General features: G+C 52.6%; 194 protein-coding genes and 1 tRNA gene (2 of these 195 running past the window's edge). 79 read left to right on the top strand and 116 right to left on the bottom strand.

From position 1 onward, the window contains the following. The 3 genes from DCC81_RS07360 to DCC81_RS07350 form a co-directional block, all read right to left on the bottom strand. A protein-coding gene (locus DCC81_RS07360; protein ID WP_165806470.1) for a glucosaminidase domain-containing protein crosses the window boundary here: on the bottom strand, positions 1-100 show its beginning. It extends 1,448 nt beyond the left edge of the window; the window shows 100 of its 1,548 coding nt (coding positions 1-100); its start codon is at positions 98-100; the stop codon falls past the left edge of the window. Positions 101-180: 80 nt separating this feature from the next. Then, positions 181-828, bottom strand: coding sequence for an O-methyltransferase (locus tag DCC81_RS07355; RefSeq protein WP_240612922.1), 648 nt, complete (start codon positions 826-828; stop codon positions 181-183). A 102-nt stretch (positions 829-930) separates the two neighbouring features. Continuing rightward, positions 931-1,629, bottom strand: a complete 699-nt coding sequence (locus DCC81_RS07350; protein WP_108685909.1) for an LOG family protein — start codon at positions 1,627-1,629, stop codon at positions 931-933. Between the two features lie 223 nt (positions 1,630-1,852). Between DCC81_RS07350 and DCC81_RS07345 the strand changes: the two genes are divergently transcribed. Further along, a complete protein-coding gene (locus DCC81_RS07345; protein ID WP_108685908.1) occupies positions 1,853-2,392 on the top strand; it encodes an LOG family protein in 540 nt (179 codons plus the stop codon). 64 nt (positions 2,393-2,456) lie between these two features. Here the strand turns inward: DCC81_RS07345 and DCC81_RS07340 are convergent, their stop codons facing one another. From DCC81_RS07340 to tgt, 11 genes are all read right to left on the bottom strand, one after another. Beyond that, positions 2,457-3,038: a hypothetical protein gene (locus DCC81_RS07340; protein WP_108685907.1), complete on the bottom strand. Its 582-nt coding sequence runs from the start codon at positions 3,036-3,038 to the stop codon at positions 2,457-2,459. An 84-nt stretch (positions 3,039-3,122) separates the two neighbouring features. Beyond that, positions 3,123-4,529, bottom strand: a complete 1,407-nt coding sequence (locus tag DCC81_RS07335) for an FAD-binding oxidoreductase (RefSeq protein ID WP_108685906.1) — start codon at positions 4,527-4,529, stop codon at positions 3,123-3,125. 139 nt (positions 4,530-4,668) lie between these two features. Beyond that, positions 4,669-5,691, bottom strand: a complete 1,023-nt coding sequence (locus tag DCC81_RS07330; RefSeq protein WP_108685905.1) for a PorP/SprF family type IX secretion system membrane protein — start codon at positions 5,689-5,691, stop codon at positions 4,669-4,671. Positions 5,692-5,700: 9 nt separating this feature from the next. Further along, on the bottom strand, positions 5,701-9,384 hold the full coding sequence (locus tag DCC81_RS07325) for a gliding motility-associated C-terminal domain-containing protein (RefSeq protein ID WP_165806469.1): 3,684 nt from the start codon (positions 9,382-9,384) through the stop codon (positions 5,701-5,703). A 242-nt stretch (positions 9,385-9,626) separates the two neighbouring features. Continuing rightward, positions 9,627-13,295 carry a gliding motility-associated C-terminal domain-containing protein gene (locus tag DCC81_RS07320; protein ID WP_133177589.1) on the bottom strand — a complete coding sequence of 1,223 codons (3,669 nt, stop codon included), beginning with the start codon at positions 13,293-13,295 and terminating at the stop codon, positions 9,627-9,629. Positions 13,296-13,480: 185 nt separating this feature from the next. Then, entirely contained in the window at positions 13,481-15,592 is a 2,112-nt protein-coding gene (gene recG, locus DCC81_RS07315; RefSeq protein WP_108685902.1) for an ATP-dependent DNA helicase RecG, read from the bottom strand. Between the two features lie 81 nt (positions 15,593-15,673). After that, positions 15,674-16,999, bottom strand: coding sequence for a citrate (Si)-synthase, eukaryotic (locus DCC81_RS07310; protein ID WP_108685901.1), 1,326 nt, complete (start codon positions 16,997-16,999; stop codon positions 15,674-15,676). A gap of 312 nt (positions 17,000-17,311) precedes the next feature. Continuing rightward, positions 17,312-18,166 carry a hypothetical protein gene (locus DCC81_RS07305; RefSeq protein WP_133177587.1) on the bottom strand — a complete coding sequence of 285 codons (855 nt, stop codon included), beginning with the start codon at positions 18,164-18,166 and terminating at the stop codon, positions 17,312-17,314. A 48-nt stretch (positions 18,167-18,214) separates the two neighbouring features. After that, on the bottom strand, positions 18,215-18,583 hold the full coding sequence (locus DCC81_RS07300; protein WP_108685899.1) for a hypothetical protein: 369 nt from the start codon (positions 18,581-18,583) through the stop codon (positions 18,215-18,217). 121 nt (positions 18,584-18,704) lie between these two features. Then, the gene (locus DCC81_RS07295) at positions 18,705-19,784 is read right to left on the bottom strand and encodes an LptF/LptG family permease (protein WP_165806468.1); all 1,080 of its coding nucleotides are present in this window, start codon (positions 19,782-19,784) and stop codon (positions 18,705-18,707) included. Between the two features lie 90 nt (positions 19,785-19,874). After that, positions 19,875-21,005: a tRNA guanosine(34) transglycosylase Tgt gene (tgt, locus tag DCC81_RS07290; RefSeq protein ID WP_108685897.1), complete on the bottom strand. Its 1,131-nt coding sequence runs from the start codon at positions 21,003-21,005 to the stop codon at positions 19,875-19,877. Between the two features lie 257 nt (positions 21,006-21,262). Here tgt and DCC81_RS07285 point away from each other — a divergent pair, with 257 nt between their 5' ends. Both DCC81_RS07285 and rsmG read left to right on the top strand, forming a co-directional pair. After that, positions 21,263-22,402: a glycosyltransferase gene (locus DCC81_RS07285; RefSeq protein WP_108685896.1), complete on the top strand. Its 1,140-nt coding sequence runs from the start codon at positions 21,263-21,265 to the stop codon at positions 22,400-22,402. Positions 22,403-22,568: 166 nt separating this feature from the next. Further along, entirely contained in the window at positions 22,569-23,207 is a 639-nt protein-coding gene (gene rsmG / locus DCC81_RS07280) for a 16S rRNA (guanine(527)-N(7))-methyltransferase RsmG (RefSeq protein ID WP_108685895.1), read from the top strand. Here the strand turns inward: rsmG and DCC81_RS07275 are convergent. Continuing rightward, a complete protein-coding gene (locus tag DCC81_RS07275; protein WP_108685894.1) occupies positions 23,204-24,133 on the bottom strand; it encodes a cation diffusion facilitator family transporter in 930 nt (309 codons plus the stop codon). The genes rsmG and DCC81_RS07275 overlap by 4 nt on opposite strands. 252 nt (positions 24,134-24,385) lie before the next feature. Between DCC81_RS07275 and DCC81_RS07270 the strand changes: the two genes are divergently transcribed. From DCC81_RS07270 to DCC81_RS07260, 3 genes are read left to right on the top strand one after another with little or no spacing between them, the layout of a single operon-like run. Further along, positions 24,386-24,973, top strand: coding sequence for an RNA polymerase sigma factor (locus DCC81_RS07270; protein WP_240612921.1), 588 nt, complete (start codon positions 24,386-24,388; stop codon positions 24,971-24,973). Between the two features lie 43 nt (positions 24,974-25,016). Next, a complete protein-coding gene (locus tag DCC81_RS07265; protein ID WP_205686265.1) occupies positions 25,017-25,490 on the top strand; it encodes a hypothetical protein in 474 nt (157 codons plus the stop codon). Between the two features lie 58 nt (positions 25,491-25,548). Further along, positions 25,549-25,758, top strand: coding sequence for a hypothetical protein (locus tag DCC81_RS07260; RefSeq protein ID WP_108685893.1), 210 nt, complete (start codon positions 25,549-25,551; stop codon positions 25,756-25,758). Between the two features lie 206 nt (positions 25,759-25,964). Here the strand turns inward: DCC81_RS07260 and DCC81_RS07255 are convergent, their stop codons facing one another. The 5 genes from DCC81_RS07255 to DCC81_RS07235 all read right to left on the bottom strand — a co-directional run bounded on the left by DCC81_RS07255 (position 25,965) and on the right by DCC81_RS07235 (position 31,147). Then, complete coding sequence (locus DCC81_RS07255) at positions 25,965-27,845, bottom strand: M1 family metallopeptidase (RefSeq protein WP_108685892.1); 1,881 nt, start codon at positions 27,843-27,845, stop codon at positions 25,965-25,967. A 57-nt stretch (positions 27,846-27,902) separates the two neighbouring features. After that, positions 27,903-28,571, bottom strand: coding sequence for a 16S rRNA (cytidine(1402)-2'-O)-methyltransferase (rsmI, locus tag DCC81_RS07250; RefSeq protein WP_108685891.1), 669 nt, complete (start codon positions 28,569-28,571; stop codon positions 27,903-27,905). Between the two features lie 88 nt (positions 28,572-28,659). Beyond that, positions 28,660-28,905: a phosphoribosylformylglycinamidine synthase subunit PurS gene (purS, locus tag DCC81_RS07245; protein WP_108685890.1), complete on the bottom strand. Its 246-nt coding sequence runs from the start codon at positions 28,903-28,905 to the stop codon at positions 28,660-28,662. Between the two features lie 53 nt (positions 28,906-28,958). Further along, positions 28,959-29,720, bottom strand: a complete 762-nt coding sequence (locus DCC81_RS07240) for a CDP-alcohol phosphatidyltransferase family protein (RefSeq protein ID WP_108685889.1) — start codon at positions 29,718-29,720, stop codon at positions 28,959-28,961. A gap of 134 nt (positions 29,721-29,854) precedes the next feature. Further along, the gene (locus DCC81_RS07235; protein ID WP_108685888.1) at positions 29,855-31,147 is read right to left on the bottom strand and encodes an aminopeptidase P N-terminal domain-containing protein; all 1,293 of its coding nucleotides are present in this window, start codon (positions 31,145-31,147) and stop codon (positions 29,855-29,857) included. 268 nt (positions 31,148-31,415) lie between these two features. Between DCC81_RS07235 and pckA the strand changes: the two genes are divergently transcribed. The 6 genes from pckA (at position 31,416) to DCC81_RS07205 (ending at position 38,598) form a co-directional block, all read left to right on the top strand. Continuing rightward, positions 31,416-32,987, top strand: coding sequence for a phosphoenolpyruvate carboxykinase (ATP) (gene pckA / locus DCC81_RS07230; protein ID WP_240612920.1), 1,572 nt, complete (start codon positions 31,416-31,418; stop codon positions 32,985-32,987). 107 nt (positions 32,988-33,094) lie between these two features. Further along, positions 33,095-33,982 (top strand): bifunctional methylenetetrahydrofolate dehydrogenase/methenyltetrahydrofolate cyclohydrolase FolD, encoded by an 888-nt coding sequence (gene folD / locus DCC81_RS07225; RefSeq protein ID WP_108686500.1) that lies wholly within the window; start codon positions 33,095-33,097, stop codon positions 33,980-33,982. A 96-nt stretch (positions 33,983-34,078) separates the two neighbouring features. Further along, a complete protein-coding gene (locus DCC81_RS07220; protein ID WP_108685886.1) occupies positions 34,079-34,684 on the top strand; it encodes a 7-carboxy-7-deazaguanine synthase QueE in 606 nt (201 codons plus the stop codon). Positions 34,685-34,827: 143 nt separating this feature from the next. Further along, positions 34,828-36,717 (top strand): OmpA family protein, encoded by a 1,890-nt coding sequence (locus DCC81_RS07215; RefSeq protein ID WP_108685885.1) that lies wholly within the window; start codon positions 34,828-34,830, stop codon positions 36,715-36,717. A 130-nt stretch (positions 36,718-36,847) separates the two neighbouring features. Continuing rightward, positions 36,848-38,179, top strand: a complete 1,332-nt coding sequence (locus DCC81_RS07210; RefSeq protein WP_108685884.1) for a hypothetical protein — start codon at positions 36,848-36,850, stop codon at positions 38,177-38,179. Between the two features lie 50 nt (positions 38,180-38,229). Next, complete coding sequence (locus tag DCC81_RS07205; protein WP_133177586.1) at positions 38,230-38,598, top strand: hypothetical protein; 369 nt, start codon at positions 38,230-38,232, stop codon at positions 38,596-38,598. 54 nt (positions 38,599-38,652) lie between these two features. Here DCC81_RS07205 and DCC81_RS07200 read toward each other — a convergent pair whose 3' ends face one another. Next, the gene (locus tag DCC81_RS07200; protein ID WP_108685882.1) at positions 38,653-39,480 is read right to left on the bottom strand and encodes a 5'-nucleotidase, lipoprotein e(P4) family; all 828 of its coding nucleotides are present in this window, start codon (positions 39,478-39,480) and stop codon (positions 38,653-38,655) included. Positions 39,481-39,569: 89 nt separating this feature from the next. Between DCC81_RS07200 and dprA the strand changes: the two genes are divergently transcribed. Next, positions 39,570-40,670, top strand: a complete 1,101-nt coding sequence (gene dprA, locus DCC81_RS07195; protein WP_108685881.1) for a DNA-processing protein DprA — start codon at positions 39,570-39,572, stop codon at positions 40,668-40,670. A gap of 71 nt (positions 40,671-40,741) precedes the next feature. Here dprA and DCC81_RS25515 read toward each other — a convergent pair whose 3' ends face one another. The 8 genes from DCC81_RS25515 to ruvA form a co-directional block, all read right to left on the bottom strand. Further along, a complete protein-coding gene (locus DCC81_RS25515; protein ID WP_165806467.1) occupies positions 40,742-40,903 on the bottom strand; it encodes a hypothetical protein in 162 nt (53 codons plus the stop codon). 404 nt (positions 40,904-41,307) lie between these two features. Further along, a complete protein-coding gene (locus DCC81_RS07190; RefSeq protein WP_108685880.1) occupies positions 41,308-42,066 on the bottom strand; it encodes an SDR family NAD(P)-dependent oxidoreductase in 759 nt (252 codons plus the stop codon). Positions 42,067-42,209: 143 nt separating this feature from the next. Next, positions 42,210-44,777 (bottom strand): PKD domain-containing protein, encoded by a 2,568-nt coding sequence (locus DCC81_RS07185; RefSeq protein WP_133177584.1) that lies wholly within the window; start codon positions 44,775-44,777, stop codon positions 42,210-42,212. Positions 44,778-44,854: 77 nt separating this feature from the next. Next, complete coding sequence (locus DCC81_RS07180) at positions 44,855-45,670, bottom strand: alpha/beta fold hydrolase (RefSeq protein WP_108685878.1); 816 nt, start codon at positions 45,668-45,670, stop codon at positions 44,855-44,857. Further along, positions 45,621-47,312 carry an apolipoprotein N-acyltransferase gene (gene lnt, locus DCC81_RS07175; RefSeq protein ID WP_108685877.1) on the bottom strand — a complete coding sequence of 564 codons (1,692 nt, stop codon included), beginning with the start codon at positions 47,310-47,312 and terminating at the stop codon, positions 45,621-45,623. The genes DCC81_RS07180 and lnt overlap by 50 nt, the downstream gene beginning before the upstream one ends. Before the next feature lie 158 nt (positions 47,313-47,470). After that, a complete protein-coding gene (gene guaB / locus DCC81_RS07170) occupies positions 47,471-48,943 on the bottom strand; it encodes an IMP dehydrogenase (protein WP_108685876.1) in 1,473 nt (490 codons plus the stop codon). 247 nt (positions 48,944-49,190) lie between these two features. Next, positions 49,191-56,351, bottom strand: a complete 7,161-nt coding sequence (gene sov / locus DCC81_RS07165) for a T9SS outer membrane translocon Sov/SprA (protein WP_108686499.1) — start codon at positions 56,349-56,351, stop codon at positions 49,191-49,193. A 285-nt stretch (positions 56,352-56,636) separates the two neighbouring features. Continuing rightward, positions 56,637-57,224, bottom strand: coding sequence for a Holliday junction branch migration protein RuvA (gene ruvA, locus DCC81_RS07160; RefSeq protein WP_108685875.1), 588 nt, complete (start codon positions 57,222-57,224; stop codon positions 56,637-56,639). A 207-nt stretch (positions 57,225-57,431) separates the two neighbouring features. Here ruvA and DCC81_RS07155 point away from each other — a divergent pair, with 207 nt between their 5' ends. Continuing rightward, positions 57,432-58,433, top strand: coding sequence for a beta-ketoacyl-ACP synthase III (locus DCC81_RS07155; protein WP_108685874.1), 1,002 nt, complete (start codon positions 57,432-57,434; stop codon positions 58,431-58,433). An 80-nt stretch (positions 58,434-58,513) separates the two neighbouring features. On the opposite strand, the gene DCC81_RS07150 is transcribed toward DCC81_RS07155, so the two are convergent. After that, positions 58,514-59,212: an NUDIX hydrolase gene (locus tag DCC81_RS07150; protein WP_108685873.1), complete on the bottom strand. Its 699-nt coding sequence runs from the start codon at positions 59,210-59,212 to the stop codon at positions 58,514-58,516. A 119-nt stretch (positions 59,213-59,331) separates the two neighbouring features. Here DCC81_RS07150 and DCC81_RS07145 point away from each other — a divergent pair, with 119 nt between their 5' ends. Beyond that, positions 59,332-59,802 carry a GNAT family N-acetyltransferase gene (locus DCC81_RS07145; RefSeq protein ID WP_108685872.1) on the top strand — a complete coding sequence of 157 codons (471 nt, stop codon included), beginning with the start codon at positions 59,332-59,334 and terminating at the stop codon, positions 59,800-59,802. Positions 59,803-60,119: 317 nt separating this feature from the next. On the opposite strand, the gene fabD is transcribed toward DCC81_RS07145, so the two are convergent. The 3 genes from fabD to DCC81_RS07130 all read right to left on the bottom strand — a co-directional run bounded on the left by fabD (position 60,120) and on the right by DCC81_RS07130 (position 62,309). Next, entirely contained in the window at positions 60,120-61,001 is an 882-nt protein-coding gene (fabD, locus tag DCC81_RS07140) for an ACP S-malonyltransferase (protein WP_108685871.1), read from the bottom strand. A gap of 279 nt (positions 61,002-61,280) precedes the next feature. Beyond that, positions 61,281-61,877, bottom strand: coding sequence for a GTP cyclohydrolase I FolE (gene folE, locus DCC81_RS07135; protein ID WP_108685870.1), 597 nt, complete (start codon positions 61,875-61,877; stop codon positions 61,281-61,283). A gap of 21 nt (positions 61,878-61,898) precedes the next feature. Continuing rightward, positions 61,899-62,309 carry a 6-pyruvoyl trahydropterin synthase family protein gene (locus DCC81_RS07130; RefSeq protein WP_108685869.1) on the bottom strand — a complete coding sequence of 137 codons (411 nt, stop codon included), beginning with the start codon at positions 62,307-62,309 and terminating at the stop codon, positions 61,899-61,901. Positions 62,310-62,443: 134 nt separating this feature from the next. Between DCC81_RS07130 and mqnB the strand changes: the two genes are divergently transcribed. Together mqnB and DCC81_RS07120 are read left to right on the top strand one after the other, a co-directional pair. Then, positions 62,444-63,151 carry a futalosine hydrolase gene (gene mqnB / locus DCC81_RS07125; protein ID WP_165806466.1) on the top strand — a complete coding sequence of 236 codons (708 nt, stop codon included), beginning with the start codon at positions 62,444-62,446 and terminating at the stop codon, positions 63,149-63,151. 11 nt (positions 63,152-63,162) lie between these two features. Further along, positions 63,163-63,948 (top strand): 1,4-dihydroxy-6-naphthoate synthase, encoded by a 786-nt coding sequence (locus DCC81_RS07120; RefSeq protein ID WP_108685867.1) that lies wholly within the window; start codon positions 63,163-63,165, stop codon positions 63,946-63,948. Between the two features lie 18 nt (positions 63,949-63,966). Here the strand turns inward: DCC81_RS07120 and DCC81_RS07115 are convergent, their stop codons facing one another. From DCC81_RS07115 to DCC81_RS07070, 10 genes are all read right to left on the bottom strand, one after another. Next, positions 63,967-65,277 (bottom strand): cryptochrome/photolyase family protein, encoded by a 1,311-nt coding sequence (locus tag DCC81_RS07115; protein ID WP_108685866.1) that lies wholly within the window; start codon positions 65,275-65,277, stop codon positions 63,967-63,969. Positions 65,278-65,342: 65 nt separating this feature from the next. Continuing rightward, entirely contained in the window at positions 65,343-66,182 is an 840-nt protein-coding gene (locus DCC81_RS07110; protein WP_165806465.1) for an aminotransferase class IV, read from the bottom strand. Between the two features lie 327 nt (positions 66,183-66,509). Further along, the gene (locus tag DCC81_RS07105; RefSeq protein WP_108685864.1) at positions 66,510-67,166 is read right to left on the bottom strand and encodes a 3-oxoacid CoA-transferase subunit B; all 657 of its coding nucleotides are present in this window, start codon (positions 67,164-67,166) and stop codon (positions 66,510-66,512) included. Positions 67,167-67,204: 38 nt separating this feature from the next. Continuing rightward, complete coding sequence (locus DCC81_RS07100) at positions 67,205-67,699, bottom strand: DUF4240 domain-containing protein (RefSeq protein ID WP_108685863.1); 495 nt, start codon at positions 67,697-67,699, stop codon at positions 67,205-67,207. A 57-nt stretch (positions 67,700-67,756) separates the two neighbouring features. Next, complete coding sequence (locus tag DCC81_RS07095) at positions 67,757-68,458, bottom strand: CoA transferase subunit A (RefSeq protein ID WP_108685862.1); 702 nt, start codon at positions 68,456-68,458, stop codon at positions 67,757-67,759. Between the two features lie 77 nt (positions 68,459-68,535). Continuing rightward, on the bottom strand, positions 68,536-68,997 hold the full coding sequence (locus DCC81_RS07090; protein ID WP_108685861.1) for a DUF4296 domain-containing protein: 462 nt from the start codon (positions 68,995-68,997) through the stop codon (positions 68,536-68,538). A gap of 76 nt (positions 68,998-69,073) precedes the next feature. Continuing rightward, the gene (porD, locus tag DCC81_RS07085; RefSeq protein WP_108685860.1) at positions 69,074-69,997 is read right to left on the bottom strand and encodes a type IX secretion system protein PorD; all 924 of its coding nucleotides are present in this window, start codon (positions 69,995-69,997) and stop codon (positions 69,074-69,076) included. Then, positions 69,990-71,213, bottom strand: a complete 1,224-nt coding sequence (coaBC, locus tag DCC81_RS07080; protein ID WP_108685859.1) for a bifunctional phosphopantothenoylcysteine decarboxylase/phosphopantothenate--cysteine ligase CoaBC — start codon at positions 71,211-71,213, stop codon at positions 69,990-69,992. The genes porD and coaBC overlap by 8 nt, the downstream gene beginning before the upstream one ends. A gap of 187 nt (positions 71,214-71,400) precedes the next feature. Continuing rightward, positions 71,401-71,742, bottom strand: coding sequence for a DNA-directed RNA polymerase subunit omega (locus DCC81_RS07075; protein ID WP_108685858.1), 342 nt, complete (start codon positions 71,740-71,742; stop codon positions 71,401-71,403). Further along, on the bottom strand, positions 71,711-72,541 hold the full coding sequence (locus DCC81_RS07070; RefSeq protein ID WP_108685857.1) for an outer membrane protein assembly factor BamD: 831 nt from the start codon (positions 72,539-72,541) through the stop codon (positions 71,711-71,713). Before DCC81_RS07070 ends, DCC81_RS07075 begins: the two co-directional genes overlap by 32 nt. 640 nt (positions 72,542-73,181) lie before the next feature. On the opposite strand from DCC81_RS07070, the gene mraZ reads away from it, so the two are divergent. The 13 genes from mraZ (at position 73,182) to ftsZ (ending at position 89,710) form a co-directional block, all read left to right on the top strand. Then, the gene (gene mraZ / locus DCC81_RS07065) at positions 73,182-73,649 is read left to right on the top strand and encodes a division/cell wall cluster transcriptional repressor MraZ (protein WP_108685856.1); all 468 of its coding nucleotides are present in this window, start codon (positions 73,182-73,184) and stop codon (positions 73,647-73,649) included. 12 nt (positions 73,650-73,661) lie between these two features. Beyond that, a complete protein-coding gene (gene rsmH / locus DCC81_RS07060) occupies positions 73,662-74,579 on the top strand; it encodes a 16S rRNA (cytosine(1402)-N(4))-methyltransferase RsmH (RefSeq protein ID WP_108685855.1) in 918 nt (305 codons plus the stop codon). Positions 74,580-74,773: 194 nt separating this feature from the next. Continuing rightward, positions 74,774-75,148, top strand: coding sequence for an FtsL-like putative cell division protein (locus DCC81_RS07055; RefSeq protein ID WP_108685854.1), 375 nt, complete (start codon positions 74,774-74,776; stop codon positions 75,146-75,148). 28 nt (positions 75,149-75,176) lie between these two features. Then, the gene (locus tag DCC81_RS07050; protein WP_108685853.1) at positions 75,177-77,291 is read left to right on the top strand and encodes a penicillin-binding protein; all 2,115 of its coding nucleotides are present in this window, start codon (positions 75,177-75,179) and stop codon (positions 77,289-77,291) included. Next, complete coding sequence (locus tag DCC81_RS07045) at positions 77,291-78,757, top strand: UDP-N-acetylmuramoyl-L-alanyl-D-glutamate--2,6-diaminopimelate ligase (RefSeq protein ID WP_108685852.1); 1,467 nt, start codon at positions 77,291-77,293, stop codon at positions 78,755-78,757. The genes DCC81_RS07050 and DCC81_RS07045 overlap by 1 nt, the downstream gene beginning before the upstream one ends. A 28-nt stretch (positions 78,758-78,785) precedes the next feature. After that, positions 78,786-80,036, top strand: a complete 1,251-nt coding sequence (gene mraY / locus DCC81_RS07040) for a phospho-N-acetylmuramoyl-pentapeptide-transferase (RefSeq protein WP_108685851.1) — start codon at positions 78,786-78,788, stop codon at positions 80,034-80,036. Positions 80,037-80,068: 32 nt separating this feature from the next. Further along, positions 80,069-81,409 (top strand): UDP-N-acetylmuramoyl-L-alanine--D-glutamate ligase, encoded by a 1,341-nt coding sequence (gene murD / locus DCC81_RS07035; protein ID WP_108685850.1) that lies wholly within the window; start codon positions 80,069-80,071, stop codon positions 81,407-81,409. 35 nt (positions 81,410-81,444) lie between these two features. Next, on the top strand, positions 81,445-82,650 hold the full coding sequence (locus DCC81_RS07030) for an FtsW/RodA/SpoVE family cell cycle protein (protein WP_108685849.1): 1,206 nt from the start codon (positions 81,445-81,447) through the stop codon (positions 82,648-82,650). A 19-nt stretch (positions 82,651-82,669) separates the two neighbouring features. Then, a complete protein-coding gene (murG, locus tag DCC81_RS07025) occupies positions 82,670-83,767 on the top strand; it encodes an undecaprenyldiphospho-muramoylpentapeptide beta-N-acetylglucosaminyltransferase (RefSeq protein WP_108685848.1) in 1,098 nt (365 codons plus the stop codon). Between the two features lie 8 nt (positions 83,768-83,775). After that, a complete protein-coding gene (gene murC, locus DCC81_RS07020) occupies positions 83,776-85,134 on the top strand; it encodes a UDP-N-acetylmuramate--L-alanine ligase (RefSeq protein ID WP_108685847.1) in 1,359 nt (452 codons plus the stop codon). A 103-nt stretch (positions 85,135-85,237) separates the two neighbouring features. Next, positions 85,238-86,284, top strand: a complete 1,047-nt coding sequence (locus tag DCC81_RS07015) for a cell division protein FtsQ/DivIB (protein ID WP_133177582.1) — start codon at positions 85,238-85,240, stop codon at positions 86,282-86,284. 24 nt (positions 86,285-86,308) lie between these two features. Continuing rightward, positions 86,309-87,727: a cell division protein FtsA gene (ftsA, locus tag DCC81_RS07010; protein WP_108685845.1), complete on the top strand. Its 1,419-nt coding sequence runs from the start codon at positions 86,309-86,311 to the stop codon at positions 87,725-87,727. A 249-nt stretch (positions 87,728-87,976) separates the two neighbouring features. Continuing rightward, positions 87,977-89,710, top strand: coding sequence for a cell division protein FtsZ (gene ftsZ, locus DCC81_RS07005; RefSeq protein WP_108685844.1), 1,734 nt, complete (start codon positions 87,977-87,979; stop codon positions 89,708-89,710). Positions 89,711-89,944: 234 nt separating this feature from the next. On the opposite strand, the gene DCC81_RS07000 is transcribed toward ftsZ, so the two are convergent. Further along, positions 89,945-91,903: a KUP/HAK/KT family potassium transporter gene (locus DCC81_RS07000; protein WP_108685843.1), complete on the bottom strand. Its 1,959-nt coding sequence runs from the start codon at positions 91,901-91,903 to the stop codon at positions 89,945-89,947. A gap of 362 nt (positions 91,904-92,265) precedes the next feature. Further along, positions 92,266-93,828 (bottom strand): OmpA family protein, encoded by a 1,563-nt coding sequence (locus DCC81_RS06995; RefSeq protein ID WP_108685842.1) that lies wholly within the window; start codon positions 93,826-93,828, stop codon positions 92,266-92,268. A gap of 249 nt (positions 93,829-94,077) precedes the next feature. Between DCC81_RS06995 and DCC81_RS06990 the strand changes: the two genes are divergently transcribed. Beyond that, positions 94,078-95,043, top strand: coding sequence for a polyprenyl synthetase family protein (locus DCC81_RS06990; RefSeq protein WP_108685841.1), 966 nt, complete (start codon positions 94,078-94,080; stop codon positions 95,041-95,043). A 187-nt stretch (positions 95,044-95,230) separates the two neighbouring features. Then, positions 95,231-96,937 carry a single-stranded-DNA-specific exonuclease RecJ gene (gene recJ / locus DCC81_RS06985; protein ID WP_108685840.1) on the top strand — a complete coding sequence of 569 codons (1,707 nt, stop codon included), beginning with the start codon at positions 95,231-95,233 and terminating at the stop codon, positions 96,935-96,937. A gap of 56 nt (positions 96,938-96,993) precedes the next feature. Here the strand turns inward: recJ and DCC81_RS06980 are convergent, their stop codons facing one another. Continuing rightward, entirely contained in the window at positions 96,994-97,800 is an 807-nt protein-coding gene (locus tag DCC81_RS06980) for a carboxylesterase family protein (RefSeq protein WP_108685839.1), read from the bottom strand. A gap of 175 nt (positions 97,801-97,975) precedes the next feature. Next, a complete protein-coding gene (gene htpG / locus DCC81_RS06975; protein ID WP_108685838.1) occupies positions 97,976-99,799 on the bottom strand; it encodes a molecular chaperone HtpG in 1,824 nt (607 codons plus the stop codon). A gap of 263 nt (positions 99,800-100,062) precedes the next feature. On the opposite strand from htpG, the gene DCC81_RS06970 reads away from it, so the two are divergent. The 6 genes from DCC81_RS06970 to DCC81_RS06940 all read left to right on the top strand — a co-directional run bounded on the left by DCC81_RS06970 (position 100,063) and on the right by DCC81_RS06940 (position 106,250). Further along, a complete protein-coding gene (locus DCC81_RS06970; protein ID WP_108685837.1) occupies positions 100,063-103,341 on the top strand; it encodes an Ig-like domain-containing protein in 3,279 nt (1,092 codons plus the stop codon). A gap of 214 nt (positions 103,342-103,555) precedes the next feature. Next, positions 103,556-103,906, top strand: a complete 351-nt coding sequence (rpsF, locus tag DCC81_RS06960) for a 30S ribosomal protein S6 (RefSeq protein WP_108685835.1) — start codon at positions 103,556-103,558, stop codon at positions 103,904-103,906. Between the two features lie 5 nt (positions 103,907-103,911). Continuing rightward, positions 103,912-104,184 carry a 30S ribosomal protein S18 gene (gene rpsR / locus DCC81_RS06955; RefSeq protein WP_108685834.1) on the top strand — a complete coding sequence of 91 codons (273 nt, stop codon included), beginning with the start codon at positions 103,912-103,914 and terminating at the stop codon, positions 104,182-104,184. A 6-nt stretch (positions 104,185-104,190) separates the two neighbouring features. After that, entirely contained in the window at positions 104,191-104,637 is a 447-nt protein-coding gene (gene rplI / locus DCC81_RS06950; RefSeq protein WP_108685833.1) for a 50S ribosomal protein L9, read from the top strand. 521 nt (positions 104,638-105,158) lie between these two features. Further along, complete coding sequence (locus DCC81_RS06945; protein WP_133177580.1) at positions 105,159-105,860, top strand: hypothetical protein; 702 nt, start codon at positions 105,159-105,161, stop codon at positions 105,858-105,860. Between the two features lie 12 nt (positions 105,861-105,872). Beyond that, complete coding sequence (locus DCC81_RS06940) at positions 105,873-106,250, top strand: hypothetical protein (protein WP_108685831.1); 378 nt, start codon at positions 105,873-105,875, stop codon at positions 106,248-106,250. Between the two features lie 72 nt (positions 106,251-106,322). On the opposite strand, the gene DCC81_RS06935 is transcribed toward DCC81_RS06940, so the two are convergent. The 24 genes from DCC81_RS06935 to DCC81_RS06820 all read right to left on the bottom strand — a co-directional run bounded on the left by DCC81_RS06935 (position 106,323) and on the right by DCC81_RS06820 (position 130,554). After that, positions 106,323-107,030 carry an SDR family oxidoreductase gene (locus tag DCC81_RS06935; RefSeq protein ID WP_108685830.1) on the bottom strand — a complete coding sequence of 236 codons (708 nt, stop codon included), beginning with the start codon at positions 107,028-107,030 and terminating at the stop codon, positions 106,323-106,325. A gap of 55 nt (positions 107,031-107,085) precedes the next feature. Next, positions 107,086-108,024: a helix-turn-helix domain-containing protein gene (locus DCC81_RS06930; RefSeq protein WP_165806464.1), complete on the bottom strand. Its 939-nt coding sequence runs from the start codon at positions 108,022-108,024 to the stop codon at positions 107,086-107,088. A gap of 11 nt (positions 108,025-108,035) precedes the next feature. Beyond that, the gene (locus DCC81_RS06925; RefSeq protein ID WP_108685828.1) at positions 108,036-109,106 is read right to left on the bottom strand and encodes a dipeptidase; all 1,071 of its coding nucleotides are present in this window, start codon (positions 109,104-109,106) and stop codon (positions 108,036-108,038) included. Between the two features lie 22 nt (positions 109,107-109,128). Beyond that, positions 109,129-110,229 carry a D-TA family PLP-dependent enzyme gene (locus DCC81_RS06920; protein WP_205686264.1) on the bottom strand — a complete coding sequence of 367 codons (1,101 nt, stop codon included), beginning with the start codon at positions 110,227-110,229 and terminating at the stop codon, positions 109,129-109,131. 104 nt (positions 110,230-110,333) lie between these two features. Then, positions 110,334-110,798: a RidA family protein gene (locus tag DCC81_RS06915; RefSeq protein ID WP_240612918.1), complete on the bottom strand. Its 465-nt coding sequence runs from the start codon at positions 110,796-110,798 to the stop codon at positions 110,334-110,336. 27 nt (positions 110,799-110,825) lie between these two features. Beyond that, the gene (locus DCC81_RS06910; protein ID WP_108685826.1) at positions 110,826-112,142 is read right to left on the bottom strand and encodes a gluconate:H+ symporter; all 1,317 of its coding nucleotides are present in this window, start codon (positions 112,140-112,142) and stop codon (positions 110,826-110,828) included. 154 nt (positions 112,143-112,296) lie between these two features. Then, a complete protein-coding gene (locus tag DCC81_RS06905; protein ID WP_108685825.1) occupies positions 112,297-113,556 on the bottom strand; it encodes an ABC transporter permease in 1,260 nt (419 codons plus the stop codon). Between the two features lie 153 nt (positions 113,557-113,709). Next, positions 113,710-115,092, bottom strand: a complete 1,383-nt coding sequence (locus tag DCC81_RS06900; protein WP_108685824.1) for an NADH-quinone oxidoreductase subunit N — start codon at positions 115,090-115,092, stop codon at positions 113,710-113,712. A gap of 98 nt (positions 115,093-115,190) precedes the next feature. Next, a complete protein-coding gene (locus DCC81_RS06895) occupies positions 115,191-116,633 on the bottom strand; it encodes a complex I subunit 4 family protein (RefSeq protein WP_108685823.1) in 1,443 nt (480 codons plus the stop codon). Positions 116,634-116,670: 37 nt separating this feature from the next. Beyond that, positions 116,671-118,566, bottom strand: a complete 1,896-nt coding sequence (gene nuoL / locus DCC81_RS06890; protein ID WP_108685822.1) for an NADH-quinone oxidoreductase subunit L — start codon at positions 118,564-118,566, stop codon at positions 116,671-116,673. 100 nt (positions 118,567-118,666) lie between these two features. Next, a complete protein-coding gene (gene nuoK / locus DCC81_RS06885; RefSeq protein WP_108685821.1) occupies positions 118,667-118,984 on the bottom strand; it encodes an NADH-quinone oxidoreductase subunit NuoK in 318 nt (105 codons plus the stop codon). A 31-nt stretch (positions 118,985-119,015) separates the two neighbouring features. Then, a complete protein-coding gene (locus DCC81_RS06880; RefSeq protein ID WP_108685820.1) occupies positions 119,016-119,507 on the bottom strand; it encodes an NADH-quinone oxidoreductase subunit J family protein in 492 nt (163 codons plus the stop codon). Between the two features lie 62 nt (positions 119,508-119,569). Continuing rightward, positions 119,570-120,073: an NADH-quinone oxidoreductase subunit NuoI gene (nuoI, locus tag DCC81_RS06875; protein WP_108685819.1), complete on the bottom strand. Its 504-nt coding sequence runs from the start codon at positions 120,071-120,073 to the stop codon at positions 119,570-119,572. Between the two features lie 30 nt (positions 120,074-120,103). Continuing rightward, positions 120,104-121,156, bottom strand: coding sequence for an NADH-quinone oxidoreductase subunit NuoH (gene nuoH, locus DCC81_RS06870; RefSeq protein ID WP_317047834.1), 1,053 nt, complete (start codon positions 121,154-121,156; stop codon positions 120,104-120,106). A 9-nt stretch (positions 121,157-121,165) separates the two neighbouring features. After that, positions 121,166-122,275 (bottom strand): 2Fe-2S iron-sulfur cluster-binding protein, encoded by a 1,110-nt coding sequence (locus DCC81_RS06865; RefSeq protein ID WP_108685818.1) that lies wholly within the window; start codon positions 122,273-122,275, stop codon positions 121,166-121,168. Positions 122,276-122,366: 91 nt separating this feature from the next. Continuing rightward, entirely contained in the window at positions 122,367-123,728 is a 1,362-nt protein-coding gene (gene nuoF, locus DCC81_RS06860; protein ID WP_108685817.1) for an NADH-quinone oxidoreductase subunit NuoF, read from the bottom strand. A gap of 90 nt (positions 123,729-123,818) precedes the next feature. Next, positions 123,819-124,310 carry an NADH-quinone oxidoreductase subunit NuoE family protein gene (locus DCC81_RS06855; RefSeq protein WP_108685816.1) on the bottom strand — a complete coding sequence of 164 codons (492 nt, stop codon included), beginning with the start codon at positions 124,308-124,310 and terminating at the stop codon, positions 123,819-123,821. Between the two features lie 60 nt (positions 124,311-124,370). Beyond that, complete coding sequence (locus DCC81_RS06850; RefSeq protein ID WP_108685815.1) at positions 124,371-125,585, bottom strand: NADH-quinone oxidoreductase subunit D; 1,215 nt, start codon at positions 125,583-125,585, stop codon at positions 124,371-124,373. A gap of 82 nt (positions 125,586-125,667) precedes the next feature. Then, positions 125,668-126,165 (bottom strand): NADH-quinone oxidoreductase subunit C, encoded by a 498-nt coding sequence (locus DCC81_RS06845; protein ID WP_108685814.1) that lies wholly within the window; start codon positions 126,163-126,165, stop codon positions 125,668-125,670. An 81-nt stretch (positions 126,166-126,246) separates the two neighbouring features. Next, the gene (locus DCC81_RS06840) at positions 126,247-126,810 is read right to left on the bottom strand and encodes an NADH-quinone oxidoreductase subunit B (protein WP_108685813.1); all 564 of its coding nucleotides are present in this window, start codon (positions 126,808-126,810) and stop codon (positions 126,247-126,249) included. A gap of 54 nt (positions 126,811-126,864) precedes the next feature. Then, on the bottom strand, positions 126,865-127,254 hold the full coding sequence (locus DCC81_RS06835) for an NADH-quinone oxidoreductase subunit A (RefSeq protein WP_394337117.1): 390 nt from the start codon (positions 127,252-127,254) through the stop codon (positions 126,865-126,867). Positions 127,255-127,559: 305 nt separating this feature from the next. Beyond that, entirely contained in the window at positions 127,560-129,293 is a 1,734-nt protein-coding gene (locus DCC81_RS06830) for a tetratricopeptide repeat protein (RefSeq protein ID WP_133177579.1), read from the bottom strand. Between the two features lie 68 nt (positions 129,294-129,361). After that, the gene (locus tag DCC81_RS06825) at positions 129,362-130,270 is read right to left on the bottom strand and encodes a substrate-binding domain-containing protein (protein ID WP_165806463.1); all 909 of its coding nucleotides are present in this window, start codon (positions 130,268-130,270) and stop codon (positions 129,362-129,364) included. 32 nt (positions 130,271-130,302) lie between these two features. Beyond that, the gene (locus tag DCC81_RS06820; protein ID WP_108685809.1) at positions 130,303-130,554 is read right to left on the bottom strand and encodes a hypothetical protein; all 252 of its coding nucleotides are present in this window, start codon (positions 130,552-130,554) and stop codon (positions 130,303-130,305) included. Between the two features lie 336 nt (positions 130,555-130,890). On the opposite strand from DCC81_RS06820, the gene DCC81_RS06810 reads away from it, so the two are divergent. Both DCC81_RS06810 and hisS read left to right on the top strand, forming a co-directional pair. Further along, positions 130,891-131,328, top strand: a complete 438-nt coding sequence (locus DCC81_RS06810; RefSeq protein WP_240612917.1) for a low molecular weight protein-tyrosine-phosphatase — start codon at positions 130,891-130,893, stop codon at positions 131,326-131,328. Positions 131,329-131,364: 36 nt separating this feature from the next. Beyond that, positions 131,365-132,747 carry a histidine--tRNA ligase gene (gene hisS / locus DCC81_RS06805; protein ID WP_108685807.1) on the top strand — a complete coding sequence of 461 codons (1,383 nt, stop codon included), beginning with the start codon at positions 131,365-131,367 and terminating at the stop codon, positions 132,745-132,747. A 121-nt stretch (positions 132,748-132,868) separates the two neighbouring features. Here hisS and DCC81_RS06800 read toward each other — a convergent pair whose 3' ends face one another. The 5 genes from DCC81_RS06800 to DCC81_RS06780 all read right to left on the bottom strand — a co-directional run bounded on the left by DCC81_RS06800 (position 132,869) and on the right by DCC81_RS06780 (position 139,000). Beyond that, entirely contained in the window at positions 132,869-134,854 is a 1,986-nt protein-coding gene (locus DCC81_RS06800) for a protein-disulfide reductase DsbD family protein (protein ID WP_108685806.1), read from the bottom strand. A gap of 102 nt (positions 134,855-134,956) precedes the next feature. Then, a complete protein-coding gene (locus DCC81_RS06795; protein WP_108685805.1) occupies positions 134,957-135,418 on the bottom strand; it encodes a protein-disulfide reductase DsbD domain-containing protein in 462 nt (153 codons plus the stop codon). Positions 135,419-135,719: 301 nt separating this feature from the next. After that, positions 135,720-136,406 (bottom strand): phosphoribosylformylglycinamidine synthase subunit PurQ, encoded by a 687-nt coding sequence (gene purQ / locus DCC81_RS06790; protein WP_108685804.1) that lies wholly within the window; start codon positions 136,404-136,406, stop codon positions 135,720-135,722. Positions 136,407-136,495: 89 nt separating this feature from the next. Continuing rightward, entirely contained in the window at positions 136,496-137,473 is a 978-nt protein-coding gene (locus DCC81_RS06785) for a hypothetical protein (RefSeq protein ID WP_108685803.1), read from the bottom strand. Between the two features lie 15 nt (positions 137,474-137,488). Next, positions 137,489-139,000, bottom strand: coding sequence for a hypothetical protein (locus tag DCC81_RS06780; protein WP_133177578.1), 1,512 nt, complete (start codon positions 138,998-139,000; stop codon positions 137,489-137,491). Between the two features lie 221 nt (positions 139,001-139,221). Between DCC81_RS06780 and DCC81_RS06775 the strand changes: the two genes are divergently transcribed. Then, positions 139,222-140,145, top strand: coding sequence for a TIGR01777 family oxidoreductase (locus tag DCC81_RS06775; protein WP_108685801.1), 924 nt, complete (start codon positions 139,222-139,224; stop codon positions 140,143-140,145). Here DCC81_RS06775 and DCC81_RS06770 read toward each other — a convergent pair whose 3' ends face one another. From DCC81_RS06770 to DCC81_RS06755, 4 genes are all read right to left on the bottom strand, one after another. Next, positions 140,146-141,357: an anthranilate synthase component I family protein gene (locus DCC81_RS06770; RefSeq protein WP_240612916.1), complete on the bottom strand. Its 1,212-nt coding sequence runs from the start codon at positions 141,355-141,357 to the stop codon at positions 140,146-140,148. 111 nt (positions 141,358-141,468) lie between these two features. After that, the gene (locus DCC81_RS06765) at positions 141,469-141,915 is read right to left on the bottom strand and encodes a hypothetical protein (protein WP_108685799.1); all 447 of its coding nucleotides are present in this window, start codon (positions 141,913-141,915) and stop codon (positions 141,469-141,471) included. Between the two features lie 95 nt (positions 141,916-142,010). Further along, positions 142,011-143,273 carry an adenylosuccinate synthase gene (locus DCC81_RS06760; RefSeq protein ID WP_108685798.1) on the bottom strand — a complete coding sequence of 421 codons (1,263 nt, stop codon included), beginning with the start codon at positions 143,271-143,273 and terminating at the stop codon, positions 142,011-142,013. Positions 143,274-143,414: 141 nt separating this feature from the next. Further along, entirely contained in the window at positions 143,415-145,670 is a 2,256-nt protein-coding gene (locus DCC81_RS06755; protein ID WP_108685797.1) for a RelA/SpoT family protein, read from the bottom strand. Between the two features lie 202 nt (positions 145,671-145,872). On the opposite strand from DCC81_RS06755, the gene DCC81_RS25510 reads away from it, so the two are divergent. Next, positions 145,873-146,043, top strand: a complete 171-nt coding sequence (locus DCC81_RS25510) for a DUF6728 family protein (RefSeq protein ID WP_165806462.1) — start codon at positions 145,873-145,875, stop codon at positions 146,041-146,043. Here DCC81_RS25510 and lpxB read toward each other — a convergent pair. From lpxB to metG, 7 genes are all read right to left on the bottom strand, one after another. After that, positions 146,040-147,185 (bottom strand): lipid-A-disaccharide synthase, encoded by a 1,146-nt coding sequence (gene lpxB / locus DCC81_RS06750; protein ID WP_108685796.1) that lies wholly within the window; start codon positions 147,183-147,185, stop codon positions 146,040-146,042. The genes DCC81_RS25510 and lpxB overlap by 4 nt on opposite strands. Positions 147,186-147,317: 132 nt before the next feature. Then, positions 147,318-147,626 (bottom strand): hypothetical protein, encoded by a 309-nt coding sequence (locus tag DCC81_RS06745; RefSeq protein WP_108685795.1) that lies wholly within the window; start codon positions 147,624-147,626, stop codon positions 147,318-147,320. 3 nt (positions 147,627-147,629) lie between these two features. Then, a complete protein-coding gene (gene surE / locus DCC81_RS06740; protein WP_240612915.1) occupies positions 147,630-148,403 on the bottom strand; it encodes a 5'/3'-nucleotidase SurE in 774 nt (257 codons plus the stop codon). A gap of 96 nt (positions 148,404-148,499) precedes the next feature. Further along, positions 148,500-149,279 (bottom strand): ABC transporter permease, encoded by a 780-nt coding sequence (locus DCC81_RS06735; RefSeq protein ID WP_108685793.1) that lies wholly within the window; start codon positions 149,277-149,279, stop codon positions 148,500-148,502. A 5-nt stretch (positions 149,280-149,284) separates the two neighbouring features. Beyond that, positions 149,285-150,184, bottom strand: a complete 900-nt coding sequence (locus DCC81_RS06730) for an ABC transporter ATP-binding protein (protein ID WP_108685792.1) — start codon at positions 150,182-150,184, stop codon at positions 149,285-149,287. Positions 150,185-150,468: 284 nt separating this feature from the next. Further along, a complete protein-coding gene (locus DCC81_RS06725) occupies positions 150,469-152,868 on the bottom strand; it encodes a 3-hydroxyacyl-CoA dehydrogenase/enoyl-CoA hydratase family protein (protein ID WP_108685791.1) in 2,400 nt (799 codons plus the stop codon). Between the two features lie 143 nt (positions 152,869-153,011). Beyond that, the gene (gene metG / locus DCC81_RS06720; protein WP_108685790.1) at positions 153,012-155,105 is read right to left on the bottom strand and encodes a methionine--tRNA ligase; all 2,094 of its coding nucleotides are present in this window, start codon (positions 155,103-155,105) and stop codon (positions 153,012-153,014) included. 97 nt (positions 155,106-155,202) lie between these two features. On the opposite strand from metG, the gene DCC81_RS06715 reads away from it, so the two are divergent. Further along, positions 155,203-156,117, top strand: a complete 915-nt coding sequence (locus tag DCC81_RS06715) for a S66 peptidase family protein (protein ID WP_240612914.1) — start codon at positions 155,203-155,205, stop codon at positions 156,115-156,117. 122 nt (positions 156,118-156,239) lie between these two features. Here DCC81_RS06715 and DCC81_RS06710 read toward each other — a convergent pair whose 3' ends face one another. Next, positions 156,240-157,043 carry a HesA/MoeB/ThiF family protein gene (locus tag DCC81_RS06710; RefSeq protein WP_108685789.1) on the bottom strand — a complete coding sequence of 268 codons (804 nt, stop codon included), beginning with the start codon at positions 157,041-157,043 and terminating at the stop codon, positions 156,240-156,242. Between the two features lie 20 nt (positions 157,044-157,063). After that, the gene (locus DCC81_RS06705; protein ID WP_108685788.1) at positions 157,064-158,452 is read right to left on the bottom strand and encodes a sensor histidine kinase; all 1,389 of its coding nucleotides are present in this window, start codon (positions 158,450-158,452) and stop codon (positions 157,064-157,066) included. Between the two features lie 532 nt (positions 158,453-158,984). Here DCC81_RS06705 and DCC81_RS06700 point away from each other — a divergent pair. Next, positions 158,985-159,539, top strand: coding sequence for a YqgE/AlgH family protein (locus DCC81_RS06700; protein ID WP_108686494.1), 555 nt, complete (start codon positions 158,985-158,987; stop codon positions 159,537-159,539). Positions 159,540-160,094: 555 nt separating this feature from the next. Here DCC81_RS06700 and atpC read toward each other — a convergent pair. From atpC to DCC81_RS06680, 4 genes are all read right to left on the bottom strand, one after another. Then, on the bottom strand, positions 160,095-160,340 hold the full coding sequence (atpC, locus tag DCC81_RS06695; RefSeq protein ID WP_108685787.1) for an ATP synthase F1 subunit epsilon: 246 nt from the start codon (positions 160,338-160,340) through the stop codon (positions 160,095-160,097). Between the two features lie 21 nt (positions 160,341-160,361). Further along, positions 160,362-161,861, bottom strand: a complete 1,500-nt coding sequence (gene atpD, locus DCC81_RS06690; protein ID WP_108685786.1) for a F0F1 ATP synthase subunit beta — start codon at positions 161,859-161,861, stop codon at positions 160,362-160,364. A gap of 208 nt (positions 161,862-162,069) precedes the next feature. After that, on the bottom strand, positions 162,070-162,546 hold the full coding sequence (locus DCC81_RS06685) for a DUF4279 domain-containing protein (RefSeq protein WP_108685785.1): 477 nt from the start codon (positions 162,544-162,546) through the stop codon (positions 162,070-162,072). A gap of 44 nt (positions 162,547-162,590) precedes the next feature. Continuing rightward, entirely contained in the window at positions 162,591-163,085 is a 495-nt protein-coding gene (locus DCC81_RS06680; RefSeq protein WP_133177576.1) for a hypothetical protein, read from the bottom strand. A 309-nt stretch (positions 163,086-163,394) separates the two neighbouring features. On the opposite strand from DCC81_RS06680, the gene DCC81_RS06675 reads away from it, so the two are divergent. Beyond that, complete coding sequence (locus DCC81_RS06675; RefSeq protein WP_108685783.1) at positions 163,395-164,774, top strand: DUF6600 domain-containing protein; 1,380 nt, start codon at positions 163,395-163,397, stop codon at positions 164,772-164,774. Positions 164,775-164,844: 70 nt separating this feature from the next. Here the strand turns inward: DCC81_RS06675 and DCC81_RS06670 are convergent, their stop codons facing one another. Next, the gene (locus DCC81_RS06670; RefSeq protein ID WP_108685782.1) at positions 164,845-165,381 is read right to left on the bottom strand and encodes a GNAT family N-acetyltransferase; all 537 of its coding nucleotides are present in this window, start codon (positions 165,379-165,381) and stop codon (positions 164,845-164,847) included. Positions 165,382-165,485: 104 nt separating this feature from the next. On the opposite strand from DCC81_RS06670, the gene DCC81_RS06665 reads away from it, so the two are divergent. From DCC81_RS06665 to DCC81_RS06625, 9 genes are all read left to right on the top strand, one after another. After that, on the top strand, positions 165,486-166,082 hold the full coding sequence (locus tag DCC81_RS06665) for a SadB/YajI family lipoprotein (protein WP_108685781.1): 597 nt from the start codon (positions 165,486-165,488) through the stop codon (positions 166,080-166,082). Positions 166,083-166,135: 53 nt separating this feature from the next. Then, the gene (locus DCC81_RS06660; RefSeq protein WP_108685780.1) at positions 166,136-167,299 is read left to right on the top strand and encodes a hypothetical protein; all 1,164 of its coding nucleotides are present in this window, start codon (positions 166,136-166,138) and stop codon (positions 167,297-167,299) included. 75 nt (positions 167,300-167,374) lie between these two features. Continuing rightward, positions 167,375-169,318 (top strand): DNA polymerase III subunit gamma/tau, encoded by a 1,944-nt coding sequence (locus tag DCC81_RS06655; protein ID WP_108685779.1) that lies wholly within the window; start codon positions 167,375-167,377, stop codon positions 169,316-169,318. Between the two features lie 188 nt (positions 169,319-169,506). Next, on the top strand, positions 169,507-171,123 hold the full coding sequence (locus DCC81_RS06650; protein WP_108685778.1) for a pyruvate dehydrogenase complex dihydrolipoamide acetyltransferase: 1,617 nt from the start codon (positions 169,507-169,509) through the stop codon (positions 171,121-171,123). 177 nt (positions 171,124-171,300) lie between these two features. Next, entirely contained in the window at positions 171,301-171,807 is a 507-nt protein-coding gene (locus DCC81_RS06645; protein WP_108685777.1) for a GbsR/MarR family transcriptional regulator, read from the top strand. 392 nt (positions 171,808-172,199) lie between these two features. Next, positions 172,200-172,607, top strand: a complete 408-nt coding sequence (locus DCC81_RS25355; protein ID WP_133177575.1) for a hypothetical protein — start codon at positions 172,200-172,202, stop codon at positions 172,605-172,607. Positions 172,608-172,674: 67 nt separating this feature from the next. Then, complete coding sequence (locus DCC81_RS06635; protein WP_108685775.1) at positions 172,675-173,622, top strand: TIGR01777 family oxidoreductase; 948 nt, start codon at positions 172,675-172,677, stop codon at positions 173,620-173,622. Positions 173,623-173,641: 19 nt separating this feature from the next. Continuing rightward, complete coding sequence (locus tag DCC81_RS06630) at positions 173,642-174,016, top strand: CoA-binding protein (protein WP_108685774.1); 375 nt, start codon at positions 173,642-173,644, stop codon at positions 174,014-174,016. A 287-nt stretch (positions 174,017-174,303) separates the two neighbouring features. Further along, the gene (locus DCC81_RS06625; protein ID WP_108685773.1) at positions 174,304-174,777 is read left to right on the top strand and encodes a ribonuclease H-like YkuK family protein; all 474 of its coding nucleotides are present in this window, start codon (positions 174,304-174,306) and stop codon (positions 174,775-174,777) included. Between the two features lie 194 nt (positions 174,778-174,971). Here DCC81_RS06625 and yihA read toward each other — a convergent pair whose 3' ends face one another. After that, positions 174,972-175,580 (bottom strand): ribosome biogenesis GTP-binding protein YihA/YsxC, encoded by a 609-nt coding sequence (gene yihA, locus DCC81_RS06620; RefSeq protein WP_108685772.1) that lies wholly within the window; start codon positions 175,578-175,580, stop codon positions 174,972-174,974. Between the two features lie 32 nt (positions 175,581-175,612). Here yihA and ubiE point away from each other — a divergent pair, with 32 nt between their 5' ends. The 6 genes from ubiE (at position 175,613) to DCC81_RS06590 (ending at position 182,012) form a co-directional block, all read left to right on the top strand. Continuing rightward, positions 175,613-176,359 carry a bifunctional demethylmenaquinone methyltransferase/2-methoxy-6-polyprenyl-1,4-benzoquinol methylase UbiE gene (gene ubiE, locus DCC81_RS06615; protein ID WP_108685771.1) on the top strand — a complete coding sequence of 249 codons (747 nt, stop codon included), beginning with the start codon at positions 175,613-175,615 and terminating at the stop codon, positions 176,357-176,359. Between the two features lie 14 nt (positions 176,360-176,373). Next, on the top strand, positions 176,374-177,036 hold the full coding sequence (porT, locus tag DCC81_RS06610) for a type IX secretion/gliding motility protein PorT/SprT (protein ID WP_108685770.1): 663 nt from the start codon (positions 176,374-176,376) through the stop codon (positions 177,034-177,036). Between the two features lie 167 nt (positions 177,037-177,203). Further along, complete coding sequence (locus DCC81_RS06605; protein ID WP_108685769.1) at positions 177,204-178,547, top strand: dihydroorotase; 1,344 nt, start codon at positions 177,204-177,206, stop codon at positions 178,545-178,547. A gap of 154 nt (positions 178,548-178,701) precedes the next feature. Next, a complete protein-coding gene (locus DCC81_RS06600; protein ID WP_108685768.1) occupies positions 178,702-180,033 on the top strand; it encodes a MutS-related protein in 1,332 nt (443 codons plus the stop codon). A gap of 135 nt (positions 180,034-180,168) precedes the next feature. Further along, positions 180,169-181,710: a YifB family Mg chelatase-like AAA ATPase gene (locus DCC81_RS06595; protein ID WP_108685767.1), complete on the top strand. Its 1,542-nt coding sequence runs from the start codon at positions 180,169-180,171 to the stop codon at positions 181,708-181,710. A gap of 62 nt (positions 181,711-181,772) precedes the next feature. After that, on the top strand, positions 181,773-182,012 hold the full coding sequence (locus DCC81_RS06590) for a DUF6965 family protein (protein ID WP_108685766.1): 240 nt from the start codon (positions 181,773-181,775) through the stop codon (positions 182,010-182,012). Positions 182,013-182,173: 161 nt separating this feature from the next. Here DCC81_RS06590 and DCC81_RS06585 read toward each other — a convergent pair whose 3' ends face one another. Together DCC81_RS06585 and DCC81_RS06580 are read right to left on the bottom strand one after the other, a co-directional pair. Then, entirely contained in the window at positions 182,174-182,671 is a 498-nt protein-coding gene (locus tag DCC81_RS06585; protein WP_108685765.1) for a hypothetical protein, read from the bottom strand. Positions 182,672-182,738: 67 nt separating this feature from the next. After that, the gene (locus DCC81_RS06580; RefSeq protein WP_108685764.1) at positions 182,739-183,227 is read right to left on the bottom strand and encodes a Panacea domain-containing protein; all 489 of its coding nucleotides are present in this window, start codon (positions 183,225-183,227) and stop codon (positions 182,739-182,741) included. Positions 183,228-183,393: 166 nt separating this feature from the next. Here DCC81_RS06580 and DCC81_RS06575 point away from each other — a divergent pair, with 166 nt between their 5' ends. Both DCC81_RS06575 and DCC81_RS06570 read left to right on the top strand, forming a co-directional pair. Further along, the gene (locus DCC81_RS06575; RefSeq protein WP_108685763.1) at positions 183,394-185,232 is read left to right on the top strand and encodes an ABC transporter ATP-binding protein; all 1,839 of its coding nucleotides are present in this window, start codon (positions 183,394-183,396) and stop codon (positions 185,230-185,232) included. A gap of 48 nt (positions 185,233-185,280) precedes the next feature. Continuing rightward, on the top strand, positions 185,281-185,703 hold the full coding sequence (locus tag DCC81_RS06570; RefSeq protein WP_108685762.1) for a DUF983 domain-containing protein: 423 nt from the start codon (positions 185,281-185,283) through the stop codon (positions 185,701-185,703). A 344-nt stretch (positions 185,704-186,047) separates the two neighbouring features. Here DCC81_RS06570 and DCC81_RS06565 read toward each other — a convergent pair whose 3' ends face one another. From DCC81_RS06565 to DCC81_RS06550, 4 genes are all read right to left on the bottom strand, one after another. Continuing rightward, a complete protein-coding gene (locus tag DCC81_RS06565; protein WP_108685761.1) occupies positions 186,048-188,453 on the bottom strand; it encodes a TonB-dependent receptor in 2,406 nt (801 codons plus the stop codon). A gap of 99 nt (positions 188,454-188,552) precedes the next feature. Beyond that, entirely contained in the window at positions 188,553-188,882 is a 330-nt protein-coding gene (locus DCC81_RS06560; protein ID WP_133177573.1) for a hypothetical protein, read from the bottom strand. A 116-nt stretch (positions 188,883-188,998) separates the two neighbouring features. Continuing rightward, positions 188,999-190,576 (bottom strand): DUF1501 domain-containing protein, encoded by a 1,578-nt coding sequence (locus DCC81_RS06555; RefSeq protein ID WP_108685759.1) that lies wholly within the window; start codon positions 190,574-190,576, stop codon positions 188,999-189,001. Positions 190,577-190,600: 24 nt separating this feature from the next. Further along, a complete protein-coding gene (locus DCC81_RS06550; protein ID WP_108685758.1) occupies positions 190,601-192,277 on the bottom strand; it encodes a DUF1800 domain-containing protein in 1,677 nt (558 codons plus the stop codon). 1,145 nt (positions 192,278-193,422) lie between these two features. Between DCC81_RS06550 and DCC81_RS06540 the strand changes: the two genes are divergently transcribed. Further along, on the top strand, positions 193,423-194,094 hold the full coding sequence (locus DCC81_RS06540; RefSeq protein WP_108685756.1) for a hypothetical protein: 672 nt from the start codon (positions 193,423-193,425) through the stop codon (positions 194,092-194,094). A 122-nt stretch (positions 194,095-194,216) separates the two neighbouring features. After that, positions 194,217-195,392: a thiolase family protein gene (locus tag DCC81_RS06535; protein WP_108685755.1), complete on the top strand. Its 1,176-nt coding sequence runs from the start codon at positions 194,217-194,219 to the stop codon at positions 195,390-195,392. Between the two features lie 117 nt (positions 195,393-195,509). Here the strand turns inward: DCC81_RS06535 and DCC81_RS06530 are convergent, their stop codons facing one another. Continuing rightward, a complete protein-coding gene (locus DCC81_RS06530; protein WP_108685754.1) occupies positions 195,510-196,328 on the bottom strand; it encodes a ThuA domain-containing protein in 819 nt (272 codons plus the stop codon). Positions 196,329-196,508: 180 nt separating this feature from the next. On the opposite strand from DCC81_RS06530, the gene DCC81_RS06525 reads away from it, so the two are divergent. Then, a complete protein-coding gene (locus DCC81_RS06525) occupies positions 196,509-197,201 on the top strand; it encodes a DUF1345 domain-containing protein (protein WP_108685753.1) in 693 nt (230 codons plus the stop codon). A 90-nt stretch (positions 197,202-197,291) separates the two neighbouring features. On the opposite strand, the gene DCC81_RS06520 is transcribed toward DCC81_RS06525, so the two are convergent. From DCC81_RS06520 to DCC81_RS06510, 3 genes are all read right to left on the bottom strand, one after another. Continuing rightward, on the bottom strand, positions 197,292-199,619 hold the full coding sequence (locus tag DCC81_RS06520) for a mechanosensitive ion channel family protein (protein WP_165806461.1): 2,328 nt from the start codon (positions 199,617-199,619) through the stop codon (positions 197,292-197,294). 143 nt (positions 199,620-199,762) lie between these two features. After that, positions 199,763-201,499, bottom strand: coding sequence for a thiamine pyrophosphate-dependent enzyme (locus DCC81_RS06515; RefSeq protein ID WP_108685751.1), 1,737 nt, complete (start codon positions 201,497-201,499; stop codon positions 199,763-199,765). Positions 201,500-201,623: 124 nt separating this feature from the next. Then, a complete protein-coding gene (locus tag DCC81_RS06510; protein WP_133177572.1) occupies positions 201,624-201,815 on the bottom strand; it encodes a hypothetical protein in 192 nt (63 codons plus the stop codon). Between the two features lie 276 nt (positions 201,816-202,091). Here DCC81_RS06510 and DCC81_RS06505 point away from each other — a divergent pair, with 276 nt between their 5' ends. Continuing rightward, positions 202,092-203,492, top strand: a complete 1,401-nt coding sequence (locus DCC81_RS06505; protein WP_108685749.1) for an MATE family efflux transporter — start codon at positions 202,092-202,094, stop codon at positions 203,490-203,492. Positions 203,493-203,620: 128 nt separating this feature from the next. After that, entirely contained in the window at positions 203,621-204,094 is a 474-nt protein-coding gene (locus DCC81_RS06500) for a glycine zipper domain-containing protein (RefSeq protein ID WP_108686493.1), read from the top strand. Between the two features lie 90 nt (positions 204,095-204,184). Here the strand turns inward: DCC81_RS06500 and DCC81_RS06495 are convergent, their stop codons facing one another. Then, a complete protein-coding gene (locus DCC81_RS06495) occupies positions 204,185-205,597 on the bottom strand; it encodes an arylsulfatase (RefSeq protein ID WP_108685748.1) in 1,413 nt (470 codons plus the stop codon). A 66-nt stretch (positions 205,598-205,663) separates the two neighbouring features. Here DCC81_RS06495 and DCC81_RS06490 point away from each other — a divergent pair, with 66 nt between their 5' ends. The 5 genes from DCC81_RS06490 (at position 205,664) to DCC81_RS06470 (ending at position 213,704) form a co-directional block, all read left to right on the top strand. Next, complete coding sequence (locus DCC81_RS06490; protein ID WP_133177570.1) at positions 205,664-205,903, top strand: hypothetical protein; 240 nt, start codon at positions 205,664-205,666, stop codon at positions 205,901-205,903. A gap of 454 nt (positions 205,904-206,357) precedes the next feature. Then, positions 206,358-206,939 carry an RNA polymerase sigma factor gene (locus DCC81_RS06485; RefSeq protein WP_165806460.1) on the top strand — a complete coding sequence of 194 codons (582 nt, stop codon included), beginning with the start codon at positions 206,358-206,360 and terminating at the stop codon, positions 206,937-206,939. Between the two features lie 202 nt (positions 206,940-207,141). Beyond that, positions 207,142-208,311: a FecR domain-containing protein gene (locus tag DCC81_RS06480; protein ID WP_108685745.1), complete on the top strand. Its 1,170-nt coding sequence runs from the start codon at positions 207,142-207,144 to the stop codon at positions 208,309-208,311. A gap of 416 nt (positions 208,312-208,727) precedes the next feature. Further along, positions 208,728-212,045, top strand: a complete 3,318-nt coding sequence (locus DCC81_RS06475) for a SusC/RagA family TonB-linked outer membrane protein (RefSeq protein ID WP_108686492.1) — start codon at positions 208,728-208,730, stop codon at positions 212,043-212,045. A gap of 24 nt (positions 212,046-212,069) precedes the next feature. After that, positions 212,070-213,704: a SusD/RagB family nutrient-binding outer membrane lipoprotein gene (locus DCC81_RS06470; RefSeq protein WP_108686491.1), complete on the top strand. Its 1,635-nt coding sequence runs from the start codon at positions 212,070-212,072 to the stop codon at positions 213,702-213,704. Between the two features lie 149 nt (positions 213,705-213,853). On the opposite strand, the gene DCC81_RS06465 is transcribed toward DCC81_RS06470, so the two are convergent. The 4 genes from DCC81_RS06465 to DCC81_RS06450 form a co-directional block, all read right to left on the bottom strand. Then, positions 213,854-214,468 carry a hypothetical protein gene (locus DCC81_RS06465; protein ID WP_108685744.1) on the bottom strand — a complete coding sequence of 205 codons (615 nt, stop codon included), beginning with the start codon at positions 214,466-214,468 and terminating at the stop codon, positions 213,854-213,856. A gap of 292 nt (positions 214,469-214,760) precedes the next feature. Continuing rightward, positions 214,761-216,650 carry a RagB/SusD family nutrient uptake outer membrane protein gene (locus DCC81_RS06460; protein ID WP_108685743.1) on the bottom strand — a complete coding sequence of 630 codons (1,890 nt, stop codon included), beginning with the start codon at positions 216,648-216,650 and terminating at the stop codon, positions 214,761-214,763. A gap of 22 nt (positions 216,651-216,672) precedes the next feature. Beyond that, positions 216,673-219,801: a SusC/RagA family TonB-linked outer membrane protein gene (locus DCC81_RS06455; protein WP_108685742.1), complete on the bottom strand. Its 3,129-nt coding sequence runs from the start codon at positions 219,799-219,801 to the stop codon at positions 216,673-216,675. Between the two features lie 659 nt (positions 219,802-220,460). Next, positions 220,461-221,363, bottom strand: a complete 903-nt coding sequence (locus tag DCC81_RS06450; RefSeq protein WP_108685741.1) for a LysR family transcriptional regulator — start codon at positions 221,361-221,363, stop codon at positions 220,461-220,463. 100 nt (positions 221,364-221,463) lie between these two features. Between DCC81_RS06450 and DCC81_RS06445 the strand changes: the two genes are divergently transcribed. The 3 genes from DCC81_RS06445 to DCC81_RS06435 all read left to right on the top strand — a co-directional run bounded on the left by DCC81_RS06445 (position 221,464) and on the right by DCC81_RS06435 (position 224,940). Beyond that, the gene (locus DCC81_RS06445) at positions 221,464-222,075 is read left to right on the top strand and encodes an NAD(P)H-dependent oxidoreductase (RefSeq protein WP_108685740.1); all 612 of its coding nucleotides are present in this window, start codon (positions 221,464-221,466) and stop codon (positions 222,073-222,075) included. 21 nt (positions 222,076-222,096) lie between these two features. Further along, on the top strand, positions 222,097-222,384 hold the full coding sequence (locus DCC81_RS06440) for a putative quinol monooxygenase (protein ID WP_108685739.1): 288 nt from the start codon (positions 222,097-222,099) through the stop codon (positions 222,382-222,384). A gap of 186 nt (positions 222,385-222,570) precedes the next feature. Then, positions 222,571-224,940 (top strand): ABC transporter permease, encoded by a 2,370-nt coding sequence (locus DCC81_RS06435; protein ID WP_108685738.1) that lies wholly within the window; start codon positions 222,571-222,573, stop codon positions 224,938-224,940. Here the strand turns inward: DCC81_RS06435 and DCC81_RS06430 are convergent. Beyond that, positions 224,937-225,563, bottom strand: coding sequence for a tetratricopeptide repeat protein (locus tag DCC81_RS06430; RefSeq protein WP_108685737.1), 627 nt, complete (start codon positions 225,561-225,563; stop codon positions 224,937-224,939). The two genes, DCC81_RS06435 and DCC81_RS06430, sit on opposite strands and share 4 nt — an antisense overlap. A gap of 298 nt (positions 225,564-225,861) precedes the next feature. Between DCC81_RS06430 and DCC81_RS06425 the strand changes: the two genes are divergently transcribed. After that, complete coding sequence (locus tag DCC81_RS06425) at positions 225,862-226,695, top strand: isocitrate lyase/PEP mutase family protein (protein ID WP_108685736.1); 834 nt, start codon at positions 225,862-225,864, stop codon at positions 226,693-226,695. 53 nt (positions 226,696-226,748) lie between these two features. Here the strand turns inward: DCC81_RS06425 and DCC81_RS06420 are convergent, their stop codons facing one another. Continuing rightward, the gene (locus DCC81_RS06420) at positions 226,749-226,886 is read right to left on the bottom strand and encodes a hypothetical protein (protein WP_165806375.1); all 138 of its coding nucleotides are present in this window, start codon (positions 226,884-226,886) and stop codon (positions 226,749-226,751) included. A 282-nt stretch (positions 226,887-227,168) separates the two neighbouring features. Between DCC81_RS06420 and DCC81_RS06415 the strand changes: the two genes are divergently transcribed. Together DCC81_RS06415 and DCC81_RS06410 are read left to right on the top strand one after the other, a co-directional pair. Continuing rightward, positions 227,169-227,789 carry a TetR/AcrR family transcriptional regulator gene (locus DCC81_RS06415; protein ID WP_108685734.1) on the top strand — a complete coding sequence of 207 codons (621 nt, stop codon included), beginning with the start codon at positions 227,169-227,171 and terminating at the stop codon, positions 227,787-227,789. Positions 227,790-227,855: 66 nt separating this feature from the next. Beyond that, positions 227,856-229,061: an MFS transporter gene (locus DCC81_RS06410; RefSeq protein ID WP_108685733.1), complete on the top strand. Its 1,206-nt coding sequence runs from the start codon at positions 227,856-227,858 to the stop codon at positions 229,059-229,061. Between the two features lie 45 nt (positions 229,062-229,106). Here DCC81_RS06410 and DCC81_RS06405 read toward each other — a convergent pair. From DCC81_RS06405 to DCC81_RS06390, 4 genes are all read right to left on the bottom strand, one after another. After that, positions 229,107-229,179 (bottom strand) — tRNA-Lys (locus DCC81_RS06405). A gap of 191 nt (positions 229,180-229,370) precedes the next feature. Beyond that, positions 229,371-229,706, bottom strand: a complete 336-nt coding sequence (locus DCC81_RS06400; RefSeq protein WP_108685732.1) for a DUF2185 domain-containing protein — start codon at positions 229,704-229,706, stop codon at positions 229,371-229,373. Positions 229,707-229,860: 154 nt separating this feature from the next. Beyond that, positions 229,861-230,088, bottom strand: coding sequence for a (4Fe-4S)-binding protein (locus tag DCC81_RS06395; protein ID WP_108685731.1), 228 nt, complete (start codon positions 230,086-230,088; stop codon positions 229,861-229,863). A 10-nt stretch (positions 230,089-230,098) separates the two neighbouring features. Then, on the bottom strand, positions 230,099-230,398 hold the full coding sequence (locus tag DCC81_RS06390) for a GNAT family N-acetyltransferase (protein ID WP_108686490.1): 300 nt from the start codon (positions 230,396-230,398) through the stop codon (positions 230,099-230,101). A gap of 246 nt (positions 230,399-230,644) precedes the next feature. On the opposite strand from DCC81_RS06390, the gene DCC81_RS06385 reads away from it, so the two are divergent. Next, positions 230,645-230,686, top strand: the 5' portion of a protein-coding gene (locus DCC81_RS06385; RefSeq protein WP_108685730.1) for a response regulator. 384 nt of this gene lie beyond the right edge of the window; the window shows 42 of its 426 coding nt (coding positions 1-42); the start codon lies at positions 230,645-230,647; its stop codon lies off the right edge, out of view.

Below are 230,686 nucleotides of genomic sequence, written 5' to 3'. Positions count from 1 at the left end.
ACGTATTGATGTACTGTGCCGTGGTGATATTCTGCGCATGCAGTGATACGGCACAGCCCACCAGCAGTATGCTCAGGGCAAAACATTTTCCAGATGGCATTGTATGTTTGAATTTAATGGGTGTCATCTTTTGCATTAACGCTGCGCAGGGGGCCTGCATTGCCCGGGAAGGGCTGCTTCTTATTTTTTCCGCATCATGAGCAAGCCATCACGCACGGTGAGCAGCACCTGTTCTACGCGCTCATCCGTTTTGATCTTTTCACAAAAAGCCACCATGGCCCTGGCCTGGCTGCTCTGAGTACCGGGGTCTTCGAATACCTGTCCGTGGTACAGCACGTTATCCGCCAGGATGATGCCGCCGGTCTTTACCATGGGTAGCACCATATCGAAATAGGTGCCATACATGCCTTTATCTGCATCTATGAACACCAGGTCAAATGTTTCATGAAGGTTGGGAATGATCTCAGCTGCCTTACCAATGTGGAGGGTTACCTGGTGCTCCAGGCCAGCTTCCTTAAAATAGCGCAGGGCCATATCTTCCAGCTCCTCGTTCACATCGATCGTATACAAATGCCCGTCTGCAGGCAGCCCTGCGGCCAGGCAAATACCGGAGTAACCCGTGTAAGTTCCTATTTCCAGCACGCGGTGCGGCCGCATGATCTGGCTCAGCATGCGCAGGAACTGTCCCTGCAAATGCCCGCTGAGCATATGGGCCTGTTCCACTTTAACGTGGGTTTCACGGTTCAGTTTTGCCAGCACCCCGCTTTCCGGGGTGGAGTACTGCGCCGCATAGGCTTCTATGTTTGCTGGTAAAGCGTCCTTCATCATTGGTGCAAAATTAAGCAAAAACTTCCCGGAAGTTACAAGCCACGGCACCCGGACATTGAAACCCGGCATTTCCTGCTCCCGGGAGTGGGCCTCAAAACTTCCTTAGAAATTAGGTCTCAGCTTATTAGTGGTATAGAACACGCGGAAGTACTCCACTACTTCATCCGCGGTATCAAAGAGCTTGATCAGGCCCAGGTCTTCAGGGTTGATGTTGCTTTCTTTGAGCAGCATCGTCTTATGGATCCAGTCCAGGAGGCCTTGCCAGTACTCCTTGCCCACCAGCACCAGCGGAGTTTCTGTCATTTTACCGGTCTGGATCAGGGTGGCCACTTCAAAAAATTCATCCATGGTACCAAAGCCACCGGGCATCATCACAAAGCCCTGTGAATATTTGGTGAACATCACTTTGCGCACAAAGAAATAATCAAAGTGCAGGCGTTTATCATGGTCAATAAATTCATTGTAAAACTGCTCATGCGGGAGGGTGATATTTACCCCTACAGACTTGCCGTGGGCCAGTTGGGCGCCTTTATTGGCCGCTTCCATTACGCCGGGGCCACCACCGGAGATAATGCCAAAACCTTCTTCCGCGAGGCGGCGCGCTATTTCTACCGCCAGTTCATAATAGGGATTGCCGGTCTTTGTACGGGCGGACCCAAACACTGAAATGCAAGGGCCTATCTGCGCCAGCGCTTCAAAGCCTTCTACAAATTCCGCCATGATCTTAAATATCTGCCAGCTGGAATGCGCGCGGGTTTCCGTCCAATCGCGCATCTTTAAATTCTTGAGATTTTCGTTCATCGTTATTGCAAATTGTTAGATGGTTTGCTTGCCAAATGATTAAGTGTTAAATGTTCTGCTTAATACACCCGGCACAAAATGAAGTTAAGCATACTTTGTTTTCTAACAACAAATAACATAGCGGGAGCAAGAATTAATGGAGAAGTCATACCGGCTGTTTATCTTTAATACACCATGGTCTCCGACCTGGAATTTAACAGGCAACCAATTTAACAATCTTACAATGAGCAAGAGCATCGTAGTATTTTGCGGCTCCAGCATGGGCGCTCAAAAGGAATATGCGCAGCAGGCCAAGGCGCTGGGTTATGCCCTGGCGGAAAGAGGCATCACCCTGGTATATGGCGGTGGTACGGCAGGCCTCATGGGACACATTGCAGACAGTGTGCTGGAAAGGGGCGGTGAAGTGATCGGTGTGATCCCCGAGTTCCTCAACACCAAAGAGCGCAAGCATGAACGCCTTACCAAACTGGTAGAAGTGCAAACCATGCACCAGCGAAAAACCATTTTGTATGAACTGGCCGATGCCGCCATTTCCCTGCCGGGTGGCTACGGTACGCTGGATGAGTTCTTCGAGATCCTTACCTGGAACCAGCTTACCCTGCACACCAAGAAACTGGGGTTGCTCAATGTGAACGGCTTTTACGACCACCTGTACAAGCACCTGCAGCATATCACCGCGGAAAATTTTGCACCACCGGTGCACCTCAATAACCTGCACATAGCCGCCGATGCAGATGAACTGCTTTCAAAAATGTTGTTATAAAGAAGAACGCCGTCCCGGGTAACCAGGACGGCGTTCTTCTTTTGAATGCCAGGCAAAAAGTTATTTAGAATCCAAAGGTGAAACTGGGTGCAATGATGGGCGTACTGCCATACGGGGAGAACGGGCGGTTCAGCACATCAAAAAGGATCATGAGCGAGATCATGGAACGCCCGCCAATGGCTGCACCATAACCACCCCCTACCAGCAGGCTGGGAACCCCGTAAGTTCCCTGGGCTACCACCGGTTTATCGCCGGCATTATAAAGGGTACTTTTATACTTTACACTGTTCAGCTCCGGCTGCACCTGCAAAAACAGGTTGGGGATAGGGTATACACGGCCCCATAAGCCGCCGCCAAATGCCCGGTAAGTATCCTTGTATTCATAATTGTTCTGATCGTAATATTTATCGCTGGAGTAGAGATAGTTCAGCGATATACCGGCAGCCAGGAAACGGTTGAAACGGTAGCCCACCTGGGGTTGTACCGTTACATTGGTCCAGTCGCCAAAGGCCAGGCCCAGGCCCCCGCCCACTATCAGTTTAGACTTGTCAAACCCGTGGTGGGTAGCGGTGTCTGTACGGTAGTACTGGGCGTGTACAGCCTGCATGCAGGCCACCAGGGAAAGGAGTAAAAGAATGCGTTTCATGATCAATGATTTTTTTACATAAGCAGCCGGAGTATACAGCTCCCGCGGGTGTTTGGATCAATTATTACAAAAGTAGTTTAATACTCAATCAAAAATCTTTCCGGGGTTCAGTATCCCGGTAGGATCAAATGCTTTTTTAATCTGGCGCATCAGGTGCATGCTGGTGTCAGTGAACATGATGTGCATGTAAGGCTTTTGTACCAGGCCAATGCCATGTTCGCCGGAAATAGTGCCGCCCAGGGACTTTACCAGTTCAAATATTTCCGCAATGCCTTTGGGCAGGGAGCCATTCCACTGCTCGTCCGTAAGGTGGCCTTTAATGATGTTCACGTGCAGGTTACCATCGCCGGCGTGGCCGTAGCACACAGAGTGGAAGCCATAACGGGCACCTATTTCCTTCACGCCTTTGAGCAGTACGGGCAGCTCTGCACGGGGCACCACGGTGTCTTCCTCTTTGTACACAGAGTTAGCTTTCACGGCCTCCGCCACGCGGCGGCGCAGTTTCCACAGGGATGCTTTTTGTACGGAATCGTCTGCAAACAGTATTTCCCCGCAGTCAAATTCCGTAACGATGCCGGCAATGCCTTCCATTTCCTGCATGAGCAGGTCCGGGTAATTGCCATCCACTTCAATGAGCAGGTGGGCCTGCACATCATCGGCAATGGGCACAGAAGAATTGTCCACATATTTCACTGCCCATTCCAGTGCATCGCGCTCCATAAACTCCAGGGCGGAGGGGATGTAGCCGGCCCGGAAAATGGCGCTCACGGCGGCGCAGGCATTCTCCGCGGAGCGGAAAGGTACCAGCATGAGCAGGTCGTTCTTAGGCAGGGGAATGAGGCGCAGCACGATCTTGGTCACAATGCCCAGGGTGCCTTCACTGCCCACTACCAGCTGGGTAAGATTATAGCCAGTGGAGTTTTTCAGCACATTGGCCCCGGTCCAGATCACTTCGCCGGAGGGCAGCACTACTTCCAGGTTCAGCACATAATCTTTCACCACTCCATATTTAACAGCTTTAGGGCCTCCGCTGTTCTCGGCAATGTTGCCGCCTATGAAACAGGAGCCGCGGCTGCTGGGATCCGGCGGGTAAAACAGGCCTCTTTCCTTTACGGCATCCTGCAGTACCTCGGTGATCACACCGGGCTCGGTGGTTACCTGCAGGTTGCGCTCATCTATCTGTAAAATGCGGTTAAAACGTTCTGTGGAAAGCAACACACCTCCATGCTGGGGCAGTGCACCCCCACTCAGCCCGGTGCCGCCACCACGGGGCGTTACAGGCAGGTGGTACTGGGAGCAGATCTCCATAACACGGCTTACCTGCTCTGTGCTGCCAGGCTTCAATACTACGGAAGGCAGGTAGTGCAGGTCTTCCGTTTCATCATGTGCATATGGGGCCAGGTTTTCGGGTGTTGTGAGTACAAAATCTGCTCCCAGCACTTGCCGGAAAGCCTCCAGGTGGGTCTCATCTACCGTGGTGAAATAGTTCATGTGCCAAAGGTAATAAAACGGGAAGAGCCGATGTTAAAAAGTCATGCCAGGACTTCCTTTCAACATGGACGCTTACAAACTTTAAGTATTTAGCCGGATAATGGCAGCGCGGTGGCGTTTCATCCATTTGCCGGATCCATTAAAATGACGGACAAATAGTAGACCGGCGGGCAGCACCGAAAGAGCGGTTTGGATAAAGCCCCGTGTACACGATGCCGATCTCGTAAGCGCCCTGGCGCCCGTTGTTCACGGCCAGGGAAGAAGTGGTAACATCATAGCTGAAGTTGAACTTCAGTTGTTGCAGCTGGTAGCCCACCATGAAGATGGCTGCATCATGTGCGCGGTAATAAGCGCCGCCATACAATTGCTGCACACCATCGCCGGAGAGATTGTAAGCCACGTTACCGCCCAGTACCAGCTCCGTGCTCTTGGTCTGCCAGCTGTAATAACCACCGGGATTCACGATCACTTTATCATTCAGTTTGATGCTGGCATTGAGGAAACCAATGTAGCGGCGGGCTATTTCGTTATTGGTGTTATAAAACGTTTCCCGCGGGTGATTGAGGTGCTGCACAGATGCGCCTACATTCACATAAATATTGTCTGTAGGAAAATAAGCATAGTTCATACCCACCTGCAGGTCAAAATAATTGACCCGGTTATTCTGGATAGGCTCCGCGGTAGGAATGGCGGAATCAAAGAACTGGCCATTCCACTGGTCGCCAAAAGTAAGCTTGGTAATGTCCACGTGCTTGTTGGCCACGCCCCCGTTAAAACCCAGGGAAAGCAGGCTGCTCTGGCCCAGCAGCTGGTGATAGGCAATAGAGCCGTAAGCCTTGGTGGAAGTAAGATCACCCGCACCCGCCACATCGCGCAGCAGCACGCCGCCCACGCCGAGCCAGCCGTATTCCAGGCGGTCGCGCAGCAACTGAAAGTCGCCAAAGGCAGACATGGTTTTGTAAGGCACGGGAATGCTGGTCCACTGGTCGCGGTAGTTCACACCAATGCGATAGTTACCATCAGGAATAAAACCAGTGTTGGCCGGGTTGGTCAGCAGGGGTGAATTATAAAACTGGGAAAAGTGAAGATCCTGTGCTGATAATGGCAAAGCCGCTATCAACATCACTCCCAGGCCGGCTAAAAATTTTTCGAGCGCTTTCATGTTACAGCATTATCTGAGTAAAGTTACACTGCCAGCTTTACTGGCTTTGGTTCCGTTGGTAAACACCAGCGTTACCTCGTAAGCATAAGCATCCATGGGTTGTGCGGCGCCTTTGTATCTGCCATCCCAGCCTATCTTAGGATCATTGCTCTGGAACACCAGCTGTCCCTGGCGGTTAAATATTTTCATCTCGAACTTGTCCACACCGAAAGCCTTTACCAGGAATACGTCGTTGAGGCCATCGCTGTTCGGAGAGAAGGCCGAAGGTACGTCAAACAGCGGCACTACGATGGCGCTTACCTTCTGGCAAAGCGTGTCTGCGCATCCGGTAGCGTTGGTCGCTATTAAACAAACATCGAAGGTACCCGTTGTGTTGTACTGGTGCTCGGGATTTCTTTCCGTACTTAACTGCCCGTCACCAAATGACCACAGAAACTGTACCGCATCTGCACTGGACGTGTTGGTAAATTGGGTGGGCGTATTCACCTTGGCAATCACCGGTGCAAACGTATAGCCGGCCTGCGGTGGCGGCACCACCGTGACGGTGGTTTTGGCACTGTCTACCTTGTTACAGGTGGTGGTATCATACGCGATCAATTTTACCGGGTAGACGCCGGGTTTCAGGTAAGTGGTTGTAGGATAAGCATCTGTGGAAGTAACGCCGTTCCCAAAATCCCAGAAAAAGCTGGTACCGCCTTTCGTGGTGTTATTGGGCGTGTAGACAAGTGGCGCGCAACCACTGTCCGGTGCCGTGAAGGATGCCACCACATTGGCCGCTACGCGCAGCGGGATGGTGTCTGTTTCCGGTGCGTTACAATAGTTGGTATCCACGAGGGTAAGCAACACATTGTAGATCCCTTCCGCCGCATAGTTGTGTAACTGGAAGGACGTATCGGTGGTTACGATGGGAGAACCGTCTCCAAAGTCCCAGGTAAAGGACTGCTTGGTGAAATCCTTGCCAGCCGGCGCTTCCGAGAGGTTATCAAACCGGTAGGAAAGGCTTCCGCACGGTGGCTGGCGGGTAGCCCTGGCCAGCACCGTGGCCTTGTCTGTACGCACGCGCACATTGTAGTAGGCCGTGTCGTATACATTACAAGCTGCGGGATCATACTTGATCAGCATCACGGTGTAGTCACCATTTGCCGCATAAGTATGGCTTACGGTATCCTGGGTGCCGGTCACGCGCGGTGTTTTGTCGCCAAAGTCCCAGGTCCAGGAGGTGGCGGCGATGCCGGTAGTATCTACAAACGTAATGGGATCGCCTAAGCAGAAATGGTTTTTGCGGCCTATGGTGGCAATGCCCGCCTTGATGCCATCCAGGTTGAAAGATATCTTAAGGGCCGCTAAGTTACAATCCACATTCGGGTCTTTGGTGCGCGCATAAGCGCCCGGCGTAGTGGGAAACCGTGGCTCAGAGCCACCGGGATTTACCCAACACGCCGCGCAGATGGCCTGGTAAATAATACCATTCCGGTCAAACCGGCTGGTGCCACCATCCACGTGCTCAAACAAGCCATTGCCACCAAAGTAGCTGCCAAACAAAATGCCCCGCGCATCGCGCTGCAGCACAAAGAAGTAAAAATCCTTCCCGTCTGTAGTGCCCTGCAGTGGCTGTTTCAGGGGCAGCCCGATGGTATTGGAATTGGGAAATCCCTGGTCAATACCGCCTACCACTTTATCACCGCCCCAGCCGGATACATACACGTTCTCACAACGGTCTACCAGGAAGGCTACCGGCGAAATGCTGGGGTAATTTGCCTTTTTACCAAAGGTGGTGGAGTACACGTACGCGGAAAGGTCTGGCTGTATCTTTACGATGAACTGCTTGGAGTTATCATTGTAGAAAGTAGTAGTGCCCGCAGGCTGTTTCGTGGGCCAGGTACCTTCCGTGGTGCCCATGGCATACAGGTAACCGCTGGCATCCATCTGCAGGCCATACAGCATATCTGCCTGGTTATTGGTACAGCCAATAAAAGTGGACTGCAGCAGCGCGCTGCCATCCGCCGCAATGTGTGAGATAAAACCATCCGTAGCGCCGCCCAGGAAACTGGAGGAAATTACGTTGCCTTTTGAAGGGAAATTACTACTGGCGGTAGCCCCACCTACGTAGATAGATTTCAGGTCTGGAATGGCCAATACAAAAGCGGCATCATCTCCGGAGCCACCCAGGTAACTGGCCCACACAATACCGTTACAGTCCGGGGTGATCTTCATCACCACCCCATCCTGTGCGCCGGCCAGGGTGCTCTGGAAGCCGCCCTTCACCGGGAAATTGTTGGAGCTGGTACAGCTGGCCAGGTAAATATAACCGGCACCGTCCAGCAGTACTTCACTGCGGGCACCATCTCCATAGTTACGTGCAGTGGTTCTCACGGCGCCGCCTTCCGCATTGATATTTACACCATCTGCACCAGAGCCGCCTATCACCATGGAGCCTACCAGGGCGGTAGCCGTGGCATTGAATTTCACCATTACAATATCCCAATCACCGCGGGGGCCTACATACGTTTTGCCTGGAAAGTTAGAAGAGCGGGTACGGCCAGACATCACCAGTTGCCCCTGCGGATCTACAATGAGGCTATGCGGTTCATCCAGGCCATTGCCACCCAGGTAGGTGGCATATACCAGTTTGGAGCCATCGGGCGTGAATTTAGAGATGGCAATATCGCCGGGGACGCCCTGGGCAGAATTGCCACCACCAAAAGTGCTCTGCACCGCACCCGGTGTTACCGGGTAGCCATTATCCGCCACGATGCCGCCTGCGTAGAAGTAGCCCTGCGCATCGTAAGTGGCCGTGAAGCCCCAGTTATCCGCGTGGGAGCCGGTGAAGGTGGAGAACACGTAGTTAGGGTCAATGATCAGCGTGTAGGCGGGATCGTATCCCTTGCCTACTTTAAAACTGAGCAGGCCCTTTTTCAGCTGGTAACTAACGTTTACGTCTACACGCTGATTGTCAATGTATTGATAAGCCACTGGTGCCTGTTCTATCACATCGCCCACGGAGGTGTGGATCACCAGGTTGCCTTTTTTTATTTCAATGCCCGCGGTGTAGTTATAGGCCAGCTGCACGGCGGCCAGGTCTGCACCGGGGTTTACGAGGAGGTCGTATTTGAGGGCGCCTGCTTCTGAGTAAGCATGCAGGTCCACGTTAGGATAGAGTTGCTGATAGGTAACGTTCTGGAAGGCCTGTACATTGGAGCGCCATTTCGTAGCATCACTGCCCAGGAAATAATTGCGGTACACGTCTGTCGCTTTTTCCGGCACCAGCACGGGGTTGGGATTGGCGTTCTGGAACACCACTTCGTAGGAGTGGCTGCGCACGGCGGGCACAGGGCCCACGCCGGCGCCGGTTTCGGTGTTGCCGCTACTGCCATTACCAGCCGCCGGAGCCGTGGCTGCGCTGCGGCTACCGGGCACCAGCACATGGGAAGTATCTGTCGCCGGGCGCCCGTGCATCCAGGTGTGCAGCTTTTCCATATCACCAGGGTCCAGGAGCTTAAACACGAAACCATTCTTTTTAAGGAACAACCGGTTGCTACCTATTTCCGCCTGGTACAGGAAGTCGCCGGACCACTGGCCTTTGTTTTCAATAAATTCCAGCGGTGTATTGCTGATAGGGCGGGTTATCACGGTAGCCGTCTGCGCATGCAGGGGCTGGATAGGCCCGAATAAAAGTCCGCCTAGTAAAGCCATGAAGGCCCGGTTCATCAGATTAGTCTTAAAACGCCTCACCTCAAAAATTATAAAATGTTCATTAGCAGTATATCACACCCGGCACGCGGTTGCGGACGGGTAGCTGTGCGCAGGCATGGGCCTGTGTTGCAGCACCGGTACAGAAACCAGGTTAAAGGTTGGCCGGCCGGGCAGTGGTCCTTTACAGGTACCACGGTGGCGGGTATTTGGCAAAAAGGCCTGCGCCCCTCTCTTAATCGATCTTATCGCAGTAAGGTTACACTTCCGGCCTTACTGGCTTTGGTTCCGTCGGTGAAAAGCAGTGTCACCCCATAAGCATATGCATCTACCGGCTGTGCGGCGCCCTTGTAAGTACCGTCCCATCCTATGGTAGGGTCATTGGTCTGGAACACCAGGATACCCTGCCGGTTAAAGATCTTCAGGTCAAACTTGTCTACACCAAAGGCTTTCACCCTGAACACATCATTAAGCCCGTCCCCATTCGGTGAGAAGGCCGAAGGTACGTCAAACAGCGGTACCACGATGGCGCTTACTTTCTGGCAGAGGGTGTCTTCACAGCCCACACTGTTAAAGGACGTAAGACATACGTCGTACGTGCCGGTTTTATTGTACTGGTGCACCGGGTTCCGTTCCTCCGAAACGCTGCCATCCCCGAAGGACCAGATAAAATGAGTGGCATCCGGGCTGGAAAGATTGGTGAAAGTGGCCGGTGTATTCACCTGCGCAATGACCGGGGCAAAAGTGAAGTTGGCCCCCGGCGGCGGCACCACCGTGATGGTGCTGGTAGCGCTGTCTTTTTTATTACAGGTAGTGGTGTCTTCTACTACCATTTTAACCGTATAAGTACCAATTTTAAGGTAAGTATGGGTGGGATCGGCGTCTGTGGAGGTGGCTCCGTCGCCAAAGTCCCAGAAAAAGTACTGACCGCCTTTAGTGGTGTTGTTCACCTGCAGGGTGAGCGGCGCGCAGCCGCTGTCCGGTAATACAAAGCTGGCCACCACATTGCTGGCCACACGGAGGGGAATCGTGTCTGTTTCCGGTGCGTTGCAATAATTGGTGTCTGTGAGGGTAAGCAGTATCGTGTAAATGCCTTCCGCCGCAAAAGTATGCTGCTGGCGGCTGGTATCTGTTACCACCTTGGGAGAGCCGTCGCCAAAGTCCCAGGTGAAGGACTGGTTGGTGAAGGGCTTACCGGCAGGGGCGGCAGACAGGTTGATAAACTCGTAATTGAGACTGCCGCAGGGGGGCAAACGTTTAAACTCCGCCCCTACTTTTGCCTGGTCCTGCCGGATGCGGATCTTATAGTAAGCGGTATCATACACGTTGCAACTGTTGGGATCGTATTTGATGAGGCGCACGGTATAGTCGCCATTTGCCGCGTAGGTGTGCTGCACAGTGTCGCGGGCGGTAACACTTTGACCATCGCCAAAGTCCCATTGCCAGCTGGTGGCCATCATCTGCGTAGAGTCTATAAACGTAATATCATCGCCCAGGCAGTAATGACTTTTGCGGTTGCTGGTCTTGATGCCGGCCTTAATGCCATCCAGGTTAAAGGATATCTTCAGCGCCGCCAGGTTACAGCCGGGGGGCTGTGCGGAGGCGTAAGCCCCGGGGGTGGTAGGAAACCGGGGCTGGGGAGAGCCGGCCCGGCAGGCCGCACAAATGGCCTGGTAGATCACGCCGTTGCGGTCAAAACGGCTGGTGCCGCCGTCCACATGTTCGTACAGCCCATTGCCCCCAAAGTAGCTGCCAAACAGTTGGTCCGTGGCATTCTTCTTTAATACAAAAAAGTAAAAGTCCTTCCCATCCGTGGTAGCCTGCAAGGGCTGTTTCAAAGGCAGGCCGATGGTATTGGAATTAGGGAAACCCGCATCCAATCCATTCACCACTTTATCGCCGCCCCATCCAGACACGTACACGTTCTCACAACGGTCTACCAGGAAGGCCACCGGCGAAATGCTGGGCAGGGAAGCCCGCTTGCCAAAAGTGGTGGAATATACGTAAGCAGAAAGATCGGGCTTCATCTTCACGATGAACTGCTTGGAGTTGTCATTATAAAAAGTAGTGGTGCCCGTGGGCTGTACAATGGGCCAGGTGCCCTCCGTGGTGCCCATGGCGTACACATAACCGTTGGCATCCATTTGCAGCCCATACAGCATATCCGCCTGGTTGTTATCAGAGCCAATGTAGGTGGCTTCCAGCAGCTTGGTGCCATCGGCAGCAATATGCGCTACAAAACCATCGGTTTCCCCACCGCGGTACACGGCTGCAATGGTGCCAGGCGTGGTCTTGAAATCAGGGCTGGCCGTGGAGCCGCCTACGTACACGGAATTATTGTCCGGGAGGGACAGCACAAAAGCAGCATCGTTACGGCTGCCACCCAGGAAGCTGCTCCAGATAATGCCGGAAACATCCGGTTTTATTTTCAGCACCACCCCATCCTGTGCGCCGGCCAGTGTGCTTTGGAAGCCCCCGGTGACCGGGAAGTCGCGCGACTGGGTGCAGCTGGCCAGGTAAATATCGCCGGCAGGGTCCAGCAGCACTTCACTGCGGGCGCCATCGCCATAATTGCGCATGGTGGTATTGGCCCCTACTGCTTCTTCCACCACGTTTACCCCGTCTGCACTGCCACCACCTATGATGAGGGAGCCTACCAGCGCGGTGCCGGTAGCATTTAATTTGGTCACGATGATATCCCAGCCGCCGCGTGGGCCTATGCTGGTAGTGTAAGGATAGTTCTGCGAGTTAGAACGGCCGGCTATCACCAGCTGGTCCTGTGCATCTACGATGAGGCTATGAGGCTGGTCCTGGTTAGCGCCGCCCAGGTAAGTGGCGTACACCAGCTTTGTGCCATCCGGGGTAAATTTTGAAATGGCAATATCAGATGGCGGGGAACCGCTGCCGCCGCCGTACACGCTCTGCACCGCGCCCATGGTAGCGGGGTAGCCCTGCCCCATGGCAATGCCCCCGCCATAGAAATAGCCCTGCTCATCGTAAGTAGCGGTAAAGCCCCAGTTATCCGCGCGTGAACCGCTCAGCGTGGAGAAAACGTAGTTGGGGTCAATGATCAGCGGGTACGATCGGTCGTAATCCCCGCTCACTTTAAATCCCACTTCATTGCCGCGCAGCTGGTAACTAACGGTAACGGGCACACGCTGATCATTGATATACTGGTAAGCAACCGGCTGTTGTTCAATGGCGTCGCCTATGGAAGTGTGTATCACCAGGTTGCCTTTTTTCAGGGCCACGCCGCTGGTATTGCTGTATGCGAGTTTTACCTGGTCTATGCTGGCACCGGGATTCACCAGCAGGTCGTATTTAAGGCGGCCGGCTTCTGAGTACACGTGCACATCAATATTGTTGTACATGGATTGGTACACCACGTTCTTATAGGCCATCACATTGCTCTTCCATTTTGTACGGTCGTTACCGAGAAAGTAATTACGGTAGCCCTCCGTAGGCTTGTCCGGCGCCAGGACGGGGTTGGGGTTGGCATTCAGGAAAGTTACTTCGTAGGCATGTCCCCGTACCTGAGGCGCGGGCCCCACACCGGCCACGCTGCTACCGGTGAGCTGTGCGCCGGAAGTGGTGCTGGCAGCGGGCCCTGTTACTTTAGCATTACCGTAGTAGATGGAAGTATCGCCGCTGGGGTGGCCGTGCACCCAGTTATGCAGCCTGTTAAAATCGTCGTTATTCTGGAGGTAAAAAACAAAACTGTTGTTGCGGAGGAACACCATGCCGCCGCCCATGTCTGCCTGGTAGCGGAAGTCCTGGGGCCACTGGCCTTTGTTCTCAATAAATTCGAGGGGAGAATTGTCCGGAAGGTCTGCCTGGGCCTTTACCGGGAGTGAACACCAACACAGCAACCCGGTTAAAAAGCCGGACCAACCTACCAGAAAGGAGTGCTGCAACGCCAAAGTTTTGTAAAGTTTCACCACAGGTTATATGCTTTAATTAACGCAAAGCGGATGGGAATTGTTACGGTTTGCATGAAAATACCGACCTGGGTCGCTGTACAGATGCAGTAGTGCAGGGAAGCAGGGGAAAACGTGGATTAAAACCGATATACTCGAATAAATATAAACGAAAAAACCGGTCAGGAAATTTTACTCCATTGCGATTTTCCCTGTAATAACTGGAGGTATTCCCGGAGGCCCTGATTCTCCGGCAGTTGCAAGTCAGGGTCGTCCTGGAGCAGCTTTTCAGCGCAGGCGCGGGCGGCCTCCAATATAGGTTTATCCTGCACAATGTCTGCCAATTTAAAATCCAGGACGCCGCTCTGGCGGGTGCCTTCCATATCGCCGGGGCCGCGCAGTTCCATGTCCTTTTCGGAGATGAGGAAACCATTGTTGGTCTGCACCATTACTTCCACCCGTTGCTTGCTCTCCTGCCCTATTTTATTGCCGGTCATAAGTATACAGAATGATTGCTCTGCACCACGCCCCACGCGGCCGCGCAGCTGGTGCAACTGGCTGAGGCCAAAGCGCTCCGTGCTTTCTATCACCATTACGGATGCATTGGGCACATTCACGCCAACTTCTATCACCGTGGTGGCCACCATGATCTGGGTATCACCGGTAATGAAACGCTGCATATTGGTATTGCGCTGGTCTGCCGGCTGGCGCCCGTGCACCATGCTGATGTAGTAGCGGGGTTCGGGGAAGAAGGCCTTCACTTCTTCATAGCCTTTCATGAGGTTTTCGTAATCCATTTTTTCAGAATCTTCGATCAATGGATATACGATATAAGCCTGGCGGCCCTTGCGGATCTCGTCTTTGATAAAATCCATGACCTGGGGGCGCTGGTATTCCGTGCGGTGCACGGTGGTAATAGGTTTACGGCCGGGCGGCAGCTCGTCTATCACGCTCACGTCCAGGTCTCCGTAAATGGTCATGGCCAGGGTGCGGGGTATGGGCGTGGCCGTCATGACCAGGATGTGGGGCGCAATGTTGTTTTTTTGCCACAGACGTGCCCGCTGAGCCACCCCAAAGCGGTGCTGTTCGTCCACAATGGCAAGGCCCAGGTTTTTGAACACCACTTCATTTTCCAGCAGGGCGTGGGTGCCAATGAGCAATTGCACCTCGCCGGCGGCCACCTGCTCCAGGATCTGCTTACGGGCCTTGCCCTTGATGCTGCCGGTAAGCAACGCCACCTTCAGCGGCATTTTTTCCAGCAGCTCCGAAAGCCCTTTATAATGTTGCTGGGACAGGATCTCCGTGGGTGCCATGAGGCAGGCCTGGAAACCATTGTCTACCGCCAGCAGCATGGAAAGCAGGGCCACGATGGTTTTGCCACTGCCTACATCGCCCTGTACCAGGCGGTTCATCTGGCGGCCGGTGTTCACATCCTGGCGTATTTCCTTGAGCACCCGCTTTTGCGCACTGGTAAGGGGAAAAGGCAGGTGTTCGTTATAGAACCCGTTGAAATGCTCCCCCACCTGGTCAAAGCGGTAGCCGTGCGACATCTGATGGCGCCGGATCTTCAGCCGGCAGATGCGCATCTGCACTACGAACAGCTCTTCAAATTTGAGGCGGCGCTGGGCCAGCCTGGCTTCGTCTTCCGTCATGGGCTTGTGGATCTTGAAGAAAGCCGTGTAGCGGCCCATGAGGCGGTACTGGGCCAGGATGGAGACCGGGATGTTCTCCTGGATTTCAGCAGGCAGCAATTGCTCCAGCAGGGCGCTGGTGAGTTTGCCAATCGCCTTGCCCGTGAGGCCGCGGGTCTTCAGCTTTTCCGTGGTGCTGTACACTGGTTCCAGGAACTGCTTGCCGCCCCCGGCTTCTGTGGTGACCAGGTCCATTTCCGGGTGGGACATCTGCAGGTAACCATTAAAAAGGGAAATACGGCCAAACACCAGGTAGGGCGTGTGCAGCTGTAATGACTTTTCCATCCACTGCCAGCCCTGGAACCACACCAGGGGTATCTCGCCGGTTTCATCGCGGAAGGTGGCCACCAGGCGTTTGGCGCGCTTGTCCCCGATCACTTCCGTGCGCACAATGCGCCCCCGCAGTTGCACAAAATCCATTTGGGCATGCAGCTGGATGATCTTCTCCACCTTGGTACGGTCTACATACCGGAACGGGAAATAATGCAGCAGGTCGCGGAAGGTGTGGATGCCCACTTCCTTGCGCAGCAACTCGCCCCGTTGTGGACCCACGCCCTTCAGGTATTCGATCGGGTTGTTTAAGATGGCTGCCTGGCTGCTCATGAAGCTGCAAAAATAAATAAGAAAGGCAAATGGTACGTGCCCATTTGCCTTTGATTTTATGCTGGTAGTACTTACTGCAAATTATTCTGCGCTGGCTTCTTCCTTCCCTTCCGTGAAAAGCTTCATCCATGCGGTGGTCACAGATTTGGGGCGTTCCAGGGGCTGGCCCATGGCGCGGTCCCAGCAGAGGGAAGCCAGTACACCGAGTGCGCGGCTTACGCCAAAGAGCACGGTGTAAAATTCGTATTCGGTGAGGCCGTAGTGCACCAGCAGGGCGCCGGAGTGCGCGTCCACATTGGGCCAGGGGTTTTTCACCTTCCCCAGTTCCTGCAGGATGGGGGGCACGGTTTCATACACATGCCATACAATGTTCACCAGTTCATCATCGGGCAGGTGGTTCTTGGCAAATTCCATCTGCGCGGTGAAGCGGGGGTCTGTTTTGCGCAGTACCGCGTGGCCGTAGCCGGGTACTACCTTACCATCCGCCAGGGTCTTGCGTACATAAGCGGCAATCTGCTCCTTGGTAGGGGTACCGCCACCCAGTTCCTGCTGCATGGCCAGGATCCACTTGATCACTTCCTGGTTTGCCAGGCCGTGCAGGGGACCTGCCAGCCCCGCCATGCCGGCGGCAAAGGACAGGTAAGCATCGCTGAGCGCAGAGCCTACCAGGTGGGTCGTGTGTGCGCTTACGTTACCCCCTTCATGGTCTGCGTGGATGGTCATGTACAGGCGCATCAGTTCCTGGAAGCCACGGTCTTCGTAACCCAGCATGTGGGCAAAATTACCGGCCCAGTCCAGCATACCGTTAGGCTGAATGTGCTCGTTGTTCTTGTATTTGCGGCGGTAAATATATGCGGCAATGCGGGGCAGGCGTGCAATGAGGTTCAGGGAATCCTCAAACATGTAGCTCCAGTAGTCTTTTTTATTGATACCTTCTGCATATGCCTTGGCAAACAGGGATTCCGTTTGCAGGGCCAGCACCCCCGTGGTGAACATGGTCATGGGGTGCGTAGTGACCGGCAATGCGTCTATAGTGGCAAATACGTGGTTGGGTACGTGGGAACGGCGGGCCAGGATGGCGGAGAGCTCCTGTACCTGCTCCGCAGTGGGCAATTCACCGATGAGCATTAAATAGAATAAGCCTTCTGGGAGGGGTTCCTGGCCTTCTTTGGCCTTGGGCAGTTTCTCACGCAGCTCCGGGATGGAATAGCCCCGGAAACGGATGCCTTCATTGGCATCGAGTAAAGATGTTTCTGTTACCAGACCGGTAATGCCGCGCATGCCCTGGTAGGCCTGTGCTACGGTCACGTCACCGATCTTCTTTGTTCCATGTTCTTTCAGGATCTCTTTCACTGTGGCGTTCAGTTCATCAGCTTTAACCTTGAATGTCTCTTTAATCTGGCCCATTGTGCAGTGATGTTTATAACGTAGTAAATATCAAAAATAATAATTCAGTGATGTAAATAAGCTGATAAATAGCAGGTTTTTCGTAGCGGCAAGCGGCTGCAACATGGCCCCCGGCGGGCGAAACACACGGATTTAGATCAGCATTCCCCGTTGTATCACAAGGTTCCGCAAATATTACATTTTTATTCTTTAAAGAAAGGGAAATTTTTCATTTCTTTCAATATTTTTTGAAAATCTTAACGGTTAGTTGTTGTTGGTGGTGAGGGGGTCAATTACCGGCGCCGGCGGGCCGGCACGTTGGAATGAGGCAGGTTAAATCCCGGGCCAATTGGACAAGAGTATTTGAAACGTACTGTCTGCATTCAACGGTGAATCCAGCTTTATGACCAAAAACAAAGCTTTCCCGCTTCCATCTTTCATCGTTTCATATCGTCCCTTCTTAAACGTTCTGACGCTTATTTTGTAACAAGTACTGTTGTCGCAAACAAAATTCTTGTACTTGCTTCCTTTTTTACGGATCAGATTCAATTCGTTTAAAGTCAGTCCCTGTTTAATATCTAAGAAGTCCAGGTGTTCATCATGATTAATGTCCCCGTATTTGAGTCCTAATATATCATCCGTATATATAAAATATTGAAAACTCGTATCTGAACCAAGTATTGAAATGACGGGATATGTATTAATTCTACACAAGCTTCCAATGCAATGATCAACATCCGGGCGCCCTATCCCCACAACAAACCTGGCATTATTATAGGAAAAGCAGCTTTGATCATTGTACTCAAATCTTTGCCAACACATCAACGTGTCTTTAAAAAAGACTCTTTTACCGATACCCAAAAAACTAAAGCAATGCGCCTCCCCCATTACATCCTTAGCCCCATTCCCCGGTTGAAAATACTGGTTGACGAGCCCATTACTTTTGGATATTACGTATTGACCATTAACTGACAGTGTATCATATTTTTCTCTTTGCCAATTTCTTTTCACAAAATGAACACCGGGCGTGTAGGTAATGCTATCGATAAATTCCCTGAAAGTCTTTGCCGTTTTCATTGGCCAGGCTTTATGATACGCTTTGTGATAAACATCGGCACGCCCTTCAGGCGGTAATACAATTATCATCAACAGGTATATTATCAGCCCACCCACTAATGTATATTTCATTATTACCTTATTTTATACAGGGCATTATTACCACCCGCTAATGGCAATTCAAATTATTACTCCTTCAGCGTCCTCGGTCAAAATCTTAATTTCACTACCCGTTGAATTTGTCTTTATCACGAAGCAATACAATTGAACGTTATCGAAAGCTCCATCCCAAAGCTTGTAAAAATGTAACAGATCCGGATCATCTGCGGGCCCGATGTAGGCGATATCAATGGTTTCCTTCACATGGATGCCGGAGTTCATGACTGCCTTAAATAAGCAGACTCCTTTGCACAATATTTTTGATCTGGGCTTGTCATACCAGTCAACAACGATCTCTATAACATCGTTCTCACCTAAATCCTTTCTGTCAAGGAATATGCTTTCAAGAATGGAATCGTGCCAATAGCAGTCATCCAAAGTGAAGTTCATAACAACCAGTTTATGTTTGGACCTGCTTAGCAATGTTGGCGCTAGTTACGCCGTGCCACGCCATAATAAATATCCACTTATACATACAACTAATCGTAAGCTGATCATAACCATCCCCCCATCACTTCGGCGCCCTCCTGTACAAATAAATCGCCAGCGCCCCAAACACCACATTCGGTATCCATACCGCCAGCAAAGGGTTCAAATTGGACTTCGTAGAAAACACCGTGGCAAACTGCAGGAAAATAATATAAGACGCGCTGATCACAATGCCCAGCGCCAGGTGCAAGCCACTCCCACCGCGCACCTTGCGCGATGCCATGATGCCCCCGATCAGCGTAAGCACCACCACCATGAAGCCCGCTGCCGTGCGGCGGTATTTTTCCACCAGGTAAGTATTGAGCCCCTCGGCGCCGCGCAACTGTTGCTTTTTAATATACTCATTCAGTTCCGGCGTGGTCATCGCTACCTGCTCATCGCGCTTCTTCACCAGGTCTACGGGGGTAATGCGCAGCTTCATGAGCGAGTCCTGTTTATAGGTCCAGCTTTCATTGAGGTCATTGATGTGGCGCATGGACAGGTTATACATCTTCCACTTCTTCTCCGTACTGTCCCAGCTTACGCGGTCTGCTTTTAGTTTAAAGGTTACTTTCTGGCCATGTATTTCCTGCATCACAAAGCTGGCGCCAGTCTTATAATTGGGGTCCCAGGAACCAAAGGTCACGTAGTTGAAACTGTCTATGCGCACGGTTTTATCATACAGTGCCATCGCATCTTCATGGCGGTGCACGTAATTATCCTGGAAGGCATTTACCAGCCGGTTGGCCTTGGGTACCACCCAGGTATTGGCCGCCCACAACATCAACCCAAAGCCAATGGCACCTACCCAGTAAGGGCGCAGGAAACGGCGGAAACTTACCCCGGAAGCCAGGATGGCAATGATCTCCGAGCGGTAGGCCATCTTGGAAGTGAAGAAGATCACCGAAATAAAAATGAACAGGGGAAAGAGCAACGCAGCAATGGACGGAATGAACCCAATGTAATATTCAAAGATGATGGTCTTCAACGTCAGGTTATTGCGCATGAAGTCATCCACCTTCTCCGTGATGTCGATCACCACGGAGATCACCAGCAGGATCATCAGCGAATAAAAAAACGTACCGACGAATTTTTTTAAGATATACCAGTCGATCTTTTTCATGGGTTCAAATATAAGGAGCGGAATCCTTTGGACTACGGCCATTCCCGGCCCAGGTTGTTAGCATTTAGTTAATTCGCTGCCACACCGGTTTTACAGCCGGGTTTTCAAGACAGGGATCATTTTGTTTTTCCAGGCGGTATACGTGCCGGCCAGGATCTGGGCGCGGGCCTCGGTGATCAGCTCCAGGTAGAAAGCCAGGTTATGAATGCTGGCCAGGGTAAGCCCCAGGTACTCGCCCGCCGCAAAGAGGTGGCGCAGGTAAGCCTTGGAATAATCCCGGCTGGCAAAGCAGGGGCTGTGCTCATCCACCGGCGTAAAGTCCGTGGCCCATTTCTTATTCTTGATATTGATCACCCCATTCCAGGTAAAGAGCATGCCATTGCGCCCGTTGCGGGTAGGCATTACGCAGTCAAACATATCCACGCCCAGGGCTATGTTTTCCAGGATATTCCAGGGCGTGCCTACGCCCATGAGGTAGCGGGGCTTGTCTGCCGGCAGGATGTTGCACACCAGCGCACACATTTCATACATGTCCTGCTCCGGCTCGCCCACACTGAGCCCGCCAATGGCATTGCCCGCGCAGCCCCTTGCCGCTATCTCCGTGGCGGAGATAGTGCGCAGGTCTTTAAAGGTGCTGCCCTGCACAATGGGAAACAGCGTTTGCTCGTGCCCGTAGCGCGGGGTGGTTTCGCCCAGGCGCTTTATGCACCGGTCCAGCCAGCGGTGGGTAAGCTCCATGGATTTTTTGGCGTAACGATACTCCGACGGGTAAGGCGGGCATTCGTCAAAGGCCATGATGATATCTGCCCCAATGGTGCGCTGGATGTCCATCACGTTCTCCGGCGTAAAGAGGTGACGGCTGCCATCAATGTGGCTTTGAAACACCACGCCTTCTTCCTTGATCTTACGGTTGGCCGCCAGGGAAAACACCTGGTAGCCGCCGCTGTCTGTGAGGATGGGCTTCTCCCAGCCGTTAAACTTATGCAGGCCGCCGGCGGCGGAGAGTACCTCCAGGCCGGGGCGTAAATATAGATGGTAGGTATTGCCCAGGATGATCTGGGCTTTCACGTCCTGGCGCAGCTGCTCCTGGGTTACGGCTTTTACGCTGCCCACGGTGCCTACGGGCATGAAGATGGGCGTGTTAATGACCCCGTGATCCGTGGTCAGAACCCCTGCCCTGGCGCTGCTGGCACTGTCAGTGCTGATCAGTTCAAAATTCAAATCAGATGTATTTTATGTATTACAGCCTGCAAAAGTATCTTAAAAGTTTTATGTTTGTTACCACGAATGATCCCCGGCACGGTACCGGTTGTTATGGCTGTAATGGGAAATCCCTACACATTGTTTAGCATTTACTAAACCTTATACCAGGCGTCCCCTGCTGTGCCAACCAGCCATATGACCTGGCTATTTCATTGTAGGCGTTTTTATCCACAGCGCTATACAAATAAAGAAAAAATTATATTTTTGTTCTTACTATGTTGCAAGATCTGGGATTAATCGTTTTTTATGTATTTGCCGGCGTAGCCGCCATTCAGGTATTGTATTACCTGGTTTTCTTTTCCCGCCTGGCTTTTTACAAGCAGGAACTGGAGCAGGAGTCCATCCCCAAGTCAGATGTTTCTGTGATCATCTGCGCCAAGAACGAGGAGCACAACCTGCAAAAATACCTTCCCGCGGTATTGCAACAGCGCTATCATGGTCATGACACCCCCGCTTATGAAGTGATCGTGGTAAATGACTACTCTGAAGATGACAGCAAATATTACCTTAACTCCATAGAACCTGGCTACAGCCATTTCCGCCAGATCGAGATCAAGCAGGCGGCCAAGTTCATTCCCGGTAAAAAATACCCGCTCTCCATCGGGCTTAAACACGCCCAGCATGAGCATGTGCTGCTTACGGATGCAGACTGCAAGCCTGCCAGCACGCACTGGCTGTCTTTGATGAGCCAGGGATTTACGGAAGGCAAGGAGATCGTGCTGGGCTACAGCCCTTATACCAAGAAGCCCGGCTTCCTCAATAAAGTGATCCGCTACGAAACCTTTTTTGCGGCGCTGCAATATCTCTCCTATGCACTGGCCGGCGTGGCTTACATGGGCGTGGGCCGCAACCTGGCGTATAAGCGTGAACTGTTTTTCCGCCACAAGGGCTTCACCTCCCACCAGCACATTGCCTCCGGCGATGACGACCTGTTTGTAAACAAAGCCGCCACCCCGGACAACGTGTCGGTGATCATCGATAAAAACGCCTTCACCTACTCTGAGCCCAAACCCACGTGGAAGGCCTGGTTCCAGCAGAAGACAAGGCACATGTCTACCGGCAAGCATTACCGCGCCGTGCATAAGTTCCTGCTGGGCCTCTTCACTTCCAGCCAGCTGCTTTTCTATCCGTTATTCATCGCCGCCATCTTCTACGAGCCCATGCGCTACATCACCCTGGGCATCCTGGGCCTGAAGCTGCTTATCCAGAGCATCATCACCTGGTCTGCCATGAAAAAACTGGACGAAAAAGACCTTTTCTGGTACAGCTGGATCATGGATATATTGATGGTGGTGTATTACCTCATCTTCATTCCCGCGCTGGTGAGAAGGCCGAAGGCGAGTAAGTGGAAATAAAATTGCCCTAGGTCTTAGGTCCTAGGTACTGGCCATAAATACAAGCTGGAAGGGAACAAAGTCTTGACAGGCTTTGTTCCCTTTTCTTTTAGGCCACATTCCGCAAAACATAGTACTTAAGACTTAAGACCTAAGACCTAGGACAATTTAATTTACCTTTGCGCCCATGGACATCATCCTCAAGTACTTCGACGATTTCACGCCGGCGCAAATGCAGCAGTTGCAGGCATTGGCGGGGCTTTACCAGGAATGGAATGAAAAGATCAATGTGATCTCCCGCAAGGATATTGATGCGCTGTATGAAAAGCACGTGCTGCATTCGCTGAGCATTGCAGCGGAGCATGATTTTGCTGACGGCTCACAGATCCTCGACCTGGGCACGGGTGGCGGGTTCCCGGGCATCCCGCTGGCTATCTTTTTTCCCAATGTGCAGTTCCACCTGGTAGATTCCATTGGCAAGAAAATAAAAGTAGTACAGGAAGTAGCTGCGGCACTGGGGTTGCAGAATGTAACCACGGCACACAGCCGCGTGGAGGAGATCAAGAACCGCAAGTTTGATTTCGTGGTATCGCGGGCAGTAGCGCCCCTGGCGGATCTCTGGCGCTGGAGCAAGCCCCTGGTGAAGTCCAGCAACCGCTCTGTCAACGATCCGTCCATACACCGACCCGGGCTCATTTGCCTCAAGGGTGGCGACCTTCATGAAGAGATCTCCATGAGTGGCACCCGCCCGGTACTCACCCACATTTACGACCTCTTCCCCGAGGATTATTTTAAAGAGAAATACGTGGTGTACGTGAAGAACTAATCACAGCACGCTTCTTTGTTCAGGTGCAGTTCCGTCTCCAGGGTTACATGCTGTATATTGAGGTGCAGCATTTCGTGGCGGAAGGTGTTTTTGATGTTTTCCACCTGCTCCATGTTCAGGGTTCCGTCTACCAGGAGCCGGGCAGTGAGCGCATTTTCAGTGGTGCTCATCCCCCAGATGTGAATGTGGTGGATGGCTTTGATGCCGGGGATCTTCAAGGCGCAGGCTTTTACCTTTTCCATTTCAATACCCGCGGGCACTGCGTCCATAGCCAGTTTCAGGCTGGCGCTCAGCAGGTGCCAGGTGCTGATCACGATCACCACGATGATCACAATGCTGATCACGGCATCCAGCCAGTACCAGCCGGTGAAGATGATGACAATACCCGTGATCACGGCCCCCAGCGATACCAGGGCGTCCGCCACCATGTGAAGGTACGCGCCCTTTACATTCAGATCATGTTCCTTATCCCGGAAAAAAAGCAGGGCAGTAGTAGCATTCACCACGATCCCAATAGCAGCCACAATGGCCACCACATTGCCTTTCACCACTTCCGGCGTGCCAATGCGCACAATGGCCTCATAGGCTACAAAGCCCATCCCCACCAATAAAATAATGGCATTGAACATAGAAGCCAGCACCGTGCTTTTACGGTACCCATATGTAAAGGTCTCATTGGGCTTCACCTTGGCCAGGCGGAAAGCCAGCAGGGACAGGCCCAGGCTGGCCACATCCATGAGATTATGCCCCGCATCGGAAATAAGGGCCAGGGAACTACTGAAAAAGCCTGCGCCAAACTCTACCGCTACAAATACCAGGTTGAGCATGATGCCAATAATGAATGCCTTATTCAAATGCCCATTTGCCGGAATAACCGCATGGTGGTGGTGCCCATGCCCGTGGTCGTGATCATGATCGTGTGCCATGCGGTAAAAATAAATTAAATTCCGGGGCCGGATTTTTCTAAAAATGCAACCGTGCGGCAAAAAGAAGGGCCATTAATTGTTAACTGACAATCGTTAATAATTAAGGATAAACAGCCTACCGGATATAATTATTTCGCAATGCATTGAAAAACAATTACCAGGCCCGGCGGCGACGTATCTTTAAGGGATAACGTTTAACTTTTTTCCATCATCTTAAAATATGGGGCTTTATCGTTCGTCTTCCTTATTACGATGAAAGAATTGGCCCTCACAAACATGCCCATGTCGCGGGAACAGAATGATCGTATCCAGGCTACGGTGCAGCAGGAGCGAAAGCGGTTGCTGCAATTTATCCGGAAGCGGGTGAAGAATGTGGCCGATGCGGAAGATATCCTGCAGGATGTTTTTTACCAGTTTACCGAGTATTTACGCCTGGGCGCCCAGGTAGATTCCATCACCAGCTGGCTTTTTGCGGTGACGCGTAACCGCATTACGGACTGGTTCCGCAAGAAGCGCGAATCCACCTTTTCCGATCACGTGAAGGAAAAGGATGGGGAAGAAAGCTTTTTCCTGGAAGAACTGCTGGCCGATGCCGGCACCGGGGCCGACGGGCCCATGCTGCGCAAGCTGCTGCTGGAAAGCATTATGGAGGCCATTGAAGAGCTGCCGGAAGAACAACGCACCGTGTTCCTGCAGCATGAGGTGGAAGGAAAATCATTCAAACAAATGAGCGCCGATACCGGGGTTTCCGTTAACACGCTGCTGAGCCGCAAACGCTATGCAGTGCTATACCTGCGCCAGCGCCTGGCCGATCTGTACCAGGAGCTGCAGGACAACTGATCCGCAGCGCCATATTTACCCTTTACTTTTAAAAATATAAATCATGAGATATGAACGTGGCTGGAAAGCCAGGAAAGCAATTAAGATCCTCCTCTGCATCGTGGCCTTCGTGGCCGTGATAGGACTGGTGGTGATGTCACTCTGGAACTGGCTGGTGCCGGAACTCTTTCATGGCCCGCAGATCACCTTCTGGCAAGCCTTTGGCCTGTTTGTGCTGAGCAAACTGCTGCTCAGCGGTGGCAAGGGCGGCCCCTGGGGCTGGAAAGGCCGTGAGCACTGGCGCGAGAAGATGCGCAGCCGCCTGGAGCACATGAGTGAAGAAGACAAGGAAAAAATGCGGGACGCCTTCCGCCGCTGCGGCAGCCGCTTCCGCGAAGGTGGGCCCTTCCGCGACGCAGACCGTTCCCGGGAGAGTGCCCGTGCCCGCGAACGCCACCGGGGCTACCATGATCCCGGCTACAACGACACCCGCCGCGGCCCCGAACCGCCCCCGGAGCCCGGCAGTGATATGGCATAAAACCAGTTTACAATAACACTACTGCCCAACACTTCCTCCATTCTAAAACCTGACTGTTATGATTAGTGTATTCAAAACCAATATCAATACGAGCGATGAACGGCAACACATTGTTAATGCCCTGCAAGACCAGTTCCGTGTACTGTCCTGCCACGTGGATCTCGATGACTGCGACAAGGTACTGCGCATAGAAGCCCTGCAACTGCAGGAGGCAGCCGTCATTGCTTTCGTAAAACAGGAAGGATATGAATGCGCAGTGTTGGAATAGTGACTGAATAAATGTGGCAGGGCGCTTCTCGCTGTACGGTGTACAACGTACCATGAACACAGCGCAAACGCCAGGGCTATGGGACCACACAAAGCCATGGAAAGAGGCACCACCCACAAAAAGAGATCCCCGCACCAGGACCACATGGTGCGGGGATTTTATATTTAAAATACGTTGTACGTTGTACGTTGTACGTTGTACAATTTTTACTGCAATACCGCCCTGTTATTCCTCCTGTCCACATCCGCCAGGCGGCCGCTGGGATCTATCTCAATGCTGGCAAGGCTTTCCAGGGGAGCGTCTATCTCTACATCGTAAGTATAGTTAACCCAGGGCCATCCATCGTGGATCACGCGCTGCATGCCGGGATACTCGTTGGGTTTGTTGCCATACATGAGCGTGAGCGGAATGTAGTGCATCACGGGCGTGCCTTGCCTGGAGGTCACCACCAGGTCTATGGGCATGGGGAACAGGCCAATGCGGCGCAGGCGCACCACGGTTTTACCATCCTTTGCATACACACTGTCAATCCCGTAATCAATATGCTTGGTGGAGTACACGAAGTATTGTTTGTACCAGTCCAGCGCCAGGCCGCTCTCCTGCTCCATCACGCGGATGAAGTCATTGGGATTGGGGTGCTTGAAGCGCCAGGTGCGGTAATAACGCAGCAGACCTGCATCGCGCGCGGGGGCGCCTATCACGTAGCCCAGTTGCTCCAGGAAGGTGGCGCCTTTGGAATAGGCCGTGAGGCTGTAGCCAAAGTTAGTATTGTAATGGTCTGCGTGCGTGCTCATGGGCTCTTCCAGGCCGGAGGCAGCCAGGTAAAAATAGCTGCGGTAGGTGTCCTGTAAAGGCCAGCGGCCCTTCAGGGAATCCGTGGTGTGGTAGACGACATTATTTTCTGCAAAGGTGGTGAAGCCTTCGTCCATCCAGGGGTACAGGCTTTCATTAGTGGCAAACATGCCCTGGTACCAGCTGTGCATCCATTCGTGCATCGCCACGCCATAAAGACCATCGGGCTTGCCATTGCCCAGGATGAGGGTGGCCATGGGATATTCCATGCCGCCATCGCCACCCTGGATAAAGGAATATTGCTTGTATGGGTAAGCGCCGTAATGCGCCTTGATGTACTCGTAAGCAATGGGCACGCGGCGCACCAGCTCCGGCCAGCTTACATTGGTGGTATCATTGGGCAGGAAAAAGAAGTGGGCGGTGAAGCCATCGGGGCCATCCACCTGGGTTTTCAGGTGCTTGTACTCCGGGTCTGCGGCCCATACAAAGTCATGCACATTGGGCGCCAGGAAATGCCAGGTGAGCGTACTGCCCGCAGGGCGCTTCACCTTCATGCCTGCTGATTCATACCCGTAGCCGATTTCCGCGGGATTTTGCAGGTAGCCGGTGCCGGCCAGTACGTATTTTTTATCAATGGTGATGTGCACATCATAATCGCCCCACACGCCATAAAACTCACGGGCAATGTAAGGGGTGGCATGCCATCCTTCGTAATCATATTCACACATTTTCGGGTACCACTGTGACATGGAATAGTCCACGCCTTCGCGGTTATCACGGCCACTGCGGCGGATCTGCACGGGCACCTGGGCTTCAAAACTGAGGTCAAAAGTGGCCTTGCTGTGCGGGAGCAGCGGCTTGTCCAGCACTACTTCCAGGATAGTGCCCACGGTTTTTGTTGCCAGGGGGCGGCCATCATATTTAAAGCCAGACACGCGCTGGTAGCCAATTTCATTGGGCTTCAGGTTAAAGATGCGGTCTTTCACACGGGCATCCCAGTCCTGGCGGCCATTTGGCAGGCGGATCTTACCCAGCTCGCGGCTGCGCACATCCATTTCACTACCGGGCTGAAATGCATTCCAGTAAAGGTGATAGAAAACTTTCTTGAGGGTATCTTCCGAGTTGTTCGTGTACTCCAGGTGCTGGGTGCCGGTAAAGGTGTGGGCTTTAGCATCCACGGTCACATTCATTTTGTAGTGCACATGCTGCTGCCAACGGTCTGCCTGCGCATGGGTCACCAGGCTGGCGGATGTGAGGGCGGCAAGGGCCAGTCCCTGTTTCAGAAAATTGCTCATTCCTATTTTGTTAAGCGGTTTAGTGCCGCTAAAAGTAGGAAAAAAGTAATCTTGTTCCTACTCCTTCCCCGCCAGCACGATCACGATCTCGCCCTTCACACCTTTTTCATTAAAATAATCGCGCACTTCCTGCAGGGTGCCCCGTTTGTTCTCTTCAAACATCTTGGTGAGCTCCCGGCTTACGCTCACCTGGCGGTCCGGCCCGAAATACTGGATAAAGTCATCGAGGGTTTTTACCAGGCGCATGGGGCTTTCATAAAACACCATGGTACGTTCATCCGTACTGAGTTGGGTGAGCAGGGTGTGTCGGCCTTTTTTCAGGGGCAGGAAGCCTTCAAAGGAAAAGCGGTTCATGGGGATGCCACTGTTTACCAGGGCGGGCACAAACGCGGTGGCGCCGGGGAGGCATTCCACTGGTATACCGGCGCGTACACACTCGCGCACCAGCAGGAAGCCCGGGTCGGATACGCCGGGGGTGCCGGCATCCGTGAGCAGGGCCATTTGCCGGCCGCCTTGCAGCTGCTGCACCAGGTGTTGCAGCACCTTGTGCTCATTGTGCTGGTGATAAGCGGTCATCGGCGTCTGGATGTTATAATGCTTGAGCAATACACCAGAAGTACGGGTATCTTCGGCCAGGATGAGGTCTGATTCTTCCAGCACTTTCACGGCCCGGTAAGTAATGTCTGCCAGGTTGCCAATGGGTGATGGAATGAGATAAAGTTTCATCCGGGAAGATTTTAAAAAGTGAATGGTTAAAGGCGCCTCCCACGCGGGGTGGGACTTACCTTTAACCATTTAAATACGTTTCGAAATATTATGCGATGCTTACTTCGAATGACTCCATCACCTGGTTGGCGAGCAGTTTCTGGCAAGCGGTTTCGGCCAGTGTTTTGGCTTCTTCAGCAGAAGCGGCTTCAATCTGCAAAGTGATATGTTTGCCTATCCTCACATCATGCACCTGGCTGATGCCCAGGTTTTTCAGTCCTCCCATTACAGCTTTTCCCTGGGGGTCCAGCAGTTCCTTCAGCGGCATCACATTGATATGTGCAGTAAATGTCATGATCTGTAAAAATTTGACGCAAACCTACAAAAAATGGTTGAATTGTCCGGTTCTTAAATTGATTTCGGTTTGAATACCAGCGAGAGGATCACGTACAGCACAAAAGCAAAAGGCACGGAAGCAAAGCCCAGCAAGGGTATGGAGGCAGCAGTGCCCACCACTAAAATAATGCGGGGCAGGTTGTTCTTGTCCTTCAGGCCCTTGAATTTGAAACTGAGCATGGGGATCTCTGCCACCATCAGGTAACACAGCACCGCAATGATCGCGTAAAGCAGCCAGTAGTTCAGGAAATAATGCCCGAGGTTATACGGGTTAAAAAGCATGATCAGCGGGAAACTGGCCACCAGCAGGCCTACTGCGGGTGTGGGCACACCAATGAAGTGCTCCGTTTGCCGGGTATCCAGGTTGAACTTTGCAAGGCGGTATGCCGCAAAACACGGAACCAGTAAAGCAGGTGCCAGCAGCACGTAGTTCATGCTGTACACTTCTTCCGTTTGCATGTAGGCAATGCGCAGCATGCGGAAAAGGATCATGCCCGGCACCAGCCCAAAGCTCACCACATCTGCCAGGCTGTCCAGCTCCTTACCCATGGGGCTTTGTACGCCCAGGGCGCGGGCGGCCAGGCCATCCAGGAAATCAAATACCGCGGCCAGCACCAGCATGGCGGAGGCCCAGTACACGGGTTCCGGTGCGGTAACGCCAAAGTCCACGTCATTGAATTGCGCTATGTATTGCGGGGCGTTGAGGATGAAAATGATCGCCAGGGCGCCGCAAAAAAGATTTCCTAAAGTAAGGATGTTGGGAATTTGCTTCATAAGTGCTGCATCGCCCCATGAGAGCGAATTGAATGTAAGATGGAAATTTTGTTAATATAATCCAAGGCCGCCAAAAAAATAGCGAAAGACCTTACGCCTTTCGCCATTTTCATTTTTCCCGCAAGGAAAAGTATTTAATGCTTCATCGCCGCTTCAATCTCATCGGCGGTGATGGGTATATTCTTCATCAGGTCCACATTGCCGGACGCCTTGATCCAGATATTGTTCTCAATGCGGATGCCCATCTGTTCTTCTTCAATGTAAATGCCCGGTTCCACGGTGAGCACAGCGCCTTCTTCCAGGGGCTGGTAGAAAGATGGGGCCAGGTCATGCACATCCACACCCAGGTGATGGGAAATGCCGTGGTACAGGTATTTGCGGTAGGCCGGGTTTTCCGGGTCCTGGTTGTCAATGTCGCTTTGCTTCAGCAGGCCCAGTTTTACAAACTGCTTACCGGCTTCAATGCCCACCTGCTCATGGTATTCAGCGATCTTGATACCGGGGCGCAGGAAGGATTTGCAGAAGTTATGGATGTGCAGGCAGGCGTCGTACACGGCACGCTGGCGGGGGGAGAACTTGCCATTTACCGGCACGGTGCGGGTCAGGTCTGCATTGTACCCACCGTATTCCGCGCCAAAGTCCATGAGGATCAGTTCCCCGTCCAGGCACTGCTCGTTGTTGGATACATAGTGCAGGGTACGGGCACGGTCGCCGCTGGCCAGGATGGAGCCGTAAGCCTCACCGGCAGAGCGGTTGCGCAGGAACTCGTGCAGGATCTCTGCCTGTATTTCGTGCTCCCACACGCCGGGGCGGATAAATTGCGCCACACGGCGGAAAGCCTTTTCTGTAATGTCCATGGCCTGCTGCATCACCACAATTTCTTCCGGTGTTTTCACCGCGCGCAGCACCTTCAGGATGGCAGCGGCGCGCAGGTAATTGTGCAGGGGGAATTTTGCCTTCAGCTCCACGGCGTAGCGGTCGTCCCGCACGGGCACGCGGTTATGGCGGCGGTTGTTCTCATTGCTGTTCAGGTAAATGTTTACGGCCTCGTGGATCCATGGCTGCAACAGGCCATCGAGCATATCCAGCCAGATGATGGTCTGGATGCCGGAGATAGCGGTGGCTTCATTTTTACGCAGGCGACGGCCATCCCATTTTTCTTTCAATTCCACCGGGCGCACCAGCACCAGCACCTCGCGGTACTTGGGATCGGGGTTGTCTGGGAAGAGGACGAGCATGGTATCTTCCTGCTGGATGCCGGTAAGCCAGTACAGGTCTGAGTTCTGCTTAAAGGGGAAGAGTGCGTCCCCGTTGGTAGGCAGCTCATCATTTGAGTTGAAAATAGCGATGGACTGCGGCAACATTTTAGCCACAAAGCGCTGACGATTCTTAATAAACAACTGTGGGTCCAGCGGCAAATGTTTCATTGAATGCGTTTTTTGAAAGTGATCTGGCGGACGCCAAACCTAGTACAAATCAGCGAAACGGGCAAAGTGCTAAAATATTTAGATGAATTTAGCACCGCAACCGATCTAAATTGAATATTTTCAAATTTAAAAGCTTAAAAGAGTCAAAAATCATATTTTTTATTGGATTAACACCCAAATAATTTGACAGAATTAAAAATCCACTAGATTTGCCCTTACACCAAAACAATCTTTCTTTATGCAGCTTGGAAGTATAAAGAACCCAACCATGGACTTGCAGGAGCTGGGCATAGAGAATGTAACGCAACTCTACTATCAACTGCCTCCTGAAGAGCTAATTGCGCAGACACTTGCCCGTAAACAGGGCGTACTGGCCGATTCCGGCGCCCTCATGATCAACACCGGAGCATTTACCGGCCGTTCCCCCAAAGACAAATTCATTGTCAAAGACGCACGCACTGCCGACACCGTGCACTGGAATGATTTCAACATTCCCATTACACCGGCGGTGTTTGACCACATGGAACGGAGGATGGCCCGGTATTTTTCCGGGAAAGAAGTATGGATGCGCGATTGTTATGCCTGCGCCGCACCGGAGCACCGGATCAACATCAAAGTGATCACGGAACACCCCTGGGCCAACCTGTTCGCCTACAACATGTTCCTCCGCCCCACGGAAGAAGAACTGGAGTACAGTTACCCCGACTGGACCGTGATACAGGCCCCCGGCTTCCTGGCCGATCCCGCAACGGACGGCACGCGCCAGTCTAACTTTGCCATGGTGAGTTTCACCAGAAAAATGATCCTGATAGGTGGCACCGCCTATACCGGGGAAATCAAAAAGGGCATTTTCACCATCCTCAATTACATACTGCCCCAGGAAAGAAATGTGCTGAGCATGCACTGCTCTGCCAACCAGGGGAAGGATGGCCACACCGCTATTTTCTTTGGCCTGAGCGGCACCGGTAAAACCACGCTGAGCGCGGATCCGGAGCGTAAGCTCATTGGCGATGATGAACATGGCTGGACCAGCAACAGCGTCTTCAATTTTGAAGGGGGCTGCTACGCCAAGACCATTGACCTCAGCGCTGAAAAAGAGCCACAGATCTTCCAGGCCATCCGCGATGGGGCCTTGCTGGAAAACGTAGTGTGCCACGCCGGCACCTGCCGCGTGAATTTCGAAGATAAGAGCATCACCGAAAACACCCGCGTATCCTATCCCCTGCATTTTATTGATAACACCCTGGAGCCTTCCATCGGCAACCAGCCCAAGCATATTTTCTTCCTCACCTGCGATGCTTACGGCGTGCTGCCTCCTATCTCCAAACTGAGCGTGGAACAGGCCATGTACCAGTTCATTTCCGGCTACACCGCCCGCGTGGCGGGCACAGAGGCCGGGGTAAAGGAGCCGAAAGCCACCTTCAGTGCCTGCTTTGGCGCCCCTTTCCTGCCGCTGCACCCCGCCCGTTATGCGGAAATGCTGGGTGAGCGCATGCGCAAACAAAAAGTGAACGTATGGCTGGTAAACACCGGCTGGACCGGTGGTGCTTACGGACAAGGCACCCGCATGAAACTGGCTTACACCCGCGCCATGATCACTGCAGCCCTGGCCGGCCAGCTGGACGGCATTGCCTACAAGGAAGATCCGCGCTTTGGCTTTAACATGCCGGAAGCCTGCCCCGGCGTACCGGAAACGCTGCTGGACCCACGCAACACCTGGGCAGACCAAGCCGCCTACGACCGGCAGGCACAGGCCCTGGCCCAACTGTTCAACGAAAATTTTGAAAAATACGCCGCGCTGACGCCGCCGGAGATCCTGGCTGCCGCGCCCCGGATATAACGTTTGTCCTTTATAGGTTCCATTTATCAAAGGTTATTTTGTTCCACGAAAAGCTTCCGCCCTCTTTTGGGGGCGGATTTTTTATGGGAAAAATGGTACCTTTGCGCATGCAAATTATAGATGGTAAACTCGTTTCAGAGACGATAAAAACGCAGCTGGCAGAGAAAGTATTGGAATTAAAAGCCCTGGGCAAAAAGGTTCCCCATCTCGCAGCTATCCTGGTAGGCGATAATCCCGCCAGTGAAACTTATGTAGCCTCCAAGGTTAAATCCTGCGCTGAGATCGGCTACAACTCCACCCTGCTGCGCTTTGACGCACAGATCTCCGAAAAACACCTGCTGGACCAGATCATCGCATTGAACGAAAATCCTGATGTTGACGGCATCCTGGTGCAGCTGCCCCTGCCCAAACACATCAGCGAAGAACTGGTGATCAATACCATTGACCCGGGTAAAGATGTGGACGGTTTCCATCCCATGAACGTGGGCAAAATGGTAAGCGGCCTGCCTACTTACATTCCCGCTACACCATATGGCATTATGCTGCTGCTGGAGTATTACCAGATCCCCACCAAAGGCAAACATGCCGTGGTGATAGGTCGCAGCCATATTGTAGGTACGCCCATGAGCGTGCTGCTGAGCCGCAATGCTTATCCCGGTAACTGCACGGTGACCATCTGCCACTCCCACACCCACAATTTAAAAGAACTTTGCCTGCAGGCAGATATCATAGTAGCCGCCATTGGCCGTCCCAACTTTGTAACTGCAGACATGGTAAAAGAAGGTGCCGTGATCATTGACGTGGGCATCAACCGCATTCCCGATGCTACCAAAAAGAGCGGCAGCCGCCTGGTAGGTGACGTGGACTTTGCTGCTGTTAAGGAAAAGGCCAGCTTCATCACCCCGGTGCCCGGCGGCGTAGGTCCCATGACCATCGCAGCCCTGCTGAAGAACACTTACTATGCATCGCAGGGGGAGAAGGTGAAATTGAATTAAAATTGTACAACGTACAGCGTACAACGTACCGGCAAGGGCTGTACCTGAAGATGCGCGGTCATTGTACGCTGCACGCTGCACGAAAAATTATACATTATGACGACGCTTGCACTCCCGGTGATGGAAGATTTTTATACGCTGCAGGGGGAAGGCATGTACCAGGGACAGGCGGCTTACTTTGTGCGCCTGGGTGGCTGTGACGTAGGCTGCCACTGGTGTGATGTGAAAGAAAGCTGGGACGAAAGCAAACATCCGCGCATTGCGATCGATGCTATCGTGGCCAAAGCCGCTGCCCACCCGGGCCGGCTGGCCGTGATCACAGGCGGGGAACCGCTGCTCCATAACCTGGACGCCCTGTGCGACGCCCTGCATGCTGCCGGTTTCCGCACCCACATGGAAACATCCGGCTCCTCCCCGCTCAGCGGGCATTGGGACTGGATCACGCTCTCTCCCAAGAAATTCAAGGCACCCCTGCCCGAGGTGAGCGTGGCGGCCCATGAACTGAAAGTGGTTGTTTTCAATAAATCTGATTTTGCCTGGGCGGAAGAACACGCCGCACTGGCCGGCCCCCATTGCAAGCTGTACCTGCAGCCGGAATGGAGCAAGGCAGATGCCATGACTCCCCTCATTGTAGACTACATCAAAGCCCACCCGCAGTGGCAATTGTCCCTGCAAACACATAAGTACATCAACGTGCCCTGATTTTTTTGTATCAGGTAGTAAGCAGCAAGTAAAAGGCGACCGATAAACGTGATTCCAAAATATTAAATGCATATTTGGGAACGTTAATATCCCGGGGATCAATACCTGGCACCTGCTACATACTACCTAATACAAATTTCTCTATGAAAAAGCCCGTTCTGCTTTCCTTGCTACTGGCCTTTACCGCTACACTGCATGCGCAGGTGGTTACCTATGAAACGGCTAAAAAGAAGGCGAAAGCCAGCTTTGACCAGGCCATTGATGCCATGCGCAATTACCAGGCAACGCAGGCGCTCAAATACCTGGAGGACGCCCTGAAAACGGAGCCCAACTTTGCCGATGCTTACGGGCAGATGGGCCTCACCTACTCCGAGCTTAAAGATTATCCCAATGCTATCAAGGCATTTGAAAAGCTGAAAAACCTGGACCCTAACGGCCTGGGCCCGGTAATGCTGCCCTATGCGCGCGCCCTGGGGGGCACCGGTAAGTTTGCCGAAGCACTGGCCATTGTAGATCAATATGCTGCCACACATCCCAGCCCACTGGCAAAATCATTGAAGGCCAATTTTGAATTTGCCGTACAATCTGCCACCAACGTGCCTTTCCAGCCACATAACCTGGGCACCAATATCAACTCCAAAGACCCCGAGTACTTTCCTTCTGTAACCATTGATGGCAAAACGCTGGTATTCACCCGCCGGGTGAACGGGCGCAATGAAGATTTTTATATCTCCCAGTGGGACAGCGTATCCCACAGCTGGGCACCTGCAAAAGATATGGGCGCACCTATCAATACGGAGTTTAATGAAGGGGCGCAGAACATCTCGCAGGATGGCAGCATGCTGGTATACACCGGCTGTGATTTTCCAAACGGGAAAGGCAGTTGCGACCTGTATTTCAGCACCCGCAATAAAGATGGCGGATGGAGCGCCCCGGAAAACCTGGGAGCCCCTGTAAACGGCCGTGGCTGGGACTCCCAGCCCTGCCTCTCCCCTGACAATAACACGCTTTATTTTACGCGCGTAACCCAGGATGCCGGCTATGATATCTTCATGTCGCAACGCCAGGCAGACGGCAGCTGGGGCACGCCACAGCGGCTGGATAGCAACATCAACACCCCGCACGATGAAACCACCCCCTTCATCCATGCAGATAACCAAACGCTGTTCTTCGCCAGCAACGGGCATCCCGGCTATGGCGGCATGGACATCTTTTATGCCCGCCGCCAGGCAGACGGCAGCTGGGGCAAGCCCGTGAACCTGGGCTATCCCATCAACACCATTGATGAAGATGCAAGCCTCTTCGTAGCCGCAGATGGTAAAACGGCTTTCTTTGCCTCTGACCGTTATGACAGCCACGGTGCGCTGGATATTTACAGTTTTGAACTGTACCCGGAGGCAAGGCCTTTGCAGACCCTGTACGTAAAAGGTTTTGTGTATGATGTGAAGACCAACGCCCACCTGCAGGCTACGCTGGACCTGATAGACCTGCAAACAGGCCTGGTGACGGCCAGTGTAAAAAGCGATGCGGATGGTAACTACCTGGTACCATTGCCCGTAGGGAAAAATTACGCTTTCAACGTGCATAAACAAGGCTACCTGTTCTACTCCGGCAACTTCTCCCTGCATGATGCAAAAGCAGATACGCCCAGCACCCGGAACATTCCCCTGCAGCCCATAGAGACCAATGCCGTAACGGTGCTGCACAATATCTTCTTTGCCAACAAGGCTTACACCCTGGAACCCGGCTCCCTGCCGGAGCTGGACCGCCTGGTAAAACTGCTGCAGGACAATCCCAGCCTGCAGATAGAGATCAGCGGGCATACGGATGATGTGGGCAGCGACAAGGACAACCTGCTGCTGTCTGAAAACCGCGCCAAAGCGGTGGTGGACTACCTGCAACAAAAAGGTATTGCCGCCAGCCGCCTGCAAGCCAGGGGCTATGGGGAAACCAAGCCCATTGCGGATAACAGCACAGAAGAAGGCAAGGCCCTGAACCGCCGCACAGAAGTGAAGATCACGGGTGTGAAATAGCGGGTAACTTCCGGCTAATGACTCCCATATCAAGCCCCGGCCAGTAACCAGGCCGGGGCTTTTTGCGGGCAAAACACATAAAAATAATATAAAATATATTCGTTATTTTTGGGTCCTTACATTTAACCATATGAAAACCCTCCTGCGCTACGCCGGCTTGTTGCTGCTCCCTGTATCTTTCTGGGCCTGTTCCAAAAAAGAAGCAACCAAACCTGCGCCCCCTGTTACGGTTGATACCAGCTCCCATGGCTATAACGCACAGTTTAAATTCCCGCTGACCCGCTATGGTGCAGGCGCCCTGCAGGACAGCCAGGTGGTGATCCCTATTTCCGGGGGGCGGCCCAACATCGGGTATACGTATACCATCACCGGCAGCAATGGCCTCAAGGATGGACAAAAGATGGTGCAGGGCAAAGGCGCACTGGACATCCGTGGTGTGGACACGCTGGACTTCACGCACTTTTTGCAGGTCTACAATGATGGCACCCTTACGCTGAACATTGCATTTTCAGACAGTACCAGGGCCAGTGCAACGACGCTTAAAGATCAGTACAACATCCGCACCTATGCAGATATACACGGCATAGCATACGACCTGAATGGCGCTTACATCCAGCAGGCAGATATTGCCTTCCCTGACCTTGCACAGCTTCAAAACCTGCACCATTACGGCTCCGCGGTGTGGGCCACTTTCAGGGGCACCTATGACGGCAATGGTAAAACGCTGAGTAACGTGAGCTTTTATGCTGATCCGAACACGCAATTTGGTGGCAATGAACTGGGCCTGTTCCAGATCGTGGATACGCTTGCCACCGTGAAGAATGTGCGCCTGAAGTTTTCTACAGACGGCTCCAACTCCACGTCCGACGGGTATTCCGGCGGTATAGCCGCTACCAATCATGGTACAGTTGTAGGTTGTTCGGTGGATGGCAAGATCGTGGTAAGCGGCAGTCTTATTTCTTACAATGGCGGCATTGTGGGCGCTAATTATGGTAATATCATCGCCTGCGCCTTCAATGGTACGTTGCAGGGGCAAATGGTGGGCGGCATTGCAGGAGTGAACCGCGGCAGCAATGGCAGGATTGACCTTTGCTATGCCAACTTCGCCGCGCTTACCCAAACCGGTGGCGGCATTTCCGGCAATGTACTGGTAGATAATACCCACCAGACCCTGATCGCCCATTCTTATGCGAACGTGGTAGTGGGGCAAGCCAATAATTTTGGTGCCATCCGCCTGCAGAATAATGCCGGCTTTACAACGGCAGAAGCAGCCCTGATCAACACCTGCTTCAGCAACATCACTACGCCGCAACCCAACACCAGCCTGTTTTCCAGCGTAACGGACCTTACCGCGCAGGTAACACAGCTTACGGTAAGTGCCTTCCCTTCGCAACTTACCGCTCCTGCGGATCAAAAACCGTTCAGGGCGGGCAGCAACGCGCCGGTACTTTGGTGGCAATAAACGGCACGGCCCGGCACGATTCATGTGGCTATCGGTCATAAAAAACGGATATGGATACGCAGTATTTTAAGTTGGAATCCGGCAAACCGGTGGCCACATCAGCGGAAGACTATACCGCATGGGTAGCCAGCGGCGCCCCGGAAGAATACAGCCTGGAAAATGAAGTGGCCCGGCAAGGTTATACCTACATTGTAATGACAGCATTTAACGGGGTGGTAACGGATGAGGGCATACTAAGCCGGATGGACCTGTTTAACACCACGTTTGAGAAAGACGACGCCAGCGGCCGGCGGGAGCCACAACCTGAAAACTATGCATGGCCTACGTTTGCGGTGGCTACGGATATGCATCACAAAATTGTGCAGATCCTCACTGATAATCCATCTGCAACACCTGCCTTCCTGGAAGTAATACCATAAAAAATGCGCCTGCAAGCATGCTTGGAGGCGCATTTTTCTTAGATCGGCTTTTATCTAGTAATTACGCAGGCTGCTGCGCAGGATGGAATCTTTTTGTTGTGTGCTCAGCCCATTCTGGAAATGATACAGGGAACTTTCCCAATCACCGTACATGGGGTTGGGCAGCACGATGAAGCGTTTCCCAAATTCGGCTGCGTTATTGTGCACGGCCTGCAGGCGGGCATCCGGCAGTTGCTCGTCAAAGGCCGCAGAAAAATCACTGAGGTTATCGCCCACCAGCATAATGATGTCGTGCGTTTGCGCCAGGGCCTGGCGGCGGGCTTCCTTGCTGGAGGTATTGGTGCGCAGTACCAGGTGATCATCAGTAGCCTGCGGAAAACCCCAGCGCTGCAGGTTTTGCAGGGTTACGGCGCGTTCCGTTTCTACACGGTTCGTGATGTAATACACATCCACCCCTTTTGATACGGCGTATCTGAAAAACGTGGGCGCACCGGGCACCGTGTCTGCATCCACTTTGGCCGTCCATGCTTCCCAGTCTGCCTGTGTATACCCTTTACCTTGCAGGGATTGATGCACGGTGTTGGGACTATTGTCCAGCACTGTTTCATCAATATCTGTGACCACTGCCAGGGGCTTGTTATGCGGCTGCTGCAGGTCTTCGTCTATGCGCAGGGCGGCCATTTGGTAGGCCTGCAAACAAAGTGCTTTATACTCGCCGGCCTGTTGTTGCCAGAGGGCAGCCCATGCAGGGCCATAAGGTTGCAGCACTGTAGAATGCGCTGTGGTGGCGGGCTGCATGGCAGTGGTACTTTGCCTGGTAGTATGGCAGGCCATAAAAAAGAAGCAGGCAGCAGCAGGGAGCAGGAGACGTTTGATAAGCATGTTTGCGAATTTGTAAATTTAGTGTTAATGTGTTGAAGGGATTTTCAGGACCGGGGAGAGGGGTGTAAATTAGTGGGAATGTGTTAGCCATGACCCAGGAACTCATACACCAGATAGCCCTCACCCAGATACCCCATATTGGCGATGTACTGGCCAAAAGACTGATAGATCATTTTGGCAGTGCCAAGGCCCTGTTCCAGGCGCGCTTGCGCGAGCTGGCCGAAATCCCCGAGGTGGGCCGCTCCAGGGCGCTACAAATTACACAATTCAACAATTACGGGCCCATTGAGGCAGAACTTTCTTTCCTGGAGCGCTTCCACATACAGCCCATCTTTTATACCGATGCCGCTTACCCTGAGCGCCTGCGCCAGTGCTATGATGCGCCGGTGCTGTTATACAAGAAGGGCGCAGCTTCCCTGGATGCCCCCCGCATGATCAGTGTTATTGGCACGCGCCAGCCCACGCCATACGGGCGGGCCACCTGCGAAGCGCTGATAGCCGGTCTGGCTCCCCTGGGCGTTACCATTGTGAGTGGCATGGCATATGGCATTGATGTCATTGCCCACCGGGCGGCCCTGGAGCATGGGCTGCCTACCATTGGGGTGCTGGGGCATGGCCTGGATCGCATTTACCCCGTGGAGCATATCCCCGTGGCCCGGCAGATGGCTCATGCCGGCGGGGCCCTGCTCTCTGATTTCATGAGCGGCACTGCTCCTGACAAGCAGAACTTCCCAAAACGAAACCGCATTGTAGCCGGCCTCACGGCGGCTACGCTGGTCATTGAAACCGGGAGCAGGGGCGGTTCTTTGATCACTGCAGATATTGCCTTCAGTTATAACCGGGATGTGCTGGCCGTGCCGGGCCGCATGAGTGATGTACAATCCGCAGGCTGCCTGGCGCTGGTGCGCAGTAACAAGGCGCAGCTGGTTACCTGCGCCCAGGACATCATTGAAGCCCTGGGCTGGCATTTGCCCAAACCACAGCCGGTGGTGCAGCCCGCTTTATTCGTGGCTTTGAATAGTACGGAACGCGCGGTGGTGGAGCTTTTCAGCGGGCAGCAGCCCCGGCATATTGATGAGTTATTCAAAAGTTCTACGCTTCCTAATAGCGAAGTGGCCAATGCAGTGCTTAGCCTGGAAATGCAGTGCGTGATCCGGAGCCTGCCGGGCCAGTATTATGCGATGGCGTAGGAGGATGGCCCCCAAAACAAAAAGCCCCGCTGCGGTGCGGAGCTTTATGCTATAAAGTCTTGTTCTACATTTCAGTTAAAGCCGAAAGCAAAAGACCTGCTTTCCTGCCATTCCTGTTTTTTAGCCCAGCGGCCGTAGGAATGCTTACGATTGTCAGCAACGTGCTCACGCCATTGTGCTTTCCACTTGGGATAATAAAGACGCATCAGGTAAACGGTAGTGAATGTAAACATAGGGATATGGTTGTAGTTATAGGATAGAATAGTAAACCCGTAAAATAGTTAGTTAGTTAGTATGGTCAAGTGGTGGTTACGACAATGCCGGTCAGTTAGTTGGGACAGGGTTTTAGCCGCTTGTGGCTATCGGTCTTCTCAATTGGCTTTCATAGGCGGGCTCCAAGCCCCTTCATTTCCGGATAGTAGTAACGAATTCAAATATAGAAAATAATCATATTCGTTATATAACACATGTGTGTTAAAATTCAGCGGACAGCCGCCGTTTGATGCAGGGCTGCCCGCTAAAGGGGGTAAATGAATGTGTTATCTGTTGCGGGGACAAGCGCATTAGCTTTTCGTGCCTTAATGGCGAAATATCCTGTAACCGGTGATCAATGCACCTACCCGTCCCGGCAGGGATATCAGCCTCTCCTGTCATAGTAAAAGGCATTGGCCTGTTGCAAAGGGGTTACCACCAGGTCGTTAATGCACACGTGCCTGGGCAGCCGGGCACAATAGAAAATAATGTCTGCAATGTCTTCCGCGGTAAGGGGCGTAAGGCCTTTGTACACATTGGCGGCCTTTTCCTCATCCCCTTTGAAACGCACCAGGGAAAATTCTGTTTCCGCAGCCCCGGGGTGCACGCCGGTTACCTTAATGCCATAGGGCAGCAGGTCAATGCGCATACCCTGGGAAATAGCATCCACAGCGGCTTTGGAGGCACAGTACACGTTACCATTGGCATATACCTGCTTACCTGCAATGGAGCCGATGTTAAAGATATGCCCCTGCTGGCGGGCCACCATCCAGGGCATTACTACCCGCGATACATACAGCAGGCCTTTTACATTGGTATCTATCATGGTGTTCCAGTCGTCCAGGTTGCCGTCCTGGATGGGGCTGAGGCCCTGGGCGCCACCGGCATTATTTACCAGGATGTCTACCGCCTGCCACTCCGGGGCTATGCCACCCAGGATGCTGAAAACCGCCTGCTGGTCCTGCACATCAAATGCAAGGGGCAGCACTTTGATCTTGTATTGGCTTTCCAGCGCGGCTTGCAGCCCGGTGAGGCGTTCCGCGCGGCGGCCGGTAATAATGAGATCATACCCGGCTGCAGCAAATTTTTCTGCACATGCCTTTCCGAAACCTGCCGTTGCTCCTGTAATTAATGCGATTGCCATGCTCAAAGATTTTTTATAGTGAGTGGGAAATTATGGGTTGCCCTTTAAAAGAAAAAGCCCCTGCCCTGCAGGAGCTTACAAAATTATTGTATTCCGGGATAACGCCTGCTGTGTGTTTTACAGGGCCGGATCTTCCCTCCTCCCTACCGGATCAAAGACACCGTGCCCTTTTCCATCACCGTATGGTTATTCTGGTCCACGCCCCTTACCATCCACACGTAAGTACCTGCATTGGCGGCACGGCCCCGGTAATTGCCATCCCAGCCTTTCATGTATTCATTGGTAGAAAACATTTCATTGCCCCAACGATCGTAAATACTGAAATACTGGATATGCAGGATGCCCACGGGAATGGGGAAGAACAAATCATTCCGGCCATCACCGTTTGGAGAAAATGCATTGGGCACATAAATATTGGGGCCCACCATAAAGCGCACCAGTATATCATCCTGGTCAGTACACCCTTCCTTGGTATACACCGTGAGCGTATAGCGGATATCCTTCACACTGTTCGTGATGGGGTTGGCAATATTGGGGTTAGTGAGCCAGTCGGGCGGCGTCCATTGGTAACGGATAGCGCCATTCCCGGAGCCGTGCAACTGGAAGGGCTGGCCCATTACCGCAATAGTGTCATTCCCTGCAAAGGCATCGATCCGGGGCACCACGGTTACCAGCATGGTATCACTTACAGGGCGCGGGCAACCCAGTGTATCCGTTACCGTTACTATGAAATGGTAGGTGTTCTCGGGGTATGCTTTTACATCTGCCGCATTGGACCTGTTCAGCAATGCCGCAGGGGCCCAGCGGTAAGTGGTGCCACCGGTGGCATGCAGCAGTGCAGGCGTACCATAGCAAATGGTGGTATCGGGGCCGGCATCTGCCAGGGGCGGGTTTACGCTGGTATACGTTACCTGGGCGGTAGCGGAGCAAGTGCCCAGTGTAGCCAGTACTTCATAATGTTCTACCGGCGGATCGGGGGTTACGTCCAGGTCTGAACCGGTACCAATGTTGCGGCTACCGGGCATTTCCAGCCAGGTATATGCATAAGGCCCATCGGCAGTGGCATGCAGGTGCACTTTATCGCCGGTGCAAATGGTACTGTCGTTAGGTGCTGTTACAGCCAGGTTTGTCTTTACGTCAATGGCGGTGCGGGCCGTGGCGGTGCAGCCCTGCCGGTCGGTGAAGGTTACAATGTAAGCCGTGTCCAGCGCGGGTTTCACGGTAGGTGAGGCGGTGTTCTCATTCACAATATTATACAGGGGCTGCCAGCTGTAGGTACCCGGCACAGTGCTGGTGGCCTGCAGTGTCAGCGCGTCTTTGTAGCACATGGCCGTATCGCCGGTGGCGGTAAGCGGCGGATTATCGTAGATAGATACTTTTTGTGTGAGCGTTTGTTCGCATCCCTGCTTGGTGCGTACCAGCAATGTTACGGTATAATCTCCCTTGCCGGGAAACTGGAACGAGGGATTGGCCAACAAGGACGTATCGCCGGCCACGCCGGTGCCAAAGTCCCAGCGGGAATAGGCTACGTTATCACTCGCATTGTTAGTGGTAGACGTGTTATTGAACTGGGTGGGAAACTGCGTACACAACCCCTGGAAGCCCAGGCTGGGAAAGAATTGCGGGTAAGCGTACACCGTGGAGGTGGTACTGTCGTAGCAGGGATTTCCCGGATCCACCACCAGCTTTACTTTATAGGTGCCGGCCACTTTGTAAGTATGGGGCAACGGGTCTGTACTGTAAGTGGACAGGGTGTCTCCATCTCCAAAATCCCAGAAGTATTTTTTGCCCAGGGTACTGCTGTTGAGGAAGTTGATGGTCAGCCCATCACAGCGGGTATACTTATCCGGCGTTACGGCATCCACATATTTTATACAGGTGGTCACGGTAATGTGAAAGTCTTTGTGATGCACGCCGATGAGCTGCCCATTCTTGTATTCACTTACACATACCGTTACTACATACTTGCCGGCATTGGGCGCCACGCCGGTGATCACGCCGGTATGCGGGTCTATGGTAGCCTGCGGGCCCAATGGGGCTCCGCCGCTGTAAGGGTAATAATAACCTACGGTCTGGTAAGGGGGCGGATCTGCCGGATCTGGTACAGCGTTCTTGTTGCTGATAGCGTGACCACCTTTGTAAGCATCGCAGAAGCTGTACACCAGGCTGTCTTTATCCGGGTCTGTAGCGGTGAACGGGTATACGAAATTCTTACCGGCGCATACAATGATGGCAGAGTCCTTATCAAACACGGGGCTATTATCGCCCAATACCCCGGTAGCAGTACCCGGTAGCTCTGTAAAATAAGTAGCACCGGTGCCACGCTGGCCACCGGGCTGGGTTTCCAGCTGTATGTTTGCCATATTCTCATCGCGGCAGCAGGCCTGGAACGCAACGACGTAGCCTTGTAGATTAGTAGGCACGGTGACCGTAGTAGTGAAGGTACCGATCTGGAAACAAACGGCGGGCGGGTTCACCATGCAGGGATCTTTGGATACCATGGACTTCTGGTCCATGCTGGTCCGGCCTACATAAAAATCGTCTCCTACCTGCAGGTTTGTTCCTTTATCAAACACCCGGAAATTTACGGCCGGCGGCATGGGCGCCAGGCCATTTTCGTTGGTAGACACATCGCACACACGGAACAGCTTCAGGGTAATGCGGTAGGTGTAGTTGCCACTGGCATCTTTAGACACAAAAGTATAATACATCTCCCCCCCAATGATATGGGATCCTCTGGCTACGGTGCACAGGGCAAGGATGAAAAGGAGGCTTACAATGTGTTTCACTATGCGCGACTGAGATGTAGTTGGCTGCTGAATGTAATGAACTCGTATAAAACCTGGTTACTCACATCTGCCTGTTCCCACATACCCAAATGACCGGTTTCATTTAATACCTGTATGTTGCTGGTGCCCGGCATTATCACCTGGCTCCAGATCGTTTGCAGGGGTACGGCGGTATCGTCCCGGCCCATGATGAACAACACCGGGAAACCGGCTTGCTGCAGCACGGCCGTGCGGTCTGGCCGGCCTATCATGGCCTCGTAATATGCGATCAGTGTTTCCTTGCGGCACTGGGCTCCCATGCGGATGTAGTCTTCTACCAGCTCCGGGTGGGTGGCGCGGGTAGCGGCACTGAACATGGCCGGTAATGCCTGGCGCACAAAAGCCTCACTGCCGTATTGCTCCATGATCTTAATGGACTTGCGGCGGGCTTCTTTCTTCTCTTCCGTATCTGCCAGGGCAGTGGAATGGAACAGGCCCAAACCCTTTACCAGTGCAGGTTGCAACGCAGCCAGGGCCAGCCCTACATAACCACCCATGGAGTGGCCGATGATCACGGCGCTGCTGATATGCTCCTGCTGCAGGATGGCCTCTACAAAGGCCGCCATGCTGTCTATTGTCAGCGGTATACTGATGGGGCTCCGGCCACTCCCGGGCAGGTCTGGTACCAGCACGCGGAAATGCTGCGCCAACCAGCCAGTTTGCCTGGCCCATATTTCATTATTCTCCGGAAAACCGTGCAGAAGCACCACTACCTCACCTTGTCCCTCATCCCAATACGCTCCTTTTGCTTTGTTTTGGTTGATGTTCTTCCACATAAACGGGCCGTTTGGTAAATCGCAGGTAACTGCGGTAAATAATCAGTAAGATACAAAAGATGGCTGCGGCTTTGTAGAGGTAATCGCCCCACCGCACATACAACGTTCTGGTGTTGCTGAATGTTACGTTGTTTTTGATCACGGCTGCTTTCCAATAAGGTTGTGGATCAACTACTTCTCCTTTGGGGCTGATAAAGGCGGAAATGCCGGTGTTAGCGCTGCGCGCAATCCAGTGGCGGGTTTCAATGGCCCTTAGCCTTGCATAGTTGAAATGCTGCCGATAGCCTTCGGTATTGCCCCACCATCCATCGTTGGTCATGATCACCAGAAAATCTGCGCCTTCCCTTACCTGGCGGGCCATGTATTCCCCAAACACCGATTCATAACACACCACCGGCGCCACAGCTGCCTTTTGACCAGCGGATGTGCCCGGAAGTTTAACACGGCCTGTCATTAATGTTACGCCCGGCGTAAGCCCACATCCGCCGGCGGCGCCGCCCATATCCAGGGCAAAGGTGGACATGAAGGGCAGGTATCTTACGTAAGGAATGATCTCCACCCCCGGTACCAGCTTGCTTTTGTGGTAAGCCTGCACCTGGCCGGCGGTATCCACCTGGATGGCTGCGTTAAAATAATCCCCGCGGATGCCATCCGGCGGAAGCTGCTGTGCCGTATAAGGCACGTCCACCGCATTGGGCGGGTATAGCTTCCAGGTAGTGGCGCCCGTGACAAGTTTTGCACCCGGGGCATGCTGCTTCAGGAATGCCACGATACGCTGCACCACCGGGTTGAATGGCAGCGTGCTTTCTTCCGCGATCTGCCCGTTGAGGATAGCCGTTTCCGGCCAGATGATGTAGCGGGTATTGGGTGTTACCTGCTGTGCGCTGAGCTGCAGCAGGTTATTGAGTTGATCATCCTCTTCATTGGGACCAAATTTGCCATAGGGATCCACGTTCGGCTGTACGATCACTACCTCTACGCCGCTTGCTTTCACTGGCGGGGTATACTTAAAGGTCGCGGCCATATTCACCACAAAAGGCACCACAAACAGTACCACAGCGGGTTTCCACAGGCGGCCCAGGATGGGTTTTAGATACTTCATATCTATTTCAGGCAGCCCGCGCCAACATTCATAGAGCATGATATTCACTACCAATATCCAAAGTGTGCCGCCGCCCACCCCGGTAAATTCGTACCACTGTACCCAATCCGGGTGCATGGCCATCGCGTTGCCCAGGCTGAGCCAGGGCCACGCAAATTCCCAGGTGAGGTTTACGTATTCAAACGTCATCCAGTATACCACCAGGGCTACATAGCCCCAGTTCCGTCCCAGGCGCTTGCGGACGCCGTAAAAAGAAGTGAACGGGATGGTCATGAGCAGGGCGGTAAATAAATTGGCGAACACGCCGCTGGCGGGCACCGTGGTATTGCCCACCCACCAGGTGGTACCCACGTTAAAAATGGTGAATGCCAGTAACATCCAGGCCCAGTAAGCCTTTTTGTTCTTTACCTGGTCTGCCAGCCAGAGTAAGGGAGTGAGGGCTACAAAAATGAATACCGTACCGGGTGAGCTGGGCCAGGCCAGCCAAAGTAAAATACCGGCCAGGATACTAAGCAGTAAATAGCGAAAACGGGATGACATATTTCAAAAGTAATGGCCTAAATCCGAAAAACCATTCCATGCCTGAACAAATTCCGGTTAAGACATCGGATACAGGTTTTTTCGATATATAAATACAAATCCCGCAAGGCAAAGCCATGCGGGACCGCATATTATTTGTAGCCTGGAAATGATGTTGCTTAGCGGCTGTAGTTGGGCGCCTCTTTGGTGATCACCACATCATGGGGGTGGTTTTCCTTCACGGTAGCGGCGGTGATCTTCACAAACTGGGCCTGCTGCAGGGTAGCAATGTCTTTGGAACCACTGTAGCCCATACCAGCCCGGAGGCCACCTACAAACTGCTGAACCACTTCAGCGAGGTAACCTTTGTAAGGCACACGGCCTACAATGCCTTCCGGTACCAGCTTCTTGATATCGGCTTCCACATCCTGGAAGTAACGGTCCTTGCTACCTTCTGCCATGGCCTCAATGGAGCCCATGCCGCGGTAGGATTTGAACTTACGGCCTTCGTAGATGATAGTTTCCCCGGGGCTTTCTTCCACACCGGCAAAGATGGAGCCGGCCATAACGGTGGAAGCGCCTGCTACCAGGGCTTTTACCATATCACCGGTGTAGCGGATACCACCATCTGCAATCACGGGGATGCCGGTGCCGCGCAGGGCATCAGCTGCGTTCATGATGGCGGAGAGCTGGGGGAAGCCGGCGCCTGTTACCACGCGGGTAGTACAGATGGAACCGGGGCCTACCCCTACTTTCACAGCGTCGGCACCGGCATCTGCCAGGGCGCGGGCGCCATCAGCCGTAGCTACGTTGCCGGCTATTACGTCCAGTTTCGGGAATGCTTTTTTGAGTTTGCGCACACATTCCAGTACACCCAGGGAGTGACCATGTGCACTGTCCAGCCCTACTACGTCCACCCCTACATTGAGAAGGGCCTGTGCACGGTCCAGCACATCGGCGGTGATGCCCAGGGCTGCGCCTACCAGCAGGCGGCCGTAGCCGTCTTTCACTGCATTAGGGTAGCTGGTGGTCTGGAGGATATCGCGGTAAGTGATGAGGCCTATGAGTTTGCCGGATTTATCTACCACCGGCAGCTTTTCGATCTTGTATTCCTGGAGGATGCTTTCTGCCTGTTTCAGGCTGGTGCCTTCGGGTGCGGTTACCAGGTTTTCCCGGGTCATCGCGTCGCTCACCAGGCGGCTCTGGTCTTTCTCAAAGCGCAGGTCACGGTTGGTGAGAATGCCCACCAGCTTACCGTTATTATCTACGATGGGAATACCGCCAATCCCGTTATCCCGCATGGCTTTCTGCGCCTGGGCAATGGTAGCATCCGTGCGCAGGGTCACCGGGTCCAGGATCATGCCGCTCTCGCTGCGTTTCACCTTGCGTACCAATTCCGCCTGCTTCTCGATGCTCATGTTCTTGTGCAGCATACCGATACCGCCCTGGCGCGCCAGTGCAATGGCCAGCGTAGCTTCCGTTACGGTATCCATGGCCGCGGAGACCATCGGGATATTCAGTCTTATATTTCTGGTAAGTTGGGTGGTGATGTCTACTTCTCGGGGCAGGACTTCGGAGTAGGCGGGCACTAACAATACATCATCGAAGGTAAGGCCGTCTGCTACGAATTTTGACTTGTTTTCTCCAGGCATGCGCAACTATTTGTCAGTTAAAAAATAATTGCACGCAAATGTAAGGATAATTCTGCAAACCAACATGCGGCTGGTTTAAAGCATGACAATCGGAAGACCCGGACCGCGAGGGTAATGTTGCATATTAATTTATTGTAAAACAAAAGTCCCGCGCAGGCAACTGGCGCGGGACCTGTATTTTAAAGATAGAAACTTTGAGATTGTGATTTCCTGGTGTTGGAAATTGTTTGTTGGAAATCCCCCTCCCCTACTGCTGTAGCATAAACCGCAACGTTAACCCACCGCTTGTAGTGGTGATCGGGTACGACGTGGAGATGACGGGGATGGTCTGTCTTCGATCGTAGAAGAAGCGGAGGTTCAGGCGGTTGTTCACGATGTAGTCTATCGAGGGCGAGACCTGGATCACCTTCTGGCCACTGGTGGGGATCACCAGGTCTGCATCCAGGCGGTTATTCACCGTTTTATCGTCGCGCAGGCTCATGTCCAGCCGGAAGTTCAGGTCATTCTGCAGCTTGTGGGAACCATTCTTGCCCACCACGAAGGGCAGCACCAGGCCGCGCACGCGGTAGCTGCCAGACAGTTCAAAGGTAGTACTGCGTATTTCCGTAAGCTGGTAGTCAATGAGGCTGAGGCTCAGGGAGCGGCTCTTCTTGAAGCCGATGCTGGCGCCTACGTTATTAATAAAGGTACCATCCAGGCGCAGCAGCGGGTCAAAGGCCTCGGTGAGCGTAAGGTTGGGCACCAGGTAGTACGGGATGTAGTTGCCGGACACGGAGTCAATGAAGCCGGGGTACCCCAGGATACGGGGGTCCGCATAATTGAGGGCCGTGTTGAAAGAGCTCATGTTCAGGTCACCCGTATAGCGGTGGGTGATCGTGAAGTTGGTCATGAAGTTCTTGAACGGTTCCAGGCGGGCCAGGCCGCTGTAAGTGATGCCCCAGTTGGGCAGGGATTTAATGCTGCTGAATGGGTTGCTCTTCACGTTGGAAACGCCGTTATCATTCAGCAGGCCTACTTTCTGCGGGTCTTTGCCCGTGTAAGCCGCCAGGAAGGCCGGGATCAGTACATCCTGCGCATAGCGGCCATAGCCATACTTGTAAGCCGGGTCGTTGGGCTGGCCGGGCTGGGGCGCATACTTGGAATACGGGTTCTGGATGTACAGGCGGTTGGAAATGATGGTGCGGTAGTCCTGGAAGTTCTGGAATGTACGCGACATCCCGTTCTGCTTATTGATAGATCCAAACAGGGTTTTAATACCAATGTAAGACACGTCAAACCCACCGGCATCATACGGGTTAAGGCCCACGTAAGTGCTGAAGCCGGAGGTATCCTTGAATAACTCGGAGTGGGTTTTGGTGAACATGCGCGTGAGGTTCAGGTCAATGCGCAGGTCACGGGCCGGCTCCAGGGTGGCCTGGATCTTCAGGTCGCGGGTAAATTGCTGCTGGAACTGGAGGTTGAAAGTGGTATCGTGTGTGATAAGACCCCGGTTGGCAAAGTCGTGCAGCCATTTGTCCCCCGGCTGTGCTCCCAGCACAAAGCCTACACCCGGCGCCATGGTGGCCCAGTGCATGCCCAGCACCTTGGTACTGTCCATATACCCCGGCAGCACGGTGGCGGCATTTTCAGAATAGCTTACATTAATGCGCTTCAATGCCATTACAATGTGCATAGCTGCTTTCAGGGCTTTGTTCAGGCCATCGTCTGCAGGGACGGCTTCCTGCTGTTTCTTGTTATTGGCCTGGCTGCCGTTCATCGGGCGGTTGTTATTACTGCTGGATGAGCTGCCCCTGATATTGAACTTGCGCAGCCATTTGGATTTATTATACAGGTCATCCAACTTGAACTCACCGGTTACATTGATGGTATGTGCGTTCTCAATGGCGTTCCCCTGCTCTATGGCCAGGCGGGACGCGGCATTCCAGCGGTACTGGCTGTTATAGTTCAGCGTAATGTTGGTCCAGGTGAGCGCCGGGAACTTCTGCGTGGGCAAAGTGTAAGTGGCGGTGATGGTCTGGTAGTAATTAGTGGTACGCCCAAAGTGCAGCAGGTTTTTCCACAGGCTGTCTTTCTTGGCAGCCGTGTTCAGGCGCCCGTCCGGCTCATCCACGCGGGCATTGTTCACCGCCATGAAGTCGATGTTGATGCTGTGGGTGATGTCCCACTTCAGGGAGTAGTAACGGTCAAAGGTGAAGAACTTGTTGTATGTTTCCTGCAGCAGGAAGTTGCTGCCCACATTGCGGATGCGGGTAGCCCCAAACTGGCGGGTCAGGTCTATGCGGAAGCTGATGAGGGACGGCTTGTAGTTCACGTTAAAGTCCTTCAGTAAGGCCAGCCAGTGCGACTTGCTCTTGATCAGCTTACGGAAGGGCGTAATAAACTTGGGCGAGGTGGCATAGTTGTAGCCAAAGCCGCCCCGGTTGCGCGTAAGCACATCACTTTGTACCAGTGGGTTATGCCGGTTGGTCTGGGAGAAAGAGTAGTTGAAGTCAAAGTTCTCCAGCGACCAGAGTTTCAGTTTCTTGCCGGACTTGTTCAGCTTGCGTACGTTGGTAAAGTTTAAACTGGTGATGGAGGTAAAGTCTTCTGCCTGCGCTTTGATGGAGTCCCGCATTTGCTTGGTGGTGGCCATTTTCAGCTTGGTCTTCAATTTAATATCCAGGTCGTACGGATCGTATTCCGGGCGGCTGATGGCCTGTGAGTAACCGGCATATACGGGGATCACCAGGCCTGCTTTCTTGGGCAGCAGTTTACCCAGGTCCAGGTTGGTGGCAGCATCGTACTGGGTATAATTATCGCGGAAGCGCTCATTCACCTTCTGGTCTACCGCACCAAAACCGGCGGTGTGCATATTGCCGGACACGGATAAGGTACCCAGGTCTGCCAGCTGCACGTCCATGCGGGCCACGGCGCCATAACCGCCTTTTTCATCCAGGCCGGTGAGGCGCAGCTCATCAAACCATACTTCTGCGCATTTGGCCACGCCATCATCCGCGGGATTTTCAATGCTGATCATGATGCTCTTCACATCGCCCAGGCTGGGGTTACCTACCACACTGATCGCATTGCCCGTAGTACTGTCCACCATCGTGTAGGGTGTAAGGGGCGATACGCCTGCCATATTGCGTTTCAGTTTCAGGTCACTGAACTTGGTCAGCACTACGTCCAGGTTATTGGCCTCCGGCCAGATGTCCTTATCCAGCACGGCGCCAAACGGTGTCACCGTGAGGGGGATCTTGTATTCATAATAGTTGCCCACAAAGTCGCTACCCAGGCGGATCACAGCGTTCAGTTGTTTGCTCTGCAGGGAGTTCGGATCATTCACCGCTTCTGCGTGGATGAACATCTGCAGGTTCTTGTACTGGCGCAGGTCCATGCTCAGGTTCTTGTAAATGGCGCGGGAGTCTCCGTCTTTCAGGTTACACACCTGCACAGACAAGGACTGCTCATTCAGCAGCAGCGTGGTATTGTTCGTACTAATAGTGTTCTGGCGTTGAATGCCGGGGGGCAGCACGTAGCGGATGGGGGAACGGCTGCTGTTCTCTTCAATGTTCACCGCGGTGAGGTTGAAGTTAGTGCCGGGTTGTACAGGCACCGGGTCGCCGGGTTTCAGTTGGTATTCATACTGGCGCCATTGGTTGCGCACCAGGTCCAGTTTTGCAAAACGCAGTACGGTGGAGTCCTGGAAACCGGTCATGAACATACGCATGAAGCGGATGGACTTAAAGTCCGGGATCTCCCCTACGCGCTGGTCGTACTGGGCAATGGGAATTTTAAACTGGTACCATACTTCCGGCGCGGTGGTACCGTTGGCCAGCTGCGGGTTTACCAGGATGGAGTCCACCACGTAGTCGTAACCCACGCGCATCTTTGGATGCAGGTTCACGCGGTAAGAGAAATACTCCTCCGTTTCGTTCATGGTGTTATCATGGTTCAGGTCCTCGCTTTCCGGGATGTTGGTAGCCGCAGAAGAGTACTGGGAACCGGAGGTGCTCACGGGAGAGTTGCCTTCCGGCATGCTGTAACGTTTGTAACGCTGCAGGATGTTCAGCTTTTCCCGGTCGTAATCATCACCACGGTAATTATGGTAGTCATCGTTAGAGGCATCGGCCACTGCTTCCTGGTAGATCAGGGAGTTTGCGCCAAAGTTAATGCGCAGCGTGTCCAGGTAACCCTTGCGGTAAGTGCCTTCATAGTCGGAGCGCAAACCATCATAACCGATATCCTGCCAGGCGCGGATAGCCGGGTCATTGTCAAATGCCTGGGTGATCTGCTGCTGGTAGCGGGGAATGCGGCCCCAGACCGTAGAATCCAGCTGGGTGGGGTTCTGCGACGGGATGGGCATACCGTTTTCGAAGAACTTGTGGGAGTCTTTCAGCACGTCTTCAGACACGTTGCCCAGGTTGAAATACAGCTGGCCGCCGGCCTGGTTGGTCTTGGAGTTAAAAGGATCCTGCATCCAGAACTCGATGTATTCAATATTGGCCGTTTCAAAGTCAGAGTTATCCACGGCGCGCATGATACCGGCCCAGCGTTTTTCCGGGTGGGTAAGCGTACCGTTGGCATTGATCTGCGCCTGATTGTACTCATAGTTATACGGGCCTCTTTCCTTTGGATAATACGCCAGGTCAAGGGTGCTGAGCTGTGCCTGGCCAAAGTCTGTGCTGCGGTTGGGGAATACCTCCTGCTGGTACACCAGGCGGGTACGCGGGTCAGACTGGTCGTCCTTTGTAATGTTAGACGGCAGTCCGGGAGAGTTGGGGATCTGCAGGGTGGGCTCAATGGTGTACCACGCCAGCAATGCCCTGTTCTTGCCATAGTCCAGGGAGTTGTCCATGGCAGCTTCGGGAAACATGATGGCGCCATTGGCGTCCTGTGCGCCGGCCGGTGTAGAGGCCAGGCTCCAGGCGGTGGCCGGAAATTTCAGGTCATAGTTGCTCTGGGCGCCTTCAAAATCGTCAATGTACACCTGCCCTTGTTTGCTGCCACTGGCATTCACCAGTTTATTGTGGCCGGGGAACAGGCGGGCCACCTCCCCGGTCATGTTGATGTGCGACATGGTGGTGGTGCTGTAGTTGGGCAGCTTGTCCAGCCAGCGGGTCAGGCCTTTCCAGTCGGAGCTATAGTTACCATCCAGGCCTACCACGGTATTTTTGATCGGGTCGTCCCCGTAGTTCACCTTCTGGTAGTACGGTCTTTCGCTCATGCGCACAATGGTACCTCCCAGGCTCAGTTTATCATTGACCAGGTAATCAAAGCGGGTACCGAAGTAGTTGCGTACCTGCTGTCCAAACAGGGCATTGTTCTCAAACTGCACGTTCACGGGCATACCTGAACTGAGAATGCCCTGGTTCAGGATGGTCACCTGGCCCAGGTTATAATCAATGATATAATCCACGTTTTCACGCAGCACCTGGCCACCGGCCGTGATGGTCACGGAGCCTTGCGGCACGTTCAGCGCATTGAGGCTGATCTTGTTGCTCACCGTGGATTTGAAGGAGCCTTTCAGCACGTAGCGGTTCAGCTGGGGAAACTGCTGGGCGATCACCTTGATTGAATCGTACAGCTGCGAGTACATATATTGCTTTTCCAGGGTAGCATTGCCCCCAAAGGCCGGGCGCACGCCCTGGGCAAAAGGTTCCAGCTGGGGGAACATGATCTTACCGGTCTGTGAATTTACCGTATAGCCTTCCACGTAGTCAAACACCCCATCGGGCTGGGGATCGTTCTGGGAGTTAAGGCGGTCCAGGTTCAGCACCGTGATCAGGGGGGCGCCGGAATACTGGCCTACCGCGTCCGGGAAGTAACGCTTGTAGCTGGGCACGCGGCCTTCACCACCGGGATCGTTATAGTACACATCCAGCTTGAAGTCTGCCTGGGTAAGGCCATAGGCCCCGGTGGAGTAAATGTTCTTCATCATCAGGTCCCAGATGGGCAGCTGGGGGCGGGCGGAGGTGGCCTTCAGCATTTTCAGGAAAAGGATGCGGGAATTAGCCGCATCGTTCTGGTCTGGTGGCACGTCCTGGGAAAATTCACCCACCTGGTACACGCGCCCGTTGTAAGTATACTGGTAGGCTACGCCCAATACTTCGTCCGGCTGTAGTTGCTGTGCCAGGGAGATGAAACCTAATTGCTTATTGAAAGTGTATTGTGTAGAGTCGAGCTTATGGGCATATGTTTTTTCAAAATCCTGCGTGGGTACCAGGCCCATGGCCAGCAGGCGGCTTACCACGGTACCGGTGTTGCGGGTAGCAGGATCGTTGTAAAGATTGGAGTAAAGGTCGTTCGTACCATTGTTGGGTACCTTGCTGGCCGTAAGGGCATGCACGTTGTTGTTATACGGCTTGTACTCCGCCAGGTCGGCCAGGGCTACTATGTCGCGGGCGTTGGTGGTGGCACCGGTCTTGTTGGTCACCCACACTTCCAGGCGGGTAATGTTTGCCTGGGAGCGGATGAGCGGCAGGTTGGACATGGCGTAGTTAAACGTGTCGCGGAAGAACTGGGCCATGAGGAAGTGGCGGTTGTCTTCATACTGGTCTGCCGTGATGGTGAAGTCCTGTTGTTGTGCACCCCCGTTCACCAGCAGGTTCTGTTTCTGCGATTTCTGGTTGGAAAGCACGCTGGTCACGGTGAGGCGGCCAAACTGCAACTGGGTCTTTACCCCAAACAGGGATTGCACCCCGGCTATCAGGGAGCTTCTGAGCGGGAAGCTTACGTTACCCGCCTCGATCTTTTTGATGATCTCATCATCATAACCGGTGTACTCCAGTTTGATCTGGTTCTGGAAGTCGAAATTGGCCTGGGTGTTATAATTAGTGATGATCTTCAGCTTGTCCCCGATACGGCCGGTCACGTTCATGTTGATGTTCATGTCAAAGTTGAACGTGCCGTTCTTACGGGCCTGTTCCACCAGCACCGGGTTCTTGATGTTCTGTCCCTGGTAGCCAAAGGTGAGGTCCACGTTGCCCTGGGGGCGGATGTCCACCTTATTGCCGCCAAACACGCGGTCAAAGAGGCTGTTGCTCTTGTACAGGGTGGGGCCGCTGCCGCGCTGGTTCAGGTTACTGAGGGAGCCGGAGCGGGTTTGCCAGTAGTCATCCATGTCGCTTTCCGACTGCAGTTTGTAATAGTCATCAAAGCTGAGGATGGTGGGATAGCGGTAGTATTGGTCGCCCACTTTCTCGTACACGGTGTATTGCTTGGTCACCGGGTCGTAGATCACGGATTTTTTAACCGCGTTCGGGTCTGAGAGGTCCACGGCATTGCGCTGCGGATCGGTCAGCGCGGTACCACGCCGGTCTTGTATGGGGTATTTAAGAGAATCAGCGGCTGTTGCAGGGGCAGTGGTATCCTTCACCTTGGATGCGGTATCGGGTGTAAGAATAGGCTGCCGGTGCAAAGCAAGCATCCTGTCATTTGTGCGGGGCGTGGAGGCCGGTGTTTCAGTGGGGGTTATCCCAGGCAGAAAAGGCACGTAGGGCCGGTGTTTAATATTTCTCGCAGCGGTGTTAAAAATGACAAAAGATACAACGCCTATTGCTGCAAAAGCACCGAAATATGTCTTCCTTGCCAAGCGTAATAGGTTTTTATAGCGGTCAGGGTAAAGGTTTGGGTTAAAAATTGGGGCGCGTACAGACGCTCAACTTTCAACCTTGATTGAATGATATACGACGATAATTGATATAGACGATAGTTAAAGACTCTTCAGCGCTTTTTTTATCAGTTCTTCCAGGTCCTGTGTTTGTGGATTGGATTTCATCACTTTCTGGATAGCTTGTTCAGCCATATTACGGGCTATTCCCAAGGTCACTAACGCATTTAACGCATCATCCTCCATTGTATTGTGAACGGCTACAGATAAATGTGTAATATCTTCTTTAATCTTTTTGAGTTTATCCTTCAGTTCCAGGATAATACGTTTGGCGGTTTTGGCGCCTATGCCTTTTACGCCTTCCAGCATGCGCTCATTTTCCATGAGGATGGCACGTTGCAGGTCTTCGGGGGTAAGGCTGCTCAGCATCATACGGGCCGTGCCGGCGCCAATGCCGGATACGCCCAGCAGGGCCACGAACATGGCCTTTTCAGCTTCTTCAAAAAAACCGTACAGGGTATGGGCATCCTCCTTGATGTGCAGGAAGGTAAGCAGTTTTACCTGGTCCAGCGCCTGGATGCGGGAATACGTGTGAAGACTGATCTGCACTTCATAGCCCACGCCATTGACATCGAGGTGTACTAAGGCTGGCGATTTATAGGCTAATTTTCCATTGAGGTAAGCGATCATAAGGGTTTGTAAGGTTCGATATCCAACAAACTTACGAATTACAACGAGTTAAACCGCCTTTGATCACCTTAAATTCCAATTTGCAGGCTGAACGGGCCCGTGACCGCTCTTCCCTCCCACTAACGGGTGGTTTTTGGAAATTGAAATTTGGGTTTTGGAATTTAATGGTATTTTTACGCCGCGTTTTATAACCTTATTTATTTTAATATGAGCAAAATAACGGCCGCTATTACGGCGGTGGGTGGGTATGTTCCCGAGTATGTACTGACGAACCAGGAATTAGAGAAGATCATTGACACAACAGATGAATGGATCACTTCCCGCACTGGTATTAAAGAACGCAGGATATTAAAAGGTGAAGGCAAAGGCACTTCCGACCTTTGTGTGCCGGTAGCCCGTCAGATACTGGAAAAGAAAGGCCTTCAGCCCGATGACCTGGATCTGATCATCGTAGCCACCGTAACACCGGACATGGTGTTTCCGGCCACTGCCAATGTACTGGCCGACAAGATCGGCGCCACCAAGGCTTTTGGCTTTGACATTGGCGCGGCCTGCTCCGGTTTCCTCTACGCCCTGGATACGGGTGCCCGTTTCATCGAAAGTGGCCGTTGCAAGCGCGTACTGGTGATCGGTGCCGATAAAATGAGCTCTATCATTGACTATACAGATCGTACTACCTGCATCATCTTTGGCGACGGCGCCGGTGGTGTACTGCTGGAACCCAGCACGGAAGGCTATGGCCTGCTGGACAGCATCCTGAAAAGCGATGGCCATGGCCGCGAATACCTGCATATGAAAGCGGGTGGTTCCGTAAAACCGGCCTCCATTGAAACCGTGACCAACCGCGAACACTACGTGTACCAGGAAGGTAAAATGGTGTTCAAATACGCCGTGTCTAACATGGCAGATGCCGCCTACGACCTGATGCAGCGCAATAAACTGCAGTCTGAAGACGTAGCCTGGCTGGTACCGCACCAGGCCAACAAGCGCATCATCGATGCCACGGCCCAGCGTATGGGACTGCCGGAAGAAAAAGTGATGATCAACATTGACCATTTTGGAAATACTACCGCGGCTACGATCCCGCTGTGTCTCTGGGAGTACCAGGACCAGTTGAAGCAAGGCGATAACCTGGTGCTTGCTGCGTTTGGCGGTGGGTTTACCTGGGGTGCCAGCTACGTGAAGTGGGGGTTGAATGGTGGCAAGTAATTTTCTCCATCTTTTTATGAAAACGGCTGCAGGCTTTTGAAAGCGTGCAGCCGTTTTTTTATGCCTTTTCGCCCCTGCTCCTAGATCTCAAACACAAATCCTTTTTGTGCCAGTTGTTCGTATTTCAGCTTGTCAAAGCGGTATAGGTGTGCCCCTTTTTTGGAAGTGGTTTTATCCTTCTCTTCCAGCTTTTCCAGGATGTTCATGGCCAGGATCTTCTTGCGGAAGTTGCGCTTGTCCAGCACACGCTGGTAGATCTCTTCGTAGAGGCTGCGCAGTTGGGAGAGGGTGAATTTTTCCGGCAGCAATTCAAAGCCGATGGGATGGAAATGCGCTTTGTCCCGCAGGCGGAACAGTGCGTCTTCTATCATCTGGCGGTGATCAAAGATGAGGTCCGGGATCTCATCAAGGCCCATCCAGTGCGCACCATATTGCACGGCCAGCTCCCGGTCATGTTCTTCCACGCGGATGAGGGCGTAGTAAGCCAGCGAGATCACGCGGGCGCCGCTATCACGGTTCACGTCTCCATAGCAATGCAACTGGTCCATGAAAATATCCCGGAGGCCGGACACCTGCTGTAATACACGCGTGGCGGCATCGGCAGTGCTTTCATTTTCCAGCACAAAACCACCTACCAGGGAAAATGAGCCCTTGAACGGATCTACCTTCCGTTGCATGATCAGCAATTTTAAGCGGCTATCTTCAAATCCAAAGATGATGCAATCTACCGCCACCAGGTGGCGCGGAGCCTGGGCATAAAAGGACTGCTGCAAATTCATAACAAAAACTATTTATTAAATCCTGCCCGCAAGGTGGTAGGCTATAGGGCTACATTACCGTACAAGATACGCCAATTACGCCGTAACTTCATCCCTTCAACCACCTTTTAAACAAGCATATGCAAGATAGTATACACCTCCGGGATGCGGCGCAGACGGACTGCCCCCGCATGCTGGAGCTGATCCGTGAACTGGCCATCTTCGAGAATGCCCCGGATGAAGTGACGGTAAGCCTGGAACATTTTGAACAAACCGGCTTTGGTCATAACCCCATCTGGAAAGCCATCGTGGCCGAGCATTGCCTACCGGACAGCACACCACAGATCATTGGCATGGCCCTTTATTACATCCGCTACTCCACCTGGAAAGGCTCCCGTGTATACCTGGAAGACCTCATCGTTGCGGAAGCGTTCCGCGGCCAGGGCGTAGGCAAACGCCTGCTGGATGCACTGGTAATCCGTGCCCGCCTGGAAGGCTACAGCGGCATGATGTGGCAGGTGCTGGAATGGAATGAACCAGCCATTAAATTCTATAAAAAATACAACGCACGGTTTGACGATGAATGGGTGAATGTCCACATCGACTTCTAGGCTTGTTCAACATCACGGGCCACCCTCAATACCAGTTCCAAACGGCGCATGCCCTGCATCCATTCCCTTAAAGATATAATTGTTTAAACGACATTTTCCAATAATTAAGGGCATTCAAAAGAAAAATCCAATCTTCCGTCTTACCGATAGAAGATTGGATTTTTTAATTCGCTGTATTTACCGTGCCGCGCCGGTCAGCCCGGAAATTGAATTTCGGTTTATGATTTACCGGCACCTGGAAACGGGGCCTGGAACTTTCCCAAAGCCCGTCAACACCTGTTTCCTTTTTGCTTCAACTATTAACCCGGTGAACGTATTTAACTGATACCCGCTACTGTAGCGGTTTTGTCGATCTTCTGCACCAGTCCCTGGAGCACTTTACCGGGACCTACTTCGGTGAAAGAGGTGGCACCATCTGCAATCATCTGTTGCACGGTCTGTGTCCATCTTACAGCACCGGTCAGCTGGTCAATGAGATTTTGGCGGATGGCTGTAGGATTGGTCACTGCGCTGGCCACCACGTTCTGGTATACAGGACAAGTGGGTGTGCTGAAGGTAGTGGATTCAATAGCGGCCTGCAGCTCTACCTTGGCAGGGGCCATCAGCGGGGAGTGGAATGCACCGCCTACAGGCAGCACCAGGGCGCGTTTGGCGCCGGCTGCTTTCATTTTTTCGCAAGCAATATCAATGCCTTTGATGCTGCCGGAGATCACCAGCTGGCCAGGGCAGTTGAAGTTAGCCGGTACCACTACTTCATCGGTAATTTCTGCGCAGATAGCAATCACCTTTTCATCATCCAGGCCCAGTACGGCGGCCATGGTGGAGGGTTGCAGCTCGCAGGCCTTCTGCATGGCATTGGCACGGATGGCCACCAGCTTCAGGGCGTCTTCAAAGGTAAGGGCGCCATTGGCCACCAGGGCGGAAAACTCACCCAGGGAATGGCCAGCCACCATATCGGGCGTAGCATGCTCCGTGCACAGGAAAGCGATCACGGAATGCAGGAACACCGCCGGTTGTGTTACTTTGGTCTGTTTCAGGTCCTCATCCGTACCGTTGAACATGATGTCAGAAATGCGGAAGCCAAGGATCTCATTGGCTTTCTCAAACAGGCCTTTTGCCTTTTCGTTTTGTTCATACAGCGCTTTGCCCATTCCAGGGAACTGGGATCCCTGGCCGGGAAACACGAATGCATTTTTCATGGAAATGTATTAATTGTTTGTTGTATTAGGTATTATGTATCAGTTAGTGTGCACAGTAATGCCGGCCACGCATGTTTGCCGGTTACAAGATTGAAATAGTGCTGCGAATATATAATTATTTTTAATAAGTATTAGGGATTTATCAGGTAGTATTTTGCGGCTGCGTGGTATGGAAACAGGCTAGCAGTCCTGGCACGCTGTACTTAATACGCTGCCCATCTGCGCTACCTGATACCTAACACACGTCACTTACTACATACTACCTGCTACTTATTACCCTTACATAATATTAGCGCCGATGAGTCGGATAAATTCTGCGCGGGTGCGCCCGTCTTCAAACTGGCCGGAGAAAGCGGAGGTAGTGGTAACGGAGTTCTGCTTCTGCACACCGCGCATCATCATGCACAGGTGCTGTGCTTCTATCACCACGGCCACGCCCAGTGGCTGCAGGGTTTCCTGGATAGCATCCAGTACCTGGTGGGTAAGGCGTTCCTGCACCTGCAGGCGGCGCGCAAACACATCTACCACGCGGGCCAGCTTGCTTAAGCCGGTGATATAACCGTTAGGGATATACGCTACATGTGCCTTTCCAAAAAAGGGCAGCATATGATGCTCACACATGGAGTACAGTTCTATGTCCTTTACGATCACCATTTCGCTGTAAGCCTCGGTGAACTTGGCCCCGTTCAGAATAGCACGCGCATCCTGGCTATAGCCCTGGGTGAGGAACTGCATCGCTTTTGCTACGCGTTCCGGTGTTTTCAACAACCCTTCCCGCTCCGGGTCCTCACCAAGTTTTCCAATCACTGCGTGATAATGTGCGGTTAATTCCTGCGTAATCGCTGCGTCGTAAGATTCTTCTTTGTGATAAGCCATGTTTCTTGTTTAGCAATCGCGTTAAGCGCCAAAGTATTCCACGTAGATGCGTGGGGTTTCATAAAGTTTGATGCAGTGCAGCTGCACCCCTTCCGGCAGGTGCGGCGTCAGCTGGTCCCAGATGCCAATGGCCAGGTTTTCTGCGGAGGTGAATTTACCTTTCATGAAATCCACATCCATATTGAGATTGCGGTGATCTACCTTTTCAATCACGTGGATCTTGATCAGGTCGCCCAGTGTCTTGGCATTGAAAACAAAGCCAGTATCTTTATCAGGCGTTCCTTTTACGGTAACGTGCAATTCATAGTTATGACCATGCCAGTTTACATTGGCACATTTTCCAAATACCGCTACGTTCTGTTCATCGCTCCAGGCCGGGTTAGACAACTTATGCGCTGCATTGAAGTTCTCCACTCGTGTTAAATAAATCATTGCTCCTTAAAAATTTCCGCAAAAATACCACTTTTGAACTGATATACTCCCCTGCCTCCGGGCAGGGGGTAAGAAACTACAATTGGGGGACAGTTCTAATGGTGAATGCCACGCAAAGCCCCTATTTTTACACCATGAAACTAGCCATCGTGGCGGCCACCCGCCTTGAAATACAACCATTTATCAACGCCCTGACCAGCCTGGCCACGCCCCTGGGCGCGGATGTTTTCCAGTGGAACGGGCATACCATCGCTATCTGGATCACCGGCATTGGGCCTATGCATACTGCCTTTGCCCTGGGCCAGCGCCTGCCCGCGTGGCAGCCGGACTTTGCCTTGCAGGCCGGTATTGCCGGCACCTTCCGGCACGATTGGGAACCAGGCAGCGTGGTGGCCATCAGCCGGGAGGTGAATGGTGACCTGGGCGCCGAAGACAACGGGCAATTCCTCGACCTGTTTGAAATAGGCCTCTGCCAGCCGGATGATGCACCGTACCAGGAAAAATTCCTGGTCAATACCTTTGCAGGATGGCCTGCCCTGCCGGCCTGGCCCCTGGCCACCGGCGTTACGGTAAACACCGTGAGTGGCAGCGCCCCTACCATAGCCCGCCTGGAAACCCGCTACCAGCCAGACATTGAGAGCATGGAAGGCGCCGCTTTCCACTACGCCTGCCTGGTGGAAAACGTACCCTTCCTGCAACTGCGCTGTATCTCCAACTATGTGGAAGTGCGCGACAAAAGCAAATGGAAAATAGGCCTGGCAGTGAAAAACCTCAATGAAGCACTGCTGCAGCAGGTACAACAACTCACGGCTACCGCGGCCCATGCAAATATTGTCAACTAAAAGCTCATGATATGAAACTAACGCTCGGATTTTCTCCCTGTCCCAATGACACTTTTATTTTCGATGCCCTGGTAAACAACAAGATCGATACCCAAGGTTTCTCTTTTGACACCCAGCTGCTGGACGTGGAAACCCTGAACCAGGGCGCCCTGGAAGGCCGGCTGGATATTACGAAGCTGAGCTTTGCCGTGTATGCCAAGGTGAAGGATCAATACACGCTGCTCAATAGTGGCGCTGCCCTGGGCCGCGGCTGTGGACCGTTGCTGATTGCCAAACGCCCCATTGCACTGGATGAGATCAAGGATTGCCGCATTGCCATCCCCGGTGCTAACACTACTGCGAACTTACTGTTCAGCACCGCATTCCCCCATGCAAAAAACAAGGATATTATGGTGTTTTCCGCCATTGAACAGGCCGTGCTGGATGAAAAGGTGGATGTGGGCGTGATCATCCACGAAAACCGCTTCACTTACCAGCAAAAAGGCCTGGTAAAACTGATGGACCTGGGCGCCTACTGGGAAGAAACCACCGGCAACCCTATCCCCCTGGGCGGCATCTTCATCAAAAAAAGTATCCCTGAAACCACCCGCCGGCAATTGGATGCCCTGATCCGCGAAAGCGTGGAATACAGCTTCTCCCAATACCCGCAGCTCTCCTCCTACATCCGCGACCATGCGCAGGAAATGGATGAGAACGTGATGCGCCAGCACATTGATCTTTACGTAAATAATTTCAGTATAGACCTGGGCCAGGAAGGCCACGCAGCCGTGGACAGGCTGATGGAAGCGGTGAGGTAACTGTACATTGTACAATTTTCACCCCTTCTTCACTGCCGCCGCATACACGGCCAGCGCACGTTTGCGGGCGGCTTCGTGCTCCACCATGGGCGGTGGATAATCCAATGTATCCAGCTCCGGCACCCATTTACGGATGTATCTTAAATCCTTGTCAAAGCGGGTGGTTTGTAAAGCAGGATTGAAAATGCGGAAGTAAGGTACGGCGTCACAACCGCTGCTGGCGGCCCATTGCCAGCCGCCGTTGTTGGCAGCCAGGTCATAGTCCAGCAGCTTGCAGCCAAAGTAGGCCTCGCCCCAGCGCCAGTCTACCAGCAAATGCTTGGTAAGGAAACTGGCTGTGATCATGCGCACCCGGTTGTGCATAAAGCCGGTGGCATTCAGCTCACGCATGCCCGCATCTACAATGGGGTAGCCGGTTTCACCCTTGCACCATTTTTCAAATTCCGCCTTGTTGTTGCGCCACCGGATATGATCATACTGCGGCTTAAAACTTTCTGTGACCACCTGCGGGAAATGCCATAGGATCATCTGGTAAAACTCCCGCCAGATCAGCTCATTCAGGTAAGTATCGTTCAGTTGTAACGCCCGGCTTACCAGGTGGCGGATGCTGATGGTGCCAAAGCGCAGGTGCACGCTCATGCGGGAGGTGCTGTGCGGATCGCCGGGTATGTCACGGGTCTTGTCATAGTGCTTAATAATGGTTTCGGGGAGTGTTATGCGGGGAAAATCTCTGGCAGTTGCTTCAAACCCCAGTTGTTTGTAAGCGGGCAATATATGCGGGGCCTGTTTAAAGAAGTGCTTCGCATATTTCCCGCAGGGATAAGACTTCACATGAAAATCCGTAAGCAGCAACTTCCACTTGCGGCTATAAGGTGTGAATACCGTGTAAGGGGTTCCATCGTCTTTGAGCACTTCATTTTTATCAAAGATCACCTGGTCCTTATAGTGGTGGAAGGAGATGCCCTTTTCCTTCAACTGCGCCGTGATAGCTTTATCGCGGGCAGTGGCGTAAGGCTCATAATCATGGTTGGTGTATACCGCCTGCACGTCATAACGCTGCATCCAGTGGTCAAAAGCCTGCCGGGGCGTGCCATAAAATACATCCAGGGTACTGCCTTGTTTTTCCAGCGAAGCCTGCATTTGCGCCAGTGCATTGTAGATAAAAGTAACGCGCCGGTCCTGCTTATCTTCCAGGCCATCGAGGATGTTGGTATCGAAGACAAACACCGGCACTACGGGATAGCCACTCCCCAATGCATGATAAAGGGCTGCATTATCCTCCAGGCGCAGGTCGCGGCGCAACCAGCAGAGGCATACTTTTTCTGGCATTCCGGAAATTTAAAAGGTGATACTAACGTTAACGCATATACTAACGTAAGGAGGTCATTCCTGGTTTACAGCACCGCTTCGTGCAGCAGGTCGTGCAGGATGGAGGCGGTGGCATTACCATAACTGTTATCGCGGAAACGTTCCACCCAGCGTATGCCATAAATGGCGTTGGTGAGGAATATTTCATCTGCGTTTTCAAGGTCTGCCACGGAAATGGGGTGTTCCCGCAGCTGCAGGGTGGTATCCAGGTTGAGCAGGTGTTTGCGCATTACCCCGCATACACAGCCTTCTGACAAGGGCGGGGTCCACACCTCTTTGCCCCGAACGATGAACACATTGCTGCTGGTGGCATCGGCTACACGGCCCCGGGTATTGAGCAGCAGGGCATCATTGAGGTCATGTTGCTTTGCATACATGCTGGCCAGGATGTAAGGCAGGCAGTTGCTGGATTTGATATTGGAAAGCTTTTCGCAGGTCTTGCGGCTGTCGGGGTAAATGTCTATGCTAAGGCCATTGTCATTGAGCTCAAACACCTGGCGGCTCAGCTCCCAGCACTGGATCATAAATTCTGCATGGTTATTCTCCGGGGCGTACAGGCCTCCTTCTGTGCGGAATACGCTCAGCCGCACGCGGGCCAGCTTTTCCGCTTTATTCCTGATACATAGCTGGATGATCAGGTCTGAAAGGTATTCCCGGGTAAAATACTTGGGCATTTCCAGGTGCAGGAGGTGCACGCTGGCCATGAGGCGCTCAAAGTGCAGGTCATCCAGCAGCACTCTTCCCTGGTATACTTTCAGGGTCTCAAAGCATCCATCACCATAGCGAAAACCACGGTTGTCGGCCGTAAAGATGGGCCCGGAAGCAGCCTGGAATCGCCCATTATAACATAGTATTCCCGTTTGCACACGCAGTAATTTTAATGCTCCTTAGAAGGTCTGGTAAGTTACGAAAAAAAGCGCTCCGGATAAAGTGGAAAATCAATTTCCAGGTCACATTTTTCAACCCCTGGGCGCTATTCCCAGCTTACAATTTTCAATCCCGGGAGGGCCAGTTTCCAGCTTACAATTTCCAAACAACAGGATCGCAGCCATGAGTCATTGCGTTCCAAGCTAACTCCATCTTCTTGGTTATATTTAATTAGTTTTCCTAACCACCACCACGGAGGCGTTTCCCTGCATAAAAAAGCGCGGACCGTGAAGATCCGCGCTGGCAAAGTATTTTATACCTACTACTTACAATTTCATTTCCGGCACCTCTCCTCTCACCACCAGGCGGCCGGCCGTCTTTGCCATAATTTCTTCCACACTTACACCCGGGGCGCGCTCCAGCAGTACAAAGCCTTCCGGCGTTACCTCCAGCACCGCTATTTCGGTAACGATCTTCTTTACACAACCCACGCCGGTGAGGGGCAGGCTGCACCTGGGCAGCAATTTGCTCTCTCCTTTTGGGTTGGTATGCATCATGGCCACGATGATGTTGCGCGCGGAGGCTACCAGGTCCATGGCGCCGCCCATACCTTTCACCATTTTGCCGGGGATTTTCCAGTTGGCAATATCGCCGGTGTCAGATACTTCCATGGCCCCCAGCACGGTGAGGTCTACCTTGCCGGCCCGTATCATGCCAAAGCTTTCCGCGGAGTCAAAGAAGCTGCCTCCCGGCAGTATGGTCACAGTTTCCTTACCGGCGTTGATCAGGTCAGGATCTATGGCGTCCGCGTCGGGGTAGGGCCCCATGCCCAGCATCCCGTTCTCGGATTGCAGCATAATGGAAATGCCCGCGGGCACATAATTGGCCACCAGTGTAGGTATGCCTATGCCCAGGTTTACGTACATCCCGTCCTGCAGTTCCTGTGCTATTCGTTTGGCAATGCCATATTTATCAAGCGACATGTGGTGTATGATTGGTTTTTATAACGTGGTTTGCGTTGTTAGAGTTCCTTGGGCCAGCCTTCCTTGTTGGAGCCGGTTTCCACGGAGCACACCTGGTAGCGTTCAAAGGGCTCTTCAAATTTCTCCTCGTAAATACTGTAGCCTTCAAACACAAATTCCTCGCACCGGGTATCAAAGGTGCCCTGGGAAGGGTCTTCGTTTATTTTGTTAAAGTATTCCTCTCCCATAAAGATCACGAAGCCGCGGGCATACACAAACCCGTCATCACTGCCATCCAGGTGGTCGTGGATCTCCTTACGGTCCAGTTCATACATCTTTACCTCCAGGATACGCAGGAAAGCAGCCATGGACGGCTTGTCCAGCTCACCCAACCGGCGGCGGTAGTTGTGCATGATCACGTCAGACATCGTATCTGCCAGCTCCAGCAACTCATCTTCATCGTTGGTCTCCAGTGCGTCTATGCGGTCTTCATTATCTTCCGGGGAGTCTGTCCAGGAAGCTTCGATCAATTGCCAGAATAATGCCTCGTCCATAGTAGTTTATTGTTAATGGTGAATGGTTACCCGTTTGTCAATGTGCAGGCAGCGCAGTTAACGGTTAGTGATCGATACCGTTCTTTTTTCGATGCGCTTTTCATAATCCCGGCCCTGGAAGATACGGTGCACGTAAATGCCAGGCACGTGAATGTGATTGGGATCCAGCTCACCGGGCTGCACCAGCTCTTCCACTTCGGCAATGGTGATATGCCCGGCCCTGGCCATGGAGGTGCTGAAATTGCGTGTGGTGTTGCGGAACACCAGGTTGCCCATGGTATCGCCCTTCCAGGCTTTTACGATGGCAAAGTCCGCGTGCAGGGCCAGCTCCATGAGATAGTGCCTGCCATCAAATACCCGCACTTCCTTACCTTCCGCTACTTCTGTACCATAGCCGGCCGGGGTAAAGAAGGCCGGGATGCCCATACCAGCCATTTGTATGCGGGTGGCCAGCGTGCCTTGCGGTATCAGTTCCACTTCCAGCTCACCGGAAAGCAGTTGTCTTTCAAATTCTGCGTTCTCGCCTACGTAAGAGGCAAGCATCTTGCGGATCTGGCGGGTTTGCAACAGCAGCCCGAGGCCAAAATCATCTACGCCGGCGTTGTTGGAAATGCAGGTCAGGTCTTTTACCCCCTTTACTACCAGTGCACGGATGGCGTTTTCAGGAATGCCGCAAAGGCCGAAACCGCCCAGCATGAGGGTGGCTTTATCAGGAATGTCAAACAGCGCCGCGGCTGCGTCGTGGAATACTTTGTTCATGAGAATGCACCATGGTTGGAGCATTCAATTTACTGTAATTTTTTAATACGGGTAAGGCCGGGGAAATGTCTTTTTCGTTAATGGCCGTCTATGAAGGGGATGCGGCTGTAAGCCTTGCGGGGAAACCATTTCTCCCATACTTTGGGCATTTCTTCTGCACGGCGGCGCGTTTCTATAGCAGTATTGCGCGCATTGGCCGTGTCACTCATGATCTTATATACATCTTCCATGCGGTCTGCATGGCTTTCGTAGAACTGGTAGCTTTTCATGAACTCCTCCACGGAAAGGTGGTGCAGCTGTAATACCTGCGCGTAAAGGGTCTTTACCCGGATCTCCCGCAGGGAATCCGCCACGCGGCCGGTATCCGGTCGGTTGGTGGCCGTATTCATCATATTGCGCCCGTAAGCTTCTGCCAGGTTCATATCCAGCAGTACTGCCGCCATGGAATCTTTGGAAAGGATATGCCTGGGCACCCGGTCTTTGTCGCCGCAGGCGGCCACACACAAAACAAGCAGAATAAGGACTATCGCGTTGCGCATAGGCCGCAAAGATGGGTATTTTTATTAGATAGTTAAATTGATAGATTGTTAAATTGTGAGATCATGATCCTGCAGGCTATTTAAGCTGCAGGTACTTATTCGCATTCGGTACATCCATGGAGGCCAGGAGCTGTGACACTCTTCCTTTTTCCTGTGGCGTGGCCCGGTTGAAGATGCGGAACACCTCTTCGTTCTTAGCCAGGAAGAATACCTGCAGCAGCATGGAGTTGGGCACATCGTCGTTGATGGCAGCCAGCATGTTCACGCAGTTGATGATGGCGCCACGGCCCCGTGCTGCATCATCATACATCACGTCCAGGCCCTGGCGGTGATACTGGTACATTACATCATGGAAGCGTGCAAACTTCACATTGGTAAGATTATCTATCAGCCAGTAGCGGTTACGGTTGCCCTCAAAGGCTTTCCAGCCGGCAATGTCTTTGCCGTCCGGTGCATTGTTCACAATGTTGAGCGCTTTTTTAAAGAAGGGATCCCCGCCGCGGGGGGAGAAGGAATCGTAGTCCAGCCCCAGGATCACGTCCACGTAATAGGCCAGTACAGCGGTCAGGTTGGCCGCCATGGGGTCACTGCCGGCTACGCGGGTATCGCTGAATTCGAGGCTTTGGAACTCGGCATATTTAAACACCACGTTATTGTCCTGGAAGTTAAACAGGGTGCTGGTATAATTGGTATTGTACACCGGGCGGGTGGCCTGCACGGTGAGGTTGGCCCGGTAAGTGCCGGAGCTCACCTCCGCGGTGATGTTGAGCAGGAAATTGCACTCTATCCGTTCTGCCGGTGCAAAGGCGTCATCACTCCAGCGGCGGTTGTTGAGGAAGTCCTTGATGGCGCTTTGCAACGTGTTGTACACCCGCTTGTCCGTGGTGTTCTGCACGGAAGACGCCACCACGTTCACCGTGGCGCGCAGTTCCTGGGCGGAAGCGGAAAAGCCCGTCAGTATAAGGATAGCCGCCAGTAAGGTATGCAGGGGTTTATGCATGTTGCAATGAAATGATAGCGTTCACAATTTCCCTGGCCACCGCTTGCTTGGATTGCAGCGGCAGGGCGGTTTCTTTACCGCGGTTGTCAAACAGGGTCACCTTGTTGGTATCGTGGTTAAAGCCTGCGCCGGGATCGGCCAGGGAGTTGAGCACCACCAGATCCAGGTTCTTCTCCCGCAGCTTCTTTAACGCGTTTTCCCGCTCGTTATTGGTCTCCAGGGAAAATCCTACCAGCACTTGTTCCGGTGCCTTGTTATTACCCAGGGTACGCAGGATGTCGTGTGTTTTTTCCAGTTCCAGCACCATGCCGCCCTCCCCTTTCTTGATCTTCCTATCCGCCACGTGCGCGGGGCGGTAGTCGGCCACTGCCGCGGCCATCACGATCACGTCTGCCATGGGATATTCGGCTACGCAGGCGCTGAACATGTCCGCGGCCGATTGTACCGGGATGGTCTTTACACCGGCGTGGCTGGTGCTCAAATGCGTGGGGCCCAGCACCAGTTTTACTTCGGCGCCGGCATCGGCCAGGGCTTCCGCAATGGCAATACCCATTTTACCACTGGAGCGGTTGCTGATATAGCGTACGGGATCAATAGCTTCCACCGTGGGGCCGGCGCTCACCAGGGCTATCTTGCCGGCCAGCGGCCCGCTGGATGCGGCCTGGGGAGCAGTAGTATTTTTAGCGAAATGTTGCTGCAGGAAGGCCACTATCGTTTCCGGTTCCGCCATACGGCCTTCGCCAAAAAGCCCGCTGGCCAGTTCGCCTTTCTCCACGGGGAGCAGGGCATGGCCGTAATTGAGCAGTTGCTGGATATTGGCCTGGGTGGCCTGGTGGTGCCACATGTCTTCATCCATGGCAGGTGCAAAACATACCGGGCAGGTGGCAGACAGGTAGGTGGCCAGGAGCAGGTTATCACAAAAGCCGTGGGCCATCTTGGCAATGGTATTGGCAGAGGCGGGCGCCACCAGCATCACATCCGCCCAGCGGCCCAGCATCACGTGGTTGGTCCAGGTGTTATGCTCCGACAGCTCGGTCACTACCTCGTTTTTAGAGAGGGTAGACAGGGTGAGCGGCGTAATAAAAGTGGTGGCGCTGGGGGTCATGATGATCTTTACAACCGCACCTTCTTTTACAAGCAGGCGGGTGAGGGTTGCCATTTTGTACGCGGCAATGCTGCCGGAAATGGCCAGGAGAATTTTTTTTCCTTGTAACATAGGGCAAAAGAAAAGCGGCAACGGCCCAGGGGGCAATTTCCAAATCTACAATTTCCTAGGGACAAAGCAAACTCCGCCCCGGACTTAGCTGCAATTGGCAGTGACTACCACAAACGACAATTTCCAAAAGCCAAACCTTATGAAAGTTTGATTTTTGGAAATTGTTGATTAGAAAGGGCTGATGCAATCAGCTAAACAGGTCGTCGTCGTTCTTGCGGAAGTAGATCTTGTCGTCCAGGAACTCTGCAGTGGCCTGGATGGCAGGATTGGCCATACGCTCATAGAAACGGGAGATCTCGATCTGCTCTTTGTTCTCGTGCACTTCTTCCAGGTTATCTGTGTGCGTGGCAAATTCGTCCAGTTTGGAATGGAGCTCTTCCTTCACAGAGATATTGATCTGGTTGGCGCGCTTGGCGATCACCGCGATAGACTCGTACAGGTTGCCGGTACGGTTCTTAATATCCGTTGTGTTTTTGGTTTCTACCCAGGGATTCAGGTTACTGGGCAGATTTCGCTTTATTTTGCTCATGTTCCAGGATTTTGATGTTGTTCTGTGCTAAGTTATAATATTTTTCAGCGTCCGGCTTCAGTTTGCTCTGCCCGTAGTGGTCATTGAAGTCCATATATTCGGTGAGCACGGCCTGGTAGCGTTCCAGCTGTTTTTCGGGAATGCTGATCTGCGCGTAGCGGTAGCTGGAGCGGATCGCATATAATTTATAGCCATCGCCTTTATCGGAGTCCGGGTAGTTGCGCATCAGGCTTTTGAAGGCAATGTTGGCAGCTTTGTAATAACCCAGGTTGAAATATAATTCGGCGGCGTTGAATTCTTTTTGTTCCAGTTTTTTGCGGCACAGTTCAATGAGCAGGTTGGCCTCGGGCACTTTATCACCGTTGGGGAACTCATTGATAAAGGTCTGCAGGGCGGAAATGGCCTTGATGGTGTTGGTCTGGTCCAGGGGCACCTTCGGCGATTGCTTATAGTAGCAGAAAGCCTGCATATAATCTACTTCCTGTGCACGGGGGCTGTTCGGAAACGCATCCAGGTAGTTCTTGAAAAGGAACGCGGCCTGTACGTAATCCCGCAGGTTATAGGAGCAATAGGCATTGCGGTAGTTGATATCCTCAAACTTATCCGTACCCTTATACACCGGGCGCAGTTCTTCATAGAGCTGCTGTGCCGTGGCATATTTCTTCTTATCGTACAGTTTATTGGCGTAATCCAGTTTTCTCTCAGGATCACCGCTCTTCTCAATACGATGCAATTCGCGGTTACAAGCTGATGTAAGGATCAGGACACAAAGACCACTATGTACTAAAAATTTCCGCATAAAGGACTGCAAAGGTAAGGATTTAAATGAAACGTAAATGTAAATAAGGGAATTGAGGTGACTTGTTAAAATTTATTTAAAACCTTACCGGCCACCGGAACCATTTCCGGATCTCAATTTTCCCAAACAGCGGGCTTCCCATTAAAGTGCCGGTCCGGGCAGGCACCCCCGCCATCGTTTTACCACTTTCTCCCCCGGGACCGGGAATCCCTCCACTTTTTTCCACCACGCCGCCTTTCCCCGGGTTTCAAATATGCATCGCCCCCTCGAAAGCCTGCCGGCAAAATCTACCGTTTCCCACTTTTACCGGACGAAGCCACGCCTAACACCTTCATTTTATCCTAAAACCACCCGTTTTCTCCATCTACAGTCCGGCCCGCCGGGTGCAGCTCTACTTGCTGAAAACCGCTTCCATGGCGCAGCATTCGCAGTTATTCACAATTAATTCCGTCTCATCAACATTTTATCCACAACTCATTCTCATTATCCCCATAAAAGCACCCGCATTTCCACGAAGGCAGGCCATCACAGGCACGGTACACCCTGTGGAAAAAATTTAAAGTTCATTTTTTCGTTAGAAAGTGGGAAAAAGTGTTATTTTGTGTTAGAAAATGGATTTCAAGGACTTTTACCCCATGACATGAGTGGATTTCTGGGTGAATATGAAGCAACAATGGACAATAAAGGCCGTTTTCTGCTCCCTGCTGGATTTAAAAAGCAGCTCGCAGAAGACGCCCAGGGCCAGTTTGTGCTTAACCGGGGGTTTGAAAAGTGTCTCACCTTGTATCCCATGAACGAATGGCAGCCCATTTTTGAGCGCATCGGAAAGTTGAATGATTTTGATCCGAAAGTTAGGGAATTCCGCCGCTACTTCCTCAATGGCGCCACCATTCTAGAACTGGACAGCGCCGGCAGGCTGCTGGTACCCAAAAACCTGATGACCTACGCCAGTCTTGAAAAAGACATCGTGCTGGCAGCGGCCACCAATAAAATTGAGATCTGGGATAAAGTGAAATACGACGAGTTCTTTGAAAACTTCTCCCCTTCTGCGTTCAGCGACCTGGCGCAGCAGGTTATGGGAGGCGGCGATACTTCTTTCACCCTTTAATCTTTTACTGGAATGGAAGACGAACAACAATATCACCTGCCCGTACTGCTGCAGGAAGTAGTACAACTGCTCCCGGTAAACCCGTCCGGTACTTATGTAGACGCCACATTTGGCGGCGGCGGCCACTCCAGGGCCATCCTGGAAAAGCTCAATGCCGATGGACGCCTGGTTACCTTTGACCAGGACGAAGATGCCTACGCTAACCGGATAGACGACCCGCGGGTGCTGTTTATACCGCAGAACTTCCGCCACCTGCAACGCTTTTTGCGCCTGCATAACATTACCGCCGTAGACGGCGTGCTGGCAGACCTGGGTGTATCGTCCCACCAGTTCGATACCCCCGAAAGAGGCTTCTCCACCCGCTTTGACGGCGACCTGGATATGCGCATGGACCAGCGCCAGCCACTTACCGCAGCCCAATTGCTGCAAACGTATTCCGAACAGAAGCTGCAACTGCTTTTCCAGGAATACGGGGAAGTGACCAACGCCAAAACCCTGGCCCACACCATTTACACCCAGCGCCGCAGCATGCCGCTCCGCACCATTGCAGAGTTCAAACGCATGATACACCCGGTGGTAAAAGGCAACCCGGCCAAATACCTGGCGCAGGTATTCCAGGCACTCCGTATAGCGGTGAACGATGAGATGGGCGCCCTTAAAGACCTGCTCACGCAGAGCGCTGCCATCATAAAACCTGGTGGCAGGCTGGCCATCATCACCTTCCACTCTTTGGAAGACCGCCTTGTGAAGAACTTCATGAAACTGGGCAGCTTTGATGAAGTGGAATATGATGAGATCTATGGCACACCCACTACACCGCCGCTGTTCACCCCCATCACCAAAAAACCGGTGACAGCCACGGAAACTGAATTAAAGCAAAACAGCCGTTCCCGCAGCGCCAAATTGCGCGTGGCCGAACGCCTTCCATAAATGTTGATGATCGTTTTTTGTTTTTGAACGAAATGCCCTCGATTTGAGACTGTCCTTATTGAAAGCAACCCAATGCTGGGAAGTGCGGAGCAGACCGGGTTACAACAGATGAAACGCCCTCAATTTGCGACTGTCCTTGAAACAAAGCGTATGTAGCGCCCCGATTGCGAATCACCGTTTAAAACTGAAACACCGTGCAGGACGAAGCATTTTTTGATGAGACCGAACAGCTGGAGGAAGCGTCATCCGCGCCCACCGACACTGCTGCCCGCAAACGGGCCTGGCGGCTGCGCATCAACTATCGCTTCATTGTGCAGCACACCCCTTATATTCTTTTCCTGTCAGGACTGGCCCTGGTATACATTGCCAATATCCACTACACGGAAAAAAAGATCTGGGATATCAACCGGCTGGATAAAGAGATCAGAGAGCTGAAATGGGATTACATCAGCAGGAAAAGTGACCTGATGTACAATAGCAAAATGAGTGAAGTGAGTGATAAAGTTTCCGGACAGGGACTGAAACCACTGAATACGCCCCCGCAAAAAATTGAAGTAGAAAAAAAGTAATTGCAGACTAACTGACCGCCGACAACACGTGGAAATCAAGAAAGACATATTGTGGCGCGTGTATGTATGCTTTATCGGCATGTTACTTTTTGGTGTGGCCATCCTGGCAAAAGCTTTTTATATCCAGCATGTAGAAGGTCCCAAATGGCGCAGCATGTCTGACAGCATGCACACCGTAAATGTGAAGATAGAAGCAGAACGAGGCACCATTTATTCGGAAGAAGGCAGCATCCTGTCTACTTCCATTCCTTATTTCGACATCCGCATGGACTTTGCCGCAGATGGCCTCCAGGATAAGGATGGAAAGCTCTTTAAAGAAAACAAGGATTCCCTGGCAGACTGCCTGGCCCGCCTTTTCCAGGATAAGAGCAAAGGAGAATACCTGCGGGAACTGGAAAATGGCTACAAAGCCAAAAGCCGTTACTACCTGCTGAAAGAGAACATTGATTTCAGACAATACCAGCAACTGCGCAACTTCCCTTTGTTCCGCTACGGTAAGAACAAAAGTGGCATGATCGCAGAGCCCAAGAATAAACGCATCAACCCTTTCAAGCTGCTGGCCAACAGGACCATCGGGCTGGCAAGGGAAAACGCACAGAACGTAGGCCTCGAAAGAACCTACGATACCGTGCTCAGAGGGGATGCCGGCCGGCGCCTGATGCGCCAGATCTCCGGCGGTGCCTATGTACCGGTAGACGGGTCCGACATTGACCCCGAGAACGGGAAAGACATCATCACCACCCTGGATGTGAACATACAGGACATTGCCGAAAATGCCCTGATGAAAATGCTCCTTGAAAATGACGCGCAGTACGGCACCTGCATCGTAATGGAAGTAAAGACCGGCAAGGTAAAGGCCATGGCCAACCTGGGCAAACAGCCCGACGGCACCTACTTTGAAGACATGAACTACGCCCTGCAATGCACGGAACCGGGTTCCACCTTCAAACTGGCTACCGTGATCGCCGCTTTTGAAGACAAATATGCCTCCATGGATGATATGGTAGACATCAATAATGGCCGCTGGCAGTTTGGCCGGCGCACCATCTTTGACAGTGAGCCCCATCCCGGCATTACCAACGTTACGATCAAGCATGCATTCGAGATCAGCAGCAACGTAGGCATGGCCAAAGTGGCCTACACCTACTACGGCCGCCACCCGAATGATTTTGTGAAGCATATCAAAGCGCTGAAGCTGGACCAGATCACCCACATTGACCTGGCAGGTGAAGGAACGCCGGTGGTAAAATCCACCAGCAGCCGTAGCTGGAGCAATTCCACCCTGCCCTGGATGGGCTTTGGTTATGAAGTGCTCATCAGCCCCCTGCAAACCTGCATGCTTTATAATGCAGTGGCCAACGGCGGCAAAATGATGAAGCCCTACCTGGTAAATGCCATCCAGGAATACGGCCAGCCGGTAAAGACCTTTGCGCCCACCGTGGTGGTAGACAGTATCTGCTCTACCAACACGCTGAAGCAGGTAAAGAAAATGCTGGAAGGTGTGGTGATGAATGGTACGGCAAAAGCATTGTGGACACCGTACTACAATTTTGCAGGCAAAACCGGCACCGCCCTGATGGCCAATGGCAGTCATGGCTACGCCGATAAGATATACCAAAGTTCTTTCGCAGGCTATTTCCCGGCAAACAACCCGCAGTACACCTGCGTGGTGGTGATCCGCAATAAGCCACACGCCACCAAGTTTTACGGCGGCTCTGTGGCAGGGCCGGTGTTCCGCGAAGTGGCAGACCGCCTCTTTGCCATGAACGTGGAAAGACAAAGAACGCCCAGGCAGCGCATCGCCCTGGATAGCGGCCTGGCCATGAAAACCACCAGGGCCGCTGCCTGGAAAACGATCATTGAAACGCTGGAACTACCCGCCCACGACGAGGACATGCCCGGCGTGAAATGGGTAAGCGCCAGGATAGACAGCAGTCATAAAGTGCAGTTGGACCCAATGGACAATCCAACTACCAGTGAAGTGCCGGATGTAACAGGCATGGGCCTGAGAGATGCACTGAACCTGCTGGAAAATGCAGGCCTCAAAGTACAGGTACGCGGGGCCGGCAAAGTAAAAACACAATCCCTGCCCGCAGGTACGCCCCGCGGCAGTGGACAAACCATCGTAATTGAACTGAGCTGATGAAAACGCTGCAGGAAATATTATACAATGTGCACATCGTGGCAGTGCAGGGCAATAATGACATTGCCGTGCCGGCCCTCCGCATAGACTCGCGCGCCATTGCGCCGGGGGATGTGTTCATCGCCATTAAAGGTGTACATGCAGACGGGCACCAGTTCATTGCCAAGGCACTGTCGCAGGGCGCTACCGCCATTGTCTGTGAAGTGCTGCCGGATGAAAGACCGGCCAACGTATGCTTTGTACAGGTGAGCGACAGCGCCCTGGCCTGCGGCATCATGGCGGCCAACTTTTACGATAACCCTTCCCAGAAACTGCAACTGGTGGGCGTTACCGGCACCAATGGCAAAACCACCATTGCTACTTTGCTCTTTAATCTATTTACCAAACTGCGCTTCCATTGCGGCCTCATCTCCACCGTGGAAAACCGCATTGGCAACGAAATAATACCGGCCACCCACACCACTCCGGATGCCATCAGCCTCCAGGCTTTGCTGGCAGACATGGTGGACGAGGGCTGCGCCTATGCTTTCATGGAAGTGAGCTCGCACGCCATCCACCAGCAACGTATTGCGGGGGCTAAGTTTGCCGGCGGCATTTTCAGCAATATCACCCACGATCACCTGGATTACCACAAAACCTTTGATGAGTATATCCGTGTGAAGAAGATGTTCTTTGACGGGCTGCCGTCTTCCGCCTTTGCACTCACGAACCTGGATGATAAACGGGGCAACGTGATGCTGCAGAACACCAAGGCAAAAAAGGCCAGCTACAGCCTGCGCACGATGGCGGATTTCAAGGGCAAGATCCTGGAGAACAGCCTTACAGGGCTGATCATGCAGGTGAATGAGAAAGAAGTGCATTTCCGCCTCATCGGCGAGTTCAATGCCTACAACCTGCTGGCCGTGTATGGCGCCGCCACCCTCCTGGGCCAGGATAAAGACGAAGTACTGCAGGCCCTGAGCGCCGTTACCGGTGCAGAAGGCCGCTTTGATTATATCGTGAGTGACAGGGAGCGGGTGATCGGCATCGTGGACTACGCGCATACGCCGGATGCATTGCTGAATGTATTGGCTACCATCAACAACCTGCGCAAAGGCCACGAGAAGATCATCACCGTAGTAGGCGCCGGCGGGGACCGTGACACCACCAAAAGGCCGGTGATGGCCCAGGTGGCAGCTGAGCGCAGTGACCGCGTGATCCTTACCTCGGACAATCCCCGTTCTGAAGATCCCGGTGCCATCATTAAAGAGATGGAAACGGGCATCCCGGTAAACCTGCTCCGCAAAACGCTGAGCATCGTGGACCGCAAAGAAGCCATCAAAACAGCCGTAAGCCTGGCCAACCCGGAGGACATCATCCTGGTAGCAGGTAAAGGCCACGAAAAATACCAGGACATCCACGGGGTAAAACATCCCTTTGATGACAAACAAGTGCTGAAAGAAATGCTGGCCCTGTTGGGAAAATAGAAGATTAACAGCGACACCGATCCGAAATATGCTATACTACTTATTCAATTATTTAAAAACAAATTTCAACCTGAGTGGTGCAGGCGCCTTCCAGTACATTACGTTCCGCGTAACACTGGCCCTGCTGCTGTCGCTGGTGATCTCGCTGCTGCTGGGTAAGCGCCTGGTGCAGTACCTGCAGAAAAAGCAGATCGGTGAAGTGATCCGTACACTGGGCCTTGCAGGTGAGAACCTGAAGAAAGGCACGCCTACCATGGGTGGCCTGATCATTCTCTCTGCCATCATCATCCCCACCCTGCTGTTTGCACAGGTAAACAACGTGTATATCTGGCTGATGCTGCTATGTACTGTGTGGTTAGGGCTGATCGGTTTCCTGGACGACTATATCAAAGTATTCAAAAAAAATAAAGAAGGCCTGGCCGGCAAGTTCAAAGTGATGGGCCAGGTAGGCCTGGGCCTCATCATCGGGCTCACACTGTACTTCAATAACGATGTGGTAGTAAGCCGCGAGCTGATGAACGCCAAGCTGTCCACCGGTGAGCATGTGGCCAAGAACCACCAGGAGCGCGTCACCAAGGACGGCCACCGCTTCACGGATGTAAAAACACCGATCACTACCATCCCTTTCGTAAAGAACCATGAGTTCAATTATTCAAAACTGATCTCCTGGATACCGGGTGCTGAAAAATTCACCTGGGTGCTGTACGTGATCGTGGTGATCATCATTATTACCGCGGTGAGTAACGGGGCCAATCTTACAGACGGGCTGGATGGCCTGGCCACGGGGGTTTCGGCGGTCATAGGAATGTGTCTCGGGGTGTTTGCCTATGTATCCGGCAACATCCAGTTTGCAGAATACCTGAACGTGATGTACATCCCCAACCTGGGCGAACTGTCCATCTTCATTGCAGCATTTGTGGGCGCCTGCGTGGGTTTCCTCTGGTACAACGCCTTCCCGGCGCAGGTGTTCATGGGCGATACCGGCTCCCTGGCACTGGGTGGCATCATTGCTTCCCTGGCATTCATTGTAAGAAAGGAATTACTGATACCCATTTTCTGCGGCATTTTCCTGGTGGAAAATCTCTCCGTGGTACTGCAGGTGTCTTACTTCAAATACACGAAGAAAAAATATGGTGAAGGCCGCCGCATCTTCCTGATGTCGCCCCTGCACCACCACTACCAGAAATTGGGGTACCACGAAAGTAAAATAGCCGTGCGCTTCTGGATCGTGACGATCATGTGCGCTGCATTTGCCATCGCCACCCTGAAAATACGCTAAGCGAAAAAGAAACGACAGACTAACTAACGACCATGGCAAAACTCATCATACTTGGAGCCGGTGAAAGCGGTGTAGGGGCTGCCCTGCTGGGCAAACAGCAGGGGTATGAAGTGTTTGTGTCAGACGGGGGGACCATCAAGGATATCTATAAACATGAGCTTGCGCAGCAGGAGATACCCTTTGAAGAAAGCCACCACAGCTGGGATAAGATCCTCGGGGCAGACGAGATCGTGAAAAGCCCGGGCATACCCGAGAAAAGCGAGGTGATGAAAAAGATCCGCGCCGCCGGCATACCGGTGATCTCCGAAATAGAGCTGGCCTGGCGCTACAGCAAGGATGCCAAGATCATTGCCATCACGGGTAGCAACGGTAAAAGCACCACCACCGCGCTGACCTACCATATTTTTCATACTGCCGGCCTGCCGGTGGCCATGGTAGGCAACATCGGTATCAGCTACGCCAAACAGGTAGCTACAGACCCACAGGAATATTACGTGATAGAGATCAGCAGTTTCCAGCTGGACGATATCAGGGATTTCCGCCCGCACGTGGCCATTTTGCTGAATATTACCCCGGACCACCTGGACCGGTATGAATATAAAATGGAGCACTACGTGGCGTCCAAGTTCAGGATCGCTATGAACCAGGCAGCAGATGATTACTTCGTTTACTGCAAGGACGATCCCGAGATCATGCACTATTTACAAACTCATTCAATTCGTTCAACCTTAATACCCTTTACGATTATGGAACCACTGAAAGAAGGCGGATCAATGACAAATGACCAGATTAATATCACGGTGAATGGCGAGACGGATATCGTATCGATGTATGATTTGGCGTTGAAAGGAAAACATAATATTTACAACTCTATGGCAGCAGGAATAGCCGGCCGCACGATGAATATCCGCAAGGAAAAGATCCGCGAGAGCCTTGCCTCTTTCAAGAGCCTGGAGCATCGCATGGAGTTTGTAGCTACCGTGCGCGGGGTAGACTTCATCAATGACAGTAAGGCCACCAACGTAAACTCGGTATGGTTTGCGCTGGAAAGTATAGAAAACCGCCCCATCATCCTCATCATGGGCGGCGTGGATAAAGGCAATGACTACAGCGCCATCCGCGACCTGGTGAAGGAAAGAGTGAAAGCCATCGTGTGCCTGGGGGTAGACAACCACCTGATCCAGGATGCGCTTTCCAACGATGTACCGCAAATGGTAAGCACAGATAATATGGAGGATGCCGTTAGATCTGCCTTCCAGCTGTCTGCCAAGGGAGACGTGGTATTGCTCTCCCCTGCCTGCGCCAGCTTCGACCTGTTTAAGAACTACGAAGACCGCGGCCGCAAGTTCAAGGAAGTAGTGCGCGAGCTTTAAGTGTGAATGGTTAACGAATATAAATAACGAGCACCATGGACGGTTTACTGCAAAGAGCGAAAGGTGATAAAGTGATCTGGACGATAGTGGCTTTCCTATCGGTAGTAAGCCTCCTGGCTGTGTACAGCTCCACCGGCTCGCTGGCATACCGCATGCGGCAGGGGCACACAGAATATTACCTGATCAAACAGCTTACCGTGCTGGGTTTGGGCCTGCTCATCATCTACTTTGCGCATAAGGTGAACTACACGGTGTATTCCCGCATTGCGCAGCTGGGCATGCTCATTTCCATACCACTGCTCTGCTACACGCTGGCATTTGGCCGTAACCTGAACAGCGCCGCGCGCTGGATCAACCTGCCGGTGATCAACCTTACCTTCCAGACATCGGACATCGCCAAGCTGGCCCTGTTCATGTATGTATCCAGGATGTTGTCGCGCAAGCAGGGTGTGATCACCGATTTTAAAACGGGCTTTTTGCCCATCATTTTACCAGTGGGTTTTATTTGCCTGCTGATCATGCCGGCAAATATGAGCACGGCGTTGCTGCTGGGCGCCAGCTGCATGCTGCTTTGCTTCATAGGGCGTGTACCGGTTAAGTTCCTGGCAGCCATGGTGGGTTGTATGGCAGGCATTGTGCTGTTGATGTTCATCTTTGCCAAACTAAGTGGTAATGACCTGCGTACCAAAACGTGGATTGCGCGCGTTGAAAGTTTCATGGGTGGCGGGGATAAAGAACAACCCTACCAGGTGCAGCAGGCTAACATTGCCATTGCAGAAGGAGGCATACTTGGAAAGGGCCCCGGCAACAGCAATCAACGCAACTTTTTGCCGCACCCATATTCTGATTTTATTTATGCGATCATAATCGAAGAGTATGGTATCTTTGGCGCCTTTTTGATCCTGATGGCATACATGCTGTTGCTCTTGCGCAGCATCCGCATTTTCAAAAGGTGCCCGTATGCATTTGGTGCATTCCTGGCGCTGGGCCTCAGTTTTACCCTGGTGATCCAGGCCCTTTGCAATATGGCGGTGAACGTGCACCTGTTCCCGGTTACAGGCGTTACACTGCCTATGGTAAGTATGGGTGGCTCGTCAGTGATCTTTACCAGCCTGGCCATCGGTATTATCCTGAGTGTATCCAGGAACGTGGAAGAAACAGAATTGAAACGTATAGAAAAAGAGCGCATGGAACGGGTGCTGCAGCAGCAACGCGAGGCAGGCCTTAACATGGCAGTATAAAATTGCACAATAAAGATTTATGCAACGCAAAGTAATCATAGCAGGAGGGGGTACCGGGGGACATATCTTCCCGGCCATTGCAATTGCCAATGCGTTGAAAACCCAGGCCAAGGGCGATATCGACATCCTGTTTGTAGGCGCCAAGGGCAAAATGGAAATGGAGAAAGTACCGCAGGCAGGTTACCGCATTGAGGGGCTGGAGATCGTAGGTTTTAACCGCAGCAATATTTTCAAGAACATCCTGCTGCCGTTCAAACTGATCAAAAGCCTGGGCCATGCAAACCGCATCCTGCGCGAGTTTAAGCCGGATGTAGTAGTGGGCGTAGGCGGCTTTGCCAGCTTTCCCATGCTGGACCGCGCACAGCGCCACGGCATTCCTACCCTCATCCAGGAGCAGAACTCCTTTGCAGGCAAGGCCAATAAAGTACTCTCGCACAGGGCGGCCCGCATCTGTACCGGTTATGACGGCATGGAAAAATTTTTCCCTGCTTCCAAAATATTAGTGACGGGCAATCCCGTTCGCAGCAGCATCACCCAAAGCCACGCCACGCGCCATGAAAGCCTGGTACACTTTGGACTGGATGCCAACAAGAAAACCGTGTTCGTGGTAGGCGGCAGCCTCGGGGCCAAGTCTATCAACGAAGCCATTCACGCACTCCTGGCCTCCTTCGTGGAAAAAGACGTGCAGCTGATCTGGCAAACCGGCAAACCTTATTTTGAAACAGCCAAAGCCGCCGCGGCCCCCTTCTCCTCACACGTGAAGGTGCTGGAATTTATCACGAACATGGACCAGGCCTACGCCGCCGCTGATGTAGTGATCTCCCGCGCAGGCGCACTGGCCATCGCAGAGCTCTGCGTGGTGAAAAAGGCAACGGTATTTGTACCCTACCCCTTTGCCGCGGAAGATCATCAGACTTCCAACGCCATGAGCCTCGTGAACAAAAAAGCAGCACTGCTGCTCAAGGATAATGAAGTTGGCGCGCAATTAGGCACTACCCTGTTCAGTCTTTTGCAGAACAAAGCACTGATAGAACAGCTGGAAACCAATATTGCAAGCCTTGCAAACCCGCACGCTGACCAGACGATCGCGGAGGAAGTATTAAAATTGGTTCGTTAGACTTTTACATGGTAGCTATAAAGAACATACAACGTGTTTACTTCATTGGTATAGGCGGCATTGGCATGAGCGCCATTGCCCGCTACTTCAATGAGAACGGCGCGTCCGTAAGTGGTTATGACCGTACTGAAACAAGCCTCACCCAGCAACTGGTAACGGAGGGCATGCACATTCACTACACAGACGATGTGCAGGCCATCGACCGTGAGGCACAGGTAGTCGTGTACACACCGGCCATCCCCGCCAGCCATGCAGAGCTGAACTGGTACCGTGACAATGGCTACACCGTGGTGAAACGCAGTGACATCCTGCAGGCCATCACCAATGAAATGTATGCCATCACCATTGCAGGCACCCACGGCAAGACCACCGTAAGTACCATGACCGCCCACATCCTGCGGCACACGGGCTATGGCTGTAATGCTTTCCTGGGGGGTATCGCTGTAAACTATGACCGTAACTTCTGGAGCAGCGACCGCCAGGTAGCCGTGATAGAAGCCGATGAATATGACCGCTCTTTCCTGAAATTGAACCCGGACATTGCCGTGCTCACGGCCATGGACCCGGATCACCTGGACATCTACGGAACACCGGAAGCGATGGAAGAAGCGTTCATCCAGTACACGCACAACATTAAGCCTAACGGTACTTTGATTGTCAAGTACGGCTTAAAGCGCGATGCAGACCTGGACACCCCCAACAAGATCACGTACAACCTGTACAACGACCAGGCAAATATTTATGCCACCAACGTACAGGGATCTGCAGGCGGCTATCATTTTGATGTGGTGGAAGAATCGTGGAAAATTGAAGATGTGCGCCTGAACATAGGCGGCCTGCATAACGTAGAAAACGCCCTGGTGGCCATTTCCGTGGCGTACCTCCTGGGCATAGACGCGGAGAAGATCAAGGCAGCCGTAGCTGATTTCAAAGGGATACGCCGCCGTTTTGAATACGTGGTGCGCCACGACGATAAAGTGTACATTGATGACTACGCACACCACCCGGAAGAGCTGAGGGCCCTGATCACCAGCGCCAAAGCGCTTTTCCCGGGCATGAAGTGTACGGTGATCTTCCAGCCGCATTTGTTTTCCCGTACCCGGGACCTGGCGGACGGATTTGCCGAAGTACTTTCCCTGGCGGATGAAGTAGTACTGCTACCCATCTACCCCGCCCGCGAACTGCCGATGGAAGGCGTAACCAGCCAGATGATAGCAGACCGGATGACAAATAAAAATGTACGGGTACTGGAAAAAGCAGCGCTGCTGGAATGGCTGCCCGCCCACGCCTCTCCCCTGCTGATCACCGCAGGTGCGGGGGACATAGACTTGCTGAAAGGGCGCATCGCGGAGATCGTTAATGGTTAAGGCAATGGGTTAATCGTGAGCGATTGAAACAGGAGGATACAAAGGGGCGCTCAACGGCGCACCACGATTAACAATGAACATTTAACAATTAACCTTCATTACAATGGAGCCAAGAACAAAAAAAGCACTGCGTCGCATGGGAATTGCTTTCCTGTGGCTGGTGGCGTTCGTAGGTTTCATTGTGCTGGTGGTGGCCGCAAAAAGAGATAAGAAAAGCGCCCGTTGTAAAAGTGTGCAGGTGCAGATCGTTGGAACAGCCAACAATGCGTTCCTCAACGAAAAAGATCTGAAAAACCTGGTAACAGGCAATCCGCATAACAACCCGGTAGGCTTGCTGGTAACGGAAGTGAACCTGGCCGCACTGGAAAAAACAGTGGCCGCCAATCCCTGGGTGAAAGCAGCAGACCTGTACGTGGACGATAATGATGTGGTAAACATCCGCGTATCACTGAAAGAACCGGTGGCCCGTGTGTTTACGGTGAGTGGCAATACCTTTTATCTTGATAAGGACCTGGGACATATCCCGGTGTCTGCCAGGTACGCTGCCAAGGTGCCGGTATTTACCAACTTTCCCACAGCCGCTGCAAAGCTCACGCATGCAGACAGTGTGCTGGCGGCGCAGGTAGTGGCCATTGGCAGTTATATCCAGCAGGATGAGTTCTGGACGGCGCAGATAGCACAGGTGGATATTACGCCGGATTATAAATTTAACATGACGCCTACCCTGGGCGACCAGGTGATCGCACTGGGGGATGGCAACGACATAGAAAAAAAATTTGACAAGCTGCTCGCATTTTACAAGCAGGGGTTGAATAAGGTGGGATGGAACAATTACACCGTGATCAACCTGGCGTTTGAAAATGAAGTAGTGTGCACGCGCAAAGATGGTGGCAGTAATGTGAAGGTACTGGCTCCGCCGGTGTTTGACAGCATCCATGCGGACATATCCGGTGATGACGCCACCAGTGATGATGATGCAGACGACAGCAGCCACGCACCCCCAAATGCTACGGCCAGTGCCGCAGCCGCTCCGGAAAAGCCGAAGCCCGCTGCACACGCACCTGCTGCAGTGCATCATAATGATCCTGGAAAGCCGCAAGGAGGTAAAAGGCCCAAAGCCGTGTACCCCGGCGGCAAATCACATTCTTAAAACGACTTAAAACAACATAACGCCATGAATCAGGAAGCTCCCATCATTGTAGGTCTCGATATTGGAACTACGAAGATTGCTGCCATTGCAGGAAGAAAGAACGAATACGGTAAACTCGAGATCCTCGGTTTCGGGAAAGCTCCGTCGTTCGGCGTGCAGCACGGCATGGTATTGAACATCGACCAAACGATCAAAGCCATCCGCCAGGCTTTGGAAAACTGTATTGCTTCCAACCCCGACCTGGAAATTAACGAAGTATATGTAGGCATTGCCGGCCACCACATCAAAAGCCTGCAAACCCGTGGTGATATAGTGCGTAACGATACCGATGCAGAGATCTCCCAGCTGGATATTGACCAGCTGATCAACGACCAGTACAAAACCGTGATCCCCGCCAGTGACCAGATCATTGACGTGATCCCGCAGCAGTACATCGTAGATAGCCTGCAGAACATCACCTACCCCATCGGTATGTCTGGTGTAAAGGTGGGAGCCAACTTCCATATCATCACCGGCGATAAGAACGCCATCCGCAACATTAACCGCAGCGTGGAAAAGTCCGGCCTGAAGATCCATGACCTGGTACTGCAACCACTGGCCTCTGCTGCTGCCGTGATGTGCGATATGGATTTTGAAGCTGGTGTGGCCATCGTAGACATTGGCGGCGGTACCACAGACCTGGCCGTGTTTTACGAAGGCATCCTGAAAAGCACCGCGGTGATCCCTTACGGTGGTGAAAATATTACCAATGACATCAAGAACGGCCTGGGTGTGCTGAAAACACAGGCAGAGCAGATGAAGGTGCAGTTTGGCTACGCCCTCGCAGATGAAGCCAAGAACAACGCTTTCATCACCATCCCCGGCCTGCGAGGCCAGGCACCAAAGGAGATCTCTGTGCGCAACCTGGCCCACATCATCCAGGCGCGCATGAGCGAGATCATGGACTTTGTGGTGTACCACCTGAAGCAGATCGGTATGGACAACAAAATGCTTAATGGTGGCATTATCCTTACTGGTGGCGGCTCCCAGCTGAAGCACCTCATCCAGCTTACAGAATATACCACGGGTGTAAGTGCACGCATTGGCTATCCCAATGAGCACCTGGCCAGCGGCCACCTGGACGAGCTTACCAAACCAATGTATGCTACCTGTATTGGTCTTATCCTGAAAGGCTATAACGATTATGAAAATGATCGCCGCGCACTGGAGGAGAATTTCATTAAGATCAATACCAGCTATAAAGCCAAGGAACAAGCCGCCGCGGCAGCCGCCATGGCCGAAGCAGCCGCAATCACCAGCACCACCACCGAAGAGCAGGTGACTGAAGAGCAGGTAATGGAGCGCAAAGTGAAAGAACGGAACGCATCCCTCAAATCCTTCCTGGACAAGATGAAAACAAAGATCATCGACATGTTCACCGAAGAAGAGGACGCGAAATTTTAATTAAGAATTGTTGAATTGTTAAAGGGTAAAAAGTAAAGTGTGTAACGTGAAATGTTAAAGTTGAAGACCGCGGAAAACAAGATGCGCGATCTGGCGTTAACACTCAAAGGGAATGGCTTAATTGTTGTGCACTGATCTGATTTTTCAAAGGACAATTTAACAACACTGCTCATTATTCAAATACAGCATCAAAGCCCCTTTGGGCATTAAACACGATACTACTAACAAACCCATAAAAGAGAAAGAGTCATGATACATTTTGATCTTCCAAAAGAAAAGTCTTCCATCATCAAGGTGATCGGCATTGGCGGTGGCGGGAGCAATGCGGTGAATCATATGTACAACCAGCGCATTGAAGGGGTGAACTTTATTATTTGCAACACCGACGCCCAGGCCATCGCAAACAGTCCTGTGCCTAACAAGGTGCAGCTGGGACCGCACCTGACGCAGGGGCTTGGCGCGGGCGCCAATCCCAAGATCGGTGAGCAGGCAACAGAAGAATCTTTTGAGGAGATCAAAAAGATCCTCGAAGTAAATACAAAGATGGCCTTTATTACAGCCGGCATGGGCGGCGGCACCGGTACCGGTGGCGCGCCTATCATTGCCAAGATCTGTAAGGAACTGGGCATCCTCACCGTAGGCATTGTAACCACGCCCTTCTCGTACGAAGGCAAGAAGCGCATGGCACAGGCAGATGACGGTGTGAACCGCCTGAAGGAATATGTGGATACGCTCCTCATCATCTCCAACGATAAACTGCGCCAGAAGTTTGGTGACCTGAAATTCAAGGCCGCTTTTGAAAAGGCAGATAACATCCTGGCCACCGCTGCGAAATGTATCACGGATGTGATCAACTCCACCGGCCAGATCAACGTGGACTTTGCAGACGTTTGCACCGTCATGCGTAACGGGGGCGTGGCCATCCTTGGCGCTGCCACCGCAGAAGGTGAAAACCGTGCCCAGAAAGCGATTGAAGATGCACTGACCTCCCCCCTGCTGAATGATAACGACATCCGTGGTGCCAAGTGGATCCTGCTCAATATCTCTTCTTCCGAAGGTGAATTTGAGCACACCCTTGATGAAATGGACATCATCCAGGCATATGTACAAAGCCAGGCCGGCGAAGACTGCGATGTGATCCTCGGTGTGGGCTATGACGCTACCCTGGACCGCAAACTGGGCGTTACCATCATTGCCACCGGCTTTGAGCAAAATCCCATCAGCCAGCAGTTCCCGCAGCGCAGTAACGACGGACAGCCCGTTACGCCCGTCCACACCGCCGCCACCATACAGGAAGTACAGCCCGAGCCCCAGAAGATCGTAATGACACTGGGTGGCGAAGGGGAAGAACATAAGATGACCCAGAACAAGCAAACACAGATGTTCACCGAGCAGGATGCCATGGCACCCCGCCTGGTAGAGCCCGTGGCGCAGCAGCCTGTGTCCCAGCCTTTCTACCCTGTACAACCGGTAGCGGTAAACCCTGTGCAGCGCTACAACATGGACATTGAGCCCATCCCTAATGTAGTGCCGCCCACGCAGCACGTATCTGTAACACCGCCCACCAGCACCGGCAACGGCGCTTATGTAGGAGGCTTTACACCCAAACCCGGCCATACTTACATTGCCCCCGCGGATGCAAATCCTGCAGACGATGAGCCGCGCATGGAAATGGTGTTCCGCGATGAAACGCCCGCAGCGCCCCAGCAGCCACAGTTTCCCACGCCTCCCGCAGATGACATCCAGGACGAGCAGAAACGCAAACAGGCAGAGCGTGTGGCAAAGCTGCGCAGCATCAGCTTTAATGTAAAGAACATGGAAAACAACCAGGAAATAGAGAACGTACCTGCTTACATCCGCCGCAACGTGGACCTGCAGAACGGCACCGCAAATGCCGGCGATTTCTATTCCAACTATACGGTAAATAACCAGGCCGAGATCAATACCATTAATACTTTTCTCGACGGTAAAAAACCCGATTGATAACAACGCGCAGGCGTAGCATCAATGTTTCTTTTTTGAGTAATTTTTAGTTGTGTTAGTAGTCCCCCTGGTTTACACCGGGGGGATTTTTATTTGTGTAGCATTCCTTACAAGAACCAACCATCCGCGCAGGGAGAAAGGCCAGGGCCCTAAAGTCCCGCCAGGGCTCTATCCGCCCCAAAAAAAGCGGGCCATCTCCGGCCCGCTCTCACGATATCGCTTATACGTTTATTTTTAAATATTATTCCGCACCCGCTTCAGCTGCACATTTGTCACCGGCGCCACCACCAGCGGGTATTTCTCAATGGTTACGTAGCTGGAATCCAATCCAAAGCCACGCTCCTCTGAAAGACTTATTTTCTTCAGGAAGAAATAAGCCCGCATGATCAGCCGCTCATACAGTGGCAGGTCATTATCATGCGACAGGAATTTCTCCATAACGATGAACTGGAAATCCCCCATCACGTTGTTCTTGCTCAGGGACTCATAGCGGCTCACGATGTTCACTTCCTTATTACGTACCATGTCTTCCACCACCATGCGGAACATGAGGTTAATGCGCTGTTCCACGCGGAAGCCCAGGCGGAACTCCACGCGGATCACTTCATTGGGAATGATGGTCTGCACAGAGTATTCACAGAGATAAGGCTCATCCACCACATCCACGTGCACAAACCAGTACAGGTCTGCACGCTTGGGTTTCTTATTGAGGATGGAGTAGATCACCTTATGCTCAATTTCCTTCGGGTTATCGGCGCTACTCATGTACACCAGGTGGGTGGCATATTTGGGGATCGTGGTATCGTTGCTAAGCTCCTGCAAAATGGGCAGGTAATCTTCCAGCTTCACAAACTCCACGTAGCGGTTCTTGATCTTGCGGGAGCGGAACCATACCATCATGACCAGGAACAGGGCGCCGGCAACCACTACGGTTACATAACCACCGTGCATGAATTTCACGAGGTTGGCAAACAGGAAGGAGAATTCTACCACGAAGTAGACCACCAGGTAAAGCCAGATCCAGATCAGGCGCACGCGCCGCGTGTACATATAAAAGGCAAACAGGCAGGAGGTCATCAACATACAGATGGTGATAGACAGGCCATAAGCGGCTTCCATGCGGCCGGATTCCTGGAATATCAGTACAATGGCCACGCAGCCTACAAACAGCATGAGGTTAATGCCGGGGATGTACAGCTGGCCACGCATTTCAGTGGGATAGTTGATCTTAAGCTTGGGCCACAGGTTAAGGCGCATGGCTTCAGAGATCAAAGTAAATGAGCCGGAGATCAGCGCCTGCGATGCGATCACGGAGGCCATGGTGGCAATCACCACGCCGTAGATCACAAACCATCCTGGCATGATCTGGAAGAAAGGATTCGTATCGCTGCCTATCACCTCACCGCGGTGGGTGAGCAACCAGGCACCCTGGCCCAGGTAGTTAAGCAGCAGGCAGGTTTTTACAAATACCCAGGATACGCGGATATTGCCACGGCCACAGTGCCCCAGGTCCGAATACAGCGCTTCCGCACCGGTAGTGCACAGGAACACGGCGCCCAGGATGAGGAACCCTTTGGGATAAGTGGTAAGCAATTCTATTGCGTAGTGCGGGCTGAATGCTTTGAAAATAGACCAGTCGTCTGTAACGTGCGAAAGCCCCAATACCCCCAGCATGGCAAACCAGATGATCATGATAGGACCAAAAAGCTTACCGATGGATTTGGTACCGAATTGCTGCATTACAAAGAGCACGATGATAATGCCCAATACGATCTTTACAATAGTGATCTGGCTGAGGTCTGCAAATACATTGAGTGTACGGAGACCTTCTATTGCAGAAGTAACGGTGATCGGGGGAGTGATAATGCCGTCTGCCAGCAGGGCGGCGCCGCCTATCATACAGAAAATAACCGTCCACTTGGCGTGTCGCCGGACGAGGGCGTACAGGGAAAAGATACCCCCTTCCCCTTTGTTATCTGCCTTCAGGGTCAGTATCACGTACTTGATGGTGGTTTGGAGGGTGAGGGTCCAGAAAATGCAGGACACCCCGCCAATCACCAGCAGGTCGCTAACAGGGTTATTCCCAATAATGGCTTTGAAAACGTAGAGTGGAGAAGTACCGATATCGCCGTAGATAATGCCGAGTGCAATGATAAGGCCGGCGAAGGAGACCTTGTTTAAGTTCTTTACCACGATTTGAAGTATCTAAGAAACGTCAAAATTACAGGTTTTTGCGGAAATACAATGGGGCCTACCATGTTTAGGGTGCGCCATTGCGGCCATTGATCTTATTATAGCCCATTACATGTGTTTTAATTGCCAAAACCCAGCAAATACAAGCGTTCTCCAGTATTTTTTAAGCAGATTTTAAGCTGGTATCACACAAAAATGAGGCCTGGAAACGGCCGGGGGGAAGGGATTTGCACATTCCTGGTCTGCTAATGATTTAGCAAAAATGGCAGTGTTAATTTTTGGAGGCACAATCTCATTTACCTAAAAAAGAAAAGTCCCGCCTTGCGGCAGGACTTTTCAATATGATTAGCTTTCTGCTAAGATTAGTTAGCGGGAGCCAGGTCTACGGTGTTAGAATCACCAGCAGTGTTCTGCTTGATGAAGCGACCGCGGTCGATACCTTGCTTATCAGCCAGGTAGTCGATGATAGCGTCTACACGACGGCTGCTCAGGTCTACACCACCTTTCTTGCCTTTAGCACCAGCGTGGCCGGTAACCAGTACATTACAAGTGGGGTTAGATTTCAGGGTAGCAGCTACGCTGGCCAGGATAGCCTGTGCATCGTTAGATACCTTGGTAGCAGAACCTTTGAAAGATACGGAGGGCAGTACCAGGCTAGAGCAGGTAGCTTTCGGCTGGATGTTCTTGCAGCACTCAGGATCCGGGCATTTACCAACACCATCAGCGTCAACAGGAGCGCAGTAGGTCGGAGTGATCAGTTCCTTGTCTTTGTAGTCAGGAACACCGTCACCGTCAGTATCACGAGCTACACCGTGAACGTCAACAGGAGCACCTGCAGGCGTGTTCGGTTCGCGGTCGAACTGGTCGGTTACGCCGTCACCGTCAGCATCAGGCAGAACGGGAGTAGGCAGTTTCATGTGACGGGGAGCATTCAGCTCGCTGTAAGCGTATTCCAGCGGGTTGATCCACCAGAGGGGCTCAACACGTTTGCTGGGGTTGCCCAGGTTGAAGTTGAAGCGTACGTTGGTGTAAGAATAGAAGTCCTTGGTTGCACCGCCGGGACCAGCATAACCGTCCAGGTAAGCGGTGAAAGGCATGGTAACTTTCTCTTCAATACCGATGTTGAAGCGTTTAGAAACTTTGAAAGCTACACCAGTACCCAGGTCCAGTGCGTGACGCAGCAGTTGGTTGTCGTTATGACGGCCCAGGGACAGACGGTTACCTTCAGAAGGTGCGTTCTGTTCGTAGTCGCCATCACGGATGTCCTTCACAGCTTTACGGATGTCGCTACGCTTGCCGTTGAAGTTAACACCGGAATAATCGTAGATAGCACCGTTACCGTTCAGGGCGTCCACGTCAACGTCTGCAGACAGGATGGAGTAACCAGCCAGTACATACCAGTTGATCTTGGGCTGTGCTCTGTAGAACATAATGTTGTTCAGAGACATCAGCACGTCCAGAGACAGCTGGTGTGTTTGCGTTTTGTAGTTCGGAACGTAGATGTTGTTAGCGCCGTAAGCAGCCCAGGGGTTTGCACCACCACCTGCCGGAACAGGGTTAACAGAGTTTCTGTGTGCTCTGTAATCCTGGCCTTTATCGATAGAACCAGTGTATTCAGCGCGCAGCGAGAAGGTGTGACCCAGTGCTTTTCTGATAGAGATACCACCACCGAAGCCAGGCTGGGGAGGAATAGTACCATCGATCAGGCTCAGACCACCATGCAGACCCAATTCCCATTGGTTTCTGGGCTTAGAGGGGAAATTTGATTCGTGGTTGAGGAAAGAGTTTTCCTGCGCTTGGTTCTTGGAGGATACTTTAGTTGAATCCAGGGGATCATAGCCGGTGGGCTTAACTTGCGCAAAGGCCGAAGAGGCCGCCAGCATAGTGGCCGCTCCCGCCAGTAATAAGTACTTTTTGCTTGCCATAATTGTTTTCTATTTAAAAACTGTTAAAAATTTACTAATAACCCGTTTTTTTTACCCAGCAAAGGTAAAAATCATAAGTGAATATACAAATTTTTATTGCAATATTATTTTCATTGATAAGTGCTTCAATACTAGCCTATAAACACAACGCCACTGCGGTAAAACAAGCACATAACTGCAAATGTGGGGCCAATTTGCCTAAATGTGGCATTTTAAACCTAGCTTAGCATTCCCTTTTCACAAGCATACATGGAAGACATTAAACGATTGATCAGAAAGGAATTGCAAGACTTCGAAGTAAAGTTTGCCGACGCCGTAAAGAGCCACGTGCCCTTACTTGACCGGATCATGCATTACATCGTGAAGCGCAAAGGTAAGCAGATACGGCCGATGTTTGTGCTTTTATCCGCAAAGATGTTTCAACAAGATATCCAGGAAGGTACTTACCGCGCCGCTGCCCTCGTTGAATTACTGCACACCGCCACCCTTGTACATGATGATGTGGTGGACGATGCCAACGAAAGACGCGGATTCTTCTCTATTAACGCTTTATGGAAGAATAAGGTTGCAGTACTGGTAGGAGATTATTTATTATCCAAAGGCCTGCTCCTCTCCCTCAATAACCACGATTACCGCACCTTGCAGATCCTCTCCGAAGCTGTAAAGGAAATGAGCGAAGGGGAACTGCTCCAGTTTGAAAAGACCCGTAAACTGGACATCAAGGAAGATATCTACTTTGAGATCATCCGCCGCAAAACGGCCTCCCTCCTGGCCTCTGCCTGTGCCGCCGGCGCCTGGAGCGCCAGCGGCGATGACACCGTGACGGAGAAAATGCGCCTCTTTGGTGAAAAAGTAGGCATCGCATTCCAGATCAAGGACGACCTGTTTGACTACGGGTCCGATAACGTAGGCAAACCCACCGGCATAGACATCCGCGAAAAGAAAATGACACTGCCGCTCATTTACACCCTGCAACACGCTTCCCAGGAAACCCGCCGCCACATCATTTATATAGTAAAGAACCAAAACACCGACAAAGACAAGGTGAATGAGGTGATCAGCATGGTGAAATCTGCCGGCGGTATTGAATACGCCCACGAACAAATGCTGCGCTACCGCGATGAAGCCCTGGCCATCCTGCATAGCCTCCCAGACAGCGACATCCGGCAAGGACTCGAACAGCTGGTCCGCTTTACCACGGATCGCAAATTCTAGATTTAATTCACTAAATTGTTAGATGGATAAGTTGATAGATGGATAGCCTTATAATAGAGGCTCCTGCCATTTATTTAGTTTAACCGCCGGTAAAAGGCCTGTTTAACAGTAATGGTGCGGTAATCAACGATCTATCAATTTGCGATCTAACTATTTAACAATACGGCAATTTAACAACAACTATTTGATGCAGAAACGGTGGACAGTAAAGCGATATCAGCACAAGGCGGAGCAGGCACTGCAAAACGCCTTGAAGGTCCACCCGCTCCTTTGCAGACTGCTGGTGCAGCGCGGCGTTACTACCTTTGACCAGGCGCGCCTCTTTTTCCGGCCCACCCTGGCCGACCTGCACGATCCATGGCTGATGAAGGACATGGACAAAGCCATTGCCCGTATTGCAGACGCCATCCACCACGGGGAAAAGATCCTGGTGTACGGCGATTATGACGTAGACGGCACCACCGCTGTGGCAACCGTGTACGCATTTCTACAGGACTTCTACAAAAACATAGAATTTTACGTTCCGCACCGCTACCGCGAAGGTTACGGCATTTCCCTCACCGGCGTGGAATACGCCAGGGAAAACGATTTCTCACTGGTGATAGCGCTGGACTGCGGTATTAAATCAGTGGAGCTGATCACCTACGCCAAGGAACATGGCATAGATTTCATCATTTGCGACCACCACCTGCCCGATGCCATCCTGCCCCCGGCGGTGGCCATCCTCAACCCGAAACAGGACGACTGCCCTTATCCTTACAAAGAACTCAGTGGCTGTGGCATTGGCTTTAAACTGATCTGCGCCATGGCACAGCGCCGCCAGATGCCCATGGAAAAGGCCTACGCCTACCTGGACCTGGTGGCCACCAGCATTGCGGCAGATATTGTGCCCATGACCGGCGAGAACAGGGTGCTCACCTTCCATGGCCTGGTGAAAGTGAACACCAACCCGTTACCCGGCATCAAGGCCCTCATTGAATTGAGTAAGCTCAAAGACAAACTGACCATTGCCAACCTGGTATTTGTAATAGCCCCCCGCGTAAATGCGGCAGGCCGCATGGACGATGCCCGTAAAGCGGTAAACCTCTTCATTGAAACCGATGAAGCGGCCGCAGAAGCCATTGCTGCACAACTGCATGCAGACAATGATGACCGCAAAGCACAGGACGACTCTGTGACCCGGGAAGCCGTGGCCCTCATCCAGGATGAGATCCTCCTCAACCAGAAAAAATCAACGGTGCTCTACCAGCCCCACTGGCACAAAGGTGTAGTGGGCATTGTAGCCTCCCGCCTTATTGATAAATATTATTACCGGCCCACCATCATCCTCACGCAAAGCAATGATAAGGTGGCCGGCTCCGCGCGCTCCGTGAGCGGCTTTAATGTATATGAAGCCATCCACCAGTGCAAAGACCTGCTTGAAAATTACGGGGGCCACTTTTACGCCGCCGGCATGACCCTGAAGCCGGAAAACGTGGAAGCCTTCCGCCAGCGCTTTGAAGAAGTGGTATCCAGCAGCATAGACCCGGACCTGCTTACCCCCGAAATAGTGATAGATACGGAACTGAATTTCAGTGACATTACCCCCAAGTTTTTCAATATCCTCGACCAGTTTGAGCCCCTGGGACCAGACAATCTCCGGGCCGTGTTCATGGCCAGGCAGGTGTTTGACACCGGGTATTCCAGGATCGTGAAAGATGAGCATATCAAGTTCTCTGTGCGCCAGGGGCGCAATGGAGTGGTGTTATCCGGCATTGGTTTTTTTATGGCGGAAAAGTTTCCCTGCATTAGTACCACCCGCCCTTTCGACATGGTGTTCACCGTGGAAAAAAACGAGTGGCAGGGCAATACCAGCCTGCAACTCAAAGTGATCGACATCCGTCCCTCCCGTTAATAAAAAACCCACGCTTCCAGGTGGAAACGTGGGCTATGCAATAGGGCCTCTAGTGATTAAGGCTTCTTCTGCGCGAGCATCCAGGTATACAGATCCGCGCTTGCATATGCTTTCGTCCAGGCGTCATGTCCGCCGGTAGGATTTTCCGTGTATTGTACATTGCCCCCGGCGGCCTTCAGCGCAGCCACCATCATGCGGGAGTTTTGCACCGCCACCGTGGGATCATCAGCGTTATGGAAATCCCACACCGGCACATTCTTAAGCACCTTCACCTGCGAGCTGTCGCCACCGCCGGAGATAGGCACAAGGGCTGCAAACCATTTGGGATGGGAAATAGCCAGGGTCCAGGTGCCGTAGCCGCCCATACTTAAACCGGTGAGATAAATACGGGAAGTATCCACATGGTATTGTTTAATGATCTGCTGGTAAAACTGCACCAGGGCATCATTGTTCCACCAGTTTGCATGCGCCTGTGGCGCAATAACGATGAAAGGTTTGCCAGGTGCCACTTTGCACAATCCCACACTTTTCAGGATGCTGGCATCATACCCCATTTCCCCCACGCCATGCAGGAAGAAAACAAGCGGCCATTTATAGGTCTTCTTATCATTATACCCAGCCGGGATATACTGCAGGTATTGACTCATGTTGCCAACAGGCTGCGGCATGGTGATGATGGAGACACCGGTATCGCGCAGCTGGAAGCTGTCTGCCACGGGAGGTGGTGGTGTTACGGGTTTAGTAGTATCGGAGGGTTTGGAAGGTATTACATCCGTGCCTTGCTTGGTGCAGGCCGTGATGGAAACAGATACAAGGATAGCCAGTATTCCCAAAAGCGGGAAAGCTTTTAACGGTTTTATCATACAAAACTATATAGCGGCAGCTTTATCCACAAAGTTGCTGCAGGATGGAAAGATATGGTTCAAGAGCCAAAACGGTAGGGGTTCCTGAATATTGTGCAGCCCGTCAAAAAAAACAAGCCTGGCCAAATCGCTTGAAAACGTTGCCAGGCTTGAATTTAGCTGTATGTAAATTTCCTTACTGTTTGAGTAACTCCACGCTCCGGTTGATGAACGCAGTAAGATCTGCGCCGGTGAGCAGGCCTTGCGACAACAGCGCCAGGTCTGCCAGGTTTTTCACCAGCTTCTCCTGCTTGCCGGCATCCCCCTGGGCCAGGATGTCCTGGTAAATGGGGTGGTTTCCATTCACTGTCATGTTGATCTCATCCGGCATGTTTGCATACCAGCTCATTCCAGCTCCCCCTACGGCCGCCATGTCTTTCATACGGCGCATGAACTCGGGGCGGGTTACGATCACGGGCTGGGCTTCTGCGCTCAGGCCTTTTATTTCCACTTTGATGTGAGCGGGTTTTACCTGCTCTTCAAAGAGGGATTTCAATTTGGTTTCCTGGTCTGCCAGCAGCACACTGTCCGTTTTTTCAGCGGGATCAATGAGGTTATCGGCAATGTCTGCATCCACACGGGTGAACTGTACATTCTCCCACTTCTGCTCCGCCTGGTTAATGAACGCGGCGTCCACCAGGGTATCCAGTTTCACAACCACGTAACCCTTTGCCTGGGCGGCCTGGATGTAAGCATCCTGCTGCACGGGAGCAGTAGCATACAGGATGATAAGTTTCCCTTCCTTGTTAGTTTGCAGTGCTGTAGCAGCCGTGCGGTATTCTTCCAAAGTGAAGAAGGTAGCGCCATTCACATCCTGGAACAGGTGGAACTTATTGGCCTTGTCCAGGAATTTATCATCGGTCATCATGCCATACTTCACAAAGAGGCTGATGAATTCCCATTTCTCTTCAAACGCCTTGCGGTCTGCACGGAACATTTCATCCAGCTTATCAGCCACTTTGCGGGTAATGTAGCCATTGATCTTTTTCACATTGGGATCGCCCTGGAGATAGCTGCGGCTCACGTTCAGCGGGATGTCCGGGGAGTCTATCACCCCATGCAGCAGCATGAGGAATTCCGGCACAATATCATTTACCTGGTCTGTTACAAATACCTGGTTGGAGTACAGATTGATCTTGTCTTTCTGGATCTCAAAAGACTTGGTGATCTTGGGGAAATACAGGATACCGGTGAGATTGAACGGGTAGTCCACGTTGAGGTGGATCCAGAACAGGGGCGGCTCCCCGAAGGGATACAACTCACGGTAGAAATTTTTGTAGTCTTCATCCGTAAGCTCACTGGGCTTGCGGGTCCAGGCGGGGTGGGTGTTGTTCACCTGGCGGTCTTCAAACATAATGGGCACCGGCAGGAAGCGGCAGAATTTTTCCAGCATGCCACGTACGCGGCCTTCATCCAGGAATTCCTCGCTTTCTTCATTGATGTACATCACGATGTCTGTACCACGGCCGGCGGCACGGGTGGTTTCCTCCAGGGTATATTCCGGGCTGCCATCACACTCCCAGCGTACGGCGGGGGCATCCTGGTAGGACTGCGAAATAATTTCCACCTTGTTGCTCACCATGAAAGAAGAATAGAACCCAAGGCCAAAGTGACCAATAATGTTAGTGCCATCGCCCTGGCCTTTGTATTTATCCAGGAATTCTTCCGCACCGGAAAAGGCTACCTGGTTAATGTATTTATCCACTTCCTGTGCGGTCATGCCCACACCCCGGTCGGAGATGGTGAGTGTTTTCTTTTCTTTATCAATCGCCACACGGATCTCAAGCTCGCCCAGTTCGCCTTTAAATTCGCCTGCGCTGGCCAGTGTTTTCAGCTTTTGCGTGGCATCTACAGCGTTACTTACCAATTCACGGATAAAGATCTCGTGATCGGAATAGAGAAATTTCTTAATGATCGGGAAGATGTTCTCGGTTTGTACCCGGATAGCGCCTTTTTGCATATGGTGTTGAGTAGTTTTTAGAACCTTGATTTTTCAAACGTTGTGCCACGGCTTGCGTTGCTGCCACATTGACAAGTAACCAGAATTTTATCCACATCGTCCTGTTTCATTGTATAATTAAAACCAATCATATAAAAAGCAGGCAAACCCTTACGCATTAAGGATTTCAGCTATCTGACCTGTTAACAATAACTTATTACAGGAGGCTGCTGCAAGGCATGTAATTTTCGGTGTAAATTATATTCAAAATAAACCAAATCTGCATGAAGAGACTTTTACTCCTTTTCTTTTCTTCTACATTAACGGCTACCATGGTAAAAGCGCAGAGCAATCCCGCTCCGCAATCGCTTCCTTACCAGCAAACCTTTGATGCATTGCCCGCCACGAGCACCGTATACCCCGACGGCTGGCAGGGCTGGACCCTGGCCGGTTCTCCTTCCGGCAATTTCAACACCGCGGCCCCCGCGGCAGACAAGGCGCTGGCCACCGGCACCGCCTCCAGCACTGCCAATGGCACGTACAACTACAATGGTAAGCTGGGCTTCCTGAACAGCGGATCGGCGGACATTTCCCTGGTGCTGGCCATCAACACTACCGGGCAGTCTAACATCAGCATGCAATATGACGTGGCCACCCTGCGCAACCCGTATGATGGCGGCAGCAATACGCGCGTCAATGAAGTGATCCTGCAATACCGCGTGGGCACTGCCGGCGCCTTTACCAGTATTTCCGGCACGGAATACCAGAATAACACCACCCAACAAACCACTTCCGGCGTAACCACCCCACAACACTCGGCCACCGAGAGCCTCCTGCTGCCGGTTGCCTGTGAGAACCAGCCGGTGGTGCAACTGCGCTGGGTAAACCGCCAGATCAGCGGTGCCGGCTCCCGGCCCAGTTTTATGGTGGACAACATCAGCGTAGGTGGCGGCGCCCGGGATACTACCCGCCCCTCCATCATTGCGCTGCAACCAGCAGCCGGCGATACTGCCCAGCCCACGGCAAAACCAGCAGTGACCTTCTCTGAAAATATCCAATTGGGTACCGGCAATGCCGTGCTGCACAACCTGACCAGCGGCACCACCCAGGTAATAGCCCTGGGCACGGCCACTGCCAGCATTTCCAATAACCTGCTGACCCTGAATGTTAAATTGTCACCCAACCAGTCGTACTTCCTTACACTGGACAGCAACGCGGTGCAGGACATTTTTGGCAATGCCTTCACCGGCCTTACGGACAGTAGCTGGCACTTTGCCACCGGCCCCCAGGTGACCAGTTTTGATTTCAATACCTGCACGCCTGCAGGCAGCAACCAGCTGGCTGGCGGCTTTACCCAATATGCGGTGACCGGCAACCAGCAATGGGCCTGCTCCACCTTTGGCCAGAACGGCACCAATGGTCTAGAGATCAATGGCTACAGCAGCGGCCCGCAAACCAATGAACAGTGGCTCATCTCCCCGGCTTTTGATCTTACCGGCTATACCTATCCCCTGTTGAGCTTCAACAGTGAAGTAGCCTTTACCGGCCCCTCCCTGCAGCTGGTAGTTTCTACGGACTATGATGGCGTGAGCAACCCGCACACCGCCACCTGGACGCCGGTGAACGGCCGCTTCCCCAACGCAGACCAGGCAAACACCTGGGCACTGTCTACCGGCATCAACCTGGCAGCGTTTAAAGACAGCAGCGTGTACGTGGCATTCATTTACACCTCCTCTCCCACGCTGAATGCGGCCCGCTGGGACATTGACAACTTCAATATTGTAAACAGCGCCACCCCGCCCCCGCCCAGCGTGAGCAACACCACGGCAGGCCTGGCGTTTGACTATGTGAAGGCCGGCAGCGTATCTGCCCCGCAGGCCTTCACGTTCTATGGCAACGACTTTACCGGCCCGCTCACCATTACGGCGCCCGCCGGCTTTAAGGTATCTAAAGACAGCACCACCTTCACCTCCAGCATTACTTACACCCTGGACGAAGTGAATGCCGGCCTGCAGACTGCATTTGCCGAGTTTGCCCCTGCCGCTGCCAATACCAATTATGCAGACAGCCTGCGCTTTATCTCCGCGGGCCTTAACCAGGCCATCACCGGCGTGTCCGGCACTTCCCTCCACTCCCTGAAGGTAGTGAACTGGAACATGGAATGGTTTGGCAGCCCGGTACAGGACCCGGCCAATGACAGCCTGCAACAAGCCAATGCCACGGTGGTCATGAGAAACCTGAATGCAGACATCTTTGCCCTGGCGGAAGTGGTGGATACGGCCCGTATCAATGCCATTGCCAGCCAGCTGGGTTATAAAGTGATCGTATCTGATTTTGGCTCTTATACAGACAGCATTACGGATGTGGACTATCCCTCCGCACAGAAGCTGGCATTTATGTACAAGCCGGAGGTGATCCGCGGCATCCGCAGCTATGGCGTAATGCGCTACAATGCCAGCTCCAGCGCGTATAAGAACTGGTCTTCCGGCCGCTTCCCCTTCTATTTTGAAACAATAGCAAAACTGGATAATGACAGTGCCCGCATTGGTTTCTTCGTGATCCATGCCAAGGCCAATACCGGCACCGCTGCGGATAAGATAGATTCCTACAACCGCCGCCTGAATGGTAACAAGGAGTTCAAGGATACCCTGGACGCCGAGTACCACCACACCAACTTCCTGATCCTGGGCGACTTCAATGATGCGCTGAACAAGACCATCACGGCAGAAATGGCCCCGGATACCACTACTTCCTACATTGATTTCATGAACGATTCCGTGGACTACAAGCCCATCACGCTGCCCCTGGCGCTGGCGGGTAAAAAGTCTACCGTAAGCAATGCCAATGTGATCGACAACGTGATTGCTTCAGAGGAAATGGCCATGTCTTACCTGCCCAACTCTGCCCAGGTGGCGGATTATGTGGCCAGGCTGGTAAGCAGCTATGGCACCACCACCACGGACCACTACCCGGTGATGAGCCGCTACAACCTGCACATCCTGGCCAACCCGGCCCCGGTGACGGATTTTGTAGCCAGGGATAACAATGGTACCATTGACCTGGCCTGGAACACCAGCTACGAGATCAATACCCGCCGCTTTATCGTGGAAAAATCTGCCAACAACCGCGATTTCAACCCGGCAGACACGGTGGCGGCACAGGGCACTACCGCCCTGCCCACGGCGTATACCAGCCAGGACAAACATCCTTACCCGGGCACCAGCTATTACCGCCTTAAAACGGTGCTGCGCGACAGCAGCTTCGCTTACAGCAACGTGCAGTCTGTGACCCTGACGCTGAAGGAGTCCATCTTCCAGCTGCTGTGGTGCCTGCTGGGTCATAACCTGCAGGTCTGGATAGACTGGCCCCAGAAGGGCACCTGCCAGGCTAACCTGCAGCTGATAGACCTGTTTGGCCGCATCCGCTATAACGGACCCGTGACCCTGAACCAGGGCCGTAATACTAAAGTGCTGGATGTCAACAATGTACCGAGCGGCATCTACTTCCTGCGGGTGCAGAGTGGCGCCCAGGTGAAGACCAGCACCATCGTGATTGCCAAATAATTTATCTTTGCCGCCCCTGCGGGGGGCGGCCGGAAAGGCCCGGTACACGGGGGTTTCAGGATATGAAAAGGCCGCTTTCCCTGGGGAGCGGCCTTTTTTTGACAAAAAACGGAGGAAATGGCCTGAAACAGGGAATTTAGCGCGGTTGGAATGGAAGAAAAAACCTATCTTTGCACTCCTTAATTTTTTTAACACCTTTTAAAACAGGGAATTTATGAACTACGAATTGATGGTGATTTTTACCCCTGTGCTGTCTGAGGAGGATTACAAAGCCGCCCAGAAGAAGTTCGTCGATCTGATTGCAGAACTCGGCGGTACTCTCCAGCACGAAAATCCCTGGGGCCTGAAATCACTGGCGTATCCCATCCAGAAGAAAACCACGGGCATGTACCTGGTGCTGGAGTACAGTGCGCCATCCGACCTCAATGAGAAGCTGACGATTCAGCTGAACCGCGACGAAAACGTGTTGCGCTACATGATCACTCACCTGGACAAGTACGCTGTTGAGTACAACAACCGTAAGAGACATGGCGCCAATGCTAATTCTAACACCGTAGAAGCTTAATCATCATGGCAGTAAAACAGAAACAAGAAATCAAGTACTTAACTGCGGTTAAGCAAGAGAAACGTGCAAAGAAATATTGCCGTTTCAAGAAAATGGGGATTAAGTATGTGGACTACAAAGACGGTGAGTTTTTGAAGAAGTTCCTTAACGAGCAGGGCAAAATGCTGCCCCGCCGCATTACAGGCAACTCCCTGAAATTCCAGCGCAAGGTAGCTCAGGCTATCAAGAAAGCACGTCAAATGGCACTGTTGCCTTATGTTACTGATCTTTTAAAGTAATCTCCCATGCAAGTAATCTTAATTCAAGACGTAGATAACCTGGGCCAGCGTAATGAGCTCGTGACCGTAAAAAACGGTTATGCGCGTAACTTCCTGATCCCCCAGAAGTTTGCAGTTGAAGCAAGCCCTTCCAACCTGAAACAGCTGGACGAGCGCGTGAAAGTGCAGAAAGTAAAAGAAGAAAAAATGCTGGCTGAAATCGCGAAAGTGGTGGAAGTCCTGAAGGCTGCTCCTGTGAAGATCGGTGCTAAGACCGGTACTTCCGGCAAGATCTTCGGTAGCGTTACCGGTGTTCAGATTGCCCGCGCAATCAAGGAACAGAAAGGTTATGAGATCGACCGCCGTCGTATCCATATCCTGGATGACGTAAAGGAACTCGGTAGCTACAAAGCACGTATCGATTTCGGTAAAGGCAACGAAGCTGAGCTGGAATTTGAAGTGGTGGCTGAATAAGCTATTGAACTACGATAAAAGAAAACGCCTTCAGAGTGATCTGGAGGCGTTTTTGTTTTATAGCGTGTTGCATGAAAGTTCCAGGTTTCATTTTACAGGCCCCTGGGCGCCGGAAAAACCGGTATCCATTTCCCGATACGGACCTCCTTCTTTCCAAAGTACAATTTCCAAGATCAAAAAGTTGTTTTACCGGACGATCAGAAAATACAGCGATCTGATATTGGAAATTGTGAAGTTGGAAGTTCTAAAAGACCGGTAAACACCAGAGAAGGCCATAGCCCCGCCGATACGGGGAAGACGGTTGCAAGCTGCAACCCGGCCATTTTACCGGAACTCCGGGAGCCGCCGGTGGCGGCGGAGGAAGTGGTATTCATATTTCAAATGGCTGTCTGTACATACCTGGTACTCAAAATATCGTGCCAGTAAACCGGGGCCGTACAGCCGTGTACGTTTATTTAGTTAATTCCCGTATCTTTCGCCCCGGCTTACCCGAGACCATTTTTTATATGTTGAAAACCTATATGCATAGCTGTTGGAGTGGTTTACTGATAACAGTACTGCTGGGCGGCTGCGTTCACCGGCATGCTGATGACAATTCGATCCCGGTACAATCCGGCCGCCTGCCGGTAGATACCGTGGTGATCGGTAAACATACCCTGCTGGCATATACGATCGACAAAGCCACCTTTGACCGCTATCCGCTGCGCCAGGCAGACACCAGCGAAGTGCGGCTGCTGGCCCAGGAAAACGGGCGGGTAAAACGTAAAGGCGATACCCTCATCTTCAACGCCGCAAACGGTCACCGCACCCTGCTCATAGACCAGAACACAGCAGAAACCACCGCAGACTATACCTTTGACGGCAACTTCCCCTTCATCCAGTACTGGGGCACTTCCGTGGCCTACGATGAATCCGGCGGTTACATCCTCATCAGCCAGCAAACCGGCGATACGGTGCATTGCTGGGGGCCACCGGCCGTAGCCCCGGATAAAAAACACCTGATCTGCGGCAGCATGGACCTGATGGCGGGCTTTGTAGACAATGGTTTCCAGATCTTCAGCATCCAGAACGGCAAGCTGAAACTGGACGGGCAAACCGAACTGGAAGGCTGGGGTCCTGGCGATATAAAATGGATAGATAAACACACCATCCTGGTGGAATACATTTACCTGGGCGAAAATTCCAACACGGAAAGCAAATACGTGCAAATGCGCTTGCAATAAAACAGTTTTATCATGAAGCAGTTTTTCCTCCTCCTTGCCTTTGTATTCACTGCTGGCGCGCTGCACGCACAAGGCGCCAAAGCCCCGCTGCAGGACGTTTCCGGCATTACCGCTTCTATCGTGAGCAAACTCACGACTAACCTGGGCCTCACAGACACACAAAAGCCCAGGATCACTACCCTGGTGTCCAACTTCCTTACCCAAAAGGCTGAAATTGCGCCACTACAGGAGTCTAACCCTAACGGGTATACGAAGAAACTGGAAAGCATGCAGCACGGGTTGTTCAACCGTTTTAAAACTTCCCTTAACGCGGACCAATACACGAAATTCCTGGCGCTGAAGCCGCCTACCAATGATATCACCAACGTGCTTTGTAAACTTTTTTACTGAACACACTGCTATAAACAAAACGGGTGCATCGTTCGTGGCGATGCACCCGTTTTGTTTTTGATACCCCGGTTATCAGCTGATCTGTCCATTGACGGGGATCACGGTGGCGTTGATATAATCATTGCTGATCACGGCTTTGATCGCAGCCGCCACTTCTGCGGCCCGGCCTACACGGCCCACACTGATCATGCTGCAGAAGTAATCAAACGTCTGGGCTTTTTGTGCTGCGGGCATGGTATCCCACCAGGGTGTGTCTATCACGCCGGGTGACACAGCATTTACACGCAGTGGCTTCAGCTCCTTGGCCAGGATGGGTACCATGAGCTCCAGGGCGCCATTCACGGCTGCAAGGCCGCTGGTGCTAGGCAATTCTATCATGGAAGAAGAAGCGGTAATAAACGTAACGCTGCCTTTGAGGTAGGGCAAAGCGGCCTGCAATGTATCGAGATGGGGGAAAAATTTTTGCTCAAACCCGGCCCTCAATTCGCTGAGCTGCAGGGTGCGGAATTCACCCCCGCCCTTGCTGCCGCTTACCGCCAGCACCAGGTGGCCTATGTGTCCCAGCTTCTGGAAAAAAGTATCCATGGCAGCGCGGTCTGTGCTGTCCAGCACTGCGGTATTTACTGCCGGCAGCGCGGCTTTCAGCGCATCCAATTTGGCGGCATCACGGCCGGTTACGGTTACGTGGGCGTTGTCCTGCACCAGTGCTTCCACTAATGCCTTGCCTATACCGGAAGAACCTCCGGCTACTACGATCTGTTTGTTTGCGAGTGTAGACATATCATCTTTGTTTCCACAAAATTGCAGCGTAATGGCAGGGGCATTGTTAGCCGGTTTATGCCGGGGATAGACCAAAATATGCTTTCTTGTAATCCAGCGGCGTCTGCCCGGTAGCTTTACGGAAAAAGCGGTTGAACGAGGATGGGTCACTGAAGGAAAGGCGGTAACCAATTTCTGCGGCAGACATGTCTGTGTAACGCAGCAGGGAGCGGGCTTCCTGTAGTTGCATAGCGGCAATCAGGTCTGAAGCGGTTTGGCCTGTGTTGTCTTTGATGGTGCGGTTGAGGTGATTAGGGGTAACGTGCAGCATGCCGGCGTAATCTGCCACCTGGTGATGCGATAAAAAATGCTCACTCACCAACTGGCGGAAACGCCGCACCAGGCGCAGGGCTTCAGAGAGGTGTGCCTCATTGCCCAGGCCCTGGCGGTCATAGCTGCGGCGGCATTCCAGCAGGATAAGGTACACATACATTTTAATGGCTTTTTCCCGGCCCGGCTGGTCGCCGTGCAGCTCTTCATTGATCTTGAGGATGAATGCCTCTATTTGCGCCAGTTCCGCGGCATTGAACTTAAAGAAAGGCACGCCGTTAAAACAAAAGAAAGGGAACTCCACGCCTATCTGCATGGCCGGCACCAGTTCATTGAGAAAGTCTGTTTCAAACAGGAGATAGTAACCAAATGCGTCATCACTGAGATTGGCTTTTGAAAATACCTGGTTGGGGAAGGTAAAGTTCACCGTACCATCTTCATGGTGAAAATGTTCCAGGCCCAGTTGCACATCGCAGGTGCCCCGCATGCTAAGGCCCATGCGGTAAAAGGAGGAACGGATGGGCCCAATGGCCGGTAGCATGCCCCGGTTTGAATACAGCTCAAACCCTGCAATACGGCGGGTTTCCGGCAGGCTGGCGTAGCCAAAATCACCCGGTTGCCCCGGGTCGCGATGGGCATGCAGTGCATTGCGCAGGTTATAAACAGGAATAGCTGCTTTTGCCATAAGTAAGTTGATTATTGCCATGCATTGTGCAGGAAACGCAGCCAGTTGCCGTGCATCACGCCTTCAATGTCTGCGGTGCTGTAACCGCGTTTCAACAGCAGCTCCGGGATCTTCTGCAGGTCAGCGATGGTTTCCAGGTCGTACGGGCACTGTTCTTTGCCGAAGGCACCATCCAGGTCGGAGCCAATACCAATGTGCAGGGCATTGCCGGCCAGCTGGCAGATGTGGTCCATGTGGTCTATTACCTTATCCAGGTTGCAGTCCATTGCTTTGGGATCAGAAACACCGCGTTGCCAGTGGGGCACCATCATCCAGGCATCCATGGCACCGCCTATCACGGCACCGCGGGCTACCAGGGCTTTGATCTGCTCATCGCTGAACTGGCGGTTATGATCTACCAGCGCGCGGCAGTTGTTATGGCTGGCCCACACGTGACCGGAAAAGTGGTCCAGGGCTTCCCAGAAGCTGTCGTCGCACAGGTGGGTGGCATCCAGGATAATGTTGAGGCGCTCCATTTCGCGCAGGAGCGCATGGCCTTTGGGGCCCATGAAACCCGTGGCATCCGTGCCCTGTGCATAGCGCCCGGGCCCGTAATGGGCGGGGCCTACCGCGCGCAGGCCTTTGCGGTACGCATGCTCCAGGTAAGAAACATCCACAATAGAATCCGCGCCCTCCAGGCTGAGGATATAGCCAATGGGTTTGGTCTTGTTATCACCGGGTTGTGACCACAGGTTCAGGTGGGCATCCAGGCCTGCCCGGTCTTTGATCTGCACCATTTCACCGGTGGCTTCCATCGTGTTGTACCAGGTAAGCTGGCCCTGGGTCTGTGCCCAGGCCTGTTCCGGTGAGTGCCACCCGGGCAGCGGGTTGTCTGCCGCTACAAACCGGGCGATCTGTGTGGCCACTACCAGGCCTACATTGCCCTGACGCAGCGCCGGCAGGGATACCACCCCTTTGGCACGGTCCGGCTTATCGGTAAGCCCTTTTTCACGGGTGCGGATGGCTTCTACGGAGAGGCGCAGGTCGCGGTTCCATTCCATGGCGTTCATGCTCAGGTCCAGGTGCGCATCTATTGTAAACATGCAATTGAATTTTTAAGAAACGTTAAATGGTAATACGGCGGTTGCGGGCAACAATGGCCCAACTGTCTGTAATAGTATGCTCTGCCACTACCAGGCCCTCGTTGTGGTCTGCAATGGTAGGACAGATGTGGTGCGGCACCCCGTAAAGCACCGTTCCTACCGGGTATTGCGCAGCATCCTTTACTTTACAGACCAGGTGCTCCTCACTTTGCGACACGGGCTCCGCATCTGCAGCATTGAGAAAATAAATACGGGGCAATGGCATTTCTGCCGCCACTGATTTATGGCCAATGTCTATGGTAATAAGCTCGTCATTCACCTGCGAGATCACCCGCCCCGCCAGTAATGCGGCAAAATCAAACTGTTGCTCGGGAAAATTCCTTTTATACCCCATGTCCCAGCATACAAATGTGCCGGGGCTGCATTCAATGCCTTTCCGCTTTGCATGGATGGGAAAGGTAGGTGTGCCGCCGGCCACGATCACCGGCGCCGGCATGCCCTGCGCTTCAATATCCGCGGCCAGTGCAGCCACCGGTGCAAATGCAGCATTTGTGACCTCCGTACGTATTTGCAGGTCTTCTTCATGAATATGCCCGTCGTACGCGTGCAGCCCTACCGGCACCAGGCCCTGTACCTGGCGCAGCATGCCGTACAATTCCAGTGCTGCCGGCCCGGGTACAATGCCCGTACGGTTCATGCCTACATTGAGATCAAGATATACCGCGATGGGATTGCTGGCCGGGAAGTGTGCGCCGATGGCAATGGCGCTATCCTCATTATCCACCAGGCAGGAAAAACTGGTGTCCGGGAATGCTTCCGCCAGCGCCGCCAGCCTGGCCACTTTGGGGCCTACAGGCTGATAGGCCAGCAATACGTCCGGCGCACCGGCCATGGCCATCATCTCTGCTTCCGCAATGGTGGCACACTTGAACTTGCGGATGCCGCTGTTTAACATCAGCTGCGCAATTTCCAGTGTCTTAAACGTTTTTACGTGTACCCGTAACCGTTGTACATCATCAATGGATGCGATGAGGCGGTCAATGTTGGCTGATATGCGCTCCGGGTAAAAAAGCACGGCGGGTGTATCGTATTGCCCGATGTTGGAGATATGGTACCATTCCATGATGGAAGATTTTTGTCCGGCGTCCCAGGTCTTAAGTACGGTACCCCGGCAGCAACAGGCGCTGCATGGATGCGGGCACATTAGACCTAAGCCCTTGTATATTTTTATTCTAATTCAAACAGCGCCTCTATTTCCACCGGGATATTATCCGGCAGGGAACCCATGCCTACAGCGCTTCTTACGCCGATGCCGTTTTCATCGCCCCATACCTGTGCAAACAGTTCGCTGCAGCCATTGATCACATAAGGATGGCGTTCAAAATCGGGCGTACAATTCACCATGCCCAGTACTTTGATCACGCGTTTTACTTTGTTGAGGGAGCCCAGGCTAGTCTTGATAGTGGAAAGGATGGTGAGGCCTACCTGGCGGGCGGCGATCTTACCTTCTTCCATGTTGAAGTCTTTCCCTACGCGGCCAATGATCAGGGACTTGTCCGGCATCACCGGGCCGTGGCCGGATACATAGAGATACTTGCCATCAATGAGGAAAGGCTTGTACACACCCAGGGGCGTGGGAGCCGGTGGTAACGTATCGCCCAGGGCCTGGAATTTTTCGTCTGGTGTCATCATATCTTTTTGTTTTAAGTTTTCATTTTATCAGAACCAGATGCTAAGCAGCAGGCAGCCCAGCAGGCCTACCACAGACACGATGGTTTCCATCAGTGACCAGGTGAGGATGGTTTCCTTTACGGAGAGGTTGAAGTATTCTTTAAACAACCAGAAACCGCTATCGTTCACATGCGAGAACATCAAACTCCCTGCGCCGGTGGCCAGCACCATAAGGCTGGGATTTACCCCCGTACTGGCTACAATGGGCGCTACCAGGCCGGCGGCGGTGATGCCCGCAATGGTGGCAGAACCTATGCATACGCGGATAATGGCCGCCATCAGCCAGGCGAGGATGATGGGCGATACATGCATGCCTTCCATGCGGTGGCCAATGTACTCCGCCAGGCCGCTATCCTTAAGCAGCTGGGTGAGCATCCCTGCACCTGCCAGTACCAATACAATGCCGGCAATATCTTTCACCGCTTCATCCAGCTTGCCCATGGTGGCCTTCATTGTTACGCCCCGGCGCAGGTCCAGCAGCCATATAGCTACCAGCACGGATACGCACATTACAATATTGGCTTCGCCCATCCAGTCTGCCATTACAGACAAAGCCGTGCCGGGCTTAGCCCAGATGCGCATAACAGCGGAGGCGCACAGCAGGAGCACCGGCAGCAAAGCTACAAATACACTTACAGTCATGGAGGGCAATTCCGAATCCGGCAGTGTTTTCAATGCAAAAACCTGTGCCGGTTCTCTTTTCAGTTTGCGGAAAGTGCTGCCAAATAAAGGGCCGGCAATGATCACAGACGGAATGCCCAGCGAAAGCCCCAGCAATAATGTTGGTCCCATGGGCGCATTGAACTTGCCGATCAGCGCACTGGGCGATGGATGGGGCGGCAGGAACCCGTGTGTTACGGAAAGCGCTGCCAGCAAGGAAATACCGAGGAATACGGCCGATTGTTTAGTGCGGGCCGCTACCGCAAAGACCAGGGGCACCAGCAGTACAAAGCCTACTCCATAAAAAAGTGCAATGCCCACTACCAGGCCGGTGGTCATGAGGGCCCACTGTACGTAGCGGGCACCAAAGAGGGTCATCAGGCCATTGGAAATACGCTGTGCCGCTCCACTTTCGGCCACCAGCTTACCTATCATACTGCCCAGTACTACGATGATGAGGAGGCTTCCCATGATACCGCCTATCCCGGTGGTGATGGAAGTAGTGATCTGCTGCAGCGACATTTGCTGTGCAATGCCGATACACACGGACACGATCAGGAAAGCAATGAAAGAATTGAGCTTGGCATAAGTGACCAGGAGTACCAGTAACAAGATGCCTGCAATGACAACAATAAGCGGTAACATGAGCGTGCTTGCGATTTTTTATAACGTGTGACCGGTTTCCGCAACGGCGGGTTTCGTAAATAGCAATAGAAGGTACTTGTAAATATTGGAAAAAATGCGCGGTCTGGCAAGCACAGTGCCGGTTTATTTGGGGAATGCAGTATGTCTGTGATGGTTATTCATAGCGCAGGGCCACGATAGGACTGAGGCGGGCGGCTTTGGCGGCGGGATACACGCCGGATGCCAGGCCCACGATGGCACACAGTGCCATTCCTACAAAGATCCAGAGCCAGGGAATAATGAAGGAGGAATGCAGGAGCAGTGACACCAGGTTGCCGGCTATCATGCCCAGCATGGCGCCCAGCAAGCCTCCGCTGATGCTGATGATGATGGCTTCAAAAATGAATTGCAGGCGCACCACGCGGCTGGTGGCCCCCAGGGCTTTGCTCACCCCTATTTCACGGGTACGCTCGGCTACCGCTACCAGCATGATATTCATTAACCCGATAGCCGAGCCCACGAGGGTGATAAAACCGATCACGATGGCCACGGCGGTAATATTGCCCAGGGTGGAATACAGCATCTGGGCCAGGTCATCACTTTTATTGATCACGAAGTTGTCTGTCTCGTTGAGATTAAGATGGCGCACCTGGCGAAACAGGCCGGTGGCCTCTCCTACGGCAGCATCCATCTGTTTGATGTCGTTCACTTTAATGCTGATCTGGTAGGAAATATCGTCATGTCCAAAAACGCGGCGGGCGTTATTCACCGTGGTGATCACCACATTGTCTGCGCTGAAGGCGCTGCCATTGCCTTTAGTGGCCAGTATACCGATAACGCGGTAGCGTACATCGCCTACGCGGATGGTGTTATCGAGCACATTTTTACTGTTGCCAAAGAGTTTCTTGATCACATCCTGCCCCAGGATGGCCACATTGCGGCCGCTGCTGAGGTCCAGTGCATTAAAATTGCGGCCTTCTGACAACTCGTAATTAGACACGTCCAGGTAATTCTCATCCCCGCCGATCACGCGCACGTTTGGGTTTGTTTTTTTATCGTCTTTATACACGGTGGAGGTGCCGGCGGTGAAGGAGAGGCTCACTACGTCGGGGAAGTTGTTCCTTTCCTTAAAGGCGCGGGCTTCTGAGTAGCGGATAGGCAGGCGCTGGTTGGATTGTTTTACTTTTTTCTTTTTGTTGCCGCTTTGTACATCCCCGTTGCCCATGAAGAACATTTCGCGGTTGCGGATGGAAAAGGTGTTAGCACCCATATTGGAGAAGCTGCTGAACACACTGGCTTTCATGCTGTCTATAGCGGTGAGGATACCCACGAGGGCCATGATACCGAATGCGATGATGGCAACGGTGAGACCGGTGCGGAGACGATTGCCACGCACGGAGCGGCTGGCCATGGAGAATATATCGCGGACGCGCATAAGTGCAGAATAGGAGATTCTGCTTAAAGATAGGGAAATGGTGGGATATCTGGGACGGGGAGTTTTGGGCTGGATAAGTTGGATGCTACCCAAAACAAAACAGCCGCCCCCGTAAGGAGCGGCTGTTTCAAAAACGATAGTTACTTCCGTTTTTTACAGCCATTTTAACAGCAGATTGGGGAAGATGCCCAGCAGGATCACCAGCGCTACGGTGATCACCAGCATGGTCTTGTAAGCATTGCTGGGTGTTGCTACCTCCGGATCGCCTGCCTTGAAATACATGGCAATGATCACTTTGAAATAGTAGTACACAGAGATCGCTGCACACACAATCGCAATGATCACCAGCCAGAGCATACCACCCTGCTGTACCGCCGCAGCCAGTACAAAGTATTTTGCGAAGAAGCCTGCCGTGAGCGGGATACCGGCCAATGAAAACAGGCAGATGGTCATCCCGAAGGCCAGCAGCGGTTCTTTGCGTGCCAGGCCATTGAAGCCATCAAATGTATAATCGTTCATTTTCAATAACACGCTGAAGGCACCAATAGTAGCCAGGCTGTAAGCGGCCGCATACAGCAGGATGCCCTGTTCTGCCCTCATGTTGAACGACAGCAAGGCAAACAGCATAAAGCCTGCCTGTGCAATGCTGGAATAGGATAGCATACGCTTGACGCTCTGCTGGTATACCGCGGTGATGTTACCAATGATCAGCGTTGCAGCAGTGATCACTTCCAGCACCAGTTCCCATTGCGGGCTTACGATACCGCCCTTGAACGCGATCTGGAACAGGCGGATAAATGCAACGAAACCACCGGCTTTAACCACGGTAGCCATAAACGCGGTGAACACGGTGGGAGACCCGTCATACACGTCGGGCGTCCAGAAGTGGAAGGGCGCCGCAGATACCTTGAACGACATGGCAAACACCATCAGCAGGATGCCCACCAGCGTAAGCGGCGACAAGGCCATAGCGCCAATGCCCAGGTGCTCCAGGTCAAAGGAGCCGCTGCCGCCGTAGATCAGCACAATGCCCATGAGCAGGATGCCGGTAGAGAAAGAGCCCATCAAAAAGTATTTCAGGGACGCCTCGTTGCTCTTTAAATTATGCTTATCACTGCCCGCCAGGATGTACTGGGGAATGGACATGATCTCAATTGCCAGGAAGAGGATGAGCAGGTTACTGAAGCTGGTAGCCAGCATAATACCGGCAAGGATGAAGAATTGCAGCGCAAAATATTCCGCTACGTTCTCCCCTACTTTTTCAAACTCGCTGCCGCTCAGCAGGTAGTACACCAGGGTGCTGCCCAGGATCACTGCGTTAAAAACGGTGGTGAACAGGCTCACCGTGATCATGTGCTCATAAGCGGTGTATCCCTGTTTGTGGTGGATGATCCAGGCCACGTCAAAGAGGTTCGCTACAAAGGCCACCAGCAGCGCCGCTATGGCAAAGTATTTAATAGACTGCCTGTTCTTGACGAACAACCCAACGAACATCAGGACCAGGCCCGAGATAGCAGTAGAAAGTAATGCGTTCATATTGCTGTGTTACAAAAAAACCGAAAACGTTTGCTGGTAAAAATCCACGATAGCGTGTGCACAGATCCTGTCTTTTACCTTGAATAAGGATGAAATGCTTAGCGGCCAAAGGCTGCCAGTACCGCCTGGGAAGAGCCTTGCACCAGCTCCAGCAGCGGTTTCGGATACACACCGAGGTATACGATCAGCAGCACGATCAGCGTCAGCGAAAACGTTTCGCCGGCGGTCAGATCGGTCACATTGGAAGTCACCGCATTGCTTTCACCGAAGATCACCCGCTGTATCATGTTGAGCATGTACACGGCAGAAAGGATGATACCCAGGCCGGCTACTGCCATGAACCACACATTCACCTGGAACACGCCACTGAACATGAGGAACTCACCGATAAAACCGTTCGTCAGCGGCAGGGCCACATTGGCCAGGGCGATCACGACCAGGAAGATGGCGATCTTAGGCGCTTTGGAAGCAATGCCTCCCAGCTCTTTCATGTTCCTGATACCCAGCCGCTGCTCTATCACATCCACGATGATCCACAGCCCGATGATATTGATACCATGGTTAAACATCTGTACCATGACACCTTGCAGGCTGGTCTCATTATGCGCAAAGATCGCGGCGCTCATTAACCCGATGTGGGCAATGGAAGAATACGCGATCATTCTTTTCAGGTCACTTTGTACGATGGCAATGCAGGAGGCGTATACAATGCCGATGATAGACAGGATCATCACCAGGTCTGCCCAGCCGGCGGCGGCATGTGGCAGTACCGGGAGCAGCCAGCGCAGCACCCCGAAAAGACCCATTTTCACCATTACACCGGAAAGGATCATGGTCACCGGGGTGGGGCTCTGTTCGTAAGTATCCGGCTGCCAGGTGTGCAGCGGGAAGATCGGCATCTTGATGGCAAAGGCCACGAAGAACAGCCAGAACAACCAGTTCTGGTCGCTGGCAGAAAGACCAGCGGCACCCTTTATGAAATCCTGGTAGCCAAAAGAGCCTGCATGCAGGTAGAGGTAAATAATGCCCACCAGCATGAACAGGGAACCGATGAACGTATAAACAAAGAATTTAAATGTAACGGGAATGCGTCTTTCCCCGCCCCACATGGAGCAGAGGAAATACACGGGGATGAGGGCCAGTTCCCAGAATACGTAGAACAGCATCGCATCGGCAGCTACAAACACACCGGTGAGACCTGCCTGCGACAGCAGCATTAGCCCATAAAAGCTGGCGGAGCGCTCGTATTCCCGGGAAAAGATGCTGACAAACACCAGCACAAACGCCAGGGCGGTGAGCAGGCAAAGCATAGCAGCCATGCCATCCAGGCCTACCTCGAAATTCGCTTTCAGCTGCGGGATCCACTGCGCGCTCACATGCGTGGCGGCGGGGTTTGCCCGGAACTGGAACAGCGCCACCAGTGCTACGCCCAGCGTGGCGATGGAAGAAAGCAAAGCCAGTATTTTGGGACCGGCACCTTTGAGGCCAAATGTGATCACACCGGCAAGCAAAGGAATCAATATTAATAAAACTGTCAACATAATCTATTTCTTGCGCTTGTAACTTCCGCTTTGAGTGTTAGAATAATAAGCCGATCACCAGTAATACGATCATACCCAATACCATGGCAAATATGTAGAAGCCTACCTGGCCGTTCTGGATCACCCGCAGTTGCTGGCCTCCCCACTGTACCGTTTTGCCGATCCCATTTACCAGGCGGTCAATACCCATTTTTTCCATCACTTCGCTGAAGAACTGGCTCAGGGCCATCAGCGGGCGCACGATCACGGCGTCGTACAGTTCATCTACATACCACTTGTTTTCCAGCACCTTGGTCAGGCCGGTGCTTTCTGCACCATTATCTTGGTAGTTGCGGTACCTGCCCCATGCAAAGGCGATCATCACGATCACCAATACAGAGCTGATTACCATCAGGATGATCTCCGTGGAGTGCTCCAGTTCGTGCACGGCTGCAAAGGGAGCGCTGGGTGCAAAGATGGGTGCCAGGTATTCATGGAGCATGTTCTTACCAAATATTTCCGGCAGGCCCACATAACCGCCAAAGATGGACAGCAGGGCCAGGATCACCAGCGGAATGGTCATGGCAGCAGGGCTTTCATGTAAGTGATGTTCCTGCTCATGTGTGCCGCGGAAGCTACCAGTGAATGTAATAAAGTACAGGCGGAACATATAGAAGGCAGTCATTAGAGCGCCCAGCAGTGCCAGTACATAAATGATCTTGTTGGTAGCGAAAGCGCTGGCCAGGATCTCGTCTTTAGAGAAGAAGCCGGACAGGCCGGGAATACCTGCAATGGCCAGACAGCCCACCAGGAAAGTCCAGTTGGTAGTGGGCAGGTATTTTTTCAGCCCCCCCATTTTACGGATATCCTGCTCTCCGCCCATGGCATGGATCACGGAGCCGGAACCCAGGAAAAGCAGGGCTTTGAAGAAGGCGTGTGTCATTACGTGGAATACCGCGGTACCGTAAGCACCTACGCCCAGGGCAATAAACATATAACCCAGCTGGCTCACGGTGGAGTAAGCAAGCACCTTCTTAATATCGTTTTGTGCTATGGCAATGGAAGCTGCCAGCAGCGCGGTGGCCACGCCAATGATGGCAATGAATTGCTGCACGCTGGGGGTCAAAGTATAGATCACGTTACTGCGGGCAATCATGTAGATGCCGGCAGTTACCATCGTAGCCGCGTGGATGAGGGCAGATACCGGGGTAGGACCGGCCATCGCATCGGGCAGCCAGGTGTACAGCGGGATCTGTGCAGATTTACCCATAGCACCTATAAACAACAGCACGGCAATGATCACCAGCGTGTGGTTGCCTGCACCCAGGGTGGCCGCCTGCGGGAATACCGCTGCGTAGCTTACAGAACCAAAGTTGGCAATAATATAAAAGATGCCCAGCAGGAAGCCCAGGTCACCAATGCGGTTCATGATAAAGGCCTTGTTGGCCGCTTTGCTGTAGCTCGGGTTCTTGAACCAAAAGCCGATCAGCAGGTAAGAGCAAAGCCCCACGCCTTCCCAGCCAATGAACATCATCACATAGTTGGCGCCCAGCACCAGCAGCAGCATGGAGAAAACGAAGAGATTGAGATAAGCAAAATAACGCGCAAAGCCTTCGTTGCTTTCCTCGTGCATGTAAGCGACGGAGTAGATGTGAATGAGCGAACCTACCCCGGTAATGATGAGCAGGAACAGGGCACTCAGCTGGTCTACCTGGAAGGCAAACGGGATCTGCAGCTTACCCACGGAAATGAAGTCAAACAGGGAAACCACCTGCGGTGTAAAGCCGGGAGCCTTCACCTGCAGGAATATTCCTACGGCAATAGCAAAAGCGGCAATCACGGAGCCACTCCCCACCACACTTACACCTGCTTTGGGCAGGAATTTTCTTCCTAATCCATTTACCAGAAAACCTATGAATGGTAACAGCGGTACCAGCCAAACTAGATTGCTCATTTAGTATCTATTTGTACGACGATATTTAGATGTTAGACTGCCAAATGGTTGAATTGTTGGACCGTTCTAAAACCATCTAACAATCTTACCATCCAACAATTTAGTTTTTAAGTCTGTTCAATAAATTAATATCCACAGAATGCGTATTGCGGTACATCATAACAATGATGGCCAGGCCTACGGCTACTTCTGCGGCGGCTACCACCATGATGAAAAATACAAAGATCTGTGCAGCGCCCGCATCTGCATGCCCGGCGTCTGCCCACATTTTGGAGAAGGCCACCATCAGCAGGTTCACGGCATTCAGCATCAGCTCCACGCACATAAAAATGATGATCGCATTGCGGCGCATCAATACACCCATCACACCGATGCAGAACAGGGCCACGCTCAAAAAGATATAATACTGTACAGGCATTGTTAGATTGTTGAATTGTTAGGATCGTTGTTTACTTCTTGCCCACTACCACGGCTCCTACCATGGCGCTGAGAAACAGCACGCTGCTGATCTCAAACGGCGCTACATATTTGCTGAACAGCAGGGTGCCCAGGTTGTGGATAAGGCCTACATCCGTAGACTGGGGGGACAGGGCAGGCATGGAAGTGTCGCGGATAGCGGCTACCAGTACCACCAGCAGTGCACCACCACTGATGGCGCCTGCATATTTAAGCCAGTTGCGTTTTTGCGGCTCCCCTTCCGTATTCAGGTTCATGAGCATGATCACGAACAGGAAGAGTACCATGATGGCGCCTGCATACACGATGATGTGCACCACCGCGAGGAACTGTGCGTTCAGCAGGATGTAGTGACCTGCAATGGTAAAAAAGGTCAGGATGAGGCAAAGCACGCTGCTTACAGGGCTTTTGCTCAGTACCACACCCAGCGCCGTGATCAGGGAGATCACAGCCAATACCATGAAAAGAGTTTGTTGAATACCCATTGTTAGTTAGTGACTATTTTCCAATGCCACAGCCCTTTGCGGGCCGCAGTCTTGCGTAAACGTTATTGACCGGTTTTAGGATGCGGGATCAGCAGATCCGGTTTGCCATAAATGAAACCTTCGCGCTTGAAATTTGCCGGCGCAAATGTTTCGGTAAGGTAGATCGCATCTTTAGGGCAGGCTTCTTCACAGAAACCGCAGAAGATGCAACGCAGCATATTGATCTCATAACGCGCTGCGTATTTCTCTTCCCGGTACAGGTGTTCCTCACCTGGCTTACGTTCTGCCGCTTCCATGGTGATGGCTTCCGCCGGGCAGGCTACGGCGCACAAACCGCACGCGGTGCAGTTCTCCCGGCCTTCGCTGTCGCGGTTGAGAATATGCAACCCGCGGAATACCGGGCTGAATTCACGTTTCTGTTCCGGGTATTTCACCGTCACTTTTTTCTTGAACAGGTGGGCAAAGGTGATGATCATCCCTTTGAAGATGTTCCAAAGGTAGAGGCGCTCCACAAAAGTCATGGGCTTGCGGTCTACCAGTTTAGCCCTTTCTGTTAATGCTTGCATAATGCAGAATATTATTGTTGAAATATCGTATTAATGTCCGTGTCCCTGCCAGAGAATGAGGCCGCCGGTGATCAGCATGTTGAAAAGTGCTAGGGGGATCAGCATATTCCAGCCCAGGCGCATCAGCTGGTCATAGCGGAAGCGCGGCAGCGTCCAGCGTACCCACATAAAGAAGAACAGGAAAGCGATGATCTTGATGAACAGTGCCAGGAAACCCAGTACAGTTGTGGCATTCACAGACAGGCCCAGACTATCCATGCCGGGGAAGCTGTAACCGCCAAAGTACAGGCTTGCCATCAGCGCAGAGCTGATGAACATATTGATGTACTCTGCAAACAGGTAAAAGCCCAGCTTCATGGAAGAGTACTCCAGGTGGTAACCACCGTTCAGCTCAGAGTCTGCTTCGGTAAGGTCAAACGGGGTACGGGTACACTCCGCAAAAGAGCAGATCAGGAAGATCAGGAAGCCCAGGGGCTGGTACACAATGTTCCAGAGGCCATGGCGCTGCTGCTCCACGATGTCTTTAATGCTGAGAGAACCGGTGAGCATTACCAGGGAAATCAGGGACAGCCCCATGGCCAGCTCGTAGGAAATGATCTGGGAAGCGCCTCGCAGCGCGGCCAGCAGGGAAAATTTATTGTTAGAGCCCCAGCCGCCCAGCATTACACCATATACACCCAGGCTCACTACGGCAAAGATGTACAGCACACCAATGTTCACATCTGCCACCTGCAGGGAGATCTGGCGGCCGCCTACTTCCAGTACATCGCCCCAGGGGATCACGGCGCTGGTCATACAAGCTACCAGCATAGCCAGGGACGGGCCCAGGATGAAGAGGAAACGGTTAGAGTTTGCCGGAATGATTTCTTCCTTGAAAAACAGCTTACCACCATCCGCCAGGGGTTGCAGGATACCCAGGGGACCCGCACGGTTAGGACCATAGCGGTCCTGGATCCAGCCAGCCACTTTTCTTTCGCCCCAGGTAGAGTACATGGCCACCAGCAGGGAAAGCGCCAGCACGCCCACAATCAACAGTACCTTGTCGAGTAAATAAACTAAGTCAAAAGAGATCTGCATCATCATAGGTTGTCGCTATTGTTGGTGTTGTACGCCGTTTGTTTTAAAATCATCCGAGTGGGCCGGTCCTTCAATTTTGGACAGGTCTATCTCCGGGCGGTTTACCTCGCTCACGCTGTGGATATCCATCAGCAGCTTGGGCGCACGGCCATCCATTACTTTCACGATGGTCTCTTCCGGTTTCACGGTGCCTACGTAGTGGCCCTGTGAAATAACGGAGTGGCGGTCTATCTTACGCGGACCTTCAATCACCCAGTCACTGGCCTCTTTCTTTTCAAAGCGGCAGGTGTCGCAGATGTAGGCTTCCACTTCCCCGTACTGGTCCTTGCGGGCGGTTACGCGGAATACTTCATCACCACGCATCCAGAGCACTGTTTTGCCACAGCATTTCGGGTTCTCACAGTTGCGGTGTGCATCCATCGGTTTCAGGAACCATACACGGTTCTTAAAGCGGAAGGTCTTATCAGTGAGGGCACCTACCGGGCACACGTCAATCACGTTGCCGATAAAGTCGTTGTCCAGGTTCTTTTCAATGTAGGTGCTGATCTCCGAATGGTCACCGCGGCCCAGGATACCATGTTCCCGTTTTTCGGTGAGCTGGTCTGCGGTGAATACGCAGCGGTAGCAGAGAATGCAGCGGGTCATGTGCAGCTTGATCTTGTCGCCCAGGTCTACCTTATCAAACGTGCGGCGTTTGAACTCGTAGCGGGTGGCGCTCACGCCATGCTCATAACTGAGGTCCTGCAGGTGGCATTCACCGGCCTGGTCGCACACGGGGCAGTCCAGGGGGTGGTTGATCAGCAGGAACTCCACGATGCTCTTGCGGGCGTCCACCACTTCCGGGGAGGTGATGTTAGCCACTTCCATCCCGTCCATTACCGTGGTGCGGCAGCTGGCCACCAGCTTGGGCATAGGGCGGGGATCGGCTTCAGAGCCTTTGGTCACTTTCACCAGGCAGGTACGGCACTTACCGCCGCTGCCCTCCAGCTTGGAATAATAACACATGGCCGGCGGTACCACATCGCCCCCAATGAGGCGGGCCGCATTGAGGATGGTAGTGCCCGGAGCCACTTCCACCGTGATATTATCGATCTTTACTTTGAATAATTTTTGTTCGTCTGCCATCGGCTTAGTCTTAATATGTTTACCGTATAACCGTTCCCGTTAGTAAGCCAAAGGCCCTGCCAGCGGGATGTTCCGGCTGCTCATTTCTTTATCAGGCAGGTACTGCTGCTACAGGCAGCGGGTCTGCATAATGCGCCAGGCCAAAGTTGCGTACCTGGGCTTCTTCCGGGTGGGTAATGTGCCACTCAAATTCATCACGGAAATGACGGATGGCGGCAGCTACCGGCCAGGCAGCAGCATCGCCCAGCGGGCAGATGGTGTTACCTTCGATCTTGCGCTGGATGTCCCAGAGCAGGTCTATGTCGGACATTTTACCTTTACCGGTTTCAATATTCTTCAGCACTTTCTCCATCCAGCCGGTACCTTCACGGCAGGGGCTGCACTGGCCGCAGCTTTCATGGCGGTAAAAGCGTGCAAAGGTGAGGGTGTTCTTCACCACGCACTGATCTTCATCCAGCACAATAAAACCGCCGGAGCCCATCATGGTACCGGTGGCAAAGCCGCCATCGCTCAGGCTTTCGTAGGTCATCATGCGGGTGTCACCCTTTGCTGTTTTAAACAGCAGGTTGGCCGGCAGGATGGGTACGGAGGAACCGCCGGGGATGCAGGCCTTCAGGCGTTTGCCATTGGGAATGCCCCCGCAATATTCTTCGGAGTAAATGAATTCTTCTACGGAAATGTTCATCTCTATCTCGTATACCCCCGGCTTATTGATATTGCCGCAGGCGGAGATGAGCTTTGTACCGGTGGATTTTCCGATACCGATCTTGGCGTATTCCTCACCACCAATGTTGAGGATGGGCACTACGGCAGCCAGGGTTTCCACGTTGTTTACCACCGTGGGGCTTTGCCAGAGGCCTTTCACCGCCGGGAAGGGCGGCTTGATGCGGGGATTGCCACGCTTGCCTTCCAGTGATTCGATCAGGGCCGTTTCCTCGCCACAGATGTAAGCGCCGGCGCCGCGTTGTACATAAATTTCCAGGTCAAAACCGCTGCCCTGGATGTTCTTGCCCAGCCAGCCATTCTTTTTGGCGTCGGCAATGGCTTCTTCCAGGATCTCGGGGATCCAGGCGTATTCACCGCGGATGTAGATATAGCAGGTATTTGCACCCAGGGTGTAGCTGGAGATGATCAGCCCTTCAATGAGAATGTGTGGGATAAATTCCATCAGGTAGCGGTCCTTGAAGGTACCCGGTTCCGACTCGTCCGCATTGCACACCAGGTAGCGGGGTACGCCTTCCGGTTTGGCAATGAAGCTCCATTTCATACCGGTGGGAAAGCCCGCACCACCGCGGCCTCTGAGGCCGCTCTTTTTCACTTCGTCCAGTACCTGGTCAGGGGTCATGCCTTTCAGCGCTTTTTCCGCCGCGGCATAGCCACCATTGCCCCGGTAGGTATCGTAGTACCGGATGCCTGGTATATGCGCTTTATCTAACAGTAATTTGCGTCCCATATATTTCAAAGTAGGAAGTTGAATGATCACAGGTTATGAGGCCTGCCTTATCCGCAACTATTTGTCTATTCAATCGATATTAAAGTAAGCTTAGGCGTGCTTGGCGCGGCATTCCGCGATGATCTCATCCACTTTTGCAGGGGTGAGGTGCTCCCGGTAATGCTTGCCCAGCTGCATCATGGGGGCGTAGCCACAGGCGCCCAGGCACTCCACGGTTTTCAGCGTAAACAGGCCATCCGCCGTGGTTTCGCCCACGTTAATGCCCAGTGTCTGCCTGATGTAGGCAATGATGTCGTCTGACCCGCGCAGCATGCAGGGGCCGGTCTGGCATACTTCAAACACGTATTTACCCACGGGCGCCAGGTTGTACATGCTGTAAAAGGTGGCCACCTCGTATACTTCGATGGGCTCCAGGTGCAGCAGGGTGGCAACGTAGTCCATGGTCTCACTGCTCAGCCATCCGTCAAACGTCTCCTGCGCCAGGTGCAACACGGGCAGCAGCGCGCTTTTCTGCTTACCGTCCGGGTAGCGGGCAATGATCTCTTTTACTTTATTCAGCTTCTCTTCAGAAAATTGAACCATATTATTTCATTTAGCCGGCGGCGCCTACCGCCAGCCTGTTGCTTTGATTATTTTGATATACTACGCGTCCAGTTCACCAGCGATCAGGTTCAGGCTACTCATGCAGATCACCGCATCGGCCAGCATAGCGCCCTTGATCAGCTCAGGGTAAGCCTGGTAGTAAATGAAGCAGGGACGGCGGAAATGCAGGCGGTAAGGGCTGCGGCCACCATCACTGATCACGTAGAAACCGAGTTCCCCGTTTGCACCTTCCACTGCGTTATACAGCTCACCGGGCAGCATTTCGGTTTCCCCCATGATGATCTTAAAGTGGTAGATCAATGCTTCCATCTTGGTATATACATCGCTCTTATCCGGCAGGTAGTAAGCGGGAACGTCTGCATGGTATACATCGGCGGGCAGCTCCTGGATCTTTTCCATGGCCTGGCGGATGATGCTGAGGCTTTGCCACATTTCTTCGCCACGCACCAGGAAACGGTCGTAGCAATCGCCGGTGGTACCTACGGGAATATCAAACTTAAAGTCGCCGTAGCTGCTGTAGGGATGTGCCACGCGCACGTCGTAGTCTACCCCGGCTGCACGCAGGTTAGGACCGGTAAAGCCATAGTTCAGCGCACGTTCCGCGGTGATGGCGCCCACGCCCTGGGTTCTTTCAATGAAGATGCGGTTGCGCACCAGCAGTGTTTCAAACTCCTTCAGGGCTTTCGGGAATTCCTTGAGGAAACGTTCGATCTTTTCAAAAGCGGTATTGGTGAAGTTGCGTTCAAAACCACCTACGCGGCCAATGTTGGTCGTGAGGCGGGAGCCGCATACTTCTTCATAAATTTCATACACCAGTTCACGGAACTCCATGATGTAGAGGAAGCCGGTGAAAGCGCCGGTGTCCACCCCCACTACCCCATTACATACAATGTGGTCGGTGATGCGGGCCAGCTCCATGATCACAATGCGCAGGTACTCCACGCGCTTGGGCAGGGTAATACCCAGCAGCCTTTCCGTGGTAAGGTGCCAGCCCATATTGTTGATCGGGGAAGAGCAATAGTTCAGGCGGTCTGTGAGCGGCGCGATCTGGAAGTAAGGGCGGCGCTCAGCGATCTTTTCAAATGCCCGGTGAATATATCCCACGGTAGGCACAGCGCTCACAACGCGCTCCCCATCCATTTCCAGGATATTCTGGAACACCCCGTGCGTAGCCGGGTGCGTAGGCCCCAGGTTCAGCGTGGTGGTCTGCTTCTCCAATGATCCTTGTGGTAATGATATATGCGGATTAGACATAAAATTGTATTAGGTATTAGGTACAAGGTGTTAAGTACCTGTTTGTTGTTTACAGTGTTTTGCCATCAGCGGCAGGTGGAGCCTACCTTCCGAACATTTCGTCATCCTTGTCAATGCGGGTCTGGTCTTCCAGCGGGAATTCCTTGCGCATGGGGAAGTAATCCATCTCGTCCACATTCAGGATGCGGATGAGGTTAGGATGGCCTACAAAATCGATCCCGAAGAAATCATAGGTTTCACGTTCCATCCAGTTAGCGGATTCATATAACCTGGTAGCGGTAAAAACTTTAGGGTCGGCTACGCTGGTGAATACCTTGAAACGGAGCCGGGTGCGGGTACGCAGGTTTTGCAGGTGGTATACCACTGCCAGTTCTGCGCCTGGCTGGGCCGGATAGTGTACGCCGGTGATATCAGTGAGGAAGCGGAATTCGAGCGCTTCATCATCGTAGAGGAATTGCAGGACTTTCAGGTTCATCTCCTTCGGCGCATGGAAGGAAAGCATGCCGTAAGATTCTTCGAAGTCGGTCAGCGCCTCCCCGAATTTTTCGATCAACCGGCTTTTTACTTGCTCGTTTGTCATTAGGTATTAAATGAGCGTTTAATATTGTTGGATTGGCACCGCTACAAAAGCCAAAAGCTAATAGCAGGTGCTAATAGCTTTTTATTCAATGCCGTATGAGTTCATCAGCGCCTTGTACTGGTCGGAGTGGCGGCGGCGCAGGCTTTCCTGCCCTACCAGCTGCTGAATGCGCATAAAACCGTCCAGGATGGCTTCCGGGCGGGGCGGACAGCCGGGCACATACACGTCTACCGGTATCACCTGGTCTATGCCCTGGAGCACGGAGTAAGTATCGAAAATACCACCGCTGCTGGCACAGGCACCTACGGCAATCACCCAGCGGGGCTCCGCCATCTGCAGGTATACCTGGCGCAATACGGGGCCCATTTTTTTAGAGATCGTCCCCATCACCATCAAGAGGTCGCACTGGCGGGGGGTAAAGCCCAAACGTTCTGCACCAAAGCGGCCCAGGTCATAGTGGGCAGACATGGTGGCCATAAATTCGATCCCACAGCAGGAGGTGGCAAAAGGCAGCGGCCAGATAGAGTTAGCGCGGGCCATGCCGATCACCTTGTCAAAGGAAGTGGCAAAAAAGCCTTCACCGGAGTATCCCTCCGGCGCTTCCACCGTTTTGATCTTCGTATTATATTGAACCGGACGAGCCATATCAGTATTTTTTCCAGGTTAAGATAAAAGATAAAGGATGCAGATGCTTACGCACTAGTCTTCCCACTTCAGCGCCCCCTTGCGGATAATGTAAATAAAACCTGCCAGGAACGCTCCCACAAACATCAGCATCGCCCAAAAACCTTCCCAGCCCAGTCCCCGGAAATTCACGGCATAAGGATAGAAAAAGATCACTTCCACATCAAAGAGCACGAAAAGGATGGCAGTCAGGAAGTACTTGATGGCCACAGGCTGGCGGGCATTGCCCTTCTGCTCGATACCGCTCTCAAAGTTGATGAGCTTATCGGAGGTTTTTCTCTTGGGCCCCAGGAAGTGGGTGGCCAACATGGTCAGTGCTACAAAACCCACTGCAGCGCCGAGCTGCAGAACGATGGGAAAATAGCTGAAAGGAGTGTTCGTAGCGGCTAAAAGTGCTGAACTCAAAAACATAAGCTTCCCTTAAAATTGTTCTGTCTAATTCGCAAAAGTAGTTCAACTGATTGCAAAATACAAATCCACCACGGGGTAAAATATTAACTTTTTTACCCATCAGAAACCCGGAACCCCGCGCCCGGCGGCCCGGTTTCTGCCCATTTTGCCAGGGGGCTGTAAAAAAAGGGCCGGAATCTACAAAACCGGGACCCGGCGGGCGCCCCGGCCGGAAAATCCTGCCGGAAAGTGCCCGGAATAAAAAAAGGCTGTCCCGAAGTAACGAGACAGCCCCTTGAATGACGGTGTTACCGTTTTCATTATTTGTGCGGTTTTGCAGCCGGTTTGTTGGCAGCAGCCTTGGATCTTTCTACAGATTCAATGTTGTCCTGGATCTGTTTCACCGTGGCATTGCCCGGATCGATAGACAGTACCTTGTCTTCATACATCTTCAGGTTGTCCTTGTCTTCCTTGTTGTAGTAGTAGATCATCAGGTACTGGTAAGGATACATTTTGTCTTTTGCCTTGGTCTTTTCTTCACCACCGATCTCTGCCCAGTGTTTGAAGATCTCTACCGCCTTACCTTCCTTGGCTTCAGGGTCCTGTGCCATGTTAGCACGGCCCTTCCAGTATGTACCGAGGATCTCCTGCTGGGGATACTTAGCGATGAACTGGGAGAAGGTAGAATCGGCAGCTACATACTGCTGGGAGTACATTTCCATGGTGCCTTTCCAGAAGAAGTCCTGGATCTTGCTGGGGTTCTGCTCGTCGGAGAAGTCGCTTACCAGCTTGCCGTACCATTCAGCGGATTTTTTGTAATCACGCATGTTCTTGAATGCTTCTGCTACAGAACGGTAGCGTTCAGCATCCTTGGTGGTATCAGAGAGGGCGTATTTTTCTTCGTATACAGAGGCCAGGGAGTCAATCTTGGCGTTATCGGCGGAATCAACCCCTTTTACTTTAGCATAGATAGCAGCCAGCAGTTTGAAGTCATTGGGTTCCAGTTTGGAATCACCTCCTACAGACTGTACATACTGGTCCATGGTTTTGCGGGCGGTAGCGGAATCACCTTTCTGCAGGTAGGCGTCCCCCATCAGGCGGGTAAGTTTGCCTTTGTAAGCAGGGTTGGCGTTGGCCAGGCCAGCCTGGGCAGTGGAGATAGCCTGGTCGTAGTTCTTCTGGTAGAAGGCAATAGCGGCCTGGTTGTAAGTAGATTCATTTTTATCAGCGGGATCTGCCACTGCAATATAGGATTGCAGGTATTTTGCAGCATTTTCCCAGGAGAGCTGGTCTTTCTTCGGGGTTACGTAGAACTGGAACAGCTGGTAGAATGCGGGACCATATTTCGGATCCATGTTGGTGGCTTTGGCCCAGTCAGACACCGCTTGTTCTTTCAGGCGGGCGTTGTAGTTCAGCATACCTTCCTTGGTTACCGCTTCTGCATTGTTGGGGTCCAGTTCCAGGGCCTTGTCATATGCAGTGAGGGCCTTACCACCATTCTCACCACCGAGTGCACGGTAAGCGTCACCCAGTTCAATATAGTCAGCCGCGGTGGGCGTAACCATTTCTTTCTTCTTGCGGCCGTCTTCGTTGTTCAGCAGCTTTTCCATTACGGAAGCAGCATAACCGCGGTCGCCACCCTTGATCTCGGAGTTGGCGTCTGCAATGGCGCGGGCTACGTCGGGGTTCAGGCCACGGGTAGCGGCGTTGGCGGCTTCAAATTTTTGCTTGGCAGCATCCACGTTACCGTTCAGCAGGTCTATGCGACCCAGGCCGGCGGTAAGCAGCGGAGAGTTAGGCACGGCGGCCAGGCCTTTCTGGAAGGTGGCAGCGGCGCCGGCGTTGTCGCCGAGGCCCAGTTGGGCAATCCCTTGATAGTAATAGGCTCTTTCTTCCGTGGGCTTAGCTGCAATTACTTTTTGAAAATCCTGGTTGGCAGAGGAATATTTCTGGTAGTACAGGTCTTTCAGGCCGTCTTCTACAGTTTGCGCTTTCACACTGCCTGCTGCGAGCAGCATGGCGGAGGCGGCGATTAAAATGTTCCGTTTGTTCATGAGCAATCCGGGTTTTAGTATTTAGTTGTGTTAGTTTTTTACTGTGTGTGTACGTTGCCGGTAAATGGTTATTTCAGGTTTACGGTCTTAAATAAAATGTTCATACGCGCAGGAAAAAGTTTAAAACGTCCGATCAGCAGCTGGCCTTCCTGGCTGCCGAGGAAGGTGGCAAATCCCGTGCCTAAGCCCTGGTGGGGCTCTTTCAGGTTATACCACAGGCTGCGCTTCAGTGGATAAGCACCGGTTCCGATGTAATACTGGTAAGGTTGCACATATTCAGTATAGCCGTCTGCACGGAGTTTCACTACGTTAACCCGGTTGGTGAAGTCAATGGAAGTGGAATCCGCAGTATCGGAGATCCAGCTTACACCGATCAACCCCATCGCCTTCTTGTTCTTCACAACGTAGTCTATCACCTCCGGGTTGGTTTTAGCGGCCATGGTGCCCGCGGGCAGTGGCTTGCCCTGGTTGATAGAGTCGCGAATATAACGAACGGTGCTGGATTTTTCATTATCAAATACCAGTTGCCAGCTGGAATCCTTACCACTCATGATGTCGTGCAGCTGGTCCATATTAAAGATGGAATCCTTTGCCTGCTTGTTCACCACCAGTGCCACTGCGTCCCAGGCCAGGCGCAAGCCGCTGGGCACAATGTGATCCTTTTGGTCTTTAATGAACTGTGTTTCTTTCTCGCTGAGCTCCCGCGTCACAATGATCATGCGGGTACTGTCGGCCAGCAGGTCTGCAAAACAATCCTGTTCCGGCTTGTAGTCCGCAATGATGTGTGCTTTAGGATATAATGATTCGAAAACCCTGATCTCTGAATCTATCAGTGGCTTATAGGTTTCGTCCACAGATATATGGATAGTACCCGAGGTTTCCGTGTCTGTAAAAGTGGAAGTGGGCCCGGAGTGACAGGCCGCAATAGAGGTCGTTAAACCCAGGGCCAGCGCAACGTGCTTGAACTGTTGTTTCATAAATGCTCGCATTAACGTGTATCGACTTGTTGCTATTTTCTTGTCATTTTCCATACGCCGGAACCTAAGCGGAAAGCACCATAGGCAATGGCCAGATAACCCATGATGGTTTGCACCAGCGGGCTGGCTTTAAGGCCCAGGCCCAGTTTATCTGAAAATAAAATGAACAATCCGACAAACACAAAAAGCAGGCCCCTGACGATCTGACCCAATCCCCTGTAATTGGTACCACGCTGCTGATGCTCCTCTTCCAGATTTTTACGCACTGTTTGATCCTGTTGCATATGTTAGCGAATTACAATTATACAAAAAAATGTTTTCCAATACGCGGAAACTATTATTAAAGACTTGTTAAAGAAACTGCCCTGCGGACACAGGTTCTATTAAAATAAACCTGTAAAACCGCTCGATTGTTTAATGGTTAAATTCCCGCTAAATGGGCCTTTTACCCCTATTATTCTACAGATGCCGGTGCACGTGATTTCCACAAAGGCTGGCAAGATAAGGTAAAATTCTTGTAGGTTTGCGGCGGGAAAAAATTTGTTTCCCGGCCCGTGGCGGCCATTTTGCAGGTCATTTAGCGCCGGCAGAACTGCCATTTGGACCAAATCCTGATCACCATGATAAAGATACTGATGGTCTGCCTGGGCAATATCTGCCGCTCTCCCCTGGCAGAAGGCATTATGCGCGACCTGGCCGCCCGGGCCAGCCTGCCCTGGGAAATAGACAGCGCCGGCACCGGCAACTGGCATGTGGGCGATCCGCCTGATCCCCGCTCCATCCGCGTGGCCAGCCAGCACGGCATTGACATTTCCGGCCTGCGTGGCCGGCAGTTCAGCGTGCACGACTTTGACCGGTTTGACCGTATCTACGCCATGGACCTGGATAATTACCGCGATATCCTCCGGAAGGCCCGCACCCTGCAGGACGAGGCCAAGGTACAGCTGCTGCTGGACAACCAGCAGCCCGTGCCCGATCCCTGGTATGATGACGCCCTCTTTGCACCGGTGTATGAGCTGATCTACAACGCCTGCGAAAAAATAGTACAGAAAGCATAAACATCCGATCACGCAAACACGACGAACCCAATAACAATGGCCAAGATTAAACCTTCACTTCCGCAAGGCACCCGCGACTTTGGGCCCGCTGTGATGCGGAAGCGCAACTACATCATGCAGACCATCCGCGAAGCCTTCCAGCTCTTTGGCTTTCAGCCCCTGGAAACCCCCGCGATGGAACAACTGGACACCCTCACCGGCAAGTACGGTGATGAGGGCGACCAGCTGATGTTCAAGATCCTCAACAACGGTGAATCCCTCAATAAAGCCGCCGCTCCCCTGGCTGCCAGCATCCAGGAGAACATACCGCTGGTGCGCAGTGTGCGCCTCTTCGCAGAAAAGGCGCTGCGCTACGACCTCACCATTCCCTTTGCCCGCTTCGTGTCTATGAACCAGCACGAACTGGCCATGCCCTTTAAGCGCTACCAGATGCAGCCCGTATGGCGGGCAGACCGCCCCCAGAAAGGCCGCTACCGCGAGTTTTACCAGTGCGATGCCGATGTGGTAGGCAGCGATTCCCTGCTGAACGAAATAGAGCTGCTGCTCATCTACGATACTGTATTCAATAAACTGGGCCTGCAAGGCTATGAGTTGCGCGTGAACAACCGCAAGATCCTCAGCGGCCTGGCAGAACTGACCGGCCGCCCGGACCTGCTCACAGACATTACCGTGGCCATTGACAAGCTGGATAAAATAGGCATGGACAAGGTGAAAGAAGAACTGCAGCAGCGGGGCCTGGGTGAAAAAGAGATCAGTGTTATTGAAAATTTCCTGCTGATCAGTGGCAGCAACGATGAAAAGCTAACCCGCCTTTCCGAACTGCTGGCTACCTCCCCCACCGGCATGAAAGGCATTGAAGAGATCAGCTTTGTGCTGAACTCCGGCCTGGCCCAATTCAAGGCCACACCCATCCTGGACGTAACCCTGGCCCGTGGCCTCAATTACTACACCGGCATGATCGTGGAAGTAAAAGCCCCGGCTACCGTGTCTATCGGTAGTATAGGCGGTGGCGGCCGTTATGATGATCTTACCGGCCTGTTTGGCCTGCCCGGCATTTCCGGCGTGGGCATTTCCTTTGGGGTAGACCGCATTTATGATGTGCTGGAACAACTGGAGCTCTTCCCGGAGGCGGCCCAGCAATCCACCAAAGTGATGTTCCTGAACCTGGGTGATGCCAGCGTAAAGGTGGCCTTCCCGCTGGTGATGCAGCTGCGCGGTAAAGGCATTGCCGCGGAGCTGTACCATGAGGCCGCCAAGATGGACAAACAGATGAAATACGCGGACAGGCGCGCTATCCCTTATATCGTGATCCTGGGTGAAAGTGAGCTGGCGGAAAATAAGATGAGCATCAAGCACCTGACGAACCGGGAGCAAAAGACCATCACTATTGCGGAACTGGATGGGTTCTTGTTTGAATAGATTAATAGTACTTTGATAGAATGTAAGCCTGGCGTGCGTTTGCGGCCAGGCTTATTTTTTTGCAAATAAAGAACGGCTGCCCTTTTTTGAAGGCAGCCGTTTTATCACTTATAATCAGCGTTTACTTTATTTTCTGGTATGCCTCCAGCCCCGCTTTCAGCCAGGCGGCATATTCAGCGGCGTTAGGCGTATACCCCACCGGCTTGGTCAGCAGTTGTTCATCAGGGCTGATCAGCACATAGAAAGGCTGTGAGTTATTGATGAAGTTCACTGTCTGCATAGTGGCATATTTATCCCCAATGGTCCGGATCTTTTTCTTGCTGCCATCCGTAGCTGTGAACAGGAACTGCTCTTCTTCCGGCAGTTGCGCGCGGTCATCCACATACAGCGATACCAGGATGTAATCGTTCTTTATGATGGATTTCACCAGTGGGTTAGGCCATACATTTTCTTCCATCTTTCGGCAGTTCACGCACGCCCAGCCGGTAAAGTCTATCAGTAAGGGTTTGTGTTGCTCCTTAGCCAGTGCCAATGCTTTGAAATAATCATTGCGCACATTGGGCTCTACATCGCCGGTATTTTCTTTATACACGCTGTAGCTCAGGGGCGGCGGGAAACCGCTGATCAACTGGCGGTTGGCCGCCTTGGTATTGGTAACACCAGGCGCCAGGTAAGCCGCAAATGCAAAGAAGATCACAGCAAAGATCCAGCGGGTAGCGGAGATCTTTTTCAGCGGGGCATCATGGGCAAAGCGCACCTTACCCAGCATGTACAGGGCTGCGAGCACGCAGATCACGATCCAGATGCCAAAGAACACTTCCCGTTTCAGCAGGCCCCAGTGCATTACCAGGTCCGCGTTGGATAAGAACTTCAGCGCCATAGCCACTTCAATGAAACCCAACACTACTTTTACAGAAGTAAGCCAGCCACCGGATTTGGGCAGTGACTTCAGCAGGTTAGGGAACAGGGCAAAGATAGAGAAAGGCAGCGCCAGGGCCAGGCCAAAGCCTGCCATGCCCATGGTGAGCTGCACCGCACCGCCATCCGTGCTCAGGGCACCTGCCAGCAGGGTACCCAGGATAGGACCGGTACAGGAGAACGATACCAAAGCCAGGGTGAGGGCCATGAAGAAGGTACCTACCAGGCCGCCTACGCTGGCCTTGGAATCCACTTTGGAAGCCAGGCCGCTGGGCAGGGTGATCTCAAAGTAACCGAAGAAAGAAATGGCAAATACCACGAAGATGATGAAGAAGAAAAGATTCAGGTAAACGTTCGTGGAAATATTGTTGAGGATCTCTGAATTGCCACTCCCAATAAAATAAAAAGGAGTGCTAAGCAATACATAGATCAGGAAAATAAAGAACCCATACATGGATGCATTGAAAATGCCGGCACCCCGGCTTTCCGCTTTCTTGGTGAAAAACGACACGGTGAGCGGGATCATCGGGAACACACAAGGCGTGAGCAGGGCAATGAAGCCGCCGGCAAAACCGAGCAGGAAGATAGTCCACAGGCTCTTCTTGCCTTCTGCACCGGTACCACCCACATCAGACAGGGGATGGTTGATATCAATAGCGGTACGCTTCAGTTCCTGTGAATTACCTGCATTTTCCTGCAGGCCGGCGGCCGCGGTGCTGATATTACCCTGGGCGTCCAGTACAAATTTGAAAGCATCGTCATCGGGACCGGTGATCTCCTCTCCCTTCAGCGCCATGTAAGACACAACGCCTTTCAGGTTCTTTGGAGCACCTTTCACATTCAGCGTTGCTACCAGTTCTACATTGTGCTCAAAGTATTTAACGTTGGCATCCAGCAGTTTTTCCTTGCGGGCTTCCAGTTTGCCTTGCTCTGTAATGTTGCTGATGCTGGCCACCGTAGCGGTAGCACTGTCCAGGGTGATGCGGGTATAAGGCAGGTCGTCCGGCATGGTGGTGGAGAACAGGATCCATCCATTTTCGATGCTGGCTTTTGCGTGCAGCAGGTACACCCCTTCGCTTTTCTTTTCCGCGCTGTACGTCCAGTGTACAGCCTTGGCGGTACTATCCTGTGCCCTGGCTGGCAAAGCCGCTATCATGGCCCACGCCAGCAAAGCGTATAAGTATTTCATAGTTGATTATCTTGGTTGGTTGGTTTTTTGCGAGAAAACAACAAACGAGTTCCATAAAGAACTCGTTTGGGTTATCAAAAAAATAAATAGTACGGATTGATATTACTTGGCTGCGCCACCTACTGCAATGGCAAACTCCAGTTCTTTGGGCGGCAGGCATTGGTGATCATCGCAGGTCATGAACTCTACGGAGCCTTTCACCTTGGTAGCGGCTTTACCTTTTACTACCACGGTCTGCACAAAGTCTACCTTGTCTGCGTAGTATTTCAGTTCAGAATTGAAGTTCTTGTCAAACGCCTTGAGCAGCTTACCGTCTTCCTTCACTTTGCCGGAGTTGGCCACCAGCGGGTTCTTGGAGAACTTGAAAGCAGTGGCTACCGGGCCCTCACCAGCTTCCTGTGCATACAGGTGCCAGCCGTGGTCAATGGTAGCGGTCATGTGCAGTTCGTAAGTTGTTTCATTGATCTTTTTGGAAGAGAAATTCCACTTCACGGGATTTTCGATCTGCGCGCTCACCAGCAGGGGCAGGGCGAACAGGGCGATCAGTGTTAACAGTTTTTTCATGTTCTGAATACTTGGTTTGGTTGGCTTAAAATAATTCCCCTAATGTAGTCCATTTGTACCGTCTATCGCGTAACAAATGGTTAAGTGGCTATTTTAAGCGATGAACAGTTGTGGTGAATAGACAGTACAAGCGCAATATTAGGGTTATTCCCTGATATAAAATTGTTAAAAAATCCTGCGCCATGGTCTGTCCTAACCCACGTCCTGTGGGCATTCCAGCCCATTTTTAAACGCAGAAAGCCTTCCACCGGCTGCGGCAGGCCGCGGGCGGTAGAAGGCTTTCCCCTACAGGGTCACCGGCTTAGCCGATCAGGCCCTGGAAGATGAGCTGTCCGTCGGTGTTCAGCAGGTCCCTGCTGGTAGCGCGTTCAGGGTGGGGCATCATCCCAAATACGTTCTTATCCTTGTTAGTAATGCCGGCAATGTTACGGGCAGCACCGTTGAAATTATGGTCATCGTGGATATTGCCAAACTCGTCGCAGTAACGGAAGAGCACCTGGTTGTTGGCAAACAGGCCGTCCAGGGTGGCTTCGTCTGCGTAGTAACGCCCTTCGCCATGTGCTACCGGGATCTTCAGCGGGGTGCCGGCCAGGAAACGGGTGATAGGCGTAGCCGTATTTTCACTTTTCAGGTACACGTTCTTGCACACAAATTGCTGGCGCTGGTTCAGCAGCAGTACGCCTGGCAACAGGCCCGCCTCGCAGAGGATCTGGAAGCCGTTGCACACGCCCAGCACGCGGCCGCCATTGTTGGCAAAGTCGATCACACTCTGCATCATGGGGCTGAAACGGGCAATGGCGCCGCAGCGCAGGTAATCACCGTAGGAAAAACCACCCGGCAGCACGATGCAGTCTTCTGTATTGAAAGCGCTCAGGTCTTTATCCTTATGCCACAGTTCTATTACTTCCTGGCCCATATCATGGCGCAGGGCGTCTATCATATCATGGTCACAATTGGATCCCGGGAAGGTTACTACCCCAAATTTCATATGCAGTCGTATTTAAAAAGAAGTGGCAAAGTTAGGCTAAATTCCCCGGAAAACAGTGCCCGTTATCAGATTGTTAGATGGGCATCTGCCTAGGTGAAATACTGCATCAGCAACACATACCCCAATACCAGGATGTGTACCGCGTTGGCAATGGTGTTATTGCGGATGCTCCAGAATACATTGGCCCCAAACATGGAAATGGGCAGCACCGCCACCAGCCAGTAGGCCGGGTTGAATTTTACGCTGAAGAACGGCACCACCAGCGCCACCAGTACAAACACCAGGGATACGCTCCAGATCTTACGCCCCTGGATGAGCATTTTCTTCAGCGCCCGCTGCAGCAGCGCCCACCCGGCCACCAGGAACAGCACGCACACTACCGTGGCGCCCCATACCTTGTAATCGTTCACAAAAGGATTGGCCAGGCCTATGTTGGGAATGCTGTACAGCATGGACCAGCGGTCTGTAAGGAAAAGATAAGTGCCCAGCAGGTAAATGGGGCAGATCAGCCCCATGAGCCCGATGATCCATTCCGCCAGGCGGAAAGCACGCATAATCAGCAGGCTGATCAGTAATAACAGCAGGAACACCACGGCGGGGAAGTACAGGAGGGCGGCTATGCCAATGGCAAAGCCGGTATTGAACACCACATCCCGCACGGACGTGCGGCTGTACAGGTCTGTAAGACTGGAAAACACCCACAGCATGATCAGGTTCACCAGCAGCACCGGGCTAAAGGCCGACCAGTTGTCCAGCAGGGAAGTGAACAGCAGGTAGGTCATGGCCGGCAGGTAATTCGGCTTGGCAAAGAGGCGGTGGTAGTTGATGATCTTATTGAAAAGCAGTGCCTGTACAAACTGAAGCAGGATGGCCAGGGTGGTAAAGAACAGGGGGCTGTTGCCCACCAGCGCTTTCAGCCAGTTTACCAGCAGTGTATACAGCAGGCCTTCCGACCCACCCATCAGGTAAGTAGACGGGTGGAGCAGGTAATAGAATTTAAGGAAGATCGTATAGATAAGCAGCAACAGTACCGTAAGCGGGTTGCCGGAACGGAAGTATCGTATCACGATGCAAAGGTGTGATTAAAAGTCAATTTTTGCAAAGCAAATATAATTCCGGTACACACAGGGCACCAATACGGTGCGGGCGCCTATCTGCTTGCCAAAACGGGGCATCCAGGTGTAGCCCTTATCCAGGTTGCGCAGGGTGGGCATATGGCTGATCTTACCGTCCGGGGTAATGCTGTTGTCTGTTACCAGCCAGTTACGGCGGTCCGGCTCATTGAAGAGGAAACGCAGTTCGCTGCCCACGTTCACCATCAGGTAGCTGAGGAACATATCGGAACCATCATCATACTGCTGCTTGTTCACGATGTTGCTCCACTGCAGGTTACCTTCTTCATCATAAGAAAGTACGGCTACATTGTCGTAGTGGTAGCGGTAGCCCTGGGGACCATTGTTGTAGTACCAGGGATTATACATGGAAGAATACGGGGAGTAGTAGTAAGGGTACATACCGCCATAAGGGCCATACAGGTAGTTCCAGCGGTTGTAAGGCTGGTAGCGGGAGGTGGTGTAAAAACATTCTGCCGTCACCAGGAAACCACCGCTCTTCAGGTTTACAATGCGGCGCAGGAAGTAGTCGTTAAAGGCGCCCGCAGTGCTGGCATCCCCTTTTGCACTGGCTTTCAGCTCCTGGGAGAAATCCACGAACTTCTCATATACGGATTGTTTCTGGCCAAAGTCAAACTTGTTGATGTAGAGCCCTTCTACATTGCCCCGCTTCTGCTTGTAGTAAAAACCGGTGGTGAGCACCCGTTTGGTGCTGTTATCCAGTTTCACCTTTAACTCATCCACCAGTTGGTCTTTCAATGCAAAGGGATAGGTTGCAAAGGAATCCACGGTAGGTTGCTTGTGGATCAGCTGTCCTCCTATCATCACATCCCGGTTGTTGCTGCGTTCCAGCTTGGTGAAGATAAAATCACCATCATTTCCCAGGCTGAAGTTACCCAGGAAGTGCTTCTTGCTTTCCATGGGCAAAGACACGCGGCTGTTGTTGATCAGCAGCATGGAGCTGTCGTACAGGAAGGTGTAAAAGATATTATCATTCTGGCGGTCCTGGTTGATCTTGTAGAGCATGATCTTGCTCTTGTCTTCTGAGAACTGCACGGAGTATACCTTATTTTCCACAGTGGCGTTGCCAATGCGGGTAGAGTCCAGCAGCAAAGGTGCCTGGTTAAATCCGCCATCCGCCTGCATGGTAGCGCAGAAGGCAAATACAGCATCCTTACGCTGGAACTGGTAGAAGAACAGCACACGGTCCGGGTAGGCCACCAGGTCCATGCTGAGCAGTTTCTTAGGCAGGAAGTCCAGGGGAATACGCTGGAGGGGCTTCAGATCGTTATCATAGGTGGACACGGCAAACTCCCCACGGTCACTTTTGTAGACCATGATCTTGCCACCCACTTTACCGATGATCTCAAACTCCGTGGTCTTGAAATCATCCTTCTCCGGGTCTGTGTAGGTTACTTTCTGGGCCATGGCAGCACTACCCACGAAAAGGAGCAGCACCCAGCAATAAAAACGTAATGGCATCTTGTCTTTATCTAAAAATTGAAGAATAATTATAAATGGTTCCTATTCCAAACCTACAGGAAAAAAACCATAAAGCGAAAACAGGCGTATCCGTGGCTTGTAACGGTTTGGAAAAAGGTATAGACCCACAATTAACACAATAGATTAAATACCAGGGGCATGATTTTTATTGTGTATTTTAGCACAAATATTTTCCACACTTAATAAGCGATCGCCCAACCATGAAAACAGTTATGATTACCGGTGGCACAGGCCTGATTGGTCAGGAACTGACACAGCTGCTTACAGAAGTAGGTTACCAGGTGATCATCATGGGACGGCAACGCCCGCAATACCCTTCCCGGGACCCCAAAGTAAAGTACGCCCAGTGGGACGTGAAGAACCAGACCCTGGATATACAGGCCCTCCAGGAGGCAGACTACATCGTGCACCTGGCCGGGGCCAACGTGGCCGCCCAGCGCTGGACCGCCGCCCGCAAGCAGGAGATCCTCAACAGCCGTACCCGCAGCAGCCAGTTGATCGTGGACATGCTGGGCCGGCATCCCAATAAAGTAACAAAAGTGATCAGCGCCGCAGCCACCGGCTTCTACGGCGAAAGCTATACGAGAACCTTCACCGAAGAAGACGCCCCCGCAGATGATTTCCTGGGCACCACCTGTGTGGCCTGGGAAAACAGCATCAAGCCCGTGCAGGACCTGGGCAAAAAGCTGGTGATCTTCCGTACCGGCATTACCCTGAGCCGCGCCGGCGGCGCCCTGGCAGAATTTTACCGCCCCCTCCGGTTGGGCGTGGCGGCCATCCTGGGCAGCGGGGAGCAATGGGTAAGCTGGATCCATGTGCACGACCTGGTGCGCCTCTATCTCAATGCCATCGTGAATGACAGCCTGGAAGGCATTTTCAACGCGGTAGCCCCCAATCCCGTGACCAATGAACGCCTGGTACTGGCCATGGCGCAGGCTGCGCGTAATAAGAACTTTGTGCCGGTGCATGCGCCGGCCTTTGCCCTGAAACTTATTTTAGGTGAAATGAGTGTGGAAATATTGAAAAGCTGTAAGGTGTCCAGCAGGAAGGTGGAAGATACGGGATTCCAGTTCTCCTACCCCACCATTGACGATGCAATGGACCAGTTGTTTAAGCAGCAGTAGTTACCCTTCCAGTACTTTCTTCATGGCAGACGCTTTCAGCAAACACTCCTCCCACTCCTGCTGGGGGGCACTCCGGAACGTAATGGCAGAGCCGGTGGAGAAGGATAGATATTGCTCTGCGGCGTTGTACAGCATACTGCGTATCACTACGTTAAAATCCATGTCGCCTTCCGGCGTAATGTAGCCGATGCTGCCGGAAAATAATCCCCGTTTACTTCTTTCATATTGCTCTATGAGCTGCATCACGCGCAGCTTGGGCGCGCCGGTCATGCTGCCCATGGGGAACGCATGCCGCAGCACGTCTGCGAAGCCCATCCCCGGTGCCAGTGTAGCCTGCACGGTGGAGATCATATGGTGTACCTGTGCAAAGGTATAGATCCCGCAAAGCTCTGCCACGCTTACGCTGCCGCGGGCAGCCGCCGGCGTAAGGTCATTGCGTACCAGGTCCACCACCATAATGTTTTCCGCACGCTCCTTCGCGCTGTGGCGCAAGAGGTCTTTTAAGCGGGCTTCTTCCGCCGCATCCTGCCCGCGGCGGATGGTGCCTTTAATAGGCTGGGAGATCACCGTACGCCCGCTTTGCTGCACAAAACGCTCGGGGCTTGCGCAGCAGCAGTACTGATCCTGCAGCTTATAAAATGCCGCAAACGGTGCCGGTGACAGGGCATTGAGGCGGGTGAACAAAGCCAGCGGGTCCAGCTCCGTTTCCGGCACAAAGTTCTCCCGGCAAAAGTTGATCTCGTAACAGTCTCCCCGGTGGATGTGGGCCTGCAGGGCTTTCACCGTATCCAGGTAGTCTGCATGCGGGAAGGGGCTTTGCACGGCATGCCGGGGTGGCGTTACGGCACTAACGGTAACGGGCATACGTAAACAGGCTTCATAAACCCTGCGGGCATCCGCCTCGCTGTAATGCCAGCCGCCAATGCGCACCAGTCCTGGCTGTACGAGGATCACCACTTCCGGCTGGAAGAAATAAATATCCGGGAACCCTATCCCGTCGGGGTGGGTGGAGGTTAAGGGGAAAAGTTCGTTTTTGAGGTCGTAGCCCAGGTGGCCAAAAAGCCAGTCGGGGTGCTGTGCGTGGAATGCCTGCAGGCGCTGGAACGCGGTAGTGCCGGGGCCTGGGGCCGCCGGGGCAAGGGAATGCACTACCCCTGCAGCCAGCAGGGCTTCATACCGTGCATACGGCGCGTTGTAACCATTGGCGTCCATAAAACAACAAATGTTGAACTGTTTGGACCAGTTCAACATTTGCAGTTTAAAAGATAGGAGATCCGCCGTCGGAAAATCAAAGAATATCCTGATAGCAGTAATCTTTATTTTTTAGAAATCATCGTCGTCGTCATCAAAGCGGTCGTCAAACAGGCCCATGTCCTTGAACTCTTCATCGATGCCCATGTCATCGTCATCATCTTTCTTGGAGCCGGGGCGGCCACGCTTGGATTTTGATTTTGGCATATCAAACTCCTGGAAGTCAGGATCGAAGTCTTCGTCGGCTTCGCCTTTTTCCCAATCGTCTGCTTCTTCATCGAGGTCCGCATCATCATCGATGTCATCGTCATCATCATCGGCAAAACGGGATTTGCCGGAAGCCTTTTTATCTGATGTTTTCGCGGTAGATTTTGAAGACGTTGTATCATCGTCATCATCCTCATCCTCCTCATCTTCTACAGCTTTCTTTGGCTTGGCAGCGGCTTTGGGCGTAGCTTTGGGGGCCTTTGGAGCAGTAGTTTTTTTGATCTCTTTGTCTTTATCAGATTTTGATTTCATAACTATAACACGCTTATTTCTTTAACGTAAAGTTTTAACAGTTTTTTTTATTCGCCAAATTTTTTTTACGCGTTTTTTTCACTAATTTCTGCACCCTATTTCTTCAAAATCTGATCTCTTTCCGGGCCATTGGAAACATACGCTACGGGGATGCCCATATATTCCTCGATAAATGCCAGGTAGGTCTTCATTTCCTGCGGCAGTGCTGCGTACGCAGTTACACCAGCCGTCTTATCTGTCCATCCTTTAAAGGTCTTGTACAAGGGTTTAATGGCAGCAGTATTGATGTCGTACGGTACCTGGTTTGTTTCCTTGCCATTCACCTCGTACGCTGTCGCTAAAGATACTTCATTAAACGCATCCAATACATCACTTTTTGTCATCACTAACTGGGTCACACCGCTCAGCATGCAGGTATAGTGCAGTGCTACCAGGTCCATCCAACCACAACGGCGCGGACGGCCGGTGGTGGCCCCAAATTCGTTACCGGTTTTGCGCAGCAGCTCACCGGTTTCATCATGCAGTTCCGTGGGGAAAGGACCACTGCCCACGCGGGTGCAGTAAGCCTTGGTCACCCCGATCACTTCCCGGATCCATTTTGGCGCCACCCCCAGGCCGGTACAAACGCCTGCGCTCAGGGTGGTGGAAGAGGTCACAAACGGGTAGGTACCGAAGTCCACATCCAGCATGCTGCCTTGCGCGCCCTCTGCCAGTACGGATTTGCCGGCATTGAGCTTTTCGTTGATAAAATATTCACCGTTCACGATGTTCATGCCACGCAGGAATTCCACCGCGGCAAAGAATTCTTCTTCCCAGGCGGAAATGTCTTCGGTGAAATTATAGTTACCCAGTAATTGTAAATGTTTCTGTTTAAGCTTTTCGTACAGGGCTTTAAAGTCGGGGCTCAGTACATCGCCAATTCTCAGGCCGTTACGGCCGGTCTTGTCCATGTAGGCAGGGCCAATACCTTTGAGGGTGGATCCGATCTTTTCGTGGCCTTTAGAAAGCTCGGAAGCCTTGTCCAGCGCACGGTGTGTCGGTACAATGATATGCGTTTTTTCCGCGATAAACAGATTTTTTTTCAGGTCAATGCCCAGCGCGGAGATCGTATCGTATTCTTTCTTAAAAGTAACCGGGTCCAGCACCACGCCGTTGCCGATCAGGTTGATGCATTTGTTATGGAACACACCGGAAGGAATGGTGTGCAGGACTACTTTGTGACCATTGAGGTACAGGGTGTGGCCGGCGTTCGGACCGCCCTGGAAACGTGCGATCACATCGTATTGGCCCGCAAAATAATCCACGATCTTGCCTTTGCCTTCATCACCCCACTGAAGCCCTAACAGTACATCTACCATGATAAATTAAATTTTTGTTTGACTTAACAGATTTTCAGGCGGCATTTCACCACCTTTTTTAACGAAGTGGCAAAATTAAGGCGATTTAGGTAAACTTTATAAAAAAGTAACAAAGGGTGTCATGGCAGGGAGATAAATTTTTTATTCGTCCTCCAGGCGGTCCACGGTCTGGATGCCATTCAGCTTGCGCAGCCGGTCCACCAGCTCATCCAGCTCCTCCTTATCGTGTACAAACACCTGGATGCGGCCTTCAAAAAGCCCCTCCTTGGATTCGATGGAAAGCCCGCTGATATTGATCTTCAGCTCACCGGAGATAATATTGGTGATCTTGTGGATCACGCCTACGTCGTCCATACCTACAATACGCAGGCCGGTCAGGAAGGATATTTCCCGGTTCTTCACCCACTTGGTCTTTACCACGCGGTGGCCGTAGTGGGCCAGCAGCTGGGCAGCATTGGGGCAATTGGTGCGGTGGATCTTCAACCCTTCGCTGGCGGTCACAAAGCCAAACACGTCGTCGCCCGGGATGGGGCGGCAGCAGTTGGCCAGTTTGTAGGCGATCTTGTCGGAACTTTCCCCGAAAATGATCAGCTCCGCATCTTTCTTGGGCATCTGGGCCGGGCGGGAAAACAGGTTCTCCTCCTGCTGGGGCGTGGGCTCCGGCTTCACCGGCTTGGGTGGTTCCAGCTTGTCGCCCAGGATGGAAAATTCCTTGAGCTCCTTCAGGTCAATGTTCTTCACCGCTATCTGGTAGTACAGGTCCAGCGGGGAAGGCTGGCGGTAGAAAGATACCAGCTCATTGATGTTGTACTGGCTGGCGCTCACTTTCATGTGGCCCAGCTTCCGCTCCAGGGTGTCCTTCCCGTCCATGGCCACGATGCGCTTTTCTTCCTTGAGCGCATCCTTGATCTTGGACTTGGCCTTGGCCGTGAGCACAAAGTTCAGCCAGTCTTCCGAAGGCTTCTGCTTGTTGCTCGTAATGATCTCCACCTGGTCACCGCTGCGCAGCTTGTGGCTCAGGGGCACCAGTTTGTAATTTACCTTGGCTCCTATACACTTGTTGCCGATGGCGGAGTGGATGGAGTAAGCAAAATCCAGCGCCGTGGAGCCTACCGGCAGGATGCGGAGGTCGCCCTTGGGCGTGTACACATATATTTCTTCGGTAAAGAGATTGCTTTTGAAATCGGCCAGGAAGTCCAGCGTGTTGGAGTCCGGGTTGTTCAGGATCTCGCGGATCTGGCTGAACCACTGGTCAAATTTTGACTCCTGCACCGCGCTGGGGTTGTTACCTTCCTTGTAGCGCCAGTGGGCGGCCAGGCCTTTCTCCGCATAGTCGTTCATACGCTTGGTGCGGATCTGCACTTCCACCCATTTACCCTGGGGGCCCATCACGGTTACGTGCAGGGCCTCGTACCCATTGGACTTGGGGTTGCTCAGCCAGTCGCGCGTGCGCTCCGGGCTGGGGTGGTAGAAATCAGTGATGATGGAATACACTTTCCAGCAGTCCGCCTTTTCCTTGTCCAGGGGTGTGTCCAGGATGATGCGGATGGCAAAGAGGTCGTACACTTCTTCAAAGGCCACGTTCTTGCTCTTGATCTTGTTCCAGATAGAGTGGATAGACTTGGGGCGGCCAAAGATATCGAAATGGAAGCCCTCTTCCTGGAGCACTTCCTTGATAGGTTTTATAAACTCGTTCACATAGCGGGTGCGTTCCCGCTTGGTTTCCTTCAGCTTGCGGGCAATGTCCCGGTAGGTTTGCTGCTCCGTGTACTTCATGGCCAGGTCTTCCATCTCCGACTTGATGTTGTACAGGCCCAGGCGGTGCGCCAGGGGAGCGTAGATGAAGACGGTCTCTGAAGCGATCTTCAGCTGCTTTTCCCGGCTCATGCTGTCCAGGGTACGCATATTATGCAGGCGGTCTGCCAGCTTTATGAGGATCACACGGGGATCGTCCGCCAGGGTAAGCAGGATCTTTTTGAAGTTCTCCGCCTGCACCGTACTGTTGGCAGAATCCACGATGGTACTGATCTTGGTGAGGCCGTCCACGATGTGGGCGATCTCGTTCCCGAATTCACGGCCTACGTCTTCCAGGGTGACCTCGGTATCTTCCACGGTATCATGCAGGAGGGCACAGATGGCCGAGCGTACGCCCAGGCCTATTTCTTCCACGCAGATCTGGGCTACGGCCAGGGGATGCAGGATATAGGGCTCGCCGGATTTGCGGCGCATCTCCTTGTGGGCGTCTGCCGCCATTTCAAAGGCGGTACGCACCAGTTCGCGGTCACCCTTTTTGAGGCGGGGCTTCAGCGCACGGAGCAGCGCCCGGTAATGCCGGACGATCTCTTTCTTCTCTTGTTCCTCGTCGAGTTGGTATTTTTGAACAGCCACTTTTTCCATTATTCTAAAGTTACGGATTTTGTGCCAGCAACGGTAATTAGTCACACAAAGTGGTGATAAGGCAAGTTTTATGTATAAAGAAAGGTTGGATTATCAATTGGTTGACCTCTGTGTTGCTGCCAGTAAATGTTAGACCCGGTTTATGGGCAAAGTTACATGAATGGAATGTTAAAGTTATGGGCCGGCGGCCTACCTTCGCAGCATGAAAAGTCTTTGGAACCAGATCCTGCGGTACCTCTATATAAAAAAGAAGGAACCAGGTGAGCACAACAATGTGAACACACGGGTGATGCATGGCATTAACCGCCTATCCATCCTCATGTTCTTAGTAGCGCTGGTGGTGGTGATATGGAGGCTGTTCCACCGGCATTAGGGTTTTCCCGGTGTAAGGCTCCCCTCCGGCGAAATGCGTTTATGGCTGGCCTCTTCCACAATGATCTCCGCGGCGCGGCGGCTGGCGGGCTTCTCGCCCAGTTTGTGCCAGAGCTCCGCGTAGTCTGCCTGCAGGCGCTGGCGGGTGGGCACATCCTTTAGCAACAGGGTCAGTTCACGCAGCAGGTTGGCTTCTGTAAGCTCGTCCTGGATCAGTTCTGTAACCACCAGTTTATCCATCACCAGGTTTACCAGGGAAATGTATTTCACCTTGATCAGGCGCTTGGCAAAGAAATAAGAAATGGGGCTGCCTTTGTAGCACACCACTTCGGGCACGCCAAACAGGGCGGTTTCCAGGGTAGCGGTGCCGGAAGTTACCAGGGCTGCGGCGGCTTGTTTCAGCAGGGTGTAGGTCTGGCCTTTCACCATGGACACATTGGGCTGGTCGCCTATCAGGGATAGCAGGAAGCTGTCTTCCAGGCTGGGAGCCTGTGCAATGATAAACTGGTGGTCCGGGAAATGTTTGGCCTGGGTAAGCATCAGGGGCAGTTTTACACTCACCTCCTGCTTGCGGCTGCCGGGTAGCAGGGCCACGATGGGTTTATTGCTCAGAGGCGCCACCACGGGCTGCGCCTTCGCTTCCTTTATCACTTCAATGAGGGGATGGCCCACATATTCCACCGGGTAGTTCCATTTCTCATAAAAAGCCTGTTCAAACGGCAGGATGCACAGCATTTTGTCCACCGTTTCCCTGATCTGCTTTACGCGGTTTTCCTTCCACGCCCATACCTGGGGTGATATGTAAAAGATGGTCTCATATCCTTCCGCCTTGCCCCATTTGGCAATGCGCATATTAAACCCGGGGTAATCGATCAGCACCAGCACATCCGGCCTGAACGCGGCAATATCCTGTTTACAAAAATCCATGTTGCGCAGGATAGTGCGCAGGTTCATCACTACTTCCACAAATCCCATGAAGGCCAGGTCCCGGTAGTGCTTTACCAGGGTACCGCCGGCTTGCTGCATAAGATCACCACCCCAGCAGCGGATGTCCGCCTCCGGGTCCTGCAATTTGATCTGTTTGATCAGGTTGCTGCCATGCAAATCGCCAGATGCTTCCCCGGCTATCAGGTAATATTTCATTTGTACAACGTACTATGTACAAGGCGCCATGTATTCATCTTTCAATGGAACATGCCCTGGTACAAGGTTTCAGCCAATTAAACCCTCCGCGCAAGATACCTTGTACACTGTACCTGGTACCTTGTACGGTTATTAAAATATCAATTTCAGCAGCAGGATGCTTACTGCCATGAGCATAGTCACCAGGAAAATGCCTTTGGCAGTGATGTCCTTGCGGCTTTGGGTATAAAAATAAAAGATCACGCCGTTGGCCAGCAGGCAAAGGGCAGACACTTTCGGGATGAGGCCCCGGTTATATTTGAACCTCGCCACATATTCCGCAAATGATTCATGGCTGCGGTAAGAGAATACCAGGTAATAAGCCCCGAATGCGAGCAGGGGCGCAATGAAACCCAGTATGATGCCTAAGGCCAGTTTGTCTTGTTTGAACAGTTTGAACATAAATTAGAATTTCCAGGTATCGGACAGTTGTTGTTTAAGGGCATAGTTGGTCAGGTCAAACTGCACGGGCACGATCGAGGCGTAGTTATTATCAAGGGCCCACACATCCGTGTCGGTACCGGTATCGAGGTTTTTAAATTCGCCGGTGAGCCAGTAGTATTTTTTCCCGTGTGGATCGCGGCGTTCGTCAAAGGCTTCCACATACTTGGCGTTTGCCTGGCGGCAAATGCGCACACCCTGGAAGTCTTCTATTTTGCAGAAAGGGATGTTCACGTTCAGCAGGCCGCCTTCGGGCAGGCCTTCCGCAACCATCTTTTCCACTACCTGCCGGGCCACGCGGGCAGGCAGGGTAAAATCAGCTTCGTAACTATAATCCAGGTAAGAGAAGCCGGCAGAAGGAATACCTTCAATAGCCGCTTCCATGGCGGCAGACATGGTGCCCGAATAGATCACGTTGATGGAATGGTTAGCCCCGTGGTTTATGCCACTCACGCAAAAGTCCGGCTTACCATGCAGGATCTTATCGCGGGCCAGCTTCACACAGTCTACCGGTGTGCCGGAGCAGGTCCATGCTTCTACCCCGTCAAAGATATCCACCCGGTTCAGGCGCAGCGGCACACCAATAGTAATGGCATGCCCCATGCCGGACTGGGGACTGTCTGGCGCTACCACCACTACTTTTCCCAAAGGCTTTACTGCTTCCACCAGCTCACGGATGCCGGGCGCTGTAATGCCGTCATCGTTTGTTACCAGGATGATTTTTTCGCTATTGGCCACCGTATGATTTTTAGTCCCTGCAAATGTAGTAAAAGCAAACCACAAGCACCCGGGGGCACTTGTGGTTGAAAGAACGCAGGGGTATTGCATTTATTGCTACAGGTCTGCTTTAGACAGCTTGCGGTTAATAAAGAAATTGAACAGCACAATGTACATTATAGCAAAGCAGATGTACACCACCGGTGCAAAGCCTTTATCGTCCGGCAGCACTTTTTCTACCAGGGGATAGCCCATGAGGCGGTCTGCTGTTTCCAGCGGGAACAGGCGCCCCCAGCTGCCCACAAACCGGTTGATCAGCGATACCGGCAGGTTTTCCATCATCACATACACCATATACACCACGATGCTTACCCCGGCGCGGCGCATCAGCACGGCCAGCAGGCCGGCTACAGACAAAGTAAGCAGTGCCTGCAGCAGCAGGTAAATGAGGTATTGGCCTTCCCGGAGGGAAAAGCCCATCTGCCCGTAAATGGCGCCATATACCAGCGCGGTGATGAAGGTCACGATCACGGCATATACGCTGAGGCCCACTATCCACAGGGTTTTGGAAAAGGCAAACTGCTGGCGGCTCCAGCCGTCAATAATGTTCTGCCGGTGGGTGCGGAAAGTGTATTCATTGCTCACCAGGATGATCACCAGGAAGCCCAGCAGCAGGGTGATGTAGGAATTGAGGAACCCCACCGTGCGCCACACTGTGGGAAAGTCGAACGGCGACAGGTTGAAGATGCCGCTGCTCTTATCCCGCGCTACTTTCATGATCTCAATAGCGGTATAGGTAACCCCCAGCGATGCCAGGAAGAATAAGGCCAGCAGTATCCAAAAGGTGCGGTAATGCTTTACTTTCAGCCATTCTGTTTTTATAATGTTTGCAAACATAGGTCTTAGTTTCTCTCGTTGTGGGTAAGTTCAAGGAATGCGGTTTCGAGGCTCTTGCGGCGGCTTTGCAGGTGGCTGAGCCAAACGCCTTTTTCCGCGCAGAACTGGTTGATCACCGCCGGGGATATTTCATTGCGGAAGATGGCCTGCACGCTGTCACTCACATTGCCGGCAAAGCCTACAAAGTCCGGGTGTTGTGCCAGTACCTTGCGCAGCGCGTCCACATCCGCCGCCCCAAATTCATACACATCTTCCCGCTGTATCACTTCATTCACGGCGCCGGAGAGCAGCAGGTTCCCCTTGCGCAGGATGGCCACATGGGTGCATACTTTTTCCACTTCATCCAGCAGGTGGCTGGCCATGATGATGGTTTTGCCACTCTTTGCCAGGTCGCGGATCAGGTTACGTACTTCTGCAATGCCCACGGGATCCAGGCCATTGGTAGGCTCGTCCAGCAGCAGCACAGTGGGGTCGCCCAGCAGGGCCGCCCCAATGGCCAGGCGCTGTTTCATACCCAGGGAGTAGGTCTTGAACTTGGAATCGCGGCGCTCCCAGAGGCCTACGATCTTCAGTACCCGTTCCATATCGTCTGCGCCATGGCCCTTCACGGAGGCCGTGATAGCCAGGTTATCCACCGCGGAGAGGTAGTGGTAAAAATTAGGCGTTTCCAGCAGGGTACCTACCTGGCGGCGGGCATGCGCCCCCGGAGCCTGGTCAAAGAAAGTAAAGGAGCCGCTATCAGCTTTCAGCACATCGGTTACTATGCCCAGCAGCGTGGTTTTACCGCTGCCATTGGGGCCCAGTATACCAAACACACTGCCCTTGGGCACATCAAACGATACAGCCTGCAAGGCCTGTATACGCCCGTAACGCTTGGAGATTTGTTGCAGGGATAGAATTGACAAAGTAAAATGGTTAAATCGGTGAAAGGAAAGGTTCGGGTAATAATCAGTCAGCTATCACGAATGGGGATGAAACTCAGCCTGGTTGCCGGCAAAGCTGTTGTAAGATAGAGAACTAAAATCCCATTTCCTAACAACAATGTGATGAAAGGCAATTTCCTGGCAACCAGATGTGGGAGCGTAATTTCGAAACTGTGGAGTGATGGCTGGTCTGCTTTTAAAATAACAAAAACCAGTATTCAACCCTGTTGGATTTGAAAACTGGTCTTTTATATTTTTCCGGGAATTTAATTCCTGATAGGCCGTCCTGTTTTTATCACTGCCTGCAGGCGTTCCAGCGTTTTGCGCTCACCGCTCAGGCTCAGGAACGCTTCCCGTTCCAGGTCCAGCAGGTATTGTTCACTTACCAGTGTGGGCTCACTCAGGTCTCCGCCGCACATTACGTAGGCAAGTTTACGCGCTATCTTACCGTCATGTTCGGAAATGTAGTTACCAAAGTGCATGGCATTGATACCGGTAAGCATGGCGCCCAGGGCAGAGCGGCCCAGCACGCGGATATCTTTTCTTTCCGGCGGGCGGGTGTAGCCTTCATCCGCCATAGCTATTACGCTGCTCTTAGCATCTGCTATCACGCGGCTGGGGTTCATGGTAATCTCATCATGTCCTTTGCGCAGGATACCCAATGCATAAGCCTCCTGGGCGGAGGTGGATACCTTGGCCGTAGCCACGGTGAAGAAGCGGGTTTTCAGCCACTCCAGGTCTATCTCGCCTTCTACAAATTCATCGCTGGCGCGCACGGTCATTTCTTTGGTGCCACCACCGCCGGGAATGAGGCCTACGCCCAGTTCCACCAGGCCAATGTAGCTTTCTGCGCTGGCTTGCACCTTGTCTGCATGCAGGCACATTTCACAACCACCGCCCAGGGTCAGCGCATGCGCCGCCACCACCACCGGGATGGAGGAATAGCGCAAACGCATAGTGGTGCGCTGGAACAGGCGCACGGCCATATCCAGTTCATCATACTCCTGCTCTGCCGCCAGCATGAAGATCATACCCACGTTTGCACCGGCAGAGAAGTTAGCCCCGTCATTGCCTACCACCAGGCCACGGAAATCCTTTTCGGCGATGTCCACCGCCTTGTTCACGCCTTCCAGCACTTCACCGCCAATGGTGTTCATCTTGGTTTGCCAGTCAATGCACAGCACTCCATCACCAATGTCGTACAGTTTGCAGGCACTGTTCTTCCACACTACATTACTGCTGTAATTTTCCAGGATGATGAAAGATTCTGTGCCCGGCACCAGCTTGTAGTCCTGTGTGGTGCGGTCGTAGTAATATTTTTTGCCGTTTTCTACTTTGTAAAATTTCGTGATGCCTTTGGCCAGCATTTCCTTTACCCACGCCGCCACTTTCAGTCCTTTGCTTTCCACTACCTTCACAAAGGCATCCACGCCCAGGATATCCCAGGTCTCAAAGGTGCCCAGCTCCCAGCCAAAGCCGGCTTTCATGGCATCGTCCACCTTGTACAGGTCGTCCGCAATTTCAGGAATGCGGTTGCTCACGTAAGAGAATAAATGGGCAAATAGTTGCTGGTAAAACTGGCCCGCTTTGTCGGTACCGGCAGCCAGCATTTTAGTGCGTTGCTTCAGGTCTTCCACGGGTTTGGTGGCTTCCAGCGTAGCAAATTTGGGCTTTTGCTTGGGCACGTATTCCATAGTGTTGAGATCCAGTGTGAGGATCTCCTTGCCCCCTTCTCCTTTTGTTTTTTTGTAGAAGCCCTGGCCGGTTTTATCACCCAACCAGTTGTTGTCCACTACCTTTTGCAGGAAGGGCGGTATTTCAAATATTTTAATGGCTTCATCGTCCTTGCAATTTTCCTGCACACCTTTGGCCACGCGCACCAGGGTATCTATGCCCACTACATCTGCGGTGCGGAAAGTGGCACTCTTGGGATGCCCCATGGCCGGGCCGGTGAGGGCATCAATATCATCAATATTAAGCCCCATTTCCTGCATGATGTGGAAGATGGCCATGATGGAAAATACACCTACCCGGTTAGCAATGAACGCAGGCGTGTCCTTACATAATACGGTGGTCTTACCCAGGAAGCGATCACCATATTGCATGAGAAAACCGATCACTTCAGGGCTGGTGTGCGGTGTGGGGATGATCTCCAGCAAACGCAGGTAGCGTGGGGGATTGAAGAAGTGGGTGCCGCAGAAATGTTGCTGAAAATCTTCACTGCGGCCTTCCGCCATCAGGTGGATGGGGATGCCCGACGTATTGGAAGTAATGAGGGTACCAGGCTTGCGGAATTTTTCCACCTGCTCAAACACAGATTTCTTTACCGCCAGGTTTTCCACCACTACTTCAATGATCCAGTCGCAACTGGCAATGTCTTTCATGTTGTCTGTAAAGTTACCGGTCTTTACATGCTTCACCACCTCGGGTGAATATACCGGCGAAGGGTTGGATTTGATCGCGGCCTGCAGGGCTTCATTTACAATGCGGTTTTTCACAGCAGGGTGGTCCAGGGTCAGTCCTTTGGCGGTTTCCGCGGCATTGGGCTCTTTGGGTACAATGTCCAGCAGGAGCACCTGTACGCCGATGCCGGCAAAATGCAGCGCAATGCGGGAACCCATTACACCGGAACCCAATACTGCTACTTTGTTGATATGTCTTTTCATAAAGCCGTGTACTTTAAGCGATCAGCCGTTAACAAAAATATATCCCTGAATTTAGTGCTTTTTTATACACAAAACTGGCGGACAGAAAAAAGGCCGGCGCTGGATACGCGCCGGCCTGTATACAGTGACGTGAATATTGCTGTTTAACTGATGGAAGATCCCGGTGCTACGGTATCTGCACCGTTCATGAATACCAGCTTGCCATCGTGTGCTGCCATCAGGATCATTCCCTGGCTTTCAATGCCGCGCATTTTGCGGGGGGCCAGGTTGGCCACCACCGTTACCTGCGTGCCTACAATGGATTCCGGTGTAAAATGTTCTGCAATGCCCGATACCACTGTGCGTGTTTCAAAACCCAGGTCTATGGTAAGTTTCAGCAGCTTGTCTGCCTTCGGTACCTTTTCCGCATGGGTAATGGTGCCAATGCGCAGGTCCAGTTTTGCAAAATCATCATACTGGATCTCCGGCTTCAGCGGCTCGTGTGCAGGGGTGGTGGGAACTGTGGATGCTGCGTCACTCACCACACCCGCCATGGAGGCTGCGGCGCGGGTATGCAGTTTTTCTATCTGCTGTGCAATCTGGGCGTCTTCCACTTTGGCAAAGAGCAGCTCCGGTGCACGCAGGGAGTAGCCTACACTTACCAGCTTGGTGCTGCCGGCATTTTCCCAATCCAGCACGCGGTCCACCAGCTTCAGCATGTGCAGGATCTTCCTAGCAGTAGTGGGCAGGAAGGGATTGATGAAGATGGCCAGGTTAGCCGTCAGTTGCAGGCAGATGTGCAGGCAGTTGTCGATCAGCGCCTGGTTTTCTGCTTGCAGTTCCGGTGTCTTGGCCTTTATCCACGGCTCTTTTTCCTGCAGGTATTTGTTGCCTTCGCGGGCCACGTTCATTACCTCGGCCAGCGCATCGCGGAAGTGGAATGTTTCCAGCGCAGTCTCGATCCTGGCCTTGGACTCCTGCAGCATTACACGCATCAGGTCATCGCGGTCATCGCGCACATCTGCATGGAAGGGCGGCACTTTGCCACCGCACAGTTTGTGCATAAGCACCATGGTACGGTTGACAAAATTGCCGAAGATGCTTACCAGCTCACTGTTATTGCGGTCCTGGAACTCTTTCCAGGTAAAATCGTTGTCTTTTGTTTCCGGGGCGTTGGCGGCCAGCACGTAGCGCAGCACGTCCTGCTGCCCGGGGAAGTCTTCCACGTACTCATGCACCCACACGGCCCAGTTGCGGGAGGTGGATACTTTCTGGCCTTCAATGTTGAGGAATTCATTGGCGGGTACATTTTCCGGCACTACAAAGCCACCGTGGCCATGCAGCATGCTGGGGAAAATAATGCAGTGGAATACGATGTTATCCTTACCAATGAAGTGCACCAGTTTGGTGTCTTCCTTGCACCAGTAATCAGCCCATTGTTCGGTCAGTTCCTTGGTGGCGGAGATATAGCCAATAGGTGCATCAAACCACACATACAGCACCTTGCCTGCTGCATCGGGCAGGGGTACTTTAATGCCCCAGTTGCTGTCGCGCGTCATGGCGCGGCTGTGCAAACCATTATCCAGCCAGCTTTTGCACTGGCCATATACGTTGGGCTTCCATTCTTTGTGCCCTTCAATGAGCCATTCTTTTAACCAGGGCTCATAATGCTGCAGCGGCATGTACCAGTGCTTGGTTTTCTTTTTCACCGGCACAGCATCGCTGAGGGACGAGCGGGGATTGATCAGTTCTTCCGGGCTGAGGGAAGTGCCACAACGCTCGCACTGGTCGCCATAAGCGCGCTCATTGCCGCATATGGGGCAGGTACCTACGATGTAACGGTCTGCCAGGAAAGTCTGCTTTTCCGGGTCGTAAAACTGTTCGGTCTCTTTTTCTTCAAACAGGCCTTTGTCGTACATGTTTTTGAAAAAGTCTGCCGCTGTTTTGTGATGCACAGGGCTGGAGGTACGGGCAAAGATGTCGAAGGAAATATCCATGGCGGCAAAGCTGTCGCCGATGATGCGATGGTATTTGTCAACAATATCCTGGGGCGATACATTTTCCTGCATCGCTTTGATGTTAATGGGAACCCCGTGCTCATCGGTGCCGGAAACGAATTTCACATCCGCTTTCCGCGCCCGCAGGTAACGCACGTAAATATCCGCCGGGAGGTAGCAGCCCGCCAGGTGCCCGATGTGAACGGGACCATTGGCGTAAGGCAGGGCGGCGGTCACTAAGTATCTACTGATCTTTTCCATAATGCAACTAAAAATTGTCCGGAGGCAAGGCCGATTTGGAATAAACAAAACTATTCATCAACTTAGCCCGAAGGACAACAAAGATAATCAAAGGACAATGATAAAAATACCAGCATATCTCAAGAAAGGCGACCTGATAGGCATTACCTGCCCGGGTAGCAAGATGGAGCAGGCCGCAGCGGATTATGCAGCTAACGTGTTGACCGGCTGGGGTTACCGCGTGCAAATGGGCATTACCGTGGGCACCGGCTTCCATAATTTCTCCGCTCCGGACGAACTGCGGCAGGAAGAGCTGCAGGACATGCTGGACGACAGGGACATCAAGGCCATCCTGTTTGGACGGGGTGGCTACGGCACCATCTGCATCCTGGACCAGCTGGACTGGACCCGCTTCCGCAAGCACCCCAAGTGGCTCTGCGGTTATAGCGACATCACCGTGCTACATGCCCACGTGCACCAGCGGCTGGGCATCCCCACCCTGCACTCCGTGATGGCAGGCGGCATTACCGAAGAAACCCATGCGAACAAATACGTGCAAAGCCTCCAGCAGGCACTCAAAGGCAAGGCCGGCAAATTTAACTTTGAGCCCCACGCCATGGACCGGGAAGGCGCTGCCACCGGCATCCTGGTGGGCGGTAACCTGAGCATCCTGGCCAACCTGAGTGGTACCAAGTCCCAGATCAATACCAAGGGTAAGATCCTGGTGCTGGAAGACATTGGCGAATACCGCTACCATGTGGACCGCATGATGTACAACCTGAAACGGGCCGGCTGGCTGGAAAAACTGGCGGGCCTGGTAGTAGGCGCTTTTGTGCAGGGCAAGGAAACCACCACGCCGTTTGGCGAAACGGAATACGAGATCATCCACCACATCGTGGAAGACTATGGTTTCCCCGTAGCCTATGGTTTTCCCGTAGGCCACCAGGTGGAAAACTACACGCTGAAACTGGGGGTCCCGTATGAGCTGAAGGTGAATGGGAAACAATCGTCCCTGAAGGAACTTTCCAAATAACAAGTTCCGGCGCCAGGGAATTTCCAGGCTCCGGATTCAATTTCCCGAAAATAACAGAGACCAATTTTCAATCCCTGCCGGATGTGAAAATTGGTCTTTTTGTTTTAATGGGTTCCTTTGTATTAATCCTCCACATCCGGCACGATCTCCAGCCCATAATCTTCCGCTGTAAGCAGCGTGGTTGCGGCCAATACAGCGGCATCCGGCGCGAGTTGCTTTGCTTCGATCGTGTTATGCAGATAATCATGCTTGTACAGCTTTCCGGCCAGGCCCCCGGGCACACCGGCCAGGTATTTGATCACCTCATTCACGATGGCCAGACCGGTGAGGCCATGGGTAGTGCCCAGGGCGCCGGCATCATAGTTCCGGTAACTGTCTATGAGAGCTGCCGCGCAGCGGTAAGAAGCCGTGCGGCCACCCTTGCCATCGGGCAGGTTAAAGCCCCCAAACCATGATACCCAGTTGTGCACTTCGCCGGTAATAAAAGGCACGCCTTGCTGCACGCAGGCATCGTTCACCACCAGGTGGGTGGGGATGTGTTGGGAGCAGTCTATCACCAGGTCAAAGCCCTGCAGCAATTGCAGCACGTTCGCTGGTTTCACCTGCACTAATATCGGGTAATGCTTGGTCCAGGGATTATTGGCCCACAGGCGGCTGGAGGCCATCTTGGCCTTGTGTTTCCGCAGGTCCTGCATCTGGAAAATGGGCTGGCGGTGCATGTCTTCTTCCAGGATCACGCCATAATCGGCAATCCCGATCACGCCTATGCCAGACAGGCTCAGATATTGCAGCACCGGGCATCCCAGGCCACCTGCGCCTACCACGAGTATGTTTGCTTTCTTGAGGGTTTCCTGTACATCCAGGCCCATGCCAGGTACGGCAATGGGATGTTTCAATCTTGCTATTTCTTTTTCGGTCAATGCCATGTGCTTGTTTTATGATCTTGCTAACTCTCCTGCTGGGGAAATTCCATGGTGAACTTACTGCCCTTGCCCAGGGTGCTTTCTACACGGATCTTGCCATGGTGCGCGTCAATGATGGCCTTCACATAAGAAAGGCCCAGGCCAAAGCCTTTTACATTGTGCACGTTGCCGGTGTGGGCGCGGTAGAATTTTTCAAAGATACGGGATACTGTATCGCGGCTCATCCCGATACCATTGTCCGAGATACTGATCACCACGGTTTTGCGGGTATTGAAAGTGCTGATCTTAATATCCAGTTGCTGGCGGGAATACTTGATGGCATTGTCCAGCAGGTTAAAGATCACATTGGAGAAATGCACTTCATCCGCTTTGATCACGGGCTGCACGGCATCCAGTTGCAGTTCTACCTTGGCGTCTTTATTGGCCAGTTGCAGTTGCAGGTTATCCACGGTGGATTGTATTACCTGGTGCACATCAATGGGCTGCAGGTTCAGCGTGATCTCGTTCTTTTCTATCAGTGCAGATTGCAGGATACTTTCCACCTGCTTGTTCATGCGTTTGTTCTCTTCCTTGATAATGCCGGAGAAGTAGCTGATCTTTTCCCGGTTACTCATCACCTTTTCATTACCGATGGCGTCCACCGCCAGGGAAATGGTGGCCAACGGGGTTTTCAGTTCATGCGTCATGTTGTTGATGAAGTCCGATTTGATCTCGGAGATCTTCTTCTGGTTCAACATGGCCTGTATGGTGAGGCCAAACGCAGAGATGATAATGATGGTGAATGCAATGCTGCCAATGATCATCCAGCCCAGTGAACGGAGGATCATGATCTGGTCGTAATGCGCGTTGCTGAAGATGATGAACAACAATTCAGATTGTGCGCCCAGCGCGGTTACATCGGCTGTGAGCGGGCGTATCTGCACATTGTAGTTACCCCGGTTCTGGGAAGAACTGTCCATGGCATCATGCCAGCTGTATTCAAAGTTGAGCGTATGCAGGGAGCTGTAAGCCTCACCGGTAACGGTTTTGCTCATTACATTAAAATCAAAGGACGATGAATCCAGCTTGGCGCGGTCCAGTGCCCGGGCAATGATACCATGTACTTCCCGCGCCGTGAATTTGGCTGTAATGGGCTTAAAGTTCATACTGTTCATCAGGTAGCTGTCCATGGAAAGACCGCTCCGCCCTATCACCGTACGGCTGGAGCCGATGCTGATCTCCGGGAAGTTGTATTGGCGCAGCATCAAAGTGTCCTTTACGTTGTTTGCCACATCTTCATAGCGCTGTTCTATTTTTTCCTTTTGTATGTGGGCCGCATTGGTGATCCAATTCACCTGTATGAGGATAATCCCCAACAGCGACATAGACATCATCACCAGGATGATGGGAAATGTTTTTCTTAATGGTAACATTTATAGATTTTTTTCAGGGCGGCGCCACTTTTTTTTGACGGCCTAATTTAGCGCTAAAACTGCCGTTCGCCATTGTTTCAGGCCATTTGTAATGTAAAATTAAGCATAGCAAAGTGCCTGCAATAGCTATCCCTGCAATAAAGCACCACTTTAACGTAAGTTTAACTTGATGATTTTGTTCTTTGTATTGGTTCTATGCTTAACTTTGTCCCTGTAATCTGGAACGGAATTTGTTTCTTTTTACACAACAAACGATCTTAAAGACTCTACATACATCGATATGGATCACATCCATAAGCGATTTAGATTTTGGTTGATAAAATGGTAAGGAGGTTTTCTAGCCTCCTTTTTTTGTGCCCATTCCGCTCGGGGAGGGCCCGGAAATCTACCACCGGAAAATGCCACCGGACGCCGGTCTCCTTCATCCTCCTTCCAAGATCTCCTTTCTTCCCCTTCCAAAAATTTATCCTTCCCGCATTGCTATCTTTATCTCAATTGGTTATATTTGGTTAAGGCGATAAAACTGTTTGATATGAGTAACCTGATGCCTGGCACCTTGCTGATAGCGGACCCTTTCCTGAAGGACCCTAACTTTGCCCGTTCCGTAGTGCTGTTATGTGAGCACCAGGAAGAACAGGGCAGCTTTGGCTTTGTCATCAACAAGCTCTATGATCAAACACTTAACGACCTGGTACCCGACATTATCCAACCCAATATCCCCGTATATTTTGGCGGCCCTGTGCAGCTGGACACCATTCATTTTGTGCACGAGCTGCCCCATCTCATTGAAGGCAGCATGCAGTTGCTGCCCGGCATTTACTGGGGCGGCCGGTTTGACCAGGTAGTAGCGCTCATGAACAGCGGCCAGCTGGATGTACGCAAGATCAAGTTCTTCATTGGCTATTCCGGCTGGAGCTCCGGCCAGTTGCAGGCGGAGCTGAAGGAAAAATCCTGGATCGTTTCCGAGGCCAGCCCCCGGCTTATTTTTAAGGAGGCAGAGCAGGAAATCTGGAAGTCTTCCCTTCGCAGCCTGGGCCGCGATTTCGCCATAATGGCCAATTTCCCCATAGACCCTTCGCTCAACTAACCCACCCCTTCACATCAAAACATAGATATTATTTTTAATATCTGATTTATTCTCCATATATTGCTGATCGAAATACTGAGGCAGTTCAGGATATCTGTTGTGTTAACCCGGGTGATGTGTGGTCATTGTATTAAACAATGAAATAAGTAATTGTTACTTAAATACCTATGAAAAAAATCGGCTTAAACCATACTAAACACCTATACACCTACTATAAATATGTCCCTCCGATCTACATCCCGTAAACCGAATCTTACTGACATTGCCAAGGCTTGTTCGCTGTCTTTTTCGTATATCCGTAACCGTGAGCAGGTGGTGGTAACTCATTTAATTTTTTAGGAACAGTTGTTCATGCTCCAATGCCGGCCATAAGCCTTGCATCTCTTTTGATGCCGGGTGCTGGCAAAGGAAATGAATTACTAGTTGGTAATCCCGGCCAGTATTCTTACCGGCACCAAACAGGGTCATAGATTGGAATAGTTAGGACAAAAAAAAGGCCGGGTATTCTTACCCGGCCACTTTATTTTATGCCGTTGTTACGGCAGTATATCCTGTTTATTCAGCGCCTTCGATCAGCACCGTGGCAGTGTTGTTAAGCATTTCCACGAAGCCACCGGCGATGGTGAAGAATTCAGCATTGTTCTTATCGGTCAATACTTTCATCTTTCCTTTGCCCAGGGCCGCAATCAGGGGCGCGTGCTTATCGAGGATCTCGAAAGAACCGTCTATACCCGGCAGCTGTACCCCATACACTTCACCAGTGTACAGTTTCTTCTCGGGTGTTAATACTTCTAATTGCATGTATTGAGTTTAGAAAGATGATTATTTAGCTTCAGCCAGCAGACGCTTACCCTTTTCGATCGCATCTTCGATGTTACCTACCAGGTTGAATGCAGCTTCCGGATACTGGTCCACTTCACCGTCCATGATCATGTTAAAGCCACGGATCGTTTCTTCAATGGGTACCAGTACGCCTTTCAGACCGGTGAACTGTTCTGCTACGTGGAAGGGCTGCGACAGGAAGCGCTGTACACGGCGTGCACGCAGTACGGTCATTTTATCTTCGTCGCTCAGTTCATCCATACCGAGGATGGCGATGATGTCCTGCAATTCTTTATAGCGCTGGAGGATCTGCTTAACACGCTGTGCACAGTTGTAGTGCGCCTCGCCCACGATGGTGGGGGTGAGGATACGGGAAGTAGAATCCAGGGGGCTCACCGCGGGATAGATACCCAGGTCGGAGATCTTACGATCCAGTACGGTGGTAGCATCCAGGTGGGCAAAGGTAGTAGCAGGAGCCGGGTCGGTCAAGTCATCCGCAGGTACGTATACCGCCTGTACGGAGGTGATAGAACCGTTTTTGGTGGAAGTGATACGTTCCTGCATCAGGCCCATTTCAGTGGCCAGGGTGGGCTGGTAACCTACCGCGGAGGGCATACGGCCCAGCAGTGCGGATACTTCAGAACCTGCCTGGGTGAAACGGAAGATGTTATCTACGAAGAAGAGGATGTCCTTACCGCCGGAAGCAGAGCCGTCGCCGTCACGGAAGTACTCCGCGATGGTCAGACCGGAGAGGGCCACGCGGGCGCGGGCACCGGGGGGTTCGTTCATCTGGCCGAAGATAAAGGTAGCCTGGGATTTCTTCAGTTCTTCCTTATCTACAGCAGACAGGTCCCAACCACCTTCTTCCATGGAATGGGCGAATTTGGAACCATATTTTACGATACCAGCTTCGATCATTTCGCGCATCAGGTCATTACCTTCACGGGTACGTTCACCCACACCGGCAAACACGGACAAACCTTCGTAACCCTTCGCGATGTTGTTGATCAGTTCCTGGATCAATACTGTTTTACCTACACCTGCACCACCAAACAGGCCGATCTTACCACCTTTTGCGTACGGCTCGATCAGGTCAATTACTTTAATACCGGTGAACAATACTTCCGTATCGGTCGCCAGGTCTTCAAACTTCGGGGGCTGGCGGTGAATAGGGTAACCATTGCTGGTATCGATCTGGCCCAGGCCATCGATCGCTTCACCCACCACGTTAAAGAGGCGGCCCTTGATCTGATCGCCCACCGGCATCTTGATCGGGGCACCCTTATCTACCACTGCCATTCCACGCACCAAACCATCGGTAGAGTCCATTGCCACGCAACGAACACTGTCTTCACCCAGGTGCTGTTGTACTTCCAGTACGAGTTTCTGGCCGTTATCCCTGGTTAATTCCAGCGCGTTATAGATCTCTGGCAAATTTCCCTCAAAATGCACGTCCACAACGGGACCGATGATTTGTTTTATTTTACCTGCGTTAGGCATATTTGTTAGTGATTTATAAATTTAAGTAGCGTTCTAAAATTTGGCGCAAAAGTAAGGCAAAATATCCACAATCAAAAGCCCAACGAAAAGGATTGTGGGCGCTTTGGTACATATATTAATGGTAAGGCCGGGGCTATGGAAAGCCCCGGCCTTATATTTTAAATTCCCTTAATTTATTAACCCATCGGCCTTAATGCTATTTTAATACCTATTCTGCCAGGCAGTAAATATCCAGGTCTATGGCGGCGTTCATTCGCTGCAAAACTTTCAGCGTATCCCGGGTGAGATGAAGGTTGGGATTGTTCCCATCATGGTAATACTGGGTAATGGAAAGGGTCGTTTCCGCATTCACGGAAATGGCCTCCAGCTCGTCCAGGCGGGGCAGGATCACCTCCTTCATAAAGGCATCCAGCAGGTCGCCGATGAAATCATTGGTGCGCACATACCACTCGTATTTCCAGAAAGTAAAGTCCTGCAGTTGCTGGGGGGCGCCGGGCGGCCCGGGAATGGGCTCTCCCGCCACGCCGGTACCCGTAGGCTGCAGGTCCAGTTGCTGGCTGATGAGGTCCGGGTCATAGTCAAAGTCCATAAAGCTCAGCATGATGCGGTTTACATTCACGCCGTCTCCGTTATCCTTGCCCAGCAGGTTCTTTAATTCAGCACGGGATAGTTGTGGCAGCTGCATATAGGATGTTCTTTTTAATGGGTTGCGGGCAAATGTACAATATCTCAGCGTCCCTGTCCGGATTCGTTTTCCCCATTTTCCGGGTAGTGATATTGCGCTTTTATCATTTGCAGCGTAGTATGCATGGCCTCCAGCTGGGCGGCCGTAAAACCCTGGCCGGTATCCAGTATCCGGGGCTGGTGCCCCCCGCCTTCCAGCCACAGTTCATTGCTGGCAGGATTCCAGCGGAACTCCAGTTGGGCAAAATCCACGGCCCACTCCCTGCGCCGCAGCAGCGACTTTTCAGATACCGCCACGATCTCCTGCCCAAAGTCGATATTGACCGCCTCCATAGCCGGTGCCAGCAGGGTATAACGCAGCACCGCCAGCACGGCAAGCCCCATAGACAGAAAGGCCAGCTGCCGGTATACCAGCTGGTTATCCACCATAATGCGCAGCAGTATCAATACTACCAGCAGCGCCAGCACCATTAAAATACGCTTAAAAAAAATGTACCCGGTCATAGGTCGCTCCGGGAGAAACGATAAGTTCGTTGACAAGGAAAGGAATTTAAGGACTAACAAAAACGGCCGGAGGCGTTACCGCTCAACCTGCCAGCCCACGGGCCCGGGATCACAATGCTACGTTTCCAGGGAAATAGCTTTAAGTTAAAATTAAGGTAAAAACCCAAACCGCAAAAAGGCTCCCGGGAATGTGCACACTATTTGCAATATTTGAGATAACGTTAAATGTTGTTAAAACAGGATTAGAAAAAGTAACTTTTATTTCTACTCACTGTCTTTATATTTAAAGGCCTTTAACTGTAAGCAACAACTAACTGTAAGCTACAACCCTTAAACTACTTCGCCATGAAACAATTAGTCATTCTCCTCACCTCATATATCCTGCTGAGCGCCTGCAGTACTACGTACCAGGCCGCAGCAGAACCGGCCTACTACGATGACCAGCCACAGCAGGTAGGCGTTACGATAAACGGTTTTTATGACCAGCTGAGCCCTTACGGCCGCTGGATCAGCTACCCGCAGTACGGCCAGGTATGGATCCCCAACGCGGGCCCGGACTTCCAGCCGTATGCCACTTCCGGCCATTGGGTGTACACCGATTACGGCTGGACCTGGGTGTCTGACTACTCCTGGGGCTGGGCTCCCTTCCACTATGGCCGCTGGTTCATGGACCCGGCTTATGGTTGGGTTTGGATACCTGGTACCGACTGGAGCCCTGCCTGGGTAGACTGGCGCACCGGTGGCGACTACTACGGATGGGCGCCGATGGGCCCTGGCATCACTGTAGGTGTAAGCGTAGGCCTGGAGCCCAATTACTGGCACTTTGTACCCTGCCGGTACATTACATCTCCTAACATCCATAATTATTATGTGGACCGCAGCCGGAACGTGACCATTATCCGTAATACCACGGTGATCAATAACACGACCGTGGTGAACAATAATAATTATTATAACCGTGGACCCCGCGTAAACGACGTACAGCGCTATACCGGCAGCCGGATCACACCGGTGCGCATCAATAATGCTGACCGCCCGGGTGCGCCCACGGTGAACAATAACCGCCTGAACATTTACCGTCCGGCGGTGCGCACTACTGGTACCAACACGCCTGGCCGTACCACCCCGGTTAACAACAACCCGGCTCCCGGCCGTACGGTAACCCAGCCCGGTAACCCGGGCAACCGGACCCCGGTGACCACCCCCGGCAACAATGTACCGGTACGTGGTAATGACAATAACCTGCCCGGCCGTACCAATATACCGGACCGTAACAGCCCGGACAACCGTACCCCTGTGACCACCCCGCCCGCCAATAACAATGCACCGGTGCGCACCCAGCCGGTAACACAGCCAAGGCAGCCGGTAAATAATAACAATAATTACCCGGGGCGTACCCAGCCGGTAACACAGCCCAGCCAGCCGGTGAATAATAACAATAATTACCCTGGCCGTAACAGCAACGTACCTAACCGTACCCAGCCGGAAACACGGCCCAGCCAGCCGGCAAATTATAACCGCGGTAATGATCCCCGGATCATGAATACCCCGCAGCCCAGCCGCCCGGCAAACAACCCGCCGGCCCAAAGCCGCCCGGCGCCTACGCCGCAGCCGGCCAGAACAGCGCCGGTAAGACAGGCCCCGGTACAGCAGTCCCGCCCTGCTCCCGCGCCGGCACCGGCACCCCGTCCCGCACCTACCGGTACAGAACGGACAAGAGGATAATTGATAGTTGAAGATAAGAGACATCCCGGTCGTGCATGCGGCCGGGATTTTTTATGGACGTGGGCGCTGCTCAGTGCTGCCCGATCACCTTATACACTTCCCGGAAAATAGCGGCGCTCACGCTTTCAAACGTAGCACCTTCCGGGAGGCTCCGGTGCAGAAGACGCATGTGCAGGGGCGCATCCCCTTCGCGGTAAGGCGGCTGGCGGTAATCCTGCTTAAAGAGCTGGAAGCCGGCATTCTCGTAAAAGCGCAGGCGGCGCATGGCAGTGCCATCTACCGGTGGCGTGGCTTCCAGTACCAGGGCACCAAAGGTTTCGCCCATCTGGGCAATGACATTGCGGCCGATGTGATTACCCCTCAGTTCGGGGAGTACTGCAAAATGTTCTATAAAATGGAAACCATGCAAGGGCCAGCAGAACAGGAAACCGGCAAAGGCCCCTTCATATTCGATGAGGATGAGTACTAGTTTTCCGGATTCCAGGAGGGTGACTTCTTCTTCCCAATCGCGGCGCTCCTGTTTGGGAAAAGCGGCTTCATAAAGGGTACGTACCGCCGGGTTGATTGCTTGCGGATAGGCAATTTTGAGCGAGACTTTAGCTGGCATTTTTAAATGTAGAAAATTTAACGCGGAATTTAAAACGAAAAAATCACCTCTTCCTCACACGAAACAGGTATGACCTGGCATTATTTTTTCCATCCAACCCTACTATGCGAAACATTATTTATCTCCTGGTCATCTTTGTGCTATGCGGCATACTGGCGCTGAGTTATTGCGGCCAGCAAAAGCGGATTCACCAGCTTTTGAATGAGAACGAACGCCTTAATAATGAGACCCGCCACCTGCGCCAGGAAATGAACCTGTCGTCCAACACGGCCCAGCAGATCGCTGACCGGCGGGATATCCTCCAGCGCGAGCCCACGTTCGTGGACCAGCGGGAATACTACCGCAAGAACTGGCAGCAGTTCATTTCCATCAGCAACAGCGATTACCGGACAGGTTTGCTGGGTGGCATCAAGGATCTTACGATCACGGCCCGCAACCAAACGGAATTCCCGCTGGACAACGTAGTGGTGGCGGTCCAATACCTGCGTGCCAACGGGGATGTGTTCAAAACCGAAACCTATACCATCAATAACGTACCAGCGAAAGGGAGCAATTCCGTAGCCGCTTCCAACAGCCGTAAGGGCAACAAGATCCAGGTGAAACTGATCAGTATCACCAGCCAGGCGCTGAACTTCTGCTGGGCGCATGATAAAACCGCCAGTGCAGGGAACCCGGACCCGTGGAAATGTGCCGGGAATTAAGAATTAGCAGGCACATCGTAGCCCATCTTCTAGATATCCCCTATTTTTGCGCCATGCAGCTCACCATCGTAGACTCACCGCAAAAAGTCCGGCAATTCCTCCACGTGCACGTCGCCATTAACAAAGGCAATCCACAATGGATCCAGCCGCTGGATAAGGACATTGAAGAAGTATTCAACAAAGAAAAGAACAAGGCATTCCGCCACGGAGAAGCCATCCGCTGGCTGCTGCTCGATGACAAAGGCACTCCCATCGGCCGCATTGCGGCATTCGTGAATAAAAAGTATATGAATAAAGGCGACGAACAGCCCACCGGCGGCGTCGGCTTTTTTGAATGCATTAACGACCAGGCAGCGGCGAACCTCCTGTTTGACACCGCAAAAAAATGGTTGCAGGAACGGGGTATGGAAGCCATGGACGGCCCCATTAACTTTGGAGAGCGGGACCGCTGGTGGGGACTGCTGGTAGAAGGATTTCACGAACCGCTCTATTGCATGAACTACAACCCGCCGTACTACAAAGCCCTCCTGGAGAATTACGGCTTCCAGCCTTTTTTCAACCAGGTGTGCCTAAGCCTGGATGTGCATGACCGCCTGCGCGACAAGTTCTACGATCGCCACGCCCAGCTCAAGAAAAATCCCGAATATACCTCCCGCCATATCCGCCTTAATGAACTGGAAAAATTTGCAGACGACTTCACCGTCATTTATAACAAGGCCTGGGCAGGCCATGGCGGCGGCAAGGAAATGGGCCGTGCGCAGGCCCTGAAGATCTTCCAGAGCATGAAGCCCGTGATAGACGAGCATGTGGTGTGGTTCGTGTACCACAAAGGGCAGCCCATTGGATGCTGGCTTAATCTCCCGGAGCTGAACCAGTGGTTCAAATACCTGCACGGCAAATTTGGCCTGCTGCAAAAACTGAAGTTCCTCTGGGTGAAAAAATTCAAGCCTAACCGCAAGCTCACGGGTATCGTATTTGGCCTCATCCCCGAATACCAGGCAAAAGGCCTGGATGCCTTCCTGATCATGGAAGGTGCAGCCGTCATCCAAAAGGAAATGAAGTACCACGAGTATGAAATGCAGTGGATAGGTGACTTTAACCCGAAGATGATCAACATAGCAGCCAACCTGGGCGCGGAACGTTCCCGCACCCTCACTACCTACCGTTACCTGTTTGACCGGGAAAAGCCCTTCAGGCGCCACCCAACACTGGCGTAACAGGACGCTATGCATGTTAAAAATATGCATCCGAATTGCTCACCGAATTTTCCGTTATTTTGTAGCTGACAGACTATGGAGCATTTTATCGTTTCGGCCCGCAAGTACCGTCCGCAGAATTTTTCTACGGTAGTAGGCCAGGCCCACATTACCACTACTTTAAAGAACGCGATCCGCAATAACCAGCTGGCGCACGCATTCCTGTTTTGCGGTCCGCGCGGCGTGGGCAAGACCACCTGCGCCCGTATCCTGGCAAAGACCATCAACTGCGAGAACCTGCAGCCCGATGGGGAAGCCTGTAATACCTGCCATTCCTGCGTTTCCTTCAACGAAGGCGCTTCTTTCAATATTCATGAACTGGATGCCGCGTCTAACAACTCGGTGGATGATATCCGTACCCTCGTGGAGCAGGTGCGCTTTGCGCCGCAGGCGGGTAAGTACAAGATCTACATCATCGATGAGGTGCACATGCTCAGTTCCTCGGCCTTCAACGCATTCCTGAAAACGCTGGAAGAGCCGCCCTCCTACGCCATCTTCATCCTGGCTACCACGGAGAAACACAAGATCCTGCCCACCATTCTCAGTCGTTGCCAGATCTTCGACTTCAAACGCATTACCATCCAGGACACGGTAGACCACCTGGCGGAGATCTGCCAGAAAGAGCATATCCAGGCGGAGCCGGATGCCCTGCACCTGGTAGCCCAGAAAACGGACGGCTGCATGCGCGACTCGCTCAGTACCCTGGACAAGATCGTGAGCTTTACAGGCGGGCATCTTACCTATTCCAACACCCTGGAACACCTGAATATCCTGGATTATGACTACTTCTTCAAAGTGATGGAAGCCGTGCTGAAACAGGACGTGGCCCAGGCCATGCTCATCTTCGACGAGATCCTGCAAAAGGGCTTTGAAGGCGATAACTTCCTGAACGGATGGGCCGAATTCTTACGCAACCTCCTGCTCTGCAAAGAAGATAAAGTACAGCACCTGGTAGAAGTATCGGGCAACCTGCGGGAACGCTACAAACAGCTTTCCGGCCATGTGAGCCCCGCTTACCTCATCACCGCCCTGCACCTGCTCAATGAAACGGAGATCAATTACCGGCTGGCGCGCAACAAGCGCCTGCATGTGGAAATGGCGCTGATCAAGCTTTGCTTCCTCCAGCAGGCCATTACCCTTAGCAGCGACGACAGCGGCGAGGTAGTAAAAAAAAAATTAGTGCCTGACGGCAGCGTGCCACAAAAGCTACGCGCACCCTTTGCCCGGGCAGAATCACCCAAGGCCGGCCAGCCTGCCACTACGCAAACCATTGCGCAGCAGGAAGCCCGCCTGAGCATAGAAGTGCCTAAAACGCCTGCTGGTACTACGCCTGCGGCCAATGCATATGCTGCGCCCGTAGCAAGTGGAGGCATGCCTGCGGCGAATGCATATGCTGCGCCTGCGGCGAATACCCCTGCTACGCCGGCCGCCGCTCCTGCTGCTGCCACACACGCTGCACCCGCATCCACCCGACCCATACCGCAGCCAGCTACCCGCCCGGCACAACCCACGGCCAATGCACCCAAGCTCACCGGCCTGGCCGCCATGAAACAAGCCATGGCAGCTACCCAGAGCACCGCCGCCGCCCAGGAACGCATTCCCCTCACCATGGGCGCCCTCCATGTGTACTGGGAAGAGTTCATTGACCGCTTCCGCCAGGCCAATAAAATGACAGTGGTGAGCAACTTTGCCCTGGCTAAACTGGGACTGAACGTGGAGGCCAATGAGATCACCCTCACCAGCGGCAACATTGTGCAGCTGCGTTTCATGGAAGAAGAGAAACTTTCCATCTCCGAATTCTTCAAAGGCCGCTTCCGCAATCACAGCATCATCGTTACCTTCATACTGGACGAACAGCAGGCACCGGCAGACCTGGGGCCCATCCCCCTGTCCGGCCGCGAGCAACTGGCCAAAATGGTAGAAAAATACCCGCTGGTAAAAGAGCTGAAAGACCGGATGAACCTGGAGCTGGACGTTTAATCCACTCAAAGCGAACCTATTGAAAAGGCAAAAACGATTTTGTTTTTGCCTTTTTTATTTCCTGCTCCCGCCTGCTACGGTTTAAATGCAGACGCAACACACGACGGTTCCGGGCATTCCACCGTCTAATTTCCTTTCACTTTTTGCGCAAAAACATGTAGGTTTGGGCAAAATTTCGATAAAGCACTATGGCAGAAGTTATCAGAATGCCCCTCTTGAGCGATACGATGAAAGAAGGGGTGATTGCAGATTGGCATAAAAAGGTGGGCGATACTGTAAAAGCAGACGACGTAATAGCTGAAGTAGAAACTGATAAGGCTACAATGGAAGTAGTGGGTTATGCCGATGGCACCCTGCTCTACATTTCCGATAAAAAAGCCATCCCGGTGAACGGTATCATGGCCATTGTGGGCAAGCCTGGTGAGGACTTCAAGTCCCTGCTGGGTGGCGATGCTGCCCCTGCTGCCGCACCTGCTGCTGCCCCCGCTCCTGCTGCCACGCCGGCTCCCGCCGCTGCTGCCGCTGCTGCGCCGGCAGATAATGCCGCCGCCCAGGAAGCACTGAAAAACGCCACCGTGATCCGCATGCCGCTCCTGAGCGACACCATGAAAGAAGGCAAGATTGCCTCCTGGCTGAAGAAAGTAGGCGACGTGGTGAAAGCAGACGATGTGCTGGCAGAAGTAGAAACTGATAAAGCCACGATGGAAGTAGTAGGTTATGCCGATGGCACCCTGCTCTACATCTCTGATAAAGACGCTATCCCCGTAAACGGTGTGATGGCCATTGTAGGTAAAGCCGGCACCAATGTAGACGCCATCCTGGGCGCTGAAGGTGCTCCTGCCGCTGCCGGCGCTCCCGCGGCACCTGCAGCCGCTGCCAATGCCGCCGCACCCGCTCCCGTAGCAGAAAGCTCCGCTACCGCCAACGGTCGTGTGAAAGCTTCCCCCCTCGCTAAAAAACTCGCAGAAGAAAAAGGTATTGACCTGAGCAAAGTAGCCGGTTCCGGCGATGCAGGCCGTATCGTAAAACGTGATATCGACAGCTTTGTACCCGGTGCTCCCGCCGCCGCACCTGCCGCCACCACTTCCGGCAAACCCGCCGTGGCAGCCGCTCCTGCAGGCCAGGAAAGCTATACCGACGTACAGCTGACCAACATGCGCAAGGTGATTGCCAAACGCCTCAGCGAAAGCAAGTTCTCCGCACCGCACTTCTACCTGAAGATCGATGTGAACATGGACAAAGCGATCGAAGCGCGCAAGGCGATCAACGAAGTATCTCCCGTGAAGATCTCCTTCAACGACATGGTGATCAAAGCCGCCGCATTGTCCCTCCGCCAGCACCCCGATGTGAACAGCAGCTGGATGGGCGACTTTATCCGCCAGAACCACCACATCAGCATTGGCTCTGCCGTGGCACTGCCGGAAGGCCTGATCGTACCCGTGATCAAATTTACCGATACCAAATCCCTGTCACAGATTGCTGCAGAAGCAAAAGACCTGTACGACAAGGCCAAGAATAAGAAACTGCAACCCAATGATTTCACCGGTAACACCTTTACCGTGTCTAACCTGGGTATGCTGGGCATCGACGAGTTTACTGCCATCATCAATCCCCCGGATTCCGCTATCCTGGCGGTAGGCAATATCAAAGAAACCGTGGTTTCTGAGAAAGGCCAGTTCAAGGCGGTGAATATCATGAAGCTTACGCTGAGCTGCGACCACCGTGCTATTGACGGTGCAGTAGGCGCACGTTTCCTGGCTACGCTGAAGGCTTACCTGGAGAACCCGGTGACGATGCTGGTGTAACAGTGAACTTTTGAAATTTTTTATAGGGAACGGCGTACCGGTGGTGCGCCGTTTTTTTTCATAATATTCCCTCCCGCATTCATTGAAATTCAAACCCTTATTCCTACATTAGCCTCCCGTACCACGGCATCTTTCAAAATGTTTTGAAAGTTCAAAAACTTGATCTATATTTGAAGTATGAAGTTACCAGAAGCTAAAGCGCAGTTCATCCAGGCATGGGGCTCCCTCGGCGCCCAATGGGGTATTAACCGCACCATGGCCCAGGTGCACGCACTCCTGCTCATTATGCCGGAACCACTCAGTGCAGACGAGATCATGGAGGAACTGAACATCTCCCGCGGCAATACCAACATGAACGTGCGGGAACTTATTAACTGGGGCCTGGTGGAAAAGGTGCTCATACCCGGCGAACGCAAAGAGTTTTTCGTAGCGGAAAAAGATATCTGGAAAGTAGCGTCCATGATCACCCGTGAACGGAAGAAACGCGAGCTGGACCCCATCCTCAAAGTCCTCCACCAACTGGCCGAAGTAGAAGGCGATAACAAAGACAAGAACGTAAAAGCATTCCGCGAATCCATCGAAGGCATTAACAAGTTTGCCAAGAGCGCGGATACCGCTTTGAGTGCCCTCATTAAATCAGAAGAAAACTGGTTCTATGGCACGCTGCTTAAAATGCTGAAATAAATTTTTTTATTACAATATTTCAATATTTATTGAAACTTCTGAACAATTGAAATATTTAAAAACATCGGAATGGGCGGACGTGAAGGCTGGGAATGAGCGGACGTGGAGGCTGGGAATGAGCGGACGTAAGGGCTGTGAATGAGCGGACGTGGAAAGCTTGGGATGATGGCGGAGGCAGTCCGGAATTGATTACAGCGCGAAGCCGGGGATGATCGCTATGGCAGACGGGAAGTAATAACTGAGGCGCGGCCAGGAACGATAGCGAAGTAAGGCCCCCGATGGTTGTAAACGTAACACTGAAAATGATCGCAGCCGCAGTACTATGATGATCACAGAACCCGGCTGAAAACAAACAAGCCCAAGATAATTAACCATCTACAAATCATAACGTGATGAAATGGTTAACACAGCTGGAATCTAAATATTTCCTGGCCATCATTGCCCTTTGGATCGTATGGTTACTACCAATACTCAGGCCCTATCAAAATGATGCAGTCGGAGGTGTGATCTTTATTATGACGTTGATAGCCCTTTGCTGGATGCCGCTCAGCTTCCTTATCCACCTGGTGCACGAAGGATTAAACCTGCGCCGGTGGCTCTGGATAGGCGTACTCGTAGCAGAAATACTGGCGCTGATACTGGCAGGCCCACTGAACCTGCCGGATACCATAGTCCGCATTGCTTACGCAGGCATTGCAGCAGCACCTTTCCTCTACATCCTCATCTCCATTAGCGAAGCCTGGATGCCCTGGCTGAACCGGCCCCGTCTCCGTGCCTTTATCACTGATCTTGATCTATAAATCGCTGCAACGCAGGCCCCCGGCCTTTCTCCAGGTTTATTACCCTCACTCCTCAAAAGTTTCTATCATGAAAAACAAGAAGATCATCATTGCCGGCGGCACCGGCTTCATTGGTCAAAGCCTGGTACAATATTTTGGCGCGGAGAACGATATCATCGTGCTGTGCCGCCATCCCAAAGAAAGCCACCACCGCACCACCTACGTGCGCTGGGACGGCCACAGTGCCGGCCCCTGGGTGCCCCTGCTGGAAGGGGCAGACCTGCTCATCAACCTGGCCGGTAAAAGTGTGAACTGCCGCTACACGGCGGCCAATAAACAAGCCATCTTTGACAGCCGCCGGGAAAGCACGCAAGCGCTTGGCAATGCCGTGCAGCAGCTGCAAAACCCGCCGGCAGTTTGGATCAATGCGGCCTCCGCCACCATTTACCGCCATGCCATGGACCGCCCCATGGACGAGGCTTCCGGCGAAATGCACAACGACTTTTCCGTGCAGGTATGCAAGCTGTGGGAACAAACATTTAACGATATAACGGTACCGCATACACGAAAAGTGATCCTGCGCATTGCTATTACCCTGGGTGCGGAGAACGGTGGTGTAATGGGCCCGTATCTTAACCTGGTAAAATGGGCCCTGGGCGGGCACCAGGGTAGCGGCCAGCAAATGTACAGCTGGGTGCACATAGACGATATCTGCCGCATGATAGCCTGGGCATATGAAAACCCGCAGGTGGAGGGCGTGTACAACTGTGCATCTCCCCACCCGGTGACCAACCGCAATTTCATGCAAACCCTGCGGGCAACTACCGGCAATCGCCTTGGCCTCCCCGCGCCAGCCTGGCTGCTCAAAATAGGCGCCGCCCTGATTGGCACAGAAACTGAGCTACTGTTGAAGAGCCGCTGGGTGATCCCGGCCCGGGCGCTGGCCGCCGGGTACCAATTCAAGTACCCCGACCTGAAACCCGCCCTGGTAGACATTATCCGGCAACTGCCCCGGCGGCGCTATCATCTTTTCTAATGACGTAAAAACATTGGTTATGGCAGACCAGCAAGGCAAATTGACAGTAGTACTGGGCGCTTCGCCTAATCCCGGCCGTTATAGCTACCTGGCGGTGGAGCGCCTCGCGGCCCACGGCCACCCGGTAGTGGCCATTGGCCTGCGCAGCGGCAACATCGGCAACACGCCTGTCACCGCAGAGCACCCGGCCCTGGAAAACGTAGATACAGTAACGTTATACATGAATGCGGAAAAGCAAAAACAGTATTACGATTACATCCTGTCCCTGCATCCCAAACGCATTATTTTTAATCCTGGCACGGAAAACCCGGAACTCGTTAAACTAGCCACAGCTGCAGGTATTGAGCACCCATATGCCTGCACGCTGGTGATGCTGAGCACCGGCCAGTATTAAATTGCCTATCACGGCTTTCATACAAAAAGCTCCTGCACTGGCGGTGCGGGAGCTTTGCTTTTATAAACAGGCTGGCCTTAAACCCTCTCCCATTGCGCTTCTCCGTGGTAATCCACATTTAATCAACATTCTTCATTTTAAGAAATTGTTTCCTGCAGGCGGCTGCACGCTTTTTTCGTATATTAGATGAAATTGGTAACAACGACCCAGCAGCCCACCGGCCCAGCATCTGACAGGCAATATTGTGTTTTAGCGATCGCACATTCTCATCACTAAATACAGACAATATGCAATGGAGAAGATTCAATGGTGATCCCATTCACCTGCCCATTAAAGAGGAAGTAAAAGCAGCCATCATCCGTGAAACCGCCCTCAATTACCGGCTCAAAGTGTGCATTGGCACGGACTCCCAGGTAAAAGGACTGGAAACAGAATTTGCTACCGTGATCGTGTTTCTCCGCGAAGGACATGGTGGTTTCATGTTCATCCACAATGAGAAGACCCGCGACGTGTACTCCATCAAGGAGCGCATGCTGGTGGAAGTGGCCCGCAGCATCGAGATCGCGTATGAGCTGTGCGACCTCTTTACGGAGTTTGATGTAGACATGGAAGTACATGCAGACATCAACACCAACCCGCAGTTCAAAAGCAACCTGGCCCTGCGTGAAGCCATGGGTTACATCCTCGGGATGGGTTTTGCTTTCAAGGCCAAGCCGGAAGCTTTTGCCAGCAGCAGCTGCGCTAACAAGATCGTAAATTAAGCGCGGAGGCCTGATACCCCCATTGCCGCTAAACCCGCTCCCACAGCGGCAAAGCTTTTGCCCCCCCCCCAAAACCTGCTGATGCGTCTCCCGCATCACATGCCTTTGTCACCCCTGCTAAAAATGCCTGTACCCTTCTTCTCTGCTGTAACATTTTGTCTTTCCCGGCGAACCAACCTGCCCGTGCCCAAAGGCTAGGCAATAGTCCTGAACATCGCATTGTTTTCGTCAATAAAGCCAAGGATGGCATCCCGGCCCATTTTCTTTACAGTGCTGGTCACAAAGTGCTGGGGCAGGAACTCCCAGTTTTCACGAAGGCGGTTGAGGAAGGCTTTTACATTTTTACTGGTCTCGGCCTGCGTGGTCTTATCCGCCTTGGTAAACACGAGCGTGAAAGGGATCTGCCACTCGCCCAGCTGGTTTACAAACTCCAGGTCAATGGCCTGGGGCGTATGGCGGCTGTCTACCAGCACAAACACATTCACGAGGTTCTCGCGCTTGCGCAGGTAGTGCTCGATCATTTTTTCCCAGGTCTTGCGCTGCGCCATGCTGCGCTTGGCATAACCATACCCGGGAAGGTCCACCAGGTACCAGTCCTTATTGATCACGAAATGGTTGATCAGCGTGGTTTTACCGGGCGTGGCCGAGGTTTTGGCCAGCTTCTCATTATTGGCCAACATATTTATCAGCGATGATTTGCCCACGTTGGAACGGCCGATGAAGGCATATTCCGGCAGGTTGGGCTTGGGGCATTTTTCATAATTCTCATTGCTGATAAGATATTCTGCAGATTTGATGACCATAATGACTGTACTTATTTTTAACTTCGCCGGCTATGGCGGAAAAAGAAATTGCAACAAAGGTAGTGCCGTTCCAGGCGTCAAAATTAAGCAAGAAGGAGCAGATCGCGACGATGTTCAACGATATTGCGTTCCGGTACGACTTCCTGAACCGTTTTATGTCCCTCGGCATAGACATCCACTGGCGGAAAGTAGCCCTGCGCCAGCTTAAAAAACTAAAGCCCAAATATATACTCGACGTGGCCACCGGCACCGGCGACCTGGCCATCATGGCCAATAAGATGCTGCAACCGGACAAGATCCTGGGCATAGACATCTCGGAAGGCATGCTGTCCTTTGGCCGGGAAAAGGTTGCCAAGGCGGGCCTGGCAGACAAAATAACCCTGGAACTGGGTGACAGCGAAACAATAAGCGCCCCGGACACAACGTTTGATGCGATAACTGTCGCCTTTGGCGTACGCAACTTTGAAAACCTGGAAAAAGGCCTGTCCGAAATGCGGCGGGTGCTCAAGCCGGGGGGGAAACTGGTGATCCTGGAATTCTCCAACCCAACTATTTTTCCCATTAAACAATTATACAATACGTACTTTCGTTATATTACACCGCTGATCGGGAAATTCGTGAGCAAAAGCAAAGCTGCTTATGAATATCTTCCCAGCTCAGTGAAGGCTTTTCCCCAGGGCGAAGTGATGGTTAATATTTTAAAAAACACGGGTTTTCAGGACGTTACATGCAAAACGCTCACTTTCGGCATCTGTTCGGTTTACAGCGCGTCGCGCTAATAGTAGGATTGTTGATGGCGCTGTCTTTCCAGGCATCGGCACAACAGAATCTGAACATGCTGGAGCACGACGCCAAGCCATATTACTTCGGCATTACCCTGGCCACCAACCAGTCTTTCTATAAACTCTCCCACTCCAAACGCTTCCTGGCTACAGACACGATCAACGTGGTGGAGCCCCTGAAAACGTTTGGTTTTAACCTGGGCCTGCTGGCAAATGCCCGCCTCTCCGAGCACTTCGACCTCCGCGTGAACCCCCAGCTGGTATTTGCCTCCAAGAACCTTTATTACAACGAAACCTACGGGGAAACGCCCACCACCACGAAGAACATTGAGTCTATCCTGGTAAGTTTTCCCTTCCAGGTGAAGTTTAAATCAGACCGCATTGGCAACCTCCGGGTGTACACCATTGCCGGCCTGAAATATGATTACGACCTGGCCTCCAACGCCCGGGCCCGCCGTGCCGAGGAGCTGGTAAAAGTAAAAGCAGGCGATTACGGCTTTGAGCTGGGTGCCGGCTTCGAGTTCTACTTTGAAAGCTTCATCTTCTCCCCGGAATTTAAGATCAGCAACGGTTTAGGCAATGTACATGCGGTGGATAAAAACCTGCGCTATTCCAACGTGATAGACCAGTTGCATTCCCGCATGATCGTGTTCTCCATTCACCTGGAGGGGTAGCTAACTTGTCTAAGTTGATAGCTTATCAGGTCATTGGAATACCGGCCCGCGGCTCAGTCTGCGGGTTTTGTCTTTAAACCGGTGTTCTCCTGAAACCGGCCCGTCGTTTACACATTTCTATACGGCCACATTTATACTTTTGGTCAATCCGCCCTAACTTTACCTCCATGCAAAACTACCTCATCAAGAACATCACGGTGGTCAATGAAGGCCTGAGCACCGTGCAGGATGTATGGATCAAGAATGGCCGCATTGAGCGCGTGGCGCCACAGATCAGCGTGAACGAGGCCCATACGGAAATAGACGGGGAAGGTAAGCACCTGCTGCCCGGCGTGATCGACGACCAGGTGCACTTCCGGGAACCAGGTCTTACCCACAAGGCCACCATTTACTCCGAGGCCCGTGCTGCCGTGGCCGGGGGCACCACCAGTTTCATGGAAATGCCCAATACCAAACCCGCCGCCCTTACCCAGGAACTGCTGGAAGCCAAATATGACATTGCCGCGCAAAACGCTTTGGCCAACTACTCTTTCTTTATGGGTGTGAGCAATGACAACGTGGAGGAAGTACTGCGCACGAACGAAAAGAAAGACCGTGTATGCGGCGTGAAGATCTTTATGGGCTCTTCCACCGGCAACATGCTGGTGGATAATCATCTTACCCTCAATAAGATCTTTGGCGGCACGGAGCTGCTCATTGCCACGCACTGTGAGGATGAGCGCATCATTAATGCCAACATGGAAAAGTTCAAAGCGGAAAAAGGCGACAACCTTACCGTGGCAGACCATCCCCTAATCCGCAATGAGGAAGCCTGCTTTGAGTCATCACTGGTGGCCATCCAGTTTGCCCAGAAGCATCATGCCCGCCTGCACATCCTGCATATTTCCACGGAGAAGGAACTGCAACTTTTCAGCAACATGCTGCCACTGGCAGAGAAGCGCATCACCGCCGAAGTTTGCGTGCATCACCTGTACTTCACTGCGGATGATTATCCGCGTTATGGCAATAAGATCAAATGCAATCCCGCCATCAAAGCGGAGTTCAATAAACATGCGCTGTGGAAAGCCCTGCTGGACGACCGCCTGGACGTGATAGCCACAGACCATGCCCCCCATACCCGCGAGGAAAAAGCACAACCTTACCTGCAGGCGCCCAGCGGCGTGCCCCTGGTGCAGCACAGTCTTTTGCTCATGCTGCAAAACGCGCAGCAGGGTAATATCTCCATTGAAAAAGTGGTAGAGAAAATGTGCCACGCACCGGCCATCCTGTTCCGCATCCGCGAGCGTGGTTTTATCCGGGAAGGCTACCACGCGGATTGTGTGATCGTGGACCTGCAACAGGCAACCACGGTGAACGCGCCTAACATTTTCTACAAATGCGGCTGGAGCCCGTTTGAAGAACATACTTTCCCGGCGGCCATTACCCATACGTTTGTAAGCGGCCACCTGGCCTGGGAAAACGGTGTGTTCCATGAGCAGCAAAAAGGCCAGCGCCTGTTGTTCGACCTGTAAAAAAATTCAGGGCATCCCTTGGTGAAAAAACAATTTGCTGCATCTATCCATTGAGCAATAGCGGGAAAACGCACAATTTTGTTATACATTGTCAAACGGGCCGCCGGCCAATCCCTGCCATGGTGGCCCGTTTCACACATCAACCCTACGACGTATGCATCTGGATCAAACCACGTATTACGACCTGTCCATCTTTAACCGCGAGGAAGAATTTTCCCTCTTCCACCGCCTGGATTTTACCACCACCGCGGGTGGCAAGGAATACCTGCGCAGGCTGTTCAGCAATCCCCTGACCGATACTGCCTCCATTGCCCGCCGCCAGGAAGCACTGCGTTTCCTGCTGGACCAGGAAGATGCATGGCCTACCATCATTACCAATGGTACGCTGGTGGTAATAGAGAACTACCTCAATGCAGACATTCAACCCATGAGCGCCGGCGCGGGCGCAGTAGGCGCCTATATTTTCCGCACGTTCTACGCCCCTAACTTCGGCTTCATCAAATTTTCCTTTGCGCAGGTAGTAAACATGCTCAAAGGGTTCAAGGAATTTGTAGACGTATTCCTTAAAGAAGAAACGCCGGTGGTGCTCAAGACCATCCTGGCCAGGGCCCATCACCTGCTGCAGCAGCGCGATTTCCAGAACATCATCCAGGCCGCCGCAAAGGGGGAGCTTTCCCTGGTACAGATGCTGGAATTTGACCGCCTGGTGCGCAAACATCAAAACGGCACCCTGCATGAACTGGCAGACCTCTACAAACAGCTGGACGCTTATCATTCCATGGCCCAGGCCATGCGGCATTACCAACTACATTTTCCCACGTTTGTAACCACGCCGGCACCTTATGTGCATTTTGAAAAGCTGTACCACATTATCCTTTCCAATCCTGTTGCTTATGATATTGAACTGAGCCCCGTGCACCACTTCCTGTTCCTTACGGGCGCTAATATGGCCGGCAAGACCACCTTCATCAAAGCCATTGGGGTGGCGGTTTTCCTGGCCCACCTGGGCATGGGCGTACCGGCAGAAAAAATGGAGCTCAGCTTTTTTGACGGCATTCTCAGTAACATACAAGTGCAGGATAATATCTTTAAAGGAGAAAGCTACTTCTACAACGAAGTGCAGCGCATCAAAAAAACGGTGACCCAGATCAGCAATAACAAACGCTGGCTGGTGCTGATAGACGAGATGTTCAAAGGCACTAACGTGGAAGACGCGAAAAACTGCTCCCTGGCCGTGATCCGCGGCCTGCTGCAGAATAAAAGCTCGTTGTATATCCTGTCCACCCACCTTTATGAAATTGCGGAAGACCTGCAAACGGATGACCGCCTGCTCTTTAAATATTTTGCCAGTGATGTGGTGGATGACAACCTGCAATTCTCCTATGAACTGCGGGATGGCATAGCCAAAGAAAAGCTGGGCTATCTCATCCTGAAACGGGAAAAAGTCTTGGACCTGCTGGCCAAACTGGGTACTTATACCGACTAAAATAAACTGGAAAGCGAAGCAGTGACCATGCTTCGCTTTTTTATTGCACCTGACCTAGATTTGCACTCCTTACCAAATATTCCGTATATTCAATTCCTGTAGATGTAAACCCAGCCCCAATTTAGTTACCCGATCATGGTCACCAAAACTTACGGAAGCGCCATCCAGGGCGTGGATGCTATTACCATTGCCATAGAAGTTTCCATCGTAAAGAACGTCAAGTTCCTCCTCGTGGGCCTGCCGGATGATGCGGTAAAGGAAAGCCGTTTCCGCATCCATTCCGCTATGAGCCACATGGGGCACCGCTTTCCGCGCCTGGGCATCGTGGTGAACCTGGCCCCGGCCAATATCCGCAAGGCCGGCTCAGCCTATGACCTGCCCATTGCCATCGGCATTTTGATAGCCTCCGGGCAATTGAAAACCACGCAGCAGGAAAACTATGTCATCATGGGAGAGCTGTCATTGGATGGTACGCTGCGCCCCATCAAAGGCGCACTGGCCATGGCCATGCAGGCGGCAGCGGAAGGCTTTACCGGCATGATCCTCCCCGCACAGAATGCCCGGGAAGCTGCCATGGTGGATGGCCTGCAGGTATATGGCGCCACCTGTCTTAAAGAAGTGGTGCAGTTCTTCAACGCCCCCCAAACGCTGCACGCGGTGCGGGTGAATGCAGATGAGGTGTTTGCAGCGCAACAGGATTTCAACGTAGACTTTGCTGATGTAAAGGGGCAACGCACTATCAAACGTGCATTGGAGATTGCGGCCGCTGGTGGCCACAACGCGTTGCTGATAGGGCCTCCCGGTGCCGGTAAAACCATGCTGGCCCGCAGGCTGCCCACTATCCTGCCACCACTGAGCTTACAGGAAGCATTGGAAACAACGAAGATTCATTCCGTGGCGGGTAAGATGACGGCCCACTCCGCGCTCATTGTACAACGCCCTTTCCGCTCTCCCCATCATACCATCAGTGATACGGCACTGGTAGGCGGTGGCAGCCATCCCCAGCCGGGAGAAATTTCGCTGGCGCATAACGGGGTATTGTTCCTGGATGAACTGCCGGAGTTCAAACGCTCCGCGCTGGAAGTAATGCGCCAGCCCATAGAAGAGCGCAGGGTGGCCATTTCCAGGGCAAAGGTAGCGGTAAACTTTCCCGCGGGTTTTATGCTCATTGCATCCATGAACCCCTGCCCCTGCGGGTATTTTAACCACCCGGTAAAAGAATGCACCTGTGCACCGGGCATGGTACGCAAGTACCTCAACAAAATATCCGGCCCCCTGCTGGACCGGATAGACCTGCATGTAGAAGTAACGCCAGTGCCTACCGCAGCCCTGCTACAGGCGGATGCCGCCGAAGACAGCGCCAGCATCCGCACCCGGGTGATCAAAGCCCGCCAGGTGCAGCAGCAGCGCTTCTTACAGGAACCGGGCACCTACTGTAATGCGCAGATGAACAATAAACTGATGGTACGTTACTGCCGGTTAGATGAAACCTGCGCCAGCCTGCTGCACAAAGCCATTGACAAGCTGAAACTCTCTGCCCGCGCGCACGACCGGATACTTAAAGTAAGCCGCACCATTGCAGACCTGGACGGCAGCGCTGCCATCCAGACCGGGCACATTGCAGAGGCCATCCAGTTCCGCACACTGGACAGGGAAAGCTGGGGGAATGCGTACTAAGCGCCCCGGGGAGGCCTGTTCGTTTTTATTCTTTATTTTTGCCCCTGCTAAAATTATCATTTATGAGCACCGAGGCCACACCGACCATAGAGGAACTGGAAGCATTTTTCAACTCCGTGAAACTGCCCAAGCAGTTGCGTTTACATAAAGCCATCCTGATCTCGGATGTGCAGCTTTTTGTGAAGGGGCATTTGAATGTACTGAAGAGCAAGGGTGTTGAAATGGGCGGCTTTTATGAGCACCTGTTGCAGGCCAGGGAAGCCATTCTGAAGCTGCAGGAAGAAGGAAAGTTACCGCAGTAAAGTGTGTTACCAGGGAAATCACAACATCAACCTCAATCCTCAAGGATATGCAAAGGGGCCGTCTCCAAAAAGACGGCCCCTTTGCCTTATAATGCTACTTTAACATCAATTGTAACTGCCGGCTTCACAAAAGCCACACTTACACCCCATAACGGCGCCCCTTACGGCTGTGGAGGCCCATCAGGCGTTGATGGCAGGCTCCCGGTATTAAACAGGTATTTCACCACCAATAAAAAGAAGCCAAAGAAATTGATGGTGGTGGTGGTGATCAGCGCCACCAGTACGGTGTCTGACAACTCCAGTCTTTTAAACCCGGCGAGGAACAGCATCACGAAGATCACCGCCGCCCAGAGGCAGGTAAATACAAAGATGAGCCTTGCATAGATCTTGCGCTGCCCGTTGTTCTGGCGCAGGGTGCGCAGGTATTCCAGGCGTATACCCGTGCTGATCTGGTCCAGGGTAAAGGCCTCCTCCTGCCCGAACACGTTTGTGTTGGACTGCTTTTCGGCGGCTTTGCGCAGCACTTCCGCCTGGCCGGCTACAAAATCTTCTTCGTCCAGGTGCGGATCGCCGGCATTGCTGGTGATCTCGCGGCCGGCCTGTTTTGCGTTCAGCAGCTCTTCTATTTCCTGAGGGGGTTGGGTTTTCGGCGCCTCCATTATGCTATTGGCTAAAAGGTTTTTAAAACGGGATGGATATGGTAAAACGGGGAAGGGGCTTGCAGCACTAATTCGTTTTCGCTAAAAACTTCCGGAAAAAATCCTGTATGTCTTTATTATCAATGACTTTCCGGTTGCCTTCACCGTCATCTTTGGCGTAATAATATTTCTGCCAGGGGCCGTCCGGCTCGTGCGTCCATTCGGAAAGGCGGCGCGCAGATACGTCCCGGGTTGCTTCCCAGGTGTAATTGATGGCCTGCCAGGCCTGGCTGTCTAAGGTTTTGAGCTTACTGCGGAGCTCCTGGTCATAGGCCAGGATATCGGTCTCTACTATGGGGCTCCTGCCGAAGATGCTGTACTGGATGTAAATATCCGGCACCACCGGGCCAAATTTCCAGGCCTCGATGTCTTCGATGATCAGCGGCCGGCCAAACTGGGAAAGATGGTACCCCTGGGCGAAGTACACCATCTTCTGTAATTTTAGCTGGCTGATATAGTTACGCTCTGCGATCCCTCGCTGTACAAATGCATATGCAATGAGTGAAGCTGGATACATGGCTGGTATTTATACTTGAAATTACGGAATAAATTACCCCGAAGATACTAATTTCCTTAGCAATTTCCAATTCCTTTCTATCTTTGCTTTCTCAATAGATAGTGCACCGGCACCGCAGGGTGCAGCGTATTGCCGTATCTTTGCGTACCTGTAATTATAAACCCGCATGAAATTATTCATACACTATCTCAAAAACTACAAGTGGTTGATCGTCCTGGCCATGCTGCTGGCATCCATCAACCAGATCTTTTCCCTCCTGGACCCGCTGATCTTTGGTAACCTGATCGATAAATTTGGTAACCATCCCCACCATGCCGTCCCTTTCGATTTCTGGCACCTGTTTTCCAAGGTGGACAAGAACCAGGTGGTGGTGGAAGGCGCAGAGCGCCCGCTGGGCAACTACCTCACCGGCGTTATGTGGCTGCTGCTGGCGGCCGTGGGCGTGGCCATGGTGTCCCGTATTGCCAAGGCTTTCCAGGATTATTTCGTGAACGTGATCATCCAGCGCTTTGGCGCCCAGGTGTATACGGACGGTATCAAACACTCCCTGCGCCTGCCTTACCAGAACTTTGAAGACCAGCGCTCCGGTGAAACCCTGGCCGTATTGCAAAAAGTACGTACCGATTCGGAAAAGTTCATTACCAACTTTTTCAATGTGCTCTTTACTTCCGTGATCGGGATCATCTTTGTTACCTTTTACACGGCGGCAATCTCTCCTTTGCTCACGGTATGCTTCTTTGGTGGCTGCCTTATCCTGGGCCTGCTCACTAACTGGCTGAGCCGCAAGATCAAGGTGATCCAGAAGACCATCGTGAAAGAGACCACCATGCTGGCCGGCGCCACCACGGAGTCTTTACGCAATATTGAACTGGTAAAGAGCCTGGGCCTCACCACCCAGGAAATACGGCGCCTCAATTCCACCACCATCAAGATCCTGCTGCTGGAACTCAAAAAAGTACGCAGCGTTCGCTCCATCAGCTTTGTTCAAGGCACCTTCGTAAACGCCCTCCGCCAGGGCCTCCTGTTCTTCATGATGTACCTGATCTTCTGGGACAAAATGAATGTAGGCCAACTGGTGACCGTGCAATTGTACTCTTTCTTCATTTTCGGCCCCCTGCAGGAACTGGGCAATATCATCCTGTCCTACCGCGAGGCACAGGTGTCCCTGCTCAATTTCCAGCAACTGCTGAACATGCCGGTGGAAAAAATGCCCGAACATCCGGTGCGCATCAATAACCTGGAGCACCTGCAGTTCCGCCATGTGCAGTTCCAGCACCTCACCGCCAAGACCAAGGCCCTGGACGATATCACGTTTGACATCAAAACCGGCGAGACCATTGCCTTTGTAGGCCCTTCCGGCTCCGGCAAAACGTCCCTGGTAAAACTGCTGGTAGGCCTTTACAACCCGCAGGAAGGTCATATCCTGTACAACGGTACTGACAGTACGAAAATTGATATGGAAGAGCTGCGTCACCAGATCGGCTTTGTAACGCAGGACACGCAGTTGTTCTCCGGCAGCATCCGCGAAAACCTGCTGTACGTGAACCCGCGCGCTACCGATGCAGAGATTATGGAAGCCCTGCACCAGGCCGCCTGCCAGAACCTGCTGGCACGTAGTGAAAAAGGACTGGACACGGTGATCGGTGAAGGGGGCATGAAGATCTCCGGCGGGGAAAAACAACGTCTTTCCATCGCCCGGGCCTTGTTGCGCAATCCGCGCCTCCTGGTATTTGACGAGGCGACCTCCGCCCTGGACTCCCTCACGGAAGAGGCCATTACCGATACCGTGAAAGAGATCATTGCCGGTGGCCAGCTCATTACGGTGATGATCGCGCACCGCCTGTCCACTATCCTGCATGCAGACCGTATCTACGTGCTGGAAAAAGGCCGCATCATTGAAACCGGCACCCACCACAGCCTGCTGGCTGAAAAAGGGCTGTATTATGCCATGTGGCGCCAGCAGATCGGGGAGCGCAAAGCAGAGCCGGAACCGGCCAAGGGATAATAAACCTGTTTTTTCTGCTAACTTTGCATTTCACCACAGCATCACAACATGGCCACTCCCAAACGTCCGAATTTTTTCCTGAGTATCCTGCAGCTCAAGTGCCCCCGTTGCCGCCGCGGGCACATGTTCCGCAACAACATCTTCTTTCACTGGCGCCTCTCCAGGATTTTTGATATGTATGAGCGCTGCCCCGTATGTGATCAGAAATTTGAACTGGAAACCGGCTTCTGGTTTGGCACCGGGTATGTAAGTTATGCCCTGTCCGTAGCCTTTTCCGTGGCTACCCTGGTTGCTTACGCTGTACTCATCGGCATTACCTGGCGCGATAACAGCATCTTCTACTGGCTCATTGTAAATGCCATATTGCTGGCCATTTGCCAGCCCTGGATAATGCGCCTCTCGCGCACCCTGTACCTTTACTTCTTTGTGTATTATGATGAAGAACTGGTAGCACACCTGGAAAGCAAATAACAATACTTACCATAAAAAACTTAGGGGCTGTAAACACAGCCCCTTTTTCTTTTTCAACCAAAATCTGAACCTTTACGGTCAGACAAAAAATTTTATGGAAAATATTGGAACTACCATGGTTTCTATGATGTACGTCATGAGAATTGGCAGATATATTACGATTTTATGATGCGAAGCTACAAAAAACATTAATATTTCACCAGGGCCAGGATCACCGGTCAAATAAAGGATAAACCAGTATGTCCCTGCAACCCGGGCCTACAGCCTCATTGGCGCCCAAATAATTGGGTATCCTCATGAATATAGAAGCCCATTAATACCAGCCGGGCGCCGCACCTTGTACCCTATTTAAAATCAATTGGCACTACCAGCTTCACACTGAAATTGCGGCCCATGTTAAACACCCCTACCCTTCCGGTCACGGGGTTCACGTCCGCATATTTGAGGCGGCTCAGGTGGTTCTGGTAGGCTATATCCGTCAGGTTGTTAGCACCAAGGTGCAGGGAGAACAATACTTTCTTCTTATCACGGTTCATGAAATCAGCGCCCACCGTGGCATTCAGCAGGGTGTAAGCCGGCGTGGCCGTTTCCGTTTCATAAGCACTGAAGATATCGTTTTGCGCAAAGTTCATATCCATCTGCACCCCTGCATAAAGGTTTTGCACCCTTTTGCCACTTTGTTTGAATTTCCCCTTCAACTCTGACAGCCAATGCGCGGCGGGAATATTGGGCAGATATTTCGTAGAGTCGGTAGCGTTAGACGCCACCCCTTTCACCAGTGACAGGGTGTTTTCAAAGTGCAGCCAGTCAATAGGGTGCGGGTGCACATCAACCAGCAGTTCACCGCCATACAGGTTAGCGCTGGTTTGCTGGTATTTGAAGGCAGCATAACCTTCTTCATTGCCTTCAGCAGGAATGGAGTCACCGCCGTTCACACTGGCCAGCTTGCGGGAGTAGATGAAATTATTGATGTGGTTGAAGAACACGCTTCCCGTTACGGATACATGGGTGGAGTTGAACTCGGCTCCAAAGTCGCCCTGGGTGCTCACTTCCGGCTTCAGGGAGGTGTTGCCATATTCGTATTTGATGGTGCCTTCATGCACACCGTTGGCAGACAGCTCGGCAATGTTGGGTGCACGGAAGCCACGGGCGGCGTTGAGTTTCAGCGTCCACATATCGGATGCTTCGTAGCTGAGGCCCATGCTGGCAGACACGTTGGAAAACTGTTTATGAAAGGCACTGAACTTGGGATCGCCATTATCCACCAGTGATTTTGAATCAATGGAACGGGAGTCAAAACGTGCACCACCACTCACTGTCAGTTTATCAAAGGTCTTGCGGGTAACCACGAAACCACCGATATCAAACAGGTCATAATCCGGGATCAGGAATTCTATGCCTTTATTTTCATTGCGCTGCTGCATGCCGTTCACACCCACGGAAGTTTGCCAGCCTTTGGCTTCCGGCAGGAAATATTTCAGCGCGTAGTTGAGCGTGCGCAGGTGCAGGGAAAGGCCCGGCTGGTCCGGGTTTAGTACATCCCCGTATTCACGGCGCTGGTTCAGCTGATAACCCAGGGTAAGCCCGAGGCGTCCGCCGTTCTTCAGGTACAGGTTATTATCCCATACCAACTTCTGGTGGCCTATTTTCTGGCGGGGCAGGGTCATGCTGTAATCACGGCCATCCCTGGCTGTTACTGTCTGGTCTTCCGCTACACCATCCACGTCTACCTGTTTGGTGAAGTGGCCCAGGCTGTCGCGCGCCCCTTCCACCAGGCCAAGCTGCTGGTTAAAAGAAGAGAAAATAAGGCGGCTGTAGCCCCAGTTCTTATTGAGGCCAATGCTGGCGCCATAGTTCGTATTGTTAAAGCGCGAATCGAACACCGGCCCGTCGTATTTGTTCTTATAGTCGTGTGAATATTTCTGGGTGCCGTAAGCGCTCCAGCTAAAGCCGTTACTATTGCCCGCAATGTTTGCATGGTAGCCCACCAGGCCACTGTTTGTCTGGTAATTGGCCTCCACGTTGCCTTTAATAGTACCCACCGGCACGGGCGGGGGCGCTATGATATTGACCACGCCGGCCAGTGCATCAGAGCCGTACAGCAGCGATGCAGGGCCTTTCAGCACTTCCAGGCGGCTCACATTATAATCGTCCACTTCAATGCCGTGTTCATCCCCCCATTGCTGGCCTTCCTGGCGTACTTCGTCTGCTACCACCACTACCCGGTTATAACCCAGGCCACGGATGTAAGGTTTGGAAATGGCCGGCCCGGTGGTGAGCTGGCTTACGCCGGGCAGTTTGGCAATGGCATCTACAATATTGGTAGATACATTTTCATCCAGGTAATCCTTGCGCACCACGCTGATGGGCACCGGGCTTTTCCGGGTAGACGTGGCCATATTCACCCCGGTTACCACTACTTCATTTTTTTCAATGAGGGTCTCCTTCAGCTCAAAATCATGCACCGTGGCGCCTTTGATGCGTATGCTGGTAGTAAAGGCCGCATAGCCGATGGAATGTACTTCCACGGTGTAGGTACCTGCCGGCAGGTGGTTAATGATGTAATGCCCGCTGGCATCTGCGGCCGCCCCGCTGTGCAGGTCCGGGAAGTAAACAGATGCGCCAATCAGGGGCTGGTGCGTGTTCCCGTCGGTTACGGTGCCAGACAGGGAGTTTTGGTCATCTGCCGCAAAGGCAGTGCCGGCGTATACACACAATATAACGGTTACGATTATACGTCGTAAAAACATAAGCTCAGTTAAAATAAAAATGTCATGAAAACGCGTACGCCACGGCCGGGATCTTAATCCCATCGTGGAAGCAGCAGGCAATAAAAGGTACTGTGTGGATCAGACGGAGCGGGTGGGCGGGCCACGCAGGTCACTAAAGGAGGTAACGGCTGCCGCGCAGGGTTGTAGCGGGGCAGAAAGGTAATGCCAGTCTATGCTGACAGTGAGCGGCAGGTATTCAAAACGGGCCGCTTCGTAAGGCGGCACACCAATGTTCAGGAACCCGCAGTGCTGGTGCACTTTACTGAAGGTGAGGCCATCTGCATGGAGCTGGTCCTGGGTGTCCTCATGATTGGCAAACAGGTGAATGAACTCGCGTGGCGTAGCATTCAGGAAGAATACGCCCAGCAGCCAAAAGGCCAGTATTTTATGCCATTTGCTTGTTTTCACCTGGGTCAAAGGTAAATTACAATTGCAACATTATTGCATTTTTCTTATAAACGGAAAAAGGAGCGGCCTGAACGGACCGCTCCTTTTTAAGCAATAAGTACAGTCAAAATATGGTGTTAACCCTTCACTTTCAGCATTGGCCGAACGTCCTGGGTGGCATTGTTCTGCAGGCGGGCATAGTAGATCCCATTTGCCAGGCGCGATGCGTCAAAGCTCAGGGTATACTGGCCTGCGGGCTGGCTGCCCTGCTGGGGCGTGCCTACCAGGCGGCCCATGGTATCAAAGATCTGCACCATGGTAAAGCCTCCGCGGGTCTTGTAAGTGATCGTGGTCTTGTCGGTGAACGGGTTGGGGTAATTGGTGATCATGTGCTCACCGGCCGCATTTACATCGTCAATACCGGTTACGGTACCACAGGCAATGCCGCTCATCAGGGGCAGGCTTTGGTAGTCGTTGAACAGCAGCTTTTTCAAATCGGTGCTGGGCACACAGAACCATTGCTCCAGGATGGAGGCATACACAGAGCGGAAGTCGTACTGCATGGGCACATTATCCGCCACAGATACCTGGGTGGGCATGGGTGGTGTATTACCCAGTACGCCCTGGTTTACATAATCACCAAAGATGATCATGGGCGCGGCAGCGCCATGGTCCGTACCCATACTGCCATTTGATTTTATGCGGCGGCCAAATTCTGAGAAGGTCATACCTGCCACGCGGCGGGAGGCGCCTATCTTTTTCAGATCGTCCATGAATGCTTTTACGGAGCTGGAAATATCGCCCAGCAATCCTGCGTGCTGGCCCTTAGTGGTATCGCCATCTACCTGGCTGGCGTGGGTGTCAAAGCCGCCCATGCTCACCATGTACATGCGGGTTTTAAGACCACCGGCAATGAGGCGGGCCACGATCTTCAGCTGGGCCGCCAGGTAATTATCCGGGTAGTCGCCCTGTGTGGGCGCTGCCAGCGCAGCCTTTTTGATCACGGTAGAGAAGTGGTCGGCCTGGTTGGCAATGAGGCGGATGTAACTCAGTTCTTTTCCCGCGTAGGTATTAGGCACCGGGTCCTGCACACCGGCTACCAGGTTGTAAAAATCAGTGGCGCTGGAAATGGCAATACCGTTATTGGTATTAGCCCCCTGGAACGCCGGCGATACGATAGAGCCGATCTGGATGGCCAGCGGATCAGGCATATCATCAGAAGGATAGCCCACCGGGTAGTTAGGGTACTTATAGTCGAGGTAGCGACCACCCCAGCCAGTGTACTCAATGGTATCGGCATCAGAGCCGGAGGTCCAGATATCGGTGGCGCGGAAGTGGGAAAAGTTAGGTGAAGGATAGCCCACACTTTGTACAATGCATACTTTTTCTTCATTGTACAACTGCTGCATGCCCGTCATGGAAGGGTGCAAACCGGCCTTCACATTGTTATTCAGTTTCAGTACGCTGCCCTGCGGGATGGCAATATTGGCGCGGGCCTGCACATAGCCGGCATATTGGTCCAGCGGTATTACCATGTTCAATCCATCATTACCACCTACCAACTGTATCATCACCAGCACATGATCATTGTCTGCCGCACGCTCCATCGCCTGCAGCAGAGGTGATTCTCCAAAAGCCTTGATGGAAAAGCCATTGATGAATGCCGGCAGCACGGTGGCGGCGGCTGTATTTCGGAGGAATGCTCTTCTTTCCATTGGTTTTTCAGTGTGATAGGAGGTTTAGGATAATTGGTATTCTGAGAGGTCCATCAGGCCTTTGTACAGAGCCGTTAATTTATCGTTGACAATTTTCTTGGCCATAGCATCACCGGGGTTGCTGGTGTAAGCCGTCCACGCGTTGGTCCAGTAGTTGGGATCTGTCTGCCCCCCCAGCAGGTAAGTGCTGGCCAGGAAGGTCTTCGTGTCGTCAGATACCGGCATGCGGAACAGCACCTCCAGGGAATCTGTGATGAGCTGTGCGGCGTTGCCAGGATCGGATTGCTGCGCGGCAAATGCCAGTGCGTCAATGAAGAGGCCATTGAATTTGCTGATGCTCAGCGTATCACTTAGTTTATTGCGTTTGGGCAGGGTATCATTGTTGATCCAGATCTCGTGGTACTGCGGCTCCTGGTAATAAGCGGCCCAGCCGGCCACCAGCGGGGGCGAGCCAATGTCCTGCAGCATAGTGGCAGCCTGGTCGCGCAGTACGTCCCAGGCGCTGTACAAGTTCGTATAGTCGCTGGCGTTAGGAAACTGGATATTGAATTCGCGGCACATGCCCACTACAAAATCGATGGGGCTTTTGATCAGGCAGGACATATTGCCCGGATCAAAAAAGTGTTCGCTCTTGAAAAGCGCGCTGAGTACGGGTTTGATCTCGTAATTGCTGTTGATGAACAGTGTGGCCAGGGGTGCTATCACATTCTTTTCCGCGGCATCATCAATGATGTAGTAGACGAAGAAGCGATAGAGTTTGCGGCAGATAAACTTCGCGCATTCCACCTGTGCAAAGATGATCTCCAGCAGGGCATCCAGCTCATTCTGGCCACTGGGACCGGTTTGGCCGGAAATGATCTTGGCGCTGTAGAAGTCGGAGAACTGCTTGTTATCAGAATCATGCTCGGTGGTCTGGAAGTAAGTGGTGCAGGTATCAAAGTTCACACGGTAGCCGGTAAGCACACGGGCGGCGGCGCGCACGTCGTCTTCCGTGTAGTGAGAGTCCGGTCCTTTACCTACGGTGAAAAGTTCCTGCAGTTCGCGGGCATAGTTCTCATCGGCGGCTTCTTTGGAGTTCAGGTAGCCGTTGAGGTATACCAGCATGCCGGGGTCCAGGGTAATTTCCCTGGTGAGCGTTTTGAAATTGCCCAGGGCGTTCCTGCGCAGGGTATCGTTGGTTAGCCAGGCCAGGCGCCCGTCTTTTACGGTCATGGTCTCGGTCACAAAGTGGTTATGCCAGAAGAGGGTCATCTTCTCATTGAGGCTGCGGCCCTGGTTTACCATGAGGCCAAACCACCAGGCTTTCCAGGATTTATTGCGCAGGTCATTGAGGGAGTCGCCGGCATCGCCGGTGGGCGGCTGGCTGGAATGTACCCAGGTGGCACCACTGGCAATGTTGGTCACATCGGTGCCGTAGTTATTAACAGGAGGAGCGGGTGCAACGTAAGCCGCATTCACGAGCAGGTCTACCGCGGCATCCATGGAGAGGCCTTTGAAGTAGTTAATATCTGCCCGGGTAGCGCCAAACATGGTCCTTTTCAGGAGGTGGGTCACCTGTTCGGATCCCCAGGGTCCTGCGTATGGGTTGATGCCTCCTCCTACGCGGGCGGCGGGTGCGCTGCTGGCGGGGGAAGCGGCCGGGATAGACTGTGATGGCTGTTGCCGGTCGTTGGACAGCTTTAGAAAAGCTCTGCGATCCATAGGGAGATACGGTTAATGAATGAGGTGACGATATACATGAAAGGCTGTCCTGGTTATAGGGACCGGGAGGGGCCTGGTTTTTCAAGAACCAAATTACTAAAAACTTTAATATAGATTTAAATTATTTGTTAAGTAAAGGTTACGGGATGGAGGGGATTTGACCGGAGGGTGTAAGTGGGGTTCTCGAAAAACAGAAACCGGGTTGCGGAAAAGGTAGGGTGGCGGTTTGGGAAAGGCCAACATGGGGGATTAAGAGCCATGCCTGGGTGAGGTTTGGTACAAGGCAGAAAACCGGATTTGAGAGAAGGGTAGAATTGAGGTTTGGGAGAAAACAAGGAATACAAAAGATGCTTTTGAATTTAAATGCCGCAGAAAATTGGGGAACAAGCCCTAAAATTCAATGGTACCCAGCCAGTGAAACTTGTGTCAAATCACAACGATCACAGGCAATACTTTCCCTAAGCTATCATTTTGATAGCCAAATAATTACCAAATGTTAACGGCCCGTTAGGCGACGAAGGGTTTTATGGGCGATTTAATTTATTTTATAGAAATTAGTTGCGCCGAAAGGGAAGACAGCCGCTGCATTGCTTGCGAGGCCACAGCACTGTTTTCCCGACCGGCCGGATTTAATCACAACCACACCCCGCCCCTATTCGGAGCAGCGGCGATGGTCATTTCATAACCGTAAGGTGGGTCGCCTCTCATTTGCAAAAGTCAAGAGCGCCCCTTCCTTCGCAGAACCATTGATCAAATGGCTCATCTTTTTAAATATCCCAAAAGCGTCAGGATCGCAATCCTGCTGCGGCTTAAAACCCTTATTGAGATCCGCATAACGTACGCCAAGACTTATTGCACCCCGGCAATAGCGTTGACCATAACGCATACACAGCCGCACGGCCCTGTAAATACATGACCACCTTTCACAAAACCATCTCCTGGAAACCCGGAGATACAAGCAGCGGCGACAAGTTTGGCTTGGAATAATAGTAAAAATGTCATTTTGGACACCGGATTAGCCAATCTAACACACGCGCTATCAACTAACAACCAATCAGTTAACTACAAATCAAAGCTAAGCAATTATTTTCAAAAAAAGCTATTCAAATGGCTTTTTTTGAAAAAGTTCTTGGCCCCCGATAAACATGGCGAAGAAAAAGATCAGAACTGAGGAGACGATACAACAAGAAAATGCAAGAAGGGAAGAGAACAAGCAGCTGATAGCCGCGGTACAGGACATCGTAGGCATACGGAATAATGTAGCTTTTTCACGGCGGCTGGGTGTAGACAGAAGAGTAATTGAAGCATGGAAAAACGACGGTGCCCAACCATCAACCGCATCTAACAACGCAGTAATAAAAAGTATTGGCCTGGACCTGTTACATTCGTCTTTTACAAATAAGATACTTGACATAAGACGCCCTTCAGAATTCACCCTGTTCCGTGAAATTGCTATTGCAAAAGAATGGCAGCTCATTGAACACCCTGAATCACCACGGTCCGCGGCAACTGCAACCGGGCAAAACGAGCTGGGCAAAGCCGGTATTAAGGACAAGGAAGGACCAGTGCTTTCATCAATGCCGGAAATAGTAGGAATATTGCTTGGCCAGTCTTTCCCGGACGTTGCGCCCTCGGAAATACACGATGGAAAGGTGTACCTGATACGCGTCACCAACAGGAAACCCGTGCTGGCGGTCTTACGCAAATTTGACGAACAAACCATCCTGATGGGCACCACGCGGGGCGAGGCCCCGGAACAGATAGCGATCAAAGATATTAAGGAACTGCGGTTACCCCCGATCGGTGCTTTACATTGACCGGTACCGTATACCTGTGCCATCACTGGAAACGCTTGCAGCCATCAACGCTGGCCACCCCTCCCCCACTTCGTATTACTTTTTCCCTTAAATTTATAACTGCACCAATAAAAATTTAACCCATGCAAGCAGCATATATCGTAGCAGGTTACCGTACGGCCGTTGGAAAAAGCAAGCGCGGTGGGCTCCGCTTTTACCGTCCGGATGATATGGCCGTGGATGTAATAACCGGTCTCCTGAAAGCCGTGCCACAACTGGATCCCAGCCGGGTAGATGATCTCATTGTAGGAAACGCCGTGCCGGAAGCAGAACAAGGCCTGCAAATGGGCCGCATGATCTCTGTGCGTGCCCTGGGTATAGATGTTCCCGGTGTCACTGTAAACCGCTATTGCGCATCCGGCCTGGAAACCATCGCCATCGCTACCGCCAAGATCCAGGCAGGCCAGGCAGATTGTATCATTGCCGGCGGCACCGAAAGCATGAGCCTTGTGCCCGTGGCGGGCTGGAAAACGGTGCCTAACTACACCGTGGCCTCCACCACACCGGATTACTATTTAAATATGGGCCTCACTGCGGAAGCCGTGGCCCGCGAGTATAACGTATCCCGTGAAGACCAGGACGCCTTCTCCCTGAAATCGCACCAGAAGGCCATCACTGCCATCCAGAACGGCTACTTCAAAGATGGCATCCTGCCCCTCAACGTGGAAGAAGTATACGTGGATCCCAATGGTAAACGCGCCGTGCGCAACTATGTAGTGGATACCGATGAGGGCCCCCGTGCCGATACTTCCATGGAAGCACTGGCAAAGCTGAAACCCGTATTCGCCGCAGGCGGCAGCGTTACTGCCGGCAACTCCTCCCAGACCTCTGATGGCGCCGCCTTTGTGCTGGTCATGAGCGAGTCCATGGTAAAAGAGCTGAACCTTTCGCCCATAGGCCGTTTGGTGGGTTGTACAGCAGTAGGCGTGCACCCGCGCATCATGGGCATAGGCCCCGTGGCAGCGGTGCCCAAAGTGCTCAAACAAACCGGCCTTACCTTAAATGATATTGACCTCATAGAACTCAATGAAGCCTTTGCATCCCAGTCGCTTGCCGTGATCCGCGAACTGGGCCTCAACCCGGATATTGTAAACATCAACGGAGGCGCCATTGCGCTGGGTCACCCACTCGGTTGCACCGGCGCAAAGCTTACAGTGCAACTGCTTAGTGAACTGAAACGCCTGGGCAAAAAACGCGGGCTTGTAACCGCCTGCGTAGGCGGTGGGCAGGGCATTGCAGGGGTCATTGAACGATTGTGAGGAAATTGTCTTAGGTCTTAAGTCTTAGGTAAAAGGTTAAAGTACTTAACGGGCATACACAACAAAAGGCGCGGCTAATAAACCGCGCCTTTATCATATCCAATCATTTCATATTGCTTACCTGCCACCACTTTTCGCCGCCCAAAAAATGGCATTACGGAACATTGTAGTGTAAGCGGTGTTATTGAATAATTCCGGCGCATGCCCCATAAAAATATACACGTTGCGGGCCTTCACATCAGGATTGCTCCACACCACGGGGTGGTCGCCCATCGTGATGGGGGATGCGGGTCTGTAAGACTTTTCATCTACACTGGCCAATACTTTTACATTCGGGCGCGGGCTTTTATCATACGTATACCATTCATCTTTTTCAATTACAAAACTATCCGGTACATTCTTCATCACGGGATGCCTTTTGTTTTCTACATGCACAGTGGCCCGGGCAAACGTGGCAATGTAATTTTTGAAAATAATACCGCCCATGTAATCATGGTACCACGGCCACATTTTATAGCCGTCAAAATCACCCAGCAAAGACGCATGATGAAAACCTATCCACCCGCCCCTGCCCTGCTCAATATATTGTTTAAATGCCTGCTGCGCGGCTGCCGGCCAGGCATAAGGTACATAATCCAGTTGGATAAAGAGTTGGTATTTACGGAGCAAAGCACTGTCCACTACTTTGATATCCTGGATGTAATCGATCGTGAAATTGCTGTCGGTGGCCAGCTTGTCCAGCCACACTTTCGCAGCCTTGGAATAATCCACGTGATGGCCACCATTTTCATAAATAGCCAATGCATGAAAGCGGGGCTGTTGCTGCGCACGCAGGCGGAGCCCGGGGCTAAACAACACACAGCACAAGAGCAGGATATGCAGGCTGTATGGCAGGCTTAATGAGCGGGATGCAGGCTTGTCAGTAAATTCATTCATAAGAAGACATTATTCCTTAAGCCCCTGAAATTCCTAAATATTCCGTTATTTATTTTCTAAAATATACCGCGGCAGGGCAGCCTGGGAACAGTTTTTTACAACGATGGGGTCACGAAAACGTTTTCGGCCGGCGTCCCCGTACATATTAGGCAATTGCGCTTTAATGCCTATCTTAACAATATGGATACTGAATACCAGAAACTCAGGCAGGAAAACGTTTTCCTCCGTCTTACGCCTGTTTCCCGCTTTGTCACAAGCCTGGTGGCAGGGCTTACTACTTTTTTTTGTTTGCCGGCAAGCCGGTTGCCCTTGTTGTTGCGTGGCATGCTTTCGTGGAATGCATTTGCCTACATGCTCATTATTCTTTGCTGGCTGGTGATCGCAGCCAGGTCCACCCCGCGCATCCGTGAATTTGCAAGGAGGGAAGACGGCAGCAGGGCTTATGTATTCCTGATCGTACTGCTAGGTTGCTTTGCCAGCATGGTGCTCGTGGCATCCATGATCCTCAGCAAGGCCGCCAGCGGGCCTTTGCAAAGCATCTATCTTATTACCACGGTGGCAGGTATGCTGGGCGCCTGGGTGATGGTGCATACCACCTTTACCTTTCACTACGCGCACATGTATTACGACCATGACGGCCAGGACCCGCACAAGCATGCAGAGGGCCTGGAGTTCCCCTCAGAAAAGAAGCCGGACTACCTTGATTTTGCATATTTCTCCTTCGTGATCGGCATGACCTTCCAGGTGTCCGATGTAGAGATCAGCGCCCGCAAGATCAGGCGCATGGTACTTTTGCACGGGTTGCTGGCATTTATACTGAACACCTTTGTAGTAGCGTTAACGGTGAATATCATTGCGGGGTTGAAGGGATGAAGACACCACCCGCACGTGGCCTTTGTGCACATAAAAAAGCCTTTTCTATCCGCGATAGAAAAGGCTTTTTATCGAAAATGAAGGTATTAGTTATTCCACCTCTATATTCATTTTTTCCAGTTGCTGGTATACTGCGGCACGTACCTCGCCGGCCACCACATTCACACGGGCAAAATCCTTGCACCAGAAGTAGATGCGGAGCTCTACCGTCTTGGCGGTGATGGCGCCCAGCACTATTTCCGGCTCCTTGCGCTCCACCACATCATGATTGGCCTTTACCACCTGTACCAGTGCTGGGCGCAGCTGGTCCATATCTGCATTTTTCCTGATCACAAAAGGCAACGACACGCGTGCATAGTTGTTGCTCAGCGTCCAGTTTACGATGTTGTGCGAAAGCACATCCCCGTTGGGCATGATCACCTCTGCGCCTTCTTCTGTCAGCAAGGTGCTGGAGCGGATACCAATTTCTTTTACCCGACCTTTTTTATCTCCTATTTCCACGGTATCGCCTATACGCAGCGGGCGGTCAAAGATGAGGATAATGCCGCTCACAAAGTTGTTCACAATAGATTGCAGGCCCAGGCCAATGCCCACGGAGAGGGCGCCCAGTACCACGGTGATCTTGTCAATGGGCAGGCCGGAAGCGGCGATGGCCAGCAGGAAGCCCAGGATGAGCAATACCAGGCGCGTTACCAGCAGGCGACTGCGCTGTCCTTTATCATCAAAGGCGGCGTCGTCGCCCGTATCGCCAAAGAAGTAAGCAATGTATTTCTGCAGGAAGTTGGCCACCCAGATAATACCCAGGAACAATACCAGTCCACGCAGGGTGAAGTTGATGCTGCCTACCGAGTAAGGCTGGCTGAACACTATGCCCAGTATGTCATTGAGCGCATCATAAATATTCAGGTTGGTAGTAAATACAATGACCCACAGGATAATGGCCAGCACCATGGCAAAGCGGCGCAGGGAGCGGGAAATATCTGCTATTTCAAACGCTTCCGGGTAGTGCTTGCGCATACGGCTGCTCTGGATCTGCAGCAGGAAAGCCTCCACTACCACGCTTACAAACACGCCCAGGCTCACGGTTTGCGCCAGCGCATACACCGCGGTAGCGCCCAGGATCTGCGACAGGGTAACACGGCCAAATACATTGCAAAGCAGCGCCAGTGCATTGAATACAACGTACAGCCCCACTACCCAACGGAAAAGCTTATACGCCTTCAGGTGGGATGCATCGCGCGACAGGAAATACCAGCCCAGCAGAATAGAAGCAATATTGATCACAAAATTATACCAGCGGCTCAGGAACATGGGCAGCCCCAGGATGCGGATAATGGGCAGCAGCAGGAAAAGCAGCAGGAACACGCACCAGCCGTAGAACAGCGTTCGGCTCAGGCGTTTGTAGATCACCACGCTGACAATGAGCATGAGCAGGAACTGCGTGGTCTCAATATAAATAGCCGGTGCATGCAGGTCAAACAAAGGCGCCAGGCTCAGTGCCAGCACCAGCGTAGCCGTATAGGGGCGTGGGTTCAGGTAGCGCAGGCCCAGCATGTTCAGGGAGGCCATGCGGTCCAGCTTTTTGGTGCTGCGGTAGTTGTACCACACCCAGAAATAGAATACCAGGCCGGTGATATAGAGCCACACCCGCTTGTTGCGGGTAATGGCAAAATAGTACTGCGCCAGGCGCTGCTCTGCATCTACTGACTTGCGGAAACCCGCCTGCATAGCGGCGGTGGGCGTATTGCCCCCGGACCGGGGCTCCCAGATGAAGCGCCTTTCTTTACCAAAAACCTGCACGCCCACGGTGCGCAGCAGGCCGTCTGTTTGATACAGCAGTTCTTCCACAATGATGGAATTGCCCGCCACATGGGCTTTCAGCGTATTAAAGCGTGCAGTGGAAACCTTCATAAGACTATCCGCACGTTTCCACTTGCTGCGCAGCTGCACCAGCTGGGGCATAAACTGCGCACGCAAAGCCGTATCGCGAAACACCTTTATGATGAGGGTATCCTTGCGCATATCGCGGATCTCCTTTTTAATGCCCAGCAATTTGGAAGCATAGCCCTGCAGCGAGGTGTTGTAGTCGGCCATACTTTTATCCAGGGCATCCAGCAGGGTGTTGTACATCTGCAGGTTGCGGATGTTCTGGCCACGGTCGCCGGCATTGAGGCGATCTTTCAGGATAGCGATGGCAGAATCGCTCTCGTTGAGCTTCTCCTGCATCTGGTCTATGCCTATCAGTGAGCCGGTAACCAGGGGCACCTTGTTCAGGGTCTGGAAGGCTTCTTCAAACTGGTCGAGATAATCACTGCGGGTGGGGACGGTACTGTTACCAAACAGCGTGGTATCAGCATTCCTGCGCCAGCGCGCAGAATCTTGTGCGCGCACCTGCAAGCCGCAGCAAGCGAGTAACAAAAATAAAAGACAGTTCCTCATAAAAAGATCGGTGAAAGGGCTTGGACCCTGAAAATAACAGACGGTTTAATAACGCAAAGTTGGCCGGAAAAATACGACTTCCCTTTGCATTTATAAAAAAACAATATGTTATCTCCCCCAACTTACAATACGTCTTTCAGGTGCTTATAGTTAGACTTCACCGTGTCCAGCACATCGTCCATACGCCCGCCCAGTATGAGTTTGGTCATGGAAAGGGCGTAGCCTTTCATTTGCTTCCACTCCACGGTGGGCGGCATGGCCAGGGCGTCGCTGTTGGTAAAGATGTTGACCAGTGCCGGGCCGCTGTGCAGGAAAGCCTCTTCCAGGGCCTGTTTCACCTGCCCGGGCTCATGCACATTCACCCCGCGGATGCCCATGGCCTGGGCCACCAGGGCAAAGTCGGGATTCACCATATCCGTTTCATTGTCCGGCAGCCCCTGTACCTGCATTTCCAGCTTTACCATCCCCAGTGCCCGGTTATTGAACACCACGATCTTTACCGGCAGTTGATACTGTTTAATGGTGGCCAGGTCGCCCAGGAGCATAGACAGGCCCCCATCCCCGCACAAGGCAATGACGGGTTGTTGCGGGCGGGCTAAGGCTGCACCAATGGCCATGGGCATGGCATTGGCCATGGAACCATGGTTAAAGGAGCCCAGCATTTTGCGCTCCCCGGTGCTTTCAATATAACGCGCGCCCCATACGCAGCACATGCCGGTATCTACCGTAAACACCGCGTTGTGGGCCGCCAGCTCATTGATGGTAGCGGCTACAAACTCCGGCTGTATGGCATCGCTGCTGCCATTGTCTTTCACATAGGTCTGCAAATGGGATTTTACTTTTTCATATACCTGCAGCTGTGCATCCAGGAAAGTGCTGTCTGTTTTCTTTTCTATCAGGGGCATCAATGCTTTTACGGTGTCGTTGATATTGCCGCAAAGGCCCATGGTCAGTTTGGCGCGCCGCCCCAGGCGTTCCGGCTTCAGGTCCACCTGCACGATCCTGGCACCGGTGGGCATAAAAGGGTCGTAGGGAAAGTCGGTGCCCAGCAGCAATACCAGGTCTGCTTCATGCATGGCATGATAGGCAGAAGGCAGGCCCAATAAACCGGTCATGCCTACTTCATAGGGATTGTTATGCTGCATGCCCATTTTGCCACGGAAAGAATAGCCCACCGGTGCCTTAAGCAGGCCGGCCAGGGCCACCACTGCATCGTGGGCTTCTTCCGCACCAATGCCGCAATAGATGACTATTTTAGGTGCCTGGTTAAGCAGGCGGGCCAGCTCCTGCAGTTCTTCATCAGCGGGCCGCACCACGGGTTTGTTGCGGTATACCTGCATGGCAGTAGGACTTTCTTCGGCAGGCAATGCGGTAAGATCACCAGGCAGTCCCACCACGGCCACACCTTTGCGGTGAATGGCGTGCTGGATGGCGGTTTGCAGCATGCGGGCCGCCTGCACGGGCGTAGCTGCCACCTGGTTGTACACACTGCAATCGTCAAACAATTTAATGGTGTTGGTTTCCTGGAAATAGTCCGTACCAAATTCCGGTGTGTTGATGGTAGTGGCCAGTACAATAACGGGAACGCCTGTACGGTTTGCGTCATACATACCATTGATCAGGTGCACGTGCCCCGGGCCGCAGCTGCCCGCACAGCAGGCCAGCCCGTCCAGCTCCGCTTCGGCGGCGGCGGCAAAGGCGCCCGCTTCTTCATGGCGCACGTGGATCCATTTGATCTTACCGCTGCGCCTTACCGCATCGTTGATCTCGTTCACACTGTCGCCGGTTACGGCATAGATGCGTTTTACACCGGCCTCGATCAGGGTTTCTACGATCTGGTCGGCTACTTTCTTGCTCATATGGGATGGTTTTGCCATCATCCAACAATAATTCTACCGTTTTGTTGGCCGGGGATAATATGTACCTCATTTAGTTGGGCCTGCCAGTGTTTTTCCACATGAAGGGCGTGGTTTTATACGGGGATCACTTTCTGCAACCTGGTAAGGCCTGTCGCAACCCTGTAGCGGGCACCGGCAGCAGGGTAAGCCTGCCACTGTGCAGGTCTTCCCCGAGTTGTGCATACAATACCTGGATGCACGCGGCAGGCTGCAGCGATATCCAGCGGCCCATCCAAAGTGCGTCCGAAGTGGCGTGGGCCGCCGGAGCAGTTTTCAAGACGAGGGCAGCATACAATATCTTAACCGCATTGGCGGGCCATTGCATCGCCCAACACGCATGCAAGAAGGTGCCTGTGCGCACTGGATAATTTGCCCAAATTCCCCTGCAAATTGGCACAGGCAACCCGCCTGCCGCTGTTTCCTATATGCTATCTTTGTGACCTTACCACAACCTGTTCCACTCACCTTTAAAATTTTCAGGCTATGTACACCACTGTTTTCCCGCCGGTTACTGTATCGCATTTTATCACTTACCACTTTACTTTTTTAACAAATGACAACTCCTGCTACGCGCCATTCCATCCGTAATATTTTTTCCATCATCCGCCAGTCATTGAATGGGGAGGAGCAGGATTATACCCAGGGCAGCATACGGCGGGCCGTGTTCCTGCTGGCCATTCCCATGATCCTGGAGCTAAGCATGGAAAGCGTGTTTGCCATCGTAGACATGTTCTTTGTAGGCAAGCTGGGGCCCGATGCCATTGCCACCGTGGGCCTCACAGAATCTGTAGTGGCTATCGTGTATTCCATTGCCATAGGCCTCAGCACCGGCGCAGGCGCCATTGTGGCGCGGCGCATCGGTGAAAAAAATCCGGTGGCCGCGGCGCATGCGGGTGCGCAGTCCCTGTTGATTGCCGGTGTATGTACTATTTTGATCAGTGTAGCCGGTGTGTGGCTGGCCCCGGAGATCCTGCATTTCATGGGAGGCAGCCCGGCCGTGGTGCAGGAGGGTGCTATTTTCACGCGCATCATTTTTGGCGGCAGCCTGGTGATCATTCTGCTGTTCCTGATCAATGGTATTTTCAGGGGCGCGGGCAATGCGGCCATGGCCATGAAAAGCCTGTGGATAGCCAGTTTTACGAACATCATCCTCTGCCCCATCTTCATTCATTTCATGGGCCTGAAGGGCGCGGCAATGGCCACTGTAATAGGCCGCACCACCGGTGTGTTGTACCAGCTCTATCACCTGGTAACGGGCAAGGGCAGCAGCCTGCGTTTTACCTGGGCCCACTTTGACATCGACAAACCCCAGATCGCCGCTATTTTTAAAGTAGCCTGGCCGGCCACATTGCAGTTTCTCATCGGCAGTGGCAGTTGGATCTTCCTGGCCCGCCTGGTGGCGGAAACCGGCGGCACAGACGCATCTGCAGGTTACCAGATCGCCATCCGCAACATGGTGTTTTTCATTTTGCCCGCCTGGGGCCTGAGCAATGCAGCCGCTACACTGGTTGGGCAAAACCTGGGCGCACAACAGGTAGCGCGCGCGGAAAAAAGTGTAATGCTCACGGCCCGCTACAATGCGGTGTTCATGGGCTGCGTCATGTTGTTGTTCCTGTTCGGCTCCCAGTTCATCATCCGTTTCTTCACCGGCGATGCGGCCGTGCAGGCTTACGGTGCCAGGGCACTGCGCATCATGGGTGCCGGCTATATTTTTTATGGCATTGGTATGGTGATGAGCCAGGCGCTGAACGGAGCCGGCGATACCCGTACTCCTACCATCATTAATTTCTGCTGCTTCTGGCTGTTCCAGATCCCCTTTGCCTACACGATGGCAACCGGCGCCCACCTGCGTGCCACCGGTGCGTTCATTGCCATCCCGGTGGCAGAGACCATGATAGCCCTGATAGCCTGGTATGTGTTCAGTAAAGGAAAATGGAAGACGGTGAAAGTGTAATGCCTGGTAAAGCGCAGGCTATACATTAATTCTAGATCCTTTTAAACCAGCCATTTAGGCGGTAAATTATTCAACTGGCATAATTTTAGAACAGGAAGGTTGCGAGATTATTCTAAAAACATTTGGCCATGAAACAGATATTGATAGCAATGACAACAGCCGTGGTTTTCTTCTCCTGTAAGGGTAACTCCGGCGATAATACTGCCTCCTCCGTTGGCGAGGAAAAACAGGCAACGATCGATTCCATGAACGCGATCAATGCAGCAAAGGCTGCCACGATTGATTCTATGAATGCAGTGCGCGCTGAACATCACCATTCTTATAACAGCGCCCCCGCATATAGCAGCAATGCTGCCCCCGCGGCCGCTCCTGCTACCACTTCCGCCCCGGCAACCGCCCCGGCCAAAAAGGGCTGGAGCCACACCGCTAAAGGCGCTGTAGTAGGTGCCGGTGCGGGCGCCATCACGGGTGCCATTGTAAACCCGGACCACCTTAAAGGTGCAGCCATCGGTACATTGATCGGTGGTGGTATTGGTGCCGGTACCGGTGCTATCGTGGACCACAGCAAAAAGAAAAAAGCGCAGCAGCAACAGCAGCAGTAAGTACTTTTATCTCCAGCCATCATTTCGCAACATAGGCGCCTCCGGGAAGGGGGCGCTTTTTTTGCGCTGGTGCATGGTTGCAGGCGGCCATTAAGGCCGGGGATGAAAAGGAAACAATGGCGACTCCACATGCGAGGCTGCCATCAAACCGGACAAACGCTGCGCAATATCCGGGTGGGTGGCGGCGATATTCTTTTTCTCCCCAGGATCATTTTGCAGGTCATAAAGCTCCACCGGGTTATCCGGGTGCGCAATAGCATCCAGGCGCACGGCCTTCCAGCGGCCCTGCCGTACCGCCTGGCGGCCGCCATCTTCATGAAACTCCCAATACAGGAAATCATGCACGGGCTGCCGGCCTTTCCCCAAAAGTGACGGCACAATAGAAATACCATCCGTGTGTGCGGGCGGCGCTGCACCGGCCAGCTGGGCCAGGGTAGGCATCACATCCCAGAAGCCGCCCACAAAATCACTTTGGCGGTGTGCTGCCACGTGGCCCGGCCAGCGTACAAAGAAAGGCTCGCGGATGCCGCCTTCATACAGATCACGTTTTACACCGCGGAACGGGCCGGCACTGTGAAAGAAAGCCGGGTCTGCACCCCCTTCCACGTGCGGGCCATTGTCACTGCTGAAGATCACGATGGTGTTTTTATCCAGGCCCAATGCCTTTAACTGATCCATTACCTGGCCCACAAACAGGTCCAGACGGGTGATCATGGCCGCAAAGGTGGCGCGCGGGTAGGCCTGCGATGTATAGCCAGCCACAGTGGCACCTTTCCCATAATCATTACCTTTGTAAGGGTGCTCAGGATAACGGCCTTTGAAGCGCTGGAAAATGCTGTCGTCCGGCACCAGCAACTCTGCATGGGGCAAGGTATACGTAAGGAACACGGCAAAGGGCTGGTTCCGGTGGGCCTGCATGAAGGCGAGGGCTTTGGCATGGATGAGATCCGGGGAATAGGTGCCGGTAGCCGAAAGCGCTGCATTGCCCGGCAACTCCACTTTTACATCGTTTTGCCATAAGTGCGTGGGATAATAGCGGTGGGCCTGGCGCTGGCAATTGTACCCGTAGAACTCATTTACGCCTTGTCTCAGGGGATCGCCCTCGGAACCTGGCGGACCTAGTGCCCACTTGCCAAACACGCCGGTAGTGTAGCCGGCCTGTTGCAACACTTCCAGGACGGTAAGCACGGAATCGGCAATGGGTTGCTGGCCCTCAGGTGCTATTTCCTTATTGCCCCGGATAAAAGTATGCCCGGTATGAAAGCCGGTCATCAGCGAGGCGCGGGAAGGTGCACACACGGAGGTGCCGGCGTAAAACTGGGTAAAGCGCATGCCCTCCGCCGCCAGTTGGTCAATATGCGGGGTGGTGAAACGGGTTTGCCCGTTCACACTCACATCCCCATATCCCAGGTCATCTGCCAGGATAAAAACAATATTGGGCCGCTGCTGGGCAGACAGCAGTTGGGCACATAACATGGCGGCCAACAGGAATATTTTGCGCATCGTTTTTCTAAGTTAAAAATTCTTCCCCTGCATTTTTTAAAATGAGTAATATTGATGCCGCATTTTATGAAGATCGTTTATCGCATTATACTGGCTGTCTTAGGGTTATTCGGCATATTCCTGTGCGGCACAGGCGTGTACCTGGCCCTGAAGGCCATTGGCCAGGGGCAGCTGGCGGCGGGCAACAAGCACCGTGTACTGACCATCATTACCTGTATACAGCCTTTTGCCATGCTGCTGGTGGCCATTTGCGCGGCACTGGCCCTGCGCCGGGAACTGAAAACAGCGCCACATCCCCCACGATGAACCGGAAAATGTTACTCACCTTTTTATTTACCGCCTGCTTTGTGGGTTGCTGTGCCGGGGCGGCCTGGCTTTACCTGCACCCCCAACTGCCGGAAGCAGGGTCGTTTTTCCGCCTGCTCCTGGGCATGGCGCTCTTTTTCGGCATACCTGCGGCGATATTGTGGAGCCGTTTTCGGCGGAGATGAGATTTCCTGGATACCTATTCCCCTGTGCAATATTTAACTGCGTTGCCCCTTGGGAGGAGTATTTATCGTACCTATGCCAGTAAACAATATTGACCTGGCCTGTTCCCCGAACCGTCCCCTGGATATTTATCAAGTACCCATTCACCCAAACAATATTTACCTGAACCGCCCACAGTAATAAAAGTTTTTTATTTTTTCAAGTACCCGGCTAATTATACTTTTGTTACTAATTTTAAAGTGGTTCCTAAATTTCTAACGGATTGTCAAACGTGTCACTAGCAGACGAGCATTACTTGCTGAAGCAGGTAGCCACCGGCGACGCGGAGGCTTACACCCGGCTTTTCCATCATTACGGCCCGCATGTACATGCCGTGGCGCTGATGTATGTGAAAGACGCAAGCCTGGCGCGGGAGATCGTGCAGGAGGTGTTCCTGAAGATCTGGCTGCGCAAGGAAGAAATGGAAACCGTGCTCCGTTTTGACGATTATCTTTTTATACTAACCCGTAATCACATTTACGACAGCTTTAAAAAAAAGCTGGTCCGCCTGAAGGCCCAGGACCTGCTCCTGCAGCAACAACCGGCTGCCAGCAACGATACTGACCAGCGCCTGCTCCGCCACGAATACGAAAAACTCCTGGACACCGCCATTTCCCAACTCCCCCCCGCCCGCAAGAAGGTTTACCAGGAACGCGCCCAGGGTTACAGCAACGAAGAGATCTCCCAACGCCTGAATATTTCCATCCACACCGTAAAAAAACAATGGCAACTGGCCGCGCATTTTGTGCGTGCATTTGTGAAAGCGCAGATGCTGCCGGCGGTAATGGTAATGGTGCACTTTTTTTTGAAGTAGCAGCTAAAACGATTTAATGTCCTGGGGATCGCCCCCTGTTTCCCCCGGGAAATGACCTGTTCCCCCTTTCCCTGCAGGCAGCTCTTACCCATTCCGCCAGCCAAACTTCCCCCTCGTCAAAAAAAATTTTAAATTTTTTAACATTGGATACTCCTTTCCCTTTCCAGCGTCGTCTTTAATACTATTATACCATTTGCCTTCTATGACCACTGCCACTTTAAAGGAATTGCTCGACAAGTTTAAACAGGACCGGATCTCGGCGGAGGAGCTGGAGCTACTGCAAGCCGCAGTAGCTACCGGCGCCTACCGGGAGCTGGTGGAGGCCGACATCCTGGAGGCCCTGCGCCAGGCGCCGGTGCCCTCCGAGTGGGACAGGACGGAGGCCGAGGCCGTGCTGCAGCATATCCTGCAAACGCCTCCCCGGCGCCTGCGTAAGGGCTGGTACTGGGCCGCAGCGGCACTCACGGGCGCCTGCCTGCTGGCAGGAGACTGGTGGCTCCAGGGGCATAAAACGCCTACCACTGCCCAGGTGGTACCTGCAAAGCCCCACGCCATCACCCCCGGGACTAACCGGGCCATGCTAACCCTGGCAGATGGCAGCCGCATTCCGCTGGACAGCTTGCACAGCGGGGCTTTGGGACAGCAGGGCAATGCCATCATCAGTAATAACGGGCAGGGACTTACCTACCATACAACCGGAAGCACCGAGGCAGTGTTATACAATACGGTGGCCACCCCCCGGGGCGGCCAATACCAGCTTACCCTGGCAGACGGCAGCAAAGTGTGGCTCAATGCCGCCAGCAGCATCCGTTTCCCCACGGCCTTCAACGGCAATGAACGCCTGGTGGAGATCAGCGGGGAAGCTTACTTCCAGGTGGCCCCCAAGGCCAGCCAGCCTTTCCGCGTAAACATTGCCGGCAGGCCAGACCTGCAGGTGCATGTGCTGGGCACCAGCTTCAATGTAATGGCTTACACGGATGAAAAAGCCATCACTACCACCCTGGAATCGGGCGCGGTACAGGTGCAGCATAATGCCCGCACCCAGGTACTGCAACCTGGCTACAACGCCAGTGTAAGCTCCAATGCGGACCAGATCACAGTGGCAAAGGCAGACCTGGACCAGGCCCTGGCCTGGAAAGATGGGAAGTTCCGCTTCCGCGACACCAACATACAGACCATCATGCGCCAGGTGGCACGCTGGTACGATGTGGAAGTGCAATACCAGGGCGACGTTTCCAACCTGGCTTTCTCCGGGCTGATCTCCCGGCGCCAGAACGCACCGGAACTGTTGCGCATCCTGGAAGCCACGCACAGCGTACGTTTTGAGATTGCCAATAACACCATTACCGTAATACCGGTAAACGCACTATAACAACGCTGATACGCTATTACCAATACACATAAAAGGTTACAACAACACTAAACCAGTCTTTAAAAAAAAAAGTAAAAAGAGTCAACAACCGGTAATTAAGAAAAGGTCAAAAGAAGAAAAGGTCTGAACAGATCAAATCCACAAATAAGAACTGCTTCCGCCGCCGTGTATACCACCACGGCCCGGAAGGACATTACTCACCCTAAACAACGGTTATGAAAACGTAATTCCACTCAGGGGTACATAAAAAAGCCGGAAGTGCTGGAACACTCCCGGCGGACCGTTAGCGTACCCAATTCCCTTGACTAGACAGAAAATTGAATTATTAAGCCAACATGAACAAAAGTATGGAACTACTTGATACCCGCAAAGCCCGGGGTAACGCCCGCCGTATGCCCGGAAAATTATTGTTGATTATGCGATTAACTGCAGTATTGACTTTGGTATTCTCCCTGAACCTGAGCGCCAAGACATTCTCCCAAACCGTGACCCTCAAGGCGCAGCGCCTGTCGCTGTACGAGGCGTTTAACAACATCAGCCGCCAGACCGGCTATGAATTTGTGTACGATGCACAGGTGGTGAAGCACGCTGCCCCCATCAATATTGATGTGAAAGCCGCTCCCCTGGCCCAGGTGCTCAATGCCTGCCTGGCCGGCAACAACGCCCTTACCTACAGCATTGTGGATAAGACCATCGTCATCAGTGTGCGCCCACAGCCTAAGGCCGCGGCGGCAAACACGGTTGCTCCGGCACTTACCATCACCGGCAAGGTAGTGGACGGCCAGGGCAATCCCCTGATCGGCGTAGCCGTACAGGTGAAAGGCACTACCCGCGGCCTGCTGACTAACGAAACCGGCGCCTTCTCCATCCAGGCCAATGCCGGCGACGTGCTCACCTTCAGCTACCTGGGCTACGATCCGCAGTCTGTGACCATCACCGGCGATGCGCCGCTGACCATCACCATGAAGCAGTCTGACAACCAGCTTACCGCCGTAGTGGTAACGGCGCTGGGTGTACGCCGCCAGGAAAAGACCATCACCTATGCCACCCAGCAGCTGGGCGGTGAAGAACTGGTAAAGGCCAAGGACCCGAACCTGATCAACACCCTGAATGGCAAAGTGGCCGGTCTGACCATTTCCACCAGCGGTTCCGGCGTAGGCGGTTCTGCCAAGGTAGTACTGCGTGGCTCCAAATCCGGCCTGGGCTCCAACCAGGCGCTGTACGTGATAGACGGGGTGCCGATGAACAACCTTACCAGCTCCCAGCCCACACAGCCCGGCAGCATTTACGGTGGCAGCACCGCATACGATGGCGGAGACCCGATCTCCAACCTGAACCCGGACGATATTGAAAGCATTTCCGTACTGAAAGGCGCCTCTGCCTCTGCCCTCTACGGCAGCCAGGGTGCAAACGGGGTGATCATCATCACCACCAAGAGCGGTAAAGCCGGCAAATCTACCGTGAACCTGTCTTCCGGCTTCCAGCTTAGCTCTGTGGCCATGAAGCCCAAGTTCCAGAACAACTATGGCATGTCTGCCCCCACCGATCCCTCCAGCGATTACAACACCCAGAGCTGGGGCAGCAAGATCAATGGTGCGCATGACAACCTGGACGACTTTTACCGCACCGGTTACAACTGGACCAACTCCATCAGCCTCTCCGGCGGTAATGAAAAGAACCAGACTTATTTTTCTTATGCCAATACCAGTGCAAACGGTATTGAGCCCACCAATAAACTGGGCCGCAACAACATCACCTTCAAGGAAACCGGTCACTTCCTCAATGATAAGCTGACCGCCACCGGCGATGTGAACTACATGACCCAGACCATTGACAACACGCCGCTGGCGGGCTTCTACTACAATGCCCTCACCGGTTTGTACCTCTTCCCCCGCGGACAGAACCTGCTGCAGTTCAAAGACAAATTTGAACTGCCCGACGCTACCCGCAACAACCTGATGGTGCAGAACTGGCCTTTCAATGAAGACATCCAGCAGAACCCCTGGTGGATCGTGAACCGCAACATCAACAGCCTGACCCGCAACCGCGTGCTGGCCAATGCCAACCTGAAATATGATGTGAACAAGTGGCTGAACTTCTCTGCCCGTGGAAGCATTGACCGCATTGCGGATAAATACGAGCAGGATGTATACGCAGGTACCATCGCCGTGCTCTCACACCGCAACGGTACTTTCAACGTGAACAACCAGACCTCTACCCAGATGTACGGCGACTTCCTCGCCAACATCAACCTCCCGATCGGCAAGGACTTTAAGCTGACCGGTGTAGCCGGTACCAGTATCCTGGATACCAAGTATGATGGCTTTAAGCTGGGCAGCACCGGCATTGACAGCCTGAAATACCCGAACATCTTTACCCTGCAGAACATGAGCGGCCTGGACCCGAATGTGTCTGCCACTTTACCGGAACAGCACGTACAGACACAGTCTGTATTTGCCAGCGTAAACCTTTCCTTCCGTGACTGGTTGTTCCTGGACCTCACCGGCCGCCAGGACTGGTCTTCCGCACTGGCTTACACCAGCCATGAGCACTACTTCTACCCTTCTGTAGGTTTGAACGCCATCCTCTCCCAGGTATTTAAGCTGCCGGAAGTGATCACCTTTGCAAAGGTGCGTGGTTCTTATGCTGTAGTGGGTAATGCGCCCCTGGCCTACCAGAGCAATGCGGCCCAGAACTACTGGACCAACAGCCTCACGGTAAACACTACCGCGCCTTTCAATGAACTGGTGCCGGAAAAAACAAAGTCACTGGAATTTGGTACAGAATGGCGCTTCTTCGACAGCCGCCTGAGTGCTGATGTGACTTACTACAAGACCAACACCACGAACCAGACCATCAAGATCCAGGCAAGCCAGGCCACTTATTACGACAACTATTTCATCAACGCCGGCAACATCCAGAACCAGGGTATAGAAGCGGTAGTGAAATACGATGTGATCCGCGACAAGGCCTTCACCTGGAACACTGGTTTCAACTTCTCTACCAACCAGAATAAGATCATCTCCCTGTCTCCCAAAGTAGACCTGTTCGTACTGAGCGGCCAGTCTGGCGCTAACTACGCATCCCAGTTCAAGGTGGGTGGCTCTTATGGCGATATCTACGGCGTGGGCGTCCAGAAAGATGCGCAGGGCCGCGTAATGCTGAAAGGCGGTGCGCCCCAGCTCACCAGCGGTGACCTGATCAAGATCGGCAACTCCAACACGAAATGGCAACTGGGCTGGAACAACAACTTTGTATACAAGAACTTCAACCTCTCCCTGCTGGTAGACGGTAAGTTTGGTGGCCAGGTACTTTCCCTCACCCAGTCCATCATGGACCAATACGGCGTATCTGCCGCCTCCGGTGCTGCGCGTGACGCGGGTGGCGTGAAGATCAATGGCGTGGATGAAAACAACAATGCAGTGACCAGCGTAGATCCGCAGACCTGGTATAACACGGTAGGCGGCCGTAACGGTGCTTCTTCCCAATACATTTACAGCGCTACCACGGTGCGCCTGCGCGAAGCATCCCTGGGTTACTCCGTTCCCTTCCAGCACAGTTTTGTAAAAGCCCTGAAGGTATCTGCCATTGGCCGCAACCTGCTGTACTTCTACAAGAAAGCGCCGTTTGATCCTGAAATGACCATGAGCACTGCCAACGGACTGGGAGGGGTAGACGTATTCATGCAGCCTGCTGTACGTAACTACGGTCTCTCTGTGAATGCCACTTTCTAATCTTTACTGACAAAAATGATCGCCATGAAAATTTTCCATAAAGCAATGAACCGGGCCAGCCTGATAGGACTTACGGCACTGACACTGGGCCTGGGCGCATGCACGAAGAACTTTGATCTTTACAACACTGACAATACCGGCGTATCCAACGGACAACTGGACCCGGACTTCAACAAACTGACCCTGCTGCGTTATGCACAGCGTTCTATTTATAACTTTGCCGGCGGTGGAGACCCCAACTCTTTCCAGCTGCAGCAAAACCTGGCGGCAGACTGCTTTTCCGGCTACCTGATGTCTGCCACACCGTTTAACGGTGGCCAGAATAACCTGAACTATTTCCTGGTGACCGGCTGGAACGGGGAAGCTTTTAAAGTAGGCTACCTGAACGTGATGTCCAACATCGCTACCCTGCGCAGCCTGGGCGTGGACAAACAATACCCCGCGGTATGGGCCATTGCGCTCACTACGCAGGTAGAAGCCATGAGCCGCATCACAGATATTTACGGGCCCATTCCTTACAGCAAGGCTGGTACCGCTAAAACCGGCATCCCTTACGATTCACAACAGGATGTATACAACCTGTTCTTCCGCCAGCTGGACACCGCTACTGCCGCATTCCGCGACTTCATTGCCAGCAACGGTTCTTACCCATTCTCTTCCACAAAGTATGACGCTACGAACTACAATGGTAACATGACGCAGTGGCTGCACTTTGCCAACTCCCTGCGCCTGCGCCTGGCTATCCACATTTCCAACGTGGATCCTGTCACCGCCAAGCAACAGGGTGAACTGGCCATGGCGCCTGCCAGCGGCGGTCTGATCACCACCAATGCGGACAATTTCAGCCTGCCCACCACGGATGGCGGCCTGTCCAATCCCCTGGCCTTCATCTCCATCAACTGGGCGGATATCCGCATCAACGCGGCCATTGCCACTTACATGACCGGTTACAAGGACCCGCGCATTTCCCGTTATATGGACAAGAGCACTGACGGTTCTTTTGCACCGGCCTATGAAGGTATCCGCATTGGCTCCATCACTTCTGCCAATGTGAAAGGAGACTACCAGAACTACGCTTCTGTGAGTGCATCCAGCTTTGGCCTGAAATCCAATGTGACGCTGATGACCGCTGCGGAAGTATACTTCCTGCGTGCAGAAGCTGCGCTGAAAAACTGGTCCAATGTCAATGGCAGCGCACAGTCGCTCTATGAAGCAGGCATCACTACGTCCATGTCCCAGTGGAATGTAGCACCCGGCGCTTACATCACCGATGCCTCCAGCAAACCCGCTTCTTATCACGATCCGAAGAACAAGAAAAATGATCACGACAGCCTGACCAACACCACCATCGCCTGGAGTGATGCTGCAACAGATGCGGTGAAACTGGAACGCGTGATCACGCAGAAATGGATCGCCATGTTCCCCGAAGGACAGGAAGCGTGGACAGAGTTCCGCCGCACGGGCTACCCGAAACTGTTCCCCGTGGTGAACAATAACAGCGGTGGTACGATAGACGGTACCATCCAGATCCGTCGCCTGCCCTTCCCGCAACAGGAATACAACACCAATGGCGCGGAAGTACAGAAAGCCATTACCCTGCTTGGCAACGGTAAGCCCGACAATGGCGGTACCCGCCTGTGGTGGGATACCGGGAAATAATGATAATGGAACCTGCTATATGGAGAGGCTGCCTTTGGGCGGCCTCTTTTTTTTGGGGGTAACTGTTTTGGCATTCAATGGCAAGGCGTTTCAATTTCCCTGAACCCGGAAAATTGAAACGCCCTTGATGTTGGAAATTGAAAATGCTTTTACGCCAGTGACTTCTTCTTCCACGCCAGGTATTGCGGCAGCTCCCAAAGCTCAAACAGGCCTTCCCCTTCGGGGTCTTCTGGCAGTGCGGCGGCGTCTACGTACTGGATGTCCAGGGCAAAGGATCTTTCACCGATCACGGTGTCCAGCATTTTGTACACCGCGGAGAGCAGGTTCTCTTTGTCGCGCACTTCATCATAATTAGGCAGGTACACGCGGATGCCGGTGTGGTTAATATTTTCTGTATGGGTCAATGGCAGGAACCAGACGGATTTAGGCTCCAGCGTTACATCATCCCACTGCATGGTAAACTCCACGCCCTGGGGCTGGATGAAGGCCGTAAATTTCCAGTTGGCTATTTTGGGCGCACGGGCCACCAGGTATTCCACATCTTCAAAATAGTCACTCTTGCCCTCTGCAGTGATGATCAGCTCCGGCACATCATTTTCCCTTATCCCGGTTTCAAAATATAGTTTGGGATGGTAGCGATGCAATTCCGCCATCAGCTCATCCATCAGTTTTTCCTTTACATACGGCTCCACGTCACTCAGGAAGAGGTAGCCGCTGTGATGCGCCTCAAACCATTGCCAGAAGCGGATCGCGCTGTTTTCCATTGTAAATGGTTTAGGGTCAAATGTAGTGAAATTGTACAATGTACAGCGTACAACGTACAACGTACCATTTTTTTAAAAAGCACGCTGGCGGTAACATGTCATACGATACGCGATACATTGTACGCTGTACGTTGTACGCTGTACGTTGTACGTTGTACGTTGTACGCTGTACGCCGTACGTTGTATAAAACAAAAAGCCGGTCCTCCCATCGGAGGTCCGGCTCTTGTGAAACCGGGGAATGAAAATTCCCGGTTGTCGCTTATTGCATGTTATGAAGCGATGTACATCGACTTATTGGGTGATCTGGTCATCTGCGGGGATGTTGGTTTCTGATCCCGCATAGCCCAGGTTCTGGTTCATGTGCCATTCGATGTTCAGCTTGATATCCGCGTCAGGGATAGGCCACAGTACGTGATAGGGCGACATGGTAAAGTAGTTGCCGGAGTTGGTGATCACACCCTTGTTGTAGAAGTCATTCTTCTCCATGATGCGATCGTAGAAATAGTTATTGGTGGAGAAATTGGCCAGGGAATAAGTCTTGCCATTGGGTGCAGCTTTACCGGTTTGCGCAAAGATGTAAGCAATACGGGTCAATTCTGTCTTGCGGGCTTCTTCCCAATACAGCTCGCGGGCACGTTCGTCCAGTACGGTGCCGATATCCACCTGCGAAGCATCTTTCAGCAACTCCGCCTGGGCGCGGGCGCGTACCTGGTTGATGTCTGCCATAGCCAGGGCCTGCTGGCCTTTCCACACGTATGCCTCTGCACGGATCAGGTAAGTTTCTGCCAGGCGGAATACATACCAGTCCGTGTTAGTACCTCTGGGAGGTGACCACCACTTGTCTGCAGCAGTTTTACCGTTGCCGATAAACACTTTGTAATGCGGCCAGCCAAACCAGCAGCGGATGGTATCACGTGCACCGTTGAGGAAGCGGGAGGTTACGTTGTCTTTCGTAAACTGTTCCAGGTTCTTGCCATACCAGTCCGGATCACCTTTGGTAGCGTCTTTCAGGCCGGGGTTGTTATACACCAGGTCTGTCATATTCATCCAGTTGCCCGGTGCATGACGCAGGTCTGTATTGTCTGTCCAGATGTCATGGGTAGAATACCAGGTACCGCGGTAGCGGCCAATGCCACGGCCATACCAGAGGGTAAGCGGGAACTCCGCGGATACGGCATCCGTGATACCGGTCTTTCTTTTACCGGGTGTAAGGATGGTGTTTGCCAGGGCGTAGAAAGGCGTGCAGTTACGCATCAGTTGGGAGCCATATTGTACTGCGCTGGAAAGGCTTTCCCGGTCCAGTACCAGGTACAGTACTTCCGTATTGTTACCGGCAGCTTTGGAGTCCGGGCGGTGCAGGTCCCAGATCACATTCCTGGTGGCATCGCCGGCGGTGCTGCCAAAGCGCTGGGTCATCAGTTTAAAGGGGCTGCCGTCAATAGCGTGGCTGGCTGCGGCGATGGCATCATCAAACAGACCCAGGGCCAGGTCTACCTTGGCCAGCAGGTGGCTGACAGCGCCACTGGTCACTTCACCTTTTGCCACGGTGTTGGAGGTCATCTTTTCCGCCTGCTCCAGGTCAGCTTTCATTTGCTTCAGGATCACTTCACGCTTTACGGTGTGATAAGCCACGTTCGGCGCGGTTTCTTCTTTCAGGATGCAGGGCACATCACCAAATTCATGCACCAGGCGGTAGTAGCGGTAGGCACGGTGAAAATAAGCAGCACCCAGCACCTGGTTCTTTTGTGCATCGCTGTCCCATTTCACGTTGTTAATACGTGCAATGATGGTATTGGCATACCGGATACCCTTGTACCACTGGATCCAGTACCAGCGTACTTTCGTATAGTCGTTATTGTTAAGCTCTGCGGTGGGCGTGATGCGCACGTTGAGGTCCTGCGCCGGCGTGGTCTTGTCCGTTGTACCTTCCACGGCCACATCGGAAAAGATGGATTCTGTCAGCATCGGGGCAGAGTCGCCAAAGAACTCGTCGCGCAGGTTGGCGTTGAGGGTCTCCAGGGCAGACTGCATACCTGCCGGTGAGTTATACGTCTGGTCTGGCGTAAAGAACGACAGCGGCTTGGGCGCCAGGAATTCCTTTTTACAGCTGGATGTCACCATCACAGCGGATGCTGCGGTACACCAGAAAAGGGAAATATATCTAAAGTTTCTTGTCTTCATATGCTCTTACTTGTTACGGGAATTAAAAGGTTACGTTCAGGCCTGCGGTGATATAACGCGGTGTAGGTCCATCATTCTGCGGATCCCAGAAATTCCAGGTGGGGGCATACACGTAAGCATTGGTCATGTTCACGTACACTTTCACGTTCTGGATCCTGGCGCTTTGCAGCAGGTATTTTGGCAGGTTGTAACCCAGTGAGATAGAGCTGAGGCGCACGAAAGAATTCTTACGGTACACCGTGAAGCTGGTGCCGCTGAAACCGGAATTCAGGCGGGCGTAATCATTGATCGGGTTATTAGGTGTCCAGTAAGGCATTACATAAGAAGTGGAACGGCCAAAACCCACGCTGCCCGGGCTGTTCTTCGCCTGGTTGAAAGCCTTCAACTGGCCCACGTTGGAGGTAAGCAGGAAAGAGAAATCAAAGTTGTTGTAAATATTGAATTCATTGCGCAGTGACCAGGTAAAGCGGGGTGCTTTAGAGCCCAGGAACTGCTTGTCAGCGTCGGTGTACTTGTACTGGTTGGGGCCATCGTTCACCATTTTCTCCAGCTTAAAGTCGCCGGGAGCTGCATTGTACAGCTTTGCAGTAGCCGCTTCGTCGCTCTGCCATACGCCCTTGATCCTGTAATCCCAAACGGCATCAATGTCTTTACCAATGAACCAGCCGTTCTTGGTATCGTTATTTTCCTTCATCACGATATTACCCTTGTCATCCATGGTGGGAGCAAGACCGTAAAGGTGTTTGATCTCGTTGCGGTTCAGCGCAAAGGTCACACCGGTGTTCCACTTAATAGGTCCATCCACGATATTGCGGCTGGACAGGCTGATCTCAAAGCCTTTGTTATCTACCTCGCCAATGTTGGTCATTACGTTATCAAAACCAGACATAGCAGGCAGGTTGCGGCTTACCAGCAGGTCGTTGGTCTTCTTGGAATACGCATCAAACGATGCATCCAGCCTGTTACCAAACAGGCTCAGGTCCAGGCCGATGTTGTAGGATTCTGTCTGTTCCCATTTCAGGTCCTTGTTTGCCATTACGCTCACCCACAGCTGGCTGCCGGCGGTCACAGAACCATCGGGGGCAATCACCGGGTATTTGTCCGTAGCTACCGTGGCTACTGCTGCGTAAGGATTCACGGTACCACCGCTGTTACGGAGGTCGCGGTTACCGTTCACGCCATAAGAAAGACGCAGTTTACCATAGTTCAGCCAGTCCAGGTTCAGTTTCTTCACAAACTGTTCTTCGGTGAATATCCAGCCCAGTGCCAGTGCCGGGAAAGTAGCACGGGGATAACGCTGGCCAAATGCGGAGTAACCATCGCGGCGTACGGAAGCCGTGAGCAGGTAGCGGTCTTTGTAAGAATAGTTCAAACGGCCCATCAGCGCATCGCCGGTATAGTAGCGGTCATCACTGCTTTCAGAGGGGTTGTTACCGGCACCGATGTTGTGCCAGCCCAGCTGGTCGTTGGGGTTGAAACCTTCATTGTACATGTAGGAATACCAGCTCTGGTATTTTTCAGCGTTGGCCAGCAGCGTGATGTCTACATTATGCACTTTGGCAAAGGTGTGGTTCCATTTCAGCAGGTTATCCACCTGCCAGGTGTAACGCTCTTCCATTTCACGGGTAGCGGTACCACCGGGGATGGTTACGTTCGGGTTGGCATCAGAGCCATGGTTGAAGATGCGGTATGCATCAAAGCCCGGTGTAAAGTTTACCTGGTAGGTGATACCAAAGGGCAGGGTCACTTTGCCAAACAGGTTGGTGAAGATCGTGGTCTGGATATTCATACGGTCGTTGTAATGATTATCCAGGAAGGGGTTGCGTGCGTTCAGACCCGCGTCATCCGTGGGAATCCTGCGCAGCGCGCCCGTGGTATCATAAAAATCACCGTAAGGAGAGTTGTTCGTGATCTGGGTCCAATCCGCTTCAATAGCACCTTCGTCGCGGCGGGCAAACTGCACGTTCATGCCCACGGTCAGCCACTTGGTAGCAGCCGATTCCAGGTTCAGGCGTGCACGTACGTTCTTGTATTCACCGCCTTCGATCAGGTTCTGATTATCCGTGAAGTTCAGTGACATGTAGTACACGGTTTCATCTTTACGGCCGGAAAGGCTGATCGTGTGGTCCTGGCGCAGGCCCTTGCGGAACACGGCATTTGCCCAGTCAATGGTTTTGCCGGCTTTGTAATTGGCAATTTCATTGGCTACCAGGCCCAAACGGCTCAGCCATTGTTCCACCGGGTCGCCGGAGGCATTGGTGCGGGCCATCCACTCGTCTACAGAAACGCTGTCCGGCAGGTGGCGTGGGTCGGAGTATTGCCAGTAAGGGTTGTTCGTGTTGGTGCTGCGCATTACATCTGCGCGCCAGTCCAGGAAGCCCTGCGGGCCATACACGCGCTGGTTGCTTTCCAGTTCTGCTATGCCCCAGTTGGTGTTCAGGGAGATAGTGGGCTTACCGCTTTTACCTCTCTTGGTAGTGATAGCTACTACGCCGGTAGCTGCTTTGGCGCCGTACACTGCCAGTGCACTCGCGTCTTTCAGTACGTCGATAGACTGGATGTCATTGGGGTTGATGTCCTGCAGCTGTCCGTAATAGATCACACCATCCAGTACGATCAGAGGGCTGGTGTTGGCCGTGAGCGTGGTTTTGCCACGTACCAGCATGTCACCGGTGCCACCGCCTTTTGCGGAAGTGTTCATAGATACGGAGATGCCGGGAATGTTACCGCGGATCTGGTCCGTAACGCTGGTGGGATGTTCCATTTCCAGCTGTGCTGTTTTTACGCTGCTTACCGCGCCAGTTACATCTTTTTTCTGGCGGGTGCCGTAACCTACGACTACCACATCCGTAAGTTGACGGCTATCTTCCGCCAGTGTAACATCGATCATAGTGCGGCTGCCTACCAGCTGCTCTTGCGGCAGATAACCGATGCTACTGAATACCAGGGTGGCATTTGCGCCCACTTCGATGGCAAAGTGGCCATCCTTGTCGGCCACTACCCCTTTGTTGCTGCCCTTCACTTTAATGGAAGCGCCGGGAATGCCCGAACCCTTATTGTCTTTCACCAAGCCTGCTACCCGCCGGTCCTGCCCGAAGGTCAGTACGCTCACCAGTAAGCAGGTGATGAGTAAAGTAATGTGTTTTGTCATAATCGGGAATTGGTATTTAACTGTTAGCTTTGTATGTTGTGTGTTAAGAAATAGCATGACATAGTTAGCCCGCACACCCCGGAAGGCGCGCAAGAGCGGGTTAGACAGCAACAGCCATGGACAAGGGTTTCCCGGGACCATTCCTTGCAAGGCAATAAAGGTCCTGTACGCCTCCAAGGGCGCATTGTCTAGTAAAATGGTCTGTTCTACTTGTTGTTTTTAGCTAAGGAATTGATAGCAGAAAAAATAGTAACGAACATGCATGCGCTACTATTAGTTGGTAGTTTGCTGAACTATGAAAGCCTTACTGCGTTGGTTTAAATTTTCATATACGTGAGCACAAAATACAAAAACGTGAGTGGAATTTCTGCGGGCGATACTTCAGTACGGGACAATGCCTTTTCTTTGCTAAAACGTCACAGTGCTTACTCCCAGGCAAAAGCTTATACAGTACGACATCCGTTAATGCCAGTTCAGTTTTAGACAGTCTTCTTGCGATTTTTTAGCGAACCCAATTTTGATTGATAGTTTTTTCCACAACCGGAATCAGATCAAAAATATGGCTATTACGCTTTACCGCTAATACTTTCCATGACTTTATTTACGAAATCGTTTTCGGAAAACCGGTAGTTTTTAAGCGTATTTACAGGGCCTTGCCGTTAAATTTCCACCATCACTTCACGGAATAATTTCTTGAGCACGTTTATTTCCTGGGGATAAGCCGGCTTCTTGCGGGTGCCAAAATAAAGGGTGTTCTTCAGGGGTGTACGGCCTTCCCAAATCACTTTCACCTGCCCGGCCTCTACTTCCTTGCGGCACAGGAAATCCGGCACCACGGCCAGTCCTACGCCACTGCACAGGCAACGTACAATGGAGTTCAGGTTCGGTACAATATAGTTAGGCCGGAAATTGGGACGGTTACCAAAATTCAGTTGCCAGAAGCGCATCAGGTGTTCCATATCACCGGTAGTACCATACCACTTCTGCTCCTTCAGCCACTGCTCCGCCAGGTACAGGTCTTTGCGGCGCACCAGCTTGCGGAAAGCCATATCATCCACTTTAGTGCCCCCCACCAGCACAATGGTCTCTGACGAAAAGGGCTCGTGGTCCAGGTTAGGCGAGCTGCTTTTTTGCGGCGTGATGATCAGGTCCAGGATACCTTTGTCCAGGTTCTCTATCATTTCCGGGTATTCGCCGAAAGAAATGATCATATTAAAAGGCAGCTCCGCTACATACTGCTCCAGGGTATACTGGAAAGTTTCAAAACACATGCCCACACTGATAGTAGGCGTATGCTGCTCCGTGCTGCGCTGGAAGCTGGTTTCCGCATCTTCCAGCTTGGACAGGGGATCAATGATGGCATTGTACAATACCTTGCCTTTTTCCGTGGGCACCATCTTGCGGCCCGTGCGGTCAAAGAGTTTATAACCCACATAATTTTCCAGTGAACTTAAATGCAGGCTGATGCCAGGCTGCGATACGAACAACATCTCCGCAGCACCCGTGATCGTGCCGGTCTTGTAAATAGCCTTAAAGCTGCGATACCATTCCAGGTTGACCATAACTGTAACTATTATTATTCTGATACAAAGCTATGAATTATGTTGTTTCTCTGATACCTTCGGCGGGAGTAATTTTGTCATCGTAAAAACAAAAAAAACTATGACAAACATATTTATTATCAACGGGGCCCAGCCTTTCGGACACAGCGGCGGCCGTTTCAATAATACACTCACCGAGGCCGCAGTAGCCTATTTTGAATCGCAACCGGGCTTTGCCATAAAGGTGGGTAATACCGCGCATTATGTTCCGGAAGAAGAGGTGGCTAAATATGTGTGGGCGGATATCGTTATCTACAACTTTCCGGTGTGGTGGTTCCAGGTGCCACACAAATTAAAACAGTACATTGACGAGGTGTTCACCGCCGGCCATAACCGGGGCATCTATCATAGTGATGGCCGCCACCGCAGCAACCCTGCCATCAACTACGGCACCGGCGGGCAACTGCACGGGCGCAAATACATGGTAAATTCAACCTGGAATGCACCGGAAGAAGCCTTCACCCTGCCGGGCGAATTCTTTGGAGAGACCTCCGTGGACAAAGGCGTGCTCTTTGGCTTCCACCGCATGAATGCCTTTACCGGTATGCAACCCCTGGAAGGTATCCACTTCCATGATGTGGAAAAGAACGCGCAGGTGGAACGCGACGTGGCCCGCTACCTGGCACACCTTCAAAAAGTAATCCTGCCGCAACCTGTTGCGCAGGCATCATGATCATATTTAAAACTTACCCTTATGCGCATTTATCTGACCGCTGTTGTAAAAAGCAAACCGGAACACGTTGCCGAAGTAAAAACCATCCTGCAGGACATGGTGGTGCAAAGCCGCAAAGAACCGGCCTGCCTGCAGTACATCCTGCACCAGGGCAGCGAAGATCCCTCCCTGTTTGTCTTTCACGAGATCTGGGAAAACCGTGCAGGGTTGGATGCTCACAATGCACAGCCTTATCTTCAAAACTTTGGCAGCAAAGCCGCCGCTTTATTGCAGGAGCCGGTAGCGCTCTATTTTACAGATCTGATCTAACCTGAAATACGGTATAAAAATAAAAAGGGCCCCTGCATGGGGCCCCTCTGCCATACGGGCACCAGCGGACAACAGCTGTATCAAAAGCGGACACAGGACCGGCGGCCTGTAAGTATAAACTATTGAAGTACAATCTGCTTCAAAACAGGCATTACCTTCGCGGTAAGCGCGGTAATCCAGTCTGCTATGTTTAAACTTACCCTCCGGAACATGTGGCGCAACCTGCTCAGGGACCGCCAGTTCACCCTCCTCAATATCATTGGCCTTTCTACCGGCCTCTGTTGCGCCCTGCTCATTTATCTCTGGGTACATGACGAGAAACGCATTGATAAGTTCCATGCAAACGATGCACGGCTCTACCAGGTAATGGAACGCCGCGTAAAGTCCAACGGGATCTGGACAGCTAAAAGCAATTCCGGCCCCATGGAAGATGCACTGCGCAAGGAAATGCCGGAGATAGACAAAGCGGTGAGCACCATTCCCGCGGATGAAAACATTCTTTCCGTAGACGAAGCAAAACCTGTGAGGGCCAATGGCAAACAAGCCGGCAATGATTTCTTCAACATCTTCTCTTATGAATTGCTGCGGGGCGATGCACCGCATGTGCTGGCAGATAAACAAAGCATTGTGCTCTCCGACGAACTCGCGGCCAAACTCTTTGGCAACCCCGCACAAGCCGTGGGCAAGACCTTGCGGCTGAACCGCAATGAGAACATGCTGGTGACCGGTGTGTTCAAAAATCATAATGAAATTTCATCAGACAAATTTGATTTTGTAATCTCCATAGACCGGTCACGGGATAAGGATGGTTCCCTGGGCGCCTGGGGCAGCACTTACCTCAATGTGTTTGTAACGCTGAAACCCGGTACTGATGTAGCAAAGTTCAATGCCAAGTTTGCCAACTTTGTGAAGCAACATACAGAAGGCAAGGTAACCCACCGCACACCCTTCCTGGCCCATTACTCAGACCTGTATCTTTTTGGCCACTTTACAGATGGCAAACAGGATGGTGGCCGCATTGATTACGTGCGGCTGTTTTCTATTATCGCTATTTTTATATTGCTGATCGCGTGCATTAATTTCATGAACCTGGCCACTGCCAAGGCTGCAGGCCGCGCCAGGGAAGTGGGTATTAAAAAAGCAGTGGGCGCCAGCCGTGGTGTGCTGATCCTGCAATACCTGGGAGAATCTACCCTGATGGCCTTCCTCTCCCTGGCCGTAGCGCTGGTAATGGCGGCGGCACTGCTGCCCCTGTTTAACCAGGTAACCGGCAAAACACTGTCCCTGCTGCAGGTAGGACCTGGCTTTGCACAGGTAACCCTGCTGATCACGGTGCTCACCGGCTTACTGGCCGGCAGCTATCCTGCCCTGTACCTGGCCCGCTACAAACCTGCCATTGTATTGAAAGGAGAGCCCCGCAGTGCCAAGGGAGAAACCTTTGTGCGCAAAGGACTGGTGATCTTCCAGTTCAGTCTTTCTGTGATCCTCATCATTTCCGTGCTGGTGGTATACCAGCAGTTACATTACCTGCAAACCCGCAACCTGGGCTATGACCGTACCCGCGTGATCACTTTCTTCAAAGAAGGCAAGCTCCGGGACCTGGCCACCCAGCAAGCCTTTGAAGCCGCCGCTGCGGACCTGCCGGGTGTGGCACATATCTCCAGCATGTCTCACAATCTTACCGGCCATACCGGCGGCACTTACGGGGTGCAATGGCCTGGCCGCGATCCGAACGACAAAACAGAATTTGAGATCCTGCAGGCTGATTATGACCTGCCGGAAACACTTGGCATGCAGGTAAAAGAAGGCCGCACTTTTTCCCGCGCATTTGCAGGCGATACGGCCAGGCTGGTATTCAACGAAGCGGCCATCCGTTACATGGGCCTCCAGGACCCGGTGGGTAAAACGGTAAAGCTCTGGGACCAGGAGGTGCAGATCATTGGGGTACTGAAGGATTTCAATTTTGAATCCATGCATGAGAAGATCAATCCGTTGTTTATGATGCTCTCACCAGGCAGTACCTACCGCTTCCTGGTGCAGCTGGAGCCAGGTCACGAACAACAGGCCATTGAAGGCATACAGCAATTGTATACGAAGTTCAACCCGGGTTTTCCGTTTGAATTTAAATACATGGATGACAACTTCCAGGTGCTGTACAAATCAGAACAACAGGTGTCTACCCTCTCCCGCTATTTCGCAGGCCTGGCTATCCTCATCTCCTGCCTGGGATTGTTTGGGCTGGCGGCTTTCACGGCACAGAAACGTAATAAGGAAATTGGCATCCGCAAAGTACTGGGGGCAACCGTAAGTGGTGTAGTGATGTTGTTGTCCAAAGATTTCCTGCGCCTGGTGCTGATCTCCGTGCTGATCGCTTCACCGCTGGCCTGGTGGATGATGAACAAATGGCTGAATGGGTTTGCTTTCCGCATTGACGTAAGCCCCGCCGTGTTCCTGCTGGCAGCCGGTGGCATTATCGTGATCACGCTTATCACTGTAAGTTTCCAGAGCATCCGCGCAGCCATGATCAATCCCGTGAAGAGCCTGAAAGCAGACTAAATAATTGCGCCCCTGTTCCGGTATAGCAGCTGCAGGTACAGCCTCGCCTCTTTGTGACCGGCGCGCATAGCCTTTTCAAAGTAATAACGCGCCCAGCGTTTTGAGGGCGTTACGCCGGCGCCATCACGGTAGCAGAGGCCCAGGTTGCACAGGGCTTTTTCATTACCCTGGGCGGCGGCGCGGCGGTACCATTCCACGGCGGCGATCCTGTCCTGGGGAATGCCTTCGCCGTAAAAACAGGCGTAGCCCATATTTAGCTGTGCATCAGACACTCCTTGGGTGGCGGCACGGCAAAACCAGCGTACAGCGGCTTTCATGTTCACCCGCACGGGACCATCTCCATCGCGGTAGTACATGGCCACATTGTATTGTGCATCGCGATGCCCGGCCCTCGCGGCTTTGAAGAACCAGCGGTAGGCCTGTGCAGCGTCCTGCGATACATAATACCCGTTATCATAACAAGTGCCCAGGTAAAACTGTGCCCGCACGTGTCCCGCATTGGCAGCAGCTTTCCAGAGCGGGACTACCCGGTCCCAGCGGGGGCGTTTGGTCGTGGTGTCAAAGGCAATCTGGTAGCCTTCTTCAAAACGCTGCTCCTGTTCCTGCTTACTCAGTTGTTGCATTGGCGATAAGGTATATGTGGGATACCCGGCAAAGCAGAGCCCACTAGGGGTTTGCGCTGCCGGATTTTTGTCAAAGAAATAAAATTTCCGGCAACTTTTGAAGATTATCCTTTAGGTGTGACCGTGCCCAGCTTTTGCGCCACTGTGGCTGCTATCCGGAATGTACGACCTGTACTGCATTGCAATTATTCAGCCCGGCAAAGTGCCTTGTGTTAAATTTTTATAGTGTTAAACCAGCGCTTGCGAGATAAGCAGTATTTCATGGAGGTTCCTTAGCTTTAAGTAAAACTATTCCGCCATGCCCCCCACCCCAGCTCAACTGAAAAAAGCCGAAACTTTCAAAGCATTGCACGAAGCCCCCGGCACCTTCATCATACCTAACGCCTGGGATGCCGGCTCTGCCAGGATCCTTACCAGCCTTGGGTTTGCCGCCATTGCCGGCAGCAGTGCCGGTTTTGCTTTTTCGCAGGGTAAGCCGGATGGGACAGGCCTGCTGCTGCTCGAAGACGTGCTGCAAAATGCCCGGGACATGGTGCAAGCCACGCATCTTCCCGTGGCTGCCGACCTGGAAAACGGTTATGGCGATACACCGGATGCCTGTGCCCGGACCATCCAGCAGGCGGCAGCGGCCGGCCTGGTGGGTGGTTCCATTGAAGATGCCACCGGTCATGCCGGGCAACCCCTTTATGATTTTGACACAGCAGTGGCGCGCATGCAGGCTGCCGTGAAAGCCGCCCACAGTCTGGGTTTCCCGTTCGTATTGGCAGGGCGTGCAGAGAACTACCTGCATGACCGGCCCGACCTGGATGATACCATCCGCCGCCTGGTAGCGTATGCGGAAGCAGGTGCGGATGTGTTGTTTGCCCAGGGATTAAAAACGGCAGCAGAGATCAGCGCCGTGGTGAAAGCGGTGGCGCCAAAGCCCGTGAATGTGCTGGTGAATGCACTTACCCCACCACTACCCGAGTTGAGCGCCCTGGGCGTAAAACGCATTAGCCTGGGAAGCACACTGGCGCGTGTGGCCTACACCGGGTTACTGGATGCAGGCAAAGAAATACTGGACCGGGGCTCTTTCAATTTTATCAACAACGCCATCACGTATGCAAACCTGAATGAAATGATGCGGTCTTAAAAAATAAAGGCCTCCGCCATAATAGCGAAAGCCTTTTTATAGTAGTGCAAATATTAGTAACGGTAATAGTACCCGCCCCCGTGATGGTAGTGATGCGGATGATGGTAATAACCGCCTCTTTCTTCTACCATGCAACTGCTGAAGCCTGCAGCAAAAACTGCAGCGAGCAATAAAAGTTTAATCGTTTTCATGATTGCTGATTTGATTGTGATAAAAATGGTGCAACGGGAACCCTCTGCAGCCGGGCATTGTTGCCTGTTCACTACCTGTAATGATAAAAGTATGCCAAACCCCGCAGCGAATGTTATGTAGTGTTAATGCAAGTGTTAAAGTATCTTAAAAGCCCGCCGGGCGCAATGTTGCCGCACCTCCAGCCGTTTGTGTAAGCCCTGGCGCACCTTTCATGCAGCACTTCGTTTTAAACAATTCGACATTTTTTGAAAAACTGTCGAAAACAATTTATCTTTGTACCCATGACAAGCCAATCCTCCACCAAAGACCCCTCCATACAGCAGCAGATCATCCTGGCCGCCCAGCAGCTTTTCCGGCTGTATGGGCTGCAAAAAGTGACCATGGATGACGTGGCCAGGGAGATCGGGAAAGGGCGCAGCTCTCTCTACTATTACTACAAAAGCAAGGAAGAATTGCTGGATGCCGCCATCGACATTGAGATGCGGGAGATCCTGGCGGACCTTTCCGCCGCAGCAGACAAGGCTCCCGGCTTTGAAGAAAAGCTCAGTGCCTACTGCATGGCACGCCTGAAACGCTCCGAAAAAAGAAAGGCATTTTACAGCACCCTGGATGAACATATCCAAAATGCGGGCGAAATGACGGAGTACATGAAAATGCGGGAAACCATCCACCTGCGCTTCCGCCAGCTGGAAATACCGCTGATCAAAAGCATCCTGCAACATGGGGTAAAAGAAGGCAAGCTGCGCAAACTCTCCACCAAAGAGCAGGACACCCTGGCCTTTTTACTCCTCAGTGCTTTGCAGGGCTTTAAGAAAGAGATCAACCTGAAGAACAGCTACCAGGGCATTGGCCCGGCCATTGAAATGCTTACCGCCATGGTGCTGCAAGGCTTCCGCCCTTAAAAAAATTTACCCGTTTTTCGACACTTTATTTAAATGTGTCGAATTATCTGACCTGATACGCAACGAATGAACAATACTTTCCGTGCTTTCCGCAACCGTAACTATGCTTTGTTTTTCTGCGGGCAATCCATTTCCCAGATAGGCACCTGGATGCAACGTACCGCCATCAGCTGGGTGATCTACTCGCTCACAGATTCCAAGGCCATGCTGGGCCTGTCTGTGTTTGCCCAGCAGTTCCCTTCTTTTCTCTTATCCCTCTTTGGTGGCGTGGTGGCAGACCGCCACAGCCGTTACCGCATTGTGCTGATCACGCAAACGGCTTCCATGATCCAGGCACTGACCCTGGCCACACTGGTGCTTACCAATCATTACAACGCATGGAGCATCCTGGCGCTTGGCGTGATGCTGGGCATTATCAACGCCTTTGATGTACCGGCCCGCCAGCCCATGATCCTGGAAATGATCACCAATAAAGAGGACATTCCCAATGCCGTGGCCCTCAACTCCACCATGGTAAACATTGCACGTATACTGGGCCCCGGCCTTTCCGGGCTGGTGCTGCACAACCTGGGTGCGGGTATCTGTTTTTCGCTGAATGCGCTCAGCTTTGTAGCGGTGATCGGCTCCCTCCTGCTCATGAAAATGCCAGCCTTTACACCGCCCCCCGTGCGGAAGCAGATCTTCACCGAACTACGGGAAGGTTTTAAATACATCCGCGAAGTGCGCATCATCCGCATGGTGTTATTGCTGCTGCTTTGCCTCAGTTTCCTGGTGATCCCTTATGATACATTGGAAGCCGTATTTGCACGGGATATTTTTAAAGGTAATGCAGAGACCCTGGGCGCCATTGGCAGCTTTGCAGGCATTGGCTCCATCCTGGGCAGCTTGTTCCTGGCTTCTGCCAAGAAGATAGACCTGAGGGTTGTGTTGCTCTCCGCCATCGCGGTGCTGGGTGTAGGGTTGATGGTATTTTCCCGGATGACAAACCTGCACGTGGCACTGGGCGTAGCGTTGCTGATGGGCTTTGGCACCCTGATGCCCATGACGGTGAGCATCACCATTGTGCAGATGGAAGCGGCCCAGCATATGCGCAGCCGCGTGATGAGCTATATGGCCCTGTGCCTCTTTGGAATGCTGCCGCTGGGTAGCCTGATGGTAGGTGCTATTTCAGAGCATGTGGGCGCCAGGGCCACGATGTTTGGGCAAGGGGTGATGGCGTTGGTGATTGCGGGTGTGTTCTGGGGATTGATGGTGGGAAGGAAGAAGGCATAGAAATGAAAAAGCGGAGAGCCTTAACTGGTAAGACTTTCCGCTTAGTGACCCCGCACAGGCTCGAACTGTGGACCCGCTGATTAAGAGTCAGCTGCTCTACCAACTGAGCTACGGAGTCGTTTGATTTGGGAATGCAAATGTAAGGCCTCCCGTGGAATAACAGAAATTTAATTTTAAAAATCGCGCAAAAAAGTATTCACATTAGGATTATTCTAAATGAAAAATCCTTCCTGCAATGGTTGCGGGAAGGAGCTTGGTACAATTACAGCCGGCACGCTGTTGCAGGGCGGATCCCTTATGCAGTAGGCATTATGGTTCGTCCACTGTAAAGAAGGTATCTGTGCCTTCCAGCCTTTCCAGTTCCGTGCCTACGGGCATGTCCAGGTAAGGAATGATAGCGCGGTCATAGTTGGCCAGTGTATTGAGATCATGTACGTCAAAGTTCTCAGGGTGCTCCATGTACGAATCTGTTTCAGTGCCGGAAAAAAAGCGCCAGCCACTGTCCGTTTCGTTGTGTGGATCTTCGCGGAACATATAGCGCACCGGTTCTCCGTCCACCGTGATCAAATCTGTTGCTATACATCCGCCACCGGGGGGAATCAGGTCTTCCAGTTCGTCCTCGGAGAGTTTAAAAATTTTCGACATCGTTCCTTATCTGTTTTAGTGCGCCTGCATGGCTAGCGGTCCGGGCGGCCCGTTCAACAAAGTAACGATTTTTGTCGTTACGCTTTCTATGCCTAAACAAAATAAATGCCGCAGGGACCGCACCCTGCCTGCAATGGCGGGCCAGCCGGCGGGATCAGGCCTGCTCATCGGCGTTGTAGAAGTAACTCAGTGCGCCGCTGGGGCAGCGCTCCACCTGGGCTACAATCTGCTCCGTGGTGGCGCCTTCCGGCCTTATCCAGGGCTTCTCCCGGGGATCAAAGACTTCCGGCAGCCCATGGAAGCACTTAGCGGAATGGATGCATACATCCGGCTGCCATACAATGGTAACCTCCCCGTTCGTATAATGTTTGATGATGTTCATGGCCTGTGTTTTAGTGGGTGTAACGGCTATCTACCTGCGCCTGGTATTCGGGATGGCGCTTGATGAACGCGGCCACATATGGACAATATACCATCACCGGCAGCTTGTGCTCCGCGGCATAGGCAAATGCGTACTTGGCCAGCGCAGACGCCACGCCCTGGCCTTCCAGCGCGGGTGGCACTTCGGTGTGCATCAGTGCAATATCCCCTTTATACATCCGGTAGTCCAGGTGTGCCACCTCACCGTTTTCGGCAACTTCAAAGCGCATGTTCTTTTCATTATTGGTAACCTGGTGCGGAATTTCCTTCATGATAAAAGCAGTATACTTGGTCAATAATCGGCCGGGCGCATGGAGGCCCCCGGCCCTTACAAGGTACAAAATAAACACAGCTCCCGGCACCCGCGCCAGGCACAAATAAAACCTACCCGGTAAAGGCCGGATTGTACAACCCGGAAAGGCGTTGCGACATGAAACAGGGCAGGGCCTGTAAATTTTTACAAGCACAAAAAATAGTCTATCTTTCTTACGGAGATATGCTTAACCGTCTCCTTTTATATGTCTAAATACGGACCAATTGTAATTGTAGAGGATGATCCT

The organism is Chitinophaga parva, assembly GCF_003071345.1.
GTDB lineage: Bacteria > Bacteroidota > Bacteroidia > Chitinophagales > Chitinophagaceae > Chitinophaga > Chitinophaga parva.
The sequence above is the reverse complement of the archived record's forward strand: the minus strand, read 5'-3'. Positions and strand labels throughout refer to the sequence as shown.

Excerpts from the sequence above, each read along its gene's own strand:
- DCC81_RS07355 (WP_240612922.1), bottom strand. The coding sequence starts at position 828 with ATGATGAAGGACGCTTTACCAGCAAACATAGAAGCCTATGCGGCGCAG.
- DCC81_RS07350 (WP_108685909.1), bottom strand. The coding sequence starts at position 1,629 with ATGAACGAAAATCTCAAGAATTTAAAGATGCGCGATTGGACGGAAACC.
- DCC81_RS07345 (WP_108685908.1), top strand. The coding sequence starts at position 1,853 with ATGAGCAAGAGCATCGTAGTATTTTGCGGCTCCAGCATGGGCGCTCAA.
- DCC81_RS07340 (WP_108685907.1), bottom strand. The coding sequence starts at position 3,038 with ATGAAACGCATTCTTTTACTCCTTTCCCTGGTGGCCTGCATGCAGGCT.
- DCC81_RS07335 (WP_108685906.1), bottom strand. The coding sequence starts at position 4,529 with ATGAACTATTTCACCACGGTAGATGAGACCCACCTGGAGGCTTTCCGG.
- DCC81_RS07330 (WP_108685905.1), bottom strand. The coding sequence starts at position 5,691 with ATGAAAGCGCTCGAAAAATTTTTAGCCGGCCTGGGAGTGATGTTGATA.
- DCC81_RS07325 (WP_165806469.1), bottom strand. The coding sequence starts at position 9,384 with ATGGCTTTACTAGGCGGACTTTTATTCGGGCCTATCCAGCCCCTGCAT.
- recG (WP_108685902.1), bottom strand. The coding sequence starts at position 15,592 with ATGAGCAGCCAGGCAGCCATCTTAAACAACCCGATCGAATACCTGAAG.
- DCC81_RS07310 (WP_108685901.1), bottom strand. The coding sequence starts at position 16,999 with ATGGGCCAGATTAAAGAGACATTCAAGGTTAAAGCTGATGAACTGAAC.
- DCC81_RS07305 (WP_133177587.1), bottom strand. The coding sequence starts at position 18,166 with ATGAAATATACATTAGTGGGTGGGCTGATAATATACCTGTTGATGATA.
- DCC81_RS07300 (WP_108685899.1), bottom strand. The coding sequence starts at position 18,583 with ATGAACTTCACTTTGGATGACTGCTATTGGCACGATTCCATTCTTGAA.
- DCC81_RS07295 (WP_165806468.1), bottom strand. The coding sequence starts at position 19,784 with ATGAAAAAGATCGACTGGTATATCTTAAAAAAATTCGTCGGTACGTTT.
- DCC81_RS07285 (WP_108685896.1), top strand. The coding sequence starts at position 21,263 with ATGTTGCAAGATCTGGGATTAATCGTTTTTTATGTATTTGCCGGCGTA.
- rsmG (WP_108685895.1), top strand. The coding sequence starts at position 22,569 with ATGGACATCATCCTCAAGTACTTCGACGATTTCACGCCGGCGCAAATG.
- DCC81_RS07275 (WP_108685894.1), bottom strand. The coding sequence starts at position 24,133 with ATGGCACACGATCATGATCACGACCACGGGCATGGGCACCACCACCAT.
- DCC81_RS07270 (WP_240612921.1), top strand. The coding sequence starts at position 24,386 with ATGAAAGAATTGGCCCTCACAAACATGCCCATGTCGCGGGAACAGAAT.
- DCC81_RS07265 (WP_205686265.1), top strand. The coding sequence starts at position 25,017 with ATGAGATATGAACGTGGCTGGAAAGCCAGGAAAGCAATTAAGATCCTC.
- DCC81_RS07260 (WP_108685893.1), top strand. The coding sequence starts at position 25,549 with ATGATTAGTGTATTCAAAACCAATATCAATACGAGCGATGAACGGCAA.
- DCC81_RS07255 (WP_108685892.1), bottom strand. The coding sequence starts at position 27,845 with ATGAGCAATTTTCTGAAACAGGGACTGGCCCTTGCCGCCCTCACATCC.
- rsmI (WP_108685891.1), bottom strand. The coding sequence starts at position 28,571 with ATGAAACTTTATCTCATTCCATCACCCATTGGCAACCTGGCAGACATT.
- purS (WP_108685890.1), bottom strand. The coding sequence starts at position 28,905 with ATGACATTTACTGCACATATCAATGTGATGCCGCTGAAGGAACTGCTG.
- DCC81_RS07240 (WP_108685889.1), bottom strand. The coding sequence starts at position 29,720 with ATGAAGCAAATTCCCAACATCCTTACTTTAGGAAATCTTTTTTGCGGC.
- DCC81_RS07235 (WP_108685888.1), bottom strand. The coding sequence starts at position 31,147 with ATGAAACATTTGCCGCTGGACCCACAGTTGTTTATTAAGAATCGTCAG.
- pckA (WP_240612920.1), top strand. The coding sequence starts at position 31,416 with ATGGACTTGCAGGAGCTGGGCATAGAGAATGTAACGCAACTCTACTAT.
- folD (WP_108686500.1), top strand. The coding sequence starts at position 33,095 with ATGCAAATTATAGATGGTAAACTCGTTTCAGAGACGATAAAAACGCAG.
- DCC81_RS07220 (WP_108685886.1), top strand. The coding sequence starts at position 34,079 with ATGACGACGCTTGCACTCCCGGTGATGGAAGATTTTTATACGCTGCAG.
- DCC81_RS07215 (WP_108685885.1), top strand. The coding sequence starts at position 34,828 with ATGAAAAAGCCCGTTCTGCTTTCCTTGCTACTGGCCTTTACCGCTACA.
- DCC81_RS07210 (WP_108685884.1), top strand. The coding sequence starts at position 36,848 with ATGAAAACCCTCCTGCGCTACGCCGGCTTGTTGCTGCTCCCTGTATCT.
- DCC81_RS07205 (WP_133177586.1), top strand. The coding sequence starts at position 38,230 with ATGGATACGCAGTATTTTAAGTTGGAATCCGGCAAACCGGTGGCCACA.
- DCC81_RS07200 (WP_108685882.1), bottom strand. The coding sequence starts at position 39,480 with ATGCTTATCAAACGTCTCCTGCTCCCTGCTGCTGCCTGCTTCTTTTTT.
- dprA (WP_108685881.1), top strand. The coding sequence starts at position 39,570 with ATGACCCAGGAACTCATACACCAGATAGCCCTCACCCAGATACCCCAT.
- DCC81_RS25515 (WP_165806467.1), bottom strand. The coding sequence starts at position 40,903 with ATGTTTACATTCACTACCGTTTACCTGATGCGTCTTTATTATCCCAAG.
- DCC81_RS07190 (WP_108685880.1), bottom strand. The coding sequence starts at position 42,066 with ATGGCAATCGCATTAATTACAGGAGCAACGGCAGGTTTCGGAAAGGCA.
- DCC81_RS07185 (WP_133177584.1), bottom strand. The coding sequence starts at position 44,777 with ATGTATTATACTTTTGTGTCTAAAGATGCCAGTGGCAACTACACCTAC.
- DCC81_RS07180 (WP_108685878.1), bottom strand. The coding sequence starts at position 45,670 with ATGTGGAAGAACATCAACCAAAACAAAGCAAAAGGAGCGTATTGGGAT.
- lnt (WP_108685877.1), bottom strand. The coding sequence starts at position 47,312 with ATGTCATCCCGTTTTCGCTATTTACTGCTTAGTATCCTGGCCGGTATT.
- guaB (WP_108685876.1), bottom strand. The coding sequence starts at position 48,943 with ATGCCTGGAGAAAACAAGTCAAAATTCGTAGCAGACGGCCTTACCTTC.
- sov (WP_108686499.1), bottom strand. The coding sequence starts at position 56,351 with ATGCTTGCTTTGCACCGGCAGCCTATTCTTACACCCGATACCGCATCC.
- ruvA (WP_108685875.1), bottom strand. The coding sequence starts at position 57,224 with ATGATCGCTTACCTCAATGGAAAATTAGCCTATAAATCGCCAGCCTTA.
- DCC81_RS07155 (WP_108685874.1), top strand. The coding sequence starts at position 57,432 with ATGAGCAAAATAACGGCCGCTATTACGGCGGTGGGTGGGTATGTTCCC.
- DCC81_RS07150 (WP_108685873.1), bottom strand. The coding sequence starts at position 59,212 with ATGAATTTGCAGCAGTCCTTTTATGCCCAGGCTCCGCGCCACCTGGTG.
- DCC81_RS07145 (WP_108685872.1), top strand. The coding sequence starts at position 59,332 with ATGCAAGATAGTATACACCTCCGGGATGCGGCGCAGACGGACTGCCCC.
- fabD (WP_108685871.1), bottom strand. The coding sequence starts at position 61,001 with ATGAAAAATGCATTCGTGTTTCCCGGCCAGGGATCCCAGTTCCCTGGA.
- folE (WP_108685870.1), bottom strand. The coding sequence starts at position 61,877 with ATGGCTTATCACAAAGAAGAATCTTACGACGCAGCGATTACGCAGGAA.
- DCC81_RS07130 (WP_108685869.1), bottom strand. The coding sequence starts at position 62,309 with ATGATTTATTTAACACGAGTGGAGAACTTCAATGCAGCGCATAAGTTG.
- mqnB (WP_165806466.1), top strand. The coding sequence starts at position 62,444 with ATGAAACTAGCCATCGTGGCGGCCACCCGCCTTGAAATACAACCATTT.
- DCC81_RS07120 (WP_108685867.1), top strand. The coding sequence starts at position 63,163 with ATGAAACTAACGCTCGGATTTTCTCCCTGTCCCAATGACACTTTTATT.
- DCC81_RS07115 (WP_108685866.1), bottom strand. The coding sequence starts at position 65,277 with ATGCCAGAAAAAGTATGCCTCTGCTGGTTGCGCCGCGACCTGCGCCTG.
- DCC81_RS07105 (WP_108685864.1), bottom strand. The coding sequence starts at position 67,166 with ATGTCGCTTGATAAATATGGCATTGCCAAACGAATAGCACAGGAACTG.
- DCC81_RS07100 (WP_108685863.1), bottom strand. The coding sequence starts at position 67,699 with ATGGACGAGGCATTATTCTGGCAATTGATCGAAGCTTCCTGGACAGAC.
- DCC81_RS07095 (WP_108685862.1), bottom strand. The coding sequence starts at position 68,458 with ATGAACAAAGTATTCCACGACGCAGCCGCGGCGCTGTTTGACATTCCT.
- DCC81_RS07090 (WP_108685861.1), bottom strand. The coding sequence starts at position 68,997 with ATGCGCAACGCGATAGTCCTTATTCTGCTTGTTTTGTGTGTGGCCGCC.
- porD (WP_108685860.1), bottom strand. The coding sequence starts at position 69,997 with ATGCATAAACCCCTGCATACCTTACTGGCGGCTATCCTTATACTGACG.
- coaBC (WP_108685859.1), bottom strand. The coding sequence starts at position 71,213 with ATGTTACAAGGAAAAAAAATTCTCCTGGCCATTTCCGGCAGCATTGCC.
- DCC81_RS07075 (WP_108685858.1), bottom strand. The coding sequence starts at position 71,742 with ATGAGCAAAATAAAGCGAAATCTGCCCAGTAACCTGAATCCCTGGGTA.
- DCC81_RS07070 (WP_108685857.1), bottom strand. The coding sequence starts at position 72,541 with ATGCGGAAATTTTTAGTACATAGTGGTCTTTGTGTCCTGATCCTTACA.
- mraZ (WP_108685856.1), top strand. The coding sequence starts at position 73,182 with ATGAGTGGATTTCTGGGTGAATATGAAGCAACAATGGACAATAAAGGC.
- rsmH (WP_108685855.1), top strand. The coding sequence starts at position 73,662 with ATGGAAGACGAACAACAATATCACCTGCCCGTACTGCTGCAGGAAGTA.
- DCC81_RS07045 (WP_108685852.1), top strand. The coding sequence starts at position 77,291 with ATGAAAACGCTGCAGGAAATATTATACAATGTGCACATCGTGGCAGTG.
- mraY (WP_108685851.1), top strand. The coding sequence starts at position 78,786 with ATGCTATACTACTTATTCAATTATTTAAAAACAAATTTCAACCTGAGT.
- murD (WP_108685850.1), top strand. The coding sequence starts at position 80,069 with ATGGCAAAACTCATCATACTTGGAGCCGGTGAAAGCGGTGTAGGGGCT.
- DCC81_RS07030 (WP_108685849.1), top strand. The coding sequence starts at position 81,445 with ATGGACGGTTTACTGCAAAGAGCGAAAGGTGATAAAGTGATCTGGACG.
- murG (WP_108685848.1), top strand. The coding sequence starts at position 82,670 with ATGCAACGCAAAGTAATCATAGCAGGAGGGGGTACCGGGGGACATATC.
- murC (WP_108685847.1), top strand. The coding sequence starts at position 83,776 with ATGGTAGCTATAAAGAACATACAACGTGTTTACTTCATTGGTATAGGC.
- DCC81_RS07015 (WP_133177582.1), top strand. The coding sequence starts at position 85,238 with ATGGAGCCAAGAACAAAAAAAGCACTGCGTCGCATGGGAATTGCTTTC.
- ftsA (WP_108685845.1), top strand. The coding sequence starts at position 86,309 with ATGAATCAGGAAGCTCCCATCATTGTAGGTCTCGATATTGGAACTACG.
- ftsZ (WP_108685844.1), top strand. The coding sequence starts at position 87,977 with ATGATACATTTTGATCTTCCAAAAGAAAAGTCTTCCATCATCAAGGTG.
- DCC81_RS06995 (WP_108685842.1), bottom strand. The coding sequence starts at position 93,828 with ATGGCAAGCAAAAAGTACTTATTACTGGCGGGAGCGGCCACTATGCTG.
- DCC81_RS06990 (WP_108685841.1), top strand. The coding sequence starts at position 94,078 with ATGGAAGACATTAAACGATTGATCAGAAAGGAATTGCAAGACTTCGAA.
- recJ (WP_108685840.1), top strand. The coding sequence starts at position 95,231 with ATGCAGAAACGGTGGACAGTAAAGCGATATCAGCACAAGGCGGAGCAG.
- DCC81_RS06980 (WP_108685839.1), bottom strand. The coding sequence starts at position 97,800 with ATGATAAAACCGTTAAAAGCTTTCCCGCTTTTGGGAATACTGGCTATC.
- htpG (WP_108685838.1), bottom strand. The coding sequence starts at position 99,799 with ATGCAAAAAGGCGCTATCCGGGTACAAACCGAGAACATCTTCCCGATC.
- DCC81_RS06970 (WP_108685837.1), top strand. The coding sequence starts at position 100,063 with ATGAAGAGACTTTTACTCCTTTTCTTTTCTTCTACATTAACGGCTACC.
- rpsF (WP_108685835.1), top strand. The coding sequence starts at position 103,556 with ATGAACTACGAATTGATGGTGATTTTTACCCCTGTGCTGTCTGAGGAG.
- rpsR (WP_108685834.1), top strand. The coding sequence starts at position 103,912 with ATGGCAGTAAAACAGAAACAAGAAATCAAGTACTTAACTGCGGTTAAG.
- rplI (WP_108685833.1), top strand. The coding sequence starts at position 104,191 with ATGCAAGTAATCTTAATTCAAGACGTAGATAACCTGGGCCAGCGTAAT.
- DCC81_RS06945 (WP_133177580.1), top strand. The coding sequence starts at position 105,159 with ATGCATAGCTGTTGGAGTGGTTTACTGATAACAGTACTGCTGGGCGGC.
- DCC81_RS06940 (WP_108685831.1), top strand. The coding sequence starts at position 105,873 with ATGAAGCAGTTTTTCCTCCTCCTTGCCTTTGTATTCACTGCTGGCGCG.
- DCC81_RS06935 (WP_108685830.1), bottom strand. The coding sequence starts at position 107,030 with ATGTCTACACTCGCAAACAAACAGATCGTAGTAGCCGGAGGTTCTTCC.
- DCC81_RS06930 (WP_165806464.1), bottom strand. The coding sequence starts at position 108,024 with ATGGCAAAAGCAGCTATTCCTGTTTATAACCTGCGCAATGCACTGCAT.
- DCC81_RS06925 (WP_108685828.1), bottom strand. The coding sequence starts at position 109,106 with ATGTTTACAATAGATGCGCACCTGGACCTGAGCATGAACGCCATGGAA.
- DCC81_RS06920 (WP_205686264.1), bottom strand. The coding sequence starts at position 110,229 with ATGGAATGGTACCATATCTCCAACATCGGGCAATACGATACACCCGCC.
- DCC81_RS06915 (WP_240612918.1), bottom strand. The coding sequence starts at position 110,798 with ATGATGACACCAGACGAAAAATTCCAGGCCCTGGGCGATACGTTACCA.
- DCC81_RS06910 (WP_108685826.1), bottom strand. The coding sequence starts at position 112,142 with ATGTTACCGCTTATTGTTGTCATTGCAGGCATCTTGTTACTGGTACTC.
- DCC81_RS06905 (WP_108685825.1), bottom strand. The coding sequence starts at position 113,556 with ATGCGCGTCCGCGATATATTCTCCATGGCCAGCCGCTCCGTGCGTGGC.
- DCC81_RS06900 (WP_108685824.1), bottom strand. The coding sequence starts at position 115,092 with ATGAACGCATTACTTTCTACTGCTATCTCGGGCCTGGTCCTGATGTTC.
- DCC81_RS06895 (WP_108685823.1), bottom strand. The coding sequence starts at position 116,633 with ATGTTGACAGTTTTATTAATATTGATTCCTTTGCTTGCCGGTGTGATC.
- nuoL (WP_108685822.1), bottom strand. The coding sequence starts at position 118,566 with ATGAGCAATCTAGTTTGGCTGGTACCGCTGTTACCATTCATAGGTTTT.
- nuoK (WP_108685821.1), bottom strand. The coding sequence starts at position 118,984 with ATGCCTGTACAGTATTATATCTTTTTGAGCGTGGCCCTGTTCTGCATC.
- DCC81_RS06880 (WP_108685820.1), bottom strand. The coding sequence starts at position 119,507 with ATGGGTATTCAACAAACTCTTTTCATGGTATTGGCTGTGATCTCCCTG.
- nuoI (WP_108685819.1), bottom strand. The coding sequence starts at position 120,073 with ATGCAAGCATTAACAGAAAGGGCTAAACTGGTAGACCGCAAGCCCATG.
- nuoH (WP_317047834.1), bottom strand. The coding sequence starts at position 121,156 with ATGATGATGCAGATCTCTTTTGACTTAGTTTATTTACTCGACAAGGTA.
- DCC81_RS06865 (WP_108685818.1), bottom strand. The coding sequence starts at position 122,275 with ATGGCAGACGAACAAAAATTATTCAAAGTAAAGATCGATAATATCACG.
- nuoF (WP_108685817.1), bottom strand. The coding sequence starts at position 123,728 with ATGGGACGCAAATTACTGTTAGATAAAGCGCATATACCAGGCATCCGG.
- DCC81_RS06855 (WP_108685816.1), bottom strand. The coding sequence starts at position 124,310 with ATGGTTCAATTTTCTGAAGAGAAGCTGAATAAAGTAAAAGAGATCATT.
- DCC81_RS06850 (WP_108685815.1), bottom strand. The coding sequence starts at position 125,585 with ATGTCTAATCCGCATATATCATTACCACAAGGATCATTGGAGAAGCAG.
- DCC81_RS06845 (WP_108685814.1), bottom strand. The coding sequence starts at position 126,165 with ATGACAAACGAGCAAGTAAAAAGCCGGTTGATCGAAAAATTCGGGGAG.
- DCC81_RS06840 (WP_108685813.1), bottom strand. The coding sequence starts at position 126,810 with ATGGCTCGTCCGGTTCAATATAATACGAAGATCAAAACGGTGGAAGCG.
- DCC81_RS06830 (WP_133177579.1), bottom strand. The coding sequence starts at position 129,293 with ATGAACAAACGGAACATTTTAATCGCCGCCTCCGCCATGCTGCTCGCA.
- DCC81_RS06825 (WP_165806463.1), bottom strand. The coding sequence starts at position 130,270 with ATGAAACAACAGTTCAAGCACGTTGCGCTGGCCCTGGGTTTAACGACC.
- DCC81_RS06820 (WP_108685809.1), bottom strand. The coding sequence starts at position 130,554 with ATGCAACAGGATCAAACAGTGCGTAAAAATCTGGAAGAGGAGCATCAG.
- DCC81_RS06810 (WP_240612917.1), top strand. The coding sequence starts at position 130,891 with ATGATAAAGATACTGATGGTCTGCCTGGGCAATATCTGCCGCTCTCCC.
- hisS (WP_108685807.1), top strand. The coding sequence starts at position 131,365 with ATGGCCAAGATTAAACCTTCACTTCCGCAAGGCACCCGCGACTTTGGG.
- DCC81_RS06800 (WP_108685806.1), bottom strand. The coding sequence starts at position 134,854 with ATGAAATACTTATACGCTTTGCTGGCGTGGGCCATGATAGCGGCTTTG.
- DCC81_RS06795 (WP_108685805.1), bottom strand. The coding sequence starts at position 135,418 with ATGAAAAAACTGTTAACACTGATCGCCCTGTTCGCCCTGCCCCTGCTG.
- purQ (WP_108685804.1), bottom strand. The coding sequence starts at position 136,406 with ATGAAATTTGGGGTAGTAACCTTCCCGGGATCCAATTGTGACCATGAT.
- DCC81_RS06780 (WP_133177578.1), bottom strand. The coding sequence starts at position 139,000 with ATGCCATTACGTTTTTATTGCTGGGTGCTGCTCCTTTTCGTGGGTAGT.
- DCC81_RS06775 (WP_108685801.1), top strand. The coding sequence starts at position 139,222 with ATGAAAACAGTTATGATTACCGGTGGCACAGGCCTGATTGGTCAGGAA.
- DCC81_RS06770 (WP_240612916.1), bottom strand. The coding sequence starts at position 141,357 with ATGGACGCCAATGGTTACAACGCGCCGTATGCACGGTATGAAGCCCTG.
- DCC81_RS06765 (WP_108685799.1), bottom strand. The coding sequence starts at position 141,915 with ATGAAATCAAAATCTGATAAAGACAAAGAGATCAAAAAAACTACTGCT.
- DCC81_RS06760 (WP_108685798.1), bottom strand. The coding sequence starts at position 143,273 with ATGGTAGATGTACTGTTAGGGCTTCAGTGGGGTGATGAAGGCAAAGGC.
- DCC81_RS06755 (WP_108685797.1), bottom strand. The coding sequence starts at position 145,670 with ATGGAAAAAGTGGCTGTTCAAAAATACCAACTCGACGAGGAACAAGAG.
- DCC81_RS25510 (WP_165806462.1), top strand. The coding sequence starts at position 145,873 with ATGAAAAGTCTTTGGAACCAGATCCTGCGGTACCTCTATATAAAAAAG.
- lpxB (WP_108685796.1), bottom strand. The coding sequence starts at position 147,185 with ATGAAATATTACCTGATAGCCGGGGAAGCATCTGGCGATTTGCATGGC.
- DCC81_RS06745 (WP_108685795.1), bottom strand. The coding sequence starts at position 147,626 with ATGTTCAAACTGTTCAAACAAGACAAACTGGCCTTAGGCATCATACTG.
- DCC81_RS06735 (WP_108685793.1), bottom strand. The coding sequence starts at position 149,279 with ATGTTTGCAAACATTATAAAAACAGAATGGCTGAAAGTAAAGCATTAC.
- DCC81_RS06725 (WP_108685791.1), bottom strand. The coding sequence starts at position 152,868 with ATGAAAAGACATATCAACAAAGTAGCAGTATTGGGTTCCGGTGTAATG.
- metG (WP_108685790.1), bottom strand. The coding sequence starts at position 155,105 with ATGGAAAAGATCAGTAGATACTTAGTGACCGCCGCCCTGCCTTACGCC.
- DCC81_RS06715 (WP_240612914.1), top strand. The coding sequence starts at position 155,203 with ATGATAAAAATACCAGCATATCTCAAGAAAGGCGACCTGATAGGCATT.
- DCC81_RS06710 (WP_108685789.1), bottom strand. The coding sequence starts at position 157,043 with ATGGCATTGACCGAAAAAGAAATAGCAAGATTGAAACATCCCATTGCC.
- DCC81_RS06705 (WP_108685788.1), bottom strand. The coding sequence starts at position 158,452 with ATGTTACCATTAAGAAAAACATTTCCCATCATCCTGGTGATGATGTCT.
- DCC81_RS06700 (WP_108686494.1), top strand. The coding sequence starts at position 158,985 with ATGAGTAACCTGATGCCTGGCACCTTGCTGATAGCGGACCCTTTCCTG.
- atpC (WP_108685787.1), bottom strand. The coding sequence starts at position 160,340 with ATGCAATTAGAAGTATTAACACCCGAGAAGAAACTGTACACTGGTGAA.
- atpD (WP_108685786.1), bottom strand. The coding sequence starts at position 161,861 with ATGCCTAACGCAGGTAAAATAAAACAAATCATCGGTCCCGTTGTGGAC.
- DCC81_RS06685 (WP_108685785.1), bottom strand. The coding sequence starts at position 162,546 with ATGCAGCTGCCACAACTATCCCGTGCTGAATTAAAGAACCTGCTGGGC.
- DCC81_RS06675 (WP_108685783.1), top strand. The coding sequence starts at position 163,395 with ATGAAACAATTAGTCATTCTCCTCACCTCATATATCCTGCTGAGCGCC.
- DCC81_RS06670 (WP_108685782.1), bottom strand. The coding sequence starts at position 165,381 with ATGCCAGCTAAAGTCTCGCTCAAAATTGCCTATCCGCAAGCAATCAAC.
- DCC81_RS06665 (WP_108685781.1), top strand. The coding sequence starts at position 165,486 with ATGCGAAACATTATTTATCTCCTGGTCATCTTTGTGCTATGCGGCATA.
- DCC81_RS06660 (WP_108685780.1), top strand. The coding sequence starts at position 166,136 with ATGCAGCTCACCATCGTAGACTCACCGCAAAAAGTCCGGCAATTCCTC.
- DCC81_RS06655 (WP_108685779.1), top strand. The coding sequence starts at position 167,375 with ATGGAGCATTTTATCGTTTCGGCCCGCAAGTACCGTCCGCAGAATTTT.
- DCC81_RS06650 (WP_108685778.1), top strand. The coding sequence starts at position 169,507 with ATGGCAGAAGTTATCAGAATGCCCCTCTTGAGCGATACGATGAAAGAA.
- DCC81_RS06645 (WP_108685777.1), top strand. The coding sequence starts at position 171,301 with ATGAAGTTACCAGAAGCTAAAGCGCAGTTCATCCAGGCATGGGGCTCC.
- DCC81_RS25355 (WP_133177575.1), top strand. The coding sequence starts at position 172,200 with ATGAAATGGTTAACACAGCTGGAATCTAAATATTTCCTGGCCATCATT.
- DCC81_RS06635 (WP_108685775.1), top strand. The coding sequence starts at position 172,675 with ATGAAAAACAAGAAGATCATCATTGCCGGCGGCACCGGCTTCATTGGT.
- DCC81_RS06630 (WP_108685774.1), top strand. The coding sequence starts at position 173,642 with ATGGCAGACCAGCAAGGCAAATTGACAGTAGTACTGGGCGCTTCGCCT.
- DCC81_RS06625 (WP_108685773.1), top strand. The coding sequence starts at position 174,304 with ATGCAATGGAGAAGATTCAATGGTGATCCCATTCACCTGCCCATTAAA.
- yihA (WP_108685772.1), bottom strand. The coding sequence starts at position 175,580 with ATGGTCATCAAATCTGCAGAATATCTTATCAGCAATGAGAATTATGAA.
- ubiE (WP_108685771.1), top strand. The coding sequence starts at position 175,613 with ATGGCGGAAAAAGAAATTGCAACAAAGGTAGTGCCGTTCCAGGCGTCA.
- porT (WP_108685770.1), top strand. The coding sequence starts at position 176,374 with ATGGCGCTGTCTTTCCAGGCATCGGCACAACAGAATCTGAACATGCTG.
- DCC81_RS06605 (WP_108685769.1), top strand. The coding sequence starts at position 177,204 with ATGCAAAACTACCTCATCAAGAACATCACGGTGGTCAATGAAGGCCTG.
- DCC81_RS06600 (WP_108685768.1), top strand. The coding sequence starts at position 178,702 with ATGCATCTGGATCAAACCACGTATTACGACCTGTCCATCTTTAACCGC.
- DCC81_RS06595 (WP_108685767.1), top strand. The coding sequence starts at position 180,169 with ATGGTCACCAAAACTTACGGAAGCGCCATCCAGGGCGTGGATGCTATT.
- DCC81_RS06590 (WP_108685766.1), top strand. The coding sequence starts at position 181,773 with ATGAGCACCGAGGCCACACCGACCATAGAGGAACTGGAAGCATTTTTC.
- DCC81_RS06585 (WP_108685765.1), bottom strand. The coding sequence starts at position 182,671 with ATGGAGGCGCCGAAAACCCAACCCCCTCAGGAAATAGAAGAGCTGCTG.
- DCC81_RS06580 (WP_108685764.1), bottom strand. The coding sequence starts at position 183,227 with ATGTATCCAGCTTCACTCATTGCATATGCATTTGTACAGCGAGGGATC.
- DCC81_RS06575 (WP_108685763.1), top strand. The coding sequence starts at position 183,394 with ATGAAATTATTCATACACTATCTCAAAAACTACAAGTGGTTGATCGTC.
- DCC81_RS06570 (WP_108685762.1), top strand. The coding sequence starts at position 185,281 with ATGGCCACTCCCAAACGTCCGAATTTTTTCCTGAGTATCCTGCAGCTC.
- DCC81_RS06565 (WP_108685761.1), bottom strand. The coding sequence starts at position 188,453 with ATGTTTTTACGACGTATAATCGTAACCGTTATATTGTGTGTATACGCC.
- DCC81_RS06555 (WP_108685759.1), bottom strand. The coding sequence starts at position 190,576 with ATGGAAAGAAGAGCATTCCTCCGAAATACAGCCGCCGCCACCGTGCTG.
- DCC81_RS06550 (WP_108685758.1), bottom strand. The coding sequence starts at position 192,277 with ATGGATCGCAGAGCTTTTCTAAAGCTGTCCAACGACCGGCAACAGCCA.
- DCC81_RS06540 (WP_108685756.1), top strand. The coding sequence starts at position 193,423 with ATGGCGAAGAAAAAGATCAGAACTGAGGAGACGATACAACAAGAAAAT.
- DCC81_RS06535 (WP_108685755.1), top strand. The coding sequence starts at position 194,217 with ATGCAAGCAGCATATATCGTAGCAGGTTACCGTACGGCCGTTGGAAAA.
- DCC81_RS06530 (WP_108685754.1), bottom strand. The coding sequence starts at position 196,328 with ATGAATGAATTTACTGACAAGCCTGCATCCCGCTCATTAAGCCTGCCA.
- DCC81_RS06525 (WP_108685753.1), top strand. The coding sequence starts at position 196,509 with ATGGATACTGAATACCAGAAACTCAGGCAGGAAAACGTTTTCCTCCGT.
- DCC81_RS06515 (WP_108685751.1), bottom strand. The coding sequence starts at position 201,499 with ATGAGCAAGAAAGTAGCCGACCAGATCGTAGAAACCCTGATCGAGGCC.
- DCC81_RS06505 (WP_108685749.1), top strand. The coding sequence starts at position 202,092 with ATGACAACTCCTGCTACGCGCCATTCCATCCGTAATATTTTTTCCATC.
- DCC81_RS06500 (WP_108686493.1), top strand. The coding sequence starts at position 203,621 with ATGAAACAGATATTGATAGCAATGACAACAGCCGTGGTTTTCTTCTCC.
- DCC81_RS06495 (WP_108685748.1), bottom strand. The coding sequence starts at position 205,597 with ATGCGCAAAATATTCCTGTTGGCCGCCATGTTATGTGCCCAACTGCTG.
- DCC81_RS06490 (WP_133177570.1), top strand. The coding sequence starts at position 205,664 with ATGAAGATCGTTTATCGCATTATACTGGCTGTCTTAGGGTTATTCGGC.
- DCC81_RS06480 (WP_108685745.1), top strand. The coding sequence starts at position 207,142 with ATGACCACTGCCACTTTAAAGGAATTGCTCGACAAGTTTAAACAGGAC.
- DCC81_RS06475 (WP_108686492.1), top strand. The coding sequence starts at position 208,728 with ATGCGATTAACTGCAGTATTGACTTTGGTATTCTCCCTGAACCTGAGC.
- DCC81_RS06470 (WP_108686491.1), top strand. The coding sequence starts at position 212,070 with ATGAAAATTTTCCATAAAGCAATGAACCGGGCCAGCCTGATAGGACTT.
- DCC81_RS06465 (WP_108685744.1), bottom strand. The coding sequence starts at position 214,468 with ATGGAAAACAGCGCGATCCGCTTCTGGCAATGGTTTGAGGCGCATCAC.
- DCC81_RS06460 (WP_108685743.1), bottom strand. The coding sequence starts at position 216,650 with ATGAAGACAAGAAACTTTAGATATATTTCCCTTTTCTGGTGTACCGCA.
- DCC81_RS06455 (WP_108685742.1), bottom strand. The coding sequence starts at position 219,801 with ATGACAAAACACATTACTTTACTCATCACCTGCTTACTGGTGAGCGTA.
- DCC81_RS06450 (WP_108685741.1), bottom strand. The coding sequence starts at position 221,363 with ATGGTCAACCTGGAATGGTATCGCAGCTTTAAGGCTATTTACAAGACC.
- DCC81_RS06445 (WP_108685740.1), top strand. The coding sequence starts at position 221,464 with ATGACAAACATATTTATTATCAACGGGGCCCAGCCTTTCGGACACAGC.
- DCC81_RS06440 (WP_108685739.1), top strand. The coding sequence starts at position 222,097 with ATGCGCATTTATCTGACCGCTGTTGTAAAAAGCAAACCGGAACACGTT.
- DCC81_RS06435 (WP_108685738.1), top strand. The coding sequence starts at position 222,571 with ATGTTTAAACTTACCCTCCGGAACATGTGGCGCAACCTGCTCAGGGAC.
- DCC81_RS06430 (WP_108685737.1), bottom strand. The coding sequence starts at position 225,563 with ATGCAACAACTGAGTAAGCAGGAACAGGAGCAGCGTTTTGAAGAAGGC.
- DCC81_RS06425 (WP_108685736.1), top strand. The coding sequence starts at position 225,862 with ATGCCCCCCACCCCAGCTCAACTGAAAAAAGCCGAAACTTTCAAAGCA.
- DCC81_RS06420 (WP_165806375.1), bottom strand. The coding sequence starts at position 226,886 with ATGAAAACGATTAAACTTTTATTGCTCGCTGCAGTTTTTGCTGCAGGC.
- DCC81_RS06415 (WP_108685734.1), top strand. The coding sequence starts at position 227,169 with ATGACAAGCCAATCCTCCACCAAAGACCCCTCCATACAGCAGCAGATC.
- DCC81_RS06410 (WP_108685733.1), top strand. The coding sequence starts at position 227,856 with ATGAACAATACTTTCCGTGCTTTCCGCAACCGTAACTATGCTTTGTTT.
- DCC81_RS06400 (WP_108685732.1), bottom strand. The coding sequence starts at position 229,706 with ATGTCGAAAATTTTTAAACTCTCCGAGGACGAACTGGAAGACCTGATT.
- DCC81_RS06395 (WP_108685731.1), bottom strand. The coding sequence starts at position 230,088 with ATGAACATCATCAAACATTATACGAACGGGGAGGTTACCATTGTATGG.
- DCC81_RS06390 (WP_108686490.1), bottom strand. The coding sequence starts at position 230,398 with ATGAAGGAAATTCCGCACCAGGTTACCAATAATGAAAAGAACATGCGC.